Below are 222,163 nucleotides of genomic sequence, written 5' to 3'. Positions count from 1 at the left end.
AGGCGAGATAGCCTTCGACGGGGGAGGCGAGCAGCATCGATTTCATCTTCGCGGTGATCTCAGGCTCGCGCTCGCGGAAATCCTGGGTGAGCCATCCCGCGATCACGGCATCGGCAACCGCCGCGATGCCGCCCTTCTTCACGGCGTCGATGCGCTCCAGCCATTTGGTCGGCTCGGCATAGTAGCAGGAGGTGTTGGCGAGGATGAGCTTGCCGAAGCGCTCCGGAGCGTTGGCGCCCAGCCATTGCCCGACCATGCCGCCCATCGACAGGCCGCACCAATGCACTTTCTCGATGTTGAGGTCGTCGAGGATCGCGAGCACGTCGCGGCCGAAGCGCTCCATCGTGTAGGGGCCGGGCGGAACGTTCGACTTGCCGTGGCCGCGACGGTCGTAGCGGATGACGCGAAATACCTGCGTCAGCGCCTTCATCTGCGGCTCCCACATCTGCAGCGTGCAGCCGAGCGAATTGGAGAGCATCAGGGTCGGCCCGCCGTCGCGGCCCTCGACGGAGACGTTCAGCAGGCAACCGTCGGCATCGATCATGGGCATGCGGCGTCTCCGTCTTATCTTGCGTATTTTGCGGTTCTTATTCGCGGTCGAGGCTGTCGAGCAGCCGGTCGATCAAGGCTTGGGAAGCCCCTTGATAGGCCATCGGCTCGAACAATGCCGCAATTTTTTCCGGCGAAAGATGCGCAGTGACCTGCGAATCGGCCGTCAGCACCTCGCGCAGATGTTTCTTCTCGGCGACCGCGCGCTTGCTGGCGGTCTCGATGAGATGATGTGCATCGCTCTTGCCGATCTTGTCGGCCAGCGCGAAGGTGACAGCTTCCGCCATGATCAGGCCGTGTGTCGCATCGAGATTGCTGCGCATGCGCGCGGCGTCGACGTCGAGGCCCTCGGCGATGTCGACGATGGCCGCCAGCGCGCCTGAGGCAACCAGCATCAATTGCGGCAAGGTCGGCCATTCCGCGTGCCAGGGGCCCGCGCTGCGCTCATGATCCTGCACTTGAGCCGCAAATATCGTCGCGGCAAGCTGCGGAGCCATCGTGGCGGCGCCCAGCGCGCTTGCGGCGGCGACCGGGTTGCGCTTGTGCGGCATGGTCGAGGAGCCGCCGCGGCCTTCGCCGGCGGGCTCGAAGGCTTCCGCGACGTCGGTCTGCATCATCAGCGAAACGTCGCGCGCGATCTTGCCGCAGGTCCCAGCCAGAATAGCGAAAGCCGAAGCAGCCTCCGCGATACGGTCGCGATGGGTGTGCCAGGGCGCTTCCGGTAGCGGCAGGTTCAGCTCCTGCGCCAGCCGCTCGGCCACTGCCAGCCCCTTGTCGCCGAGGGCCGCCAGTGTGCCGGCGGCGCCGCCGAATTGCAGCGCGAGGCCCTCGCGGGAGAGCCGCCGCAGGCGGCAGCGGGCGCGAGCGAGGCCTGCGGCATATTCGGCGGCTTTCAGGCCGAACGGCATCGGTAGCGCGTGCTGCAGCCAGGTCCGTGCCACCATCGCGGTGTTGCGATGGCTGCGCGCCAGCGCGGCAAATCCCTTGATGGCGCGGCTGAGGTCGGCGTCCAGCGCATCGAGGCCGGCGCGAAGCGTGAGCATGGTCGCGGTGTCGATGACATCCTGGCTGGTGGCGCCCCAATGCACGTAGCGCGCGGCCTCGGTGTCGGCCCTGCCGACATTGGCGGTCAGCATCTTGACCAGAGGAATCGCCAGATTGCCCGATCGCGTCGCGGCCTCGGCCAGCGCCGCCATGTCAAAGGAATCGGCCTTGCATGCCGCCTCGATCGAGCCCACCGCAGAGGCCGGAATCACATCCGTGGCGGCCTCCGCGCGTGCCAGGGCTGCCTCGAAATCGAGCATGTTCTGCAGGGTCGAGCGGTCATCGCAGACCGCGCGCATGGCGGCGCTCGACAGCATCGGTGCGAGCAGGGGGGAGAGGGAAGTGCTCATATTGCGCGCGACCTAATCATCATGGCCCGGCTGTGCCAATCCCCAACCGCCCGCACACGTCTTTTTGCAGTTGCGAATTTGCATTGCACTTGACCGGTGTCGCCCTTTCCTTTGCCGCGTGCCTGCGTTACTTGATCAGCACTATAAGTTACGCGATCCGGGAGGCACCCTCATGGCCATGACGATGAACGGCGAAGTCCAGCTCGCGGCGCCGCGCGAGGCCGTGTGGGCCAAGCTCAACGATCCCGAGGTGCTGAAGGCCTGCATCCCCGGTTGCGAGGAGCTCGAGAGGACCGAGGACGGCGGCTTTCGCGCAACGGCGAAAATGAAGGTCGGCCCGGTGTCGGCACGCTTCAAGGGCAAGGTCACACTCAGCGATCTCGACCCGCCGAACGGCTATCGGATCTCGGGTGAGGGCGAGGGCGGGGTCGCCGGCTTCGCCAAGGGTGGCGCCGTGGTCAAGCTCGCGGAGAAGGACGGCGGCACGCTGCTGTCCTACGAGGTCGAGGCGCAGATCGGCGGCAAGTTGGCGCAGCTCGGCCAGCGCCTCATCAACGGCGCCGCCAAGAAACTCGCCGACGAATTTTTCGCGAACTTCGCCAAGGCGGTACAGGGCTGAAGGTCATCGCCTTTGGCATGGCACCTTGCGTCCCGGGCGATGTTGCCCCGGGGCATAATGGCCCATATGATGGGTTGGAATAATTATAAGAACCGCTTCGACGGGACCCGTCGGGGCGCTGATAGAGAGTGCTTATGGCAAAAATCTCCCTCATCGTGAACGGCAATCCAGTCACCGCCAACGTCGATCCCCGCACCCTCCTGGTGCAGTTCCTGCGCGAGAATCTGCGCCTGACCGGCACCCATGTCGGCTGCGACACCTCGCAGTGCGGCGCCTGTGTCGTGCATGTCGACGGCAAGGCCGTGAAATCCTGCACCACGCTCGCAGTGATGGCCGACGGCCACGAGGTCAAGACGATCGAGGGGCTGGCCGCAGACGGCGCGCCCCTGCATCCGATGCAGGAGGCCTTCCGCGAGCACCATGGCCTGCAGTGCGGCTTCTGCACGCCGGGCATGATCATGACCGCGATCGACATCGTGCACCGCAAGGGCAACAAGCTCGACGACCATACGATCCGGGAAGAACTAGAAGGCAATCTCTGCCGCTGCACCGGCTACCAGAACATTGTCGCCTCGATCTCCGCCGGCGCCAAGGCGATGGCGAAATCCGACCTCGCGTAACGCGCAGCCCGCGATCAGGACATTCAGATGTACGAATTCAAATATCATCGCCCCGGGACCGTGCGGCAGGCCGCCAACCTCCTGGTGAAGAACGAAGACGCCAAGGTCATCGCCGGCGGCCACACGCTGATTCCCGTCATGAAGCAGCGCCTCGCCAGCCCCCCGCATCTGGTCGACCTCTCCCATATCGAGGGGCTCAATACGATCGAGATGAAGGGCCGTTCTCTGGTGATCGGCGCCACCGCCAAGCACGCCGAGGTCGCGAGCTCCGCCATCGTCGGCGAGGCAATCCCCGCGCTCGCGAATCTTGCCGGCGGAATCGGCGATCCCGCCGTGCGTCACAAGGGCACGATCGGCGGCTCGCTCGCCAACAACGATCCGACCGCGGACTATCCGGCTGCCGTGCTCGCGCTGGGCGCGACCATCGTTACCAACAAGCGCCGCCTCAAGGCCGAAGAGTATTTCCAGGGCCTGTTCTCGACCGCGTTGGAAGCCGACGAGATCATCACCAAGGTGATGTTCCCGCTGCCGAAGAAGGCGGCCTACGTCAAGTTCCGCAACCAGGCCTCGCGCTATGCGTTGGTTGGCGTGTTCGTGGCGCGGCGTCCGTCCGACGTGCGGGTTGCCGTGACCGGCGCCGGCTCCGAAGGCGTGTTCCGCGTCACTGCGTTCGAGGAAGCCCTGAAGAAACGCTTCGCCGCGAAGGCGCTCGACGGCATCGAGGTGCCGGCCGAAGGCCTCAACAGCGATATCCACGGCAGCGCCGAATACCGCGCGCATCTCATCGGCGTGCTGACCCGGCGCGCCGTCGACGCCGCCAACGCCAAGGAGTGAGGTGACCTCACGCCTCGGCCCAAACTTGTCCCCGGTGAGGGCGTAGCGAGACTGGTTTTTTCATGACTTCAGCGGCCAATACTTCCGGGGCCAATACTTCAGTTGGGTTGCCGGCATCGGTCGATGCGATGCTCGAGCTCCTGACGTCGCGCGGCTATCTCGCGGAGCGGTCGCTGGCGACGGTGACGTATCTCTCGCTGCGCATGGGCCGGCCGCTGTTCCTGGAAGGCGAGGCCGGCGTCGGCAAGACCGAGATCGCCAAGGTCCTGTCCGCTGCGCTCGGGCGGAAGCTGATCCGCCTGCAATGCTACGAAGGCCTCGACGTCTCCTCCGCGGTCTACGAGTGGAACAGCGCCGCGCAGATGATCGCGATCCGGATGGCGGAAGCCGCCGGCGACACCGACCGCGAGCAGCTCTCGAGCGACATCTTCGCCGACCGTTACATGATCAAGCGGCCGCTGCTCCAGGCGCTGGAGCCCGACGTTGCGGGACCACCGGTGCTGCTGATCGACGAGCTCGATCGCGCCGACGAGGCGTTCGAGGCATACTTGCTCGAAATCCTCAGCGACTTCCAGGTGACGATCCCGGAGTTCGGCACCGTCAAGGCCCCACACCCGCCGATCGTCATCATCACCTCCAACCGTACCCGCGAGATTCACGACGCTTTGAAGCGGCGCTGTCTCTATCACTGGGTGGATTATCCCGCCGCCGAGCGCGAGCTCGCGATCGTCAAGTCGCGCGTTCCCGGCATCTCCGCCAAGCTGTCGCAGCAGGTCGTGCGTTTCGTGCAGGCGCTGCGCAACCAGGACTTCTACAAGTCGCCGGGCGTCGCCGAGACCATCGACTGGGCCACCGCGCTGTCGGAGCTCGACGCCCGCTCGCTGACGCCGCAAGTGGTCGGCGACACGCTGGGCGCGCTGCTGAAGTACCAGGACGACATCACCCGCATGCAGGGCGATACCTTGCAGAAGGTGCTGAAGGACGCGACGAGCGAGAATTGATCTCGCGCTACAACTGAGTTCGTCAGTCCGGGGCGTGACGAAGTCGCGAGCTATGGTGCGCAATTGCGCACCTGAGAATCCATAACCACGATCTGGAGTATGGATTCCGGGCTCGCGCCAAGTGGCGCGCCCCGGAATGACGAGGGATGGATACGAGACCATGGCCATCAACCACCTTGCGCCCGAGCAGACCGAGCAGTTCGCCGACAACATCGTCGGCTTTGCCCGCGCGCTGCGCTCTACGGGCATGCCGGTCGGGCCGGGTGCTGTCATCGACGCCATGAGCGCACTTCAGGTGATCGACATCGGCAAGCGCGCCGACGTCTTCACCACGTTGGAGGCGATCTTCGTCAAGCGTCATGAGCACGCGCTGATCTTCAAGCAGGCCTTCAACCTGTTCTTCCGCGCCTCGGAAGAATGGAAGCACATGCTTGACTCGGTGCCGCTGCCGGACGAGGCCAAGAAGAAGCCGCAGGCCGGCTCGCGCCGCGTGCAGGAGGCGATGTCGCGGCCGCGCATGACCGAGACGCCGCAGCATCAGGAGCAGGATCTGCGCCTGTCGGTGTCCGACAAGGAGATCCTTCAGAAGAAGGATTTTGCGCAGATGAGCGCCGCCGAGATCACCGAGGCGCTGCGTGCCGTCGAGCGGATGCGGCTGCCGCAGGCCGAACTCCTGACGCGCCGGCACCGGCCTGATCCGCGCGGGCTTCGTCTCGATTTGCGCCGCACGCTGCGCGCCTCCTTGCGTACCGGCGGCGATATCATCGACATCCATCGCCTCGGGCGGATCGAGAAGCCGGCGCCGATCGTGGCGCTGCTCGATATCTCGGGCTCGATGAGCGAATACACCCGCCTGTTCCTGCATTTCCTCCATGCCATCGGCGATGCGCGCAAGCGCGTCTCGGTGTTCCTGTTCGGCACCCGGCTGACCAACGTCACCCGCGCGTTGCGCCAGCGCGATCCCGATGAGGCGTTGGCGAGCTGTTCGGCCTCGGTCGAGGACTGGGCCGGCGGCACCCGGATTTCGGCCTCGCTGCACAACTTCAACAAATTGTGGGCGCGGCGGGTGCTGAGCCAGGGCGCCATCGTGCTTCTGATCTCGGACGGGCTGGAGCGGGAGGCCGATTCCAGGCTCGCCTTCGAGATGGACCGGCTGCACCGCTCGTGCCGGCGGCTGATCTGGCTCAACCCGCTGCTCCGGTTCGGCGGCTTCGAGGCCAAGGCCCAGGGCATCAAAATGATGCTCCCGCACGTTGACGAATTCCGCCCGGTACATAATTTGAGTTCGATCCAGGAGCTGATCACGACGCTCTCCCGGCCGCTGCCGCCGCATCACCGCAGCCTGATCCGCTCCGCAGCTTGAGAGGCACCCCATGCTCGATCGCGACGAGGATATTCTGAAGGCGGCGGAGGACTGGCAGAAGGCCGGCCGTGGCGTCGCGCTCGCCACCGTGGTGGAGACGTGGGGCTCTGCGCCGCGCCCGGCGGGCTCCAGCCTCGTCATCAACGACGAGGGTACGTTCTTGGGCTCGGTTTCCGGCGGCTGCGTCGAGGGCGCCGTGGTCACCGAGGCCATGGACGTGATCCAGAGCGGCAAGCCGAGGATGCTGGAGTTCGGCGTCGCCGACGAGACCGCCTGGAATGTCGGGCTGTCCTGCGGCGGCACCATCCGCGTCTTCGTCGAGAAAGTCGGTTAGCCGTGAAGCTCGAGATCCTGCACGAACTCAATGCCGAGCGGGCCGCGCGCCGGCCGGCGATCCTGGTGACCGACACCGAGAGCGGCGAGCAGCGCCTGGTGAAGGCGAAGGACTTTGCAAGAGATCCCCTGCGCGCCGAACTCGACAAGCAACTCCGCATGGGCAAGAGCGCCAGTGTCGAGGCCGGGGGCAAGAAGCTGTTCCTCAACGTCTACGCGCCGACTGCAAAACTCGTCATCGTCGGTGCGGTCCATATCAGCCAGGCCCTGGCGCCGTTGGCGCGCTCGCTCGGCTATGACGTCACGGTCGTGGATCCGCGCACGGCGTTTGCGAGCCCCGAACGTTTTCCCGACGTTCCGCTGGTTGCCGAATGGCCGGACACCGCGCTGCCGCCGCTCAGTGTCGATGCCTACACGGCCTTCGTCGCGGTGACCCACGATCCAAAGATCGACGACCCCGCGCTGCTGCACGCCTTCGAGCGCGGCTGCTTCTATATCGGCGCGCTCGGCTCGCGGAAGACGCACGCCAAGCGCGGCGACCGGCTGCGGGCGCAGGGCGCCAAGGAGAGCGACATCGCGCGCATTCACGCGCCCATTGGCCTCGCGATCGGCGCGGTCTCCCCGTCCGAGATCGCAGTGTCGATCATGGCGGAGATCACGGCCGTGCTCCGTCTGCCTCCCAAAGAAAAAGAAGAAGCGGCATGAAATTCGGCCCGGCGAGCCCTAAGGATGCAATCGGCGGCGTGACCGTCCACACTCTGCGCCAGGGACCGCTGGTGCTGAAGAAGGGCACGACGATCGGGCCTGCCGAGGTCGAGCAGCTCACGCGCGCCGGCATCAAGGACATTGTCGTGGTGCGCATGGAGGCGGGCGATGTCTCCGAGGACGTTGCGGCCGCCGGCATCGCGCTGGCCGTCGGCGGCGAGGGCATTCATGTCGAGCGAGCCTTCACCGGCCGCGCCAATCTGTTCGCCGCGCGCCCGGGCGTGCTGGTGATCGACCGCGCCGCGGTCGACCGCATCAACAACATCGATGAAGCCATCACCTGTGCGACGCTCACCGCCTACAAGCCGGTGGTCGAGGGCGAGATGGTCGGCACCGTCAAGATCATCCCGTTCGGCGTCGAAGGCAGTTTGCGCGATGCCGCGGTGAAGGCCGCAGGCAAGGACGTGCTCAGAATCGCGCCTTACGTGATCCAGCGCGTCGGCGTGGTCTCGACGCTGCTGCCGGGCCTGTCATCCAAGGTGATCGACAAGACGCTGCGCGTCACGGCCGAGCGGCTCGCACCGGCCGGTGCCAGCATCATCGCCGAGCGGCGTGTCCAGCACGAGGAAGCTGCCCTGTCAGCCGCGATCATGGAATTGCTCGGCCTCGGTGCGGAGCTCGTCATCGTGTTCGGGGCCTCGGCGATCGCCGATCGCCGCGACGTGATTCCGGCGGCCGTCACGGGGATCGGCGGCGAGATCGAGCATTTCGGCATGCCGGTGGACCCCGGCAATCTCTTGCTGATCGCGCGGGCCGGTGACGTTCCGGTGCTGGGCGCACCGGGCTGTGCGCGCTCGCCGGTCGAGAACGGGTTTGACTGGGTCTTGATGCGGCTCCTCGCCGGCATCAAGGTGACGCGCTCCGAGCTGATGGGTATGGGTGTCGGCGGCCTCCTGATGGAGATCGTCACGCGGCCGCAGCCACGTGCCAAGCCCGAGATCGAGGGCAACAGCCAGGTCGCGGCCATCGTGCTTGCGGCGGGCCGTTCGACCCGGATGGGCGGGCCGAACAAGCTGCTCGCCGAGCTCGACGGCAAGAAGCTGGTGCGGATCGCGACCGAGCAGGCGCTGGCCTCCAGGGCATCCGAGGTGATCGTTGTCACCGGCCATCAGACCGAGCTGGTCGAGCAGGCGCTGCAAGGACTGAAGGTGAAGTTCGTTCGCAATCCGGATTTCGCCGGCGGCATCGCAAGCTCGGTCAAGGCCGGCATCGCCGCCGTGCCGGAGAGCTGCGACGGCGCCCTGGTCTGTCTCGGCGACATGCCGCTGATCGATGCCGGCCTGATCGACCGGCTCATCGACGGCTTTGCGCCGGATCGCGGCAATCTCATCGTCGTGCCCGTCAGCGAGGGCCGCCGCGGCAATCCCGTGCTGTGGTCGCGCCGCTTCTTCAAGGAGTTGATGACGCTCGACGGCGATGTCGGCGCGCGCCATCTGATCGCCAAGCACACCGAGGCCGTGGCCGAAGTGCCGGTCGACGGCGAGAGCGCCTTTCTCGACATCGACACGCCGCAGGCGCTGGAAGCGGCACGGCGGGGATGAGGGCGCCGGTGCCGTAGGGTTGTTTAGCCTTGCGGCTGCGCGAAGCGCAGGCGCTTGGCGTAACCTACCATTACGCTTCGCTCATCCACCCCACGCACCACATTCGCGGCTCGCCTACTTCTTGGTATTCGAAAGCTTCTCGCTGCCGGCAGCCTTCAGCTCGACGCCGCTCTTCGTCAGCAGGGCCTTGTCGCCGCTGCTGAACGTGAACGTATCGGCGCCCGCGCTGATGCCGTTCCACGCGACTGCTTCGGCGAGGGACAGATACCACAGTCCCTGGAATCCAGATGAGTTATTGAGCTGTCCGGTCCAGACGGTGGTCGAGCCGCAGCCGAGGAAATTCACCGAGAAGCTGATCGCGGTGCCGGTGTTGCCATAGGACAGCCAGCCCGTCGCAACTTGCGGCTTGCCCTCGTCGCAGCTGTTCGCCGCGTTGTTGGTGTAGGTCCCCGTGATGGCGCCGTTGCTCGAGTTGAAGTTGGTGATGGCCAGGGTCGAGCCGTACTGGTTGGTCCAGGTCCAGCTCACCGACTGCGCATGCGCGGGCGGAAGCCCGATCAGACAGGCCGACACAATCACTCCCGACAGCATTGTTTTGATTGGATGCATGGTCGCCTCCTCTGGCTCTGCTTGCAGCTTGACGACCTTAAATAACGCGACTAAAAAATACAACTAGAAAGTGTGGCATCGGCATCGCTAGTCCGGCATCGCTTTTCAACCACTCGTTCACCAAGTGGAAACGACCGGCGCTTAGAGTCGCCTCCACCTGCCTTGGGGGGAGGGGATTTTCCATGGCTTCGAACGTAGTCGCGCGCCGTTGCGCGATGTTTTGCTTTGTCTTTTCTGTTGCCGTCACGGGCGCCCGCTACATCACCGAAGCCCATGCCGCCGGCGCGATTGCAGTCGGCAAATGCGGCGCTTATGGCCAGGCCTTTGATTACGGCCACGAGCACGAGGCACGTGCCGCGGCGCAGAAGCAGTGCAAGGGCGATTGCACGACCGTGACGATGAAGCGCGCCTGCGCGGCGATGTCGGTCGATCTCGCCAACCCCTGCGGCGCTTATGGTTATGCCGTCAAGCCGAAGATCTCCGCCTCGCTCAACGCCGCCACGCGCGAATGCTACAAATACGGCGGCAAGGAATGCGTGATTCGCGCCTGGGCCTGCGACGCCAAGGGTTGATTTCCTCTTGCTGTCATTCCGGGGCGATGCGTAGCATCGCTCCCGGAATCTCGAGATTCAGGGCTCGGTCCTTTGGACCGCCCCGGAATGACAGTGGAAGGAATAGATGCAGTTCGACACCAAGATCGCGGTCGTGATCCGCACCGATCTTCAGGCCTGGCAGAAGCTCAACGTCGCGTCCTTCCTCACCAGCGGCATTGCCGCGGCGTTTCCGGAATGCATTGGCGATGCCTATGAAGATGCCTCGGGCACGAACTATCATGCGTTGATCGGCCAGCCGATCCTGATCTATGGCGCCGACGGCCCTGCGTTGTCGCGTGCGCTGGACCGCGCGCTCGCGCGCAACGTCAAGCCGGCGGTCTATACCGAGGATATGTTCAGCACCACGCATGATGCCGCCAATCGCGAGGCGGTGAGGGCGGTGGCGCGCGCGGATCTCAATCTCGTCGGCATCGCCATGCGCGCCGAGCGCAAGGTGATCGACAAGATCGTCGACGGCCTGAAGTTCCATAGCTGACACTCCGCCGTCCGCGCCGCGTCATCGTGGTGTCACGATGGGGGCCGGCTTGCGCAAACTTTGTGCTGTTTGACCCCCATCAAAGGAGCGCGGCGCGGCGTCGTTATTCTGCTCCAAAATGCAGAGGAGCAGACAGATGCCGACCATGAAAGCCGCAATCGTCAAGCAATTCGGCAAGCCGCTGGTGATCGAGGACGTGCCGGTTCCGCAGCCCGGCCCCGGCGAGATTCTGGTCAAGGTGAAGGCCTGCGGCGTCTGTCACACCGATCTGCATGCAGCCTCCGGCGACTGGCCGGTGAAACCGGTGCCGCCCTTCATTCCCGGCCACGAGGCAGCGGGCATCGTCGCGGCGCTCGGACCCGGCGTGAAGAATGTCAAAGTCGGAGATGCCGTCGGCGTCGCTTGGCTGCACGACGCCTGCATGTCTTGCGAGTATTGCGAGACCGGCTGGGAGACCCTGTGCGAGCACCAGCACAATACCGGCTACAGCGTGAACGGCGGCTTCGCAGAATATGTCATCGCCTCGGCCGCCTTCGCCGCAAAGCTGCCGGCGACGGTCGATTTCGCCGCCATTGCGCCGATCCTGTGCGCCGGCGTCACCACCTACAAGGGATTGAAGGAAACGGAGGCCAGGCCCGGCGAGTGGGTGGTGATCTCAGGCGTCGGCGGACTCGGCCATGTCGCGATTCAGTACGCCAAAGCGATGGGGCTCAAGGTCGCTGCCGTCGATATCGCCGAGGACAAGCTGGAGCTGGCGCGCGAAACCGGCGCCGATCTCGCGGTCAATGCCCTCACTGCTGGTGCGGTGGACCAGGTTCTTGCGGCAACCGGCGGCGGGGCCCACGGCGTGCTGGTGACGGCGGTCTCGACCGCCGCGTTCGCCCAGGCGCTCAAGATGGTGCGCCGGAAGGGCACCGTCAGCCTCGTCGGCCTGCCGCCGGGCGAATTCCCGACGCCGATCTTTGACGTCGTCCTCAAGCGCATCACGGTGCGCGGCTCCATCGTCGGCACGAGGCGCGACCTCGACGAAGCCGTCGCATTTGCCACGGACGGCAAGGTGAAGGCCGAAGTGACGAAGGTGCCGCTCGCGCAGATCAATGACGTCTTCGAGCGGATGAAGGCCGGCAAGATCGACGGCCGCATGGTGCTGGATTTCGGCTAGCGCCTCATCCGGGCGGCATGCCTTCGAACTTTACCAGGTTGGGATCGAGGCGATCCCAGTCATGGCCGCGCGCGGCGAAAGTGACCGCCTGCGGCTTGTAGCGGGCAGGCTCGTCGAGGCTCGCAGCGCGGATTGTGAAGACGTCGGGCTGCGCCGCGAAGGTCATGTACACAGGCACGCCGCACTGCGTGCAGAAGCTGCGCGTCTTCACGCTGCCGCTGTCGGCGACCATATCCCAATGCTTCGTCTCGCCGGTTAGCGTGACGCCGGCTCGCGCGAACGTCGCGTATGAGCCATGCGCACTGCCGCTTTCCCGCTGACAGTCCCGGCACTGACAATGATTGCTGAACAGGGGCTCGCCGGCAATCGAATAGCGGATCGCGCCGCAGGCGCAGCCGCCGGTATAGGGCTTATCCATCGTGATGCTTCCTTACTTGTCTTCGCCGGCGATGGCATCGAGCCGCTGCACCACCTTGACCCAGCCGTCGCTCATGTTGCGATACGCGGTGTCGTTCGTCGGCGTCACGAAGCCCGAATGCACCACGCGCACGCGCGTCCCTGCTTCGATCGGCGTCAGGGACCAGGTGACGACGGTGTCGAGCGCCGAGCCGTAGCCGGTATTGCTGGCGTCGCCGCCCTTCCAGGCGTAGACGAAGCGCCTGCAAGCCACGACCTCCAGCACGCGGCAATGGATCGTGCCATCCCACGCACCGGCCGGATTGGTCTTGAACGTGAAGGTGTTGCCTTCGACGGCCTCGAAACCGGTGGGCGGCATCAGCCAGCGCGCAATCAGCTGGGCGCTGGTCAGCGCCTTCCAGATCGTCGCGGCGGCGTGAGGGAAGACCTCGTCGATGACGATGTCCTGGGTCTCGATATTGGAAGCAACAGCACTCACGGATCGATCTCCTTCAAGAGGTCACGCAGATTCTGGAAGCGCTCGCGCCAGAACACGCCGTAATGGTCCATCCAGGTGACCAGCGGTTCGAGCCCCTGCGGCGCGGCGCGGTAATAGACGTTGCGGCCCTCTGCACGCTCGGCGACGAGGCCCGCCTGTTTCAACGACTTCAGGTGCTGCGAGATGGCGCCCTGAGTTACGCCGCTGCCGCGCGTCAGCTCGGCGACGGTGATCTCCTTGCTCTCGAACACGCGCTCAAACACCGCCCGGCGCGTCGGGTCGGCGAGGGCGCGCATCACAGTGGCGACGGGGTTTGGAGCGGTTTCGATCATGTCGTTCAATTAGTCGGCGCTAATTCATTAGTCAATACTAATTCGTTTAGTTTTCTCCGGCCTGCCATTAACTTGACTATGACTGACTAGTCAGTCATATTTGTCCAATGATGAAGAAGTCGACCAAGCTCGCCAACAAGTCGACACAGAGCGCGGAGCCTGCGTCAGCCCACCGTGAAGTGCCTGCGTCGAACCGTGCTGCGCGCGCGCAGGAGCGGCGCGCAGCAATCGTGGACGCCGCAATGGAGGAGTTCATCGCCCGCGGTTTTGCCGCAACGCGCCTCGACGACATTGCCAAACGCGCCGGTGTCGCCAAGGGCACGATCTACCTGCACTTCAAGGACAAGGAATCGATGTTCGAGGAGCTGGTGCGCGTCGTGATCGTGCCGGTCGTGGCGCGGCTGACCGCACTGCCGCCGCCGACGGGCTCGGTGCGCGACCTCATCGAGGCTTTTGCCGGCAACTTCCTGAAGGAGGTCATCGGCACCAGGCGCGGTGATCTGGTGCGCCTGATCGTGGCGGAGGGCCCGCGCTTTCCGTCCGTCGCCGATTTCTACTACCGCGAGGTCGTCTCGCGCGGGATCGCCGCGATGCGCACGCTGATCGAGCTCGGCATCGCCCGCGGCGAGATCCGGGACAAGGACCTCGCGCGCTATCCGCAGATCCTGGTCGCGCCCGCGATGATTGCGGTGATCTGGCAAAGCCTGTTTGCGCGGCACGCGCCGCTCGACGCGCAGGACATGCTGCGCGTCCATCTCGATTTGATTTTTGGCGAACGGAGGACGACATGAGGTCGTCACGAGAAATCTCTCACCTCATCCTGAGGAGCGCGGAACGCGCGTCTCGAAGGATGCAGGCCCGGCTGTGGCTCCTCGCCCTTCGAGACGCTGATTCGCAGCTCCTCAGGGTGAGGGATCGACAGCGAAATCTGCCGCGCCTCTGTGCGCTCGCGGTTCTGGTCCTCGCAACCGGTCTCGCCGGCTGCAAGGAGAAGCGCGATCCCGGCTTCCAGGGCTGGGTCGAGGCCGACATGATCTTCGTCAGCCCGGACGAAGCGGGGCGGGTGACGAAGCTCAATGTCCGCGAGGGCGATGAGGTCAAGGTCGGCGATGCCCTCTATTCCGTCGATGACGATCTCCAGCTCGCCGATCTCAACCAGAACAAGGCGACGCTGGCCAACGCACAACAGACCTATGACCGCGCAGCCTCGCTGAACAAGACCGGCTCCGGCACCCAGGCCAATCTCGACTCGGCCGTCTCCGCATTGCGCGTAGCCGAAGCGCGGGTGGTGACGTCGGAGACGCGGATGGCGCGGCGCAAGGGCTTTGCGCCCGTTGCCGGCACCATTCAGCAGATCTATTTCCGTGAGGGCGAGATGGTAGCGGCGCAGCGCCCGGTGCTGTCGATCATGCCGCCCGGCAACATGAAGCTGCGCTTCTTCGTGCCTGAGACCGCGCTGCCGAAGCTTGCGATCGGCGATACGGTGCGGATCGGCTGCGACAATTGCGCGGCCGATCTCACCGCGAAGATCTATTTCATCGCGACCTCGGCCGAATACACCCCGCCCGTCATCTACAGCCTCGAAGAGCGCAACAAGCTGGTCTATCTGATCCAGGCGAGGCCGTCGCGCCCCGACGCGCTGCGGGTCGGACAGCCGATCGACGTCTATCTCAATCCAAAAACCCCGGTGGCGGACAAGCGATGAACGGCGGCAACGGCATCGCGATCGACGTCAAGGGCCTGACCAAATCGTTCGGGGGCCGCGAGGTCGTGCACGATCTGTCGATGCAGGTGAAGCGCGGCTCGATCTACGGCTTCCTCGGGCCCAACGGCTCGGGCAAGACCACGACCATCCGTATCCTCTGCGGCCTGCTCACGCCCGACAGCGGCGAGGGCACCTGCCTCGGCTACGACATCTTGCGCGACGCCGAAAAGATCAAGCGTCAGGTCGGCTACATGACGCAGCGCTTCAGCCTGTATCAGGATCTCTCGGTGCGCGAGAATCTCGAATTCGTCGCGCGGCTCTATGGCCTCACCGACGCGCGCGGGGCAGCGCGCGACATGATCAAGCGACTCGGACTCTCCGGCCGCGAGACGCAGCTGGCGGGTGAGCTCTCCGGCGGCTGGAAGCAGCGTTTGGCGTTGGGAGCCTGCACGCTGCCCAGTCCGAAACTGCTGCTGCTGGACGAGCCGACCGCAGGCGTCGATCCCAAGGCGCGGCGCGACTTCTGGAACGAGATCCACGCGCTTGCCGCCGAGGGCCTCACCGTGCTGGTCTCGACCCATTACATGGACGAGGCCGAGCGCTGCCACGAGATCGCCTACATCGCCTACGGCCATCTGCTGGTGCACGGCACCGTGGAGGAGGTGATCGCGAAATCCGCGCTGACGACCTACACCGTGACGGGCGAAGACCTGAACGAGCTCGCGGCCGAGCTCACCGGCAAGCCCGGCGTGGATATGGTGGCGCCGTTCGGCACGTCGCTGCACGTTTCGGGGCGGGACGTTGCCGCGCTCGAAGCCAGTATTGCGCCGTGGCGCGAGCGAAGCGGCCTGCACTGGCAGAAGTCGCATCCCTCACTGGAAGACGTGTTCATCGAACTGATGGGGCGCTCCAAGGACAATTTCCAATGAGTGCCGACGATCATCCCGCACCACAGCACGAAATCCGCGAGCGCTTCGGCTTCCTGCGGCGCTCCTATGCGATGCTGATCAAGGAGTTCATCCAGCTGAAGCGCGACCGCGTGTCGTTCGCGATGATCGTGATGCTGCCGGTGATGCAGCTCATGCTGTTCGGCTATGCCATCAACACCACGCCGCACCATCTGCCGAGCGCGGTGCTGCTCCAGGAGGACTCCGATCTCGCCCGCTCGATCCTGAAAGCTCTGGAGAACACCGCCTATTTCCGCTTCCTCTACGAGGTGCACGACGTCGAGGATTTCGACAATCTTTTGAAATCCGGCAAGGTGCTCTTCGGCGTCGAGATCCCGCGCGGCTTCGAGCGTGCGGTGCGGCGCGGCGACAGGCCGGCGCTGCTGGTTGCGGCCGATGCCACCGATCCGGTCGCTGCGAGCGCCGCGATCGGCTCGCTCGGCATGGTCGTGCAGACCGCGCTCAAGCACGATCTCTACATCGGCGATCCCCCGGAGATGCCGTTCGAGATCCGCGCGCATGCCCGCTATAATCCGGCAGCTAGCTCCAGCCTCAACATCGTGCCGGGCCTGGTCGGCACCATCCTCACCATGACCATGCTGATCTTCACCGCGCTGTCGGTCACGCGCGAGGTCGAGCGCGGCACCATGGAGAGCCTGCTGTCGATGCCGATCAAGCCGGTCGAGGTGATGTTCGGCAAGATCGTGCCCTACGTGCTGGTCGGCTTCGTGCAGGCGTTCCTCATCATCGGCATCGGCGTCGGTCTGTTCGGCGTCCCCGTGCTCGGCAATCTCTTCCTGCTGGCGCTGCTCTCGACCCTGTTCATCACCACCAACCTGTCGATCGGCTACACGATCTCGACGGTGGTGCAGAACCAGCTCCAGGCCATGCAGATGTCGATGATGTTCTTCCTGCCGAGCATTCTGCTGTCGGGATTCATGTTTCCGTTCGCGGGCATGCCCACCTGGGCGCAATATCTCGGCGAATGCCTGCCGCTGACGCATTACCTTCGCATCGTCCGGGCCATTATGCTGAAGGGCGCGACCATGCAGAATCTGCATTTCGACGCCCTGGCACTGGCGATCCTGATGGCGCTCGCCATGACCATCGCCGTGACGCGCTTCCGCCGCACGCTGGATTGAGGCAGAATGCTCCGGAATCGAGGGGCGGAATGGTCAGATTTGCGAGCAGGAGGACACGGCATCACGCCGTGCTATCGGAGGATTTCGAGCGCGAGCTGACACGTGAAGTGCTGCGCACCGAGCTGTTGCGGGTGCGGGCGCTGATCACGACGGGCTGCGTCATGATGCTGTTCCTCACCGCGATCTATCTGATCGATCCCGCCGTGGTGAACAGGGTGTGGCGCGGCTCGGAAGGGCTCCTGGAGGTCTACGGCCTTCTGGTCGGCTTCATCCTGTTCGAAGTCTGGGTCCACACCCAGATCAGGAAGAACCTCCGCCTCGATCGCGACCTGCCGGTGATCAGGCGCTATATCGGCACTCTGATCGAGACGTCGCTGCCCACCGTGATCCTGATTCTTCAAATCCGCACCATGGGCGCGACCCAGGCGCTCGGCTTCGCCGTGCCGCTGATGTACTTCATCTTCGTCATCCTCTCGACCCTGCGGCTCGATTTCTGGCTCTCGACCTTCACCGGCCTCGTCGCGGCCGTGGAGCTGTTCGCCGTGGCGCTGGTCTACGATTCCTCGAGTAGCATCGGCGAGCCCCAGACCTACTTTCACGCCGTTCGCAGCGTCGTCATTTTGATCTGCGGCGTGCTCGCCGGCGCCGTCGGCGCGCAGCTGCGGAGGCAGTTTGCCGCGAGCATCGCCGCGGCCACAGCGCGCGACCGGGTGACCAATCTGTTCGGCCAGCACGTCTCCCCCCAGGTGGTGGAACGGCTGATGGCGGCGGGAACGAGCGCGAGCGGGGATCTCCGCCGCGTCGCGGTGATGTTCGTCGATTTTCGCGGCTTCACGGCCGGCGCACAGTCGCGCACGCCGCAGGAGGTGGTCGACCGGCTCGACGGCGCTTTCGCCGTGCTGGTCGACATTCTCGACCGGCACGGCGGCATCGTGAACAAGTTTCTCGGCGATGGCCTTCTCGCGCTGTTCGGCGCGCCGCTGGAAGCCTCCGACGCCGCGCATCGCGCGGTTGCCGCAGGCCGCGAGATGCTGAGTGCGATGGACCGCATCAACGCACAGACGAGCTGGCCGCTGCGCATCGGCATTGGCATCCATTTCGGCGAGGTCGTCGCCGGCAATATCGGCTCGCCCCGGCGCAAGGAATACACCGTCATCGGCGACACCGTGAATTTCGCCTCGCGGTTGGAGGCGCTGAACAAGGAGTTCGGCTCGCAGCTCCTGATTTCCGCGACCGTGCGCGAGGCGCTGGGCAACGACGGTGACGATGCCGTTGCGCTCGGCGAGGTCGAGGTGCGCGGCTATGAACGGAAGGTGGCGGTGTTTCAATTGGGGTAGCGCCTTCACATGCGAGTCGCGGTTCGTTGAAGCGGGTCGCGGTTCGTTGAAGGCGCGTGATGAAATATCCCTGGTATGTTTCGGGTCCTGCACTGTGGAGGCCGAGCCATTTCGGCTTCCGTTTGTGATCCGGAGAAAGCCAATGACCCGATTGACCCTTGTTGCGGCCATCTTGATCGCCGCTGCTGTTACCCAAACCCAGGCCGCATCCGCGCGCCACGTCGCGCCACCGCGCGGCACAACCGAGACGATGGCGGACTGCGTCAGGGCTCCGGCGGAGGGCGCGTATGCCTCTGCGCCCTATACCAAGCCGCCGTGCCTGCCGAACACGATGACGTACTAGCGATCGCGGCAGACGATGCCGGGCTGGTGAAAGTCTGCCAGCCCGGCCACGCGACTGCTGCAGCTCCTCAGCTTCCGACGTCATGCGCGATTGCTCCGATTGCTCCGAATTTTGGGGCATGACGAGCGATGTCGCCGGCCTATAGACTGCCGCCCGATGCGGCCGGTCGCGGCCGCGACTTGCATGAGGAAGTGACGATGCAGCGCCGCTACATCACCGTCGACGTGTTCACCGACCGCGCCTTCGGCGGCAACCAGCTCGCCGTGGTGCTCGACGCCGGCGGGCTCACGACGGCGCAGATGCAGACGATCGCGACCGAGTTCAACTATTCCGAGACCACCTTCGTGCTGCCGCCGCGTGACAAGGCCAACGATGCCGAGGTGCGTATCTTCACCCCGGTCCGGGAGATGCCCTTTGCGGGCCACCCCAATATCGGCACCTCCTTCGTGCTGGCGAGCCTCGCCAAGGAGCCGAAGCCGCGCCTGCTATTCGAGGAGAAGGCTGGGCTCGTGCCGGTCGATATTTTTCGCGAGCAGGGCCGGGTGGTCAGCACCGAACTCACCGCGCCGCAGCCGTTGTCACGGCTTGCGCAGCTTTCTGCCGGGGACGTCGCGGCCTGCATCTCCCTGAGCGCCGATGACATCAGGACCGATCGCCATGCGCCGCAGGTCGTCGGCGTCGGAACGCCCTTCGTGGTGGCGGAGGTACGTTCGCGCGATGCGCTGAAGCGGGCCAGGTCCGACGCGGCGGCCTTCGGCAGGCTCCTGCCGCGCGACGGTGCAGTCTCGGTGTGGTTCTATACGCGCGATGTGCCCGCGGCGGAGGCGCCTAGCGAGATCCAGGCGCGGATGTTCATGCGCGGCGCCGGCGGCTACGCTGAGGATCCCGCCACCGGCAGCGCCACGGTTACCGCGGCCGCACTGTTCGCCGATCTCGATCCCGTGCGCGATGGCGAACTCAAGCTCACGGTCGGCCAGGGCTTTGACATGGGCCGGCCGAGCCTGCTGCTGACCCGCGTGCGCAAGCAGGACGGCAAGATCGTCTCCGCCCATGTCGGCGGCAGTTGCGTGCAGATGATGGAGGGGACGTTCAAGCTGGCGGGGGAGGGATAGGATCCGTCATCCCCGCGCAAGCGAAGCCATTGTCGCTGGAGGTGCGAGCTCGTGCGAGCCTCGAAGGACGACGGCTACGGCTAAAACCGGCGCCAACGACGGCTACATCTGGCGTCCCGCCAAGTTCTTCACCGCAACCCCATCGCGCTCCTCGATGATCTCCGCGATCATCTGGCGGTGGCAATGCGTGTGATCCCTCTCGTAGCAGAGCAGGCAGACGGGGCCGGCCTTCTTCACCAGCGCCGAGAGCTCGTCCATCGCCTCTTTGGCCTCGGGGGCCTTGAGGTGCTTTGAGAAGATCTTCTCCAGCGCATCGTACTGACCGCTGCGTGCGGCGAGCCGGCCTTCCTTCGGCGTGCCGAGCGCGGCGAGGTGGACATAGGCGATACCACGTTCGTCGAGCCCTGCCGAAAGCTGCTTCTTGGAAAAGCCCGGCCGGCGCGAGGATGTCACCGCGCGCACGTCGACCACGAGCTTGACGCCGGCCTCTACCAGCTCATCCAGCACCGCCTTGGGCGGCGTCTGCTCATAGCCGATGGTGAACAGCTTTTTCGCCTTTGCCATGGTTCACCTCAGCTCACCCTTGCGATCAGTTCCATGGCGCCGGCGGGTGCGCGCACCTTGCCCTCGTGGATGACGTAGGCGAACACGTCGCGTGGCTCCTTCTTCGGCTTGGCCTTGTCAACTTTGGGCAGGTCGTCCGGTTCACCGCCCGAAGCCCAGGACTGAAGGCGCTCGGCCCAGGCATCGAGCTGCTTGGGCGGGTAGCAGGTCTTGATCTCGTCATTGCCCTTCTGCAGCCGGGCATAGACGAAATCACCGGCGACGTCGGCGATGGCGGGATATTTGCCGTGCTCGGCGAACACCACAGGCGTCTCGAACTCGCGGATCAGCGCCACGAAGTCCGGTGTGCAGAAACTGTCGTGGCGGACCTCGACGACATGGCGCAGCGCGCGTCCCTCGAGCTTGCGCGGCAACAGTTCGAGGAACTTGCCGAAATCGGCGCCGTCGAATTTCTTCGTCGGCGCGAACTGCCACAGCACCGGCCCGAGATGATCGCCGAGCTCCAGCACGCCGGAATCATAGAACCGTTTGATGGAATCGCCTGCTTCCGCCAGCACGCGGCGGTTGGTGGCGAACCGCGGTCCCTTCACCGAGAACACGAAGCCGTCGGGCACCTCGCTCGCCCATTTGCGAAAGCTCTCCGGCTTCTGCGAGCCGTAATAAGTGCCGTTGATCTCGATCGAGGTCAGCTTCGAGGCGGCGTAGGACAGCTCCTTCGCCTGCGTCAGCTTCTCCGGATAGAATACGCCGCGCCAGGGCTCGAAGGTCCAGCCGCCGATGCCGATGAAGATGTTGCCGGATTTTTTGGACGCGGTTTTTGCTTTGGCCACGGAAGGATCTCGCATCGACGTGGAGGGGATGCCGTCATCCTAATCAAACCAGTTGTGATTGGCCAGTTGCTGCGTCCCGTCTAAGGTCGCGGCAGGATCTGCGAAAAAGGAGAAAAAGATGCGGATGCTGATGGTGGGAGCGGCGCTCGTCATGATGACATCTGCTGCCATGATCTCTCCAGTCATGGCGGATGACGACGATGCGAAGGGCGCGCAGAAGCTCGCCATGCAGGGCCGCGACGATTACTGGCATTGCCTGGCGCGGGAATATTCGCGCGACAGCAATCAGGGAATGACGGAACAGGACTTTGGCCGCTCGGTCGCGGGCGCCTGTTCGTCGGAGCGGCAATATTATCGGGTGGCGCTGCTCGACTATCTCACCACGCAGTACCCGAGCATCGATGCCGGCGCTCATCTCGCTACCGCGAACAGGGCGGTGGAGGCCGCGCAGAAGGACATCGTGACGGCCTTCGTCAAGCAGAGGCCGCCGGCGAAATAGGGCATGGCAAATGGCGAGTAGGGCAGAAGCCCGGGCCGCCTGATTTGCCATGCGCCCCTTCGGCAGCCCTTCCGGCTCCGCGCGCATCCGTGATATCACGAGGCCTATCTGGAACAGGGATGGGTTTCCATGGCGTCTGAGTCGTTGGGGGGCATTTTGGGCGCGATCGTCGCCGCGGTCGTGCTTGCGGTCGCCGTCGTGTTCGGGCCGATCGGCCAGTACGGCAAGCCGCCTAAGCCGGCGAAAGTCGAGCAGGCGCCGGCTGCCGCACCCGCGGCTTCCGCCGCGCCGGCGCCGCGCGGGCCGATTATCCGGGAAGTGCCCAACCAATAAGGCACAAAAATCGTCCTTTTCGCCCCTTGCGAAGCGGTCTTGTCATTCCTATCTAGCCTTTAACGGCGCCGTTGAGCGAAAAACTCCGGCGTTGGGACGACCTTGGAATAGCTTGGGCTCGCGCCGGATGTACGCGCGGCCCGCCGTTCCGGGGTCGTTGGCATTTTGGGCCCCCTTTTGGTCCATTTCGGACACCCCCGGCTTCGTAACATAAGAACCTCGCAGCGCAGAACTTGGCAGCGCAGGACGCGGCGGATATACGCTGCCGTCATGAATGAAGCGATCAGACCGGGCTCCGACAATCCGCTGCAGGCTCAAGAAGGGCCGGAACTATCGGTCATCGTCCCGACCTTCAACGAGCGCGACAATGTCACGGTGCTGTACCGGCGGCTGGAGGCGGTGCTCGCCAACGTCGCCTGGGAGGTCGTGTTCGTCGACGACAATTCACCTGATGGCACCTGGGACGTCGTGCGCGCGCTGGCGCAGCAGGACAGCCGCGTGCGCTGTATCCGCCGCATCGGCCGCCGCGGCCTGTCGGGCGCCTGCATCGAGGGCATCCTGGCCTCCAGCGCGCCCTTTGTGGCCGTGATCGATGCCGACCTCCAGCACGACGAGACGCAACTGCCGAAGATGCTGTTGCTGCTTGCAAGCGACGAGGCCGACCTCGTGGTCGGCAGCCGCTACATCGAGGGCTACAAGAGCGAGGGCTTCAACAAGCAGCGCGCCGGCGCCAGCGCTCTGGCGACCGAGGTCGCCAGGAAGATGCTCCGGGTCGAGATCGCCGATCCCATGAGCGGCTTCTTCATGATCCGCCGCGATCGTTTCGAGCAGCTCGCGCCGAAGCTTTCCGTGCACGGCTTCAAGATCCTGCTCGACGTCGTCGCGACCGCGCACGGCGGCTTGCGGGCGGTCGAGATTCCCTACACCTTCGGCGCCCGCCAGCACGGCGAGAGCAAGCTCGATTCCATGGTCGCGCTCGATTTCCTCGGCCTCGTGCTGGCCAAGCTGAGCAACGACATCGTCTCGCTGCGCTTCATCCTGTTCGCGATGGTCGGCGGCATCGGCCTCGTGGTGCATCTTACCACGCTGTTCATCGGACTTCAGCTGTTCAAGGCGCCGTTCGCGGAGGCGCAGGCTGCCGGTGCCATCGTCGCCATGACCAGCAATTTCATCCTCAACAACTTCCTCACTTATCGCGACCAGCGGCTCAAGGGCTTTGCGCTGCTGCGCGGCCTGATCGCCTTCTACATCGTGTGCAGCGTCGGCTTGCTCGCCAATGTCGGCGTCGCCTTCTCGGTGTACGACCAGGAGCCGATCTGGTGGCTCGCCGGCATGGCCGGTGCGCTGATGGGCGTGGTGTGGAACTACGCGATGTCAGGCCTGTTCGTCTGGCGCAAGAAATAACCCACGATGGGCGAGGCTGACGCGCGGATCGTCCGCAACACCGTGCTGCTGATTCTGGCGCTGGTGGCCCTGCGGCTCGTCGCGGCCGCGTTGACGCCGATCACCTTCGACGAAGCCTATTACTGGATGTGGTCGAAGAACCTCGCCGGGGGCTATTACGACCATCCGCCGATGGTCGCCTACGTCATCCGCGCCGGCACCATGATCGCCGGCGATACCGAGCTCGGCGTGCGCCTCGTCTCGATCCTGCTCGCACTGCCGATGAGCTATGCGATCTACCGCTCCGCTGCGATCCTGTTCGGTGGCGCGCGCGTGGCGGCGACCAGCGCGATCCTGCTCAACGTAACCATGATGGCCTCCGTCGGCACGCTGATCGTGACGCCGGATGCGCCGCTCCTGGTCGCATCCAGCTTCGTGCTGTTCTTCCTCGCAAAAGTGCTGGAGACCGGCCGCGGCGTCTGGTGGCTTGCGGTCGGCGCGGCCGTCGGTGCGGCGCTGCTGTCGAAATACACGGCGATGTTCTTTGGCGCCGGGATCCTGATCTGGCTTGCTTGCGTGCCGAAGCTGCGGCGCTGGTTCCTCTCGCCCTGGCCCTATCTCGGCGGTCTCGTTGCGCTGGCGCTGTTCTCGCCGGTGATCCTCTGGAATGCGGACCATCAATGGGTCTCGTTCGCAAAGCAGCTCGGGCGCGCGAAGATCGAGGACTTCCGACCCGTCTTCATCGCCGAGCTGATTCCGACCCAGATCGCGTTCGCAACCCCGCTGGTCTTCATCCTCGGAGCGATGGGCCTGCACGCGCTGACCTGGCAGCGCACCGGCGCGTCGGCCTCGCGCGTGCTGATCGAGGCGATGTTCTGGACCATCGTCGCCTATTTCGTCTGGCATTCGCTGCATGCCCGCGTCGAGGCCAACTGGTTCGCGCCGGTCTATCCGCCCTTCGTCATCGCCGCGGCCGCCGCCGCCAACCTCGTGCAATGGAAGCCGCGACAGCGGCGCCTGGCGGATTTCTGCCTGCGCTGGGCCGCACCCGTCGGCATCGTGATGTTTGCAGCGCTCATCGTGCAGGCCAACACCGGCTGGCTCTCGGGATATCGCCGCGATGCCACCGTGCGCAGCGTCGGCGTCGGCTGGCGCGAGCTCGCCGCGGGAATCGAAGCCGTGCGCGCGCGCCATGGCGCGACCTGTGTGCTCGCGCAGGACTACGGGACCACGGGCTGGCTCGCCTTCTACTTGCCGCGCGGCACCTGCGTGGTGCAGCAGAACCAGCGCATCCGCTGGGTCAACATGGGCGAGCCCGATCCAAAGCTGCTTGCGGGCAAGCTGCTCTATGTCGACGAGCTGCGCCCGGACGGTCATCCCGTCCTCAACGACCTCTTTGCGAAGGTGACCCAGGTCGCGCAATTACAGCGCAAGCGCGGGCCCCTCGTGGTCGAGACCTACAGCGTCGATCTGCTGGAGGACGCCAAGGGCGACGTCCTCGACCGCTCGCCGCCGCCGGAAGCGCGGTAGTAGGCCGCACTGCTTCCACAGCGTCGTCCCCGCGTTCGCGGGGACGACAGCCGAGTGCTGGGTCGATAGCAACGACTATCAGTCGATCATCTCAGCCTTTGTCGCACCCTGGCCCGGCCCACTGTGATCCCGCCAGAACCACACGGTCACGACGCCGGAGCGGCCACGGACGTGGGCCAGCAGGGGGCCGGACAGAACGCCGTCGGGAGCCCCTTGAAAGTCGGCCGTATCCAGCAGCGTATTGCTCAGGGCGAGCCGTGCATCGTTCTGGACGGCGACTTCCATCAGCCGGCTCGCGACGTTGACCGTGTCGCCTGTCGCCGTGATGTGCTGGTGGCTCTCGCCGAGGCGGGAGGCGACGATCTCGCCGAAATGCGCGCCGATCTTGAAGCCGAGCTGACCGCCGATCGCTGACGGCAGCGAGGCGATCCAGTGGTCGACGCCGCGATGCAGGTCGATCGCGCATTTGAGCGCGCGCGCGGCGTCATCGGGCATCGCGGCCGGCAGACCGAACAGGATCATGGCGCCGTCGCCGAGAAAGCCTGTGATCATGCCGCCGCAATCGACCGCAGCCTTGTCGATCAGCGCGTGAAACGCCTGCAGGATCTCCTGAAGCGCGTCCGGATCGATCCGTTCGCTCAACGAAGTGAAACCGGAGAGATCGATGAAGACGATTGCGGCGTCTTGCCGGACCGGTTTGGACAGGAAATTCGGATCGCGCGCCAGCCATTCCTGCACGGCAGGTGCCTGGAATTGTGCGAGAGACCTGCTTTTGGCGGCGAGATATTGGGTGCGGCGACCTCCGGCCCACAGCTGCACACCGGCAAAGATCGCGACCGGCGGCACTGCGGCGGCGAGCGTGGTTGCCGCATTCAGCCAGACGCCATGCGTGAACGCGAAGGCGTTGAGGCCGGCCCAGGCGATCATCACTGCGGCCGCCGCCATGATGCCGAGTGCGCTGCGCCGCCACGCCAGCAAGCCGACCAGCAGCATCGGCAGCAGGATCGCAGCGAGCGCGTCGGCGATATGGACCCTGTGGTCGCGCACGATGCCGTCGCCGGCAATGAGATGGGTGATCGCGGTCGAGACCACCTCGACGCCGGGCATCAGGGAATCGAACGGTGTCGGGTAGAAATCGCCGCCGCCGGCGACCGAGGCGCCGATCACGACGATCCGGTTCTCGATCGCATCGCGATTGAGCGTGCCGTCGAAAATGCTCTGCGCACTCACGGTGCGGATGGTGCGGCGCGGGCCGTAATAGGTGATCGGCAGCGCGAAATCGGTGTCGGTCGGCACTGCGCGATCGCCGAGCATGAGATGATCCGGTGCTATCGTCAGCGGCTTGTCGAGCGCGCGCGTCGCGACGCGCAGGGGGAACGACAGCTCGACCTTGTCGCGGGTCCGGAACAGCATCGGCACCGAGAGCGGCGAGCCCGATTGTCCGGTCGCGACATTGACGATGCCGACCTCGGCGTGGTCGGCGAACGCAGGCAGCGGCAGCAGGAAACGTTCGGCTTGCGGCAGCGCGGCGAGGGGACCTGCGCTGCCGGGCGCCACGTTTTCGCTGGCGGAGGGGAAGATCGCGGCGGCAGCGAGCACCATGGGGCCGGTGGCGAGCGTGTTTGCCAGCGTGGCGTCGCCGATCGCAGCGCTGCGGTCGACCAGCAGGAGATCGATCGCGACCACCTTCGGCTTGAACTGCACGATGGTGTCGACGATGCGGGCAAGATCGGCCCGCGGCAGCGGATAGCTGCCGCCGCGCTTCACCACGGTATCGTCGATCGCGACGATGGTGACGAGATCGGGCGGACGCTGCACGCCGCGGACCTGGGTTCGCCAATCGGTCAGCGTCGCTTCCAGGCGGTCGAGAAAGCGCAGATGGCCGCCTGCGTGCGCGGCATAGATGCCCGCGCCCCACAACGCGGTGAGAGCGAGTGCCACCAGGATCTGAACGCGTCTCGTCATTACGGCGTACTGCAATCTTCGTTTTCTTCGAGGCCTGTGGGCCGGGGTCTGTTGGCCAAGTCCTATTGACCAAGTCTTGCCATGAGAGCGTCGATGCGCGGCTGGCCCCACTGCTTCACCGTCAAAGGTCCGGTCGCTTCCACGTCGACGCCTTCGCCGGGGCCCAGCACGACGCCGCGCCCACGCGCCCTGCGGCTGACGCCGACACGGCCGTCGGCGACGAAGACGGAGGTCTTGGCCTCAGCGACATCGACGGCCCATCTGGTGCCGCGCACCGCTGCAATAGCCTGCGGCGTCAGCACCTTGAAGGGATTACCGCCCGCCTTCCTGGGCACTTCAACCAGCAGGGCTTTGCTGCTCAACTCGACCGAGTCAATATGTCCGTCGCGGTTGGCGTCCTTTAGTTCAAATCTGGCGCCGTTTTCTGCAACGATGGTGATGCCGTTGTCGCAGCGCCAGGTCTGCGTGCCCGCTGCCGAGGCCGAGGATGTGCAAGCTGCATTGGCAGGCTGCGCGGCCGCAAATCCGATCAACAACGACCATGCCAGAGCAAAACATCCGGCGCGCGCGAACCTTCTCATGCCAGCCTCCGTTTGCATGTCCGGCACAGTTCAAGGCGATGTTGATACGGTACCGTATCACACGCAGAGGCTGCTGAAAAGTGCCGCTTTACGAGCTATTTTCTCGCCCCGGCCTTTTCCAGAGCGGTGCGATCAACTTTCGGTCAGGGCGCGCCACGTGAGTGCCAGGCCTCTCCCTCTCCCCGTGCTTGCGAGGAGAGGGTTGGGGCGAGGGGCCATCTCCGGGAATTCGGTCGGAGTTGCGTTCGCGGAGAGTCCCCTTCAGCCTGAATTCACTACGCGAATTCCGGCCTCTCCCCGCGAGCGGGGGAGAGGCGAAGGCGGAGCCCGCACACCAGCCTCGCGCAACGCTTCCCCGCTATCTTCCGGGTATCGAAGGCCACGAAAACGACTTGGTTCCATGGCCCTAGAGATGCGGCCGAAGACGGCCGCTGAACGCGCCGATCCTGCCGAGAATTATAGTTAACAGATGCGACTAAGTCCGTAGTTCTGCGGGCTTTTTTCTCGAAATGGGACGACGTTAACGAGCTGCCCCACATCTGCCCGAACTTAATCCGCATTTAACTAAAAGTCGCCTTAATGACGCTCCGACCCTCTGCGAGATGCTCTTCCCGGATCGTGACCAGCGGCACTTCGAAGGGGGACTGAGTGACACCGTCCTGGACGCAAGGCGAATGAGTACGAGTATCGCTGCGAAGAGTAACGCGGCACGGAAGTCCAAGAAATTCTCCAAGAATTATTCGCGGAAATCTTCCCGGAAAATGACCACGACCAATTGGCTTGGCGCCGCGGCCATCGGCTGCGTCGTGATGGGCGCCGGCTGGACCATCTACAACAACATTCTCGGCGCGAGCGTCTATCCGACCGTCGGCAGCACCGGCTATGATGCGCCGGTGCTCAAGCGTGCGCCCAAGGTCGCGCTGCGCGAGGCCGGCGACGCCATCAAGGAAGCTTTTGCGCTCCTGCCTGACCGGTTGCAGGTCGCCGCCCCGATCTCGCGTGAGATGTTCAACGAGCGCTTTGCTGCCGCTGCGACCCAAGGCGTGGCATCGAACGCGGACAGCGCGGCGCCCGCGACCCAGGTTGCGGTGGCCAAAGACGCGCCAAAGCAGAGCGTGATCGCGAAGGTCGCGGAAGCACTGAAGCCGTCGGCCCCGGCCAAAATTGCTGAAAAGGCCGCTGACAAGACCGCGGACAAGGCCAAGCGCGCTCCAGATGCCCAGACGCAGCTCGCCTCGGCCGATCCGGCCCAGATCGTGCCGGCACCGGAAGCGAAGAAGTCGTTCGCCGATCGCGCCAAGGCAGCGGTGATGTCGATCACCGGGCCGCGGCAGTCGATGGTCGAGAAGCTCTGGGGCAAGCGCGAGCCGTCCGGCGGGCTGCTGGCCTATGCCTCGGCCGATGCCAGCGTGACCGCGTCCATCGCGCCGAAGGAGCAGAACCCGATGTTCGGCGGCGCGCCGCCCTATGAGCGGGACACCGCCGTCTACGACATCACTGCCAAGGCGGTGTATCTGCCCGACGGCACCAAGCTCGAAGCGCATTCTGGCCTCGGCTCCAATCTCGACGATCCGCGCTCCCAGCGCACCCGCATGCGCGGCGTGACGCCGCCGCACATCTACACGCTGAAGCCGCGCGAAGCGCTGTTCCACGGCGTGCCCGCGTTGCGCCTGACTCCGATCGGCGGCGAGAGCGCGATCTACGGCCGCGACGGCCTGCTTGCCCACACCTTCATGCTCGGGCCGAACGGCGATTCCAACGGCTGCGTGTCGTTCAAGGACTATTACGCGTTCCTCGACGCCTACCGCAACAAGGGCATCCGCAAGCTCGCGGTGCTGGCGCGGGTGGAGTGAGGCGCTGCGCGCCTCACTGCTCACTTCTCTGCATGATCAGCGTTTGACGAAGACCAGGTTGCAGGCGCGCGCCTCGTTGCGCTTGCCGGTGCCGCGGGTGCGATCGAACTGCGCGTCGACCGTAAAGGCGTAAGGCGAGCCGGGCGCAAGGTTGTTGAGCGTGTACGCGCTTGCCCCCGTTGTGCCGCGCGCGCTCAACGTCGTCTTGCCGTCGGCCGGGATTTGGCCGTCGATCTCCAGGCGGTTGACGCCGTCCTTGCTCTGAGCCTCGGCGTGAAACACGCCGTTGGTCACGGTGCCGGCGAGGGGTCTGGTGAAGCCCTGCGCCTTGCCGGAAGCCGGGCAGTTCAGCGTCACGTCCCAGCTGCCGTCGAAGTCCTTGCTGCCGCCGGCGCGGGTGTTGGTTGCAGGCGCCAGCGCCACCTTTTGCTTCAGGCCCTCGATCCGCGCTTTGGCGAGACTGGCGAAGCTGCAACTGGAAAATCGCGTCAGATGGTCCTCGAAGGCGCTGACGGTGCCGATGGTGTCGGCAGCCTTCCAGTGCGCCTCCGCGGATGCGCAAGGGTCGGCCCGCGGCGCGACTTGTGGAGCTGCGGGAGCGATCGTGACCGACACCGGTCCGTTCAGGTAGAACTTGCCGATGATCGACAGCGACAGCTCCGGAAGCTGTGTCTTGCCACTGGCGTCATAGACGTCGCTGCTGATGTCGCGGAAGACATCGCCGATCTCCTGCGGCTCTTCGATGTGCTTGAGGAACGCGGCCGTATAGGGGCTGTTGCGGCCGACGCCGTCTGCCGCGGTCTGCCCCGATTGCGTCGAGAACGACACGATCGTTCCGCGCGGCGCTTCGACCTTCGACAGGCCGCGCCCGATCGAGGCGGCCCGCGTCGCAGAGCGTTTGAGAGTTTCCGCCAGCGGATTGTCGCGGCAGGAATCGAGCACCAGGATGCGCAGATTCTTGGCTTGCTGCAGATCGTTCACGATGTCGTCGACCCGCACGAAACGTTTGAGGTCGGCCTCATCGGTCAGCGTGGCGTCGACAGGCATCAGATAGTTCACGCCGTTGTACTGCATCGCATGGCCGCTGTAGTAGAATACTGCGACGTCAGCTCTGCTCGCGGCGCGCGCGAAGCGGATGGTCAGGTCCTGCATGTCGGCCTGGCGCAGGTCGATGCCCTGGATCACCTCGAAGCCGCTGCGCCGCAGCGAGGCCGCGACGTCCTCGGCATCGTGCGACGGGTTGGGAAGTTGCGCCGTCGAGGCATAAGCACCGTTGCCGATCACCAGTGCCACCCGCGTGTCCGCAGACGCACTATCGGGGTACAGCCAGCCGGCGAGGAGGACTAGGCAAACTAAAGATAAGCACAATCTGGAAAGAGCACGCATGAATGCCTTCCAAGAAAATATCGAAAAATATCCCTCCAGATTAGCGCATGCCGCGCCGACTTCAATGCCCTCGCCGGGGAAAACGCTCAGATTTCGCGACCGTGACGTCCGGTCACGCTGCCATCGCCTTGCGCAGGGCCATCTCGGTCGCAATCGCTTCCCGCACGGCCGGCCGCGCCTGCATGCGCCCGAGATAGGCTGACAAGGGCGGCCATTGCGCGATGTCGACGCCGGCGGGGCGGAGCAGCAGCAAGGCCCAGGTGAGATGGGCATCCGCGACAGTGAAGCTGTCGCCGACGAGGAATTCACGCTCCGCCAGATGCGCCGACGGCACCGACAATGTCTGCGTGATTCTGGTGCGCGGCTTGGCGAGCGAGCCGTCGTCCTTGTACCAGAAGGTCGGAAACAGAAACGCCTTATGGATCTCGGCGCCGATGAAGCTCAGCCATTCCTGCAGGCGATAGCGATCGGGATCGCCGGGCCGCGGCGCAAGGCCGCGCTCGGGCTTCGCGTCGGCGATGTATTGCAGCACCGCCGCGCTCTCGGTCAGCCGCTCGCCGTTCTCCAGCACCAGAACCGGCACCGCGCCCTTCGGCGACACGCCGCGGAAATCGCTGCCGTCGTCCACGACCTGCTTGGTCCAGATGTGGGCGAGGTGGTACTGCGCCTCGATACCAGCTTCCATCAGCGCGATGCGACTCGAGAGCGAGCAGGCCATCGGAAAGTAATAGAGTTGCAGCATCGTATGCTCCGTCACGTCAGCGCATCGCTGCGCGCGATGATCGCGAAGCGGTCCGAGAGCTCGGCCAGCGCGACCTCGTGAATCGTCCGGGCATCCAGCGTGCCGCCGCGGCCATCCGGCAGGTCGCGGGTGGCGCAGGCATCGGCCGCGATCGTCGTCCGCAGGCCGAGGTCGAGCGCGGCGCGGGCGGTCGAGGAGATGCACATGTGAGTCATGAAGCCGGCGAGCACGATGTTCTTGCATCCGGCCGCGGCAAGCCGGGCTTGCAGATCGGTGCCGGCAAAAGCGTTCGGCAGCGCTTTCTCGATCACGGGCTCGCCTGCTTGCGGCGTCAGGCGATCAACGATCGCGCCACGCGCGGCCTCGCGGTCGAACAGGCCGCCGGCGCGGCCCTTGTGCGCGATGTGGATGATCGCAGCGCCGCTCTCCCGCGCCCGCGCCAGCAGGCGCGCCGCCGCGGCGATCGCGGGCTGCGCATCGGGCAGGGCCAGCGGGCCGGCGCAATATTCGTTCTGGATGTCGATCAGCACGAGGCAGGCCTCGGTGAGCTTCGGCGGATTGAGATCGGCGCCAGAGAGTTCGAGCAGGGTCTTGGGAGCGGTCATGTTGGTCAGGCCTTCCAGGCATATCGGATGACGCGACACTAGCGCAGCATGGCCCTGCCATTGTGCAGGACTATTGCAGCTTACGGCTGCAGATTTGCAGGACACAGCATCGCCTGCTAGGCTCGCCGCCATGAACTGGGACGATCTGCGCATCATCGCTGCGGTGAGGGACGAGGGCACCTATGCCGGCGCCAGCGCGCGGCTGCGCATCGACGAGACCACCGTCGGCCGCAGGCTCGCGCGCATCCAGCGCGATCTCGGCGTGCCGCTGTTCGACGCGGTGGACGGCCTGCGCCGACCGACGCGCCATTGCGAGGCGGTGCTCGAGCATGTCGGCGCGATGGCCGCCCATGTCGCGGCGATCGACCGCATCAAGGAGAGCCAGCCCGGCCCGGTCGGCCGCCTGCGCATCGCCTCGACCAATGCGGTCGCCGAGGAGTTGCTGGCGCCGCACGCGAGCAGCTTCCTGCGCGATCACCCCGGCCTGACCCTGCAGTTCCTGACGTCCAGCGGCAACGTCAAATTCTCGCGCTGGCAGGCCGATCTCGCCATTCGCCTGCGCAAGCCGGAGAAGGGTGACTTCACCATCTCCAAGCTCGGCGATGTCAGGCTGTATTTCTTCGAGCCCGCTGACCGCACCGGCGGCGAGCCGGTCGCCTGCGTCTATCCCGATGAGCTCGATGCGATTCCGGAGCAGCAATTCCTGCGAGCCAAGCGGCTGAAGAACGTGCGCTGTGTCACCGACAATGTCCGCATCATCAGGACCATGATCCAGTCGCATCAGGCCGTCGGCGTGCTGCCCGAGCACAGCTGCGAAGGCCTGCTCGCCGACCGCAGCCTGCGCGCGACGCTTCTGCCGAGGCGGCGCGACGTCTGGCTCTTGGTGCAGAACCATCTCAAGCGCGATCCGGCAACCCGCGTGACGATCGACTGGGTGAGGGCGTGCTTCCAGGACAGCTCGCGCGATTGACGTCGCGTCGCGCTGTGATCTGCATGTCACAGCGCGCGATGCGCGATAGAAAATCTCGAAACAGCCCCTTGCAACCCGAACGTGCCTGGTCTATTAGCCCGCTCCTTCGCTAGGTCATGTGTCCGGGCTCTCTGAGATCCCGGCTGGCGCGAGCCGGTCTCCGGTTTCGTGTTCCGCCGAATGAAGACGCAGGATGTAGCTCATGGAGAGCGTCGGAGTAAAATCCGGAGGCATCGGTTCGATTCCGATTTCTTGTACCAACCAAAGGATAGCTCAGTGGTAGAGCAGATGACGTTTAATCATCGTGACGCGGGTTCGAATCCCGCTCCAGCGCTACGGGTCAGCCTGAAAAACTGACACCTCTGACGAGGACCGGACGCGCGCTTCAGTCGCAGTCCGGCCGTTTTGCCGCAAGGCTCTCCGTCCGAACCTAGACACTGTGAGACCGGCTTTGCGCCGCGGGTAGATACCGCTTGCGTTGATGCCGGGTGGCTCCGCTCGGCCGCGCGACACCCGTCGCGCGATCGCGCGCGTGCGCCCGTCGTCATGCAAGCTCAAGCCTCGGTCCGTCGATCTCTCAGGAAGCGTCGTCCGCGTCCTCAAATCCTTTGCAAACGAAACCTGTTGTCCGGCATCCGGCCGGACGCAAAACGATGGAGGCGTGCCATGACTTCGAACAAGGGCTGGCATTTGCTGATGCTGAACGTGACGGTCAAGGATGGCGAGCGTGCGCTGCTCACGCGCAACGGACAGCTCGTGCGCGTGCTCGCGCCCGGCAGGCATCGTCTGTTCGATCCCCTGCACGAGCTCAAGGCCGAGGTGCTCGATGTGGTCCGCAGCGAATTCTCTGCGGATCGCTACGCGGTGCTGAAGGCCGCACGGCCTGATCTCGCCGCCCAGCTGTTCGAGGCGGTCGAGACCAAGGCGGACGAGATCGCCATCGTCAGCCTCGACGGCCGGCCCGTGCATCTGATGACGCCCTGGCAGGTGCGCGTCTACTGGAAGGTCGCAACGAGCGTCGATGTCGAGCGCATCGATGTGTCCAGCGACGTCAGGGTCGGCGCGCGGCATCTGGCCATGATCGAGCGTAAACGCTCGGCCGTGACGTCGGAGACGGTGGTCGAGAACCACGAGGCGGGCCTGCTCTATGTCGAGGGCCGGCTCGTGGAGCGGCTCGCGCCCGGCCGGCACGCCTTCTGGACCGTCGGCCGCAAGATCGAGGTGAAGCGCCTCGACCTGCGGCCCCAGGCGGTCGAGATCACCGCGCAGGAGATGCTGACCAAGGATCGCATCGCGCTGCGGGTGACGCTGACGGCGTTCCGTAAGGTGGTCGATCCCGAGCGGACGGTTGCGACCGTGCCCGACGTGGATGCGTGGCTGTACCGCCTGGTGCAGTTCGCGATCCGCGAAGCGGTTGCGGGCCGGACGCTGGACGAGGTGCTGTCTGCGAAGGCGGCGCTGGATGCGGAGCTGCGCGACTATGTTCGCGCACGCGTCGCGGAGTCCGGTGTCGAGGTCACCGAGCTCGGCGTCAAGGACGTGATCCTGCCCGGCGAGATCCGGGAGCTGGTGAACAAGGTGGTGGAGGCGGAGCGGGTCGCGAAGGCGAACCTGATCCGCCGGCAGGAGGAGACCGCGGCGACGCGTTCGCTCCTGAACACCGCTCGCCTGATGGAGGAGAACCCCCTGCTGCTGCGGCTCAAGGAGCTGGAGTCGCTGGAGCGGCTGGTCGAGAAGGTCGGCCGCATCGACCTCCATGCCGGCAATGGCGAGGGCCTCGATGCCCTCTTGACCCGGCTCGTGCGCCTCAAGGCGCCCGAGAGTGCGTAAAACCGAAGGGGCGCCCACGGGCGGCCCTTCACATATCCGTCGTCGTCGCTTGCAATGAACGCGGAACCGCGCCTGTGCGACCAAAATCACGAAGCCGGGATTGCGCGCGCGCGAAGGTTGCGTAATCTCGCGATGACCACGGGTTTGATCAGGGCAGGCGCATGACGATGCTTCAGGACACCATCCGGCCGCCGACGGCGCGATCGCGGGAGTGGAAGGTGATCGTCATCCTGATCCTGCTGGTCCCCGTGCTGTGGTCCCCGCTGATCCTGTTTCGCTTCGTCCTGTATCAGCCGTTCAGCATCCCCTCGAATTCGATGGTGCCGACGCTGATGGTCGGCGACTACGTCTTCGCCGCCAAATATGCCTATGGCTACGGCCGCTACTCCGTCCCGTTCGCGTCGTCGTGGACCTCGAGCCGCGTCTTTGCTGCCGACCCGGAATACGGTGACGTGGTCGTGTTTCGCACGCCGAAGGATACCTCGGCCGACTACGTCAAGCGCGTGGTCGGCCTGCCCGGCGACCGCATCCAGATGCGGCAGGGCCAGCTCTTCCTCAACGACAAGCCGGTGACGCGGGTTGCGTTGAAGGAGACACTTGCCGGTTCTGCCTGCGGCGTGGATGAGGGGGCGACGGTCAAGCGCTGGCGCGAGACGCTGCCGAACGGTGCGAGCTACGTGACGCACGACTGCATCGACAACGGTTTCCTGGACAATACCAACGTCTTCACGGTGCCGCCGGGCCATTTTTTCGTGCTCGGCGACAACCGCGACAATTCCACCGACAGCCGCATGATGTCGACGTTCGGTTTCGTGCCGATGGACAATCTCGTCGGCAAGGTGACGCGGATCTTCTGGTCGCTCGACGAAGACGGTGAGCCGCGCATGGAGCGGTTGGGCAAGGTGGAGTGAGGCTCGGAATGACGGAGGTTCGTAGCCCGGATGGAGCGCAAGCGTAATCTGGGAAGGCTGCCTGCGTCGCACGAGATGTCCCGGATTGCGCTTCGCTCCATCCGGGCTACGGGCCGCCGTTCCGCGAAATCGTTCGCTCAAAACAAAAACCCCGGCATCGCTGCCGGGGTTTCGTAGTTTCTTGAGGTCGTTGGACCTTAGAAGTCCATGCCGCCCATGCCGCCGCCCGGGGGCATCGCCGGACCGGCGCCGCCCTTCTTGGGCAGCTCGGCGACCATGGCTTCCGTGGTGATCAGGAGCGCGGCCACCGAGGCTGCGTTCTGGATCGCGGTACGGACCACCTTGGTCGGGTCGATGATGCCCTTCTTGACGAGGTCGCCGTATTCGCCGGTCTGGGAGTCGAAGCCGAACGCATACGACTTGTTCTCCAGCACCTTGCCGACGATCACCGAGCCGTCTTCACCGGCGTTGATCGCGATCTGGCGAGCGGGAGCCGACAGCGCCTTGCGCACGATCTCGACGCCGGTCTTCTGGTCGTCGTTCTTGGTGCGCAGGCCCTTGAGCTGCTCGGAAGCACGGAGCAGGGCGACGCCGCCGCCCGGGACGATGCCTTCCTCGACAGCCGCGCGGGTCGCATGCATCGCGTCATCAACGCGATCCTTGCGCTCCTTCACCTCGACCTCGGTCGCGCCGCCGACGCGGATCACCGCGACGCCGCCCGCGAGCTTGGCCAGACGCTCCTGGAGCTTCTCACGGTCGTAGTCCGAGGTGGTCTCCTCGATCTGCGCCTTGATCTGGGCCACGCGCGCCTCGATGTCGGCCTTCTTGCCGGCGCCGTTGACGATCGTGGTGTTCTCCTTGTCGATCATCACCTTCTTGGCGCGACCGAGCATGTTGAGCGTGACGTTCTCGAGCTTGATGCCGAGATCTTCCGAGATCGCCTGGCCGCCGGTCAGGATCGCGATGTCCTGCAGCATGGCCTTGCGGCGATCGCCGAAGCCCGGAGCCTTGACGGCCGCGACCTTCAGGCCGCCGCGCAGGCGGTTCACGACCAGGGTCGCGAGGGCTTCGCCTTCGACGTCCTCGGCGACGATGACCAGCGGCTTGCCGGTCTGCACCACGGCCTCGAGCAGCGGCAGCAGCTCGTTCAGCGAGGAGAGCTTCTTCTCGTTGATGAGGATGTAGGCATCGTCCATCTCAACGCGCATCTTGTCGGCGTTGGTGACGAAGTAGGGCGAGATGTAGCCGCGGTCGAACTGCATGCCCTCGACGACGTCGAGCTCGGTCTCGAGCGACTTGGCTTCCTCGACGGTAATGACACCCTCGTTGCCGACCTTCTTCATGGCGTCGGAGAGGAACTTGCCGATTTCGGCATCGCCGTTGGCGGAGATGGTGCCGACCTGGGCGATCTCGTCGTTCGAGGTGACCTTCTTGGAGTTCTTGACGAGGTCCGCCACGACGGCCTCGACCGCGAGGTCGATACCGCGCTTGAGATCCATCGGGTTCATGCCGGCGGCAACCGACTTGGCGCCTTCGCGCACGATCGCCTGGGCCAGCACGGTCGCGGTGGTGGTGCCGTCGCCGGCCGCGTCAGCGGACTTGGAGGCGACTTCGCGCACCATCTGGGCGCCCATGTTCTCGAACTTGTCCTCGAGCTCGATCTCCTTGGCGACGGTGACGCCGTCCTTGGTGATGCGGGGAGCGCCGAACGACTTGTCGAGCACGACGTTGCGGCCCTTCGGACCGAGCGTGACCTTCACCGCGTTGGCGAGGATGTCGACGCCGCGCAGCATCTTGTCGCGCGCTTCAACCGAGAATTTGACTTCTTTGGCTGCCATCTGGAATTTTCCTTGAAATGTGTGACTGGAGGGAGAGAGGGGCTGTTAGGCCGCCTTCTTCTTGGAAGCGGGGACGTCGAGGACGCCCATGATGTCGCTTTCCTTCATGATCAAGAGATCGACGCTGTCGATCTTGACTTCGGTGCCGGACCACTTGCCGAACAGCACGCGGTCGCCAACCTTGAGGTCGATCGGGATCAGCTTGCCGGCTTCGTCGCGGCCACCGGGGCCGACGGCGACGACTTCGCCCTGCGAGGGCTTTTCCTTGGCAGTGTCGGGAATGATGATGCCGCCAGCGGTCTTCTCTTCTGCGTCGATGCGCTTGACCACGACGCGGTCGTGAAGCGGACGGAATTTCATGCAGTCCTCCTAAGCAATTGCTCGGGTTGAAGATTTCAGATTGTTAGCAGTCGCCGCCAGCGAGTGCCAGGCGGGCTAAGCTGAGATAAGGCAGGATTTTTGCGGGGGCAAGGGCTTCTAGCAGAAAAATAAGCACTCGAAAGCGCCGTCTGCCAGAATCTCACTCCCATCGTTAACCCGAGCGCAGACCCGTATTAGCACGGAGCGTTCTCTGCTGCTAACGCATTGAATTTCAACAGCTTGTTAAACTTTTGGGCTTGAGATGGGTTGTCAGTTTGCGTCACATTTCACTCATGTGAGCGCATCTCCATCGGGTGGCTCGTGAGCTGCGTACCCGGAAAGCCACCCCCTGAATGCGCTCCTGCAAAGGAGGTTGGCATGGTCTCGCGGGTTGGGGTTGTTTCCGACGACTTCCGGAAACAGGTGTTGGGTTACGGGCTGACGACGGCGGAAATTCTCTACCGGATGCCGGATCATCCCTCGCTGCTCCAGACCTATGTCTGGCAGAACTACGACATGTTTCCGAAATTTCCGGCGCTGAAGGATTTCCTGGCGTTCTGGCAGGAAAAGCTCGACGGTCCCCTCCATTCAGTCACCGTCGCGCACTCCAAGCTGATCAAGCCGGCCGAGTTGCGCGCCGTGGATGGCGTGTTCCGGCTGCATTGAATCGGCGATCAGGCACCGCTGCCGCAATAGCGCTTCCACATCGCGCGATAGGCGTCGTCGACCGCTCGCCCGTATGAGACGGGGTTGCTGGCGGCCGCGGCCCGGATCTTGTCGGGCAGTTCGCGGCGCAACCTGTCGAGCTCGCTGATCGCAGAACCTCGGCTCGTTGCGATCTCGATATACGCCTCATGGCTGTCCGTCACCCAGTCCGGCAGGCCAAGTGCGGTGAGAATAGAGCCGGCAGCACGGCTGGGCAGGCTGTTGCCGAGTTTCGCCACCACCGGCACGCCCATCTGCAAGGCTTCCCATGTGCTGACGCCGCCATTCTGCGGGAACGGGTCGAGGCAGATATCGACGCGATTGAACGATGCCAGATGTTCGCTTCGCAAGGTGGCACCGAGCAGATCGACGCGTTCGGCCGGCAATCCGCAAGCCTCGAACCGCGCCAGCAGATTCTCGCGGACCAGCTGGTCGTCCAGCGCGACATCCTTGACCAGCAGTCGCGACCCCGGCACCCGCTCGAGAATCCTGGACCAGACTTGCGCAGCCTCGTCCGAAATCTTGCTGATGCGGTTGAAGACGCCGAAGGTGACGAAGCCGTTCGAGATCGCCGGCGTTGGGGCCCGCGGAATCTCGGTCGGCAGCGACGCCAGCGTCACGAAGCACGGCAGGTCGACGACGGTCTCCGCAAACAGATGCCGAACCTCGAAGGGAATCGCGACCGGGTCCGAGATCAGATAATCGATCGTCGGCAGCCCGGTGCCAGTGCCGTGGCCCCAGCCATGCACCTGGATCGGCGCCGGCTTGCGCGCAAACACGCCGAGCCGGTTCCCTTTGGTATGGCCGGACAGATCGATCAGGATGTCGATGCCGTCGGCGCGGATCTCGGCGGCGAGGCGATCTTCGGTCCATTGCGAGGCGTCGCGCCAGCGATCGGCGATCCCCTGAAATTCGCTGGTCGTCGCATCCACTTTCGACGAACAGGCGTAGCACACGACCTCGAACTGTGCCCGGTCATGGTGTTGGAGGACCGGCTTGAAAATCAACGCGGCCGAATGCGCGTTGAAATCCGACGAGACATAGCCGAGCACCAGACGACGGTCCGGATCGCGGCTGTTGTCATGCGGTTCCGCCGCGCCTGAAGCGATTTTCGCGCCGACACGGTCCCACCACACCTGCCGCGCCTGCTGATGCCGTTCGACGGTGGCGTCCCCCGCAAAATCGAGCGTGAATATCTTGTTGGAGATCGCGCTCTGGAGGTCAGGCTGGATGTCGAGGGCTCTGTCGAAACTGGCGAGGGCTTCGTCGACGCGGCCAAGTCCGGCGAGGCAAAGACCCAGCACCAGGTGAGCTTGAATGGAATCGGGATCGATCGCGAGCGCCTGCTCGCAATCGAGCGATGCCTGGGCAATCTGCTGGATCTGGAGCAGGACACTGGCCCGCGCGAGCCACCCATTCGCGTCCTCGGGGGCCAGCGCAATTGCCTGATTGCCGTCTGCCAGCGCTTCGTCAAATCGCTGGAGTTCCCGTAAAGCAGTGGCGCGGTTCGCCAGCGCCGAGGCATAGTCAGGCTTGATCGACAGCGCGCGGTTCAAGCTTGCAATGGCCTCGTCATAATTGCGCTGACGGCACAGCGCCCAACCCCGGCCGTTGTGGGCTTCGGCAAGGCTTGCGTTGAGTGCGATCGCCTTGTCGTAGCTGTGGAGCGCCTCCTCGTGAAGATCGAGGGCTACGCTCGCGTTACCGAGATTGGAGAGGGTTGCGGCGTGGTTGGGCCGCAAGGCGAGGGCCTTTCGATAGCTCGCGCAGGCCTCGTCGTGACGCCGCAGCCCGTTGAGCGCGATGCCCAGACTCATATGAGCATCGGCAGATCGCGGATCCAAGGCGACCGCTCGGCTCAGCAGGATTTCGGCTTGCTGAAAGTTCTTGGCATCGGACTCCAAAGCGCCGAGCATGTGCAGCGCCATGAATTGGTTGGGCGCGAACTGCAGGACTTGACGATAGGCAGCCTGGGCCTCGGGGAGAAGCCCCATCTTGTGCAGCTGCAGCGCGTGCCCGAGCAACGGCAGCACTTCGGCTTTTTGCCGTTTCTGAAGCCGGGCATTCTGAAATGCACGCTGACCTACGCTGTTGCCCATGAATTCATTCCCCCAGAATCTCTCTTCGAGATTAATTCAGCGAGAGAACGAATACGAGACGATGGCCGCTCGCCACGACAGCTTGGGACAAGCTACGACCGACTGGGTGATCGAGCTGCCGGCCTTGCGCCCGGCAATTGCCGCCCGATCCAGGACTGGATAATCTGCCCTCGGGTTGTCCCCGTCCGGCGGGTGCGGCTCAGATCAGGGAGGCAGACAATGGCCAAGCAAAAGGCATCGAGACCCGCAACGAAGACCGCGGTGAAGAAGCGGAGCGGCGCCAAGCCGGCGGCGCGATCCTCGGCACGCAAGGCGGTGAAGGCAAAGGCCCGCACTGCCGTGCCGAAGAAGCCCGCACGCCCCAGGCAGCGCATCGCGATCAGCCATCACCGCGAGGAAGACTTCAAGGCCGATGGCCTGCGCGCTTACGCGAAATACCGCGACCTCGGCATCGCCGCCGCAAGCCACGGCCTCGCGCAAGCGCACGTGATCCGGCTGCAAGGTCCTTGCGATCCGGCCGAGGTGTCAAAACTGCATTTTCACGACGTCGATTTCCAGATGGTCTACGTGCTCAAGGGCTGGGTGAAGACCTATATGGACGGGCAGGGCGAGACGCTGATGAAAGAAGGCAGCGCCTGGACCCAGCCGCCGAAGATCAAGCACATGATCCTGGATTATTCGGACGACGTCGAACTGCTGGAGGTGATTTTGCCGGCGGAGTTCAGGACAGTGGAGTTGAAGGCGTAAGCCGATCTCTCCCCTTCGTCATTGCTATGACGGTTCGTAGCCCGGATTGCGCTGCACTCCATCCGGGCTGCAGGACCGTCGCTACTCCAGCCCCCACCACCGCCTATCAAGCACGTCGTCAGCATTCCCGTCACGATCGCTAAAAAGCACGCGATCTGCGAAACCGGGCAATTACCAGCCGGATGGTTTCAGCTGACCCGCAGCGCGGGCGCTAACCAATCGAAAATACCTCTCGCGGCAACTCTAGGATGTGAAAACGCGGGAGTGCTTTCATGGCGACCAGCACTTTTGGCCGACGCGGCGTTACGGCGCCGCCGTCAAGAGCGTCGTTTCAACCCGTCGCCGCGCCGACCGTGCGGGAGATCGTGCGCGACCCCGCTCGGCCCTTGCCCAGTGAAGGAACGCTTTTTGGCGATAACAGGCTTCTGGCCGATATCCCTTTCCTCACCATTGGCCTGATTTTCGGTCTGCTTTTAATCTTCGCTCTGCAACGCAGCCTGGCCATCGACGTTGCGCGGGACGGCGACCTCGATGTCCGCTCGCTGATCGCTCAGGGCGCCTCCGGCTACGATCTCGTTGTCGGACGAGGAGAGTGGTGGAGGATTGGCCTTGCGCCGCTGCTGCACGGCAGCGGGTGGCACCTCGTCAGCAACTGCATCGGGTTGTTCATCGTCGGCGTCAGGCTGGAGTCTCTGATCGGCCGTGGCTGGTTTGCGCTGATCTTCGTCGCCAGTGCAGTGGCGGGCGAGGTCGGCTCTCTGCTGGGCAATGGCCCCGGCACGGTGGGAGTCGGCGCGTCCGGCGCCATTACCGGGCTCATTGCCGCGCTGTTCGTCGCGAGCTTCGAGCCCGAAGCGGACGCCGATCAAACCATATCGCGATTGAAGACGTCGCTCTTCTTCGGCGTGCCCGCATTGCTGCCGCTGGCCTTCGGCGCCTCGGGCAACGTCAACTATTATGCCCATGCAGGCGGTGCGGTGGCCGGCGCCGCACTTGCGATCACGCCGTGGCTCGCCTTCTGGTCCTATGACAGCCTGCCGCGGAGCGCCGGCGCGACGTTGCTTGCAGCATCCCTCGGATCTCTGATCTGCGCCGGCTTCGCCGCCGTTCATTATTCGTCATACATGGCCGATGCCGTGCACTATATCCGCGCATCGGAAGTGCCGGCGAAGGCTGACGAGATGGTCAGCCGGTCGTTCGATCTCGTCACCCGCTACCCGAAGGACGCGCGGGCTCACGTGTTCCGTGCGGTCTTCTTCCTGGAGCAAGCGAACCTCAGTGCCGCCGAGACGGAAGCGCGAACTGCCCTGTCGCTCGCAGCATCAGATGTGGCGGGTGGGCCGGTGCGCTCCGGGGCGCAGGGCTTGATGGCGGTGTTGCTATGGGCGCAGGGACGAACCAGCGAGGCGAAGGCCATGGCGGCCGAGCCCTGCCGTGCCAAGCTGGCCGAGGTGCGCCGCATCTTGCAGAAGTCGAAATTGTGCAGTTGACCAGGCTACGGCATCACCACGGGTCACGTGATGACTCCCACCACCGCACCCATCAAGCACGTCGTCAGTGTCCCCGACACGATCGACTTCAATCCCAGCGCGTTGATCTCCTCGCGCCGCTCCGGCGCCATCACGCCCAAGCCGCCGATCATGATGCCGAGGCTGGCGAAATTGGCAAAGCCGCACATTGCGTAGAGCATGATCAGGCGAGAGCGCGGGTCGAGCGCATCATCCGGCAGCTTCGCGAAGTCGACATAGGCGATCAATTCGTTGAGCACGGTCTTGGTGCCCATCAGGCTACCGGCCGTCACCGCCTGATCCCATGGCAGCCCCATCAGCCAGCACACCGGCGCCATCACGAGACCGAGCAGGCGCTGTAACGAGATCGCGGCGCCGCCAACATTCGGCAGCAGGCCGAGCATGGCGTTGACGAGATAGACCAGCGCCACCAGCACCAGCAGCATGGCGACGATGTTGATCAGCAGCTCGATCCCCGCGCTGGTGCCTTTCACGATCGCATCCATCGTGCTGGAGACTTCCATCTCCGGATCTTCGAGCGTGCCGCCGGTACGAGTGTTGGAGGTTTCAGGCACCATGATCAGGCTGACGAGGATCGCGGCCGGCGCGCCCAGCACGGAGGCGATGACGAAGTGCGCGGCGGCATCGGGAATGTGGGGAGCAAGCAGCGTCGCATAGAGCACCAGCACGGTGCCGGCGATGCCCGCCATGCCGCCGGTCATCACCAGGAACAATTCGCTGCGGGTCATCTGCTTCAGATAGGGCCGCACGAACAGCGGCGCCTCGACCATGCCGAGGAAGATGTTGGCGGCGGTCGACAGGCCCACCGCGCCGCCGACGCCGAGCGTCCGCTCCAGCAGCCAGGCCATGCCGCGCACGATCGGCGGCAGCACGCGCCAATAGAACAGCAGCGTCGTCAGCACGCTCATGACCAGCACGATCGGCAGCGCCTGGAACGCCAGGATGAAATCGGCGCCAGGCACCTTGACGTCGAAGGGCAGGGCGCCGCCGCCGACATAGCCGAACACGAAGGCGGAGCCGGCGCGCGATGCAGCCGAGATCGCACCGACCGCATCGTTGATGGCACTGAAGGCGTGCGCGACGACCGGCAGCTTCAGGAGCACGATCGCGGTGACGAAGGTGGCGACGAGGCCGATCGCCGCCTGCCGCAGCGACACGGCGCGCCGATTCTCCGCCAATGCGAAGGCGATCAACAGCAATGCGAAAATGCCGAGTGCCGATTGCAAGCGCAGCATGATGTCCCCAAACCCCCAATGATTATGGCCGTGCCGGCGCTGCAAAGGCAATGCCGGGAGCCGCCAGAAGCGCCCCACTGTTGACAAGCCGGGCCACCTCGGCCACGCGGGGGCTTTCGACAGTGAGGGGGAGAGCGGTCCGAGGGTGACCCAAAAGGCGATGCCAGAGCAGCCAAATTCCGGACATCCGCCGGTCAGCGCCCGCGCGCTTCTCGCCCATCGCGCGTTCCTGTTCTTCCTGCTCTCGCGCAGCCTGTCGCGCTTTTCCAGCCAGATTGCGGCGGTCGCGATCGGCTGGCAGATCTACGATCTCACCGGCTCGGCCTTCGACCTCGGCATGGTCGGCCTCGTGCAGTTCCTGCCCACGGCGCTCCTGGTGTTCGTTGCCGGCCACGCCGCCGATCGCTATGAGCGCAAGCGGGTGGTCCAGCTCTGCCAGCTCGTTGAAGCGGCGACCGCGCTCTATCTCGCAATCATCACCTATCTCGGCGCGGTCGGCGAGGTGCAGATCTTCATCGCAACCTTCGTGCTCGGCATTGCCGGCGCGTTCGAGAGCCCGACCACGGCGGCGCTGCTGCCGCTGATCGCGCCGCAGGGCTCGCTTCAGCGTGCCACCGCCGTCTCCAGCGGCGCGGCGCAGGTCGCGACCATCACCGGCCCGGCGCTCGGCGGCTTCGCTTATGCGGTCGCACCGCATCTCGCCTACGGCATGATGCTGCTGTTCTGGATTCTTGGGATGATCCTGACCGGCTTCATCCGGCCGCGCCCGCAGGCCATCGCGAAGCAGGGGACGGACTCGGACAATATCTTCGCCGGCGTCCGCTTCATCCGCAGCAATCCGGCGATCCTCGGCACCATCTCGCTCGATCTGTTCGCCGTGCTGTTCGGCGGCGTCACCGCGCTGTTGCCGATCTATGCCCGCGACATCCTCCAGACCGGCCCAATGGGACTCGGGATCTTGCGCGCTGCGCCCGCCGTCGGCGCGCTCTTGATGACCATGGTGCTGGCGCGTCACGCCATCTCGCGGCATGTGGGCCTGCGCATGTTCCAGGCCGTGATCGTGTTCGGTCTCGCCACTATCGTATTCGCGCTGTCGTCCTGGATGTGGCTGTCGGTGCTGTCGCTCGCCGTGCTCGGTGCGGCCGATACGATCAGCGTCGTGATCCGCTTCTCGCTGGTGCAGCTGTCCACGCCCGACGAGATGCGCGGACGGGTCGGCGCGGTCAACTTCCTCTTCATCAACGCCTCGAACCAGCTCGGCCAGTTCGAAAGCGGAGTGGCCGCCGCACTGCTCGGCGCCATGCCGGCCGCCGTGCTCGGCGGCGTTGCCACCGTCGCAGTGGCGCTGCTCTGGATGAAGCTGTTTCCGAGCCTGCGGCAGGTGGAGAGCTTGGAGTAGGGGAATGTCTCGTGTCCCGGACAAGCTGCAACGCGTCAGCGTTGCGCCGCAGAGCCGGGACCCAGGAGGCCAAGCACGAGATCCCGGAGGCATGGGCCCCGGCTCAACAGCGCGTCATTGCATGCCGCGCAGCGTCCGGGGCACGGGACTGGATGCCCCCCGAAAGCCTCGGACAAAGCACAGAGGAATCAAAGAGATCCCTACTGTGCATGGGGTTGTTTTCGCAGTTTTGAGTTCAGCCCCGCCCCACGAACGGCATCTTGGTCGCCATGACGGTCATGGTCAGCACGTTGGCATCGAGCGGCAGGCCGGCCATGTAGGCCACGGCATCGCCGACCGCCTTGGCGTCCATGCGTGGCTCGTGCTTGGTGGTGCCGTCGGGCTGGAGCACGCCGGGGCCGTTGACCATGCGATCGGTCATCGGGGTCGCGGCATTGCCGATGTCGACCTGGCCAACCGCGATGTCATACATGCGGCCGTCGAGGTTAGAGGCCTTGGTCAGGCCGGTGATGGCGTGCTTGGTCGAGGTGTAGGCCGCCGAGAACGGCCGCGGCGCGTGGGCCGAGATCGAGCCGTTGTTGATGATGCGACCGCCGCGCGGGCTCTGGTCCTTCATGATGCGGAAGGCGTGCTGGGTGCACAGGAACGGGCCGGTGAGGTTGGTGTTCACCACCGCCTGCCACTGCTCGAGGCCGAGGTCCTCGAAGTTGACGGCGGGGGCGCCCATGCCGGCATTGTTGAAGAGCACGTCGAGGCGGCCGTAGGTCGCCTTCACCTTGTCAAACAGTGCCGCGATCGAATCAGGCTTGGTCATGTCGGCGGTGACGCACAGGCTTTTGCCGGCGGGGCCGAGCTTTGCCGTCTCCTCGAGCATGTCGAGCCGGCGGCCGACCAGCACCACGGTGAAGCCGGTGTTCATCAATGCCAGCGACGCTGCGCGCCCGACACCGGTGCCGGCGCCCGTCACCACTGCGATCTTCTTTGCTTCACTCATTGTTTCCTGCCTTTTCTCATGCTGTCAGGTTTTGGGTTCTTTTTCGTTCTTGTAGGGCGGCCGCGGAATGTTCTGGTGCGCCGCGCGCAGCGCCGCGGACCAGCGCGAGCGCAGATCGTGGAAATAGGGCTCGCCCGCCTCGATGCGATGGTTGAGATCGGCCTCGCAGGCATCGGCGCGCACCACCAGCACGTCGATCGGCAGCCCGACGCCGAGATTGGAGCGCATGGTCGAATCCATCGAGATCAGGCCGGTCTTCAGCGCCTCGTAGAGCTCGACGTCGTAATGCATGGCGCGGTCGAGCACGGGCTTGCCGTATTTGTGCTCGCCGATCTGCAAGTACGGCGTATCGGTGGTGCACTCGATGAAATTGCCGGCGGTGTAGACCATGAACAGGCGCATGCGTGCGCCCTTGATCTGGCCTCCGAACAGGAACGAGACGTCGAACGAGACGTCCTCGGATCTCAGCGCGGGGCCTTCGGTCGCATGCACCGCGCGGATCGCCCGGCCGATGCGCTGGGCGGCCTGGAACATGGTCGGCGCGTTCATCAGCGTCTCGACCTCACCCGTGTTGGGGTCCTCCAGGCCTTCGGTCAGCGTGGACAGCACCGACTGGCTGATGGCGAGGTTGCCGGCGCTGGCGATCGCCATGATGCGCTCGCCGGGCTTCGAGAAGATGTGCAGCTTGCGGAAGGTCGAGACGTTGTCGAGGCCGGCATTGGTGCGGGTGTCGGCGATCATCACCAGACCGTCCCGAACCAGGATTCCGCAGCAATAGGTCATTTCCAGTCCCCGAACGCGTTTGCGCGGAATTACTAGCCAATTTCGGCAGCCGCTCCAACCCCCGATTCCCGGGGCGAGTCGTCGTTCCAGGACGCGTCTGCCGGCCTCAGTCGGCGGCGCCTACGAGGAACGCCTCGTCGACGGGCACGCCGAGCGCCGTGACCAGCCGGTTGGTTTCCGCGGCCATGCCGACGATGGCGAGCATCTCGGCATATTCAGCCTCGGTCATGCCCTTGGCCCGCGCGGCGGCGGTGTGCGAGTGAATGCAGTAGCTGCAGCCATGCGCAATCGACACCGCCACGTAGAGCATTTCCTTGACCTTGGGATCGAGCGCGCCGGGAGCCATCACCTCCTTGATGCTCTCCCACGTCCGCCGCAGCGTCTTCGGATCATGCGCCAGCGTGCGCCAGAAATTGTTGACGAAGTCCGACTTCCGCACCTTGCGGATATCGTCGAAGACGGCGCGCGCCTCGCTGGAGAGTTCATCGTCCGAAAGCAGTTTTACGGTGGCCATGAGTACCTCGCGGGGACAAGTCTGATCCCGCGAGTGTAGCACGGCACATGTGTCGGGCGGCGGCGCCTAGCCCTGCCACTGCGATTGGGACTGCCCGCCGCGGCCCGCCTGGTCGACCTTGACGGCCACCGTCAGCGTCTCCGTGCCTCCGCCATAGCGGGTGCCACGCACCGGGGCTGCGCCGAGATAGTCGAGCCCGATCGCGACTCGGACATGGGCGTCGGTGGCGCAGATGCTGTTGGCGGGATCGAATCCGACCCAGCCGAGATCGGGAACGTAGGCTTCAGCCCATGCATGGCCGGCCTCCTGATGCACCGTGCCGTCGGAGCGCAGGAAGTGGCCGGAGACGAAGCGTGCCGGCACGCCGCCGGTGCGGGCGCAGGCAATGAAGATGTGCGCGTAGTCCTGGCAGACCCCACGCTTGAGCGTGAACGCCTCCGCCGCCGAGGTTCCACTGTTGGTCGGGTCCTCGTCGAAGGTCATGTGATCGCCGATCTCGGTCATCAGCGTATGCAGGAAGCCGAGCGTGTCGCTCTCGGCCTCGCTGCGCAACTGGCGCGCGACCGCCATCATCGCCGGATTGACGGAGGTGAGGTCGGTGGCGCGCAAGAACATGCCGGCCGGAAAGCGCTCGTCGGTACCGCGCAGCACGCCGCCGGTGTCGTGGGTCTCGATCAGGCCTTCGGCGGTGATCTTGATGTCGCCGACGGGACCGCAGGACAGCACATGGGTGACGTTGCCGAAGGCGTCTTCATGGGTGTCGAGCTTGGTGTCCGTCGAGACGTCGATCTGCCATTCCGCCACATACTGCCCGTCATGGCTGCCGGGCGTCATGCGCAGGATCTGGATCACGCTGATGGCCGCCGGCTCGTAGCGATAGGTCGTGGTGTGCAGGATTCGCAGGCGCATGGTGGACCGTGTCGTCAGCCGGGTGACATCAGATCAGATACTGCTTCGTGATGATTTCGCCCAGCCTGGAATTGTCGGTGATGAATTCCTGAATGAATTCATGCACGCCATGCTGGAAGATGTCGTTCATGTTGCTGCGTTCCAGCCGGTTGCGGATGCCGCGGGCGTGGCGCTGAGCCGGGCCCTGGCGGCCATAGGCGACGCCGATCTGGTCGAGATTGCGCACGAGATTCTCGTAGCAGCTTGCCAGCGAGCGCGGCAGCGTGCCGTTGAGGATGAGCAGGTCCGCGACCAGCCACGGTTTCAGCGTCTCGCGGTAGACCCAGTGATAGGCCGTCAGCGCCGACACCGAACGCAGGATCGAGCTCCACTGATAGAAGTCGAGCGGGCCGCCGACATGCTCCTCCTCAGGCAGTAGCACGTGATACTTCACGTCGAGAATGCGCGCGGTGTTGTCGGCGCGCTCCAGATGCAGGCCGAGGCGAGAGAACCAGTAGGCGTCGTTGCGCAGCATGGTCCGGTAGGCCGAGCCGTCGAAGCGCAGCGAGGTCTCCTGCACGAAACGCAGGAACTTGGCGAGGTCCTCGCGCGTCGAGGTGCCCTTGCTCCAGACCGCCTGAAGCTCGATCCAGGCCGAGTTGATGGTGTCCCACATCTCGCTGGTCAGCGCGGTGCGCACCGAGCGCGAGTTCAGTCGCGCCGCCTCGATGCAGTTCCTGATCGAGGATGGATTGTCCACGGAGAACGAGAGATAGTCGACGACGTTGTGCTCGTTGGCTTCCTCGTAGGTCTGATAGAAGCTGGCGGCGACGCCGGCGGTGAGCAGCGCCGAGTCCCATTCATTGGTCTTGCCGACATAGGCGGCGGGAAGCGCGGTGACGCGCAGCGTCGCATCGATGGTGCGCGCGAGATATTCGGCCCGTTCGACGTAGCGGGCGAGCCAGTAGAGGTTTTCGGCGGTACGCGACAGCATCTGACTACTCGTCCAGGATCCAGGTGTCTTTGGTGCCGCCGCCCTGGCTCGAATTCACCACCAGGGAGCCTTCCTTCAGCGCAACACGTGTCAGGCCGCCCGGCACGATGGTGGTGCTCTTGCTGCCGGTGAGCACGAAGGGCCGCAAATCGACATGGCGCGGGGCAAGGCCTGACGCCGTGCAGGTTGGGCAGGTCGACAGCGCCAGCGTCGGCTGCGCGATGAAACCTTCCGGCTCGCGCTTGAGCTTCTCGCGGAACGCTTCGATTGTCGCTTTGGTCGCGGCAGGCCCGATCAGCATGCCGTAGCCGCCGGAGCCGTGCACCTCCTTGACAACGAGCTCGCTCAGATGATCCAGCACATAGGCGAGGTCCTTCGGCTCGCGGCAGCGCCATGTCGGCACGTTCTTCAGGATCGGCTCCTCGCCGAGATAGAATTTCACGATATCCGGCATGTACGAGTAGATCGCCTTGTCGTCGGCAATCCCGGTGCCGACGGCGTTGGCGAGCGTGATGTTGCCGGCCGCATAGGCCGACATCAGCCCGGGCACGCCGAGCGCGGAATCGGGACGGAAGGTGAGGGGATCGAGGAAGTCATCGTCGACGCGGCGATAGATCACGTCGACCCGCTTCAGCCCTTCCGTCGTCCGCATGAACACTTCGTTGTTCTTGACGATGAGATCGCGGCCCTCGACCAGCTCGATGCCGAGCTTGTCGGCGAGGAAGGAGTGCTCGTAATAGGCCGAGTTGTAGACGCCGGGGGTGAGCAGGGCGACGGTCGGCTCGCCCGAGGCGCTTAGCGGCGCGACGGAGCGGAGCGCCGAGAGCAGCTCGTCCGGATAGCGCTCGACCGGCGCCACCTTGTGGCGGGCGAACAGATCCGGAAACAACCGCATCATGATCTCGCGGTTTTCCAGCATGTAGGACACGCCGGATGGCGTCCGCGCATTGTCCTCCAGCACGATGAAGTCGTTGGCATCGACCCGGACGATGTCGATGCCGGCGATGTGCACATAGACGTCGTGCGGCACTTGCTGGCCGTTCATCTCGGGCCGGAAGACCGGGTTCTGGAAGATCAGATCGTCGGGCACGATCTCGGCGCGCAGGATGTCGCGGCCATGATAGATGTCGCGCAGGAACATGTTGAGCGCGCGCACGCGCTGCTTCAGGCCCTTCTCCAGCAGTGCCCATTCCTTGCCCGACATGATCCGCGGGATCACGTCGAAGGGAATCAGGCGCTCGGTGGACTCGGCCTCGCCATAGACCGCGAAGGTGATGCCGATGCGGCGGAACAGGAGCTCGGCTTCCTGGCGGCGATATTCAAGCGCCTCGGGAGGCGTCTCCTTGAGCCAGCGCGCCAGCTCCTGATAGGCGGGGCGAAGGTCCCCGCCGGGAATATTCATTTCATCAAACGCGACTGCCATAGATCCCGACTTGTCTCCGCAAGGCGTTGCGCCATTGGACAGGTCGCCAGGCCCTGGTGAAGCCGCAACGTCCTGGCCATGCAGCAAGAGTGCATGACTCTGAGGTGGTAGCAAGGGCCGGGCCAGCGCGATATGCATGGACTGACAGCATTTGGCGGGCATGGCCGCGAGCATGCCTGAAAAAATGGCTGAGGACTGCTCATTTCGACAGCAAAACCGCGTGACTTCAACGCGTTACCTCGGCAAAGTCGGCGCCACAGGTGAGGGACTTAAGTTATGAGCGAGATCGTCACGGCGGGCATTCTGGTCATTGGGGACGAAATCCTGTCCGGCCGGACCAAGGACAAGAACATCGGCTTCATCGCCGAATACCTGACCAATATCGGCATCGATTTGAAGGAGGTCCGGGTCGTCTCCGACGACGAGCCCGACATCATCGCTGCCTTGGATGCACTGCGGCATCGCTACACCTACGTCTTCACCACCGGCGGCATCGGGCCGACCCATGACGACATCACCGCCGACAGCGTCGCCAAGGCGTTCGGCGTCGGCATCGACCACCACCCGGAGGTGGTCGCCCGTTTCAAGGAGCGCTGGAGCGAGCAGGACCTCAACGAGGCCCGCTTGCGCATGGCCCGCATCCCTGATGGCGCCGAGCTGATCCAGAGCGCAACCATCCTCGCGCCCGGCTTCAAGATCGGCAATGTCATCGTGATGGCCGGCGTGCCCTCGATCATGCAGGCGATGATGGACATCGTCTCGCCCAAGCTGAAATCGGGCGTGCGCATGCTCTCCGAATCGGTCCGCGCCAATGCGCGGGAAGGCGACATCGGCAGCCCCTTGCGCGCGATCGCCGCCGCCCATCCCGACACCATCATCGGCAGCTACCCCTTCATGGACGAAGAGCAGAAGCCGAATACGAACCTCGTGGTCCGCTCGCGCGATGCGGACAAGCTCGCGGCAGCCATGGCCGCGGTGAAGGACATGCTGGCGGGATTGAACATCACTCGTTAGCAGGCATGTTGCCGGCAGGCGAAGCAGGAGACGACAATGGCTGGTGAAGCACCGGAACTGAGTGCACAGGAGCGGGCGGGCAGGGCCTTCCCGGTCTCGTGGGACCAGTTCCATCGCGACTGCCGGGCGCTGACCTGGCGGCTCAACGAGGTCGGCCCGTTCCACGCCGTCATCGCGATCACCCGCGGCGGCCTGGTGCCGGCCGCGATCGTGGCGCGCGAGCTTGGCGTGCGCATCATCGATACGGTCTGCGTCGCCAGCTACGACCACGACAAGCAGGGGGACCTCCAGGTCCTCAAAGGCATTTCGGAACAGGCGATGAAGCTTGGCGGCGGCACTGGCAAGGGGCTATTGATCGTCGACGACCTCGTCGACACCGGCAAGACCGGCAAGCTGGTGCGCGAGATGCTGCCCGACGCGCATTTCGCCACCGTCTATGCCAAGCCGAAGGGCCGCCCGCTGGTCGACACCTTCATCACGGAAGTCTCGCAGGATACCTGGATCTTCTTCCCCTGGGACACCGCGCTGTCCTACCACCCGCCGCTGCGCGACGGCGCGGCGTGACCAAGTGGGAATGGCGAGGGGCGAATGGCGAGTAGTGAATCCCCAATTCGCAATTCCCCATTCGCCACTCGCCCGCTCCAAAACCGCGTCACACCGCTCGGCGACATCATCGCTACCCCGCATCGCGGCCTCTTCACCGGCAATCGCGGCATCATCCATGATCCCGCAACGAAGACGCTGCTGAACAAGCGCTGGTCGTCGCCGGCGTGGATTACATGCCTGTGTGAATTCCGCGGCTGGCGCCGGCCGGTGATGGCGCGGCGGAGCTGGACCGAGCTGTTCTTTCTCGACGAGGCCACCGCCTTTGCCGCCGGTCATCGTCCCTGCTTCTTCTGCCGGCGCGAGGATGCCAACCGCTTCCGCGCGGCGTGGGAGATGGGGAATGGCGCAAGCAAGGTGACTGCGAAGGCGATGGACGCCCAGCTCCACCTGGAGCGCCTGGATCATGGTCGCAAGCGCCTGCACGCGCTGCCGGTGCCGGCGGCAGAATTGCCCGATGGCGCGATGGTGCAGCAGGGCGAGGAGAGCTTTCTGGTGGTGCAGGGCAGGGCGCTGCAGTGGTCGCCAGCGGGCTATGCCCGCGCCGAGCACGAGCTGGACAGCCCAATGCTGCTGACGCCCCCGTCCACACTGCATGCGCTGCGAGCCGGTTATCAACCGGCACTGCATCCGACGGCTCTGGATTAGCAGAGCGGCCCGCGGATCCCAGCCATCACCCCAGCTTCTCCCGCGCCAGCGCGGCGCCTGCGCCGAGCGCCATCAGCTTGGCTTCGGCGATCTCGCGCCGCATCGGTGCCATGCCGCAATTGGTGGTGGCGATGATGTTGCTCTTGGGCACGAATTTCGACACCGCGTCGATCACCTTCACGACATCCTCCGCGGTCTCCACCGTGTCGCTCGCAACGTCGATCACGCCGGCCTGCACGATCTTGTTCTTGAGCAGCGCCAGCAAATCGAGCGGCACTTTCGAATTGCGGCATTCGATCGCGACCTGCTGGATCGGGCTGGCGTCGATCGCCGGAAAGATCTGCTCATACTGCCGCCATTGCGCGCCGAGCGTCTCCTTCCAGTCGGTATTGGCCTTGATGCCGTAGCCGTAGCAGATGTGCACGGCGGTGGCGCAGGTCAGGCCTTGCGCGGCGCGCTCCAGCGCCTTGATGCCCCAATCGTTGACCTCGTCCATGTAGACGTTGAAGGCGGGTTCGTCGAACTGCACGAGATCGACGCCGTCGGCCTGCAGCGCCCGGGCTTCCTCGTTGAGCAGCTCGGCGAAGGCAAACGCCATCTTGACGCGATCGCCATAGTAGCGATCGGCAATGGTGTCGATGATGGTCATCGGGCCGGGCAGGGTGAACTTCAGCTTCCTCTTCGTGTGCGTGCGCGCCACGCGCGCCTCGAAGGCGTGCACGCGATCCTTGAGGCGGAGCGGCGCCACCACCTGCGGCACCATCGCCTTGTAGCGGTCCTTGCGGATGCCCATCTCGACCTTGTGCGCGAAGTCGATGCCTTCGATCTTCTCCAGAAAACCGTGCACGAAATGCTGGCGGGCCTGCTCGCCCTCGGTGAGGATGTCGATTCCGGCGTCCTCCTGGATCTTCAGCCAGATCAGTGTCGCGTCGCGCTTGGCGCGGAGCAACTCGTCGCCCTGCGACTTCCAGGGCGCCCAGAGCATGTTGGGTTCGGCAAGCCATTCCGGCTTCGGCAGGGAGCCGGCGATCGTGGTTGGAAACAGCATGGCGGCCCTCCGGCAGGTTGTGTTGCGCCCCTTCCTGCCATGTCCTAACGTCAAGGTACAGAACAACAAAAGTCGTTATTTTAGCGGGCGGCATCGACAGGGAAGGCCAAAGGATGCCGAGGGAAAGGTCATGATCGACCTCTATTACGCGCCGACGCCGAACGGCTGGAAGATCTCGATCATGCTGGAGGAGCTCGGGCTTCCCTATACCGTGAAGCCCGTCAACATCCGCGCCGGCGAGCAGTTCAGCCCCGAGTTTCTGGCGATCTCCCCGAACAACCGCATCCCTGCGATCGTCGATCACGCCCCCGCCGACGGCGGCGGGCCGTTCTCGGTGTTCGAGACCGGCGCAATTCTGATTTATCTCGCGGAAAAGACCGGTCGTTTCTTGCCCGCTGACTTGCGCGGCCGCTCCGCCACCATCCAGTGGGTGATGTGGCAGATGGCCGGCCTTGGGCCGATGCTCGGCCAGCACGGGCATTTTGCGCTCTATGCGGCGGAGAAGATCCCCTATGCGATCGAGCGCTACCGCGACGAGGCCGCCCGGCTCTACGGCGTGCTCGACCGGCAGCTGGAGAAGACCGGCGCCTATGTCGCCGGCGGTTATTCCATCGCCGACATCGCCTGCTTCCCCTGGACCATGACCCACAAGGCGCAGGGCTTTACGCTCGATGACTTCCCGAACGTCAAACGCTGGTATGCCGAGGTCCGCGCAAGGCCGCAGGTGCAGGCGGGGCTTGCGATCGGAAAATTCGTCAAAGAGCCCTTTGACGAGGAATCACGCAAGATCATGTTCGGCCAAAGGGCTAAGGAAGTGTTGGGAAGGAAGTGACGGCACGCCGTCATTCCGGGGCGCGACCAAGTCGCGAGCTATGGTGCGCAATTGCGCACCCGAGAATCCATCGGGCCGCAGAGCCAGGAGCGAAGTGGATTCCGGGCTTCCGCCCAAGAGGGCGCGCCCCGGAATGACGAGAGCAAAGGAAACGCTATGATCGAATTCTTCTTCGACTGCTCCAGCCCCTGGACCTATCTCGCCTTCCACAACATCCAGCCGCTCGCCAGGGAGCTGGGCGCCGAGATCGTCTGGCGGCCGATCCTGGTCGGCGGCATCTTCAACACGGTCAATCCGAGCGTCTACGCCCAGCGCGAGACGCCGGTGCCCCTGAAGGCGCGCTATATGAAGAAGGACCTTCAGGACTGGGCGCGCTCCGCAGGCCTCGCGATCAAGATGCCACCGACCGTGTTCCCGGTGAACAGCGTCAAGGCGATGCGCGGCTGCGTCTGGTTGGCCGCGGACATGGTGCCGTTCGCGACCGCATTGTTCGAGGCTTATTGGGGGGACGACAAGGACATCTCGCAGGACGCGGTGCTGGCGGAGATCTGCAAGAAGGTCGGCGTCGACGAGGCAAAATTCTTCGCGGGCATTTCGGAGCAGGGGATCAAGGATCAGCTCAAGGCGAATACGGAGGAGGTCGTTGCCCGCGGCGGCTTCGGCTCGCCGACGATCTTCGTGAACAAGACCGACATGTATTTCGGCAACGACCGCCTGCCGCTGATCCGCGAGGCGCTCAAGCGCAGCAAGGCGAGCGCGGCCTGATGGTGCGCGCCGTCGTCTGCCGCGCGCTCGGCACGCCCGAAACATTGCGGCTGGAAGAGTTTCCGCCGCACGCCCTGAGGCCGGGCGAGGTACGGGTCGCAATCCGGGCCGCCGGCCTGAATTTCCCTGATGTGTTGATGGCCGCCGGCCAATATCAGCTCAAGCCGGAGTTGCCGTTCACGCCCGGCATGGAAGCGGCCGGCGATGTGACCGAAGTCGGTGCGGAGGCGGGGGGCGTTGCCGTTGGCGACAAGGTCATCGTGAAGATGCGGCACGGCGCATTCACCGACGAAGCCATCGTGACGCCGTCGCAGCTCACCCCGATGCCGTCGACGTTCGACTACGCCGAGGCTGCGACTTATCTTGCCGGTCATGGCACGGCCTATCACGCACTGATCGATCGCGGCCGGATTGAGCCGGGGGAGGTGCTGCTTGTGCATGGCGCCGGCGGCGGCACGGGATTGGCCGCCGTCGAGATCGGCAAGATGCTGGGCGCGACCGTGATCGCGACAGCGTCCAGCGACGAGAAGCTTGCCATCGCCAAGGCGCGCGGCGCCGATCATCTCATCCGCTATGACCGCGAGCCATTTCGCGACGCCGTCAAGCGCGTCACCGATGGTCGCGGCGCGGATGTCGTGTTCGATCCCGTCGGCGGTCAGGTTTTTGAAGATTCGATGCGCTGCATCGCCTGGGGCGCGCGACTGCTGGTGATCGGCTTCACCGGCGGCATCGGCTCGGCCAGGACCAACCTCCTGCTGATCAAGGGCGCCAGCGTGCTCGGCGTGCGCGCCGGCGAAGCGGTACGAAAGAACCCTGCGCTCGGGCAGGTGCGCCTGAAGGCGCTGCTGCAATGGGCAGAGGAGGGCAAGCTGCGCCCCAACGTCTCACACCGTCTGCCGCTGCAAGATTATGCGAAGGCAATGCGGCTCTTGATCGACCGCAAGGCAATCGGGCGTGTGGCGCTGGTGATGGACTGATCGACGGTGCCGCACTGGTGAGCAGTTACCGCCTATCTTTTTCTCACTCGTATAAGGAGTTTTCTTTACCAGTCTGATCCTATCACGAGTACGAAAATCGCGAACTCGAATGATGTTCAGGAATATAAGAATAATTCATCGCATCGCTCTGGCGGCACTGCTGCCTCTTGCGACGCTCGCTGCGCTCGCCCTGTACGATATTTCCGCCAAATGGACCGTGCGTTCGGAAATGGGGGACATGCAGCCGGTCGTGGATGGGGTCGGCAAGTTGAGCAGCCTGGTCCACGAGCTCCAGCGCGAACGCGGACTGTCCCTGACCTTTCTGAGCAGCAAGGGCGCACAATTGGGGGCCGAGCTCCAGCAGCAGCGTGGCCGCACCGACGCGGGACGAGCAACAGCACTTGGTGCACTGGCGGATCTTGCGCGAGAAGGCAGCGGCCGGCTCAGCTCTGCAAGCCAGGCGGCAGCTGAGAGCCTTGGGCGTCTGGATTCGCTGCGCGAACAGATCGATCGGCAGACGATTGCTCCGGCCGCCGCGGCGGGTGCCCTGACGGACATCGTGGGCCGCTTGATCACGGTGACATCAGGAATTTCCAAGCTTGCAACGGACGACGAGATCTCGCGGGCGATTGCCGCGCATGCCAACCTGGTGGAAGCCAAGGAACGTGCCGGACTGGAACGTGCGACCGTCGCCGGCGCGATCGCTGCCGGACGTTTCGAGCCACAGGCCTATGTCAGGGCGATCGGCCTCGCGGCCGCGCAGGACAGCTTTCTTGCCTCCTTCCGCGCGGTCGCTTCGTCCCGGGCGAAGGATCTGTTCAGCTCGGAATTGTCGGGGCCCGCGATCGACAAGTTCGAGGGCATGCGCAAGGTGGTTGAGCGGGGCGGGCTCGCGGGCGAGTTTGGTTCGCTCGACAGCAAGTCCTGGTTCGAGGCTGCGACGGTTCGAATCGATCTGCTGAAGAAGATCGAGGACGGGCTCGTGACGGAGCTTACCGGCCTGATGGCGAAGAAGAAGTCCGAAGCCACTCTGAGCCTCGGTCTCGTCACCGCGCTGTCTCTGCTCGCCCTGCTGACCAGCATGGTGACCGCGGCGATCATGGCGCGCGGCATCACCATGCCGATCGGTCAGCTCGCCGGCACCATGGCGCATCTTGCCGACGGCAAGCTCGACCAGCAGGTCGACGGGACCGACCGTACGGACGAGATCGGAGCGATGGCGTGTGCGGTCCAGTTCTTCAAGGACAGCCTGGTCCGGAGTGTCGAGTTGAACGCGAGAGAACGCGAGGCGGCTGCGCAACGGGCCGCTCGCGCGACGCGCATCGACGAGCTCTCCGATCGCTTTGACATCGACGTCGCAGAGGTGATCGAGACCGTCATATCCGCATCGTCCCAGCTGGAGGCGACCGCGGCCAGGATGAGCCGGTCCGCCGGTCAGACCAGCGACGAGGCGGCGAGTGTGGCAGGCGTGACCGAGGTTGCGTCGGCGAACATGCAGACCGTCGCTGCGGCGACCGAGGAATTGTCCAGTTCAGTCGCCGAGATAGGACGCCGCGCGACACAGTCGGCGCAGGTCGCCGAGAAGGCCGTCGCCGAAGGCCGGCGTACCAACGAAACCGTACAGGGTCTCTCGTCGGCGACGGAAACGGTCGGCGACGTGCTCAAGCTGATCAACGAGATCGCGAGACAGACGAATCTCCTGGCGTTGAACGCGGCGATCGAGGCGGCGCGCGCGGGACAGGCGGGCAGGGGATTTGCCGTCGTGGCGGGCGAGGTGAAGAGCCTTGCGGAGCAGACGTCGAAGGCGACCGACGATATTCGCGATCAGATCGCCGCCATCCAGACGACCTCCGGACAGGCCGTGAGCGCGATCCACGGCATCACGGCGACGATCGAGGAGATCAACGAAATCACCTCGTCGATCGCCGCAGCGGTGGTTCAGCAGGATGCTGCCACGCGGGAAATCGCCCGCAATGTTCAGGAGGCCGCGCGGGGGACCGGCGAAATCTCACAGAGCATCCAGGGTGTCAAAGTCGGTTCGAGCGAGTCCAGTGCCGCGGCAGGCGAAGTCTTCGACGCCTCCGAGGAACTGACGCGTCAGTCGGAAAACATGCGTCAGTTCGTCGAGACCTTCATCCGCGCCGTCAAGGCGGCGTAGCTTCGCTATTTGTAATCCCGTTCCGTCCACCATGGGAAATAGTCCGGCATATCGCTGGACACCTTGTTCTTGAACTGAGCGGGGCGCTTTTCCAGGAACGACACCACGCCTTCCTTGACGTCGTCTGAACGGCCGCGGGCGTAGATGCCGCGGCTGTCGACCTTGTGGGCCTCCATCGGATCGTCGGCGCCCATCATGCGCCACATCATCTGGCGGATCAGCGCGACCGACACCGGTGCGGTCTTCGCCGCGAATTCCTTGGCGAGCGCGCGGGCGGTCGGCAGGAGATCGTCGGGGGCAACGACCTTGCTGACGAGACGACCCGCGAGCGCTTCCTGGGCCGGGAACACGCGGCCCGAATAGCACCATTCCAGCGCCTGCGAGATGCCGACGATGCGCGGCAGGAACCAGCTCGAGGCCGCTTCCGGCACGATGCCGCGCTGAGAGAACACGAAGCCGAAACGCGCGGCGTCGGAGGCGATGCGGATGTCCATCGCGAGCTGCATGGTGACGCCGATGCCGACCGCGGGACCGTTCACGGCGGCAATGACGGGCTTGAGGCACTTGAAGATGCGCAAGGTCACCTGGCCGCCGCCGTCGCGCACCTGCGGATCGCTGTAATCGACCTTGCCGTCGGCCAAGCGTTTGACGGGTCCGCGCCGCGCGTCGCGGTCGAAGGTATCTGCACCGGAGGAAAGATCCGCGCCCGCGCAAAAACCGCGGCCGGCGCCGGTGACGATGATGGCGCGGACGTTGTCGTCCTTGTCGGCGGCGTCGAACGCGTCGATCAGCTCTCCTTGCATCTGCGCGTTGAAGGCGTTGAGCTTGTCGGGCCGGTTCAGCGTGATGGTGAGGATCTGCTCGGCGACCTCGTATTTGATCGTCTCATACGCCATGGGTGGTTTCCTTCCCTGTCTTGAATTCTGTCTCGAAGAGACGAGATGCATGGCCGCCGGCGTCCGTCTTGCGCGGACTGGGCATGTGGTGGCCTGCACGAGAACGTGGATGGCCGGGACGTAGGCGAGCGAAAGCGACGCCGTCCTTCGCCCGGCCATGACGAAACCTACTTGGTCGGTGGGCTCGGCCAGGGCCGCTGCTGGCCGCGCAGGCCCTCAAAAGCCTTGGCCATGCCGAGCACGCCGATGTCGTCGAAGCGGCGGCCGACGATCTGCACGCCGATGGGAAAGCCCTTGGCGTCGAAGCCGCCGTTGATTGAGACCGCGGGGTTCTCCGACATATTCCACGGCACGGTATAGGCGATATGCTCGAACGGCCTCATGGGGTCGTTGGTCGGCGAGGCCCACTCCGCCGGATAATTCACGTTCGGCGCGGTTGGCGAGATCACGTAATCGAGCTCGCAGAACAGCTTCGACGCCGCTGCGCGGATCGCCATGGTCTGGTTGAAGCCGCGGATGACATCGACACCCGAGAGCTTCGCGCCGGACTCGCCCCATTTGAAGATATAGGGCAGCACCTTCGCCTGTTCGGCCGGCGACAGCTTCGCCAGATCATCCCACATCCGCGCGCGCCAGAAATTGTCGAGGCCGTCGAGCATCTCGCGGGTCAAAATGCCGCCGACCTCGGTGACGACGGCGCCAGCAGATTCGAACGCCTTTGCGGCTTTCACGGCAACGTCGCGGATGGACCTTTCTGCTGGCAGGCCGACGCCGGCATCAAGCATCAAGCCGATGCGCAGCTTGCGCGGAGATTTTTCCAGCCCCTTCCAGTTGAGCGGCTCGGCGGGCAGGCTCATGCCGTCGCGCCGGTCGGGCTTTGCGATCACGCTCATCATCAGCGCGCAATCGTCGACCGTGCGGGTCATCGGGCCGGCGACGCGGCCGACATAGGTCGGGTCGATCGGCACGCGGCCAAAACTCGGCTTCAATCCGACGAGGCCGCACCAGCCCGCGGGCAGGCGGACCGAGCCGCCGATATCGGTGCCGAGATGTAGCGGACCGTAGCCGGCCGCGGCCGCCGCGCCTGCGCCCGCGCTGGACCCGCCGGGATTCTTGGAGAGGTCCCAGGGGTTACGCGCGAGTGCGTGGAAACTGGAGAGCCCGGACGACAGCATGCCGTAATCGGGCATGGTGGTCTTGGCGAAGATGACCGCGCCGGCCTCGCGCAGCCGCGCGGCGGGCGGGGCGTCCTTCTCGGCCGGCACGAGCTTGACGCTGGCAGCGCCCAGCGGCACCGGCACGCCTTTGGTCGCGATGTTGTCTTTCACGGTGACCGGCACGCCGTCTAGCGCGCCGGATGGTTCGCCGCCGGTCCAGCGCGCCGTCGAGGCCTTTGCGGCCTCGCGCGCGCCGTCGGGATCGAACGCGTAGAGCGCCTTCAGATGCGGCTCCCACGCAGCGACATGCGTGAGCAAATCCTCCAGCACCTCGCCCGGCGAGAATTGCTTGGCGCGATAGCCCGCGATCAGATCGACCGCGGACAGATCGTGCAGCGAGGTGACCGCCTCTTCGACGCTCTTTTTATGCATCGCTAGCCCACCGGCATGCGCGTTTCGATGATCCGGGCGAACATGCTGGCGCCGATCGGCAGGATCTTGTCGTCGAGCACGAAGCCGGGATTGTGCACGGGCACCGAACCGTCATGGCCGACCCAGAAATAGGCGCCGGGAATGGTCTCCAGCATGTCGGCGAAATCCTCGCTGCCCATCTTCGGCTGGGCGCGCGTGATCACGTTGGAGGGGTCGACGATGGTGCGCGCAACGTCCTCGACCACCTTGGACTGCTCGACCTGGTTGACCAGCACGCCGAAGGTGTCGCGGATGTCGACGTCGATCACGCAACTATAGGCGCTTGCGATGCCGGCGCAGATCGTGCGGATGCGTTCGCTGATCAGGGTGCGAACTTCCTTCGAGAAGGTGCGGATGGTGCCGCAAAGATGCGCGTCGCCGGGAATGACGTTATAGGCGGAGCCCGCGTGGATCTGGGTGATCGACACCACCGCGGCCTGCAGCGGCTCGACGTTGCGGCTGACGATGGTCTGGATCGCCTGCGCCAGCGTGGTTGCGATGATCACCGCGTCCTTGGAGCGCTCAGGCATCGCGCCATGCGCGCCATAGCCGGTGATGCGCAGGTCGAAGAAGTCGGCGCTGGCCATCGCCGGGCCCGGCAGGATCGCGATCTCGCCGTGGTTGAGGTCGGGCGCGTTGTGCAGGCCATAGAGCTCGTCGCACGGAAACTTCTCGAACAGGCCGTCCTTGATCATCGCGCGGGCGCCGCCGAGGCCTTCCTCGGCCGGCTGGAAGATCAGATGGACGGTGCCGTCGAAGTTTCTGGTCTCGGCGAGATAGCGCGCGGTGCCGAGCAGCATCGTGGTGTGGCCGTCATGGCCGCAGCCGTGGAAGCGGCCGGGGATTTTCGAGCTCCACTTCAGATTGGTATTCTCTTCCATCGGCAGCGCGTCCATGTCGGCACGCAGCCCGATGCGCTTGCTGCCCGAACCCTTGCCCTTGATGACGCCGATCACGCCGGTGCCGCCGAGACCGCGATGCACCTCGATGCCCCAGCTCTTCAGCTTGTCGGCGACGATGCCGGAGGTGCGCACTTCCTCGAAGCCGATCTCGGGATGGGCGTGGAGGTCGCGCCTGATAGCGGTGAGTTCGTCGGCATAGCCGTCGATGCGGTCGATGGTGGGCATGTGTTCTGTCCGGTTAGCGTGAGGAGGGTGTGAAAGCGGGGCCGTTCGGCTTGATGCGGATGCCCGGCCGCAGGCGCGTCCAGGGCAGGGTGGCGGTGTCGGCCGGCATCGCGCCGGGCGCGGCGCAGATCATCAGCTTCTCCGCGATCGGCTCGAAATCGGCGCGGAAATGCACCGAGCTCTTGTTGACCAGAATCTTCTGTTCGGTCGGCTCGATGCCGACATAGCGGTACATCGCCTGGTCGGCGAGCTGCGCCTTGTGCGAGGAGACGACGACGCGGACGTCGCCGATGCGCAAGGCTGCGGAGGGGCCCATCTCCATCTCGCGGCCGCCATAGTAAGGGCCGGGTGCGATGAAGCGGCCGTCGGAGAGCTTTTCGACGACAAAGGTCTCGCGATAGGGCTCGTCGCCGGGGATGCCGGATTTGCCGCCGAGCGACAGCGTCACGGTGGCACCGACGCCGGCGTCATGCGCGGCCTTGGCCGAGACGGGATCGTAGATCGCGCCAGTCGCGGCGCTCGCTCTGTTGCGCACCAGCGCGCGCAGCATGCCTGTGGTGTCGGAATCGCCGCCGGCGCCGGGATTGTCCTGGGTGTCGGCAATGATGATCGGCTTGCTCGCGCTCTTCGAAAGTTCCATGGCGTGGCGCACGCCGTCGTCGGGCGACCAGATCTTGCCGTCGAAATCGTCCTCGTGGCTTTCGATCAGCTTCACGATCGCATCGGCCGCGCGATCAGCGTCCGCTTGCGTCTTGCCATAGGCGAACACGCTGGGGCCGCAATCGCGGAAATCGGCGGCGGGAAAGCCCGGCGCGAAAGACAGCGTCGGAACCGCATCGCCCTCCAGCGCGGCGAGCTGTTCGTAGATGCCTTTGGTCGGCTGGTCGTTGGTGCATTGCCAGCTGATCGGGATCAGGAACGGCAATTGCCGGAACGCCTTTGCGAAGCGCTGCTTGGACTTCAGCAGCAGTGCGAGATGCCTTGCAGAGGCGCGGCCGGTTTCAGCCATGTCGACATGCGGATAGGTGCGGTAGGCGATCAGCGCGTCCGCATGTTCCATCATCTCGGGCGTGACGTTGGCGTGCAAATCGAGGCTGGTGACCAGCGGAACGTCCTTGCCGATGACGCGGCGCACGCGCGCCAGGATCTCGCCTTCGCCGTCGTCGAGATGCTCGGTCACCATGGCGCCGTGCAGGTCGAGATAGACCGCATCGAGCGGGCCGGCGGCTGCGATGCCGTCGACCATCACCTTCACGATACGCTCGAAGGCGTCCCTGGTGACATGCGCGGAGGGGCTCGCACCGCAGGCGACCGTCGGAACGAGTTCCCAGCCATTGGCCTCTGCGCTGTCGACGAAGCCGGCAAGGCCGACATTGATGCGCCGCATCACCTTGAGAACGTCGGCGCCTTCAGTCATCGCCGGCCAGCCGCCGCCATGCTGGAAGTCGGCGAAGGTCGCCTTGGTGGGAGCGAAGGTGTTGGTCTCGTGCAGGAAGCCGCCGACGGCGATGCGTGTCATTAATTCTGGTCCAGCGTTGGAAAAGTGCGCGACGTTAGCCTTGGCCCAGAGGCGAGGGCAAGGCAGGAAGCAATCGCGCCGCGCATGGCCTCAAGCTGTTTTGGGAATGCTGCTCCGCCGTCATTCCGGGGCGCGCCCGCTTGGGCGCGAGCCCGGAATCCATCCGACAACAGACTCTGAGGCGCGATGGATTCTCAGGTGCGCAATTGCGCACCGGAGCTCATCGCTTCGCGATGCCCCGGATGACAGCGGTGAGTGTCGCTATGCCGTGGCCGCCACGCCCTCCGACACCGGCCGGAAGTTCGCAAAATCCCAGTCGCGCCCCGGCGCCGCGTCCAGCAGCGCCCTGGTGTAGGCCTCCTTCGGATGCGTCAGCACTTCGGCGGCCGGGCCCTGCTCGACGACGCGGCCGTGCTGCATCACCACGACCTCGTCGCAGATCTGTGCTGCGACACGCAAATCGTGGGTGATGAACAGGATGGCGATGCCGAGCCGCTTCTGGATCTCGTCGAAGAGTTCCAGCACCTGCGCCTGCACGGAGACGTCGAGCGCCGAGACGGCCTCGTCCGCGACCAGCACGTCCGGATCGAGCGCGAGCGCGCGGGCGATGGCGATACGCTGGCGTTGGCCGCCGGAGAACTGGTGCGGATAGCGCGAGACGGCATCGGCGGGAAGGCCGACCAGCTCGAGCAATTCGCGGGCGCGCTTCATCGCATCGGGATGCGCCACGCCGTAGTTGATCGGGCCTTCGGCGATGCTCTCGCCGACGGTGACGCGCGGGTTGAGCGAGCGGTAGGGATCCTGGAACACGATCTGGATCTTCTGCCGGTGCGGCTGCAGCAGGCGGCGCGAGATGTCGGCGATCTCGCGGCCGGCAAGGCGCACGCCGCCCGAGGTCGGATCGATCAGGCGAACGATGCAGCGCGCCACCGTCGACTTGCCGGAGCCGCTTTCGCCGACGATGCCGAGCGTGCGGCCCTTGCGCAGCGTCAGCGTTACCTTGTCGGCGGCGACGACCTCGCGTCCCTTGCCGAAGAACGCGCGCTCCTTGTAGACCTTGCTGAGCTCGTTGGCCTCGAGCACCACGGGCTCCTTGGTCTCGGGCCGCGCCGCGCGCGGCACCAGGCTCGGTACCGCCGAGAGCAGGTTGCGGGTATATTCCATGGTCGGATTGCGTAGCACGGTCTCGAGCGGGCCGGTCTCGACCAGGCGGCCCTGCCGCATCACCGCGACGCGGTCGGCGATCTCGGCGACCACGCCCATGTCATGGGTGATGAACAGCACCGCGGTGCCGTGATCGCGCTGGAGCTCTCTGATCAGGGACAAGATCTGCTTCTGCGTGGTGACGTCGAGCGCGGTGGTCGGCTCGTCGGCGATCAGCAGCTTCGGCTCCAGCACCAGCGCCATCGCGATCATGATGCGCTGGCGCTGGCCGCCGGAGAGGCGGTGCGGATAGGAGGCGAAGATGCGCTCGACCTGGGGCAGGTGGACCTGCTCCATCATGTCGAGAATGCGCTTCTTGCGCGCCCTGGCATCGAGCTTGGTGTGCGCGCGCAGCACCTCGTCGATCTGGCGGCCAACCGGCACCACCGGATTGAGCGCGGTCATCGGCTCCTGGAAGATCATCGCCATCTGCGTTGCACGCAGTTGCCGCAGGCGGCGGTCTGTCGCGGTCAGGATCTCCTCGCCGACCAGCTTGACGCTGCCGCCGGTCGGAACCAGCGTGCCCTTCGGCAGCAGGCCCATCGTGGTGAGCGAGGTCACCGACTTGCCGGAGCCGCTTTCGCCGACGAGGCACAGCGTCTCGCGCTCGCGGACCTGGATCGAGATGCCGTCGATGATCTTTGGCCCGCCCGGCTTCTTGCCGACGGACACGACGAGGTTGTTGATGTCGAGGACGGTGTTAGTCATCACTTGATCGGTCATCACTTGCCTTCCCGCTGCTTCATGCGCGGATCGAGCGCGTCGCGGGCGGCGTCGCCGATCAAATTGATGCTGAGGATGGCGATCGAGAGCAAAAGGCCCGGCCAGAAGATCAGCGACGGCTTGATCTGGAAGTACTGGCGGCCCTCGGCCATGATGTTGCCCCAGGTCGGCGTCTCCGGCGAGATGCCGGCGCCGAGGAAGGAGAGGATGGCCTCGGTGAGGATGGCGCTCGCGCAGATATAGGTGCCCTGGACGATCAGCGGGGCGACCGTGTTCGGCATCAGATGCCGCCACATGATCTTCGGCAACGACGAGCCGACCGAGATCGCCGCCTCGACATAAGGCTCCTCGCGCGCCGACAGCACGACCGAGCGGACCAGGCGGGCCACGCGCGGAATCTCGGGGATGGTGATCGCGATCAGCACGGTCCAGAGGCTGGCCCCGGACAGCGACACCACGGCGATCGCGAGCAGGATGCTCGGCATCGCCATCAGGCCGTCCATGACGCGCATCAGCACGGCATCGACCAGCTTGAAGAAGCCGGAGACGAGACCGATCGCAAGGCCGATGACGATCGACAGGATCGCCGAACCGATGCCGATCAGCAGCGAGATACGGCCGCCATAGAGGACGCGCGACGCCAGGTCACGGCCATAGGCGTCGGTGCCGAGCAGGAATTGCGCGGACGACGGCTTGAGCCGCTGCGACGGCGCGAGCTGGATCGGATCATGCGGCGCGATCAGCGGCGCGAGGATCGAGATCAGGATGATCAGCGCGAGCAGGACCGTTGCGGTGGCGATGATGGGCGTCGAGGTGAGGAAGCCGAAACGCGGCCTCAGCGGCGACGTGATCGGAATAGAGGACTGGGGAAGGGTATCGACCGACATTATGTTCTTGTCCTTGCCTCAGTACCGGATCCGGGGATCGAGCAGGGTGTAGGCGACGTCGATGAGAAGATTGACGACGACATAGATCAGCGACGTCAGCAGGATCATCGCCTGGATCACGGGATAATCGCGCGCCAGCACCGCATCCACGGTGAGGCGGCCGATGCCGGGGATGTTGAACACGCTCTCGGTGACGACGACGCCCGAAATCAGAAGCGCAAAGCCGGTGCCGATCACGGTGATGACGGGCACGGCGGCGTTGCGCAGCGCGTGGCGCATCATCACGGCGACCTCGTTGATGCCCTTGGCGCGCGCGGTGCGGACATAGTCCTCGCCCAGCACGTCGAGCATCGCCGCGCGCGTCATGCGTGCGATCAGCGCGATGTAGATGAAGGAGAGCGCGCAGGTCGGCAGGATCATGCGCTCGAAGAACGGCCCGAAGCCGGCGCTGATGCTCTTGAAGCCCTGCACCGGAACCCAGCGCAGCTCGATCGCGAAGACCTGGATCAGGATGTAGCCGACCACGAACACCGGCACCGAGAAGCCCAGCACCGACAGCCCCATCACGAAGCGGTCGATCCATGTGCCGTGCTTCCACGCCGCGATCACCCCCAAGGGAACAGCGACGATGACCGCGAGAACGATGGTTGACAGCGCGATCGAGATCGACGGCTCGACGCGCTGGCCGATCATCTTCATGACGGGCAGATTGGAGATCAGCGAAGTCCCGAGATCGCCGTGCAGCAGCTTGTTCACCCAGGTGATGAACTGCACGATCAAGGGCTCGTTGAGGCCGAGCGAGGTGCGGATGCGCTCGAGCCGTTCCGGCGTCGCGTTGTCGCCGGCGAGGATCGCGGCGGGATCGCCGGGGGTGAGGCGGAGCAGGAGGAAGACGAACAGCGCGACGACGCCCATCACGGGCACTGCGGCGAAGATTCGGCGAAGGAGATATCCGAGCAAGTTGGATCCGTCAGATTAGAGTTAATCGGCGGCAGCGGTCATAGCCTGTTCTGCCACCAGCCTAACATTTCAGCAATTCCCGTGCCATCAGGGCCACAGGTTTTGCAGTGCGGCCAGTATTTTGGGGCACCTCTTCGTGCGCGGCCAAGCAGAGCGTGCCCGCCGGACGAAATATGGCGTGCCGGGCGCACAGGCGTTTTGCGCGCCCGCCCAGTCTGATCAGTCTAGCGTCGCCAGCAGCCCCGCCATCAAGCGGCCGCGTTCGACCAGGCTCTCGACCTCGATATACTCCTCTAGCGTGTGGCCATTGCCACCACGCACGCCCAGGCCGTCGAGCGTCGGGATGCCCATCGCACCGGTGAAGTTGCCGTCGGAGCCGCCGCCGGAACTCGCATGCGGCAGTTCGGCGCCGAGCGACTTGGCGATGCCGCGCGCCTTCTCATACAGCGCCATGGTGCCGGCATCCGGCTCCCACACCGGCCGCGTCACGCCGCGCGTGACCTTGAAGGCGACGTCGTTGGCCGTGCCCGACAGCGCCAGCATCCGCTCGACCCCGCGGTCGAGATCTGCCTGCCGCTTGGCCATCGAGAGCGCTTCGCCGGTGGCGGTCGTGGCGACGCAATTGACCCATTGCCCGCCATGCACGACGCCGACCGAGAAGGTGCAGTCCTCCGTCGTCATGGCGTCGATGGCGAGGATCTGCCGCGCCATCTCGCGGATCGCCGAGCGTCCCGCCGACAGCGTCGCGCCGGCATGGCTCGGCCGGCCGGTCGCCTCGAGATTGAAGCGTGCGATGGCGTAACGTCCGGTGGTGACGCCGTTGTCGGCGCGGCCGGGCTCGGGCACCAGCACATATTTGTTGCGCGCGGCTTCCGCCTCGATGATGTCGCGCGTCGAGGGTGTGCCGACTTCCTCGTCCGGCGTGAACAGCACGGTGATCGGCAGCGGCGTGGTGAAGGATGCGCGCGCCAGCTGCCGGATCGCTTCCAGCGAGAGGTAGTTGCCGCCCTTCATGTCGTAGATGCCGGGGCCGTAGCACCTGTTGCCCTCGCGCCGCCATTTCAGCTTCTCGATGGTGCCGACCGGGTGGACGGTATCCATGTGGCCGGCGATCAGGATGCCGGGCTCGCCTTGCCTTGGATGCGGAAAGCGCGCGCGGATCACGCCGCCGAAGCCCTGCCGGCCGGCGATGCGCTCGATCGTCGCACCCATGATCGCCATATCCCGCGCTGCGATATCGAGCATGCGGTTTACGGCACCAGCGTCCCAGGTCGGGCTTTCGCATTCGACCCAGCCGCGCAGACCCTGGAGCATCGCCTCGGAATCGAAAGGAAGATTGGCTGGATTCATCTCAATGTCTCTCAAGCTTCGAAAGATGGAACGCGCATTGCATCGCCGCGAGGCGAGACGAGTGGAGAGTGTTGTAGAGCCAAACCGATCCTTGTGGAGCCCGTGCCTGCGCCGCCAGGGCCTGCAGCGAAACCGGATTGACGCGCTCGGCACTGTCTGCAAGTCTCGAAAGATAAAGGCATTGCATGAGGTTAGTTCGCCCAAGGAACGAGCCGCATGCTTAACCAATAACCTGCCTTTGAACAGTTTCACGTCAGGAGAAACTTTTTATGTTCCACTTCATGCGCCGGGGGCCTCGCGCGTTTGCCTCCAAACTTGCGCTGTCCGTCGTCGCGCTTTCGACGGCGCTTGCCTCGCCAGTGCTTGCAGCCGGCAAGACCATTACGGCGGTGATGCATTCGGATCTGCGCATCATCGATCCGATCTTCACCACGGCCTACATCACGCGTGACCATGGCTACATGGTCTACGACACGCTGGTGGCCCCCGATTCGAGCTTCAAGATCCAGCCGCAGATGGCGGACTGGAAGATCTCCGACGACAAGCTCACCTACACCTTCACGCTGCGCGACGGCCTGAAGTGGCATGACGGCGCACCGGTAACGGCGGAAGATTGCGTCGCTTCGCTGAAGCGCTGGGGCGCGGTCGACGGCATGGGCCAGAAGCTCCTGGACTTCACCGCGAGCATCGAGGCGACCGACGCCAAGACCATCACGCTGAAGCTGAAGGAGCCCTACGGCCTCGTGCTCGATTCCATCGGCAAGCCGTCCTCGCGCGTCGCCTTCATGATGCCGAAGCGCCTCGCCGAGACGCCGCCGGACAAGCAGATCCCCGAGCAGATCGGCTCGGGCCCGTTCAAGTTCGTGGCGTCGGAATTCCAGCCCGGCGTGAAGGCGGTCTACGTCAAGAACACCGACTATTTGCCGCGCAAGGAGCCGGCGAGCTGGACCTCCGGCGGCAAGGTGGCGAAGGTCGACCGCGTCGAATGGATCACCATGCCGGATTCGCAGACCGCAGTGAACGCGCTGCAGTCGGGCGACATCGACTTCATGGAGAACCTGCCCTACGACATGTTGCCGGTGCTGGAGGCGAACAAGGAGATCACCATCGAGGTCTCGAACAAGTTCGGCTTTCAGACGCTCGGCCGGATGAACTTCCTCTATCCGCCGTTCGACAACGTGAAGGTGCGACGTGCCGCTCTTCTGGCGATGAACCAGAAGGACGTTCTCGACGCGCTGGTCGGCAACGCCAAATACCAGAAGATCTGCGGCGCGTTCTTCGTGTGCGACACGCCGTTCGCGACCGATGTCGGCGCCGAAACCCTGATCAAGGGCAACGGCATGGCGGAAGCCAAGAAGGCGCTCGCCGAGTCCGGCTACGACGGCACCCCGGTCGTGGTCATGGCGCCCGGCGATGTCACCACGCTCAAGGCGCAGCCGATCGTTGCGGCTCAGCTGCTGCGCGAAGCCGGCTTCAAGGTCGACCTGCAAGCGACCGATTGGCAGACGGTGGTGAGCCGCCGTGCCAGCCAGAAGCCGCCGAAGGAGGGTGGCTGGAACATGTTCTTCACCAACTGGGTCGCGGCCGACGTCTCCAACCCGATCGCCAATCTCTCGATCGGCGGCCAGGGCAAGAAGGGCGGCTGGTTCGGCTGGGCGGAAGACCCCAAGATCGAGCAGCTCAAGGACGCCTTCGTCCGCGCGCCCTCGATCGACGAGCAGAAGAAGATCGCCGCCGACATTCAGAAGGAAGCCTATGAGCAGGTGATCTACATCCCGCTCGGGCAGTATCTGCTGCCGAGCGGCTGGCGCAAATCGCTGACCGGCGTGCTCGACGGCCCGGCGACCCCGCTGTTCTGGAACGTCGACAAGTCGGAGTAAGGGGAGGCGGATTCACGCAGCCCTTCGCTGTCTTCACCACGCGGCGCCGCTGTCATCAGCGGCGCCGCTGCCATTTGTCAGCCTCACGTCAGCTTGAAACGGTGAGGCTTTTAGCCTTTCCAGTTTCCAATCATTGCTATTTGTTTCAATCCTGAAATAGATGTGCCGTCCTTACGCATCACTTTCCCTTCCTCAGTTTGATTCCCGTGCCGATCGATTTTGCATTCCAGGCGATGGCCGAACGGTCCGATCGCGCGCCGGCGCGTTGGCGGCGGCCTTTCCTGCATTGGCTCGACGGCGTCGAGGCGGGATGGGCCGTGCCGCTTCTCATTGGCTGCTTCGTCGCGGTCTGGACGCTCTATCTGGTGATCGCCTATGCCGGCGGCGGCCTGCACCCCGATACGCTCGAGGCCTGGACGCTGGGGCAGCATTTCGCCTGGGGCTATCACAAGCATCCGCCCTTGACCGGCTGGATTGCCGCTAGCTGGACCTCTGTCTTCCCGCTCAGCGACTGGTCGTTGCAGTTGATGGCGATGGCCAATGCCGGGCTTGCGCTGATCTTCGTCGACCGGATCGCACGGCAATTCGTGACCGGGCATAAGCGCATCCTGGTGCTTTTGCTCCTGATGCTGACGCCGGTCTATCAATTCCACGCCCAGCGCTTCAACGCCAATTCGGTACTGCTGGCGGTCTGGCCGCTGGCGACCTGGTGCTTCCTGCGCGCCTTCGAGACGCGCGCCCCGCTGTGGGCGGTCGCCATGGGATGCACGACGGCGCTGGCGATGGTCGGCAAATATTATTCGATCTTTCTCGTCACGAGCTTCGCGTTTGCCGCGCTGGCGCACCCGGCGCGGCGCGCTTATTTCACCTCCGCTTCGCCCTGGATCTCGGTCGTCGTCGGGCTTGCGGCGCTGTCACCCCACATCTATTGGCTCGCGACGACGGGCGCGTCGACTTTCATCTACGCGCTGGCGCACGCAGGCGGCAACGCTGCGACCTCACTCGGCGAGGCGAGAAACTTTCTGTTGGGGCTGGCGGCGGCGATGAGCATCTCGGCCGTGTTCTGGGTGCTCGTCGCTGGAACGCGCTTGAAGCAGTTTCCGGCGGACCTCGCCGCAATGAGCCCGGGCCTGCGGCTTTTGCTCTACGTCACGATGGGCACGATCGTGCTGCCGGTGGCGACGTCGCTCGTGATGGGCACCGATCTGCCATCGCTGTGGGCGTTGCAGGGACTGTTCCTGTTCACCGTTCTCGTGGTCTGCGGCACAAGCTACCCGATCGAGCGCTTCTACACGGTCAACCTCACCGTGATCGTGGCCGGCGTCGCGCTCGCGGCCGTCCTGATCGCCGCGCCGATCCACGCCGTCTATCGCAACGATCACGGTTATGAGGAGGGCCGGAATCTCTACGCCCAGGCGGCCAGTGAATTGACGCGCGAGTGGCGCGAGCTGACTGGCGTGCCGCTGAGCGCCGTGAGTGGTGATGGTTCGCTGGCCTTTGCCACCGCGTTCTACAGCCCGGACCATCCGCGTAATGCGGGGCCCTTCGAGTACGATCAGACGTTGGGCTTGCCGCGCAAAACGCCGCTCGACCGCGGCTGGGCCGCGCTGTGTTTCCGCGACCAAGAGTCTTGCCATCGATGGATGGCGTGGGCGTCCTCGCAGACCGGACACTTCGTCAGGCGTGAGTTCACCGTGCGGGCCACCCTGTGGGGGCGGCCCGGTCTGACGCGAGAAGTGGTCGTTGTGATGGCGCGTCCCCGGGGAATGCGGATGATCCCCAAGAGCACCGCGGATGATTTCAGCGCCAGCCGGCGAGCGACCGAGTAGACGCCGCGCTCAGCAATGGCTGTCGCGCAGCTGCTCCAGCCCTTCGCTCGCAAAAGGCGTCGTCAACGCGGCCTGCCCGGGGCTTGACTGCGAACGTTCCGTCGTTTGTGGCTCAACGTCGCGGTGATCTTCGCGGTGTTCCAGTTCCATCGCAGCGGCCTTTCGAATTGCTGCACGACAACATAGAGGCCGCCGGGAAGTTCCTTAACCGATCGGGCGATGATGCGGCTTGAACAGCCGGCCCTTTTCCGCCACCAGCACGATCGCGAGCGCAGCAAGCGTCGACAGGAAGAAGCCGACCGAGAACGGCAGCAGCGTGCCGTCGAAGCTCTGTCCGATCGCCATGCCGACCACGATTCCGATCAGCGTCGTGATCGAGCCGTAGAGCGAGGAGGCGGTGCCGGCGATGTGGCCCTGCGGCTCCATGGCGAGCGCGGTGAAGTTGGCAACCATCATGCCGAACGAGAACATCATCAGGGCCGAGAGCACCATGAACAGGGCAAGCGGCAGGACGCCGAGCATTTCCGTCAGCAGCATCACGGCGGCGACGATGGTGTAGAGCGTCAGCGCGCCATGCGAGATCACGCGCATGCCGAGCCGCCCGACCAGCCTCGCATTGAGGAAGCCGGCGACGGCTGTGCCGGCTGCAATCGCGGCGAAGGCGAGCGGGAAATAATGGCCGAGGTGATAGACGCCGGTGAAGACCTGCTGGGCGCAGAAGACATAGGCAAACAGCGCGCCGATGACGCTGCCGGCGGCCGTGGCATAGCCGATGGTCTGGCGGTTGGTCAGGGTCTGCCGGAACGCCGAGAGCACGTCGGCGGGCGCGAGCGACCGGCGCTCGGACTCGGGAAGGGTTTCAGGCAGCCGCAGCACGCACCATGCGAGCGCGAGCAGGCCGTACAGCATCAGCACCACGAAGATGCCGCGCCACGCCGTCACCAGCAGCACCGCCTGTCCGAACGAGGGGGCGATCACGGGCACCGCGATGAACACCATCATGGCGAGCGACATGACGCTCGCCATGCGGCGGCCGACATAGCAATCGCGCACGATCGAGGTCGCGATCACGCGCGTCGCCGAGGTGCCGAGCCCCTGCAGCGCGCGCGCCAGCAGCAGCGTCTCGAACGAGGGCGCCGCGACCGCCAGCACGCTCGCCACCGCATAGACCGCCATGCCGCCGAGCAGCACCGGGCGGCGGCCAAAACGGTCCGACAGCGGGCCCATGACGAACTGACCGGCGCCGAAACCGATCAGGAAGGTCGACAGCACCAGCTGGAGATGGTTGGCGACGGGAATGTTGAAGGCTGCCCCGATATTGGGCAGTGCGGGCAGCATCATGTCCATCGCAAGCGGATTGAGCGCCATGATGGACGCGATCACGATGACGAATTCTGGAAATCCCATCGGGCGGTGTCCCGAGGACACCCAATCGTCGGCATTGACGTCAGACAAGAAGCTCACCTCTGAAATTGAGCGACTTTATCCATCGGCCATGCTGCGTTGCACAACCCATGTTTCGGGATGGCTGGCAGGCGGGGGAGGGGCGGACAAGAATTGGTGAGGGAGCCCCCGCGAGCCCCTGCTATGGCCCGGAAACCAGTGATTCACCATCCCTCCCTAAAGATCGGCGCCAGGCGAGGCAGGCCGGCCCGGCGGGATGAAACGGAAACGCCTCCTGTCCACTGTGGCGGCCGATCAATGGGGCGCCGCGCTGGCGCCGAGAGAACCAGGCCAGACAAGGTGTCCGATTGTGTCTGATGTCACCGGTACAGCACGATGGTTGGAGCCCTCGGCCGACATGGCTTCGAGGCGAAACGTCTGGCTTGCCTGTCTGATCGCACTGTCCGCGCTTTTGGTGTTCGGCAATCTCGCCAACGACGCCGTGCTCGATGTGAGATATGGCTGGGACACCCGCGTCAATTGCGCGGCGGTGGATGCCTATGCCGGCGGACTCGATCCCTACTTCGTCAAGAACCTGAAGGGCACCAAGCTCTCTTATCCCTACCTGCCGGTGACGCTGGAGGCCTTCCGTCCCTTCTGCGCGGGCGGCATTCTGGTCGCTCATTACAAAACTATCTTTCCCGTCCTTGCCGTGCTCTGCGGCCTCCTCTTGCCAGGTCTCGGCCGAACGCGCCCGAGCGCTCGCGACGTTGGGCTCAGGGTGCTCTGCGCGCTCGGCGCATTCGTCGGTTTCGAATGGGTCCAGGCGTCCGGCAATTTCGCGATCCTGAGCGGCGTGCTGACCGCGATCGCGCTGAGGCTCCTGCTTTCTCTGCCCGCATCCGGTCCGTCGGAGGACCGCAGCTTTCCGTCGCGCCTCGCCGGCGCTGCGCTGCTCGGTCTCGTGGTGTCGTTCAAGCTGGTGTTCTTTCCCGTGCTGGGCGCGCTCTATTTCCTGCCGCTGCCGCGCGGCCGCAAGCTGACGCTGATCGCGATGGCGGTGTTCAGCTTCGCCTTGCCGATCCTGATATCGCGGCTGGCATACCCCGATCTGTTCGCGAGCTGGCAGCTTGCGATGGCCGGAAAGATTCCGGACCAGCACCTCGTCGAGCTCTTCGAGAGCAATCCGTCCCTGCTGCTGCTGGCGCGGGATCTGATGGGCCATGTGGGCCTGATCGATAGCAAGCCGGCGATCTTCGCAACATACGCATTCGCCGCGACCGCATTGGTGCTCGTGCCGTTCGTCCTGTCCATCCTGCGCTTGATCGGGAGCCGGCCGGCGCACGAGGGAGGTTCGCTGCTCGCGCGACTGGATCGCTGGCTGATGGATCACCCCCACGTCGCGATGCGCATCACGGTGCTGGCCATGTTTGCGCTCTATCTCAGCTCGCCGCGCCTGAAGGAATATGCCTTCTTCGAGCTCGCGCTCTATGCCGCGATCCTGCTGGTCGATCTTCCGGCCACGGCACTCGCCGCCGCGCTCACCGTCGGTCTCCTGATGCCCTCATTGATCTCCGTTGCGGGGACTCCCCTCGAGGACAGTTTCATCCTGCTCTTCAGCGCGCTGATGTTCTTCTGGGTGCTGCTGCTCGACGCCCGTCATGCGAGCCGTGTGCCGGACACGGTCCAGCTATAGCCGTGGCGGTGGTAGAGCCTGACATCCCCGAATCCGCCATTCGACAGCAGCGCCTCCGCTTCGGCGCGCGTGTAGTATTTCGCGTAGGCGGGATTGAGCTGGTCGTAGATGGTCAAGCGGCGAACGCTGCGCGGAAACTTCGCCAGCACCGAACGCATGTAGGACCGCATCGGTAGCGGCAATATCCGGCACAGCCCGATATAGGCCGTCAGTGCCCATTCCAGACCATGCGACAGCACCACCAGCAGCCGGTGCGGCAGCAGCACGGTGAGCTTGCGCAGCGGGATCGCGAGCGACAGATAGGTCTCGTTGCCTTCGTAGCCGTAGAGCCAGACGATGCAGCGCCCGCCGGGGCGCAAGGCATCATAGGCCGCGCGAACCACCGGCGCCGGTTCGGGGATGTGATGCAGCACCCCCATCGAAACCACATAGTCGAGCCCGAGATCGGGCGGCAACCGGTCGCCGGGCGCCTGCAGATAGTCGACGCGCTCCGCGCGCGCCGCCGTGTTGTCCTTCAGGACCAGCATGGCATCGGAGGGCTCGACCGCGACGACACGATCGGCCCCGGCATCGAGCAGCATGTTGACGATGCGCCCCGTGCCGCTCCCGATATCGGCGATCCGCTTGCCCTCGACCTCGTCGAGGGAAAGCAACGGACCGAACAGATCGGCGAGCAGGTCCGCCGAGCCGTAATAGCCGGGATTTTCGCGGAATGCGGTCCATTGCTCGCCGAAATCGTTGATCGTTTGGTCCTTCAGGTCCGGCATGCGCCTGCTCCCTAGGCTCGGCGCGGCGAGGGGGCCGCAAGCCCCGTCAACCAGATGCCCAGCGTCAGGATCGGCCACAGCGCGAACGCATTGTCGCTCCTGGCTTCGCGATGCGCATTCCATAGCAGCCGGATCGCCTCCGGTTTCAGGAAGGGCGCAAAAACGTCAGCCTCGCGGCCGAGCACCCGATCGCAGATCGGCCGCAGCCCACCGCGTCGCATCAGTTGAGCGATCGGCACGTTGAAGCCGCGCTTGCGCGACCATGCGGCCTCACCCGGCATGCCCAGTCGCTCGGCGAGCTTGCGCAGCACATATTTCGGCGCCCCCTTGGGCCAGGGATTGAGCAGCGAGACATCGAGACTGCCGGCGAGGTCCATGACCCGTCGGTCCAGGATCGGCACGCGCACTTCGAGACCATGCGCCATGCTCATGGCATCGACCTTGGTGAGGACGCTTTGCAGATGGAAGCGCTGGTCAGCGATCAGCGCCCGATCCAGCAAATTGTCATGCGGCTCCGAGTAATATTCGGCGTATTCCGCGAACGGATCGGTCGATGCAAGATCGGCCATCGCGCGATCATAGATCCTCTCGGCGAGAAAGCGGGGAACGAGCCGCCGCCATTGCAGATGAGGGCTGTTGCCGGCTTCACCCAACCCGAGTGCAAAGCGGGCGAGTTGCGCCGCGGCCGGAAGCCGCTTCTCGTTGCCGCGCACCGACGCATAGGCGAGGCGCCCGGTCAGGCCGGCAAGGCCGCGCGGGACGAAATGGCGCGCGCGCTCCGCCATCATGGTCGCGGCATAGGTTTCATATCCGGCGAAGAATTCGTCGCCGCCGTCGCCGGACAGGACCACCGTGGAATGCCGGCGGACCGCGCCAGCCAGATGATAGAAGCCGAGCGCGCCCGTGTCGGCGCATTGGCCGTCGAAATGATAGACCACCGCCCGCAGCGCCGCCTCGGCATCCTCGCCCGCTTCCCCGTCGATGACGTTGAGCGAGAGGCCGGCGGCGGTGGCGATCTGCTGCGCCACCGCGGTTTCGTCATGGCTTTTCTCGGTGAAGCCGGCCGTGAACAGCGGCGGCTTCAAGCCGAGCCGGCCGAGCGTGAGGCTGATCAGCGAACTGTCGATGCCGCCGCTCTGCAGCACGGCGAGCGGCACGTCGCTCACCATCTGGCTCTTCACCACGGTCTCGATCGTCGATTGCAGCCGGACAATGGCTTCGTCGAGGTCGCGGATCACGGGCGCGCGCACCGGCCGCCAGAAGCGTCGCTCGGTCCGCTCGCGGTCGGTGAATCCGATCATCGTGCCGGGCGGGAGCTGCTTGATGTCCTGGTACAGGCTCTGTCGCGTTCCTGGATGGCCTGCGGCGAGATAGGTATGCAGGGCCACCGAGTCGATCCGCGCGGCGACGTCTCCGCTCGCCGTAAGTCCCTTGATCTCGCTTGCGAACAGGACGCTGCTGCTGCTTTCGGAATAATAGAGCGGCTTGATCCCGATGCCGTCGCGCGCCAGGATCAGACGGCGCTCCTGCCGATCCCACAGGCCGATCGCGAAAAAACCCTCCAGGCGTTCGAACATCGCCTCACCCCAGGCGAGATAGGCGTAAGGGAGGATTTCGGTGTCGCAGGTGCTGCGAAAGCGGACGCCGAACGATCGCTCGAGCTCGCTGCGCAACTCGTGATCGTTGTAGATCTCTCCGTTGTAGGTGACGACGATGCGCTCCGAGGCATCGAGCATCGGCTGGCGACCGGCATCGGAGAGATCGCGGATGGCGAGCCGGCGATGGGCAAGGCCGACAGGGCCGTCCAGCCAGGTGCTCCCGCCGTCCGGCCCGCGGTGGACCAGTGCTGCCGACATCGCCGCAACCGCGCGGCCGTCGGCGGGCCGGCCGTCACGATGAAAGATGCCCGCTATGCCGCACATCGCGTTCCCTTGCCGCGGGAGGTCATGGTCGCTGATTCATGATCTGCTTCAGCAGCACCGCGAGCAGTCCCATGGCGACGACGAGAATGCTGAGCAGGATCGCGCCGACGCCGAGGACAAAGGCGCTGACGAGCTGCAGGATGATCCCGCCGATCAGTGAGACCAGCGCGAGCGCCATGCACATCATTGCCAGCAGAACGAAGATCTTCAGCGGATTGTAGTAGGTGCAGGCCTCCAGGACGTATTGCAGGGTCCGAATGGAGTCGCGGAACAGGTTCACCTTGGAGCGGCCGATGCGCTCCTTGTAATCGATGTCGATGTAGTCGACGAACTTCGCGTTCATCATGTAGGCGAGCGTCAGCGACGTCGTGAAGCTGAAGAGGTCGCTGACATGCTCGAAATAGGAGATCGCGACCTGCCGGCCGAACACGCGCAGGCCGGAATTGATGTCGGGGATCTCGCGGTTTGCGGTGAATTCGACGATCGCCTTGAGGATGGCGCGTAGCGGCGACTTCAGCCTCGACTCGCGGTAGTTGGGCCCGGTCCTGGCGCCGACGACCATGTCGAAACCCTGCTTGAAGCGCGCGACCAGCGCCGGGATCGCCTCCATCGGGTAGGAGCCATCCGCATCGCTGATGACGATCATGTCGTAGGATGCAGCGCGAATTCCGTCCTTCAGCGAGCGGCCATAGCCGATGTTGTGAGGATGCCTGAGCACCTTTGCACCCGCCTGTTCGGCGAGCTCGCCGGTGCCGTCGGCCGAACCGTCGTCGACGATGATGATCTCATACGGAGTGAGCTGAGCGCCGTCGAGAGCCGCCTTGGCTCGATCAATGGTTTCGACGATGCCGTTGCGCTCGTTGAGCGCGGGAATGACGACTGAAATCATAAGCGGCGTGCAATGCAGGTGACGGATTGCCCAAAGAAGCTTCGCGAGAGCGGATCGAGCGCCCGCGACAGCGGCACGGCATATTTGTCGAACAGGGCGATCTGCCCGTTGACGGCGGCATCGTTCAGCGACTGGTGTCGCTTCAGGCGATTGGCAAGCCACCCAAGCCCGCCGATCGGATTGAAGTAGTTCAGCCGAACCAGCTCGACCGGTTGATCGGCGAGCAGCTTGGCGAGGCGCGCCGTGGTGTAGCGGCGGCAGTGTCCCGCCAGGCGATCGAGATCGTTGTAGAGCAGCATCAGGGCGGGAACGCTGATCAGGAGATGGCCTCCGGGCTTGAGCACCTGCACCAGGTTGGCAACCGCCGTGGCGTCATCCTCGATATGTTCGAGCACGTTGATGGTGAAGACCGCATCGACGCCTTGGGGAAACAGGGAACTCAGCTGATCGCGGACCAGAATGTCGCAGACGGCGAACTTGCGATCGGGCATCGCCTTGGCGGCACGTTCGACGCTTTCGCGGTCGTGGTCCACGCCGCAATAATCGCCAAGCTCTCCGAGCACTCTGCTGTAGAGCCCATGCCCGAACCCGACCTCGACGATGTCACCTTTCAGGTAGGGGCGGAACTGGTCGATGACCCAGTTCATGTAGTTCTGCGCGTCGGCGATCGCGCTCGAATACGTATCGGCCCCGACTTTCAGGCCTTCCGTCGTGGACTGGGCGGGAAAGGAGGTTTGAGCCATGGAGCCTGCGCCTTGTTCTGGCCCGGGTTAGCAGCGAGCGCCGCATTTCTCAAGGACATGTGAGGCACAATCGCCTTAAAGTTGACGGCTCTTGCGACAGGAGCCTGACGCGCTCCAACGAGCGCCCGATGCGCTGAAATCCCGCCTCGATCATCGATCGGATATCGTCGCTTGCTTTCGACGAAGCGGCTGCTTGGACTCGGAAGAGGGCGATCTTCAGATGCCGAAGCCGAGCAACAAAGCTCTCGGGCAGATCGAGACGTCACCGGACACGTTCGATCATCGTTTGGCTGAAGCGGGCGGCCGGCCGCGTTGACCAGTGGCCCGGCGCGCGTCGCGGCTTGCAAGCCTGTTTTCCGGAGGCGGCGGCCGCGCGGGAGCATCAAATCTCGTGGTGCGGGCAGCCGGGGTCGAACCGGCACAGCGCTTGCGCACCGAGGGATTTTAAGTCCCTTGCGTCTACCAATTCCGCCATGCCCGCTTGATCCAACGAGATCAAACACTTAAGTCCATCCCCGGGCGTCTGGAATTGGTGACTTTGCGTTAGCCGGGGACGTTCTTCCTTAAGCGAGCCGGGCGCACAAGGCAAAGCCTCAATCCGGACATCTGTTGTTGCTTTAGGCATTCTCAATCCACGGGGACTATTCATCCGGCATGGCTGCTTCGTTTTCCACTTCGCCGCGCGGCTTCGGCGCGCTCCTCGCGCTGCTTGCGGCCGGCGCCGCGCTGTCCGGCTGCGCCGGCATGAGCGAGACGGTCGCGCCGGCCTTTGCCGATCCCGCCAAATACGAATTGTACGACTGCAAGCAGCTGGAGGCTGAGCGCAAGTCGCTCGCCAAACGCACTGACGATTTGCGGGGGCTGATGGAGAAGGCCGAGACCGGGACCGGTGGCGCCGTGGTGTCCGAGCTCGCCTATCGCAACGACTATGTTGCCGTACGCGGGTCGGCGCAAATGGCCGAGGACGCCTGGCGCCGCAACAAGTGCCGGGAAACGCCGCCGGAGGCGACCCCGCCTGCCACGCAATTGTCGCCTGCGGCGACTGCCAAGCCCGCTTCGAAATCCGGGAAAACGGCCCGCTGAGGCGCGGCGCCGGCGGCGCTTCGCATCAGGGCCGCCAGCCGTAGATCCAGTCCTGCCGCGCCAGCATGCGGTCCGGGCCGAGCGCGCGGATCGCAAGATCGCGTGCGGCCGCAAGCGGTCCGCTGAGATGATAGATGCGGCCCTGCTGCCGCGCGGTCCGCTGCACCCGCCGCACCCGCGCCTGACGGGCACGGCCGTACTGCGTCAGCGCCGCACTGACGCCCGCCGTGCTCTCGGCGGCCTCAGGGCTCAGGTGCCGGGCGAGCACCGCGGCATCCTCGATCGCCATGCCGGCGCCCTGGGCTGCAAAAGGCAGCATCGCATGCACGGCGTCGCCGAGCAGCGCCACCGGACCTTTGCTCCAGGGGCAGCCGTCGGGCACGCCGAACAGCGCCCATTTCCGCCAGCTGTCGACCGTGGCGAGCATCATGCGCGCCGAGGCGGGCCAGCGTGGGCCGGCAAAGGCGTCCATCACCTCGAGGGGATCGCCGGGCGTGCTCCAGCCCGGCCTGTTCCAGGTGCCCGGCAGCACCGCCACCACGTTGATCTGGCGTCCGCCCGCGATCGGATAGGCGACGAGATGGGCATTCGGCCCCATCCACAGCTGCACCCGGCGCGCGGTGTAATCCTTCGGCAGCTGCGTGGCATCCAGCGTGCCGCGCCAGGCGATCAGCCCGGAGAAGCGCGGCTGCACCTCGGGAAACAGATGCTGGCGGACCGTCGACCAGATCCCGTCGGCGCCGATCAGCGCGCTGGCGAGATCGCTGCGGCGGATCGTGCCGCTGCGATGGACGACGGTCAGCCCCTTGGCATGAGGCGCGACGTCTTCGAAGGTCGCACCTAGCTTCAGGTCGATGTCGGGATGGTCGGAGACCGCACCGGCCAGCGCGGATTGCAGGTCGGCGCGGTGCACCACCCAATAGGGGGCGCCGGCCCGCAGCGAAGCGGCTTCACCGAGCGGCATGCGCAGCAGCTCGCCGCCGGCCCGCGCGCTCATGATCGAGACCGCCTCCGGCGTGACGGCGCGCAGCTTGAGGCGCTCGGTGAGGCCAAGCTCGACCAGCACGCGGCTGGCATTGGGGGAGAGTTGCAGGCCGGCGCCGACTTCCTCGAGCCGCTCGGCCTTTTCCAGCACGACGATGCGAAAGCCGCGGGCCGCGAGCGCCAGCGCGGCCGTCAGTCCACCGATGCCGGCACCGGCGATGACAATCGTGCGGGAGAGCGCCACCCCTGACCGATGGAAGCGGTCAGGCCACCTTGTCCTTCAGGACGCATTCCGGCGGGCGGGCTTCGCCCGCCTTCAGGTCGGCCGCGAAGCGGTACAGCGTCGAGCAGTAGGGGCAGATGATCTCGTTGTCGTTGCCGAGGTCGAGGAAGACGTGCGGATGGTCGAACGGAGGGTTGGCGCCCACGCACATGAACTCTTGCGAGCCGATCTCGATGACGGGGACACCGGCATCGTTATGGAAGTGCGGGACGACATGGTCGGACATCGTAACTCATCCTGGAGTGGCAATGGCGGCAGACACAATCAAAAACTGACGCGGCATCTTTAAGGCGCCGCGGACCATACTGGCGGGTGTAGATGATTGCTAGTCCAGCGGAACCGAAAGGTTCGCAATTGCCCCATGCTCATTTGCTCATGCAAATTCGACACAATCTTAAGGCCTGAGAGAAGCCCTTCTTTCGTCGGGGACGTTGTGTCGCAATTTTGGCATACTATGTCTTTGGACGAGCGAATTTGCGACGAAAGACGAATCATCAGGCGCAAACGGTCCAAGGGACTGCCCGGGTTTTCCACATGAAGTGGCTGCGAATCAGCACAGCGTTGACCGGTATCGCGGCGTGCAGCTTTCTGCTCGCGCAGGTAGCGCCGCATGCCCGTGAGGCCGGCGCCATCCTCGCCGCCCAGGATGATCCGGCCGTGCTCTCCGAGCTGAAGCTCGATGCATTGCTGCGGCAGAACGACCACCTGGTCCAGGACAACATCGAGGCCGCGCTCGCCGCCGGCGATGCCGATCTCGCCGACAGTTTCGTCGTGCTCGCGCGTGACCGCAACATCGCGCTGCCCGACGACCTTCTGAGCCGCGTCAATGACGCGGTCAAAGCCGAAAGCTCCACCTCGCATTTCGCCAAACGGTTCGCCACCGGCCTCGTCACCGGCAATGCCGACGATGTCGCAAGCCTCTCCGGGACGGTGGCCGGCGACCTCTTCGTGATCGGCGACGTCAGGGACGTGGTGCGCGAGGGCAAGCATCTTGCCATGGGCGAGGACACCGATCGTCTCGTGCTCGGGCTTGCGGCCGCGGGCCTTGCGGTGACGGCGGCAACTTACGTGTCGGTCGGTGGCGCGGCGCCGGTGCGCGCCGGACTGACGCTGGTGAAGGATGCGCGCAAAGTCGGGCGGCTCGGCGAGGGGCTCGCCGTCTGGGCCGGCCGTTCGGCGCGCGACGTCGTCGACACGCCGGCGTTGCGCAATGCGGTGGTATCAGGCTCGGTGCTGCGGCCGGGCGAGACCGTCAGCGCCATCAAGGCCGCGTTCCGGGCCGAGAAGGCCGGTGCGCTGGTCCGGCTCGGCAAGGACGTCACGCGCGTCGCCGAAAAGACCGGCACGCGCGGGGCGATGGATACGCTGCGGATCGCCGAAGGTCCGAAGGACGTCGCGCGAGCGGCGCGGCTTGCCGAAGCGCAAGGCGGCAAGACGCGCGCGATCGTGAAGCTGCTCGGCCGCGGCGCGTTGCTGCTGATCGGCGGCGCGTTCGATCTGGCGCTGTGGCTGCTCAGTGCGGCGCTGACGCTGTTCGGCCTTCTCTCCTCCATCAAGGCGACCACCGAGCGCCTCACCCAGGCCTGGTGCGATCGCAAACGGGCGCGGCGGCTTCGCCGTGCCCAGATCGCAGCCGAGGCTGCTCTGGCAAACGCGGCCGTCACGGCCTGAGGCGCGCGGCGCTTCAGGCTATTGTTTGAGCATGATGTTGCCCGAAAACCGCTGCACGCTTTGCCGGATCGTGCTCTAAGATCAATCACTCCCCACAACACCACGGAACTGCTGATGCCGAGCTTTCACAACGGCGCCGTTGAAATTGCCTATCTCGATGAAGGCGAGGGCGATCCGATCATCCTGGTGCACGGCTTTGCCTCGAGCAAGAACGTGAACTGGGTCTATCCGACCTGGGTCTCGGAGCTGCGCAAGAACGGCCGCCGCGTCATCGCGCTCGACAATCGCGGCCATGGCGAAAGTGCAAAGCTGTACGAGCCCGCGCAATACTCGATCCCGACCATGGCCGGCGACGTGCTTGCGCTGATGGACCATCTCGCGATCCCGCAGGCCGACATCATGGGCTATTCGATGGGCGGGCGCATGACGGCCTGGCTGTCCCTCAACGAGCCGCAACGCCTGCGCTCGGCGATCCTCGGCGGCATCGGCATCGGTGGCCTGATCGAGGGCACCGGCCCCGGCGAGAACGTCGCGAAGGCGCTGGAGGCGCCTGGGCTCGACGACGTCACCGATCCCGTCGGCCGCACGTTTCGTGCGTTTGCGGACCAAACCCGCTCCGACCGCCGTGCGCTCGCCGCCTGCCTGCGCGGCACGCGCGATCTCATGACCAGGAACGAGGCTGCGCGGATCGGCGTACCCGTGCTGATCGCGGTCGGCTCGACCGACGATGTCGCGGGCTCCGCCAGCGCGCTCGGCGCGATCATCCCCGGCTCGGAAGTGCTCGACATTCCGAACCGCGACCACATGCGCGCGGTCGGCGACAAGGTCTACAAGAACGGCGTGCTCGATTTCCTGTCACGCCGCGGCTGAGGCGATGTCTGAGGCGATGCGGTTGTTGCCCAGCTATCCTGAAATGTCCCGTCCCAAGGGGCTGTGCGCTCCCTTCAGGTCGGCGCGAACCAGGGACACCTGCACGTAAGATTGCCCCGCGGTTAAGTCTTGGGAGGCGACTGTAATCTATGCACAGCCTGAGCGCGTCGCTCCGCCTCTTCGACTCGAAGGCGGAGATCTTCCAGTTCTGACAGTCGGGAAGAGAGGTCGTTCAGCCGTTGGGCCAAAAGGATCGCGCGAGACTCCTTCATTAACGCCTTCCGCTCCAAATGCCGCTCTTGAGGGCCCACGGGAGGCGCCGGCTTCGGGCATTGGGGCGTGATGAAGCTAGGGCCGAGTGCGTTGCCCTAGGGGACGGGCGCCGGGAAAACAGGATACCCGTTCAACCGTTCCACTTGCCGTTGGGGGCTATGACTCTCGGCATAGGGTCCTAACCTGGCGAGAACACCAGTCATCGTCTGCGGCTGCGGCTGCGGTTGCACGAACCATGACAGGGCCCGAAGGTCGTCGCGCGTATTGGGTCGATCGGATGATCCAATATCCCGCGTCGAGGCTCGACAACTTACAGCAGGCCGGAGAGGGAGCGCTGATCTCTTACATCGTGCGCGAAGGTCTGGTCGGCGCGGTCTTGAAGTTCAACGCCGCTGGCCAGGTAGCGGTGCGTACCTGCGGACCCTCAAACTGATGTGCGATGGGACAGGCACCAGTTCGCGGGCAATGGGATGCGAGTTGATGCCTCTCCCAGGCTCACGGTCCCTCCGTGCGATCGGGAAAATAATCCATTTATGGTTCCGGCACCCGCGATCCTCGCTCTCGCGAGGCCCTTCGGCCTGTGGCGTTCAGGATTGCACTCGGAGGAGCACCGCTACAAGCGCGGCAGCCAGGATCGCCAGCCATATCAGCGAGACGATGATGGAGGCGAAGTGCCAATCTACGTCGCGGCGCCTGGGCTGCATTGTGTCTCCTTCCGGAGGTCGCGCGTCGGCTCAGCGGCCTCTATCGCTCTTCCCGTTGGGGCTGCCATCGCCGCCGCCGTTGCCCCAGCCATTGTTGCCATGGTGATGATGGTCGTGGTGGACCGCCCTGGTGCCGGACTGTGCAATCGCGTTGGACGTGAGGGACGTTGATAGCAAAAGGGTGATGGTCGGCGGCGTCACGGCGGCGAACTTTCCGCAGGTCTTCAAGAACTCACGCCGGTCGTCGTCCTGGTCTGGCATTGCAGGTCCTCCGGAGGGGTAAAGGAAATTAAATCCTATTAAATAAATTAAATCAATTAAAGTTTGTTCCTGGGAGCAGGCCGAATTCCGGCGCCAGCCGCTTGACGGCCTTTCGGCATCCTGGAGCCCGCCAAGGGCGGTTATCGGACCTCAGCTCGAAGCGGGTTGGAACGTCGGCAAAGGGGCCATCACCGGAAGTCGCAGGTCTTCGCCTTTCACGTGAGTTCCTCGAGCAGGGCCTTCGCTTCCTTCAAATCGCGGGTATCGAAGCCTTCGGTGAACCAGTCGTAGATCGGCGCGAGCAGCTCGCGAGCCTCGTTTCGCTTGCCTCGATCGCGCCAGAGCCGCGCCATGCTCATAGCGACGCGCAGCTCGAACGATCTTCCCCGCTGCTTGCGGGCGAGTTCGAGAGCTTGAACAAGGCTTGCTTCCGCTTCCATGGATGCTCCGAAAAGCAATCGGAGTTCGCCTTCAATTCTGAGCACGTCGGCCTGCCAGAGATATTCGCCTGTGTCGGCTATCAGCTCGGTGGCTTTTCTGATCGCGCTCAGGCTACCCTGCATATCTCCTGCGCGTGCTTGCAGGACCGCAAGGAGTGAGTAGTAGTGCGGAGAATGAAACCGAACCTGTTGTTCGGCGGCATGTATTCCGTGTTTCATGAGAGCAATGCCGTCTTCCAGCCGCTCTGCACACCCGATTGCCCAACCGCTCAGTATTTGACCGCAACTAATGGCCCAGAGCGGCACGCGCGATCCAAGTTGTGCGTTCAGGTTTTCAACGTAGTTCTTGACGTCGGCCATCTTGCCGAGCAACACCGACAACTGTGCGCCAGCATAGATGCCAACGATGCCGCTCGTATTCGCGTGGTTTGCGTCAAGGGCATGTTTAATTGCCTTCTGGCGTGCTGCGACTGCCTGGTCGGGGTATCCCAAGGCCCATAGGCTCAGTGCCAGATAGGCAAGACCTGACGAGTGCGGATCCGCGAGGTAAAGCACCGAAAGAGCTTGGTCCATTTCGACCCTGTCGATTGCAAGGATCTGTTCCAGCTGTGCTTTCGCGGCCTCGAACTCGCCCATTTCAAGCAGCGACGCGCCCATGGCGCGGTGCGCGATCAGTCGCGCCGCGCGGTCACCGGTGTGCGCGGCCAGCGATTGGCAGCGCTGCGAATACTCAAGTGCCTTCGGGATCCTGCCGCTCGCTATGCAATAGGCATACTGCCCGTAGAGGCTCGGCAACAGGTGCTCCGTGTCGCCTAACTTTTCACACAAGGCGATCGCGCGATCGCGTGCAGCCCCCACGAGTGGGTTGCCATAGCCATGCTGAGCCGCCAAGGGCGTGCCCAAGGCGAGCTGGAATTCGAGTTCCTGCTGATCCTTCTCTGTCGAATGCGGCAGCATCATTAACATCTCCAGGCCCCGTCTGAGATGACGCACGGCCTCCTCGTCGGCGGAGCGCCCCGCCGCACGCCGCCCGGCCTTCAACCAATATGAAATCGCGATCTCTGCCTCTCCGGCCTCCGTGAAATGGTGCGCCAACAGCTCGGGTTCGATGCTGCCAAGCTCAGGAAAGAGCTGTTCGAGCGCTTTGCCAATCCGTGCATGCAGCTTGTGACGGGCTCCGCGCAGCAACGTGCTATAGGCCGCATCCTGCACTAAGGCGTGCTTAAAGCTGTATTCCGCGTCTGGTGGCATTCCGCGCCGGAAAATCAATTCGGCAGATACCAGCTGATGGAGCGCTTTATCCAGTTCAGCTGAGTTCCGCTGCGCTACGGCCTGTAATAGTTCGTAGGAGAACTCTCGACCGATGGCAGCACTCACCTGCGCCACCTCTTTCACGGGTGATCCGAGCCGATCAAGGCGCGCCATCAGCGAGGCGTGCAGAGTGGCCGGAATTGCAAGCGCCGTCGCTGAAACACGCGAGAGTGCGGTTTTGGCGCCGCGGTCATCTGCCTCCAGCACCGCCTTCGTCAGCTCCTCGAGAAATAGCGGCACCCCATCCGTGCGCGCGACAATCTCTGAAACGACATCACTCGTTAGCGTCCCTTCGCCGATGAGCTGCTGAACCAACGCAGCGCCCTCGCGCCGGTCGAGCCGGCTGAGGGACAGCATTGTGACGTGCGCCTGCCCGGCCCAGATGCGCTCGAACTCGGGACGGAATGTAATAACCAGCAACACCGGTAGATGCTGGACCCGCTCGACTACAAGGTCGAGCAGTTCGCGCGAGCTGGGATCGATCCAGTGCACGTCCTCAAAGAGCATCAACACCGGTCGTTGCTGCGCTAGACCATGGAGCTGCCGAAGCAGCGCCTCGAAAGTTTTTTCCTTTCTGCCCCTAGGCGTTAACTGGAAAGGCAGAAAACGGCCTTTGAACGGGATCGATAGCAGCTCGGCCAGCAAGGCCTGATCCTCTTGCGGAGGTGAGGCCGGCGCTAACAGCGCCGCCAATTTGTCAAGCTGCGCCTCCGGCGTATGTTCGCGCAAAAATCCGGCGGCGCGCTCCAGCTGTGTAACGATCGGATAGAACGCACTGTCGACGCGCTGCGGTGAGCAAAAGTACCTAAGGCTGGTGTGCAGCTCGATTTGAAGTCGCTCCTGAAGCGCCGCTATCAATCGCGACTTGCCGATACCTGGCTCGCCAGCAAGCAGTACGACCTGACCTTCACCGCTCGCCGCCCGCCGCCATCGCCGTAGCAGCAAATCGAGTTCTTCTTGCCGTCCGACTAGCTCGGTCAGCCCACTTCCGTGGAACGCCTCGAAACGGCTTTCCACCGAACTCACTTGTAGCACTGCCCAGGCTCGCGCCGGCGCATCGATGCCCTTGAGGTCCTGCAATCCGAGGTCCGCCAAATCGAACAGGTTCCCGAGCAGTCTCCGCGTGCTCTCAGCTATGACCACCGCGTTCGCTTTGGCGACGCTCTGAAGCCGTGCAGCAAGATTTGGGGTCTCGCCGACGATCGCCTGCTCCTGTGCCGATCCCGTGCCGATCAAGTCGCCGACGACGACCAGGCCCGTCGCGATACCGATGCGGGTTTGCAGCGAAACTGAAAACTCGAGCGCACCAACCGCGCCAATCGCTTCCAATCCTGCGCGAACGGCTCGCTCAGCGTCGTCCTCGTGAGCCTGCGGGTAGCCGAAATAGATCAGCACGCCGTCGCCCATATACTTCGCAACGAAGCCCCCGAAGCGGCGTACCGTATCGGCGATGCACGTTTGATACGCCGAAATGATCTCGCGCAGGTCCTCTGGGTCCATACGTGCGGAGAGCGACGTCGAACCGACTAGGTCCGAGAACATCACGGTGACTTGGCGGCGCTCGGCGGTGTCCTTGGCGATTTTGCAGGTTGCCGAAGAAGCGTCGGATAGGGGCGCCCGTGCGCCCGCTTCAGCACGCAAGGCGGCGATGGCGTCGAGCAGCTTGCGGCGATGCCCGACAATTCCGACACCAAGGTCCTTCAAGTCCTCCGCCGTCAGGTTCGGCAGGACCGTATCGTCGATCTCATTCTCGCGGAATGCCGCCTCATATTGTTCGAGGCCAAGCCTCCGTAGCCAACCTCCCAGGTCCATGACGGCGGCCCCAGTTCGCCTAGAGCTCCATCATTCCCCCAGCGAGGCAGCCTGTCTAGGGAAATGACAGGTTTGGCTCACAAGCGGACGTGCAAGCGGGTCGTTCGAGAGCGACTGGAGTCCGCCAAGGGCTGCTATCGGACTCTGGTTCTTTGCCGACGCGGATAGGCTGTTGAACGCCAAGTCAGTTCCGGGTGTTGCTTTTCGATGAAAGCGTTCTCTGCTCGGACGAAACCAAGCGCGATGACTCTTCATTCCAACCACATCGCGCTTTGACGTCGTCGCCAAAACGGCGCGCCAGCGCGATCAGGACCACGAAGGTCGCGACCCATACCATCCGCGCGCCGTAGCGGTCGTGCGGGCCCGAGATGACGGCGCAGATGAAGGCGTTGCCGAGCAGGGCCAGCGTCACGGTCGCCGCCAGCAGCGTTAAATCGTCGAGCCGGCGGCTTGCGAGCGCGTTGCCGAGCAGTGCGAGCAGCGCCAGCATTGAGGCCAGCGCCACCGGCACGTGCAGCCAGTTGATCGCGGTGAAGTCGAGCTCCCAATTCTGCTGCCGCGCCGCGCGCATCGGCGCGGCCTGTCCGGGGATATAGCGCTCGATGATGCCGCGGGTGTGCGGGATCCAGCCATTGGTGCCTTCGCCGGTCGCGACATGCAGCAATTGCTGGCCCATCGCCCGGAGCGCCGCGCCGGCTTGCCAGGCCGGATAATCCTTGAGCGACTGCACGACGATGTAACCCATCTCCTCGTTCATGCCTTCGAAGCGGCCGAGCGTGTTGAACATGCTCTTGCCCCACAGGAACTCGTCGGCGCTCGCCGGCAGCTCATTGCGATATGGACAGAGCTTGTAGCGCTCGCGCGGGCAATGGTCGTTGAGGTAACGCGCGACGATGCCGTCCTGCATCATGCGGCCGAAGGCGACGCCGTAACCGCCGGGCGTCCAGGCCAGCTTGCCGGACAGCGCATAATTCGCCGAGACCAGCATCAGGCCGCCTGCAACGATGGTGAGGCTGGCCTGCGTCAATCCCGCCAGCGGAAGGCGCTCCTTCAGAAACGGCCGGGCGATCCAGCCCGCGACGCAAAGGCCGAGCAGCACGCCGAGCGTGGCGCTGTGGGTCGCGGCGGCAAAGGCGGTGAAGACGAACAGCGAGGTCTTTTCGAGCGCCGAGGTGCGGCTTGCGCCGACGGCCAGGAGGAACAGCGACAGCACCGAGAGCCCTGCGAAGATGTCGGTGAGCAGCATGCTCGCAAGCCAGGGCAGTGCGGTCGACAGGATCAGGCCAAGGCTGATCGCGACGAAGCGGAAAGTCTGCATCATCGAGAGCACGCGAAGGGTGAGCTGCAACAGCCACAGCGCCGCCAGCGACTGGACCGCGAGGTTGATCCAGAAACCAAAACTTTCGCCATAGTGCAAATAGAGGCCGAACACCGTGGAGCGGCTGGGGACGAGATAGCCCTCGTACCAGCGCGCCAGATAGCCGCCGGTATCCCATTGCAACAGCGGGTAGCCGTTCCAGAACGCCGGCGCGATCATCAGGAGGGGCAGGGCCACCGCCGCCAGACGCAGCCAAAGCGTATCAGCGGCGCGCGCGCGCAATTGATCGGTGGTGATGCTCAAATCTGCTCCCCGTCCTCGCCCCGAACCATGCTCGCAATAACGGTCGGGAGAGAATTCACCAATAGTTTGACGCCGCCCGACTTGAATTTGGCAAAACTCTGACCACTTTGAGCCAACCTTGCCGCTTGGGGGCTTCGGAAAAAATCTTTTGTTTCAACGTCTTGGCATGCTTTCGCGGGGCAAGGCGCTGTTCACTCTCAGGCAAGCCGGTCAGGACTTCGTCGCCTAAACTATGCTATAGAGCGGGCAAAACGAGCCCACTCGAAAGAGCAAATCCCAAAGAGCAAATCCATGGCAGTGCATCAGGTCAATCCGGGAGGAAAGCTCGCATCGCTCGATCCGATCTGGGATCGGATCCGGGGCGAAGCGGAGGACATCGTCCGTCGCGAGCCGGAGCTTGCGACCTTCATCTATTCGTCCGTGCTGCATCACAGCCGCCTTGAGGATTCGGTGGTCCACCGCGTCGCCGAGCGGCTCGATCACTCCGCATTGTCGGGCGACTTGGTGCGCCAGGCCTATATGGACGCGCTGCGCGACGATCCCGATCTTGGCAACGCCTTCCGCGCCGATCTCGTGGCCGTCTACGACCGCGATCCCGCGACCTCGCGCTTCATCGATCCCTTGCTCTACTTCAAGGGCTTTCACGCGATCCAGACCCATCGCCTCGCGCACTGGCTCTATCTGAGAGGCCGCAAGGATTTCTCGTATTATCTCCAGAGCCGCGCCTCCGCGGTGTTTCAGACCGACATCAATCCTGCCGCGCGCATCGGCCGCGGCATCTTCCTCGACCATGCCACGGGCTTCGTCTGCGGCGAGACGGCGGTGATCGAGGACGACGTCTCGATCCTGCACGGCGTCACGCTCGGCGGCACCGGCAAGGAGAATGAGGATCGTCATCCGAAGATCCGGCACGGCGTCCTGATCGGCGCGGGCGCAAAGATTCTCGGCAACATCGAGATCGGCCATTGCGCGCGCATCGCGGCCGGCTCGGTCGTGGTCAAGCCCGTGCCGCACAACGTCACCGTCGCGGGCGTGCCTGCCAAGGTCGTCGGCGAGGCCGGCTGCGCCGAACCGTCGCGGACCATGGATCAGATGATCAACGCCATGGGACTCTGAGACGGGACTCTGAGATGGGGCTTTGAAGGCGAAAAGGGCCGGATTTCCTGCCCTTTCGGTCCCCGAATTCTTTGACAATTCATGCTGGCGGTTCGTCGCGTCTCGTCCTAAAACCCGCCGACCATTTTCGATCGGAGACTTGCCGTGGACGTCAAAGAAGTCAGAAAGTTAGATGCGTATCTGAAGCGCGTATTCGGCAATCCCAAGATCCGCGTCGTGCCGCGGCCGAAGAAGGACGATTCCGCCGAAGTCTATATCGGCGAGGAATTCATCGGCGTGCTCTTCGTCGACGACGAGGACGACGATCGCTCGTTCCAGTTCCAGATGGCGATCCTGGAAGACGATCTGGTCGATCAGGAATAAAAGTTACACAGGCCGTTCGGCTTCGTGCCCCGGACGCAGCGCAGCGCCTCCCCGGCGATGCGAAGCATCGTCCGGTTCGGCGGTGCGTTGCAGAGCCGGGGCCCATGCAGCGGCGGAGCGCGGGGCCTTCTGGATCCCGGCTCTGCGCAGCAGCGTAAGAACGCTGCAGCGCGTCCGGGACACGCACCGAAGATCAGGCGCGCTCTTCTCATGACGAACAGCAGCTTCACGACTGCCTCATGACGACGTCATAGCGCTAAAATTTGACTTCGAAAAATACGAACAATCACAGGCGCTTGGCTACTGTGCATGGGGTTGTTTTTGCAATTTTTACTTCGGACCTGGCCCGAACAGGCCCCGCTTACCCTTTCGGCCCGCGCAGCTGCGCCGTCAGCCTGTCCATCGCCTCCGCCGCATCGCGCCATTGCGACAGCCAGCTGCGCGGAAAGCGGAAGGTGAGGTCGGCGCCGCCGACGCGGCGCTCGGACAGGCACATGCCCGGGGTGGCCGCATCGCGGGTGCAGCGCGCGGCCAGCGCGGGGCTTGCAGCGGAATAGAAGTCTTCGCTGCCGTAAGGGGTCTCAGTGCGGAACATCCGCATCGTCAGGCCGTCCACGGGCGTCGCTGCGGCCTGGTCGAGATAGCGCGGATAGATCGTGGCTGTGCGCTGCTCGGGCGAGAGCGCATCGTGATGGGCTGCGATCGACAGGAAGATGCGGTCGATCGATTGCACCGCCGCTTCCACCGTGTCGGCGGTGACGTGCTTCGGCGCGCCGGGCGGCTCGAGAGACGGATAGAGGAAGTCGAGATCGATGCGCTCCTGCGGTCCGGAGTGCCGCTGGATCTTCATGCGGATCGCAGTCACCGGCAGGTTGAACAGCGTGCCGCCCACGCTCACCGGCAGCTTGTCCGGGGCGTTCGCACCGCGGGTGCCCCAGGTCGGCCACAACAGATAGGCGACGAGCGCGACCGCGCAGACCGCAGCAATGCCGCCGAGCACGATCGGGACGGCATGCGTCCAGCTGCGCGTGCGGGGGGATCTGTGGGGAGCTGCCGAAAACACCGTCATGAGCTTGCGCAAGGAGAGCCGGAAGTCGGCCGGTGGCCGACGAATCAGCGGCGAATATGCCATGGGGCGGCGATTTCGCGCAGCGTTCCCGGCCGCGGGGGGCGAGGGTGGCCCTGCGTGGATGGGACGGCGGCGTTAACCTTCCCTTAAGGATAATGTAGCGTTAACCGGCACCATTTGTCACAGGAATGCTCCGGCGTTGCGTAAGGGCGGACCGTTCCGATGACACCTGAAGCTTTCAACACCTTCTTCTCGATCTGCATTGGTTTCGCGCTCGCTGGCGCGCTCGTGAACGGATACCAGGCGCTGGCGCGGCGGCCCGCCGGCTTCGGCCTGTTGCAGGACGGCGTGGCGCCGAAGACCTTCGCGGCGGTGCCGTTCCTGGTGTTCGCCGCGCCCTTCATCATCATGCGCAACACGCTGCGCGGCATGCGCGTGGAAAGCCGCCGTGCCGAGTTCGTGATGATGGCGACCCTCATCGCCGGGTTCTGGAGCATGATGAGCGGCACCTTCTTCCTGATGACGCTGCGCGCGGCTGGCGTTCTGGGCTGACGTCCGCGCATCGAGCGCTGCCGGCGCGGGGCCTTTGCGTCGCGGCTGCCGTTTGGCTATGCCAGTGGTCAACGCGACAGGAGACCTCCATGGCGATCTACGAGCTCGACGGGCAGGCGCCCGACCTTCCCGCCGACGGCAATTATTTCATCGCCGAGACCGCCACCGTGATCGGCCGCGTGCGCCTGCAGCCGGGAGCGAGCGTCTGGTTCGGCGCGGTGCTGCGCGGCGACAATGAATGGATCGAGATCGGCGAGGACGCCAATGTGCAGGACGGCTCGACCTGCCACACCGATCTCGGCTTTCCGCTTCACATCGGCCGGAACTGCACGGTCGGCCACAATGTCATCCTGCATGGCTGCACCATCGAGGAGGGCGCGCTGATCGGCATGGGCTCGATCGTGATGAACGGGGCGAAGATCGGCCGCAACAGTATCGTCGGAGCCGGTTCCGTCATCACCGAGGGCAAGGAATTTCCCGAACGCTCCCTGGTCATCGGCTCGCCGGCGCGTGTGATCCGCACGCTCGACGACGCGCAGGTGCAGCGAATGGGGAGCGCGGCCAGGTTCTATGTCGCCAACGGTCCGCGCTTCAAGAAGGGCCTGAAGCGGATCGGTTGACGCACCTGCGGTGTGCGGCACGCTCCCGCTCTTTCGGTTCCATGCCGTAAGAATACCGGTTGAAACTTTAAGCCTCCGCTAGCGCCGTGCCGGTATCGTGGGGTGTTTTCAACCAGGGAGAGCTGCGCCATGGGCGCTGCGGCACCGGCATCCGGCCTCGCCGCCGGAACCAATTTTTTGAGGAAGCTCGTTCGCTTCGCGCGCGGCGCCGACACATTGACGGTCGCGGAGAAGGTCTACAGCATTGCCGCCTTCCTCGCGATCGTCACCACCTTCCTCATGGTGATGTCGGTCCAGTCGGTGCGGCTGCAGACGACCTATCGGCACATGCACGCCTCTTCCGCCGAGGCCGCAATCAATGTCGGACGCATCAACGCGCTGATCTACGCCATCGTCATGGAGTCGCGCGGCATCTATATGTCCGCCGATCGCGGCGCGATGAAGCAGTTCGCCGATGGGCTGGTGCGCCGGAACGGCGAGCTCGCGGTGGCGGTGAAGAGCCTGGAGCGGACCGTCGGCGACGACGATGCCGAACAACTCGCCACGTTCCGCCAGCGCATCGTGCAGTTCATCGATTTCCGCCGGGAGCTGGTGCGGCGTGGTCTGGAGATCAGTCCGGCCGCGGCGCGCGAATGGGGCGACAACGACGCCAACCGGACAGTGCGCAACAAGCTCAACAGCGATATCGAGGTGCTCGAGCGCATCTACCAGCAGCGTGCCCGCGAGGCGGATGCGCTCGCCAATGAGAACCGCTACGCGGCGGCCTATCTGTTCGCACTCGGGCTCGCGGCACTGATTCTCGCAGGACTGAACGTCGTCGTCATGCGAGGTTCGGTGGTCGGCGCGCTGGCCGATATCACGCAGGCGACCGACCGCATCGCGCAAGGCGACGTCAAGAGCGAGGTGCCGCATCTCGGCCGTCACGACGAGATCGGGCATCTTGCGCGCGCCGTGCAGAATTTCCGCGACGCCGTGGCGCGTATCTTCGAGCTCCAGGAACTCGAACTCGGCACCGCGCAAGCGCGTGACGCGGCGATGACCGAGCGCGACAAGTTCAACGACAAGTACCAGGCCAAGAAGTGGCAGCTCTCGGCCGCCATCAACAGCATGCCGCAGGGCCTGATCATGCTCGACGGCAAGGCCCACGTGGTGGCGATGAACGCCAACTACCGGCAGATCTACAATCTGCCCGAGACGATCCAGGCCGGATCGAGCCTCGAGGAGATCCTCCAGCACCGGGTCGGAAGCGGGCTGTTCAGCGGCGACGTCGCGAAATATGTCGCGGCCGTTCTCGGCCGGATCGCGAGGCGCGAGCCGGCGGCCTACGAGATCGCCTTGAACGACGGCCGCACCATCAAGATCTACGAGCGTCCGATGGACGGCGGCGGCTGGGTTTCGGTGCAGGAGGACGTCACAGAGCAGCGTCAGCGCGAGCGGATTCTCGAGCGGATGGAACGTTTCCTCGCCACCATCATCGAGAACGTGGCCGAGGGCATCATCGCCAAGGATGCGCGCAATCTGCGCTATGTCTTCGTCAACAAGGCCGCCGAGAAGATGATCGGCATGTCGCGCGGCGAGATCATCGGCAAGACGGCGCGGGAGTTGTTCTCCGCGGAGGCGGCCGAACTGATCGAGCGGCGCGATAAGCAGCTCCTCGGGCAGAAGCAGCAGCTCGAGCCGATCATCGACACCATCGACAATCCCGCGCGCGGGCGTCGCGTGATCTCCGCACGGCGGGTTCAGATCGGCGGCGCCAGCGAAGAGTCCCACATGTTCGTGACCATGGTCGAGGACCGGACCGAGAATATGGTGGCGGCCGCATAGCGATCGGCGCGCGATCCGGAGCGGGACGTCAGCTTCCCTCGGATTCGCGCGCTTCGGTCGCGCCTGCGACCTTCTCGTGGCCGGCGGCCCACAGCGCATGCTCGTCGCTGCCGCCGAGGTAAGGATTGGCCTCGGCCGGAATGTTGTCGCGCGCGGCGCGTTCGCCTTCTGCAAAAGGATCGCGATCGGTCATCGTGGTTGAGCCTCCTCGCTTTCAAGCTGATGTGACGGTATTTGTTCCGGAACCTGCCTTCGCCGCAGCGGTTGACCGGCAAAGGAGAATTCTCATGGCTGCATCGCCCGCAACCGTCTCGATCAAGACCATGATGGTGATCTTCGCCCTCGCAGCGATGCCGGCCGTCGCGTTCGCGCAGGCGAGCGGCGGTTCTGCCGGATCGACCGGAGGCGCTGCGGGATCGACTGGAGGCTCCGTCGGATCGAGCGGTGGCGTCGCCAACTCGCCGGCTCCACCGCCCGGCACCAACAGCCTGGGTACGGCTCAGTCATCCGGCCCGGGCTCCGGTACGACTGGCAGCGGCACAGGCGGCGGCGCCGATGCCACCGTCAATGCCGAGAATCGTATGCTCGACAAGAAGCTCAAGAGCATCTGCCGCGGTTGCTAAAGCATGATCCGGAAAAGTGCGCCGCGGTTTTCCGAAAAGATCATGCTTGAAACAATACCCTGAAGCGCGATGGACGATTCATCCTGATCGCATCGCGCTTTAGCGCTCGCGCGGAAGTGAGACAGCGTGGCTGTCCCGAATGCCCAAGTGACGTTAGCTTGATCCCGCTTTGAAGCGTGGAGCGTGTCCCCGCGGAGGATCGAGTGATGTTACGCAGGATGATGATGGCGGCGCTGGCCGTCGCGGCGGTCGGACTGTCGGCGCCGCAGGTGGCCCACGCAGGGGGATTCGGGCATGGTGGGGGACATGGCGGCTGGGGTCACGGCGGTGGTGGCTGGGGCCATGGCGGCCATTGGCATGGCGGCGGCTTCTGGCCAGGTGTCGCGATCGGGGCGGGCATCGCCGGTGCCGGCTACTACGGCGGTTATTACGGCTACGGCTACCCCTATTACGGCAATTCGTACTATTATAGTACCGGCTACGGCGACTACAACGATGGCTATGGCGGCTGCTACGTCGCGCGCAAGCGCGTCATGACGCCGGCGGGCTGGCGCATCCGCCGCGTGGACGTCTGCGAATAGCGTCCCACAAAAAAACAAGGCCGTTGACGCAGTATACCGTCAACGACCTTGCCAGCCCCGGACATTGAAATCGGCTCACGCCATCCGGTAAGCGCGACCATCGCGCGGAATCATACGGCCGAATGTGATCCAGTTCACAAGTGGCGAAAATAAAGTTCCACGGCGTGGTGGGAGTTAGCCGCGCGAGCGCTTGCGCGCACTGGCGTGGACACGGTGCCGCGCCGGTTTCCTGCGGGTAACCGAGGGCGCTTCAACCTCGCTCGCCCGTGCGCTGGCGAACGACTGCCGCAAGCCGTCGATGGACTCGTTCAGCGAGGCGACCTGTTCGGACAGGCGCTTGGTGTCGGCCTGCTGCGCCGCCATCAGCCGCTTCATCGTCTGGAGCTGGTCCTGCACGACCTGGAGCTGGTCGATCGATTCCTGCTGGGTCGCCTCCAGTCCCTTGGTCTTCTCGACGAGTTGCTCGGAGGCCTGGGCGGTGCGGGCCTGGAGCTGCCGCGATGCCACCACGCGGTCGGCTTCAGGAGCGGCGCCGGTATAGGCCCGCCAGATCGCGATCGAGGTCACCCCCGCGATCAGAAGCAGGAGCGCTGCGGCGGTCAGCGCGATCGGCTGCGCGCCAAGGCGAAGGAGGGGGTTGGACGGTGTGTCCTGGGCGAGATCGATCATCGCTGACAAAACCCAAATTGAAACTTGGTGAGTGGCGAAGACCGGCAACCAGAGGTCGCCGGGGCGTCCCGAAAGCGTTACGTTTCCGCAAGGAATGGGACCAAAAAGAGGCTAAGGGCAAAAAAACCAGGAATCAGCGTGCCTTGGGGCCTGCGAGGCTCCGCCCCGGCCCAGGAATCAAGGTTGAAACGGCGCAAACGGCCCGGAATAGGTCTTGGATCGCGGTGCCGCGTAGGGCCCGAGCCGGGAGGTCTTCAGGCCCAGCCGCACAAGTGATTCCGCCAGCGTCACCGCCGCAGCGACGCCGTCGATCACGGGCAGGCCATGCGTGGCGGCAAGCTCAGCGGCGAGATCGGCCATGCCGGCGCAGCCGAGCACGATGGCTTCAGCGCGGTCGTCGCGGATCGCGGCGGTGATTTCGGCGGAGATCCTTGCGAGCGCGTCCGTGTTGCGCTCCTCGAGCGCCAGCACCGGCACTTCGGCGGCGCGGACGCGGGCGCAGCGTTCAGCGAGACCGTATTTCCGCAAATTATGTTCGATCGGCACGATGGACACGGCGAGCGTGGTCACCACGGCAAAGCGCGCGGCGATCAGGCTCGCCATGTGGAAGCCGGCCTCGCCGATGCCGATCACCGGCACCTGGGCGACCGCGCGGGCGGCGTCGAGGCCGGTGTCGTCGAAGCAGGCGATGATGTGGGCCTCTGCGCCGTCGCGGTCGGCCTCGCGGATGCAGCCGAGCATGCCGGGCACGGCGAAGGCTTCGTCGTAAAATCCCTCGATCGAGACCGGGCCCATCCTCGGCTGCCGCGCGTCGATCACCGTGCCGGGCAGGGCGACGCTACGCGCTGCAGCGGCGATCTTTGCCGTCATCGACGCCGTGGTGTTGGGATTGACGATGTGCAGTCGCATTTCGATCAGACGAGTCCCTTCTCAGACAAGTCCCTCAGACAAGCCCCTTGCCCGCGTCCGAACCCTTGGCCGCCTGCCGCTTGTTGAGCATGTGGATGGTGCCGAGCGCAAGCGTGATCACCGTGAACGAGACTGCCGAGATCACGGTACCGAGCGCATAGATGTCGGGGTTCGTCACGGTGGTGGTGAGGCCCTGCAGATCGAGCGGCAGCGTATTCACCGCCCCGATCGCCTGGCTGGAGCGGGCGAGCTCGTCCCAGGACAGCGTGAAGCCGAACAAGCCGATGCCGATCACGGAGGGCAGGATGATCGGCAGCACGACATGGCGGAACGTCTGCCACGGCGTTGCGCCGAGATCGCGCGCGGCTTCCTCGAGGCGGGGATCGAAGCGGTTGAAGATCGCGAACATGATGAGCAGGCCGAACGGCAGCGTCCAGGTCAGGTGTGCGCCGAGACCCGATGTGAGCAGGCCCATCGAGGTCTCGAAATTCTCGTTCCAATGCGCCTTGATCAGATCGTCGATGATGCGGAATTCCAGGGAGATACCGAGCGAGGTGATGATCGAGGGCACGATCAGGCTCGCGATCGCCGAATAGAACAGGATGCTTTGCGCCCTGAACCTGCGGCGGAACGCCATGCCGGCGGCGACCGACAGCACGACGGTGACGATCATCACGATCAGGCCGAGCAGCAGCGAGCGGCGGAAGGCCGCGCCGAGATCGACGATGCCGGTGCCCTGGAACAGTTTTGCGATCCAGAAGGTCGACACGCCGTTCATCGGGAAGGTGAGGCCGCCCGACGGCCCCTGGAACGACAGCACGTAGATCGCGATCATCGGGCCGTAGAGGAACAGCACATAGGCCGCGAAGAAGATCGCGAGCACGTAGAACGAGCGCGGCCGTCCTTCCTTCATGCTCTAGAGTTCCTTCTTGATGTCCACGATGCGCGACATCATGGTGATGATCAGGAAGGTGATGGCGAGCAGGATCACGGCGTTGGCCGCGGCGGCCGGGAATTGCAGCGCGTTGACCCGCGTCTCGATGATCTTGCCGGCAGCGGCGATCTGCTGGCCGCCCATCACGCCGATGGTGATGAAGTCGCCCATCACGATGGTGATGACGAAGATCGAGCCGATGACGATGCCCGGCTTTGCCAGCGGGATGATGACGTTGACCAGAGTCTGGAAGCCGGTCGCACCGGCGTCATAGGCGGCCTCGATCAGCGACTTGTCGATGCGGATCATCGAATTGAAGATCGGCACCACCATGAAGAAGGTGAAGAGGTGCACCAGCGCCAGCACCACGGAGAATTCGGAGAACAGCAGCCATTCCAGTGGGTGGTTGATCAGGCCGGTCTTGACCAGGCCGGAATTGACCAGGCCGTTGCGCCCGAGCAGCGGGATCCAGGCGATCATGCGGATCACGTTGGAGGTCCAGAACGGGATCGTGCAGAGCAGCGACAATCCCATCTGCCAGGTCTTGGACTTGACGTGGAAGGCGAGGAAGTAGGCGACCCAGAAGCCGATGAACAGCGTGATCGCCCAGACCAGGAAGCAGAGCTTCAGCGTCATGACATAGGTTCGCCCGATCGTGCAGAGATCGGGCAGCTGCGCGATGCAGCCTTCGAACGTGTCGGTATAGCCGCGGCCCGAGAAGGCCGGCAGCAGCTGGTATTCGTTATAGTCCCAGAACGAGACGATGACCACGAAGACCAGCGGAACGAGAAAGAAGGCGAGAAACACCAGCATCATCGGCCCGGCCTGGAGCCAGGAGATGAAAGACGGCGACAACCGCGCGGCCTTTGCGGCGCGCGCGGTGTCGGATCCTCGGACAAGGTCCGGGGATGCCCGTTGCAGGATGTCCTCTGACGTGTCCATCAAATTACGCTGCGATGAACTCGTTCCACTTGCGGACCATGTAGTCGTTCTCGTCCATCACGGCGTTCCAGCAGGCGACGCCGCCCATGCGGTCCTCATAGGAGCCGCCGTCACGCACCGCGCCGGCCTTTTCGAGCAGCGAGCCGTCGGGCGCCTTGATGTCCTTCTCGGCCGGCTTGCCTTCCATCCAGTACGCCCACTCGTAGGGCTCCATATGCGCCTTCGCGGTGGAGAGCACGGCCGAGTAGTAGCCCTGGCGGTTGAGATAGGCGCCGGCATAGCCGGACAGAAACCAGTTGACGAACTCATAGGCCCATTCGAGCTTCGCGCCCGACACGCCCTTGGAGACGCAGAAGCCCGAGGCCCAGGAGCGATAGCCTTCCTTCAGCGGCTGGAAGGTGCAGGCAATGCCCATCGAGCGGACCTTGGTCACTGCCGGCGACCACATCGACTGGATCACGGTTTCCCCTGATGCCATCAGGTTGACGCTCTCGTTGAAGTCCTTCCAGAAGGCGCGGAACTGGCCGGCCTTCTTGGCTTCGGTCATCACCTTCATGGTGAGATCGATCTCTTCCTTGGTCATGTTGCCCTTGTCGGCATATTTGTACTTGCCGGTGGCCTCCACGACCATCGCGGCATCCATGATGCCGATCGAGGGGATGTTGAGGATCGAGGCCTTGCCCTTGAATTCGGGGTTGAGCAGTTCGGACCACGAGCTGATCGGACGCTTGATCAGGTCGGGGCGGATGCCGAGCGTGTCGGCGTTGTAGACCGTCGGGATCAGGGTGACGAATTCGGTCGCCGAGGTCGCGAACTTCTTGGAGTCCTTGCCCTCGAGATAAAGCACCTTCCAGGGCGCGGTGCCCTGGCCGCCGATCTTCTTGCCGCCGGGCGTCTCGCCCTTGGTGAAGACGGGCGTGATGTTGTCGAACTGCTTGATCTTCCTGGCGTCGAGCGCAAGGATGTTCCCCGACGGCACGATCTTCTTCAGCGAGAAATATTCGGTGTCCAGCACGTCGAAGGAGTTCGGCTGGGTCATCACGCGCTTGGTGACGTCGTCGGTGGTCGCGGTGATGTATTCGATCTTGATGCCGGTGTCCTTCAGGCACTGCTTGGAGATGTCGTCGCCTTCGTTCACGGCGGTGCCGAGATAGCGCAGCACCTTGGTCTCGGCCGACTTCACATAGGGAAAGCCGGTGATGGCGCCGGAGCCGGCGGCAAGGCCGGCCAGACTGGCGGTGCCCTTGAGCAGCGTGCGGCGGCTGACGCCCTTTGTCCTGATGGTCTCGCTCATGTCAGTCACTCCTCTGTTGCGCATTCCAGTGATCGATCGGCGCTATTGCAGGCGTTGCGCCTTGGCGGGATCCCAGGTGGCCAGCACGCGATCGCCCGGACGGAACGGGTGGACGTCGAAGGTGGCTTCGGGAACGTGGGAGAACAGGGCGGTGCCGTCGTCGAGCGTCAGCGAGACGGCGATGTAGGAGCCCTGGTACTCGGTCTGGGTCAGCCGCGCCGGTGCGCCGAACGCGCCATCGGTGAACGGCGCGATGCCGAGCTGATCGGCGCGCACGGCGATGAGCTTGCCGGCGTCGCTGAGCACGTTGTGGCCGCCGATGAAGCGCGCCACGAATTCGGTGCGGGGATGGTGGAAGATGTCGCGCGCCGTGCCCTGCTGCTCGATCTTGCCGTGGTTCATCACCACGATGTGGTCGGCGAGCGCCATCGCCTCTTCCTGGCCGTGGGTGACCTGGATGAAGCTGATGCCGAGCTCGCGCTGCAGCCGCTTGAGCTCGCCGCGCATCTTGACCCGCAGGAACGGATCGAGCGCGGAGAGCGGCTCGTCGAGCAGGAGGATCTGCGGCTCGGTGATCAGCGCGCGGGCGAGTGCGACGCGCTGCTGCTGGCCGCCGGAGAGCTGCGCCGGCAGCCGGCCCGCATATTGGCTCATCGCCACCAGCTCCAGAAGTTCGCCGGCGCGTTTGTGGCGTGTCGGCTTGTCGATGCCGCGCATCTTGAGTGCAAAGGCGACGTTGTCGATCACGGACAGATGCGGAAACAGCGCGTAGGACTGGAACATCATCGCGGTGCCGCGCTCGGCCGGCGGCAGGTCGGTGACGTTTTGCGCGCCGAGGATGATGTCGCCCTCGCTGACCGCCTCGTGGCCTGCGATCATCCGCAGCGTCGAGGTCTTGCCGCAGCCGGACGGGCCGAGCAGGCAGCAATAGGTGCCGGCCGGGATCTTCAAATTGACGGTGTCGACCGCCAGCGTCGTGTCGTAGCGCTTGGTGACGGCGACCAGTTCGAGAGCGGCGGGAGTGGCCATGGCGTGTCCGAGGAGGGGCGTGCTTCCGCCTCTCTCCGCAAGCTCCGTGCCAATCGCCTCCTTGCCGGCCGAATCCTGAAACTGTGCTGCGGAGTCAGATCGTTAGATCGAATCCGGCGGATCCGGGCTGCCCGCCGGGCGCGCAGTCATCTGCACACAAAACAGGCGAAGATTGTATAAAGTTTCGCCTGTGATTGGATACAGCTCGTCGACTAACATTCGAAAGCGAACGTCGTCGACCGAGCCCTCAAGCCCAACTCTCGAACCAATGGCCGCCAAGTCCCGCCCCAAATCCGACGCGCCAGACGCGAGCGACCGCGTCAGCCGCATCCGGGAGGGCGTGACCGCCGCGATCCTGGAACATCGCCTGCTGCCGGGCACGAAGCTCGGCGAGGACGAGATCGGCGAGATCTACGGCGCGAGCCGCACCCTGGTCCGCACCGCGCTGCAGCAACTTGCGCATGAGGGCATCGTCAACATCGAGAAGAACCGCGGCGCATTCGTCGCGCGCCCCACGCCCGCCGATGCCCGCGAGGTGTTCGAGGCGCGGCGCCTGATCGAGCCCACCATCGTCGATCACGCCATCGACGCGGTGTCGCCGGCCTGGCTCGATCGTCTCCAGCAACATCTCACCGAGGAGCGCGAGGCGGAGCTGCGCGGCGACGCGCGCGCCTCGGTCCGGCTTTCCGGTGAGTTTCACAAGCTCGTCGCCGAGATGAGCGGCCACAGCATCTATCTCGGCTTCCTCAAGGAGCTGATCGCGCGCTCCTCGCTCATCATCCTGCTATACCGCCGCCACGACACGCCCGCTTGCGGCACCGATCATCACGCCGGCATCGTTAGCGCGATCCGCAAGCGCGACAAGCAGGCCGCGCGCGCGCAGATGCTCTCGCATCTGACCGAGATCGAGGACGAGCTGTTCCTCAAGGACCCCGCCGCCGACGAGCTGCGGCTCGCGGACGTGCTGGGCGTCTGATCCGCATCGATCGCAAGCGCCAGGAATCGCCGCCGAGAGCTGCGATCCCGCGTCAGTGGCTGAATTCGCGTTCTGCGGCGAGCTGCCCGTCTGGGGTGATCTCGTAGTCGCCGCCTCGCTTTGTCATCCATCCTGACCTGACCATCTCCCGTGCAAGCTGCACCGAGCAGATGGGGTGGTTACCTCCTGGGTAATACAGCCTGTCATTTCGGACGAGCAAGTGACCGTATAGTTGGGCATGACGTAATGCCCTGCGCATCCCGGGTGATGGATCTTTCATGCCGGTTCAAGCGCGAGCGCGATGAAGGTTCCTAATGAATGTGGGGCTCATCGCGCGCTGTTCGCTCATCATTCTGCTCTCCCGTCGCCACGACATGCCGGCTGCGGCGCCGATCATCACGATATCTCTTTGATTCAAATTCGAGCCGATCGCGGCGACCTCTCATCAATGCAGATGGCAGGACTGCATATTTGCCGCTGTGGTGGCCAGTTGACGGAGGCCAGACGTCGGCGTCAATTGGCGCGAGACGTTGCGTGCCTGTCATCACCCCTCGCGTAGCCCTGCACCTCAGCGGAGGCCGGACATGTCGGGTTTGAGGATGCCGGCCAGAGTGTCCGGAATCGCCACGCTGCTTGCGGCCGTTGCAATGATCCTCGGCAGCGCCTCCTCGGCGAGGGCCCAGCAGGACTCCGCCGTCCTGTTTCGCAACGTCCGGATATTCGACGGCAAGAGCGCCGCGCTGTCAGCCGCGTCCAACGTCCTCGTTAGAAATGGGAAGATCGAGAGGATTTCGACCGCGGACATCGCGGCCGCCGGTCAGGTGGTCGACGGCGGCGGCCGCGTGCTGATGCCGGGACTGATCGATGCGCATTGGCACGCGATGCTGGTGCGCCCGACGCCGATGGCCGTGCTCGCGGGCGATATCGGCTATAACAATCTGCTCGCCGCCAGCGAGGCGACGGCCACGCTGATGCGCGGCTTCACCACCGTGCGCGACATGGGCGGGCCGAGCTTCGGTCTCAAGCAGGCCATCGATGAGGACCTCGTCGCAGGTCCCCGCATCTATCCCTCCGGCGCCATGATCACCATCACCAGCGGTCACGGCGACTTCCGCCAGCTCTCCGATCTGCCGCGAACGATCGGCGGCATGCTGAGCCGCATGGAGCGGATCGGCGGCAGCATGGTGGCCGACAGTCCGGACGAGGTGCGTGTGCGCGCGCGCGAGCAGCTCATGCAAGGGGCCTCGCAGGTCAAGCTCACCGCAGGCGGCGGCGTTGCATCGCCCTTCAGCCCGCTCGACGTCTCCACCTTTACCGAGCCCGAGCTGCGCGCGGCGGTCGAAGCCGCCGACAATTGGGGCACCTATGTTGCTACGCACGCCTATACGCCGGTCGCGATCCAGCGCTCGGTCGCGGCCGGCGTCAGATGCATCGAGCATGGTCATCTCATGGACGAGGCGAGCGCTAAGCTGATCGCGGAGAAGGGGATCTGGTTGAGCACGCAACCGTTCCTGGATATCTCCGGTGCCGCCGCGCTCGGACCCGCCGAGCAGGACAAGATGAAGCAGGTGGTCGCCGGAACCGACCGCGTCTATGCGCTCGCGAAGAAGTACGGCATCAAGACCGCGTTCGGCACCGACGTCCTGTTCTCGCAGGCGCTGGCGGATCGACAGGGCGCCATGCTGGCCACGCTCACGCGCTGGTACACATCGGCCGAAGCGCTGGCCATGGCGACGTCGGCCAATGCCGAACTGCTGAGCCTGTCGGGTCCGCGAAATCCCTATCCGGGCAAGCTCGGCGTGGTCGAGGAGGGCGCGTTCGCCGATCTCCTTCTGGTCGACGGCAATCCGCTCGACAACATCAAGCTCGTCGAAGATCCCGCAAAGAATTTTGTGGTGATCATGAAGGGCGGCAAGGTCTACAAGAACATCCTCGCACGCTGACAAGCGCGCGCGTCGATCACATCTTGCGTGCCTGCCAGACATGAGGTGGCGGGATCGCTCCTAGGGGCGATCCTCCGCAACCGCCCTTTTGAGCTGCGAACCTAACGCGAGCTCCGGGACTGCTGCAGGCCGCCCAGGGCTTGTCACAATTCCAGGCCGGTCATCGGGGGCATGGCTTCTCAGCGTCTCCAGAACCAGAAAGAATTTCTCGGCTAGCATGGGGCAAACTCGCTGGCGCGTTCATTTCGGTTTCGAGGACAGCGAATTTCGCTCGGCGAATCGATCATTTGCTGCGCTTAGGGCAGCTTAGCTCGTATTGGCACGCCGGATTGTGACAAGCCTTGCCGGATTCCCGCGTCTGGCACGTCGTGTGGTTGATCACGCACTGCTGCATAACGTGACTATTCCTCGCGGGCCGCTCCCGCTATATGCTGTCGCTCTGTCATTGAACTGTCATGTCACCGTAAATGCTGAAATCAGACCCAACACCGGCTCGCAAAACCCCGAGTGCGCCGGAGGGGAATCCCGTTCCGAAGGACAACAGGAGAACGCAAGTCGTCGCCGGCTTCCTCAGGCAGATTGAACCGGCCGAGCCCGGCGCGGAACCTGCGATCGTCGAGGGCGCTGTGAGTGATCAGACGCCATCGCAAGGTGTCCCGCCTGCTGCGGAACCGACGCAGTCGAGCCTTGCCGCGCATCCCGGCGAAATCGAGCTCAAGCTGCTGGTCGATGCCGATCGCATGGCGCATTTCAACGCCGCGCCGGTCATCGCTGCGAATGCGCGCAACAAGGGCTCGCGAAAACACCTCAAATCCGTCTACTATGACACCCCCGAGCGGATGCTTCGGCGCAACGGCCTGAGCCTGCGCGTTCGCCAGAGCGGCGCGCGCTTCGTGCAGACCGTGAAGACCGACGTGGCGGACGATCCGCTGCGCCGCGGCGAGTGGGAGGCGAGCGTGGCCTCGCTTGCGCCCGATCTCGCTCTGGCGATGCCTTTCATTCCGGAGAAGCTTCGCAGCCATCTCGAAGCGCAGCCGCTCGAAGCCGTCTTCACCGCCGACGTCCATCGCCACGCGCGGATGATCGACCTGCCGTCCGGCACGGTCGAGATCGCTTTCGACCATGGCGCGCTGACGGCAGATGATCGATCGCTGCCGGTGAGCGAGATCGAGCTGGAGCTGGAGCTCAAGAGCGGCAGCGCGAGCACGATCTACGAGGTCGCGTTGCGGCTGGCCGAGCACGGCGCGGTGAAGCCGTCCATCCGCAGCAAGTCGGCGCGCGGCTTCGATCTTGCCGCGGGCGTGCCGCCCTCGGCACGCCGACCGCGCAAGCTTCGCCTCGATCCATCGGTGACGCTCGACGAGGCGTTCGCGACGATCCTGCGCTCGTGCTTCCTTCATCTGCTTCAGTCGCTGCCGGCGGCCGAGGACGGGCGCAATCCGGAAGGCGTGCATCAGCTGCGCGTCTCGCTGCGCCGGATTCGATCGGCGCTCGACCTGATGCGCTCGGTCGGCGCGCTCAGCAATCTCGACGCACTGAGGTCGGAAGCGCGCTGGCTGGCGCAAGACCTGTCCGCCGCGCGCGATTGGGATGTGTTCCAGCTCGAGACCTTGCCGACGATCGCGAAGGCTTGCCCTGCAATCGCCGGTTTCGATGCGCTCGGCCGGGCTGCGGCCGGACGCCAGTCCGAGGCCTATCGCAAGGCGCATCACGCGCTCGACGATCGCCGCTGCGCCATGTTCCTGATCGGCTTCGGCAACTGGATCGAGACTCGGGGCTGGCGCAATGACGTCGCCGCCGAAGATCTCGGCCGGCTCGCCGAGCCCGCCGTCAATTTCGCGCAGCGCATTCTGTCGGAGCAATACGCCAAGGTGCTCAAGCGCGGCCGCCGCTTCAAGTCGCTCACGATGGAGGAGCTGCACCGGGTGCGGCTCGCGACCAAGCGGCTGCGCTATCTCAGCGAGTTCCTGCTGCCGCTGTTTGCCGATCGAAAGCCCGCGAGGAAATTTGCCCGCAGGCTCGCCGGTTTGCAGGAGGAGCTCGGCGCCTACAACGACATGGCGGTCACGGCTTCGCTGCTCGACGGGCTCGGAGCCGAGCCCGACGGCGCCATCGCCGCCGCCGCGATCGCCGGCTGGCAGGCGCGTGCATCGATCGGCATCAGGCCCGCCTTGCAAGGCACCTGGCGCGATTTCACCGCCGCGCGCGTGCCGTGGTCGCAGGCCGCTCAGGACTGATCACGCATCGCAAAAAAATTGCGCCCAGCCATTGGGGGATGGCTGGGCGCGCGCGAACCGGTCTGGGACGGGGAGGGGTGGGGATGTGACCGGGCCGCGTAACTCCTTGTCTCGTTCTCAATCTCTGGCGCTGGCGGTGGAGACCGCCGGCTTGGTATCGCCGAGCGAAACCCAGACGTTGGGATCGCTCTGCGACTGGCGCTTGACGAAGCGGTAACCGGTCTCCGTCCAGGCAACGACGTTCTCGTTCTGATTGTCGAGAACGAACTCGCCCTTGTCGGTCTTCACCGTCAGCACCGCGTGTCCTTCGCCCTTCTTGTCGCGCACGACGGTGATCAGCAGGGCCTGGCGCGGCCATCCGGCATCGATCAGCATCTTGCGCTTCAGCAACACGTAGTCTTCGCAGTCGCCGTAACCGTCGGTCGGCAGCGACCACTTCTCGATCACGCCCCAGTGCTCCTGGTCGGTCAAAGGCTTGACGGTCTCGTTGACCCAGCGATTGACCTTGACGAGGTCGCGCCATGCGGCCTGCGACATCACGATGTCGCGCGGCTGCGCCGGCGTGCCCTGGCACTGAGCGGTATTGTCCGCGCAGAACTCGACCCAGCCGATCGGCGCACGCGTGGTGTCACCGAGGCTCGCGTAGAGCAGACGGCTCTCGCCGGCCTGCGCTGCCGCGCTGATCCCGAAGAGCATGGCAGCCAGCGCCAGCCCTTTCCCCTGTCCCTTGAAGTCAAACATTGCGGCCCCCGTTTCTTGTTGGGACCACATTTCGCACGGAGCTTTTGAGTTGCCGCTAAGTCAGCCAAGTCAAGTCGAGACGAATACAAGTAAAAGGCGCGGCGAATTCGATCTATACTTGAATCGAATTCTCATAAAATTTGAAACAACTGCAATTGATTCAAATTTTATCGATTAACGCGGAAACACTGGCGGAACCGCCATTTCAACGTGCAAAGGGGCTGTGCGTTAACCGGCGCGAGGTTCGTCATCACGCACGAAAAAGGCGGCGTCCGCATTGCGAAAGCCGCCTTCGGGCTGAAAATACAGGGGTTTTGGCGTCCCTGCGCTTTACCGCGCGGTAACGCTCTCTTCGAGTGTCTCGATCGGCTGGGCGTGGACGAACTCCAGCGCGAAGCCGTCTTCGAGGTTTCGGACCACGCGGCCCTGGACCCGGCCGAGCATGACGGTCGATTTCAGCGGCGGCCGGTTCTCCGCGGCAATGGCGGCACCGGACAAGGAAAGGTCGATGATGCGGCAGGTCATCTTGGTGCCGTCCTCGAGCGTCAGCACCGCAATCGGGTTGCGCGGCACGATACGGTCGTGGCGGCGGTCCTCCGGCAGGTTGAGGATGTCGCGGTTGGCGAGCCAGGTCAGCTGCGCGGCGAGCTTGTCGCGCTTCCTGGGTGTCGCCCCGATCGTCATGGCAAAGCCATTGTCGATGATGCGGGTGATCTTGCCCTCGACGCGGCCGATATGGTCGAGATAGGCGACGACGCGGTCGCCGACATTGCCGATGCCGGGGGCGAGCAGCGCGAGGCCGCCCGGCGACATGTTGATCACCTGGCAGGGAAATTCGCGGCGGTCCGGCAGCATGTAGCGGCCGAGCAGGTGCACCTTCACCCGCTGAAAACGCCGACGCTCTTCGGCGGCAGGAAGAAATTTTTTGTTCGCCAACGCCATTTTCAACACCCGACCCCCCGCCCGGGCGGAGTCCGGGACGACCCTAAGGTGCATAGGGTTAATGCCGCGTTAGGATTGGGTACGGCGGTAACGGACAGACACAATGCGTTCGAAAGGCCACACCCGGAGGGATGCTCAAGCCGGCCTCATCGCCCGCCGCTGCAGCAGGACCAGCAGCGCCAGCAGCACCGCAGCGGACAGCCCGAGCGACCAGTGAATGCCGATCGCAGCGCCCGATAGCCCGACGGTGATGCCGCTGAACGCCCGCATCCCGAGCCCCGCCATATTATAAAGACCGACGACGCGGCCGCGAATGTCGTGCGGGGCATTCACCTGCACCAGGGCCTGCGCCATGGTGTTGAACGACAGCTCGAAGAAGCCGGCGAAGAACAGCAGCACGATCGCAACCGGATAGATCCGCACTGTGGCGAAGCCCAGCAGCGCCACGCTCCAGAGCATCGCCAGCATGATCGCGGTGCGCGGCGTGCCCTTGAGCCGTCCCCAGGATTCCAGCGCGATAGCGGCGAGCACCGCGCCGGCCGCATCCGCCGCGAGCAGCACGCTGTAGGAGACGCCGGGATCGCCATGACCGAGATCGCCGGCATAGCCCGGCATCTGGGCGTGATAGGCGTTGCCGATCATGAAGGAGGTGAGGCCGGCGAGCCAGGTCATCGCGGTCAGGGTCGGCTGGGTTCCGATCGCGCGGACGGTCAGCACGATGTCGGCTAGGCCGCGCACGGCAAAGCGCCGCACCGCCACGCTGTTGTCGCGCACGGGTGCCCAGAACAGCCAGAGCAGCATCGGCAGATAGAACAGCGTGTTGAAGATGATGCCGTGCGAGGTGCCCAGCGTCAGCATGATGATTCCGCCCACTGCAGGCCCGACCAGAATGCCGAGATAGCGCGCCATCGCGTTCAGCCGCACCGCGCTCGGCAGGTCGGCGGGTCCGACGAGATCGTAGAGCAGCAGCTGGTTCGGTGTCTGCCAGAGCACGCCGGCGCAGCCATGGATCACCAGCAGCAGCATCGCGTGCCACATCTGGATCGTGTCGGTGAGGAAGAAGAATCCCCATCCGCTTGATGCCACGATGAACAGCAGCATGCCGCACTGGATGACGCGGCGCGGATCGAACCGGTCGGCAAGCCCGCCGACGGCGACCGAGAACAGCAGGAACGGCAGCCAGTGCGACAGCACCGCAAAGCCCGCCAGCGCCGGCGAATGGAATTTCTGGAACACCACCCAATAGCTGATCACATGCTCGATGTTGTCAGCCATCATCGCCAGCACGTAAGACGCGAACTGGAGCCGGTACAGCACCGACTTCATCGCCGCGAACGAGCCGGACGCAGCGACGGGATTTTGAGGCAGGGGATTCAAGGGGACACCTGGGGTGAGACTATCGGCGCTTACACGTTCGCCGGTCGGTGCTCAAGACATTGGGTTTGCATGGGCATCTGCCATGCGCTGCTGCCACACACTCTGCGGCGGGAAAGACGGCTGTGTTTGCGGCAAGCTTTGTAGCCCGGATGGGCGAAGCGACATCTGGGGCCGCCGGTCCCGCATGTCGCTTCCGCCTTCGCTCTCCGAGCTACGGCGAACAAGTCGCTCATGCGGGGCTACGAGACTGCCTGCTTGGCACGACCGTGCATCTCACATAGGCTTCGCCGCACGCCCGCACCCATCAATCATAACAGACGGGCGATGAGGAAACAGCCATGCAACAGATCCGCGTCTGCACCCACGCCGGTCCCGGCTCGGAGCCCGTCATCAAGACCGTGCCGTGGCCGAAGGTCGGCAGGAAGGCCGCGCTGATCAAGGTCGGCGCCTGCGGGGTCTGTGGCACCGATCTGCACATCCTGAAAGGTCACTGGCCGAAGCCGCTGCCCTGGCCGTTCACGCTTGGGCATGAGCTCGGCGGCGTCATCGTCGAATGCGGCGAGGAGTTCACCGAGGACTTCATGAGCAAGCCGCTCAAGGTCGGATCAAAAGTGATGATCCCGCCGCTGATGCCCTGCGGCCATTGCTATTACTGCATCCACTATCCGCAAACCGCCAACAAGTGCCTGACGCCGGTCTATTACGGCCGCTATCTCGGTTTCGACAAGGCGCCGCACATGTGGGGCGGCTGGGCCGAATATGTCTATGTCGATCTCGACATGCTGCCGGGCACCAAGATCTACAAGCTGCCCGACGACATGTCGCTGCGGCTCGGTGCTCTCTCGGAGCCGCTGACCTCCTGCATCCGCGCCTTCAACCGCGCCAGCCGCGCCGGTGGTTTCAGCTGGGGCGACACCGTGGTGATCCAGGGCTCGGGCCCAATCGGCATTCTCGCGGTCGCGGCCGCCAGGGAGATGGGGGCAGGGCGTGTGATCTGCGTCGGTGCGCCCGAGGAGCCGCGGCTCAAGCTCGCCCGCGAATTCGGCGCGGAGGCGACCGTGAACATCGAGGAGATCAAATCGCCGCAGGAGCGCATCGCCCGTGTGCGCGAGATCGTCGGTGGCTTCGGCGCCGATCTGGTGATGGACTGCTCGGGACACCCCACCGCCGGCCCCGAAGGCATCGAGATGCTGCGCGACGGCGGCACCTATGTCGAGATGGGCCAATTCACCGATGCCGGCTCGATCGACACCTCCTGGCATCGCATCTGCACCAAGGACCTCAACGTGCTGGGTTCCTGGGGCTTCACCGGCAATGATCTGCCGCTCGGAGTCGACATGCTTTATCGGACGGCGGGCAAATATCCCTGGCTGAAGATGCAGACGATCTATCCGTTCACGGAGGAAGGCGTCGCGCAGGCGGTGAAGGACGCCATGGCGATGAAGACGGTGAAGTCGACCATCGTGCCGTGGCCCGAACTGGTGGACTAGCCGATGCCACCGATCCCGCACGATCTCGCGGCGTTCCTGGTCGAGGCCAAGCAGCGCACCTATGCAGGCCTCGACGACGACGCGACGGTGGCCGCGCCGCTGCTCGCCGGCTCAAAACGGCTCGAGCATCGCGCGCCGCCTTATGCCTATCGCGATATCTATTTCGGGATGGGATTTTTCGTCGGGCAAGTACTCTCGACCGAACTTCCGTCTCTGCATGCCCCGCCTCCAGCTTGATAAAACACCCAATCTTGGTGTCCATCAAACCGGCACACGGTCAAGCTTGTCAGGGAACGAGAGGTGTCGGTGGCGCAAGCAGGCCGGGAGCGTTGGCAAGCAGGACTAGGCATTCGCCTCCTTCGGCTTATCCTTTACTCTCCAACCACAGATCTCCGCCGTAACGCGACCCAGTCTAATTGAGAGAGCCAGGCAAATGATGTACAAGGCGGCCAGTCTCCTGCGCACAGAAGCAGACTTATCGGATTCAATGCGGCCATATACTTGTGTTTCCATATCGTTGTGCAAGGCCAAGACCTGATCATAGAGTCGACGATACACCGATATCTCTGGGACGGGCAGGTCGACATACGGACTCACGAGAGATAGTAACCTGCCAAGATCCTCATGGTTGTAAGGCCCGTCGAGGAGTTTTCTCCCCTCACTTTCAATCGCGCAAATCACTTTAGGACTCAGAAAGATCGCGATCTCCACCTTGCCATCAATACACCTGACATATGAAGAGTAATCTATCTTATGCTGAGCCCGTATCCTTGGGACCTTAAGCTCTAGCAGCGTTTGCTGCAGATCAAGAACGCTTATGATGCTGAGAAATCCCAAGCTTAGGTAGATGTAGTCAACCGCGCGCAACGCCGCTTCGCTGGTCAATTTCCGGCATCCCCAATACAGAATGTGGCAGAGAGCCACGCATAGCAGCGCAAAACCTACCAGCCTCCAAAGGTGCCCATCATCGCCCATTGACGCCAACTCAATGGCGAGGCATGTGAGAACTCCTCCACAAGTTAAGATCCAAAAGATAAGCCAAGGGAAAATGGGCATAGGTACAGCTCTAAAAATCACATCGTAATCACGCCGGATATATCCTAGTGACAGCTAATTGCAATTGCGCCATCATACTCGCGGGCCGCGAGGCGGATATAAGTCAACGAGAAGAAGCGACAATGGCACTCTTTATCGCCGTCACGGCGCTCATCGTGGGCGTCGCGAACATGGGTTTCCAGCAAGGGCAAGCGAACCCGGGCAAGAACTTCTTCAGCTCTGACAACCACATCGTCCAAGATGGCAGCTCCATAGACTAGCTCCATAGATAAGGCCCCACTAAGGGGCCTTTTCAATATGCAGATATTTCGGCAAAGGCGGCGGCCACACAAACGGCCCAGCACCCTCTGAGACCCTTCGCGCGGCTCCGTTGTTGGACACGGTTGCCTTGTCCGTTCAGCCTATCCCGGGGGAATACCCTCTTGGTCGTTTCCCGACTTCGGACTTTCCTGTGCGATGTGATCGCTTGGGCTGGACGCCACTATACCGGGTTCCGCAACTTCTGATAGCCTCCGCCACGGACGGTGCAATGCGGGGAGATCGGTTTGATTTGGAGTATCCTAAGCCCGGAGGACGGAGACGAACGAGAGGAGTTGGATCGGGCTCTCCATGATATAGACGCCAGCCCGGATAGAGCGGCGGCAATCGTTGCTGCCGCCTTTATTGAAAGACACCTCGAACTCGCTTTGAAGGCACGTCTTGTTCAGGACGATACCTATCTAAAGGATATGTTCAGAAGCAGCGGCCCGCTTGGTAGTTTCTCCTCCAAGATACGAATGGCCTATCTGCTTGGCATATGCAGCAAGGAGACGACAAGAGATCTGGAAACGATCAAAAACATTCGCAATGCCTTTGCTCACGACGTTCTCATAGCTGGCTTTGACAATCAGCGCATTAATGACCTGACCGAGAATCTGGAGAATGCTACGGTCAATCTCGTAATTAGAATAGTCGGTCACGACGACGTGCCTCCCCAGATGGCATTTCCAAAAGAGGCAAGTACGTCCCGAGAGCGCTTCATCCGCGCGTCCCAAATTCTGATGTTCCAGTTCGTCACCAACAAGAAGCGACACCGCAAGCCGAGGGAGTCTCTTTTCTAACGCCACTTGGTACGCATCATTTCTTGCAGGGAAAGGCGGCCGTCAAAGCGTTATGGAATAGGACATCGGCTCTGTTCTGGCGAACCTCGGGCTTGTCCTTCAGGTACTTGCAGAAGACATCACCTACTTGATGCGTTCTTCCTCAGCGACGAGAAGAAGCTCTCCTCGTCGCTTCGGGATCTGGCGCTGGGCGATCGGTTCAGCCAGGCATGAAAGCCCGACCGGGATACGCCCATTGCTTCCCATAGCCATGCCGCCGGCCAGACAGTCCGGTGCTTCGCGATGGAGACGAATTTTATATCGCTTCCTTCGCGAAGTAGGAGGCGGCCTTTTTTTAGGATATCCCGCTCTGCCTTCAGCTTGGCGACCTCGCGCCGCAACCGCTCGATCTCCAATTGATCAGGCTTCATTTGCCCGTGGCCGGGAAGGACTGCACAGGGTCGGAGCCGAACTCCTTCACCCATTTGCGAAGTACGTTCTCATGAACGCTCAGGCCGCGGCCTGCTTGCGCCACCGACACCCCTCGTTCCCTGACAAGCTTGACCGCCTCGATCTTGTACTCTCGACTGAACTTCCGTCTCTGCATGCCCCATCTCCAGCTTGATAAAAGACCCAATCTTGGTGTCCATAAAACCGGCAGCAGCCCCCATCGCCCCCGCATTCCGCCGTGCTCCATGCGGGCCACGTGACGGGAGTTTGGAATGAAGGACACGATGACCAACGAACAGACACCCGAGCCAACTCGTCGCTCCCCCTTCGACGCCATCCGCGCGATCGACTACACCGTCATCTTCGTGCGCGACATGGCGGCGATGCGCCGCTTTTATGAGGAGGTTCTCGCCTTTCCGCTGTTGCGCGAGCTGTCGCCGAACTGGATCGAGTATGGCCTCGGCAGCAACACACTGGCGCTGGCGCGGCCAGGCCGGACCGCCACCGATGCGCCGACGCCGCCGGGCAGCGCTTCGCTGCAGCTGGCGTTCAAGGTCTCCGCGGCCGAGGTCGATGCATGCGCCGACGAACTCGTGCGGCAGGGCGTAGCGCTGGTGTCGCCGCCGACGAACCAGTCGTTCGGGCATCGCACGCTGTTCTTCCGCGATCCCGACGGCAATCTTCTGGAGGTCTATGCCGAGATTTAGCCCGGTTACCGTGCCCGTCGCCCGAAAAGTTCCACTGGAAATCCCCGACTTATTCACGCCGAGGTGAAACTTAGGTCCAGGTTGCGGCTTTCAGTTCCCATGAGAGCGATCGTGAAGCGAATCCTGAAACCCGTCACTTACGTGCTGGCTGCCATCTACTTCGTGGTGGATGCTGTCTTCATGGCCGTGGCGCGGCCGATCGCGCGCTGGATCGGGCGTCATTTCGAATTCAGGCGTTTGCGCGCCTGGATCAGATCGCTGTCGCCTTATGCGTCGCTCGCTCTGTTCTCCGTGCCCGTCATCGTTCTGGAGCCGGTCAAGCCGGTCGCTGCTTATCTCACCGCAACCGGTCAGTTCCTGAGCGGCGCGGTAACGTTCATTGTCGGCGAATTGCTCAAGCTGGTGCTGGTCGAGCGCTTGTTTCATCTCACACGCGACAAGCTGATGCGAATTCGCGCGTTTGCCTGGGCTTACGGAAAATACGCCGGGGCGAAGGCGTGGCTGCAGGCGACCGAAGCCTGGCGCGCCATCCGGGCGCTGGCCCGTGCGGCCAAGGACGCTGTTGCGCGCGTGAGAGCCAGGCTGGTCGGCAGCTTCAGCGGACTGGCGGCCTCCAGGGATTAGACCGCGCAGGCGCGCTGCGCGCTATGCAAGCTTGCGCGCCGCGGCGGTGGCCTTGTCGCCCGTGTTCGGTGTGCCGGTCGGCTCGATGAGCAGGAGATGAACCTCCTCACGTGCCACCGGGCGATGCTCGACACCTTTGGGCACGACATAGAGCTCGCCGGGACCAAGCGTCACCGTGCGATCCCGCAATTCGATGTCCAGATTGCCTTTCAGGACCAGAAAGAAATCGTCAGTGTCCTCGTGCTTGTGCCAGGTGAACTCGCCCTTCACCTTCACCACCATCACGTCGCAATCGTTGAAGGTCGTGACCGTGCGCGGCGACCAATGATCCTCAAAGGTCGCGAGCTTGTCGGTCAGCGATATGCTACCTGTCATGTTTTCTCCGTTGCTCTCTCGTGAGGCACGATTTGGGATCGCGGGGCGGGCGCGACAAGACCGTCCTCGTTGACCGGTCGATCCTGCCGTACCGATGCGATCTGAGATCTCGCCGCGGTCGGCTATGTGACGCATCCGGTCAACATCGCCTGCGCCCATTCGGGGGGGTTGTTGGCGAGCGCACGCGCCGATGCGGCGTCCCAATCATATTCGAGGGCCAGCAGCTCGACCTGCCAGCCCCTCTTTTTCTTCGTGAGGATCGCATAGCGGGCGTGAGGCGAGCGGTGCTCCAGGTTTGCGGCAAACGGAATGTCCGCGAAGACGGGGCAACCAACGCTTCCCGGATTGAGAACCAGGCAGTCGCCCGGTCCCTGAACCGCGGCCTGGCGGTGGCTATGGCCGCACAGCACCACGCGCGCCGTCGGCTCGCTTGCGAGGCGCGTCGCCAGCACCTCGCGGCGTGCCGGCACAAAGCGGCCGTCATCGAGCGATTCCTCCAGCAGGCACGCCGTATCGTTGTCGGGCGTGCCGTGGCAGGCGAGGATCCCGTCGTCGAGACGAATTTGCGAGGGCAGGCCATGGAGCGCGCGCCGTTGCTCCGCAGTCAATGCGCGACGCGCAAACAGGCCTGCCGGCGAGAGTTTGTCGTCCGGAAACTCCTCGATCCAGCGGTCATGGTTTCCGCGCACGGTCGGCAACGCCAGCGATTGCAGGGCCTCGAAAGTCTCTTTCGGCCACAAAGGGCTGGTGACGCAATCGCCGAGGTTCACGGTGCGATCAACGCCGCGCGCCTTGATGTCGGCCAGCACGGCCTCCAACGCAGCAAGGTTGCCGTGGATGTCGGAAATGACGGCCAATCGCATCGTTGCGCTCCCCCTCTAACTCGGTTCGATCTCGGCCCATTTGCCTTGCCGCCAGACCCCGTTGCGCCGATGTTAATCAAGGTGGCCGCAAAAATCCGCTGCAACCTCTGAGGCGCGGCTCTTTTCGCGAAGCCATGCATCATTGGCATGGTGATTTCCGAACTCTTGGCGTAAAGAGCACCCAGATCAAATCCAGCGTGCGGCCGGGCCGTTTGCCGCGCACGCGAGCTCAGGCCCCTCGGCTCACCGTTTGCGCGCCTGAATTAACCAAGGTTCTCCATCCCGTGTCTTTTCCGGCCCTGACCCCGCCGCTCGCCCGCGCTTTGGCCGAGCGGAACTATGCTTCACCGACCCCCGTTCAGCTCGCCGTGCTCGCGGACGAAGCCGCCGGCCGCGACCTCTTGGTTTCGGCCCAGACCGGCTCCGGCAAGACCCTCGCTTATGGCCTCGCCATGGCCAAGGATCTGCTCGGCGATGCCGAGCGGTTCGAGCGGGCGGCCGCTCCGCTCGCCCTGATCGTGGCGCCGACCCGCGAGCTCGCGATGCAGGTTCAGCGCGAACTCTCCTGGATCTATCAGCATGCGGAGGCGCGGGTCGTCTCCTGCGTCGGCGGCATGGATCCGCGCCGCGAGCAGCGCGAGCTTGCGGCTGGCGCCCACATCGTCGTCGGTACGCCCGGCCGGTTGTGCGATCATCTGCGGCGTAACCGCCTCGACATCTCGGAATTGAAGGTCGTCGTCCTCGACGAGGCCGACGAGATGCTCAATCTCGGTTTTCGCGAGGACATGGAATTCATCCTCAAGACCACCCCGGAGACGCGCCGCACCCTGCTGTTCTCGGCGACGTTCCCGCGCGGCATCGTCGCGCTCGCCAAGCAATATCAGCAGCAGGCGTTTCGGATCGAAGTGGCCGGTGACGAAGGCGGTCACGCCGACATCGAGTACCGCGCCATCCGGATCGCGCCCGCCGATGCCGAGCATGCGGTCGTCAACGTGCTGCGCTTCTACGAGGCGCCGAGCGCGCTGGTGTTTTGCAGCACGCGCGATCACGTCAGGCATTTGCAGGCGGCGCTGCTGGAGCGCGGCTTCTCCGTGGTCGCTCTGTCGGGTGAATTGACGCAGAACGAACGGACCATGGCGTTGCAGTCGCTGCGTGACGGCCGCGCGCGCGTTTGCGTCGCCACCGACGTTGCCGCCCGCGGCATCGACCTGCCGAGCCTCGACCTCGTCATTCATGCCGACCTGCCCAACGACGCCGAGGTGATGCAGCACCGCTCGGGCCGAACCGGGCGCGCCGGACGTAAGGGGACCAGCGTCCTGCTGGTGCCGCCCGCCCGCCGGCGGCGCGCTGAGCTGCTGCTCAATCTCGCGGGGGTCGACGCCGACTGGGGCACGGCGCCGCAGGCGGACGAAATCCGCAAGCTCGATCATGACCGCATGAAGGACGTGTTGTTCACCGAGGAGACCACGGCGGACGACCTCGTGCTGGCCCAGGCGCTGCTGGCCGAGCGGTCGGCCGAGGATATCGCCGCCGCGCTGGCGCGGCTTTATCGCGCGCGGCTGCCGTCGCCGGAGGACATCCTCGATCCCGGCGAGCGGGCTGGCCGGCCGCGTGACGATCGCGGTCGCGACAATGTTCGCACGCCGCGCGACGATGGCCGCACCTCACGCGGCGATGATCGCCCTGCGGGGCCGCGATCGAAATCAGGCAAATCCTCGCCGCGTCACGGCATGGGAGAGGCCACCGTCTGGTTCCGCGCCAACATCGGGCGACGCAAGAATGCGGAAGCGCGCTGGCTGCTGCCGATGATTTGCCGTCGCGGCGGCATCGACAAGGGCGATATCGGCGCCATCAAGATCATGGACACCACGACCGAGTTCGAAATCTCCGAGCGGGTCGCGGAGTCCTTCGCGGTCAAGATTAAGCGTCCGGACAAGGAAGACAATATCCGCCTCGAGCCGATGGCGGGCGCGCCGCAGCAACAGGCGCCTGCGGAGGAGCGGTCACACACGCCCCGGCGCGAGAGCCGCGACAGCGATCATCGTGAACGTCGCGACGATCGTCCGCGCGACAAGAGTGACTTCAAGCCGCGCAGCAAGCCTCAAGGCGAGCGCGGGCCGAAATTCGACGATGCTCCGTCTTTCGGCAAGAAGAAGCACAAGAACAAGCCGGGTCACGCAGAGCCGTCGGTCACGCCGTGGCAGGCGAAGGGCGCGCCTGGAAAGAAGCCGAAGAAGAAAAAGAATCGCGGCTGAACCGGCACCATTCAGCGCAGACGACAATGATGCCGCCGGGTTGCACCGGCGACATCATCTGAAAAGTCGGGTGTGAGCTCAGCGGCCACCGCCGCCGCCACCACCACCGCCTCCGCCACCACCACCGCCGCCGCCGGCATCGCGCATCGACGAGCTGTAGCGCGGGTCGGTCTGCTTCATGTAGGTCGGCGAGGTATCGTGGACGGGAATGACGCTGCTGCGGGAGCGGCCGGGGTTCGGCTGCTCGAACACGATGCCACAGCCTTCGAAAAAGGCGAATTCGCAACCATAGCTTCGGTGTTGCGCCGCATTGGCACCGGTCGCGACGAACGCGGCCGTCGCAACCCCTGCAATCAAAGCAATCTTCGACAATGTGAGTTTCATGGATCTTCTCCAGCCTCGGTTCGGCGAGACCGGAACGGCTCGCACACACCTTCGACGGAGCGCCACTTGAGCGGGTTCGAGGGCGCGGCTTCACGCCCGCGTGAGCCGGCCCGGGGCGGGACATTACATCGCGGTAAGGTCGCGCAGCATGTACGTGGCGCCTTCGCCATAGGATGCGAGTTTTGCGCGCAGTGCCGCGTCCGCCGTGACGGGCCGAAAGCCGAGACGTTGCCACAGCGGCTGCGTGGCATAGACCGAGACCAGCGCGAGCGTTGCGATGCCTGACGCACGCGCCAGCTGCTCGACATCGGCAACATAGGGGCGCACGACGCCGCCGCGAAAGTCGGGCAGGACCGCAACGTCGTGCACGTAGAGGCAATCGGCGCCGTCAGGCAGTCGTTCGAGCAAGCCGTCGAGCGGCGGAATCCGGTGCCGCTTCCAGGGATGCGCGAGACCGTAGCCGGCGATCTCGTCGCCCGCGACCAGCACGCGGCATCCGTCGGGATAGAGCCGCATCTTCTCCGCGAGCACCTCGGGGCTCTCAGGAAGAGCAGGATGAATTTGCGCCGCGATCGCGCTGATCGCGGGCAGGTCGGATGCGTGCGCGGGGCGCCAATGCGGCTTGCTCATGTCTTTCCGTCGTTCCGTCTCGGTCGGTCCAGTTTATTCCGCCGCGGCGGCGCGCGCAGCGAAAAATATCTTTGCCGCCGTTTCAGGAATACGACGCCGCGCGCGGCGTCCTACCCATGCAAGCCAATTGCATGACAGGAGAAATCATGACGTCCCCGATCCGCCTCGCGCTCTCGCTGGCACTGTCGCTCGCGATCGTTCCCGCCGCCTTCGCCGCACCGCCGACCAAGACGGGCAAGACCGACAAGGGCAACGTGCTCACCGACGCCAAGGGCATGACGCTCTACACCTTCGACAAGGATGCGGACGGCAAGTCGGCCTGCAACGGTCCATGTGCGACGAACTGGCCGGTGCTGAAGGCCGAGGCGAATGACGCCGGCAGCGACGGCTACACCATCATCACCCGCGACGACGGCTCGAAGCAGTGGGCCTACAAGGGCAAGCCGCTCTACACCTTCGCCAAGGACCAGAAGCCCGGCGACGTCACCGGCGATGGTTTTCTGAACGGCGCCTGGCATCTGGCGATGCCGTGAGAGCTGGCGACTATCTCAGCCCCTCATAGACCATCAGCCCGCGTGCGATCTGCAATTTGCGGATCGCGCGCGGCAACAGCTTCTCCGGCTGGTGCAGATAGCGCCAGGAGGTGAGGGTGAAGGTTGAAAGCGCGCCGCATTCGTCGTCGAACGGCGCGAGCACGCCCGTCACGCTCACCGGCGTGTGCGGGCGGGCGTTGAAGGGCAGCAGCAGCAGCTCGAGATAGGCCTTGCTGCCGTCCTCGCGCGCGGCCGTGACGCCGGCGATCGCACCTAACGCCTCGTCGGCGACGATCGTGGTGATCTCCTCGATCTCGCCGCGGCAGGCTTCGGTGAACAGCGCCGCAAAGCTCTGGTCCTTGAGGTCAAATCCCGCGAGTGCGCAGACGCGCGTTCCCGCGACGCGGAAGGGAAAGCCGAGATTTGGCTCGCAGGAGAGGACAAAAATGTCGCCGAGCAGGCCGCGGACGGCGGCCGGATCGATGTCGGCCCTGTCAGGGGCCCGTGCGGCGCCGCGCTTCTTGTCCCAATACGCGAAGAACGCGCGGCTCGACGGATGTTTCATGTCTGAACGCTTATCCCGGGGTGCAACCTCGAAGGGACAAACTTGTCCCGCTTCAGTGCACCCGCGATCCCTTGTGATGTTGTGCAGGAGGGGATTTGCAGCGTCCATGCCGGGAGGGCGTTTTCGCCTCCGTTAAGGCCACCTTTGCGTCATTAACGTTAAATTAACTATGGCCTTTGCACCTCGCGCGGCGCTGCTATGGTGATCGCAGTCGCAAGCCTCGCCGCTTTCATCCAGGTTCTCGGCGGGGCCTGTACACAGGGCGTCAAACAGTTTGGTCACGGGCCGCGGGGAGGGGTGGGGATACACCTTCATTCCTCTGGCACCGGAAGGCCGACACGGACAGGCAGGGCTTCCCAGGGCCCTGCCTTTTCCTTTTTCAGCCGCCGGCTCTCGTGCCCCGGAGCCGGGGGCCCATGTCCCGAGCTCAACCGACGAAGAGCTGGATCCCGGCTCTGCGGCGCGTCCCTTCGTGCCGCGCCTTGTCCGGGACACTAGCGTTCCGTGTCCCGGACGCGCTGCAGCGCATAGCGCTGCTGCGCAGAGCCGGGACCCAGTCAGTTTGCCAGCGAGTTCAGGTCTTCCGTCAGGTCGCGCCAGTCCGGATTGAGGTCTTCGATCAGCTTGAGCTTCCAGGCGCGCCGCCATCGCTTCAGCGAATGCTCGCGCGCTCTCGCTTCGAGGATGGACTCGTAGCTCTCGAAATAGACCAGCAACGTGACCCCGTATTGCTTCGTAAACCGGGGCACGCGCTTCGCCTTGTGTGCGGCCATACGGCGCGCGAGGTCGTTGGTGACGCCGACGCACAATGTGCCGTTTCGCTGGCTTGCGAGGATGTAGACGAAGAATGCGGTTGGCATGGGCGTGAACCAGAAAGTAAAAACTATCTAAAATTGCATGGTTCGAGCTTGCCGCCAATCTGGGTCCCGGCTCTGCGGCGCGTCACTTCGTGCCGCGCCTTGTCCGGGACACGGGCTGGGCTGGTTCGTGCCCCGGACGCAGTGCGGCGCTCCTTCAGCGCTGCACTGCTGAGCCGGGGCCCAGCGTCGCGTCCGACATCGAAATGAGACGCCGTTTCACGATTTCCTTTTGTGCACTTGCGCAAGGCCGGCAAAGGCGACTATCTCCAAACGGATCGCTCCGATCGCGCCTGAAAGCGAAGCTGCCTTGGATTCTCCGCACGATTCTCCGCCGCAGGATTCTCAGCCCGGCCTGCCGGCCGCCCATGAGGAGGCTCCGCGCGAGCCGGTCCTGACGCTGCCGGTGGCGCTGACCGCCTATATCGTCCTGCTGGCGGTGATCCATCTGCGGGTGCTGCTGCCGCCGGAGCTCGAGAACTGGACCATCGACGTCTTCGGCTTCATCCCCAAGCGCTACGATTCCTCGCTGCTCAATCTGCAGATCCCGGGCGGGGCCGGCGCCAAGGTCTGGACCTTCGTCACCTATTCGCTGCTGCACGCCAACCTGACCCATCTCGGCTTCAACGTGCTGTGGCTGCTGCCGTTCGGCAGCGCGCTGGCGCGGCGCTTCGGCGCGGTCAGGTTCTTCCTGTTTCTGGCGGTGACGGCGGCGGCCGGCGCGCTCGCCCATCTCGTCACCCATGAGCATGCGGTGGCGCCGATGATCGGCGCCTCGGCCTCGGTGTCGGGCGCGATGGCAGCCGCGATCCGCTTCGCCTTCGTCCGCGGCAGCTTCCTGTCGTTCAACCGGTCGGACGCCGATACCGCAGCGAGAGTTCCGGCGCTGCCGCTGTCGCGCGCGCTGCGCGACGGGCGGGTGGTCGGCTTCCTCGCGGTGTGGTTCGGCGTCAACATCATCTTCGGCGTCGGTGCGATCGGCATCGATTCCGAGACCACGAGCGTGGCCTGGCAGGCGCATATCGGCGGCTTCTTCGCCGGCCTGCTGCTGTTCGCGCTGTTCGATCCCGTGCCGCGCGTGCGAAACGATGCTGCGGATGCGTCATCACAGGACGTTTCAGACCGTATTTGAAGCGGCGCTTGCGGCGCGGCCCGAATTCATCCATCATTTACCGGAAGAATGTTCCGGAGCTGCAAGCCGCTAGCGGCGATGCTTCGCAAAGCGCCTGAGCCTGCAACCGGCGCCAAAACTGTTAGTTGAAGACTCGAAGAACAAGTCCGGACCGCCAAAGGCGGACGGGTCCGATTCAGGGAGGCAACAATGACGGTACGTTCCATTCTCAACACCAAGGGCCACCAGATCATGAGCGTCGAGCCCGACGCGAAGCTGGCCGCCGCCATCAAGCTGCTCGGCGAGAAGAAGATCGGCGCGGTGCTGGTGATGAACCAGAGCCGGCTCGAAGGCATCCTGTCGGAGCGCGACATCGTCCGCGTGCTCGGCGAGCGCGGCGCGTCCGTGCTGGAGGAACCAGTGAGCCAGGTCATGACCCGCAAGGTCGTGAGCTGCAAGGAGGCCGACACGGTCGCCGAGCTCATGGAGATAATGACGACAGGCAAGTTCCGCCATCTGCCAGTGATCGACAATGGCAAGGTGGTGGGCCTGATCTCGATCGGCGACATCGTCAAATGGCGTGTCCGCGAATACGAGACCGAGCAGGAAGCCCTGCGCGACTACATCAAGACGGCCTGACGCGTCCGCTTACGCGTCTGCCTTGTTCGTCCGCCTTATTCTTCCGCCTTGGGCGCGTGGCCCGCGGGAGCCGGCGCCAGCACTTCGATCGCCTCGCGGATCGACTCCAGCGCGCGTTCGGCGGCGCGCGCGCCATGGGCGATCAGGTCCTCGGAACGATGGAAGTCGAACCAGCCGAACTGGCCGACCCGTGGCGAGATCAAGAGATCCGGCGGATCGCCGGCGAGGCGGGCGCGGGTGATGCGGTCCTGCATGATGTTGAAGGCGTCGACCATCACCGAGGAGATGCCCGGGCGCCCGGCGCTGCCGAAGAACTCGCGCTTCATGGTTCTCTCGGGTGAGAAGAAGCGCGGAAAGCGCCGCTTGGCGGTCGTCTCCTCCGGCTCGGCTGCGACCGGCGCGGGCATCGCGCCGTGCGAATAGATCGTCGTGGAATGGGTGAAGATGTCGCTGGAAAGATTTGCGGCGATGACGATTTCGGCGCCGAGCGCGCGGGCGGCTGAGACCGGCACCGGGTTCACCAGCGCGCCGTCGACCAGCCAGCGATCGCCGATCAGCACGGGCGCGAAGATGCCGGGCAGGGCGTAGGACGCACGCATCGCATCGACCAGGCGGCCGCGCGTCAGCCAGATCTCGTGGCCGGTGCGGACTTCGGTCGCAACGCTCGCGAACTTGACCGGCAGGTCCTCGACCAGGGTCTGTCCGACCGCGTTCTCGAGCCGGGTCGCCAGCTTCTCGCCGCCGAGCAGGCCGGAGCCGTTGAGGCGGATGTCGAGATAGCCGAGGATGTTGCGCATCCCTTGCAGGCTGCGCCCCCACTCTTCGAACGTCTCGAGCCGGCCGGCCGCATGGAGGCCGCCGACCACGGCGCCGATGGACGTGCCGACCACGACGTCGGGAACGACGCCGTTGGCGATCAGGGTCCTCAGGATTCCGATATGGGCAAAGCCGCGCGCCGCGCCGCCACCGAGGGCGAGGCCGATGACCGGCCGGCGGGTGGGGCCAAGGCCAATCTTCTCACCGTTCGAGCCGTTCGCACCACGACCCTTCAAGATATCAAGCACCGAAACTCTCCTACCCGGGCCAGCCCTCGACACCAGAGTAGGCACCGGACTTCCGCCGCACCAGAGCGAGGGCCAAGCATGGTTTATACCGTTCGGGGAAGCAGGGGGCAGTAGTGTGGCGAGGGCTGGCTGCCGCTGGACTAATCACGCAAGCGTCAACCGGGTTCCATCAATCGGACGGGGCCCGTATTTCCTGGGGTTTCAGAGGCTTGAATTTGCCGCGTTTTCGGTGAAAAGCAGGGGGTATGACACGCGGGGGTGACGGCATCATCGGATGGCGGCGCAGCGGCAGGCTGCTGCCGGCGCTGATCCTTGCCGCGTGCTTCGTTACCTCGGGCCAAAACGCTGCGCAGGCGCAGCTTTTCTCCGATCGTCCGCCGCCGGTCCCGCCGGCTTCGGTGCCCGACCCCGGCGGCGCCGTCAGCCTGGCGCCGCCCTCCGGGCCTGGCGCCGGCCCCCCGAGCCTGCCGCCGACCCTGATGCAGCCGACGACCCCCAGCATGCCGCCGCCCGCGGTCACGACCGTGCCGCCGGCCGCCCCGCTCAATGCGGCCGTGCCCGGACAGGGCGTGCTGTCGCTGACCGCGAAATACGGCAAGGATTCTCCGGCGATCACCAGCGGCCTGGTCTGGCGCGTGTTTGCCGACCGTCCCGACGAGAACGGCACCTTCAAGCTGATCCGCGAGGACCGCAGCGCCACGCCCAACATCGTGCTGCCGCCGGGCAATTACGTCGTGCACGTCGCCTTCGGCCTCGTCAGCGCGGTGCGCACCGTCAGCCTGAAGGCCGAGACCGACCGCGAATCCTTCGTGCTGCCGGCCGGGGGGCTGCGGATCGAGGGCCGGGTCGGCACCAGCCGCATTCCGCAGAACCAAATCTCGTTCGCGATCTACAAGGGCAGCCAGTTCGAATCCGGCGAGCGCGCCTCGCTGGTGCCGAACGTCGCCGCCGGCGACGTCGTGCTGCTGCCGGAGGGCACCTACTACATCATCTCCAACTATGGCGACGCCAATTCGGTGGTGCGCTCCGACATCCGCGTCCAGGCCAGCAAGCTCACCGACGTCACCATCACCCACCGCGCAGCCGTGATCACGCTCAAGCTGGTCAGCGACAGGGGCGGCGAGGCGCTCGCCAACACCGCCTGGTCGGTGCTGACCCCGGGCGGCGACGTCATCAAGGAATCGATCGGCGCCTTCCCGCGCGTCGTGCTCTCCGAAGGCGAATACCGCGCCATCGCCAAGAACGAGGGCAAGGTCTACGAGCGCGGCTTCAACGTCGTCAACGGCGTCGACGGCGAGGTGGAGGTCGTCGCGCGCTGATCTGGTGTCCCGGACGCGGCGCGGCATGCAATGCCGCTCCGCAGAGCCGGGACCAGAAGGCCGCAAACGCTTATCTCGATGGATGGGCCCCGGCTCAGCAGCGCACCGCTGAAGGAGCGCTGCGCCGCGTCCGGGGCACGAGAGCGGGCCAAGCCCACAAACGGCCCCCTCACTTCCGATACCGCAGCGCCTCCACCAGCACCGCGAACGCCGGCGTCGGCTGCCGCCGGCTCGGGTAATACAGGTGATAGCCCGCGAACGGCGCGCACCAGTCGGCGAGCACGCGGATCAGCCGTCCGTCGGCGATCTCGCGCTTGACGAGGTCTTCGGGGATATAGGCAAGCCCAAGCCCTGCCAGCACGGCATTCATCCGGAGCAAGCCGGTGTTGAACACGAGCTGGCCGTCGACGCGCACCTTCACGGCGCGGCCGCGCTTCTCGAACTCCCAGGCATAGATCCCGCCATAGGTCGGCAGGCGGAGGTTGATGCAATTGTGCTCGGTGAGATCCTGCGGCTGCTTCGGCTTTGGCCGCGTGGCGAAATAGGCGGGCGCGCCGACCACGGCCATGCGCATCTCCGGCCCGATCCGCACCGCGATCATGTCCTTGGCGACCTGCTCGCCGAGACGCACGCCGGCGTCGTAGCGCTCGGTGACGATGTCGGTGAGGCCGTAGTCGACGACGAGCTCGACTTTGATGTCGGGATAGCGCGGCAGCAGCGTTGCGAGCGCCGGCCAGAGAACCGTCTGCGCGGCATGCTCGCCGGTGGTGATGCGGACGGTGCCGGCCGGTGTCTCGCGCAGCGCGGTCAATGCCGACAGCTCCGCATCGATCTCCGCAAAGCGCGGTCCGACATTGCGCAGCAGGCGCTCGCCGGCCTCCGTCGGCGCGACGCTGCGGGTGGTGCGGGTGAGCAGCCGCAGGCCAAGCCGCTCCTCCAGGCTGCGCACCGTGTGGCTGAGCGCCGACTGCGACACCCCGAGCTGGGCTGCCGCACGGGTAAAACTGCGCTCGCGCGCGACGGCGAGGAAGGCGAGGAGGTCGTTGACATTGGCTCGGGCCATTCATGAGTCCGTATCATGAGTACATGCCGCTTTTATCACCTAATCGCATGCCGGCGCGCCGCCTAGATTTGCCCGTGAACGTGATTTCTCAAAGGAGAGCTTCAGATGCAGACACGAAAACTTGGCAAGAGCGGCCTCGAGGTCTCGGCCCTCGGCCTCGGCTGCATGGGACTGAGCTATGGTTATGGCCCTGCGACCGAAGCGTCGCAGGCGATCGCGCTGATCAGGACTGCATTCGAGCGTGGCGTGACGTTGTTCGACACCGCCGAGGCTTACGGCCCCTTCGTCAATGAGGAGCTGCTGGGCGAGGCGCTCCAGCCATTCCGCGACAAGGTGGTGATTGCCACCAAGTTCGGCTTTAAGGGCGGCAAGGTCGAAGCCGGGCTCGACAGCCGGCCCGCCAACGTCAAGGCGGTGGCGGAGGCCGCCTTGAAGCGGCTCAAGACCGACCGCATCGACCTGTTCTACCAGCACCGCGTCGATCCCGACGTGCCGGTCGAAGACACCGCGGGCGCGGTGAAGGAGTTGATCCAGGCCGGCAAGGTGCTGCATTTCGGCCTGTCGGAGGCGGGCGCGAAGACCATCCGCCGCGCCCATGCGGTGCAGCCCGTGACCGCATTGCAAAGCGAATATTCGCTGTGGTGGCGCGAGCCCGAGCAGGAGATCCTGCCGACGCTGGAAGAGCTCGGCATCGGCTTCGTGCCCTTCAGTCCGCTCGGCAAGGGCTTTCTGACCGGCGCCATTACCGAGAGCACGACGTTCGACAGTAGCGATTTCCGCAACATCGTACCGCGCTTCTCATCCAGCGCACGAAAATCCAATCAGGCGTTGGTCGATCTGCTCGGCGAGATCGCTGCGGCGAAGAAGGTGACGCCGGCGCAGATCGCGCTGGCCTGGCTGCTCGCACAGAAGCCGTGGATCGTGCCGATTCCCGGCACCACCAAGCTGCACCGGCTCGAAGAGAACCTCGGCGCGGCGGCGGTGAGGCTGTCGGAGGCGGATCGCGCTGCCATTGCCGGCGTACTGGCCAAGGTCACGGTGCAGGGCGATCGCTATCCTGCGCATCTGCAGGCGCGCGTCGGCCGCTGATATCTGCGGCGAAAGTCCGGTGAGCATTCGCTTACCGGACTTTCACGCCTGTGTACCGGTTTGAATACCTCTGCCAGCGCTACCAAGGTGCGTTAGAGCAGCGATGAAACACCGGTACCATCGGCTTATTCCGGAAGCGTCGCGCGTTCATCACAACGGTGCAAGATACGCATTTCCGATCATCAATTTTATTCTCTTTCCACTCCGCTGCGTTATATGTCGGGCATCCGTCTAACGGGGGAGGCCGGAGCAGGCTTGAGCGTCTGCGAGACCGGCAAGGGCAGGGGACCAAGCTCGTCGGCATGTTCGAAGTGATCCTCACCAGGCGCAAGCGGTTTGGCTGGCGATGGCAGGTGTGCGACCAGTCCGGCAAGATATTTGCCGATGGCTTCGAGCGCACCCGGCCGTCCGCCAAATATCATGGCGAGCGCGCGTTGTTCTTCCTGTTGTCGCAGGCGTACTTGCGCAAGCGCTCCGCCGCGTCCAGCGAGGATTAGCGGCGGGCACAGCTCCACCCGGGCTGCAAGCTCCGCCTCAGATATCGACGACCAGCTTGCCCTTGACGGCGCGGTCTCTGATCAGCGCATAGGCCTCGTCGACGTTTTCCAGGGTAAAGCGCCTGTAGTCGAGCAGCGGCATGAGCTTGCCGGCCTCGGCGAGGCGCGTGGCCTCCGCCATGATCTCTCCGTGATGCGCGCGGCCTTCGCCCGACAGCAGCGGCAGCAGCGTGAACACGCCTGAATAGGTGGCTGCCCGGAACGACAGCGGCGCAAGTGCATGGGTGCCCCAGCCGAGCGCGCTCACCACATGGCCGAAGCGGCGCACCGCTAGGAAGGAGGCGTCGAGCACCTTGCCGCCGACGGTGTCGTAGACGATGTCGAAGCCGCGGCCGCCCGTGTGCTGCGTCACGTAGGCGTCGACCGGACTGTCGCGGTCGATGAACACGCCGCCGAAACCTTCGATGGTGGCGCGCTGCGGCCGCGAGCCGGTTGCGAACACCTCCGCGCCGAAGGCGCGCGCGATCTGGATCGCGACATGACCGACGCCGCCCGCACCGCCATGAATCAATACCTTCTGGCCTGCCTTCAGGCCCGCCCGGTCGATCAGACCTTCCCAGGCGGTGATGACGATCAGCGGCAGGGCGGCGGCTTCCCGCATGCTGAGATTGGCAGGCTTCAATGCCAGCAGATCGGCATCGACCGCGGCGAATTCGGCCAGCGATCCCTGTACGCCGCCGACACCGCCGGTCATGCCGTAGACTTCGTCGCCCGGCCTGAACCGCGTCACCTCGCGCCCGGTCTTGTCGACCACGCCGGCGAGATCGATGCCGAGAATTGCCGGCAACGGGTGGCGCGCATGCGCCGCGGCGCCGGCCTGGATCTTGGTGTCGAGCGGATTGACCCCGCTCGCGCGCACCCGCACCAGGACCTCGCGCGGGCCGATCTCGGGCGTGGAGATGGTTGAGTGGCGCAAGGGAGCGTTGTGGGTCTCCAGGACATTTGCGCGCATTGTCGATTGTCTCGTCATGATCGTCTTGCTCCGTGATCGGCTCAATATGCCCATGAAATTTTGCATGAGAAGGAACAAGGTTGTACGATCATCATACATTTCTGTATGGCGGGAATCCTGATGGACTGGAGCGATCTGCGCGTCTTCCTGGCAATTGCGCGCGAAGGCACGCTCGGCGCTGCCGCACGAAAAATCGGCCAGACCCAGCCGACGATGGGCCGGCGGCTTCGCGCGCTCGAGACATCGTTGGGACAGACCCTGTTCCAGCGCACGGCAGATGGCCTGGTGCTGACCGACGAGGGGGCCGCCGTGCTCCGCCATGCCGAGCGGATCGAGGACGAGGCGCTCGCGCTGGAGCGCCATGTGTCCGGTGCGGAGACGCAGCTCGACGGCCTGCTCCGCCTGTCGTCGTCGGACTGGTTCGGGACGGTGATGCTGTCGCCCGTGATCGCCGCGTTCGGCAAGCGTCACCCCAAGGTGACGGTGGAGCTGCTGACCGATGCGCGGCTCTACAGTCTGCCGCGGCGCGAAGCCGATCTCGTCTTCCGCATCAAGCCGTTCAGCGAGCCCGAGGTGATCTCCAGAAAGCTGCTGCACATTCCCTACGCGCTCTATGGCAAGAAGGGCAGCAAGCCGCCGCGCGCCGGCGACGGCAGCGCTGTCCGCGTCGTGACGATGAATGCCGAGTTCGCCGACATGCCGGACGCGGTCTGGCTGAAGCGCGCGCTGCCGAATGCAGCCGTCGCCTCGCGCAGCAACAACAGGCAGGTGCAGGCCGAGCTTTGCGCCTGCGGCGGCGGCTTTGCCGTGCTGCCGCGTCCCCTCGGCGATCGCGATCGCCGCCTCGTCGCGCTCGACATCGGCACGCCGCCGCCGGGCCGCGATACGTATGTCGGTTATCACCGCGATCTCAGGCGCCTCGCCCGTCTGCGCGCGCTGCTCGATATCGTGATCGAGAAGCTGGCGGGCTGATGCTTCGTAGCCCGGATGGAGCGAAAGCGTAATCCGGGGCGCTCTTTCCGCTCGGATAGATTCCCGGATTACGCTGCGCTCCATCCGGGCTACCAGACCTTGCGTTGCCCGACGGGCAAAACACCCAATTGGTCGGTCAACGCACGCCGCCGAAAATATTCCACTTTACCGAAATTCGGAAATCACGTATGTGTCGCGGCAACCCGGCCCAAGGAAGAGGGGCGTATCGCGATCGTCACGAACGCGGGCCGGGCGGCGGTGGACGCCGATGGCATCGGCGCGAAGGGTTTTGCAGGGCGGAGAGCCGTGAGCAGAACCGTCGCGCACACGACCGGTGTGATCGGCGTACGGCAAAATCGTGTGGTCCTGACGCCCGGGGTCTGTGCGTCAAGCGTTGCGGTGATGTGGGTTGCCCGACCGGGCAGGCGCATCAGCCATCCGCAAGGCGACGGGGGCAATAGTGCAACGCTCCCCGGGGAGAGCACGACATAAGCCGTAAAGCCACTGCGCAGGGAAGGCCGGGATGTCCTGGCTACACCTGTATGCCGCTGTGCAGCTTCTTGTTACGCAGGATTCGCACAGTGGACCGCGGGTGCCAGCCGGCGCCCGGTCTTCCCTGCGCCCTCTTTCAATTGAGGGTGAAGCGATCAAGCAAAGCTCGGGCGAAATGCGCTGCGAGGATGCGATCCCATGTCAGTCATTTATCAACGCTCTCGTGCCCCGGACGCTGCGCAGCACGGAGTGATGCGCTGCAGAGCCGGGGCCCATGCATCAGCGAGTGCCGCGGCCTGCTGGGTCCCGGCTCTGCGCAGCAGCGTAAGAACGCTGCAGCGCGTCCGGGACACGAGAGTATCGCCTTCGCACGACCGTCATAGTCTCTAACGCCCACTAACCAACACCTGATTTAAAACTGTCATAATCGCCGAATGGAACCCGCGCCTGCGGCCCTTTTACACGTCGTTAAGCGCACCTGCATTGGATGCGCCGGGAAAGTGCGTTGGGGACTGCCATGAATGCCGCGAAGAAAGTGTCGGGAAAACCGGCCGCCGAAATGTTCGATGACATCCCGGTGCTTCAGCGCAAATGGCGTGCAGCGTTGAAGCCGGGCGATCGGCTGCCGCGCTATGAGGACGTGATGCTCGGCAGTCTCGGACGGCTCGCCGATCACATCGCGCTGTTGAGAAACGACGGCACGCTCGAGCTGTCGCGCAGCGGGCGCTACGTGCAGAAATGGCTCGGCGAAGAGCGCTGGGACATTCCCGTCGCCGAATTGTCGCCGGATTGCGCCACCGCGCTGTCGGAAGCGGCGACGAGCGCGCTTGCCAATGGACGGCCTTACCAGGCCAGCGCGCATTGCGTGCGCGACGGCATGGTGCGGACCTATGATGTGCTGGCGCTGCCGACGGCCTCGCGCTGGGGCGCCACGCTGGTCGGCGCTTACATCAACGAGCGCGGCACGCAGTACAATCTGCTGGACGCGATCTTCGCCTCGACCGACGATGCGGTGATCTCGCTGGCGACGTTGCGCGACGCCGGCGGCAAGCCGTCCGATCTCCAGGTCGTGCACCACAACAACAGCGCAAGCGCGCTGCTGAAGGTCGCGAGCGGAGGTCTGTTGTGGCGGCGGATCGGCGAGGGCAACACGCTGCTGGCCTCGCCCGAGATCATGGGCTTTCTGCTCAAGGCCGTCGCGGGCGGCCGCGGCGAGCAGCTCGAGATCGAGAGCGAGGGTCGCCACCTCCGCCTCAGCGCCACGGCCTTCGCCGACGTGGTCTCGCTGACGATCTCCGATGTCACCGCATTGAAGCGGCGCGACGCCTCGTTCCGCCTGCTGTTCGACAACAACCCGATGCCGATGTGGGTGTTCGACGCTGAGACCAAGGAGTTCCTCGGCGTCAACGACGCCGCGGTCCAGCATTACGGCTACAGCCGCGCCACCTTCCTGCGCATGAAGCTGCACGAGATCTGGCCGGAGGACGAGTGGGACAGCCACGCCGAGGCGCTGGAGCGCGTCGGCGATGCCTACCATTCCTCGCGCAACTGGCGGCATCTGCGCGCCGACGGCAGCGAGATCGAAGTGCTCACCTTCGGCCGCCGCGTCGCCTTCGACGACCGCGACGGCTATCTGGTCGCGGTGGTCGACATCACCGAACGGCGCAAGGCCGAGGCGCGCATCGCGCACATGGCCCACCATGACGGACTCACCGACCTGCCGAACCGCGAATATTTCCAGGAGCGCCTGAAGCAGGCGCTGGAGCAGGCGGCCGGAAAACGGGTCGGCGTGCTCTATATCGATCTCGACCTGTTCAAGAACATCAACGATTCCTTCGGGCATCCCGCGGGCGACCGCCTGCTCAAGGAAGTCGCCGAACGCCTGACCCTTGCTGTCCGCGGCCCCAATCTGGCGGCCCGGCTCGGCGGCGACGAATTCGCGGTGATCCTCGCGGCCGACATCTCGCCGAACGAGGCCAGCGCCTGCGCTGGCCTGCTGATCGACATGCTGAAGGCGCCCTATGACCTCGACGGTCAGGAGATGGTGATCGGCGCCAGCATCGGCATCGCGCTGTCGCCGGGCGACGGTACGACGCCGGAGGAGTTGATGCGCAATGCCGACATGGCGCTGTACCGGGCGAAGTCCGACGGCGGCGGCGTGCACCATTTCTTCGAGCGCGAGATGGACCTGCAGGCGCAGAAGCGCCGCGACATGGAGCTCGATCTGCGCCGTGCGTTCGCCAATGCCGAGTTCGAGCTGCACTACCAGCCGCTGGTGTCGATCGCCTCCGATCGCATCTCCGGCTTCGAGTCGCTGCTGCGCTGGCGTCATCCGGACAAGGGCATGATCTCGCCGGCGGAGTTCATCCCGGTTGCCGAGGACATCGGCCTCATCACCCAGCTCGGGGAGTGGGTGCTGCGCGAAGCCTGTCGCGAAGCGGTGAAATGGCCGTCTGACGTCAAGGTCGCGGTGAATCTGTCGCCGGTGCAGTTCCGCAGCCGCAACCTGGTTCAAATCGTGATCTCGGCGCTGGCGCAATCCGGCCTGTCGCCGCGACGGCTCGAGCTCGAGATCACCGAGTCGATCTTCCTGGCCGAGACCGATGCCAATCTCGCGATCCTGCATCAATTGCGCGAGCTCGGCGTCGGCATCTCCATGGACGATTTCGGCACCGGCTATTCCAGCCTCAGCTATCTCAGGAGCTTTCCCTTCGACAAGATCAAGATCGACCGCTCCTTCGTCAAGGATCTGGCGCAGCGGCCCGATTGCAGCGCGATCGTGCGCGCGATCTCGGGGCTCGGCCGCAGCCTCAACATCACCACGACTGCGGAGGGCGTCGAGACCGAGGATCAGCTCGACTGGCTGCGCGCCGAAGGCTGCAACGAGGTGCAGGGCTTTCTGTTCAGCGCGGCGCGGCCTGCGGCCGAGATCGCAAAGCTGCTCGTCGATTTCGGTCAGCGCGCCTCACGGGCGGCGTAGCCCCTCGGGGTAGCAGTCGTAGACCAGCGCCTTGAAGGCGGGCGTGATGCGGCTGCGCTCGTTCTGGGTCTGCTGCATCATGAGGTAGAGCATGTCGAGCTTGGGATCGACGCCGAAATAGGTGCCGCTCCCTGAGTCCCATTTCAACTCGCCGAGCGAGCCCGGCGGCGGCGGTTTGGCGTTGCCCGGATCGGTCCGCACCGCAAGGCCATAGCCATAACCGAAGCCGTCGCCCGGAAAATAGAAATAGTCGCGTCCGACGCCGGAGCCGGGCCCGATATGATCGGTCGTCATCGCCTTGAACGCGGCCGGGCTCAGGTAACGCTTGCCCTCGAACTCGCCGCCATTGAGCAGCATCTGCGAGAAGCGCTGATAGTCCGTGATGGTCGAGAGCAGGCCGCCGCCGCCCGATTGCCATTCGGGATGGTCGAGGCGATCGCGCTCGGCGGCGAGCAGGATGAAATCGTTCGGCAGCGGCCGCGCCATCCGCGCGAGCTCGTCCTCGGTCGCCAGCGCGAATTTGGTGCTGGTCATGCCGAGCGGATCGAAGATGCGCTGTTTCAGGAACTGGTACAGCGTCTGGCCCGAGATGATCTCGATGACGCTGCCCAGCACGTCGGTGGAATGGCCGTAGCGCCACAGCGTTCCCGGCTGCCGCGCCAGCGGCAGTTTTGCGATGCGGTCGGCGAATTCCCTGTTGTTGAATTGGCCTTCGAAGATGTTGGCGGCCTTGTAGGCCTGCTCGACCCATTTGCCGCCGATATAGTCGTAGCTGATGCCCGAGGTGTGCCGCAGCAAATCCTCGATGTTGACGGGGCGGACCGGCGGCACGAGGTCGAGCTCCAGCTTGCCATCGGGCAGGGTGACCTCGAGGCCGACCTTGGTGTCGGCAAACAGGGGAACATATTTCGACACGGGGTCAGTGAGCGCAAGCTTGCCCTCGTCGATCAGCATCATCGCGCCGAGGCAGGTGATCGGCTTGGTCATCGAGTGGATCGCGAAGATCGTATCGGGCGTCATCGCAAGGCCCGTCCTGACGTCGCGCACGCCAAAGGTCTTCTGGTAGACCGGCTTGCCGTGCTGCTGCACCAGGATCACGGCGCCCGGCAGGCGGCCGCTTCCGACCTCGTCGTTGAAATACGCCGTGATGCGGTCGAGCCCGTCCGGCGACGGGGCGGGGATGTCGGCAGCCCGGCTTCGCGCCATCGTGCCGGCCAGCAGCGCAGCCCCGACCAGAAAATCACGACGCTTCATCCCGGCTTCCTCCCTCGGCGGGATCAAAGCCGCAAGACGCTGGAGGCGTCAACAAGCGTTCGATTAAAAACGCGTCACGATTTCCGAAAGGAACGGTCGCGGACGGTCTTCGCTCGGCTTGGTCGGCGTGCCCACGTGGATGAAGCCGGCGAGCTTTTCGTCAGGCTTGAGGCCGAGGCCATCGAGCACGTCGCGATCGAACGAGAACCAGCCGGTCAGCCAGCAGGCGCCGTAGCCGAGCGCGGTTGCGGCCGTGACGATGTTCATGGCGCTGGCTCCCGCCGACAATTCCTGCTCGAACGCCGGCACCTTCGGATGCGGCCTCGTGAAGCTGACGATGCCGATCACCAGCGGCGCATCGGTGAGGCGCTTGCGCTCGATCTCGACGTCGGCGGCGGGCGCGCCAGGATTCTTGCGGGCAAAGACCTTCGCGATCACCTCGCCGGCGCGCTGGCGGGCGTCGCCCTCGAAAATGATGAAGCGCCAGGGCGCCAGCTTGCCATGGTCGGGCACGCGGGCGCCGATGGTGAGGATGGTCTCGAGCTCGGCCGCCGAAGGGCCGGGTCCGGTCATCTCGCGCGGCTTGACCGAGCGGCGGGTCTTCAGGAGTTCGATGGCGTCGGGCACTGCGATATCCTCTTCAACTGGCCGGCGGGCGTGCCATGCCGAGATAAGCATGCACGCCCGCAACCGGAAGCGAGTTTAGATCGATTTCAGGAATCAGACCGCGCCCCGCGCCCGCTTGACGTCCGGCGGGGTCGCCTCGTCGACCAGGGCGGCGATCGCCTCCTCGGTCGTCAGCACCTTCTGGCCGTCGCTGCCGAGGCGGCGGACGGACACCGAATGCGTCTCGGCCTCCTTCTTGCCGACCACGAGCAGCGCCGGGATCTTGGCCAGCGAATGCTCGCGGACCTTGTAGTTGATCTTTTCGTTGCGCAGGTCGATCTCGACCCGAAGGCCGGCGCGCCGCGCCTGCTCCATCACCACCTTGGCGTATTCGTCGCCTTCCGAGGTGATGGTCGTGACCACGGCCTGCACCGGCGACAGCCAGAGCGGGAAGTTGCCGGCATAGTGCTCGATCAGGATGCCGATATAGCGCTCCATCGAGCCGCAGATCGCGCGGTGCACCATGACAGGCGGTTTCTTGCCGCCGTCATGGTCGATGTAGAACGCACCGAACCGCTCCGGCAGATTGAAGTCGACCTGCGTGGTGCCGCACTGCCAGTCGCGGCCGATGGCGTCGCGCAGCACATATTCGAACTTCGGCCCGTAGAAGGCTCCTTCGCCCGGATTGATCTCGGTCTTGATGTGATTGTTCTGCGACTGGATCTCGCGCAGCACCGTCGCCATCACGCGTTCGGCGTGATCCCACATCTCGTCGGTGCCGACGCGCTTGTCCGGCCGGGTGGACAGCTTCACGGTGAGATCGCCGGTGAAGCCAAAGTCCGCATAGGTCGACAGGATAAGCTCGTTGATCTTCAGGCACTCTTCGGCGAGCTGGTCCTCGGTGCAGAAGATGTGCGCGTCGTCCTGGGTGAAGCCGCGCACGCGCATCAGGCCGTGCATGGCGCCGGAGGGCTCATAGCGGTGCACCACGCCGAACTCGGCGAGGCGCAAGGGCAGGTCGCGGTAGCTCTTCAGGCCGTGCTTGAAGATCTGCACGTGCCCCGGGCAGTTCATCGGCTTGAGCGCAAACCAGCGCTTGTCCTCGGCCTCGTCGCCGGCCGACTGCGCCGCGAACATGTTCTCGCGATACCAGCCCCAATGGCCCGAGGTCTCCCACAGCACCTTGTCGAGGATCTGCGGCGCGTTGACCTCGCTGTAATCGCCGGTCAGGCGCCGGCGCATATAGGCGATCAGCTGCTGGAAGATGGTCCAGCCCTTCGGGTGCCAGAACACGACGCCCGGACCTTCCTCCTGGAAGTGGAAGAGGTCGAGCTCACGCCCGAGCTTGCGATGGTCGCGCTTCTCGGCTTCCTCGATCTGCTTGAGGTAAGCGTCGAGGTCCTCCTGCTTGGCGAAGGCCGTGCCGTAGATGCGCGTCAGCATCGGGTTGTTGCTGTCGCCGCGCCAATAGGCGCCGGCCACCTTCATCAGCTTGAAGGCGTTACCGACCTTGCCGGTCGAAGTCATGTGCGGGCCGCGGCACAGATCGAACCAGTCGCCCTGGTAGTAGATCTTGATCGGCTCGGTGCCGGGAATGGCGTCGACCAGCTCGACCTTGAAGGCCTCGCCCTTGTCGCGGAACACCTGCTTGGTCTTCTCGCGGTCCCAGACTTCCTTGGTGAAAGGTTTGTCGCGCGCGATGATCTCGCGCATCTTCTTCTCGATCGCGGCAAAGTCTTCCGGCGTGAACGGCTCGTTGCGGAAGAAGTCGTAATAGAAGCCGTTCTCGATCACGGGACCGATGGTGACTTGCGTGCCCGGCCACAGCGTCTGCACGGCTTCGGCGAGCACGTGCGCGCAGTCGTGGCGGATCAATTCGAGCGCGCGCGGATCGTCGCGGCTGATCAGCTCGAGCTTGGCGTCGGCCTCGATGGGATCGTTGAGATCGGCGACCACGCCGTCGAGCGCCATCGCGACCGTGCGTTTGGCCAGCGACGGCGAGATGCCCTTGGCGATATCGAGGCCGGTGATGCTCTGGTCGTATTGACGCTGGGCGCCGTCCGGGAAGGTGAGGGTAACTTTGGCGGCGGGGGTCACGGGCTTCAGATTGCTGAGGGAATATTGGAAGCCGGATTCGGACTTCGGCTGGTCGGACTTGGATTGGTCCTTGGACTGGTCCTTGGGCTGGTCGGTCATTGCTTTTCTCCTGAGGCTCACTCCTGCGAACGAGCGCAGGTAAGCGGGAACGAGCGATATATCAGGCGATTCGGCCTGCGCAATCCGGCAATTCCAAGAAAGTCGGCGCATAAAGCGGCGTTGGGAGCGAACTATTTCGCACCGGCCCTTTAACTGGCTCGGCGGCTGCTCTACATGCACTTGCATGGAAAATGCACGCGCCAGGCGTTTCGCGCCAACCGCCTTGATGCTCGGCAATCTCGTCACCGGATGCTCGGTGCTGGCCCCGGCGGGCATGCTGCCGGAGCTGGCGAGCGGGCTCGACGTCAGCATTCATGCGGCCGGGCTCCTCATCACCTTCGGCGCGATCACGCTGTGCATCGGCTCGCCGCTGACGGCCTGGCTGACGAGCCGCATCGAACGGCGGACGCTGCTCACGACGACGCTGGCGGTGCTTGCCTTGGGCAATCTCGCGTCGGCCTTTGCGTCCGATTACACCAGCCTCCTCGCCATCCGCCTCGTGATGCTCGCGGTCGGTGCGCTCTACACGCCGCAGGCCGCCGGCACGGCGGCGTTGATCGTGCCGGTGGAGCGGCGGGGCAGCACCATCGCCTATATCTTCCTCGGCTGGTCGCTGGCTGCCGCCGTCGGCCTTCCGCTGATCACTTTCATCGCCAGCCGCTATGGCTGGCGCGCGGCCTATGGCGGGATCGGCGTGCTCGGTTGCATCAGCTTCCTGTTGCTGCTGCTGCGGCTTCCGGCAGGCCTGAAGGGCGCGCCGGTGGATTTGAAGACCTGGCGCGAGGTCGGCCGCAACGGCACGATCCTGCTGCTGCTTGCGATCACCATGCTGCAGATGTCGGGGCAGTTCGTGGTGTTCACCTTCATGGGCCCGCTGCTGAAGAAGCTCACCGGCGCCGGTCCCGATGCGATCGGCATGGTGTTCGCGCTTTACGGCGTCTGCGGCTTCCTCGGCGTCGTCATCGCCACCCGCATCGTCGACACCTCGGGGCCGTATCGGACCTCGCTGCTGTTCACCTGCCTGCTGCTTGCGGGCATCACGGGCTGGGCGCTCGGCGCCGGCACGCTTGCTTTCATGACGGTCGGTGTAGCGGTCTGGGGCCTGGGCTTTGCCTCGACCAATTCGATGCAGCAGGTGCGGTTGGTGGCGGCCGCGCCGCCGCTGGCATCGGCGACCGTCGCGCTCAATACGTCCGTTCTCTATATCGGCCAGGCGGTCGGCTCCGCCGTCGGCGGGCTGCTGTTCGCCCACGAACTCCTGCATACGCTCGGCTTCGTCGCGGTCGGTTTCGTCGTGCTGGCGCTGATCCTGGTGGTCCTGACCCGGCCCCGGCCTGCTGCCGCAACGGCCTGAATCCCGCATTTTCGTGTACGCAAGGTGCTTGGCAAACCGCGCGCTGGAGCGCTAGAAGGCCGGTCATGGGGACCAAAGAGAGTTGACTGAAATGAGGATGATTCTGGCGGTTGCCGCGGTGCTCTATTCAGCCTCCGCGTTTGCGCAAGCCGACAAGCCACCGATGGTCGGGGACAAGCCGTTGGTGCAGGTCAAGCCCAAGGGGACCAAAGCGGGGACCAAGGAGGCGGCGGCCAAGCCTGCCGCGGCGCCAAAGGGCAAGCCGCAATCGATCGCGGCCCGCCTTCAGGCTTGCCTCGAGCTTGATGACGGCACCAAGGACCGGCTCAATTGCTACGACGCCATCATTCCGCCGACGCCAAAGCCGAAGCCGGCGAAGGCCAAGGGCTACGCCGACTGCAAATTCTTCAAGGAAGAAGACGAGCGGCTGGCCTGCTTCAACGGCTTCGCCGAGAGCATTCCGAAGCTGCCCAAGACCTAATTCTCGCCAGGCTCAGTCGCTGATCCGGCACAGCACAGCCCGGAAGGCAACGCCTGGCGCCTGCAGCGCGTTGCCTTCGAATTCCGCGGTGTCGCCGTCCTCCCGGCCGGCGAGCGCCAGCGTGATGCGGTCGAGGCCGAACAGCGCCTTGAAGGACGGGTCGTCGTTGTAGCGCTGGGTCGAGATCTTGACCTTGATGCCGTCGCCTTCGCCCGTGTACGTGCCGATGAAGGCGAAAGCGGAATTGCCCCCGCGCATCTTGCCATCCATCACATAGACGACGCCGCAGCCCGTTCCGTGAACGGTGTGGAAGTCGACCTTGTACAATCCCTGACGCACTGCCTGTCCCCGCGCAATTCCGAACGCAACTCGACCGCAAACTATGAGCCCTGCCAGCGGAAGCAATCCGGTGGCTCCCGGGGATCTCGGCCATCAACATCACATTTTGATCAGAGCCTGAGGGAATTGCAGGCAATGCAGCCGGATACAGGCTGCACCAATGTCCAAACTATCGGCTCGACGCGGCGGAACTGGTGGCGGCCACGCGGGTCAGCGCCAGCGCCGGCGTCGCCGACATCTTCACCAGCACGTCCTTGAGCGGATCCCGCGTCCAGGCGCGGGTGACGTAGTCGCGATGGGTGATGCCGTCGCCGGTCTCCACGAACACCACGCTGCCGGGACGCAAGGGGCCATCCATGTCCTCGGCGACGCTGATGCCCTTCTGCCGGAGCATGCTCATCAGCTCGCGGTCGCGCCGCGCGGTGTGGCGGGTGTAGGCGCTGACGAAGAAGCCGGAACGGTGGCTCTCGATCCAGGCTGCGAACTTGTCCATTTCGCCATAGACGGCGTCGAGCAGCACGACGCCGCGGACGCGGTCGCTGATGCCACCGACCTCCAGGCTCCAGGCCGTCGGCAGGAAGCCGCCGCTATAGCCGACGATCACGATCGGCATGTTGGCGAAGGCGCGGGCGCCGTTGGGATCGCCGGTGACGCGGGCGAGGTGGTCGGCCGATTCCGCCATGAAGCGCTTGAAGCCGCCCGGCTGCCAGAACTTGCCGGCGCTGGAATCGGCGGCATCGACCGCCATCTGCGGGGCAAGCAGCACGGCATTGGCGCCGGAATCGGTGATCTGCTTGGGGACCAGCTGGCGATCACGCACGTCGCGTTCGAGCGTTGCGCCATTGCCGTGGAAGAACACCACGATCACGCCGGGCTTGCGGACATCGAAATGCTCGGGCACGTGCATCAGCACGCGGCTGTCATTGTAGGTCTCGTCCTGCCAGAACACGCGACCGGAATAGCTGCGATGGCCGCGGCGGTCGCCCTTGGCAATGTTGAGGAACGGCGCGTCGGAGGCGGGGTTGTTGCCGAAATAGGGGAAGGCCGACGACTTCATGCTGACGAGCGTCGTCAGGTCGTCGCGGGGCGAACGCTTGTAGGGGACCTGCGGCTCGAGCGAAGCGACCTTGTAGGGTGCCTGCTCCGGCGGCGGCTGCTGCACTGCGCGCTTTGGCGAGAAGTCCGACATCTGCCGCTGCAGAAAACTCTCGCTCGCCGAGGGGAAGCGCTCCCCGAATTGCGGAGCGGGGAAACGATCCTCGAACGTGTCGCCGCTCGCAACTTGCTGATTGGAGATTTGCGAATTGGTTTTGGCAACGACCTGGACATTGCCTTGCGAGTTCACCGCGAGCGCCGCCGCATTCGGCGCCTTGCCGCATTGAACCAGTGTCAGGGACAGCGGCACCAAAGCTGAGATCAGGCCGACCCGGAGCGCACGACCGCGCGCACCGGACGACGTCCGGTCGGCACGCATGTCAGCTCTCGGTTTCGGAACGGCCCCGACCATCCACCCATGACCCCAAAGTCACGTCCATCGGCATCTCTAGACAATTGAGCCGACCGGCGTTTAGGCGACGTTAAGCGTCCGGAGAAACTTCCCCACATCCGGAACGCTCAAAAGGACCATGCAATCGTGTCCTGATTGTGGGGAAGGGGAGCGGGCTTTCCCGGGGCTGGCGCAGCTTTATCGCTTGGGAGCAGAATAAGTGGTGCTCGATTACCCGCTTTCGTCGCCTCATTTAGCCCTTGTTAACCCTGCTTGAATTGACTGGGCCAACCTGCACGATGCGCCCATGAGGCACGACGCCTGAGGTTAAGGACCCCGATGACGGCATCAAATGCGGGAACCGCGCCCTGGACTGGCCGGCTGACCGGAGGCGGGACCGGGATCTCGGTTCTGGTCGCAACCGCCATCGTCGTGGCCGACATGATCGGGGTCGGCGTCTTCACCAGCCTCGGCTTCCAGGTCAAGGATATCCCGTCCGGCTTCTCGATCCTGCTGCTGTGGACCGTCGGCGGCATCGTCGCGCTGTGCGGGGTGTTCGCCTATAGCGAGCTCGGGGCGATGTTTCCGCGCTCGAGCGGCGAGTACAATTTCCTCGGTCGCGCCTATCATCCCGCCTTCGGCTTTCTCGCCGGCTGGGTCTCGGCGACGGTGGGCTTCGCAGCGCCCGTTGCGCTCGCCGCGATGGCGTTCGGCGAATACGCCAAATCGGTCGTGCCCGATCTGCCACCGATCCCGCTCGCCATCGCCGTGGTGTGGCTGGTCTCGCTCGTGCAACTGACCGGTGTCAGGCACTCCTCGACCTTCCAGCTGATCTCGACGATCATCAAGGTCGCGCTGATCGTCGCCTTCCTGGTCGCCGGCTTCGTCATCGCGTCCCCGCAACCGATCACGTTCACGCCGCAGCCGGGCGATCTCGCCCACATCGTCAGCGCGCCGTTCGCGATCGGGCTCGTCTTCGTGATGTATTCGTTCTCGGGCTGGAATGCCGCCACCTACATCATCGGCGAGATGAACACGCCGCAGCGGAGCCTGCCGCGCGCGCTGCTGGCGGGCACGCTGATCGTGCTCGTGCTGTATGTCGCGCTGAACGCGGTGTTCCTCTACTCAACGCCAGCAGGTGCGCTCGCCGGCCAGCTCGATGTTGCCAGCGTTGCCGGCAGCGCGATCTTCGGCAGTCTCGGCGGCCGGATCGTCGGCGCGATGATCTGCGTCGGCCTGATCTCCTCGATCTCTGCGATGATGTGGATCGGCCCGCGCGTGATGATGACGATGGGGGAGGACATTCCCGCCTTGCGCGTGTTCTCGAAGAGATCGGCAAGCGGCGCGCCGGCCTATGCCATCCTGTTTCAGCTCGCCGTCGCCAATCTGCTGCTGTTCACGCGCAGCTTCGAGGCGGTGCTCGACTTCATCCAGTTCGCGCTCTTGTTCTGCTCATTCTTCACGGTCGCCGGCGTCATCAAGTTGCGCATCACCGATCCCGATTTGCCGCGGCCCTATCGCGCCTGGGGATACCCGTTCACGCCCCTGGTTTTCCTGCTCGTGACCGCGTTCATGATGTACTACCTGTTGACCGAGCGGCCGGTGCAGTCGCTCGCGGGGATGCTCGTCATGCTCTCGGGCCTGTTGATTTATGCTGTTTTCCGCAGGCGGCCGGTCGCCGCTGGCAATTCACACAATCGCGAATAGACATGTTTCGACCGTTCAGAATTGCGTCCGTCGCTCTTGCCCTGCTGGCTGCGGCCGTCTCGTCCGTGCACGCCGCCGAGGTGAGCTTCGATGACACCGCGCGCTTCCTCGCGGGCATGCAGCCTTCGGCGGACTCGCCGCTGGTGCCGCTCACGAAGGATCCGGGCTGGCAGCGCCATGCAAAGTTCTTCGACGGCGCCTTCGCCCAGCTCGAACAGCGCCAGCTCTCCAAGATCCGCGATTGGGCCGACGTCAATCTCGCCGCGCCCCGGCCGACCATGTTCTACATGTTCAGCGGTCCTGATTTCCTCTACGCCAACGCCTTCTATTCCAAGGCGAGCACCTACGTGCTCGGCGCGCTGGAGCCGGTCGGGACGGTGCCCGATTTGACCCGGCTGCCGCGCGGTTCGGTCGGCGCCGCGCTCTATAATGTCGAGCGCTCGCTCGGTTCGATCCTGAGCTTTTCCTTCTTCATCACCAAGCAGATGAAGGTCGACCTGCACGCCAACCAGGTCAACGGCACCTTGCCGATCCTCTATGTCTTCCTCGCGCGCTCCGGCAAGACCATCCGCAACGTCGAGATGATCGGGCTCGATGACAAGGGGGGCTTGCATGTCGGCGACGACAATCCGGGGCGTAACGCGACGCGCGGCGTTCGCATCACCTTCGCCGGCAGCGATGGGGAAACGCGCACGCTGTACTATTTCTCGACCGATCTTTCCAATTCCGGCGCGCGCAACACGGGGTTCCTGAAATTCTGCGAGACGCTCGGGCCCGGCAACAGCCTGCTCAAGAGTGCGTCCTATCTCATGCACTCCGGAAACTTCACCGTCGTTCGCGACTGGCTGCTCGCCAACAGCGCCACCATCATCCAGGACGATTCCGGGATTCCGCTTGCGAACTACGGCGCGCGGCAATGGCGGTTCTTCCCGTTCGGCCGCTATCTCGGGCCGATCGACGAATTCCCCGGCCGCTACCAGGAGCGCTACGCCGAGTTGTTCACACGGGCCCAGCCAATCGATTTCGGCGTCGGCTACCGCTGGCGGATGCACGAGTCCAATTTGCTGCTGGCGGTGAGGGTGCCGGGCACCGAAACGGCGCCGGGCGCGGAGGCCACCTCGTCGGCCGATCCGGCGCCGAAGCCGCCGCGTCCGAAGCGGCTGCGACCGCCCGAGCCGATCCCGCCGCCGCCCGGGCGCTTCTACTGGTTCCGCTGATTACCAGTGCACGCTCTGGCTCGGCACGATGAACGCGGTCGTGCTCGGCGCGGTGGCAAAGCTCGTTGCCAGATACCAGCCGGAGCCGAGCACCAGCGCCAGCAAGGCGACGATCGCGAGCAGGTCCATGGTTCGGGGGTCGTGGTGACGCCTGGAGCCGGGATTGGGCCCAAGCCTGAAGTGAAGATGAGGGCTGATTTTCCAGCGCATTGTTGTTTCCTCCCGGGGGAGCATCAAAACAACGCGGGAGGAAACTCGAAGGTTCCGCTCAGCCACTTATGGGCAGAGCATCGCAGCAATCTCAGGATGCATTGACGCCGCGCCAGCGGCCATAGCGCCATGGCAGATACCAGCGCGCACCTTGCGGCGCGGCGAGCGGCACATTGTCGATGCCCGACGTGCCGAACGGATTGCAGCGCAGCAGGCGCGCGAGCGTCATCCAGCCGCCGGCCCAGAGGCCGAACCGTTCGATCGCCTCATCGCCATAAACGGAACAGGTCGGCAGATGCCGGCAATTGTAGCCGACCAGAGGCGATAGCGTGTGCCGGTAGAGCCAGATCAGCGCACGGCCGAATCGACGCGGAAGCCGGAGCACGCCCTCGACGGAATTGGAACAATGCTCGCAGGCTGGATGCTTCATGTGCGCTTTGCTGCAATCGTGGGCGCGGTATTGCATGGTTCCGGCGCATGGAACTGTAAGCTGTTGTTTCCGCGCCATATTTTGCATGTTTTTTGGGAGCAGTGCAGCAAATCCGTATGGACGAGCTGTATTCCCCCGGATACCATTTTTGCGACTCTCGTGGAAACATACGACCGTATGATGGACTCATCGAGCGCGAAGCGGGGATAATCGCGCCAATGGGGCTTGGGGAAGGGATCAGTTTGAAACTCCTGAAGTCGCTCAACCTTCGCGGCTGGTTGCTGGTGGGAGCCGCCGTGGGCGGAGTCGTGCTGGCTGGCGCCGTCACGACATTCGGGTCGTCGGCCCGCGCTGGTGCTGCTCTCGAAGAGCGCAAGCTGCCGATGAAGTTCAACTGGATCGCCTGCGAGCCGAACTGCCGCGGCTGGGTCAGCGCGGTCGGCATCATTACTGCAGACACACCCAAGGACTTCGAGGAGTTTTCCCGCGGACGCCAGCTCGGCGGCGCCACCGTGGTGCTCGATTCCAGCGGCGGTTCCGTCAACGACGCGATCACGCTCGGCCGGCGCTTCCGCAATCTCGGACTTCTGACCACGGTCGGCGTGAGTCTCCGCGGCGGGCAGTCCGCCCGCCCGGCGGTTGCGCCGGAGGCCTACTGCGAATCCATGTGCGTGTTCCTGCTGCTGGCCGGCAAGAAGCGCTATGTGCCGGAAGCTGCCCATGTCCGTGTCCACCAGATCTGGATGGGTGACCGCGCCGACGATGCCAAGGCGGCGAGCTACAGCGCGCAGGACCTGATGATCGTGGAACGCGACATCGGTCGTCTCGCCAAATACACCTTCGACATGGGCGGTGCCGGCGATCTGCTGTCGCTGGCGCTCAGCGTGCCGCCCTGGGAAGACCTGCATGAGCTGGATTCCGGCGAGCTCAAGCTCACCAATCTCGTGACCACCGACCTTGTGGCCGACGTGCTGCCGCATGTGGACATCTCCGCGCCGGCGATGGCGGCGCTTGCGCCGAAGACGCAGGCGAGATTTGGCGCGGAACAGGAACAGTCGCAGCCTGCCAAGTCGACCAAGACGGCGGAAGCACTGGTGCCGACGGGGGGCGTGGCCGCGCCGGCTCCGACGACGCAGAAGTAGCTCTCAGATCCTGGCCGTCATTCCCGGTGCGCGCGTAGCGCGAACCCGGCCTCAGCCCTGCGCCGCAGCCGGCTGCTTGGCCTCGGTCTTTGCCTTGGCTTCGATCTGGCCAATGGCGTCGACCACCGCATCGAAGGTCAGGAGCGTCGAGGCGTGCCGCGCCTTGTAGTCGCGGACCGGCTCGAGGAACTTGATCTCCTCCCATTTGCCTTCAGGAGGCGCGCCGTTCTCCTTCAGCATCTTGCGAACAGTTTCGCGTAACTCACGGAGTTCGCTCGCAGTCGAGCCGACGATGCGACTTGCCATGATGGATGAGGAGGCTTGTCCGAGCGCACAGGCCTTCACGTCATGGGCGAAGTCGGTAATCCTGTCGCCTTCCATCTTAAGGTCGACCTTCACGGTCGAGCCGCACAGCTTGGAGTGGGCGGTGGCGGAGGCATCGGGGTCCGACAGCCGTCCGAGGCGCGGAATATTCCCGGCCAATTCGATGATCCGCTTGTTGTAGATGTCGTTCAGCATGTGATGGAGTCCAGCACTTCCGCATCGGATCGGCCTTGGCGGGCGCCGTCCACGGTCCTATATAGGGTCGGAACTGGCGGAAAAACAGTCCAGCGGCGGTGGCCATAGGCCATGCGGCCGACGTGAGAGGTGAGGGCCTATTCGCCAAGTTCAACTGTTCTCTTCAGGCGTCCGGCGGCATGCCGCCCCGTCTGCCGGTGACACTCCGGCCGTAAGGCCGTCGAACGGAGTCGATATGGACGCTACCATCAAACCCATCCGCCCCAACAAGGTCTCCGACCGGCAGCCCGAGAGCCGCCCGGCCGAGCTTGACCCTGCCGAATTCCTCGCGGCCGCCGTCCGCGCCGACCAGCCGCGCCCGGCGCGCGCCGAGGCGGAAGCGGCGGTGAAGACGCTGCTCGCCTATATCGGCGAGAATACCGAGCGCGAGGGTCTGCTCGACACGCCGCGCCGCGTGGTCGAAGCCTTTGACGAGCTCTATCAGGGCTATCACCAGTGCCCGGCCGAGGTGCTCGACCGCACCTTTGGCGAGACCGCGGGCTATGACGATTTCGTCCTGGTGCGCGACATCGAATTCACCTCGCAGTGCGAGCATCACATGATGCCGTTCTACGGCAAGGCGCACATCGCCTATACGCCGGTGGAACGTGTTGTCGGCCTGTCCAAGCTTGCGCGCCTCACCGACATCTTCGCCCGCAGGCTCCAGACCCAGGAGCATCTGACGGCGCAGATCGCGGCTGCGATCGACGAGGTCCTCAAGCCGCGCGGCGTTGCGGTGCTGATCGAGGCCGAGCATACCTGCATGTCGGTGCGCGGCGTCGCCAAGCATGGCGCCTCCACCTTCACCAGCCGCTTCACCGGCATGTTCCGCGACAATCCGGCGGAGCAGGCCCGTTTCCTGTCCCTGGTGCGAGGCCTGCAGCGCTGACCTCGCGAATAGATCGGCGAGGTCGTCGTGTCCGCCCATTCCCATGAGATCGAGGAAGGCCTGTCCTTCCAGCCGCGCTTCGACGCGAGCGGGCTCGTGACCTGCGTGGCGACCGACGTCGCCACCGGTGACGTGCTCATGGTCGCGCACATGAACGAGGAGGCGCTGCGCAAGACGATCGCGACCGGCGAGGCCTGGTACTTCAGCCGCTCGCGCAATGCCTTGTGGCGAAAAGGTGAGACCTCGGGTCAGACCCAGCGCGTGGTCGAGATGCGCACCGATTGCGATCAGGACGCAGTCTGGATCCGTGTCGAGCAGATCGGCGCGGCCTGCCACACCGGGCGGCGATCCTGCTTCTATCGCAAGGTCGAGGCCGAGGGCGGGGGAGCGAAGCTGGTCTTCGCCGATGCCGAGCGGCTGTTTGATCCGAACGCGGTCTACAAGAAGTAACCTGCTGTCATTCCGGGGCGCGCGCAGCGCGAGCCCGGAATCCATCGCAAGGCATCACGCGCGGCTCAATGGATTCCGGGCTCGCACCTGCGGTGCGCCCCGGAATGACGCGGGGCGGGCGGGGAGAGCCCAATTAACCCCGCATTAACCATACCTGTCCCACGGTGAGACGATCGGGCGTCCGAATTGCCGGCGCCGCTCAACGCCGCGCGGGGCGGGCACTTCATCATGTCGGTCGACAATTCCAGTGCCACGCAGACGGCGGTTCTCGATCCGTCGCGGGCGCGCGTCGCCGGTGCGATCAAGCAGGCCTCGAATGTTTCAGGCGTCAGCTTCCAGTACATGCTGACCACCGCCAAGATGGAATCGGATTTCGATCCCACCGCGGGAGCCACCACGTCATCCGCGCACGGGCTCTACCAGTTCATCGACCAGACCTGGCTCGGCACGGTGAAGGAGGCGGGCCCCCAGCTCGGCTACGGCAATTATGCCAACGCGATCTCCAGGACCACGTCGGGCGGCTACACCGTCGACGATCCCGCGATGAAGCGGTCGATCATGAAGCTCCGCGACGATCCGGAGGCCGCTTCCAGCATGGCCGCGGCGCTGACGCAGTCGAACAGCTTCAAGCTGACGGGCCTGCTCGGGCGCAGGCCGAGCGACAGCGAACTCTACATGGCGCATTTCATGGGCGTCGGCGGCGCCGCGAAACTGATCGCCAATGCCGAGGATAATCCGCAAGCGGTCGGCGCGCGGCTGTTTCCCAATGCGGCATCCGCCAACCGTTCGATCTTCTACGCCAGGGACGGACGCGCCCGCAGCGTCTCCGAAGTCTATTCGGTGCTGGACGCGCGCTATGCCAGCGCGGCCAATTCGAAAACGACCCGCAGCGCGATGGCGATGTATGGCGGGACGCCGTCGACCACCGAGGTTGCGAGCGCGAGCGGCGTGCAGCCCACCGCGCCCGTCATCGACAACGCCGCCTATCTCCAGACCTTCCCGAACACACGCGCGGTGACGCCCGTCAGTGCGACGTCGCCGACCACGGTCGCGGACAGTGCCCCGACCACGCCGGTGTTTCGTTCGATCTATCAGCCCGGCGATGCCACGCAGCCGGTCTCGACCACGGTGCAGAAATTGTGGGGCAACAACGCCTCGCTGACGTCCGTCGCCTCAGCGACGCCAGATGTGCGTCCGCCGCAGCCGCTCGATCTGTTCAGCGATCGCAGCGGCACGTTCTCGAGCTAATCGAGGTCTCGCGTCCCGGACGCGCCGCAGCGTGAAACGCTGCTGCGCGGAGCCGTGAACCCATGCCGCAGCAAATCTTCCTGTCGGAAATGGATCCCGGTTCAGCAGCGCATCACATCGTGCTGCGCTGCGTCCGGCGCACGCGAGCCGAGGCGCCTTTGTTCCCTTAACAAATCATCAATAAAACCAGCCAGTTATGGTGAACGCTTTGTTAAGCGTCGTGGTTTATTTTGTGTTGCAGGTGACGAGCCGTCACCATTTTCGTTTGTTGTGTAAGCCGGAAGCAGCATGATTGTTCGGCAGTTCATCAATTGGATCAGGACGGCGCCCGCCGGCGAGCGGGCCGAGGCCACACGGGCGTTGGCCCGGGCCTGGCTGATCTCGGACCTTTCGACAGACGACCGCATCGCCGCCGAAGGCGCGCTTCTGATGCAGCTCGACGATCCCTCGCCGCTGGTGCGGCAGGCGATGGCCGAGGCTTTTGCGCGCAGCCTTGATGCGCCGGCATCGATCGTGCGGGCGCTGTCGGCGGACCAGCCGACCGTGGCGCTGCCCGTGCTCGAACATTCCCCGCTGCTGATCGACGCCGATCTCGTCGACATCGTCGCGACCGGCAATGACGAGGTGCAATGCGCGGTCGCGCGCCGGATCGCGCTGCCGGTCTCGGTCTGCGCCGCCATCGCCGAAGTCGGCTGCGCGGCGGCCGCGCTGGAGCTGATCGAAAATCCCCATGCCGAGCTTGCGCCGTTCTCCTGGGACCGCATCGTCGAGCGTCACGGCCATCTCGCCGCGATCCGCGAGGCGATGCTGGTGCTGGACGATCTGCCGGCAGCAACCCGCGCCGCGCTGGTGGCGAAACTCTCCGAGACGCTGGCGCAGTTCGTCGTGGCGCGGAACTGGCTCAGCGCCGACCGGGCCGAACGCATCGCGCTCGAGGCGCGCGACCGCTCCACCATGAATATCGCATCGCGCTCGCGCGGCGAGGACATGCAGGGCCTGGTGCGGCACCTGCGCATCACCGGCCAGCTCACGGCGGGTCTCATCTTGCGCGCGCTGTTGTCGAGCAATCTCGACCTGTTCGACGCGGCGCTGGCTGAGCTCGCCGACCTGCCGCTGGCGCGCGTCACCGCGCTGCTGCACGACCGCGGCGGCAACAGCCTGCAGGCGCTGCTCCGGCGCGCCGGGCTTCCCGAGCCGACGTTCGCGGCATTCCAGGTGGCGCTCGATGCCTGCCACGAGCAGGGCTTCGTCGACAGCGACGACGGCGCTGTGCGGCTGCGCCGGCGCATGGTCGAGCGCGTGCTCACCCATTGCGAGACCGACCGCGGCGTCACCGAGCCGCTGATGGTCCTGCTCCGCCGCTTCGCCACCGAGTCGGCGCGGGAGGAGGCAAGGCTGTTCTGCGACGAGCTGGTCGCGGACGAGGCGATCGATCCGGTCTATGACGATCTGATTGCCGCATAGCGAGCTGCCGTAGGGTGGGTTAGCCTTGCGGCTGCGCGAAGCGCAGCTCGCAGGCTAACCCAGCTCTTTGCTTTCCACGCAAACAGAGAAGTGGTGGGTTACGCTACGCTAACCCACCCTACGATTCTGATCGTGGTGATAGAGCCGAACCCTTACTCCGTCGGCGCGATGCTCGGCGCCAGGATCACTTCGAGATGCTCGGGGCGGTCGCGATTGACATGGGCGAGATAGTCGTCGGCGACCTTGCGCAGGCGGCGGCTGAGCTCGGCGGAGACGCTGATGCTGTCGAGCTTGGTATTCTCGTGCACGATGGCGAGGATGGCGTTGATGTGGTGCGTGAACAGTTCGGCCGGCACCTTTTCCAGATCAGGCGCGTGCTCGATGACGCGGCACAGGCTTTCGGCGATTCCGGCCGCGGCCGGATAGCCGAAGGTCGCGGCGTCGCCCTTGATGTCGTGCGCGGCGCGGAACAGCTCGTCGCGCCGCTCCTTGGTGAAGCCGTCGTTGCGGATGGCGACATAGGCGGCCGACAGACGATTGACCTCGGTCGTCATCCAGTCCTTGAACTCGCCGGACAGGCCCGCGAGCGCCTGCTCGGCGCGGCCGATCGGATCGTCCATGTCCTTGTCTTCGACCCGGCGCAGGACTTTCCGCAGCGGGTTGGGCTGCGTGATGATTTGATGCGTGGCGAAGGCCGTGACCTCGATGTCCTTTGCGCTGTTCTTCGCCATGATGCCTGCCTCGTCTGAAGACGTTGCGCTAGATGGATGAGCGGGCCTTGTCGAGCAGCGAGGGCTGCTGCAGCACCTCGTGCTTTTCGCCGACGCGGCGCTCGGGGCCCATATAGGCAGAGTTGGTGTTGCGGCGCCGGTCCGGCCCGAAATAGGTCTTGGTCTTGATGAAGGGGCGGGGATTGGCGACGACGTTGAGGATGCGCTGATAGAGCCCCTTGGCCGAGATCGGCTTGGCCAGGAATTCGGTGACGCCGGCATCGCGCGCCACCGTGACGCGGCGCTTCTCCGAATGACCGGTCAGCATGATGATCGGTGCGTAGGGGTTGCCCTTGGATTCCGGCTGCCGGATCATCTGCGCGAGCTCGAGCCCGTCGAAGATCGGCATGGCCCAGTCGGTGATGACGATGTCGGGCACGTAATGGCTGTACATTTCCAGCGCGGTGGCGCCGTCCTCGGCTTCATAGACCTCGCGCGCGCCGAACGAATGCAGCAGCGTGCGCAGGATGCGGCGCATGTGCGGATTGTCGTCGCAGACGAGGAAGCGCAGCTTGTTGAAATCGATTCGGAACATGACGCCTGGGCCAGAGCGGTCAACCTTCGTTAACCATATCGTGGCGAGGGTTAACGAAGGGTTGCGACCGGGCTCCCGCAGCGCGCGGGGGCAGGGGCTCAGTAGCCGAACTGCTCGCGCAAAATGCGTTCTTCCAGGCTGTGGCCGGGGTCGAACAGCATGCGCATCGAGATGCTCTTGTCGGACAGGATCTCGACGCGCCGGACCCTGCGTACCTCCTCATGGTCGGCGACGGCCGCGACCGGGCGCTTGTCGTCCTCCAGCACGTCGATCACGACATATGCGGTGTTGGGCAGCAGGGCGCCGCGCCAGCGGCGTGGACGGAAGGCGCTGATCGGGGTCAGCGCCAGAAGGGCGGCGTTGATCGGCAGGATCGGTCCCTGCGCCGACAGATTGTAGGCCGTCGAGCCGGCCGGCGTCGCCACGATGATGCCGTCGGCGATCAGCTCGGGCATGCGCTCGCGCTCGTCGATCAGGATCCGCAGGCGCGCCGCCTGGGAGGTCTGCCGGAACAGGTAAACCTCGTTGATGGCGTGGTGCAGATGGACGCGATCGTTGACGTCGGTTGCGCGCATCAGGAGCGGATTGATCTCGGATTCATGCGCCGCCTCGAGCCGCGCGCGCAGATCATGCGTCGAGTATTCGTTCATCAGGAAGCCGACGGTGCCGCGATGCATGCCGTAGATCGGCTTTCCCGTGTGCATGTTCTGGTGCAGCGTCTGCAGCATCAGCCCGTCGCCGCCGAGCGCGACCACGATGTCGGCGTCCTTGGGGTCGCAATTGCCATAGTCCCTGGTGAGCTGGCTGAAGGCGGCCTGCGCCTCGCTGCTGGGGCTGGCGACGAAGGCGATGCGGTCGTATCGCTGGGGCTTGGTCATGGCTTGTCGGGCAGGCCGCTGGCTGGAGGAAGTTCCGCCGGGCTCGTCTATACGAGGTGGGCCTGCATTGTCGAGGATGACCGGGTCTCAAGGCAAACGGGCGATTGTCGATCCGGAGAACAAAACGGGTCGATTTGAGCCCGCCGAGGCGCCTTGCGCGCCATCGGACCGGCGATCCCGCAAACCGTCGCAATTCCTCGCTAGCTTCGATGCGCGCCGGCTATGACAGCCGGGCAGGGAGAACGATCATGCTCACGATCCTGTCGGCGCTGCGCCGCGCGGCCCTGGTGCTGGCCGTGTCAGCTTTCGCGTTCGCAAACGTTGTGCGCGCGGATGATCCGCCGCAGCCGCGCTCCGAGGCGGCATCGCCGGCCGGACAGAAGGGTGGGCGCGCCGCCAATCCGCAAAGCGCGACGCAGGCCTCGCCGTCCGCGGCCGAGCCGCACCGTCTCCCCTCGGATTCCACCACGAAGCAGACGCTGGATCTGCCCGGCCGCACCCTCAATTTCGCCGCGACCGCCGGCTCCATCCGGGTGTTCGACGGCAAGGGCGAGCCGCTGGCCGACATCGCCTATACGTCCTACCAGCTCGACGGCGCCGACCGTGCCACGCGCCCGGTCACGTTCCTGTTCAATGGCGGGCCCGGCGCGTCCTCGGCGTGGCTCCAGTTCGGGGCTGCCGGTCCATGGCGGCTGCCGCTGGATGGCGAAGCGCTGTCGCCCTCAGCCTCGCCCGAGGTGAAGCCGAACGCGGAGACCTGGCTCGATTTCACCGATCTCGTCTTCATCGATCCCGTCAGCACCGGCTACAGCCGCTTCATTGCGAGCGGCGAGGACGCGCGAAAATCCTTCTACTCCGTCGACGGCGACGTCAACGCGATCGCGCTGGTGATCCGCCGCTGGCTCGAGAAGCACGACCGGCTGACCTCGCCGAAATACGTCGCGGGGGAAAGCTATGGCGGCATTCGCGGGCCGAAGGTGGTGCGCCAGTTGCAACTCCAGCACGGCGTCGGCGTCAAAGGCCTGATCCTGGTATCGCCGCTATTGGATTTCCGCGAGTTCACCGGCACCAGCCTCCTGCAATATGTCGCGACCTTGCCGAGCTATGTGGCGGTGGCGCGCGAGGCCAAAGGGCCGGTCAAGCGCGCCGATCTCGCCGACGTCGAGGCCTACGCGCGCGGCGAATTCCTGGCCGACCTCGTCAAGGGCGAGGCGGACAAGGAGGCGACCAATCGGCTTGCCGACAGGGTCGCCGCGCTCACCGGCATCGACCAGGCGGTGAGCCGCCGGCTCGCCGGCCGTTTCGACGTCGGTGAGTTCCGCCGCGAATTTGACCGCAAGAACGGCAAGGTGACGGGACGTTACGATGCCTCCGTGCGCGGCTTCGATCCCTATCCGGATTCCAGCAGCTCGCGGTTCGGCGACCCCTCGGGCGATGCGCTCCAGGCGCCGCTGACGAGCGCCGCGGTCGACGTGCTCTCGCGCAAGCTCAACTGGCGGCCCGACGGCTCCTATGAAGTGCTCAACGGCGCAGTGGAAGGTCACTGGGATTTCGGCCGCGGCATCAACCCGCCGCAATCGGTGTCCGAGCTGCGCCAGATCCTCGCCACCGATGCCAAGCTGAACGTGCTGGTCGCGCACGGCCTGTTCGACCTTGCCACGCCCTATTTCGGAACGAAGCGGGTGCTCGACCAGATGCCGGCCTTCGCAACGCAGCGCGTGAAGTTCGTGGTCTATCCCGGCGGCCACATGTTCTATTCGCAAGGCGGCTCGCGGCAGGCGTTTCGCAGCGAGGTCGAGGCGCTGATCAGGGAGTAGGCCGGCGCTTGCGCGGCGGATAGCGGCGGGCGATCTCCTTCGCCACGGCGCTCGCCGGCTTGAGGTTGGCGCCGGCGATCCAGACCTCGCTGATCCTGCCGCGCTTGTCGCGGATCCGTCGCACCGGCTCGCCATGGCTGGAATAGCCGGCAGCCCAGGCGAGCTTGCCGGTGTCGCGGCCGGTGACCTCGATCTCGGCGGCATCCATGAACGGATTGATGAATTGCGGATTGGCGACGAGCACGCGGTTGCCCGCGGGGACGAGGTCGCTCGCGCCCCAGATCGTCCACCAGCGGCCGGTCCAGTCGCGCAGGCGCCGGTCGGCCGTGCCGCGCGTCCTGAACACGCGCAAGATCTGCATCGCGCCGTCCATCCAGAGCGGCGCCGCGCCGTCGATGGAGTTGCTGAGGATGCTGATCGTGAGCTCGCAAGCGGGGATGGCGCAGGTCCGGGAGATGTAGCCCTGAAAGCCGCCGCCATGGCCGAACCAGTCCCAGCCGTCGGTCTTGCCGGCATTGACGCCGAGCCCGTAATAGCCCTCGAAGTTCTGCGGGATGCGCCAATGATGTCGCGTCATCTCGCGGCGGCTCGCGACTGAGAGCACGCTCTTCTTCGCATTGGGCGCAAGCTGCGCGAAGAAGCGTGCGGTGTCGCCGGCCGTCGCAACGAAGCCTGCGGCGGACGCCATCGCGTGCGCGGGATTGTCGCCGGGGATCACGCATCGTTCGCCGAACGGCAGCTTCCGCGTATGGCCGCGCGCGAACGATGCGCCCTTGGGCAGCGGCGCGTCCGGCTCGCTCTCGCGCAGGCCCGCAGCCTCGATGATCTCGCGCTTGATCCAGGCGGAGTAGGGCTGCTTCGTCACCGCTTCGATGACGAGGCCGAGCAGGCCAAAGCCGTGATTGGAATATTTGAAGCGGGTGCCGGGCTCGATCGCGGTCGGCAGCTTCAATTCCGCGAGCAACTCTTTCGCGTCGAGATAGGAACGGCGGTCGATGAACTGTCCGGAATCGGCGCCGTCGCGCGTCAACCCGGCGCTGTGCGAGAGCACCTGCGCGATCGTCGTCTCGGCGACGCGCGGATGCAGCCCGCCGACATGTTGGCCGATCGGATCGTCGAGCCGGAGCTTGCGCTGCTCGCGCAGCTTCATGATGCCGGCCGAGGTGAAGCTCTTGGAATGGGAGGCGATGCGGAAGCGGTGGCGTGGGGTGAGCTTCTCGCCGGTGTCGAGATTTGCAAGGCCGAACGCATGCTCGGCGACGATCTCGCCACGATGGGCGAATGCGACGATGACGCCTGGCTGTTGGATTGTCGTCAGTTGGAATTCGATCCAGGAGCCGATGTAGTCGATCGCGGATCGCAGCCACGGGTCCATTGCACACCAATTTACTGGGAAAATCGATGCGAGAGGCTAGCCGAGAAAGCCGAACGGGCACAACCGAAAGGTTGTGCCCGTCCGCGAGGTCAAAGATGCGATTGTCTTAGTAGACGAGCGTCGCGCCGGTCGGCTTGTCGAGCGCCGTGGCAAGCGAGCGATACTCGGAGCTGTCGGTGCCGGCGAGCGAGGCGATCTTGTTCAGATGATACTGCGCCTGTTCGCGGTTGCCCTGCTCGAGCTGCCAGAGGCCGTAATACTGCCAGGTGCGGACGTGGTTCGGATCGTCCTTCAGCGCCAGCTCGTAATAGACCTTCGACGACTGGTAGTCGCCGAGCTTGCGATAGGAGTAGCCGATCAGATTGGCGACGTCGGCGACGTCGTCGCGCCCCAGCGACTTCAACTGACCGATCGCACCGGTGTAGTCGTGGTTGTCGTAGATCGCAGTGTAGGCGGTGCGGTAGGCGGCGAGGAATTTGGGATCGCTGACGGAGGAGCTCTTCTTCTTGCCCTTCTTGGACGAGGAGTCCGATTTCGGCGGCGAGGAGGGCTCGTCACTGCCGGCGGCATAGGCGCTGGACAGCACCGGCGCGGCCGCCAGCGACATGGCGACCAATCCCGGCACGACAAGCATTGAGAGTTTGCGCATCTAAATTCTCCCGTATGGAACGTGGCGATCCTACACGATTGCCCGAAGACCGGAACACCCGTCTGGCGAAAACATTCCCGCTTCGCCCGATCTATTCGCCCGGGCGCGGATGACAAACTTGTCATCGAGATGAACGGAAGCCTGCAAGGGGCTTCAGACCGGGTTCAGCGCGCCACCCCTAGGCTCCCACCCACGATCGAAGGGTAGGCGACAGGGCGCCGCCTCGAGATCCTTCCAAGAGGAGACCACCATGTTGAAGACCATTTCCGCAGCTTTGCTCGCAGCTTCCGTGATCGCAGCCCCGGCCTTCGCTGCCGAGGCCGGCAAGACCACAACGGCCCCGGTGATCAAGGCGGACCAGAGCCAGACCAAGGCCTCGACCACCGCCGCGAAACCGGACACCGGCGTCAAGGCCGATGCCAAGACCGATGCCAAGACCGATGCCAAGACCGATGCGAAGGCCGGCGACGTCAAGGCGGACGCCAAGGTGGATACCAAGTCGAAGGCGTTGAATGCCAACGCCGCGGTCACGTCCGACGAGCACAAGACCGTGCGCACCCATCGCCACCACCACAAGCATCTGTCGGCGAAGAAGCTGAAGGCGCAGCCTGACGTGACCAAGCCGCTGGCCACCGACAAGCGCAGCTAGCGTCTGATCCGGCGCGGCGGCACCGTGCATTGCCCGCCGCCGCATACGGACTTCAGGCCCGTCCCGGCGCCTGTGCGAAAGCGCAGACGCCGGCGGCGGGGCGGCGCGTTGTCCGCCAGGCCTTGCGAGCGGGCCTTGCCAGCAGGACTGAATTCCCTTTGCGCGACCTTGCGGCTAGAACGTCCCCCTAATCTGTTCGAGCGGGAGCGGGATCTGTGGGGCGATTGGCGAAACGTGCGGCGAGCTTGGCATCGGTCCTGCTATTGCCGCTGGCGCTCGCGGCATGTTTCGGCAGCGACGGTGACCGTCCGACCATCATCGGTGGGACCCAGGCCGGAGGCCCGCAGCCGTTTCCCGACAATTTCCGCGGCGACATTCTGGCCCTGATGCGCACCTATCTGAACAACCCGGTCGGCGTGCGCGAGGCCAGCATGGCCGAGCCGGTCCAGCGCGAGGTCGGCGGCCGGCAGTTCTATGTGAGCTGTCTGCACTTCACCCCGCGCGAGACCGACGGCAGCTACAAGGCCATGCGGGAACGCGCTGTGATCTTCGTCAACGGACGAGCGGACCGCGTCGTCGACCGCACGAGCGAGCTCTGCGCCGGCGCGGTTTACGTACCCTTTCCGGAACTGGAAAAGATGACGCGGTAGCGCAAAGTCCGCCTTCATCGCCTGGTGCTAGAACGATCAGGGCCGGAGCTGCCGGATCACATTTCGGGGAGCTTTGAACGGGGTGGTTTGACCTCGCGACAAATTGTTACGGCAGGCCCTGCGCAGGCGGCAAAAACAGTCGGTGCAGGACGACGTGACGGAACAAAATCGCGTTGTTGCCCCTCCGTCACAGTTACGAGCGATCAACGTTCCGGCATCGCCGCGAAGCAACCCAATTCACGCCACGTTGTTTCCTGAGTGTCGTAAATGAAAGAACGGGGATGATCATGAAATCGATTTTGCTGGGTGCTGCCGCTCTGCTTGCGCTGGCCGCGCCGGCTGCAGCCGCGGATATGCAGCCGCGCACCTACGCCAAGGCCCCGGCCTATACGCCGCCGCAGCTGATCTACAACTGGACCGGTTTCTACATCGGCGGCCATGTCGGCGGCGCGTTTGCCGGCGACAGCAGCTTCCAGTCCAGCGACGCCCGCTTCCTCGGCGGCGTGCAGGGCGGCTTCGACTACCAGTTCGCGCCCAACTGGGTGGTGGGTATCGAGGCCCAGTATTCCTGGCTGCCGACCAACAACAACGGTGTCACGTTCCCGGCGGGCACGCAGGTGACCTCCAATACCGACCAGCTCGGGTCGGTGACCGGCCGCATCGGCTACACCTGGGGTCCGACGCTGCTCTACGCCAAGGGCGGTTACGCCTGGCGCAATGGCGGCCTGGGCGTCAATGTCGCAGGCGTGCCGCAGGGCTTCACCACCACCGGCAACAGCAAGGACGGCTACACCGTCGGCGCCGGCCTCGAATACATGTTCGCGCCGAACTGGTCGGCCAAGGCCGAGTACCAATACTACAATTTCGGCAGCACCACCTTCACCTCCGGTCCGGCCGACATCGTCGGCGTTCGCGGCCGGGAGGACGAGCATACCGTCAAGGTCGGTGTGAACTACCGCTTCGGCTGGGGCGGTCCGGCAGCCTCGCGCTACTGACGCTCCAACGCGACCACGCTCTGACAAAGGCCGGCTCCGCCGGCCTTTCGTTTGTCAGCCTCTTGCCTGCCGGCCCCATGTTTGCTTTGCGTGAACCATCTGGCGCGTCATTTGCAGGAAAACATTCCGGCGGGCGCCTTCTCACGCGCGTCATGGGACTTGGGTAAAGCAAAAATAATTTTTGCCGCTTACGGAACTCGCGCTCCGGAAAGCGTTATATGAGAATTACCGGGCTGGTGGGACGACGGACATGCGTATCTTGGTGTCGGCGGTGGTGCTCTCGTGCTTTGTCTGCCTGCCGTGCTCTGCACAGACAATCCTCAAATCCGAGCCTCTGATGCTCGCACCTTACGAGGTGGCCTTCGTCAAGGACGCGTCCTGCCCGTCGGGCAAGGTGCTCAAGGTCACCGGCGCGATCCGCGGGCTGCATCGCCGCAAGGCCTGCGTGGCGCTGGCCGGTGAGCAGGCCTCGCTGGCAACCGCAACGCCCTGACCGCTTTGCGGCTTCCGCCGCCAGACCTCACGAATTCAGCTCGAGCTCCATCGTCGACTGGCGGTCGGCCTCGGCCTTGTTTTGGGCGGGGTCCTCACCCTGGGCGACCCGGCAGGGCTTGATCTCGTAGTCGTTGTCGAGCACCCGGCGTGGCCCGGGACGCTCCTCGTCGGCGCTGATATCCACGACCAGACCGCTCCGATACGCGAGCTTCCAGACGTCGGATTCGCTCGGATAGGCCTTGCTGATCTGGGCGTCGTTGCAGAACAAGGCGTAGGGCATTCTTCCCGCTCCCGGAAAACGCGTTAACGACCTCACGGCCCGCCGGTTCCGGGCGGCGGGCGATCACGGGGCCGTGATCCAGGCTGCCGGGCCTTGAGTCCTTAACGAGTCCTGAATCGCGAAAAAAAGAATCCTTGGGACTCGTTTGGCGGAATCAGCGGATGTTTTCCGCCATGACGAGCGACCTGAAGACCTCCTGCGGGCACATGCTCCTGCCGCTGACGCTGGCGTTATTCGGCGCCTGCGCGGCCAATCTTTGGCTGGTGTGGTCCTGGCTGTAGGCCCTCTGACGGGAGGCGGCCTTATTTTTTGGCCGATGGGCCGGAGGCGTCGTGGATGGCGGCGCGCAATCTGGTCAGGGTTTCGGCACAATATTCCTCGCGCTCGCGCTCGAACCGCTCCTGATGCTTGCGGAAATTGGCGATGCGGGCCTGCATCTCGGTGCGGAAATCACCGATCGCCCGCGCTGGCGGCAGAGGAGTGGGCGGGGGCGGTACCGGAGCTTGCGCCAGCTCGATCTCGACTGCGGCGGCCTCCACGGCAACGAGCTCGACCGCGATTGTGGTGGCAACCTGGGTCCCTTCCGGCTGAAGGACATCATCCTTCCTGCCGGTCACCGATTGGACGAAGGCCAGTGTCTGCGCGATCAGCGCGTCGCGTTCCACGATCCATTTCATGATCCACCTCAGCCGGCCCATTCCAGCAAAGCGGCCGTGCCGAATCAAGGCGGTAAACAAGGGATTGCATATTTTTCCCGGTCGCCCGAAAATAGGCAGATGGATTCCGGAGAAGAACGTTCGGACGAAGTAGAGGGCCTGAGGCTCATCCGCGCGTTTCTGTCGCTGCCGCCCGACAAGCGGGCGGAGGTGATCGCGTTCGTGGAGGAATTGGCGCGTGCGCATGGCCGGCCCGATGAGGGCAAGGCGGCGTCGCCGAGGTGAGCGCTATCGCTCGCGCGGATTGACGTTGGGCTCGAACGGCGCGCCGACCACCCGGACCGGTGTCTGAACCGATGTCCGGGTGACGTCGATCACGGCTGTCTCTGCGACCAGCTTTTCGGGGGCCGGCCCAGGCAGCGGCGCGAACAACGTCAATGTGCCGGCCACGGCGGCGCAGCACAGCGTCACCGTCGCCAGCAGAAACATGTTTCGGTTTTCTTCCCTGATCCGCATGGGCCGACAACGATTGAGGGCAGGGCTCGGTTCCCCGTCTGCCGCGCCGACTACGCCCTCTATGGTGCCAGCAGGAAACCGAGCATGAACACGAACAGCACGACCGTCATGATAACGGCCGTCACCGCGCCAGCGACGATTTTGGCCTTCTCTCTCGGAGTGGTCGAGCGCATCGGACGCGAGTATAGCTCGTCTGCACCGGAATCTCGACCTCCGAGTCCGATCCCATGATCTCCAATCGTCCTGCCGTCCTCGCCCACGAACGCTTCGTCGCCGACCGCGACAATTTCGCGAGCCTCGATCTTGCCGCAAGGTTCGAGCGGATCGAGCGGACGAACCTCTGGGGCGCTGCCGGCTCGGTGTCGGGCCTCGGCTCCGAGGACCCCGCGACCGCCGCGATCCGGGACGCGCTTCCTTCGCTGCTGCAACAGCTCAGCGCGCGCTCGCTGCTCGATGCGCCCTGCGGCGACGCCGGCTGGATCGGCCGCATCAAGCTCGATCTCGATTACACCGGCATCGACATCGTGCCGTCGCTGATCGAGACCAACAACGCGCGTGCGGCGCGCGGCGAATTGGCCGGCCGATTCCTGGTGGCCGATATCACGCGCGATGCACTGCCGCGCGCCGATCTGATCCTGTGCCGGGACTGCCTGGTGCATCTGAGCTTTCAGAACATCGCCAGCGCCATCGCCCGCTTTCGCCAGAGCGGCGCGCAATTCCTGCTCGTCACGACGTTTCCGGAGTGGGAGGATAATTGCGATTGCGAGGATGGCGACTGGCGCGCGCTCAACATGACGAAGGCGCCGTTCGACTGGCCGGTGCCGCGCGCGCTGATCGACGAGCGCTGCGAGGAGGGCGATGGCGGCTGGCGCGACAAGAGCCTCGGGCTCTGGCGGCTGGATGAGTTGCCGGATCGCGTCCGCACGGCCACGGATGTGTGACAGCTGCGGGCGGAACGTCCATTGCGTCCGTAATCGCCCCGGCGATAGACTTCGGGTTGTGTCGCGATCTCCTGTCGCATGCCGGAGCCCACCATGAGAGCACGTGCTGTCCTGGCCGCGTTGTTGATCTGGTGCAGCGCGCCGGCGCTGGCACAGCAGGAGGGCGCAGCGCTCTATGCGACGCATTGCGCGCAATGCCACGACGGCGATGCGCAGAGCCGCGTGCCGGGCCGCGGCGCCATGCAGGCGATGTCGTTCGATCATGTGCTGGCGGCGTTGACCTCCGGCAGCATGGTGGGGATGGCAAAGGATCGCAGCGACGCGGAACGCCGCGCGATAGCGTCCTTCGTCACCGGCAAGATCGCGACCGGCGCCGTTGCGGCCGACGCGGAAGGCCGCTGCGCGCAACAGGCCAGCGGCTTCCCGCAAGCCCTCGACGGTCCGCGCTGGAACGGATGGGGCGTGGACACCGGCAACAGCCGCTTCCAGCCGGCCGACATGGCGGGGCTGATGGCGGAGCAGGTGCCGCGTCTGCGGTTGAAATGGGCTTATGCATTCCCCGGCGCCTCGGTGTCGTTTGCGCCGCCGACCATCGTGGGCGGAATGCTGTTCATCGGCGGCACCGATCGCAAGGTGCACGCGCTCGACGCGCGCAGCGGCTGCACGCTGTGGACGCTGGCGATCGATGCGGCGGTGCGCGCCGCGATCAGCTTTGCGCCACTTCCAGGCTCCGACCAGTTCGCGATCTTCTTCGGCGATTTGCGCGCCAACGCCTATGCCGTGAACGCGCTGACCGGCGCGCTGATCTGGAAGACGAAGGTCGAGGAGCATGCCGCCGCGCGCATCACCGGCGCGCCGACGCTGCATTCCGGCGTGCTCTACGTGCCGGTGTCCTCGATCGAGGAAGCGGCCGGCTCGCAAGCCAGTTACGAATGCTGCACCTTCCGCGGCAGCGTGGTGGCGCTGGACGCCGCGACCGGCAAGCTGGTCTGGCAGGCCTATACGATTCCGGAAGTGCCGCATCCGACCGGCAAGAATGTCAGGGGCACGCAGCTGTTCGGTCCGTCGGGCGCTGCGATCTGGTCGGCGCCGACGATCGATGCGAAGCGGGGCGCCGTCTATGTAGCGACCAGCAATTCCTACTCGAACCCGCCGGCGGCGACCGCTGATGCGATCCTCGCTTTCGAGCTTGCGACCGGGAAGCTGCTCTGGAAGCAGCAGGCCACGCCCAAGGATGCCTTTGTCGTGGCGTGCTTCACTGCGGACAAGTCCAATTGTCCGGAGGATCCAGGACCCGATCACGATTTCGGCCAGTCGCCGATCCTCGTCACCTTGCGCGACGGCCGGCGCGTGCTCGTCATCGCGCAGAAATCCGGCGTCGTGCACGCGCTCGATCCTGACGACAGCGGCAAGATCCTGTGGCAGACCAGGATCGGGAAGGGCGGTGCGCTCGGTGGCAGCGAATGGGGTTCGGCCGCGGACGGCGAGCGCATCTATGTCGCCAACTCCGACGTGCGCTTTATGCGTGACGGCACGCGGCAACTCGATCCCACGCAAGGCGGCGGCCTGTTCGGCCTCGACCTCGCCAGTGGCAAGATCGCGATGGAAGTGCCGCCGGTCGCCTGCGGCGACCGCCCCAAATGCAGCCCCGCGCTCTCGGCGGCGGTGAGCCTGATCCCGGGCGTGGTGTTCTCCGGCGGCGTCAGCGGCTTCCTGCGCGCCTACGCCACCGATGGCAAGCTGCTCTGGGAGTTCGACACCGCGCAGGATTTCAAGGCCGTGAACGGCGTCCCCGCCCATGGCGGCGCCATCGATGGCCCCGGGCCCGTCATCGCCGGCGGCATGCTCTACACCAATTCCGGCTACGGCCAATGGAGCGGCGTCGCCGGCAACGTGCTGCTGGCGTTCGAGGTCGGACCGGAGTGACGACTTTGCCGCCGTGTCCCGGACGCGCAGCAACGCGCCTCTCGCGTTGCTGCGCAGAGCCGGGACCCAGAGAGCGGCACGGTGGAATGCGGCGCGATAGGCCCCGGCTCTGCAGCGCATCGCCGAAGGGGCGCTGCACTGCGTCCGGGGCACGGGCCGCCCTTTCAATTCGCATCCGTCCAGAGGGAGGGCATATTCGATGATCGATGCCAGATGCAGCTGCGGTGCTCTGTCGCTGTCGCTGCCGGGACCATCGCGCCTCGTCGTCGCCTGTCATTGCCTCGACTGTCAGCGTCGAACCGGCGCGCCGTTCGGCGTCGGTGTCTTCTATCCCGCGGACGCCGTCACGATTTCCGGAACGCCACAGCAATATGTCCGGACAGCCGCGAGCGGCGGCAAGGTCCGCAATTATTTCTGTCCTGACTGCGGCTCGACGGTCTATTGGCAGGCCGACAATCTGCCAGGGATGATCGGCGTCGCCATCGGCGCGATCGCAGATCCGGATTTTCCACCGCCGATCAGATCGGTGTTCGAGCAGTCGAAACATGGCTGGGTGGAGATGTCAGGTGCCGAGCACTTTCAGCAAGGCAGCGTGGCAAAGCGGTCGCGCTGAGACCCGGGCGCTCGGGCGCTGCAGTCTGCAACTCCTGCTGGATCGGCGATTCGCCGTCCATAAGGCCGAGCCCAAGTTCGCGCCGAAGTATCCACCAAAAAGTTGGGTTATCAACATGGCGCGAATCACCCAAGCAAAAGTTATCCACCGCTCAAGTCCGCGACAATAAAGCTGAATTTCTCGAAATGTGGAAGCTGTTCACAGGTTGTGAGGGACTGCAGCAGACTCTTGCGCCGGAGTCACGTTCTGCACCATGTTCGGAGCCGGATGATGTTTGTCGAGAACACCATCCGACGCCTGGAGGAGGCCCGAAGGTCTCCGACCGAACACCGTAGGTTTTCGCTCTCCTCAGGCATCCTGTCAATCACTGCGCGATGTCGTCTCGCGCCACGATGGAGGCTTGCCTTGAAGACCTTTTCGAAAGTCCGCCGCTTCATTGCCCGCAACTGGAAGTTCTTGGTACAGGTCGGCGTCAACATTCTGACGGTGATGCACAAGTGATGGCAGCAACGCCGTAGGCGCGATTGTCATTCGCAACGACCTCAAACAGCGTGCTCTCGGCAGACGGACGCAACCAGACCGCTCTTGTTCTTGGCTTCCAGTAGGTATCGGGGCCGCTGCAAGCGACGAGTAGTGCGATCATGTTCGTTTCTTTTCGCTCGCCCATTTTTGGCCTTCTGGCGCCGCATGAATCATGGCAGCAATCGTAGATTGTTGTCACGCTGATGAAATTCATTGAATTGATAGGGAGTGATTATGAAGAGGTTTCGGCTTCGCTCGCTGGTGACCCCGGTAGCCATGCTCGGATGTGCTGCATTGCTCGCATGGTACGCGACTTACCTCTCGTCAACATCAAGCGATAACATGTCGAAGATGATCCGGTTTACGCTCATTTGCTTCGTGGTGTTGCACTTCGCGTATTTCGCTTGCCAGCTCGTCACCGACGACATTTCCCTCAAAATTGTGGATTACATCTATCTCTCTATCGCCCTAGGCAGCCTCGGCGCGTTCTTGGACGTTCAAAGTGCTGCCCTCAGGTTCGATACATTCGACTACATGCCTCAGCATGTCGCGAAGCTTGAGGAGCTATACCGAAACTGCCCCAACAATCCCGCGGTGCACGATACACTTCCCGGTTGTCAGTGGCAGGGCGAGACCTTGGGCTATATGCGCAGTGGGGGCTACGTTCACGCTGTGATCAAACATAAGCTTGATAACTATGAGAATAACAAAGCGGAGCTTGCCCGCCTGCATGGAGTCTTTTTCAATGAGGTAGCATCTGCCTACCAAGCGATGGACGAGGCTTATAAGAGATTTGGTGTGAATCCCAATGAGTGGGAGCAGCTGAGCTGGAAGCTTTACTTCGTCTATCTCTTTGCCATCGGCGCCGTCATGCGCATAGGAAAGGTTTCGGCCGAGCTCTTCGATTGGAAGGCGAAAGCTCTGTCCATCGTCGAGGCCTCTTGATCACTGGCCAGGAAACGAAGGGCTGTACCCACAAGACGCAATGGCCGGTAGTTGCGAAGCTGGTGCCGGCTGAGGGGATTGAACCCCCGACCTTCGGTTTACAAAACCGCTGCTCTACCGCTGAGCTAAGCCGGCGACGCGGGCAGGACCGGCATGGGCCGGGGCTGTCCACCCGTTGCGCGCCGCAATACCAGACTTGATCGAAAAGTGCCAGAACCCGAAAGGTGATCGCCGCCAGACATGAATCAGGCGGCCCTGAAGGCCGCCTGATGTCTCGTTCGACTTGGACCGCCTTACTGGCAGAGATGCCGGCGGCCGTCTTCGCCCTTGAACCAGGTGCCGGGCGTGCAGACGAAGCCGTTACGCTGGGCGTAGGTGCGGGTGTCCCAGCCACGATTGTCCCAGCCGCGGTTGTCCCACGAATTATCGTACGCGTAGGAATTGTCCCAGGCGCGGAACGGCGCTGAGGCAATCGCGCCGGCGGTGCCGATCGCGGCGCCGGCTACGCCGGCCGCGACGTCGGTCGGCCAGAAGCCGGTGCGGCTCCTGTTCCAGTCGTTATTCCAGTCGCCATTGGTCTGACGATAGGACACGCGGCGATGGCGGTATCCGCTATCGGTGTACGGATTTCCGGGGCCGAGATTCTGGCAATTGGCGTTGGGGAATTGCGCCGAGCAGCGGCCAGGATTGGTGACGACGGCCTGCGCCATGGCAGAGCCTGCCAGCATGGTCGCCGCAATCGCCGTCGCTCCAAGAAGTTTGATGTTCATGGTTGTTGGCTCCCATTTTGTTGACGGGGGCTAAACGCTTGCGGCGCCGGACGTTCCGAAGAAACGGTGGATTTCGCCAGCAAACGGTCAAACGGATGTGAGCGCACGGCGCGGTTCCGTGCGGCGGAGCCATACGCCGTTAACGCTTCGCTCATTCGCTTTGCAGCATTTGAGCGGCGCGCAATCCTTACACATTAGGCTTACCGGAATTTGGTGAGCGGGCCTTAACCCTCTCTGCGTCGCGATCGGGTAGGTTGCCGCCGCATAACCGGGATCCCCTCATGCGCGCTGTCGCGCTCGCTGCCTTTCTGATCGGATTGCCCGCGACGGCGCTTGCCGGCGAAGGCTTCGATATCGTCGTGCCCGGCCGTCCCGGCGTGCCGATCATCATCAACAACATCGACGCGTCCTATGCCGTGGTCGAGGGCACCTGGGGTCTTGGCAAGAACCAGCAGGTGCAGCCCACCATCTATGGCGGGCGCTATGTCGCCGAGCGGCAGCCTGCCGATGTCGGCCATTATTATCCGACGATGGGCCTGCGGCCCGGCTACGGCCGGCTCGAGGTCGAGCCGCCCGCGAACCGGAAATTGCCGAAGCCCGCCGAGAGCTACCATCAGAGCTGGGGCGCGCAATCGGCGCCGCTGCCGCCGCAGATGGACGCGCCCGTCGATGCGCCGCCGGTGATCCTCGCGCCTGAGATCAACGATCGTCCGCGGCCACCGCGACCGCGACCGCGGCCGCATGTCCAAGTCCCCGGCAAGCCGCCGGGTTAAGAAACGTCAAAATCCAACAAACGGAAATCAACAGGAGAGAGTAATGCGTCAAATGATTTCGGGACTGGTTGCGGCGGCTGCCGTGATGTTCGTCGCCACGGCACCCGCCGCGGCGTGCGGCTTCAACCCGTGCCAGCCAGTCGCGCCGGTCTATTCCGGCTGCAACACCGGTTGCGGCGGCTACGGCTACGGCTATGGCGCCTATGAGCGTCTCGCCGAGCCGACCACGCAGTATTATCACGTCAACCAGGGCCCGACCTATACCGGCCCGGGCGCCTTCGCGCCGTATCCGACCTATCGTGAAGACGCGGTGGTCGCGCCCGCCAATTACGGCTACGGCTATCGCGCCGCCGTGGCTCCCTATCACCGCCCGTACTACCGTCCGTACCGCTACGGTTACGGCCCGCGCTACGGCTATCTGCCGCGCGTGCACTACGGCCATGGTCCGCGCTACGGCTATGCCCACCGGCACGCGCCGGCGCCGTACTACGGCGGCCACCGCGTGCTGCGCCGCTACTACTGATCTCTGATCGCTTGAGCTAAAGAGACGCCCGTTCGCGCGATGCGGACGGGCGTTTTGCTTTTCTGATTATGTGCGGGCGCGATCAATCAGGTCATTAGCCCGCCTACGCCTGACGGCTACGGCGTGGCAGCCTTCGCTCGCTTCGCTGAATGATGATCTGGATTGGCCTGCCTAGCCGTAGTTGGCGTTGCCTCAGTCCGTCTTCGCCCTACGGGCTTCGCCGGACACCACGCTTCACCCTTCGGCATCACGTGGCTGCGCCACGCGTAGCCCGAAGGGTGAAGCGTGGTGGGGGAGGCAGGACTCGAACCTGCGAAGCCATGAGGCGGCTGATTTACAGTCAGCTCCCTTTGCCACTCGGGACACTCCCCCGCTCGACGGCAGCACAATCGGGCCGGACCTTGCCGGCGACCGAAGACGGCCATGGAACGTGAAGGCCGCGACAGCCCGGATGGGGGCGCGACCGGGCGCGGTTATGGGCGATCCGGTGGGGCAAAGTCAACCGAGGCGAACAGCTAAAATCGCCGTCGAAGCCACCCAAATTGCCATATTCCGGCACCCGTGACACAAGCGAGCCCATGAAGGATCGAAAATTCACCCCCAGGGGCCCCCGCGGCGGGGCTAAGCCCTTCAACAGGCCCGGGAAATCGGCCGGCCGGCCGGCCTGGCGCGACCGCGATTCGCATACCGACGGGCCGGTCATCCTCTATGGCTGGCACACCGTGACCATGGCCCTGGCCAACCCGGAGCGGCGGATCCGCAAGCTGACGCTGACCGAGAACGCCGCGAAGCGGCTTGCGGACGAGAATATCGAAACCCGCGTCACCCCCGAGATCGTCCGGCCCCAGGAGATCGACCGTCTGCTCTCGCCCGATGCCGTGCACCAGGGCCTGCTTGCCGAGGCCGATCCTCTGCCCTCGCCTGACATCGAGGCCTTGAAGCAAGAAGGCATGGTGCTGGTGCTCGACCAGATCACCGACCCGCACAATGTCGGTGCGATCCTGCGCTCCGCCGCAGCGTTCGCGGTGAAGGCGATCGTCACCACTGCGCGCCACAGCCCGGAAGCCACCGGCGTGCTCGCCAAGGCCGCCTCCGGCGCGCTGGAGCTGGTGCCTGTTGTGACCGTGCAGAACCTCGCTCGCGCGCTGACCACGCTGAACGAAATCGGCTTCCAGACCGTCGGGCTGGACAGCGAAGGCAGCGCGGATCTCAGCGACGTTGCGCTGCGCGAGCCGCTCGCGCTGGTGCTCGGGGCCGAAGGCAAGGGTCTGCGGCAATTGACCCGCGAGACCTGCAGCGTCGTGGCGCGGCTCGACATGCCCGGCGAGATCAAGAGCCTCAACGTCTCCAACGCCGCCGTGCTCTCGCTCTATGTCGGCGCGAGCCGGCTCGGGCTGATGAAGTAGGCGGCTGCCTCAAGCCGCTACCCCATCATCTCCCGCACCATCGGCACCACCTTGCTTCCATAAAGCTCGATGCTCTTCATCAGCTTCTCGTGCGGCAGGGGACCGGCCGAATACTTCAACTGAAACCGCGCAACGCCGAGCGTCTTCGCCGTCCTGGCGATCTTGCGCGCCACCGTCTCCGGCGAGCCGGCATAGAGCGAGCCTTGCTCGACCTCGCTCGCGAACTCGTCGCGGCCCATCGGCGGCCAGCCGCGTTCCTTGCCGATGCGGTCGCGCATGGCCTTGTAGTCGGGCCATAGCTCTTCGCGCGCCTCTTCATCCGTCTCGGCGACATAGCCGGGCGAGTGCACGCCGATCGGCTGTGCCGGCCGGCCGAACTCCTTGGCGGCGCGGTGATGGAGATCGACGAACGGCGCAAAGCGCGCGGGATCGCCGCCGATGATCGCGAGCATCAAAGGCAAATCGTAATGCGCAGCGCGCACCACCGATTGCGGGCTGCCGCCGACGCCGATCCAGGTCTTCAGCCGGCCGTTCTCGACAGGGGGATAGACCAGCTGATCCCGCAGCGGCGGACGCAGCTTGCCCTCCCAGCTCACCGGCTTCTGCGCCAGCAGTGCGGCGAACAGGTCCAGCTTCTCCTCGAACAGCTCTTCGTATTTGCGCAGGTCGAAGCCGAACAACGGAAAGGATTCAGTGAACGAGCCGCGGCCGAGGATCACCTCGGCGCGTCCGTTGGAGAGCGCGTCCAGCGTGGCAAAGCGTTGGAACACGCGGATGGGATCGTCCGATGACAGCACCGTCACGGCCGAGCCGAGCTGGATGCGCTTGGTCCGCGATGCGATCGCGGCGAGCACGGTCTCCGGCGAGGAGATCGCAAAATCGGCGCGATGGTGCTCGCCGAGTCCGATGAAGTCGAGGCCGAGCTCGTCGGCCAGCACGGCTTCGTCGACGACGTTGCGGATCACCTGCGCGTGCGGAAGCATGGCGCCGGCGGCGTCCCTGGTGACGTCGCCAAAAGTGTCCAGTCCGAATTGAAGCGATGCGGTCATCGGTGAGGTCTCTGCGGACGCAGCTTGCGCCTGTCACTGTGGGAGGGGATCGTTGCGGTGGAGCTAGGCCGCGGCGGCCGGTGCAACAATGCTGCTCTGAGAAACCCACCGTTTCCTTTTTGGATCGTGCCAGGCCCGCGCCCGCTCAGTCGGATCGGGTGAACATCTCGACCAGGGTCTCGCGCAGCCAGCGCTGCGCCGGCACGGTGTCGTTGCGCTGGTGCCAGAACAGGCTGACGATGCGCGGCGGCGCCTTGAGCGGCAGCGGCATCGCGTGCAGGAACGGCGCGTGCCGGGATTGCGAGCGCAAATCGCTCGGCAGCACCGCGATCAGGTCCGACTGGCGCACCACCTCGTAGGCGGCGCTGTAGTGATTGACGGTCGCGACCAGGTTGCGCGACAGCCCGCGCGAGGCGAGGAAGAGGTCGTAGGACGGCAGGGTCTTGCCGGCGAGGCTGACGTCGACATGGCCTGCGCCGAGGAAGCTGCGCGTGCTGAGCCGCTTCTGGGCGGCGAGCGGATGGCCGCGCCGCATGAAGCAGGCGTAGTCGACCGTCCACAGCGAGCGCGAGCGGATGGCGGCCGGCTGCTGCGCCTCGTTGACATAGACGCTGAGCACGCAATCGACGCGATTGTCTTCGAGCTGATCGGCGATCTCCAGAATGGTGTTGGGGACGGTGTGCACGCGCGCCTTGGGCGCGACCTTGCCGAAATGGCCGAGGAGATTCGGCATCACCAGCGAGGCGACGTAATCCGACATCGACAGGCTGAACTCGGTCTGCGCGCGGCGCGGATCGAACACCTGCTCGTCGAGCGCGCCCCGGACGGTTTCGAGTGCCTCGCCGATCGGCTCCCACAACACCACGGCGCGCTGGGTCGGACGGATGCCCGTGCCGGACCTGACGAACAGGGGATCGCCGAGCGCGTCGCGCAGCCGCGCCAACGCGTTGCTGACCGCGGGCTGCGTCATCAGCAGCGCGTTTGCGGCACGCGTGACGCTGCCCTCGGTCATCAGGGCTTCGAAGACCTTCAGCAGGTTGAGGTCGAGCGATCGAAACGACAGAACATTCACCGTGGTGATGTATGGGATCACGATTATAAATTATGACGATAATATCTCTTTGTCTATGGTTTCCCCAGGGACTTGCGGATGCCGGGCCGCCGGACAGAGGGGACTTACATGTCGATGATCTCGGCGCGCATCGAGCGCCTGCCATTCGCGCGCTTCCACACGCATCTGCTGTTGATGGGTGGGCTCGGCTACATGTTCGACGCGATGGACGCAGCCGTGCTGGCGTTCATCCTGCCGGTGCTGCGCACCGCCTGGAATCTGACGAGCGTGCAGATCGGCGTGCTCGGCAGCAGCACCTATATCGGCTTCCTGTTCGGCGCGTTGCTGGCGGGCACGCTCGGCGACCTGATCGGCCGCCGTGCGGTGATGATGTCGGCGCTGGCGCTCTATTGTGCCGCATCGATCGTCAGTGCCGCCGTGGACAGCTGGCCGTCCTTCTTCGCCGCCCGCGTCGTCGCGGGCATGGGCACCGGCGCCGAGAGCGCGATCATCGCGCCTTATCTCGCCGAGTTCGTGGCGCGGCGCTTCCGCGGCAGCTTCACCGGCGCGCTGGCCGGGTTCTTCTCCTTCGGCTTCGTCGCGGCGGCCTTGCTCGGCTACTTCATCGTTCCCGCCTATGAGAACGGCTGGCGCATCGTGCTGGTGATCACCGCGGTGCCGGTCGTCATGCTGCTCTGGTGGCGCCGGGCGCTGCCGGAATCGCCGCGCTGGCTGGAAAGCCGGGGCAGGGCGAAGGAAGCCGAAGCGGTGCTGGACAGGATCGAAGCCGGCTTCGCGCGCCAGGGGCATGTGCTGCCGCAGCCGGTCGTCGACGCGGTCAGCCCGCCCGTCGCCGGGGGAACGTTGCTTGCCAACTTCGCGGCGCTTCTGGCGCCCCGGCAGGCGCGCATCACCGTCATGACGTGGATCATGTGGCTTGCGATCACCTTCAGCTATTATTCCTTCTTCGTCTGGATTCCCGGCCTGCTGGTCCAGAACGGCATGAGCATCACCAAGAGCTTCGCCTATTCGCTCGCGATCTATTGCGCGCAGATCCCCGGCTATTTCAGCGCCGCGTATTTCAACGAGCGCATCGGCCGGCAGGCGACCATTGCGTCCTACATGGTGCTCGGCGGCATCAGCGCGCTCGGACTCGCCTTCGCGCAGAGCGACCAGCACATCATGGTCGCCGGGATCCTGCTGTCGTTCTTCATGAACGGCACCTATGCCGGCGTCTATGCCTATACGGCGGAGGTGTTCCCGACGCCGGTACGGACCACCGGCGCCGGCCTTGCCTCGGCGATCGGCCGCATCGGCGCGATCGTCTCGCCGATCCTGGTCGGCTACCTCTATCCCAATTTCGGCTTTGCCGGCGTGTTCGGGATCACCACCAGCGTTCTGCTGATCGGTGCGCTCACCGTCGTGGTGATGGGCGTGCCGACGCGCGGCCGTTCGCTGGAAGACATTGCGGCGGGCGAAGTCGCATGAGGGCGACGACACGCCGGCTCGATCCGCTGGTCAACGCCGTGGCGGCGGCGCAGGGCAGGGCGGATCAGCCGGAGGCGCTGTTCTCGGCACTGGACGATGCCTTGAAATCGGCGATCGGGCACAAGCTGTTCACGATCCTGACCTATGACGACGATAGCGGGGAAGCGGCGCGGATCTATTCCAATCGCCCCGGGCCTTACCCGGCGGGCGGCCGCAAGCGGCTGGCGCCGGGCCCCTGGACCGAGGCCGTGCTCGACCGCGGCGAGGCCTATATCGGCCGCACGCTCGACGATCTGCGCAATGTGTTCGCCGATCACGAGCTGATCGCTTCACTCGGCTGCGAGAGCGTGCTCAACATGCCCGTGCGCTGGCGCGGACGCACGCTCGGCTCGCTCAACCTGCTGCATGAAGCGGGCTGGTACGGCGCGGACGATGTGGCCGCGTGCCTTCCGTTCGCCCAGCTCGCATTACCCGCGCTGCTCACACAGTCCTGACCGGACAGGAAACGACCATGCCCAGCACCCTCTTCAAGAATGCCGCTCTGCTCGATCCGCTTCAGCCGGATTTGCTGGAAGGCCATCACGTGCTGGTCGAGGACAACGTGATCAAGGAGGTCTCGGACCGGCCGCTCCAGGCTTCAGTCGACCGCACCATCGACCTCAACGGCAAGACGCTGATGCCCGGCCTGATCGACCTGCATGTCCATGCGGTGGCGGTCGAGCTCAATCTGTCGCAGCAGGTGCACATGCCGAATGTGCTGGTGACGCTGCGCTCGACGTTGCTGCTGCGCGGCATGCTTCGGCGTGGCTTCACCACCGTTCGCGACGCCGGCGGCGCCGGCCATGCGCTGAAGCAGGCGATCGAGACGGGTCTCACCGACGGCCCGCGGCTGTTCGTTTCCGGCCGCGCGCTGAGCCAGACCGGCGGGCACGGCGACATGCGCGCGCGCTCGGATTATCTCGCCAGCGACGCGCCGTGCCCCTGCTGCGTGCGTGTCGGCGCGCTGGCGCGCGTTGCCGACGGCGTCGACGGCGTGCGCAGGGCGGCGCGCGAGGAGCTGCAGATGGGCGCCGATCAGATCAAGATCATGGCGTCCGGCGGCGTCGCGTCACCGACCGACCCTGTCGGTGCCTTCGGCTACTCCGAGGACGAGATCCGCGCCATCGTCGAGGAGGCGCGCGGGCGCCAGACCTATGTGCTCGCCCACGCCTATACCGCCGCCGCCATCGAGCGCGCGGTTCGCTGCGGCGTGCGCACCATCGAGCACGGCAATCTGGTCGATGCCCCGACCGCGCGCCTGATGGCCGAGAAGGGCGCCTATGTGGTGCCGACTCTCGTCACCTATGAGGCGCTGGCCAATGAAGGCGCGCAATATGGCCTGCCGCCCGAGAGCGTCGCCAAGATCGCCGATGTCCGCGATGCCGGCCTGCGCTCGCTTGCGATCTATCGCGACGCCGGCGTGAAGATGGGGTTCGGCAGCGACCTGCTCGGGCCGTCGCAGCGCCTCCAGAGTGACGAATTCCGCATCCGCGCCGAGATTCTCGGTCCGCGCGCGGTGATCGCCAGCGCCACGGTGATCGGCGCCGAAGTGCTCGGCATGGAGGGCAAGCTCGGCCGGATCGTGCCCGAGGCCGTCGCGGACCTGCTGGTGGTCGACGGCAATCCGCTCAACGACGTTGCCTGCCTGCTCGGCCAGGGCGAGCATATCCCGCTGGTGATGAAGGCGGGCAAAGTCCAGTTCGACCGGCTGAAGTCGTAGCTGCCGCTGCGTCACGGACGCCCTCGCTCCGCTCGTGCGTCCTATGTCGAGATGCGCACGACCATCTTGCCGAGCGCCCCGCGCGTCTGCATGGTCCTGAACGCCTCCCGGAAATCGCCCAGCGCGAAGACGCGACCGACCACAGGCTTCAGCTGGCCGTCGGCAAGCCAGCCCGTCAACTGCGACATCAGGCGCTTCTGCACCTCGGGCTCGCGCAGGGGAATTTGCGCGAGGTCGACACCGAGCAGGGCGCCGCCTTTCAGCAGCGGCAGGTTGAACGGCAATGCCGGGATCGCACCGGCGGCAAAACCGACCACGAGATGACGGCCACGCCAGGCGATGGAGCGAAAGGCCTGCACCGAGACGTCGCCTCCGACCGGGTCGAAGATCACGTCGACGCCGTGTCCTCCCGTCAATTCCTTCAGCGTGTCGCGCCAGCCGGCCTGCGTGTAGTCGATCACAGCGTCGGCGCCGTGCGCCAGCGCGAACGCGCGCTTGTCCGGCGTCGATGCTGCTGCGATCACACGGGCGCCAAGCAGCTTGCCGATCTGGACTGCCGCAATTCCGGTGCCGCCAGCTGCGCCCAGCACCAGAAGCTGTTCCCCTGCGCAGAGCGAGGCGCGTGCACCGAGCGCATAGAGAGCGGTCAGATAATTGGCGCGAAACGAGGCGGCGACTTCGGCCGCGACGCCGTCGGGCAGGGGATGGAGCGCTTCGGGTCTGACGACGATCTCTTCGGCAAGTGCGCCCGAGCGCGTCATCCCCATCACGCGCATGCCGGGCTGATAGCCGCCGGGTGCGCCGGGCGCGTCCGTCACCACGCCCGCGAACTCCGTCCCGGGAATGAAGGGCAGGGGATCTTTGGTCTGATAGCGTCCCTCGATCTTCAAGCCGTCGACGAAGCCGATCCCGGCAGCTTCCACGCGGATGCGCAATTGTCCTGGTTCCATGGACGGGGGCGGGACGTCCGTCAGTTCGATCTGATCGATCGGTGCGTATTGCTCGACCACGACGGCTTTCATGTCGGACCTCTGTTGTTCCGGTTATCCTGACAGGTCCCGACACGAGCCTCTTGCGTCTACCGCCACATCCCGCGCATCCGCGCGCCGATGTCGACCTTCGGGCCCTGCGCCGCGGTGCGGGCCGCGCCCGCGGCAGCCTTCGGCCAGGCGGTGCGCTCGAACAGATAGACCAGCTGCTCCGGGATGAAGCGGGTGCGCGAGGCATAGACGTGGCGGTCGCCCTTGGCGGCCTGGCCGTGGACGAAGAAGCGCTGGGGGACGACGAGGTGCAGATCGTCCTTGGCGCGGGTCATCGCGACATAGAGCAGGCGGCGTTCCTCCTCCAGCTCGGCGCTGGTGCCGGCGCCGAGATCCGACGGCATGCAGCCGTCGACGACGTTGAGCACGAACACCGACTTCCACTCCTGGCCCTTGGCGGAGTGGATGGTGGACAGGATCAGATAGTCCTCGTCGCGCAACGGCGGCCCGGATTTGTCGCTGGTCGCATCCGGCGGATCGAGCGTGAGTTCGGTCAGGAATTTCTCGCGCGATGCATAACCGCTGGCGATCTGCTCGAGCTGCATCAGATCGGCGCGGCGCGTCTCGGACTCTTCGTGGAGGCGATCGAGATGCGGCTCGTACCAGAGCCGCACGCGTTCGAGATCGACCGGCCATTCCGAATAGCGCAAATTCTCGACGGTGCGGACGAAGTCGGTCCAGTCGGCGCCGGTCCGTGCGGGCACCGGAAGCTGGCCGAGCACAGCAAGTGGGTCGGTGCTCTCCGCCATCTGGTCGAGCACGCGCTGCGCGGTCGCGGGTCCGATGCCGGGCAACAGGTGCAGGATGCGGAAGCCGGCGACACGGTCGCGCGGGTTCTCGGCAAAGCGCAGCAGCGCCAGCACGTCCTTGACATGCGCGGCGTCGAGGAATTTCAGCCCGCCGAACTTGACGAACGGAATGTTGCGGCGGGTCAGCTCGATCTCGAGCGGGCCGGAATGCGAGGACGTCCGGAACAGCACCGCCTGGTGCTTGAGCAGCGCGCCTTGCTCGCGGTTCGCCAGCACCTCTTCGACAATGTAACGCGCCTGGTCGGCCTCGTTGTGCACGGTGACCAGCTGCGGCTTGTGCGAGGCGGCGCGGTCGGTCCACAGATTCTTGGTGAAGCGCTCGCGCGCAAGCCCAATGACGCCGTTGGCCGCCGCCAGCACGGTCTGCGTCGAGCGATAGTTGCGGTCGAGCGTGATCATCTCCGCGCGGGGCGAGAAGCTCTGCGGGAAATCCAGGATGTTGCGCACGGTGGCGGCGCGGAACGAATAGATCGACTGGGCGTCGTCGCCGACCACGGTGAGCCCGCGTCCGTCGGGCTTCAGAGCCAGGAGGATCGAGGATTGCAGGCGGTTGGTGTCCTGGTATTCGTCGACCAGCACGTGATCGAAGCGGCCGCCGATCTCTTCGGCGATCAGCGCATCGCTCATCATCTGCGACCAGTAGAGCAGGAGGTCGTCGTAATCGAGCACGTGCTGCGCCTGCTTGGCCTCGACATAGGCGGCGAACAGCCCCTTCAGCTCGGTGGCCCAGCCCGCACACCAGGGATAGTGCTGGCCGAGCACCTTCTCGATCTCCATCTCGGCATTGACGCAGCGCGAGTAGATCGACAGGCACGTGCCCTTGGCGGGGAAGCGGCTCTCGGTCTTCGACAGGCCGCGCTCGTGGCGGACCAGGTTCATCAGGTCGGCGGAATCCTCGCGGTCGTGGATGGTGAAGGCGGGATCGACGCCGATCCGCTCGGCATATTCGCGCAAGAGGCGCGCGCCGATACCGTGGAAGGTGCCGGCCCAGGTCAGCGCATCGCGCATGATGGCGGCGTTGTTCTCGCCCAGCACCTTGCGGGCGATCCGTTCCACCCGGCCGGCCATCTCGGCCGCCGCGCGGCGGGAGAACGTCATCAGGAGGATGCGGCGCGGATCGCTACCTGCGACGATCAGGTGCGCGACGCGGTGGGCCAGCGTGTTGGTCTTGCCGGAGCCAGCGCCGGCAATCACGAGCAGGGGGGCGCCCACGGTTGAGCCCTCGGCCACGCCATGCTCGACGGCGCGGCGCTGCTCCGCATTGAGCGTGTCCAGATATGTTGCCACGAATCGCCCCGGTGAAAGCGCAAGAGTCGGCGATCCCGGCGCGAATCGCAATGCGGCTGGACGGAACGGGAATTAGGATTTAGGGGGAAGATGGCCCTAAGTTCCAGCAGCGCAGGCCCGACATGACCGAGCCCAACCCCGACCAGTTCGAGATGCGGCGGCTGGAATCGCTCAGCAACACCATTTTCGGTGTCGCCATGACGCTGTTGGCCTACGACCTGCCCAAAGCTGCGGTCTTCACCAGCGTGCCCGACTGGAGCGATCTCGCCCACGTCTATTCTGGCAAGCTCGCCGGCCTTGCCCTCAGCTTCATCATCGCCGGCGTGTTCTGGATCAGCCATCACCGGCGGCTGGCGCGCCAACCCGTCGGCAGCCGCGGCGCGGTGATCCTCAACCTGTTCTTCCTGCTCTCGATCGTTCTGCTGCCTGTCACCAACGGCCTCTACACCAATTACGGCATGAGCAGTGCGGTTGCGGTGCTCTACGGGCTGCACCTGACCGCGATCGCCGGCCTCAATGCCTGGCTGTGGTGGACGATCCTCGGCGGCTGGCGCCAGGAGATCATGGCCTCGCTGTTTCCGCTCCTGGTGTTCATCCCGGGCACGATCGTTGCGGCGTTCGCCCCGCACATCGCGCCCTTCGTGTGGTTCATCGCCTTCGGCGGGCTCGCGATCCAGCGCTTCTACGGTGCGCGGACCGGGCCGGGGGCGTGAGGCCTCACCCGGACGTCGCGCCGAACCCATCGGCCGGCACGTAGAGCTTGACCGGGCGGATTTCGTAGACCGCTGTCGGATTGACCGCACGCAGTTTCCGCGCCGCCGTGATCGCCTCCTCCTCGCTGGCGCATTCCATCAGGTGGAAGCCCAGAAGCTGCTCCTTGGTCTCGGCAAACGGGCCGTCCAGCACCATGCCCGCGCCGGGGCCACGCAAGGTGCGCGCCTTTCGGGTCTCATCCAGACGGGCGGCCGGCCCGAACTGTCCGCTGGCCCGCAAGGGGGCCTGAACTTCGATGACCTTGGCCACGACTGCGGCGTCCTGCTCGGGCGTCCAGGACAAGATCTCGTCTTCCACGTGGTAGGCCAGGATGGCGTAAAGCATCGTCACCTCGTTGTTTTTCTGCACCGATCCCGAAGGACGTCGCACCGCAGGCAATGCCGACAATCCTCAAGAATAAACTCAAGAATAAATTCACGCACAAAATATTGCGTGGCCGGGCCGCGACGAAACCGTCCTGAAACCCGATTGGGACCTTGCCGCGTGAACGCCGCCGGAAGTGGTCGCGACTGATGACCACAAACAACAAGATTTCTGCTGGAGGCGGCAATGTCGGGTCACATCAAGATCATCTGCGACGCACGTCGGGCCGGACAATCTCAGACGGCCGATCTGCACGACCAAAGCGGCCATCACCGCTATTACGGCAGCTCGGCCGAGAATGGCGGCGAGCGCATCGTGGAGAGCCGGCGCGGCAAGCGCCCGCGCGCGCTCGGCGTTTGCGGCTTCTGAAGCCTCGCGACCGATTTCCAATGGACGTCCTGCAAATATCGATCGCGGCGATGCCGTTCCTGCTCGCACTGACGAGCCGGACGGGCAAGGTCATCGTGCCGTGCCTGCTGACGAGCATCTTCACGGTGCTGCTCGGCGGGGAGCCTCACCGCGCCGTCGTGGCCTGGTGCGTCGGCATGCTGATTGCCGCCGTCGCGCTACGCGAGCGGCTTCGCGCGGGCTGACACAGCAGTCGTCACTTCCCGCTCAAGACCTGCTTGACCAGGGCCTCGCGCAGCGCCGCCAGCTCGCCGCTCGCCTCCATCTGAGCGATCGCCTTGCCAACCTTCGGCACGAGATCGCGATGGCGTTCGTGCAGGTAATGGTAGATGTGGATGCGCTCGAGCGGCGGCGAGAGGGGGTAGATCCTGGCCTGCAGATTGAGTTTGCGCACCGCTGCGAGCCCGCTGAAGAGATCGGTGACCATCACGTCGAAACGGTCGGCATCGAGCATCCTGACCATGTTGTCGAGGCCAGTGGTCGCCGTGACGCGGGCCATGCCGCGCGTACCGGCCTCCGAGGAGCCGACGCCGCGGACGATGCCGATGCTGTAGTCTCTGATCGAATCCCAGCCGGCGACGTCGAACCGGAATTTCGTCGCAAACACCGCGGGCTCGATATAGTTGATCGCCGGCGTGACCTGGACCAGCGTCGGGTAGTCGCGCGAGAGCGTTCCGATCCGTTGGATCTCCCCGTCCACCTCACCGGCGCTCGACAGCGCGAGCGCGCGCTTGCCGGGGACGTCCTCGAACTCCAGTCTGATGTTCAGCCTGGCGTAGACGGCCCGCAGCATCTCGCCGCCGACATATTGATCGGGGATGTCGGCGATGCGCGCCAGCCGGATGACCTCCTGCGCCTGCGAAGGATCGCTTGCAAGCAGTGACAGGCAGGCGACGATAATCCGCCACATGACGCGCCTCCTCGTTGCCCGATTCTACCGCTGGATTCCGATGTCCGCCCGATTTACCGGAGATGGCGCCTGCGTGTGGCCATAGAGGTCACTGCCCGCCCGAGGTGCAGGCGACGTCCGGACTTTCACCGATGTCATTCTACCACGCGAAGTGGTAGTTTGCGCGGGAATCCTGCTGCTGCGCAAGATATGACCCCGCCGACCTCGAGCCGCCCATGGGGTTGACAGGAAATGGGCGGACAGGATCGCCGCGCGCATCGCGTGAAGGCGAAGTCTCGACGATCGAATTGCTCGAGGCTGCGACCGGTCGGCCGCAGCGTGCCGCCATTCCGGGGATGTGGTGCATGGCCAAGGCTGGTGACGAGGACTCCAATCGCGGCCGCGCCGTCGCGCCGGCGGCTGCGAAGCAGGATTTGATCGGCACCGCGCTCGCGCCTTCGATGTTCGCCGCGCTGCTGTCCCGGCTCTTCAACTGGTCACGCAGCGGCGTCGGGCCGCGCCTGCTCGCGGCCGTGCTGCTGTTCTCTTCGGTCGTGACGCTGACGTTGACTGCGCTCCAGCTCTATCTCGATTATGATCGCGAGGTCGGCCTCATCGAGACCAGGCTGGACGAGATCGGCCGCAGCACCACCGGCAGTCTCGCCGAGAGCCTTTGGAATCTCGACCAGAACCAGCTCAAGCTCCAGCTCGACGGTATCCTGCGGCTGCCCGACATCCGCGCCGCGGAGGTGCGTGAGATCGCCGACCGTCCCAATCCGATCCGTCTCGCCATCGGCGAGCCGAGCACCCGCTCGGTCGTGACGCGCGACTATCCGCTGAACTACGCCGTGAAAGGCAACGCACGCGAGATCGGCGTGCTCCATGTCGAGGCGACGCTGACCGACGTCTACCAGCATTTGCTGAACCGTGCGCTGGTGATCCTGGCAAGCCAGGCGGCCAAGACGTTCCTCGTCTCGCTGTTCATCATCTACATGGTCCATCTGCTGGTGACGCGGCATCTGGTCGCCATCGCCGAGTTCGTCAGCAAATACAGCCTGGCGCGGCCGCCGCCGCCTTTGCGCCTGGAGCGCCGGCCGCCCTACGATGCCGACGAGCTGGACAAGGTGATCGACGCCTTCAACGCGATGTGCGCGAACCTCCAGCGGGCCTATGGCGAGCTGCGCGAGGCCAATGCAAATCTCGAGCGCGACCTCAAGGTCCGCCGGAGCGCCGAACAGGACGCGCGTGCGAGTGAAGAGCGTTTCCGCGACTATGCCGAGACCGCGTCCGATTGGTTCTGGGAGACCGGACCGGACCATCGATTCACCTACATATCCGACCGGGCCGGTGTCTTCGGCATGGACAACAAGGCGCTGATCGGCAAGCGCCGCACCGATGCCGCGTTCGGCCGCGACGCCGAGCCCGAGAAATGGCGCGCGCACATGGCGATGCTGGACCGCCATGAGCCGTTCCGGAAGTTCGAATATCGCGGCCGCGACACCACCGGGCGGATGCATCATTTCAGCGTCAACGGCCAGCCGGTCTTCGCCGCCGACGGACGCTTCATGGGGTATCGCGGCTCCGCGACCGACCTCACCGAGCAGCACGAGACCGAGGAGCGACTGCGACAATCCCAGAAGATGGATGCGATCGGCCAGCTCACCGGCGGCGTCGCGCACGACTTCAACAACGTGCTCACGGTCATCACCGGCACCATCGAGATCATCCAGGAAGGGCTTGCGGACAAGCCCGAATTCGCCGCGATCGCGCAGCTGATCGACGATGCGGCCACGCGCGGCGCGGAGATCACCTCGCAGCTCCTGACCTTCGCGCGCCGCCAGCCGCTGGAGCCGCGCGAGATCGACGTCAACGCCCTCGTGATCGAGACCGCGAAGCTGCTGCGGCCGATCCTCGGCGCCCATATCGAGATCGTGACCCGGCTCGCCGACGACGCCTGGTCTGCGATGGCCGATCCGTCGCAGCTCTCCTCCGCGATCGTCAATCTCGCCGTCAACGCGCGCGACGCGATGTCGGGCGGGGGCAAGCTCACGATCGAGACCGCGAACCGCGAGCTCGACGACACCGATGCTGCCGGCGACGGCGGTGCCATGCGCGGCGCCTTCGTGATGGTCGCGGTCGCCGACACCGGCCACGGCATCCCCGCCGACATCCGCGAGCGCGTATTCGAGCCGTTCTTCACCACCAAGGGCGTCGGCCGCGGCACCGGCCTCGGGCTCAGCATGGTCTACGGCTTTGCCAAACAGACCGGCGGCACCGTCGCGGTCGAGAGCGAGGAGGGGCGGGGCACGGTGATGCGGCTGTTCCTGCCGCGGTCGAAGGGCGAGGCGCCGGCCAGGACCGCGCCGGTCCAGGCGCTGGACACGGCACGCGGGCACGAAACGATCCTCGTGGTCGAGGACGATCCGCTGGTGCAGGGCTATGTCATCGCTCGGCTCGGCAGCCTCGGCTATCGCACGCTGGTGGCCGGCGACGGCGCCTCCGCACTGGCGCTGGTCGACCAGGGCGCCAAATTCGATCTCCTGTTCACGGATATCATTATGCCCGGCGGCATGAACGGGCGGGAATTGGCCGACGCGGTCCGGCTCCGCCGGCCGGGAGCAAGGGTGCTCTATACCTCCGGCTACACCGACGATGCCATCGTCCACGAAGGACATCTCGATCCCGGCGTGGCGCTGCTCAGGAAGCCCTACCGGAAGTCGGAGCTGTCGCAGAAGATTCGCGAGGTGCTTGCGGGCGAGCCGCCGGCCTGAGCGGCGCCGGCGGACGAAAAAGGCGCGGCGGGGAAGCCCCGTCGCGCCCGATTTCTTGCTCGCTGGTCCAGGGCTGAGAGCGCCCCGATGCCAAGCCTCTATTGAAAGCTTAGCGGGCGATCCCAGCGAGGTGACAGCGCTTGGTAAGAGACACTGGATCACCTCCTTTCGTTGGTTTCGGAAGATTTCAATATAGGCGGCATTGCCACCGCTGTTAAGAGGCGGCGGCTCCGGAAGGAACCGGGGCGGCTCGCAAGGCCGCCGAAGACGCCGGAAAGCGACCGCCTGGGCAGTTGAGACCGCCGCCCGGCCGTGTTAGGGAGCCCGTAACGCGGGTGTAGCTCAATGGTAGAGCAGCAGCCTTCCAAGCTGAATACGAGGGTTCGATTCCCTTCACCCGCTCCAACGCCCAAGCCCTCCGCTTGAAATGAGGGCTCATTGTGGATCGCAGAAAAGTTGAAGCCTGCTTGCTGACGTCGATCGCCAGATGGCCGGAGCTTTGCGATAGGAGCTGACGGTTGCCTGCTTGTTCGTACCTTTGGACAGCGACCTGAGCCCGCCGGCTCATTCGCTCGGGCGAGCCGACGGTCAGGAAGGCAAATCCACCTGAAAGCTCAGTAGCACGCAGGCATCAAGCCAAGTCGTGGATATTGCCGATCGATTGCAGCCAGCTCGATCCGCATTTGCGCGATGATCCAATCCCGGATCTCGGCGGCAATGGGCCGCATGGGCCGGTTGCGTGGCGGCAGGAACTCGCAGAGACGGCGCGTGGTGGTGAGCGTATCGGAGGCCGGCACCAGCGCGCCTGTCAGGAGCCAATGCGAGGCGACCGTCAGCCAGCCGAGCGCGATGCCTTGGCCGAGCAGGGCGGCCTGCATCACGACGGCATAATCGGTGAAGCTGAGCCCCTTGGCCGCACCGCGACGACCGGTGAGCAGTGATGCGTAATCCGCGGCCCAGTCGCCCGCCGTCTCGGCGAGGCGGATGATGGTGTTGCCCTCGGTGGGATCGGTCGCGCCGAGATAGGTCGGGCTGCACATCGGCAGCATCACTTCCTTCATCACCAGCGTGCCGCCGGACGACGGCTCGTCGCGATCGCGGAAGCGCATGCCGAGATCGACGTTCTCCACCGGCCCGCGTAATGCGCCGGAGATCAGCTGGAAGCGCAGATCGACCTGGGGAAACTGCTTCTGGAGTTTGTCGATGCGCGGCATCAGCCAGTGCGTGGTAAAGGCAGAGGAGACCGACAGCGTCACGGTCTCGGTGCCCTTGCGGCGCCGCTCGATCTCGACGAGGCCGCTCTCGATGCTGCGAAAGCCTTCGAGCACGCGGCGATAGAGCTGCTCGCCTTCCTCGGTGAGCACCGCGCGGCCCGCCTTGCGGTCGAACAGGCGAACGCCGAGATGCTCCTCGAATTGTCCGAGCATCCGGCTTACCGCCGGCTGCGTGACGTTGAGTTCGGCGGCAGCCGCCGTGAAGCTGCCATTGCGCGCTGCTGCGTCAAAGACGAACAGGGCGTTACTTGAGGGCAGCATCCTGCGCAGCTCGGGCATAACGTCATGTTATGGGCGCGGTGAGAATTTGGCAATTGCCGAGTTTTGCCAAGTCTGGTGTCATTCGTGTCACAGCCTAAAGACAGGGTGTTCGAGAGACAGTTTTGGTGCGGCGCACGCTGTACCCGCGATTGCTCCGGGATGCTGTCTATAAAGCAGGCTTATGGCGCGCAGTGAGGCACGTCATGACAGGGAACGAGGCGAGGGCGATCGTTGGACAGACGAGCGGAAAGCGTTGAGATCCGGTCCGCGAGCAAGGCGTACGGCGCCGTTCGCGCTCTCGACGACGTCTCCCTCAATGTCGGCGCCGGCGAGTTCGTCTCGCTGCTCGGTCCCTCCGGTTCCGGCAAGACCACGCTGCTCGGCATTTTGGGGGGCTTCATCCTGCCTACGACTGGCACGATCCTGTTCGGCGGTCGCGACGTCACTTACATGCCGCCGCACAAGCGCGACATCGGCGTCGTCTTCCAGAACTATGCGCTGTTCCCGCATATGAGCGTCGGCGAGAATGTCGCCTTTCCCTTGCGTGCACGTCGCTTGCCGAAGGCAAGCTGGCCCGACAAGGTGCGCGCCGCGCTCGGCATGGTGGGCCTTGCCGGATATGAGGAGCGCGGCATCGCGCAGCTCTCCGGCGGCCAGCGCCAGCGTGTGGCGCTCGCGCGCGCCATGATCTTCGAGCCGCAACTGATCCTGATGGACGAGCCGCTCTCCGCGCTCGACAAGCAGCTGCGCGAATCCATGCAGATCGAGCTGCGGGCGCTGCACAAGCGCATCGGCGCCACCATCATCTACGTCACCCATGACCAGCGCGAGGCGCTGACCATGAGCGACCGCGTCGCGGTGATGAAGGACGGCCGCCTGATCCAGATCGACGAGCCCGAGCGGCTGCACGATCATCCCGCCGATTCCTTCGTCGCAAGCTTCATCGGGGAGGCCACGATGCTGCCGGTGCGCCGCGTCGACGCCTCCAGCGTCGCGCTCGGCAACGCGCTGCTGCGCAGCGCCCGCGCCATTCCCACAGGCGACGCGCTGATGCTGGCCGTGCACAGCGAAAAACTGCTGATCGACGATGGCGCGCAGGATGCCGCCTGCAACCGGCTCACGGCTACGGTCACCGATATCGTCTATCAGGGCGAGAGCCTGCGTATCTTCCTGGCGCTTGCCGACGGCGTCGCGCTCAGCCTGCGACAGCCGAGCTATCACCAGGCCTACAGCCGCATTCCGCCACTCGGCGGCAGCCTCACCGTCACCCTTCACCCCGAGGACACCATCATCGTGCCCCGGGTGGACTGAACCCTAGCCTGTCTAACCTGAGAGAAAAACGACATGTCGACCCAAGCCGCGTTCAGCAATTTCAAGGTCCTCACCTTCGACGTCGTCGGCACCTTGATCGATTTCGAGGCTGGCGTGCTCGCAGCGGTGCGCAAGATCTCGGGCAAGACGCCGGCCGAGCTCAGCGACGAGCAGATATTCGAGCCCTACAAGCGCGGCCGCGACATGCACTACGAGCGCTCGAGCGAGGCGATGTTCCACGTCTATCGCCATCTCGCCAAGGAGCTCGGGCTGCCGTCTGACGACGCGTCGTGCGATGTCTTCCAGCTCTCGGTGCTGCGCTGGGGACCATTCGTGGACTCAGTCGAAGCACTGAAGCGCTTGCGCACGAAATTCCGGCTGGTGGCGATGACCAATGCGGACCGCGTCGCGCTCTCGTGTTACGCGCATGCGCTCGGCAATCCCTTCGACGACACCGTATGCGCCGACGACACCGGGGTGGCAAAGCCCAATCCAGAGTTCTTCGCTTACAACAAGGGGCGTCAGTCGGCCTTCGGCTATAAGCAGTCCGACATTCTGCATGTCGCGCAGAGCCAGTACCACGACATCGGCATCGCGCGGAAGCTGGGCTACAAGGTGTGCTGGATCGAGCGCCGCCAGGGCATTGCCGGTTTTGGCGGCACGCCCGCGGTGGAGACGCTAACCAAGCCGGACTTCCATTATCCGACCTTGAAGGCACTGGCCGACGCAGCGATCGGGCCGGCGGCATAAATCCGTGAGCGCGGGCATGACACGGGACTGGAGCGCGCAGCCATCGGTCAACTCGCTGTGGGAAGCCACGGCGGAGCCGGCGCGCGATTGTCCCGTGCTGTCGGGCGAGCATCAGGCCGATGTGGTGATCATCGGCGCGGGCTATACCGGGCTCTCCGCTGCGCACCATATCGCCAAGAGCGGGCTCGCACCGATCGTGCTCGAGGCCAACCGCCCCGGCTGGGGCGCGAGCGGGCGCAACGGTGGCGTGATCACCGCAAAGTTTCGCCTGTCGTTCCGTGAGATCGACGCCGTGCACGGCCGCGCGATGGCAAAGCGCATGTACGAGATCGCTCATGAATCGACCGACATGGTCGAGGAGCTAGTGTCCGAATTCGGTATCACCAGCGCAAACCTGACGCGCACCGGCCAGGTCAAGGCTGCCCACAACGAGACGACGCTCAAGGCGGCGATCGACGAAGCCAACTGGATGACGCGCGAGATGGGCTCCGCCGAGGTCCGCATCCTCGACAGAAGCGGCGTGCGCGAGGAGACCGGCTCCGACATTTTCGTCGGCGGCGTGCTCAATCCCGGCTCGGGCGGGATCCATCCGCTGAACTATCTGCGCGGCCTCGCCGATGGCGTGGCGCGCCGCGGTGTTCCGATCTTCCAGGAATCTCCGGTCGTCAAGCTGCGGCGCGTGAACGGCGGCATCGTCGCCGAGACGCCGCAAGGCGCGGTGCGCGCGAAACAGGCGATCATCGCGACCAACAGCTATTCGGATTTGACCGGCGCGACCGCGCATCTGCAGCGCACGCTGATCCCGTTCCGCAGCGCCATGGTGGCGACCGAGCAGCTGCCGCGCAATCTCGCTGGCAAGCTGATGCCGACGGGACGGACCTACACCGAGACCAAGCGCATGATGCGCTGGTTCCGCATGGTCGACAATCGCGTGATCTTCGGCGGGCGCGGCGCATTCGGCAAGCAGGACTCCCAAGCCGCGTTCGACGCGCTGCGCAAGGCGATGGTCAGCATCTTCCCTGATCTGGCCGAGGTCCCGCTCGCATACAAATGGTCGGGCCTCGTCGCGATGACGCTGGATTCGGTGCCGCATATCGGCCGGCTCGACGACCGCACGCTGGTCTCGCTGGGCTACAACGGAGCAGGTGTGGCGATGTCGAGCCTGATGGGCCGCTATCTGGCCGCCTTCGTGCGCGACGAGAGCCCCGACGTCGGCCTGCTCGATGTCAGTCGCGTGAAGACCATTCCGTTCTATCCGCTGCGCGAGCCCGCCGTGCGCATGGTCGCCGGCTGGTACCAGTTTCTGGATGCGATCGGTCAGTGAGAAGTCTTTGGAGGAGGCGAGGATGACGATGAAGCAGAAGTTTGGACTGGGCTGCGCGCTGCTGGGCGCAATCGGATTGACCAATGCGGCCGATGCCGCCGAGCAGATCACCTTCGTCTCGCAGGGCGGCGCCTACCAGCAGGCGCAGACGGTGGCGATCCTGGATCCCTCCGCCAAGAAGCTCGGCATCACCATCAACCAGGATTCCATTCCCGACGCCTGGCCTGCGATCAAGACCCAGGTCGGCAGCGGCAAGCCGATCTGGGACGTCGTCGACACGCCCACCGGCAACTGCCTGCGCGGCGGCGAGCAGGGGCTGATGGAGAAGCTCGACTTCTCGAAGATCCCGAACGGCGCGGCGATGCCGGAGGCGTATCGCAGTCCCTATTCGGTCTCCTATGAGTTCTATTCCAGCGTGCTGTCCTACAGCCAGAAGACGTTCCCGAAGGACGCGCCGAACAGCTGGGCAGATTTCTGGGACGTCAAGAAATTCCCCGGCCGCCGCGCCCTGCGCAACCACCCGTTCGCCACGCTTGAGGCCGCATTGATGGCTGACGGTGTCGCGCCGGACAAGCTCTATCCGCTCGACGTCGATCGCGCCTTCAAGAAGCTCGAGGAGATCAAGCCGCACATCACGGTGTGGTGGACTTCGGGTGCGCAGTCGGCGCAACTGCTCAACGACGGCGAGGTCGACATGGAGATGGCCTGGAACGGCCGAGTCAGCGCCGTCGCCAAGGAAGGCGCCAAGGTTGCCTTCACCTACAATCAGGGCGTCCTACAGAGCACCTCGCTCTGCATTCTCAAGGGCGCGCCGAATCTCGACACCGCGTTGAAATTCCTCAACGAGGCCGTCGATCCCGTGCACCAGGCCAATCTGCCGCTCCACATCGACTACGGCCCCGGCAATCCGAAGGCGTTTGAAACCAACGTGATCAAGTCCGAACGTGCCGCGCAATTGCCGAGCGAGCCGGCGAACGCGGCCAAGCAGGCGCTGATGTCCTACGCCTGGTGGTCATCGCCGGCCGGCGAAGCCGCCGAGAAGCGCTGGGCGTCGTTCATGCAGAAGTGAGACGAGGCAGCGTTGACGATGACAGTGTCCGATCCTTCGCAAAAGCATCAGCGCCGTGAGCACGGGCTGATGCTGGCGCTGGTGTCGCCGGCGCTGCTCGTGATTTTGCTCTTGATCGTGCTGCCGGTCGGCTGGCTGGCCTGGCAGTCGATCTACCATGATGGCTTTACGCTGGAGAACTACCGGCGAGTCTTCACCGAAGACATCTACTGGCGAAGTTTCGCGCTGACCTTCGAGATCAGCCTCGCGGTCACGTTGATCGCTCTGCTGCTCGGCTATCCCTTGGCCTATCTCGCCAATTCGGTGCCGAAGGGCTGGAGCATCCTGATCCTGTCGCTGGTCGTGCTGCCGTTCTGGACTAGCGTGCTGGTCCGCGCCTATGCCTGGCTGGCGCTGCTTCAGCGTAGCGGCGTGATCAACCAATTCCTGCGCTATTTCGATGTGATCTCCGAGCCACTCGCGCTGGTCCACAACAGTTTTGGTACGGTGGTGGCGACCGTGCACATCCTGCTGCCGTTCATGGTGCTGCCGCTCTATGCCACGATGCAGAAGATCCCCGGCGATCTCATGCAAGCCGGCGCCAGTCTCGGCGCGAGCCCGTCGCTGACATTCTTTCGCGTCTTCCTGCCGCTGTCGTTGCCGGGCGTGCTCGCCGGCTGCACCATGGTGTTCGTGCTCTGCCTCGGCTTCTACATCACGCCGGAGCTGCTCGGCGGCGGCCGCACCGTGATGGTGTCGATGCTGGTGAGCCGCAATGTCGAGCTCTACAACCAGTTCGGCGCGGCGAGCGCCGTCGCGGTGGTGCTGCTTCTCAGCGTGCTCGCAATCTTCTTTGTCGTCAGCCGCTTCATCTCGCTCGACCGCGTGCTGGGGCAGAAATGATGCGCATCTCGCCCGCACGGATTGCCCTCTACGCGATCAGCGCGCTGGTGCTGGTCTATCTGATCCTGCCCGTTCTCATCATCGCGCCGATCTCGTTCTCCAGCGCGCGCTTCCTGACCTTCCCGCCGCCGTCGTTCTCGACGCGCTGGTATCAGCAATATTTCACAAACCCGGCCTGGATGCAGGCAACGCGCGTGACGCTGACAGTTGCGCTCTTCACCGTCGTGATTGCAACGCCGTGTGGGGTGGCTGCCGCCTATGCCATCAGCCAGTCCAAGCTGCGCATCATGCGCGTCGTTCATATGGCGCTGCTGCTGCCGCTGGTGGTGCCGATTATCATCACCGCGGTCGGCATCTTCTTCGTCTACGCCAAGGTCGGCCTGGTCGCGACCATGCCCGGCCTCGTGCTCGCCAATGTCATGCTGGGCTTGCCTTATGTCGTCATATCGGTGCTGGCGGGCCTGCAGAGCTTCGATCCGGCGCAGGAGATGGTTGCGCGAAGCCTCGGCATGAACCGGCTGCGCAGCTTCTTCGCGGTGACCCTGCCGCAGATCAAGTCGAGCGTGGTCGCCGGCGGCATTTTTGCCTTCATCTCGGCAATGGACGAGACCATCGTCGCGCTGTTCATCTCCGGCGGCCAGTACCAGCCGCTGACCAAGCGCATGTTCACCGCGCTTCGAGACGAGATCGACCCAACGATTGGAGCGATATCGACGCTGATGACTGCGGCCTCGTTCCTCCTGGTATTGCTCGCAACCACGCGACAGAAGAGGAAGGTGGGATAAATCCTGCGCTGACGGCCCGGCCGCGCCGGGCCTGATCCAGGTCAATGTCGCGCGCGCCGGATGGTCTATCGGTTAGTCGCAACTTCGGGACAACCATGACATGACCAACAAGCCGATCGATTGGACGCCGGACCTCTCCCTGCCGACCTCCAAATCCACCGTCCAGCACTTCATCGCAAATGCCGGCGGCGACCGCCTGGAGATTGACACCACGCCCTGGGGCGAGGCCGATCTCACGGTCAACGGTCAGTCGCTTGCTCACATCGAAGCGGCACCGAGCGCCGGGGAGGCGTTTCGGGCGCTCGAAACGATCGCGGAAGATTTCGAAGCCGGCAAGGACGCGCGTCTTGATCAGGCAATCGAGGATGACGAGGTCCGCGAAAGGCTGGGTCTGACGCGTATCCAGGGCAGCCGCGGTCGGTGATATTGCCGCCGCGATGAGCGCGATCTGCGCGGGTCAAAGCGGAGCAAGGCGGATCCCCTAGGAACCATCACATCCCGCACGAGTTGGCCGGTCGGGCTGGAGGAAAGTCACACGAGGCCAACCGTGCAGCAAGACGTGCGCGTGCGCACCATCGCGCAGATCGCGGGTCATCCCATTCATCCGATGCTGGTGTCGATCCCGATCGCGTGCTTCATCGGGGCTCTCCTGACCGACATCGCCTATGTCGCCAGCGCCGAGATCATGTGGGCGGATTTTTCCGCCTGGCTTCTGCTCGCTGGCGTCGTCTTCGGCGTGCTGGCGGCGATCGCGGGCCTCACTGATTTCCTCGGCAACCGCCTGGTGCGGGCGCAGACGCCGGCCTGGCCGCATCTGATCGGCAATGCCGTGGCGCTGATCCTGGCCATCGTCAACGCGCTGATCCACAGCCGCGATGCCTGGACCTCGGTGTGGCCGACAGGGCTCGTTCTGTCCGTGATCACCGTGCTGATCCTGCCCGTCACCGGCTGGCTCGGCTGGGCCATGGTCTATCGCCACGGCGTGGGAGTTGCGCGATGATATCGAAGCTCGCCCGCGCGCTGGTGTGCTCGTTGCTGCCGTTGCTGGCCGGCTGCGACGACGGCAGCGGCGATCCCAAGGCGCAGATCGGTGCGACCCCAAAGCTACCGGACATCCAGCAATATCTGCTGCCGCCCGTCCACATCGCGCGCATCGTCGGCTGGAAGAAGGGCGAGACGCCCGCTGTGGCCGAGGGCCTGCAGGTCAAGGCCTTCGCGACCGGCCTGCAGCATCCGCGTTTCCTCTACGTGCTGCCCAATGGTGACGTGCTGGTGGCGGAATCCAAGGCGCCGAAGGGAGCGGGGATCAAGCGGCCCAAGGAGATCGTCATGGGCTATATCGAGTCCTGGGCGACCTCGGGCGGCAACGACACCGGGCCGGGCAACCGCATCACGCTGCTGCGTGACGGCAATGGCGACGGCGTGCCGGATACGCAAAGCGTCTTCCTCGACCATCTCAACTCGCCGTTCGGCATCGCGCTGGTGGGCAACGATCTCTACGTCGCCAATGCCGATGCGATCGTCAGATATCCCTACACGGACGGCGACACGAAGATCACCGCACCGGGCACGGTGCTGACGCCGCTGCCGGGCGGGCCGATCAACCATCACTGGACCAAGAGTCTCGTCGCCAGCCCCGACGGCTCGAAACTCTATGCCGGCGTCGGCTCCAACAGCAACATCACCGAGAACGGCATGGAGGCCGAGCACAATCGCGCGGCGATCCTGGAGATCGACCGTGCCAGCGGGCGCTGGCGCGTGTTCGCAAGCGGCCTGCGCAATCCGAACGGGCTCAGCTTCGAGCCGCAGACCGGCGCGCTGTGGACGGTGGTGAACGAGCGCGACGAGCTCGGGCCCGATCTCGTTCCCGATTACATGACCTCGGTGAAGGACGGCGGCTTCTACGGCTGGCCCTACAGCTATTACGGCCAGCATGTCGATCCCCGCGTCAAGCCGCAGCGGCCGGATCTCGTCGCCAAAGCGATCGTGCCGGATTATGCCCTGAGCTCGCATGTCGCCCCGCTCGGGCTCGCCTTCAACACCGGCTCCAGCCTGCCGGCTGCCTATCGCGGCGGCGCCTTCGTCGGCGAGCATGGCAGCTGGAACAGGCAGGTGCTCAACGGCTACAAGGTCGTGTTCGTGCCGTTCATCGACGGCAAGCCGAGCGGACCGGCGCAGGATGTCGTGACCGGCTTCCTCAACAGCGACAACCAGGCGCGCGGCCGTCCCGTTGGCGTCGCCATCGACAAGACCGGCGCGCTGCTGGTCGCCGATGATAGCGGCAATACGGTGTGGCGCGTCACCGCCGCGCATCCGCAGCTGACGCAACGTTAAGCCCGCCGGCGCGTTATCGGGACGACGGTTTCTGAAAGCCAAGCCAGGAGTTGGACAATGGGCCTTGCTCAATATGCCATCGTGCCGGTGCGGAACGAATGGGGCGTGCTGCACGACGGTGACGTCAAGAACACATACGCCACCAAGGAAGCTGCGTTCGAATCGGCGGTCGCCGCCGCATCCCTCGCGCTTCGTGAGGGACATGAAGTCCAAGTCAGCGTGCCCGGCCGCGAAGCCGGAGACAACGCGCTCGGCATCTAGCCATCAGACGATCAGCCGCCCGCGCCGCGCGGCAATCCCGATCGTGACCTCGGCACCCGCGTTGAAGTCGAGACGGTCGGCTTCGACGCCGTCGCTGAAGATGACGCCGTTTTCCGCCATCAGCGAGCGAATGCGCAATTGATCCGCCGAAGCGAGCCGGCCGCAGACGAGATGGGTCTGCGAATGGCGGCTGGGAAAGGGCTCTCGCACCGCAAAGCGCAGCTCGGCTGCGTCCCAGGGCAGGGCCTCGTAACCGGTCAGCGGGGGAGGCTGGCCAAAGCTGCCGGCAATGGCCAGCGAGCCGGTGACGATGCTCTTGAACCAGGCGGTCGATCCAAGCCCGGTCGAGACGATCAGGCCGCTGGAAGATTGTCGTTCCGTCGCCCCGCCGGCCGCAAGCTCGTAGATCGCGGAGACATGCGTGCGGGCGCCGATGAAGAGGTCGTTGACGGCGTAGAGCACCTGGCCGTCGTTGAGCCGCGCTTCGGCCATCGTCACGGTCTGGCTGCCGCGCTTCTCACTGGCGACCTCCGGCAGGAGTTTTGCGAGGTCACGCGGCGCAAAGGGAAGCAGGATGCCGTCGTGGCGCGCGGGATCCGGATTGAGCCCGATCAGCGGGTGGTCGTTCAGATATTTCATCGTGTTGGCGACGACGCCGTCCTGGCCGAGCGCGACCACGATGTCGTCCGGGCCGAACAGGAAGTTCGGCAGGAAGCCGCGGTCGACGACCTGATAGCGCCCCCATTGCTCCAGCACTTGCAGCGTCGTGTGGCGCTGCGCACGATAGACCTCGTGCTCGCGCTCATAGTCCGAGAAGTCGGCGCCGAGATGCTCGACGTAGAAGCGGGCCTGCGCCGCCGTCAGGTGGCGCGCGATCAGGTCCTCCAGCCTGGTCTTGCGCGTCACCAGCACCACCTTGCGGTCATTGGCGGCGGGCATTGGCGGCCTCCGTCGGCTTCGGCTTCTCCATCAACTGGCTGAGCAGGTCTGGCGAGACGTTGAGCTGGCCGATCTTCTCGGCCTTCTCGGCAATGCCGGAGAAGGCTTGCGCGATCAGCTGACCCGGCTGCATGCCGGCGGCGGCGAGCGCCTGGATCACGCGGGTGTCGACGCCCTCGAAGATCTTCATCAGCGCACCGACGCGATAGGCCTCGGCGTCGGCCAGCGTCCTGGTATTCTCGGCATTGAGGCCGACGAAATCCTTGCGCTTGCCCTCCAGCACGATGTCCGCGGCCATGCCGGCCTCGCGCAGCTCATTGCGCTTTGCCGCAACGCTTGCCTCGGCGTCCATTTGGGTCTCGCGAATCGACCGCTTCTTCTGCTCGACCGCGATCTCGGTGTCGAGCTCGCTCTCGCGAATGGCACGTTCCTGCTCGACGGCGAAGTTGCGCCGGGCGAAGATCGCTTCGTCCGCGTTCTTCAGGATCGCCTCGCGCGCTTGCGCCTCCAGCGCCCTTGCGGTGTCCGGAGTCGGCTTGATGCCGCGGATCGACACGCCGAGGATTTCGAGGCCGAGAGCGGCGATGTCGGCGCGCGCCCTCAAGCCGCCCGCGATGATGTCGGCGATGCGATCGGACGCCTGCAATGCGTCCCTCAGCGTCAGCTCCTTCACCGCTTGCTGGGCGAGGACCTCGACCGTGCCGAGAATGCGCTCCGGCAGCTTTTCCGGATCGTCGCTCCCGTAGGACTTGCCATCGGCCTTCAGCGTGAAGTCGAGCATCGATGCCGCCTTCTTCGGCTCGCTGACGCGATAGGTGACGTGACCCTGCACGGTCAGTGTCTGAAAGTCGCGCGCGATCTGCTCGAAGATGAAGGAGGCGTCGCGGCTGCCGATGGGCACGGCGACCAGCGTGGTCACCGGCGCGTAATAGAGCGCGGAGAGCCCGGCGCCCTCGGCGACGACCGCGCCGGCGCGGTACTTCATCAGATAGGTGGTGGGCTGGGCCTTGATGAACCTGACGCCGAACATGGCCGTCTCCAATCACTGACTGTAAGTTGGTCTGAGCAACTAAGTAAGTTGGACTGTACAACTAACTATGCTACTGTCAAGTTCGAACAGGGGGGGCTGCCGATGGCGGGCGAAGGTCGGGCTGAAGGGTCTGGTAAATCAGGGCAATTGGACTTCCCGCGACCCCTGACCACGGTCGATGTCGTGATCTTTACGATCCTCGACGACAGGCTTCAGGTGCTGCTGATGCAGCGCCCGGCCGGCGAGGGCGAGCCGTTTCCGCTCAGCTTGGCGCTGCCGGGCGGCTTCGTGGACGTCACGAAGGACCGCGATCTCGCCGCCTGTGCGGCACGCAAGCTGAAGGAGAAGACCGGAGTTACCAGTCCTTATCTGGAGCAGCTCGGAAGCTGGGGAAGTGCGACGCGCGATCCGCGCGGCTGGTCGGCGACCCACGCCTATTTTGCGCTGATCCCGGCGGACGCAAGCGTGCTGGCGAACGATGCGCGGTGGTTTCCGGTTCGAGGCGGACGGCTCAAGGAGAAGCTCGCCTTCGATCACGGCGAGATCCTCGCAACCGCGATCCGGCGGCTGCGCAACAAGGTGGAGTACACCTCGCTGCCGGCCTATCTGATGCCGGCGGAATTCACGCTGCCGGATCTGCAGCGGGTCTATGAGATCGTGCTCGACCGCCCGCTCGAGAAAAGCGCCTTCCGGACCCGGATCCTGTCGGCCGACATGATCGAGCCGGTCGCGAAGATGCGGCGCGGTCCCAACCGTCCGGCGCAACTCTACCGCCTGAAGAAGGGCGGCGAGCCCGTGTATTTCGTTCGGACGTTCAATCCGCCGGAATGAGGTCGTGCTCCGCTCTGCGGCTGGCGCCGCGGTGCCATTCGGAACCGGCATGCCCGTGGCCTCGGTCTGCAGGTAAGACATTGGTTGCCGGCGCGATCTGCGCTCGGCAGGCAGGCGAACGGTTGGAATGCGGTTCTTGAAATCTGACAGCAGGCTGATCGGCGTCCTGCTGGTGCTCGCCATCACGCAGCTGGTCGGATGGGGCACGATCGGGCTTCCTGCCATCGTCGGGCGCGATCTCGCAAGCGATCTCGGCATGAGCCTGCCGGCGGTGTTCGCCGGAACGTCCGTTCTCTACGTCTCGATGGGACTGTGCGCGCCGTGGCTGGCCAAATCGTTTGCACGGCATGGCGCGCGGACGGTCATGATGGTCGGCACGGTCGTCACCGTGCCGGGCTTCGTGCTGCTGTCCCTCGCGCGCGAGCCGATGCTCTATTTCGCCGCCTGGATCGTCCTCGGCATCGCCGGCAGCGCCACGCTGTCGACTGGCGCCTATATCATGCTGAACGAGATCGCCGGACGGCAGGCCAAGAACGCGATCGGGGCCTTGATGCTGGTGACGGGCCTGTCCAGCAGCATCTTCTGGCCGACGACGTCGTTCCTCAGCGGGCACCTCGGCTGGCGGGGGACGTGCCTCGTCTATGCCGCGATGATGCTCGTTGTCAGCCTGCCGCTCTATGCGTTCGCACCGCGCCGGAAGATCGCGGGGAATGATGGCGGCGAGCCGGTCAAGGCGTCACCGCCGCCCGCGATTCCGAAGAGCACCTTCGGCCTCGTCGTCGCCGCGATCACGCTCAACGCCTTCGTCAATTTCGGCATCAGCGCCGTCATGATCGAGCTGTTGCGGGCGGAGGGGCTGGCGCCGGCGCAGGCACTCCTCTTCGGCTCCATGCTGGGCGTGATCCAGGTCAGCGCCCGCGGGCTCGATCTCCTCGGCGGCGGGCGATGGGACGGGATCACGACAGGGCTCGTCGCGGGCACCGCGCTGCCCGTCGCGATGTTGCTGCTGATGCTGAGCGAAGGCGCGACCTGGGCGGTGGCGGTCTTCATCCTGCTCTATGGCGCCGGCAGCGGCGCGATGGCGGTGGCGCGGGCGACCATCCCGCTCGTGTTCTACGACCAGGCCGAGTTCGCCAAGGCGATGTCGATGATCGCGCTGCCGCTCAATCTCGCCTCCGCGATCTCGCCGCCGCTCCTTGTCGGGCTGCTCACCCAGTTCGGCAGCCGCGGTGCGCTCGGTCTCACTTTTGTCTTCTCCTGCGCGACGGTGCTGATCCTGGTCCTGCTCGGACGGCGGCGGCCACAAGCGACTGCGGCGGCCGTGACCTGAGCCGATGAGGCAATATTCGCGTCGCGGAAAGTTGCAGACGGGACTTGGCTCGCTGCCGAAGCTGCGGATGGCCGTATGCCGCCAGTGCAGTGCTCAAGGCGCCAAAATAGTGTATCCGCTAGGGGGCGTGGCGCGCTTTGAGCCGCCGCGCCAAGATCCAGTTCCCCGGAGGAAATCGATATGTCGGCCTTGCCGCTCTCAGGCATCAAGATCCTTGACCTCACGCGCGTGCTTGCCGGGCCTTTGTCGGCCCAGATGCTGGGCGATTTGGGCGCGGAGGTGATCAAGATCGAGCGGCCGGGCACCGGCGATGACGCGCGCGCCTTCGGCCCGCCTTACCTGACCGATCCGGAAGGCAAGGCCAACAACAACAATTCCTTCTATCTCTGCGCCAACCGCAACAAGAAGTCCGTCACGGTCAACATCGCCAAGCCCGAGGGGCAGGCGATCATCCGCGAGCTTGCCAAGGACGTCGACGTCTTCATGGAGAATTACAAGGTCGGCGATCTCAAGCGCTACGGCCTCGACTACGAGACGATCAAGGCGATCAACCCCGGCATCATCTATTGTTCGGTGACCGGATTCGGCCAGACCGGGCCCTATGCGCCGCGCGCCGGCTATGACGCCATCCTGCAGGCGATGGGCGGCCTGATGAGCGTCACCGGTCATATCGACGGCGAGCCCGGCGAGGGCCCGATGAAGGTCGGCCCGTCGATCGTCGACTACATGACCGGCATGAACACCTCGATCGGGATTCTCTCGGCGCTCTACCATCGCGACGTCAATGGCGGCGAGGGGCAGCACATCGACGTCTGCCTGTTCGACACCGTCATTGCGTCGCTGTCGCACTGGCTGCAGATCTATCTCGTCAACGGCAAGACGCCGCCGCGGCGCGGCACCTGGGGCAATGGCGGCATGCCGGCCGGCGTGTTCCGCTGCACCGACGGCGAGCTGATGCTGGTGGTCGGCAATGACGGCCAGTTCCAGCGCACCTGCGCCGTGCTCGGCGCGCCGGAACTGGCGACCGATCCGCGCTTCATCAAGAACAACGACCGCGTCGTGCACGGCAAGGAGATCATGGCGATCTTCGCCGGCCTGTTCCTGAAGCAGCCGGTGGCCTACTGGCTGGACAAGTTGGAAGAGGCTGGCGTGCCCTCGGGCCCGATCAACAATTTCGAGCAGGTGTTTTCCGATCCGCACGTCCAGTCGCGCGGCATGCGGGTGAAGACCGAGCACAAGTTCGAGCCCGAGCTCTCGCTGATCCGCAACGCGCTGACCCTGTCGGGCACACCCATCACCGAATATCGCGCCCCGCCGCTGCTCGGCGAGCACACGCAGGAGGTGCTCGGCGGCAAGCTCGGCTATGATGCGGGCAAGATCGAGACGCTGAAGCAGCAGGGGATCATCTGATCTCATGACCACCAAAACCATCATCACCTGCGCCATCACGGGCAACCTCACAAAGCCCGAGCAGTCGCCGTACCTCCCCATCACGCCCGAGCAGATCGCGACCTCCGCGCTGGAAGCGGCCGAAGCCGGCGCCGCCATCGCCCACATCCATGTGCGCGATCCCGCGACGGGGCGTCCCTCGATGGAGGTCGATCTCTACCGCGACGTGGTGGCGCGCATCCGCGCCCGCAACAAGAGTCTGGTCATCAACCTCACCACCGGTCCCGGCGGGCGCTTCGTGCCCTCGCTCGAAGACCCGCGCGTCGCCGGCCCCGGCACCACGCTGCTGCAGCCCGAAAAACGCGTCGAGCACATCGAGCTGCTCAAGCCTGACATCTGCACGCTCGATCTCAACACCATGAACTCCGGCGGCGAGGTCGTGATCAACACGCCGCGCAATGTCCGCATCATGGCCGAGCGGATGAAGGCGGCCGGCGTGCTGCCGGAGATCGAGCTGTTCGATAGCGGCGACTGCCATCTGGCGCGCGACCTGTTCGCCGACGGCACGCTGAAGGGGCCGGGCCTGTTCTCGCTGGTGCTCGGGGTGAAATACGGCTTCTCGGCGACGCCCGAGACGATGTTCTACGCCCGCAGCCTGCTGCCGCCGGGCGCGATCTGGTCCGGCTTCGGCATCGGCCGCGCCGAGTTCCCGATGGTGGCGCAGGCCTGGTTGCTCGGCGGCCATGTCCGCGTCGGCATGGAGGACAATCTCTATATGTCCAAGGGCGTGCTGGCGAAGACCAATGCCGAGCTGGTCGCGCACGCCGCGGGCATTCTGAAGAGCCTGGGAGCGAGCGTTGCGACAGCGGAAGATGCGCGCGGGATGCTGGGGCTGGCGTGAGGCTTGCGCGCCATCCCCAGATAATCCCGGTCCGTAGTCGCACAGGCTTCCGCTTCGCGCCCGACTCTGATTCGATCTCTCCAGTAATGTCGGGAGGGAAATGGATGTCCTACACGATCGGGTTCCAGGCCAAGGACCAGAAGGCAATTCTGGCGACCGAGGCGGCGACCGCCAATCAGGCCGTCGCCATCGTTGCCGCACTGCGGCAGAGTGCCGAGGAGATCAAGTTCATCCGCTCGCCGCAGGAAGGCGAGATGGGCATCGAGATGCTGCTGCTGCTCGCCAAGGAAGAGGCCGAGGAGATGCCGCAGCGGGGCTGAACCCGCCACGACCACACTTCGACGAAAAGCGAAACATGCCGGCTGAAAGATGATGTAGTCAGCCGTCAGTCCCGCTCGAACCGAAGGTGGCCGGCCATGAAACGCGAAGCGCTCCGCGTCGAGCCGATCTCGACGTTTCTCGATCGCCGCAACGCGCCGGTCTCGCCGGTCACGCTCGCCGGCAATATGATCTTCGTCTCAGGCCTGCCGCCGTTCGATCCGGACACGGGCGAGATCGCGCAAATGCCGATCGAGCGGCAGAGCGAGATCGTCATGGAGCAGATGAAGCTGTGTCTTCAGGCGGCCGGCGCCTCGCTCGACAACGTCATGAAGTGCAACGTCTACTGCACCTCGACGAAACACTTCGCCGCCTTCAACGCGGTCTATGCCCGCTATTTCCCGCTCGATCCGCCGGCGCGGATCTTCGTCTGCACGCCGGAATGGTTCGGCCCCTTCGACGTCGAGATCGACTGCATCGCGATGATGTGAGGCGAGGCATATTGCAGATCGGCAACACTGCGCCGCAAGATGGCCTGTGTCATTCGAGCGAATGACGCGGGCAGAGCGGGCTCCCCCTAAGCCTCATCCATCGTGACCGACTCGCAGGACGTGCGGGTCGATGGAGGGAAGGGGCACAGATGTCTTGCCGGATCGTCTTGAAGGAATTGCTCGCCGGGGCCGTTGCGACAGCAGGCATTCTCTGCATCGGTCTTGCCGGTGCGAATGCTGCGGATGTCGCGCCGCGATACACGAAAGCGGCGGCGGTCGCCGCGGTCTGGGACTGGACGGGTTTTTATGCCGGCGCCGATATCGGCGGGACCAAAGCCACGACGGGCGGACGTTCGAACTTCTTTCAGGACGATGACACGCCCGAGTTTGCCAACAATCCACAGCCGTCACCGGCATCGTCGACCTCGTCGGCCATCGGCGGCGTTCATCTCGGATACAACTGGCAGACCTCGCATTTGGTGCTGGGCCTGGAAGGCGATTGGCAATGGGCGTCGGCCAGGCACTCGTTCTGTCGCCAGACCGATATCGGGAGTGACCAATGCAGTGACGACAGCGGCAGAGGCTTCCTCACGCTCCGGGGCGAAACAAGAGGGATCGGAACCGTGCGAGGGCGTCTCGGCTATGCCTTTGACCGCATCCTGGTCTACGGCACCGGCGGGGTCGCGTTTCTTGATACGCGCGATTCGATCACCGCCGATTGTCGGGTCGCCGGATGCGCTAACTCTAGTGCTAGGAATCTGACCACGGCGACCTTCTCCAACGTCAGGACCGGCTGGGTGGCTGGCGTCGGCGCGGAACTGATGCTGTCGCCCAACTGGATCGTGCGGTCGGAATATCTGCACGTCGACGTCGGGTCTGCGACCGATACGCTCAATCTGGCTTCCGGGAATTGCCTGGGCGCGCCGTGCGGTGCATCGTGGTCGCGCAGCCAGCATTACGACATCGGCCGGGTCGGCCTCAGCTACAAGTTCGGCGGCGCCACGCGGATCGACTGATCTTGCCGATCGTTCAAGCCAAACTCGACCCGGCCTCTGGCCGGGTTTTCTGTCGAGCACGTGCTAACGCGCCGCCACCCTTGGCGCCTTCGCCTCGACCTTCCCCGCCGTCAGCGCCATCGTCGCCACGCTGACGACGCGGGCGACGACGTCCTCGACGTCGTCGAGATCGCATTTGCCTTCCGACAGCTTCGTCAGCCGCTCGCTTTCGCGGATGGTGTGGTGCGCCATCGCGAGCGCGAAGTTGAGGCCCCAGTAGATATCGACGTCGCTGCGGTCGGGCAGGGCGCGGCGCATCGCGCCTGCGAATTTGCGCAAATGGTCGATCTCGCGGTTCTTGATGCGGCGGATCGGCGGCACGGATTCGATCGAGGCGCGGATCATGAAGCGCGCCGCGGTGGAGCGCTGGTTCTCGGGCCCGAGGCAGCCGCGCAAGGTCGGCCCGACCAGCGCGTGCAGGATCACCTCGATCGGCGCGCGGCCGCCGCCTTCCTCCTCTGCCGCCTTCAATTCGCGCAGGCGCTCGCGGTTGGTGGCGATCGAGCGCGTGACGAATAATTCCGCGATCAGCTCGTCCTTCGAGCCGAAATGATAGTTCACCGCCGCCAGGTTGACACCGGCCTCCGCGACGATGTCGCGCAGCGTCACGTCGCCGAAGCCGCGATCGGCATAGAGCCGTTCGGCGGCGGCGAGAATGGCAGATCTCGTATGATCGCTGGCCATGGATGTCCCGGAGGGGAGGGAGTTGCAATTCAAACAGTTGTATGAAACTATCGTTTGAAGGTCGGGAAAAGTCAATCCGCAATCGGGACTCGTTCGCAACTCGCGAAGCCGGTTCCGAAGCGTCCGCAAGCTGCGCGCTTGCGGGCCGCGCGCAGCGGGAGGACAGTCCGGCGCAAAACAGGCTCGCGAAGCCAACAGGTTCGCAAGAGAGAAACGAGGAGCGTCCCATGGATTTCGATCTGTCCCCCAAGCAGAAGGAATGGCTCGACCGCGTGCGGTCGTTCATGGCCAAGCACGTGCGCCCGGCGGTGCCGATCTATGATCAGCAGGATCACGCCGGCGACCGCTGGAAGGTGATTCCGGTTCTGGAAGACCTCAAGAAGAAGGCGAAGGCCGAAGGCCTCTGGAACATGTTCATGCCGCCGAGCGAGCATGAGGACGACGAATTCCGCGGCGCGGGACTGACCAATCTCGAATACGCGCTGCTGTCGGAAGAGATGGGCCGCGTCACCTGGGCCTCGGAAGTGTTCAACTGTTCCGCGCCCGACACCGGCAACATGGAAGTGTTCATCCGCTACGGCACCAAGGAGCAGAAGCGCAAATGGCTGCGCCCGCTGATGGACGGCGAGATCCGTTCCGCCTTCCTGATGACGGAACCGGCGGTGGCCTCGTCCGACGCCACCAACATCGAGACCCGCATCGAGCGCGACGGCGATCATTACGTCATCAACGGCCGCAAATGGTGGTCGTCCGGCGTCGGCGATCCCCGCTGCAAGATCGCAATCCTGATGGGCAAGACCGATTTCAAGGCGGCCAAGCATCAGCAGCAGTCGCAGATCCTGATTCCGCTCGACACCCCCGGCATCAAGGTCGAGAAGATGCTGCCGGTGTTCGGCTTCGACGACGCCCCGCACGGCCACGCCCAGGTGCTGCTCGACAACGTCCGGGTGCCGAAGGAGAACATCCTGCTCGGCGAAGGCCGCGGCTTCGAGATCGCGCAGGGCCGGCTCGGCCCGGGCCGCATCCATCACTGCATGCGCACCATCGGCAAGGCCGAGGAGGCGCTGGAGAAGATGGTGAAGCGGCTCACTTCGCGCACCGCCTTCGGCAAGAAGATCGTCGAGCACAGCGTGTGGGAGCAGCGCATCGGCGATGCCCGCACCAACATCGAGATGACCCGGCTGCTGTGTCTCAAGGCCGCCGACATGATGGACAAGGTCGGTAACAAGACCGCGCAGGCCGAGATCGCCATGATCAAGGTCGCAGCGCCCAACATGGCGCTGAAGATCATCGATGAGGCGATCCAGGCCTTTGGCGGCGCCGGTGTCTCGGATGAGGCGGGCCTTGCCAAAGACTACGCCCACATCCGTACCCTCAGGCTGGCCGACGGTCCGGACGAGGTGCACAATCGCGCCATTGCCAGACTTGAGGTTCGGAAGTATGCAAACTCTCCCAGTCATTAAAAGGGAGAGCCCTGCGGCGCTCCCGATCTGAAGAAACGACAGGGCATGATCCGATCTGGGTGACCGCTTGACGCAAGTGCGTCGGCGGTTACCCATTAGGATCGTGCTTCGACTGAAGAGGGAGCGTCATGGCTGACGGCGTCAGGAAAGACGAAGAGTTCTCGGGCACCAAGCCGGTCGAGGAGCGTCATCGTATCGACGAGATGCGGCTCGAAGCCTGGATGCGCGACAACGTCGAAGGCTATGAGGGTCCGCTGGTCGTCCTGCAATTCAAGGGCGGCCAGTCCAATCCGACCTATCGGCTGAACACGCCGAAGCGCTCCTACGTGATGCGCCGCAAGCCGTTCGGAAAATTGCTGCCCTCGGCGCATGCGGTCGATCGCGAATATCGCGTAATCGCAGCGCTCGGCAAGCAGGGTTTCCCGGTCGCGCACGCCTATGCGCTGTGCCAGGACGATAACGTCATTGGGGCTGCCTTCTACATCATGTCGATGGAGGAGGGCCGGGTGTTCTGGGATCCGACGCTGCCGAGCCAGGATGGCGATGCGCGGCGCAAGATCTTCACCAGCAAGATCGAGACGCTGGCGAAACTCCACATGTACGATCCCACGGCGATCGGGCTCGGCGAGTTCGGCAAGCCCGGCAATTATTTCGCGCGCCAGATCGACCGCTGGACCAAGCAGTATCGCGCGTCGGAGACGCAGCACATTCCCGAGTTCGAGAAGGTCGCCGAATGGCTGCCCAGGACCGTGCCGGAGCAGGCGCGCGTCTCGATCGTCCACGGCGACTATCGTCTCGACAACATGATTTTCCACGCGACGGAACCGCGCGTGCAGGCCGTGCTGGACTGGGAGCTGTCGACGCTCGGCGATCCCATGGCCGACTTCACCTATCTGCTGATGCAGTGGATCATGCCGGGCCTTGAGGGCGCCGACCTCAAGGCACTCAACATCCCGAGCGTGGAGGAAGCCGCGCAGATCTATTGCAACGTCACCAAGATGACGGTGCCTGATCTCAACTGGTACTTCGCCTACAATTTGTTCCGCCTCGCCGGCATCACCCAGGGCATCGCCGGCCGCGTCCGCGACGGCACCGCCGCCAACGCCAAGGCCCTGGAGTCCGCCAAGCGCACCGTGCCGCTGTCAAAGGCCTCGTGGGACTACGCGCAAAAGGCCGGCGCGGTGTAGGAATGACGAAGGCGCGGCCGATGTGGCCGCGCTTTTTGTTTGTTGCGACGCCGCTTCCACTTACTCGGTGTCGTAGCCCGGGTGAGCGTAGCGATACCCGGGACGGTGCTCCCGCATATCGCTTCGCTTATGCGGGCTACGACGCGTTCCCACACTCGGTGTCATTGCCCGCGAAAGCGGGCAATCTAGTATTCCAGAGGCCGCAGTGCTTGAATCGAAAAGCCGCGGCGTACTGGATGCCCCGGTCAAGCCGGGGCATGACGGCGTAGCCCGGATGAGCGAAGCGATATCCGGGGCAGATGCTCCCGCATGTCGCTTCGCTTATGCGGGCTACGGGCAGCTCTCGTAGGGTCGGCAAAAGCGCGTAGCGCTGTGCCCACCATCCGTCGGCGTTCGCGGGCAGAGTGGTGGGCACGCTTCGCTTTGCCCACCCTGCGGCAGCGGCGCCTGCGGCTACGCCTTCACACAATGCGCGATCAGCCTCTCCACGAAGCCTGCGCATTTCTCCAGCTCGGCCATCTCGACGAACTCGTCCGGCGTGTGCGCCTGCGCGATGGCGCCGGGGCCGATCACCACCGAGGGGATATCGGCCATGCTGGCGAACAGGCTCGCTTCGGTGCCGAAGGCGACCTTGGCGTGGTCGTTGCGCCCTGCAAGGCTCTTGGCGAGCGTGACGATCGCGGCATCGGCTGCGGTGTCGAGCGCGGGGTAGTCGAGGATCTCCTCGAAATCGATGCCGCACTCCGGATGCTGTTTCTTCATCGCCGGTTCGAGCTCGGCCCTGGCCCAGGCGACGATGGCGTCCGTCACCTCCCTGGACTCGGTGATGCCGATGCCGCGGCACTCGAAGTCCACCGTGCAGGTGTCGGGCACGATGTTCAGCGCGGCGCCGCCATGCACGATGCTGGTGAGCAGCGTCGAGTGTGGCACGTCGTAGAGGCTGTTGCGCTCGGCTTCTTTTGCAAGCGCCACGGCGCGGCGGCGGATCTCGACGATCAGCTCGGCGGCGTATTCGATCGCGTTGACGCCGTCGGGTGCGATCGAGGAGTGGCGCGCGAGCCCGCGAAACGTCGCGCGCACGCCGTGCTTGCCCTTGTGGCCGATGATGACCTTCATCTCGGTCGGCTCGCCGATGAAGGCGCCGAGCGGCTTGACCGTCTTCTTGGCGACCTCGCCGAGCATCGGCCGCACGCCGACGCAGCCGATCTCCTCGTCATAGGAGATCGCGAGATGAATCGGCGTCGTGAGCCTGGCCTCCACCATCTCCGGCACCATGGCGAGGCACACCGCGACAAAACCCTTCATGTCGGTGGTGCCGCGGCCATAGAGCTTGCCGTCGCGCTCGACGAGCTTGAAGGGATCGTGGCTCCAGTCCTGGCCCACCACGGGCACGACGTCGGTATGGCCCGACAGCACCAGGCCCGGCCGGTCCTCGGGGCCGATCGTGACCCAAAGCGAGGCCTTCTGCCCGGTCGCGTCGGTGATGCGCTCGCCCTTGACGCCGAACGCGGCGAGGTAGCTCTCGATATGGGCAATCAGGGGCAGGTTGGTGCGGTCGCTGACGGTGTCGAAGCCGACGAGGTCGGCGAGGATCTTGCGAATCCGGTCGGGTCTTGGGTCCAGCATTCTCGGGATCATGTGATGGGAGGAGTGGCTCTGCGGCCTGCACGAACCATACCAACGGAAGGGCATGATGCGCAAACGGGCCGGGCCGGGCGGTCGAGCCAGATCATCCGGCTTGGTGCCTCAGTTCTTCTGGGTCGCGTTCTTCCTGGCCGGAGCGGGGGGCGGCGCGGCGGCGGTTTCCGGCGGCGCCTGCGGCGTTGCGACCGAGATGCCGTAGGGTCGCCACTGGTTGCCGACGTTCTGGAAGGTGAGGTCGAAATTGATCTGGAGCGGACGCGTCGGGAAGAACCCCGTCAGGCGCAGCATCTTGCTGGGGTCGAGATAGGGCGGTGTCGAGAGCTGCGGCGCGGCCAGCGCCACCGAGAACAGGTCGAAATTCCGTCGGCGCAGGTCGGTGAATCCAAGCGCGAGATCGGCGGCGGTGTTCTTGGCCTGGAAATCGGGCGCGGCGAGATCGCGCAGCACCGAATAGTTCCCGCTGCGGTTGGCGTCGTTCAGTGTCAGCAGCGTCGAGCGGACCAGATAGAGGGCCTGTTCGGGGGTGACGGGAAGCTGCGGCTGCTGCTTGGTGGCAGCCTTGTCGTCCTCGGCGCTGATCGGGTTCATCACCACCGGCGACAAGGCAATCACCACGCCCAGCACGAGGCCGAGGCATTTTCGCAAGCGCATGGCCAGATCCGGCGTCACCATCCGGGCCGGTCTCCGTCCCGCGCGCCGAATCCCATCAATCCAGGTCGGGCACCCACACCCGAGCCCATGAAAGCGTGCATCACCATTCCTCAAACCAATCCGAGCCAACGACACTAGCGGTTCGATCGAACGGAATCTGTCACTGTCCGGCAACATCCGGACATTCGAAATTGTCGTGGCCGCCATCGGGCGGTAACATCGTCCTTAGTTCAGCGTCCACGACGCGCCGGCCCGCACGCCGACGGCGCCTTGCTGCGCGGCCGTGAACGCGGCGTTGAAGCGCATGGAGTCCGAATAGGAATAGCCGAGGCCGACCGCGAGGCCGGATTGCCCCTGGAAATTGCCGAAGCCGCCGGCGATCGAGACCTTGCCGGGGCGGGGATCGAATTGCAGGCCGGAGGCCGCGAGTGCGAGCGCGACGCCGCCCCGCGATTCCCGGGTCAAATTGTCGACGCGATTGCTCAGCGTCGCCAATTGAGCGTTGACCCCGTTGATGTCCGCAGCCGACGCGAGCCCGAGGCTCGCAAGCGTCGTCGTCGCAAGGTTGCCCGCGGCATCGGACGTCACGAGCTGGGGCGGCCCCGATTGCGCCGCCTTGCTCGCCGCGGAGCTGATGCCGCTCATCGTGTAGGTGCTGCCGGCGGTGCCGACCACGACCTGGTTGGCGCGCGTCGTGGTCGCGCCGCTGCCGATCGCGACGGAATTGTCGAAATTCGCGCTGGCGCCCGTCCCCATGGCAATCGCGTTCGCTCCGGCGACGGCCGTGCCGTTGCCGATCGCGACGGCGGCGGCGCCGGAGACCGAGCTGTTATTGCCCATGACGATCGCGTTGGTCGCATTCACGGCGTTGCCGCTGCCGAACACGGAAGAGCCCGCTGCGCTGGAGGTGGCTGCGATGGCGTTGTTCGAGCCGACAAGCTGGATGTTGTCGCCGCGGCCTGCCGTATTGGACCCGTTCACAATGTTGTTGTCCCCGAGCACGAAAGAGCCGTTGCCATTGACGGTGTTGGGATCGCCGATCGCGAAGGTGCCGTTGCCGTTGACGGTCTGTCCGGTACCGAACGCGCCGCTGTTGTTGCCGGTCACGCTGTTGTTGGATCCCACGGCAGTGCTGTTGTTGCCATTGGCGACCGTACTCTGGCCGAACGCCGCGCCTTGACTGCCGAGGGCCTGGACGCCGCTGCCGAACGCCGAGGAGTTCGCACCGGTTGCGACCGACCCGTTGCCTACCGCCGTGTTGGATACGCCGTCGCCGCTTGCATTGGCATTGCTGCCGAACGCGACATTGGCGCTTACGTTGCCGTTCGCGTTGGCGCCTGATCCCACGGCATTGTTTTGGCTGTGGTTGCCGTTGGCTGCGGCATTGAAGCCGATGGCGGTATTGGTGTTGGTCCCGAAACCCGAGCCGGTGAAGCTCCCGGTGCCGGTCGCGGATGCGCCGCTTCCGATCGCGATGTTGGATGCGATTGATCCCGACGCGTTGGGAGCCCCGGCCATGAAGCTGCTTCCGCCGATCGCAACGTTTTGGCCGAAGCCGGCGCCGACGTCCGTTGCTTGGGCACCGAAGCCAAGGGCTACGTTTGCCGAAACGATGCCACTCGCGCTGCTGGCCGATCCCACCGCAAGGTTGTTGCTGCCGTTGCCGCTTGCGTTTGCGCCGGCCGCGACACCGTTCGAATCGGCGCCGCCGATTGCGATGTTGTGAATGATCTGAAGTCCAGCGGTAATGCCGCCGCTGGCGTTCGCTGAGTTGCCGAGCGCGATGTTTGCGGCATCCAGGACGGAGTTGGCGTTGGCATTGTGGCCGCACGCCATGTTGCCGGTGCCTCCGCCAGAGAAGCCGCCTTGCCCCGTTCCGTCAGTGCTTTGGCAGACGAATTGCGCCGCGGCAGGGCGCTCGCCAACCAGAAGACAAAGGGCCGACAGTGCGATGGCCGCAACGACGCGCGTCTTGCGCGTCGCTCCCGATCGCGGGCGCGCCGGCGCGCGGGACGTAGCATTCGCCTCTGCATGACCCACTGGCAGTCTCGCCCAGTCCAACATCATATTGCTCGTGCCTGTACCCGCCGGAGAGGCATCGTCGCGCCCGGCGGCGGGTCGTGACGCGATTTTTCCCCGCATCGGGCCGGCGCCTCCAAAATGCATTGATTTGCAGCGGCCCACTTTATGGGAGCTGCCGCGCAGGCTCTACCGCTTGGCACGCAACCACATTGCGTCTATTGCAAATCATTGCTGGAAGATGCGTCATTCCTCTTCCGGGTTATTTTTTTGATTGCAACTATGAGGCGGGGGATGTCGGTCTTTCAGAGCCTGGTTTTCGATACGGCTGTGCTCGACGGCATTACCGATCCCGCGGTTCGAGCCCGCGTGTGGGCCGAGTGTTTCGAGCGGATCGTCACCGGCATGGACATGGGGTTCGCGGACGGCGATGCCCGCATCGTCGGGACGCACAAATTCGTCATGAACGAGACCGTCGCGCTCGGGGAGATGTTCAGCTCCTCCTTTATCGGCGCGCGGACCAAGAAGCACATCAACCGCGACGACGAGGACCATGTCTATCTGAGCTTCAACATCGGCGCGACCGCTCACATCGGCCGCCAGTTCGGGCGCGAGATTGGCGTCCAGCCGGGACAGGCGGGGCTTCTCGTGCTCGACGCGAGCACGGAGGCCATTGCCCCGAACAACGGCCATTGCATCAGCCTGAAATTGCCGAACGCGATCTTCAGGGAGTGGGGCCTGTCCCCGGTCGACCTGGCCTGTCGCCCGCTCGACTGCACCGGTGCGGACTATCAGCTCCTTACCGGCTATGCGCGCCTGCTGATCGCGAATGGGGCGGGGCTCGACGAAGGCAGCGCGGCGGAAGCGACGCGGCACCTGATCAAGCTCACCGGCCGCTGGCTCGGCGCCAGGGACGGCGTGCGGGGAGCCGACGGCGAGGAGGCGGTCTACCGCGCCCGGCTCGCCTTGGTCCGGCAGACCATCAGCAAGCAGGCGTTCGATCCCGAGGTCAGCCTCGAGCGGGTGGCGCGGCGGCTCGGCATGCCGTCCCGGACCGTGCAGCACATGCTGGCGAAGGCCGGCGAAAGCTTCTCGCAAATCGTGATGACGGCACGGTTGCGGCGGGCCCGCGTCCATCTGCTCGATCCAGTCAATGTCGATCTGTCGATCGCCGACATCGCGTTTCGCTGCGGCTTCCTCGACGTCTCGAGCTTCTACCGCGCGTTTCGCGCCGCCTACGACATCACGCCGAAATCGCTGCGCGAGCAGGCCGGGACCATTCCGCCGGAGTGAATTCGCTGGGGCGAAACCTTGGACCTGTAGCCCGGGTGAGCGAAGCGATACCCGGGACAGCTCGTGCTGTGAATCCCGGATGTCGCTTCCCTCATCCGGGCTACAAGACCTTGCGTTGCCTGACGGGCAAAACACGCCAGCCCTGGGTCAACGCGCTCGCCCGAAAATATTCCACTTTACCGAATTTCGGAAATGGCGTATGTGTCGCGGCAACCCGGCCCAAGGAAGAGGGGCGTATCGCGATCGTCACGAACGCGGGCCGGGCGGCGGTGGACGCAGGTGACATCGGCGCGATGGGTTTTGCAGGGCGGAGAGCCGTGAGCAGAACCGTCGCGCACACGACCGGTGTGATCCGCGTACGGCAAAATCGTGTGGTCCTGGCGCCCGGGGTCTGTGCGCCAAGTCTTGTGGTGATGGGTGTCGTCCAACCGGACGCATCCGTCAGCCATCCGCAAGGCGACGGGGGCAATAGTGCAACGCTCCCCGGGGAGATCACGACATAAGCCGTAAGCCCACTGCGCAGGGAAGGCCGGGATGTCCTGGCTACACCTGTATGCCGCTGTGCAGCTTCTTGTTACGCAGGATTCGCACAGTGGACCTCGGGTGCCAGCCGGCGCCCGGTCTTCCCTGCGCCCTCTTTCAATTGAGGGTGAATCGACGAAGCAAAGCTCGGGCGAAATGCGCCGCGAGGATGCGAAGGTGCGTCTGGGAGGCGTAGGATGGGTAGAGCACTCGCGAAACCCATCATGTTTCAACACGGGGGAAGCGTTGATGGGTTTCGCTGCGCTCTACCCATCCTACGAACTCTATCCAAGACCGTCACCCTGAGGTGCGGACCACGCGATGCAACGCGTCGCGTGGAGAGCCTCGAAGGGCGACAGCCCGGCTATATCTCGGCCGTTCATCCTTCGAGGCTCCGCATGCGATGCATTCGCATCGCACGCCTCGCGCCTCAGGATGACGGGACGGATACGGTACGGAGAGATTCTGGCTGGTTTGACTTTCGCACGAGGTCTCGTGCCCCGGACGCAGCGCAGCACGAAGTGGTGCGCTGCAGAGCCGGGGCCCATGCATCAGCAAATGCTGTGGCTTCCTGGGTCCCGGCTCTGCGCAGCAGCGTAAGAACGCTGCAGCGCGTCCGGGACACGAGACCGCCTTGTTAAACCGGCTTGCCCGTATACGGCATCGACGCGGTCAGGCCGCCGTCGACCGGGAACGCCTGGCCGTTCACATACGACGCCTCGTCGCTGGCCAGGAACAACCCCATCGCCGCGAGCTCGTGCGGCTGGCCGGGGCGCTTGAGCGGATTGAGCTGGCCGATCTTGTCCTGGGTGCCGCGCTCCTTGGCGCGGTCGAAGATCGGTTTTGTCATGCCGGTCTCGATCAGGCCCGGGCACACCGCGTTGATGCGCACGCCGGTGCCGGTGAGCGAATACGCCGTGGTCTGCACCAGGCTGATCACGCCGGCCTTGCTCGCGGCATAGGGATGCCCGCTGGCACCGGCCTTGAGGCCTGCGACGGACGCGGTCAGCACGATCGCGCCGGACTGCTGCTTCACCATGTGCGGCATCGCATGCTTCACCGCGAGGAACGGCCCGATCAGATTGACGCGCAGCACCTCCTGCCAATGCTCCACGGTTTGCTCGCCGAGCGGGACGAGCCCGCCGCTGACGCCGGCATTGGCCCAGATCACGTCGAGCCGGCCGTGGGTCTTCACCGCCTTGTCGATCACGGCGATGACGTCGGTCTCGGAGCCCGCGTCGGCGATCATGGCTTCCGCGATGCCGCCGGCCTTCTTCACCTCCTCGACGGTCTCCTTCACCGCCTCGGTGCGATCGACCGCGATCAGCTTGGCGCCTTCCCGGGTGAACAGCAGCGCGGCGGCGCGACCGATGCCGCTGCCGGCGCCGGTGATGATGACGGATTTGCCTTGCAGGCGGCCCATGCGTTTCTCCCTGTGGTGCCTCGCGCGACGCTTGCCGCGCGACGGAATTTCAAACAAGATTTCAAACGGTAAAGTGTCTTGAGACACGTTCACACCTGACGTACAGCGACATCAAACGGGATGGAAGGGTTTCGATGGCAGGCGCAGACAAGCCCAATGTGGTCATGACACGGTGGTGGTGGGTCCGTCACGCGCCGGTGCGCAACGACGGCGGCAACATCTACGGACAAAGCGACATCGCCTGCGACACCAGCGATACCTACGTGTTCAACGCTGTTGCCAAGGTGCTGCCACGCACGGCGGTCTGGTATTCGAGCAATCTGATGCGCACGCACCAGACCGCGGAAGCGATCTGGGCGGCCGGCTTCCCAAGGCCTGAATCGATGACATGGGAAGCGGACCTCGCCGAGCAAAATCTCGGCCGCTGGCAGGGCATGAACCGCGCCCAGTTCATCGCCAGCCGCCCCGTGGGCACGAGCTGGTTTGCCGACATCAACGAGCCCGCGCCCGGCGGCGAGAGCTTCATGGATCTCTACAACCGTACGCGCCGCACCATCGAGCGGATCAACGCCGAGGCGGCCGGCCAGGACATCATCGCGGTCGCCCATGGCGGCACCATCAAGGCGGCGCTGGGGCTCGCGCTCGACGGCCAGCCGGAGCGGGGATTGTCGTTCGACATCGACAATTGCTCGGTGACGCGACTGGATTATTTCGCAACTCCCGAGCGCAAGGTCTGGCGGCTGCCGATGGTGAACCAGCAGCCGTGGATCGCGGATGCTGCGCACGCGGCGATGCATCAGCCGGCGGGACCGGAAGTGAAGAAGCTCGCCTGAGCAAGGCGTCATTCCGGGATGGTCCGTAGGACCAGGCCCGGAATCTCGACGTGAATACCAAGATCAATCTGGGAGAGAAGCATGACCTTGTTCGACATGAAGGGAAAAGTCGCCGTCGTCACCGGCTCGACGCGTGGCATCGGGCTCGCGATCGCCGAGCGCATGGCTGAGCACGGCGCCAAGGTCGTGATCTCCTCGCGCAAGGCCGACGTCTGCGAGCAGGTGGCCAAGGGCATCAACGACAGGTACGGCAAGGGCACCGCGGTTGCTGTCGCCGCCAACATCTCATCGAAGGAGAATCTGCAAAACCTCGTCGACGAGAGCAACCGCGCCTTCGACAAGATCGACGTGCTGGTCTGCAACGCCGCCTCGAACCCGTATTACGGCCCGCTCGCCGGCATCTCCGACGATCAGTTCAGGAAGATTCTCGACAACAACATCGTCGCCAACAATTGGCTGATCTCGATGGTGGTGCCGCAGATGATCGAGCGCAAGGACGGCTCCATCATCATCGTCTCCTCGATCGGCGGCCTCAAGGGCTCGACCATCCTCGGCGCCTATGCGATCTCCAAGGCTGCCGACATGCAGCTCGCGCGCAACCTCGCCTGCGAATACGGCAAGGACAACATCCGCGTGAACTGCATCGCGCCCGGCCTGATCAAGACCGATTTCGCCAAGGCGCTGTGGGACAATCCGGAGAACCTGAAAGCCTCGACCGCGCGCTCGCCGCTGCTGCGCATCGGCATCCCCGACGAAATCGCCGGCGCGGCCGTATTCCTGGGTTCGAAGGCCGGCGACTTCATGACCGGCCAGACCATGGTGATCGACGGCGGCGCGACGATCAGCTGACGCGCACGCAGGTGCGAGGATGTGGTTGGCAGAGCCGCTGCGGCGAGGAACCAACCACTTTCCGGCTCGTTAGCCCGCGCATCCATCGCCGGCCCGTATGGCTGGCGAGGGCGAAAAGCGAGACAAATGATCCCCACGGTGATCAAGCCGCAATCTCCCGACGACGTCTCCGCAATGGTGTTTACGGTGGGCGCGGCGGTCCTGAGCATCATCATCATCGCGGCCCTTTATCTCGGGCGGGAGATTTTCGTCCCCGTCGCACTTGCGATCCTGCTGAGCTTCGTGCTCGCAGGTCCCGTCACGCTGATGCAGCGCCTTCATGTGCCGCGTGCGCTGGCGGTGGTCGGTGTCGTGCTCTTCGCTTTCGCGATCATTTTCGCCTTGGGCAGTGTGATCGCGACCCAGCTCAACGGCCTGGCGGGCGATCTGCCGAAGTACCAGGCCACGATCCTGTCCAAGATCCAGTCGGTGCGCGGCGTGGCGGGGGGCAGCTCCACGCTCGAGCGGGCCGCCGAGATGCTTCAGGACCTCGGCAAGGAGCTCGACAAGCCCAAATCGGCTGCGCCCGCCAATCCGCTGACCTCGGGCACTCCGGCCCACCCCGGCGTCAAGCCGGTCCCGGTCGAGGTCTTGCAGCCTGATCCCGGCGCACTGGAGAGCCTGCGCTCCCTGATCGCCCCCCTGGTATCGCCCCTGGCAACGACAGGGATCATCGTCATCTTCGTGATCTTCATCCTGATTCAGCGCGAGGATCTGCGAAATCGCCTGATCCGGCTGGCGGGCTCCCACGATCTGCAACGCACGACTGCGGCGCTCGACGACGCCGCGGCTCGCTTGAGCCGGCTTTTCCTCAATCAACTCATGCTCAACACGGGCTTCGGCGTGCTGATCGGCACCGGCCTGTGGCTGATCGGGATTCCCAGCGCGGCGCTATGGGGCATCCTCGCTGCCGTGCTGCGGTTCGTCCCCTATATCGGCTCGATAATAGCGGCGGCGTTTCCGCTCGCGCTCGCGGTGGCGGTCGACCCGGGCTGGTGGATGCTGGCCTGGACCGCGGCGCTTTTCTTCGTCATTGAACCGCTGGTCGGGCAGGTCGTCGAACCGCTGTTGTACGGTCGCACCACGGGCCTCTCGCCCGTCGCCGTCGTCGTCTCCGCGACCTTCTGGACGGCGCTGTGGGGACCGATCGGGCTCATCCTTGCCACGCCTCTCACCGTCTGCCTGGTCGTGCTGGGGCGCCACGTCGAAAGGCTGTCCTTCCTGGACGTCATGTTCGGCGATCGCCCGGCGCTGTCGCCCCCGGAGATCTTTTATCAGCGCATGCTGGCCGGCGATCCCACGGAAGCTGCCGAGAAGGCCGAGGAATTCCTCAAGGAGAGGTCGCTCGCCGCCTATTACGACGAGGTCGCGCTCAAGGGCATGCAGCTCGCCCAGTCCGATTTCGACCGCGCGGCGCTCGATCAGGTCCGGCTCGCGCGCATCCGCGATACCGTGGTTGAGTTCGTCGACGATCTCTCGGACCTCGACGACGTTCGCCCGGTCGGAATTGAGCGGACCGAGGATGCCGAAGCGGCCGATGCCGTCGAAGGTGTCGCGCCTGCCAAAGACCAGCCCGATATTCCCATCCTCGATAAGACGGCTCTTGCAGAGCAGTTCCGCGGCGAAAGCGCTGTGCTCTGCATCGGAGGCCGAACCGTGCTGGACGAGACCGCCGCGATCATGCTGGCACAATTGTGCCGCGCGCACGGGGTGGGCAGCCGTGTCGAAGGGCCGGACGCGCTGTCGACCGCCAACATCTTCCGCCTCGATACGACAGGCGTGAAGCTGGTCTGCTTGAGCTATGTCGGCATCACCAGCCCCGCCCATCTGCGCTATGCGGTGCGACGGCTTCGCCGCAAGCTGCCGCAGGCATCCATCATGGTTGGATGCTGGGCGGAGGGTGTCGCAAACATCGACGAACTGGGGCAGTCCGCCAAGGCCGATCTGTTCGCCACTTCGTTGCGCGAAGCGGCGCAGATTGTCGTCTCCATGGCGCAAGGCCAAGCGGACTCCGCGTCTGTTGCGGAGCCTGCCCTGTTGGCGCGCGCCTGAATGCTACTCCACCGCCGCGTAAACCAGATCCCGTACCAGGGTCCGCGTGTAGTCGCGCTGGCCCGGGCCCTGGCTCATGAACACCGCGAACAGATCCTCCTTCGGATCGATCCAGAAGAACGTGCCGGCGATACCGCTCCAGAAATAGTTGCCGACGCTGCCGGGGAAGGGTGCGATGCCGGCCTCGCGGCGCACGGCGAAGCCGAGACCGAAACCATGGCCGGGCGAGAGCAGCGTGCCGTTGGTCTGAACCTGCGGCCCGAGGTGATCGGACGCCATCAGCTCCAACGTCTTGCGGCCGATGATCCTGTTGCCGTCGAGCGTGCCGCCGTTGCGCAGCATCAGGCAGAAGCGCGCATAGTCCATCGTGGTCGAGACCAGGCCGCCGCCGCCGGACTCCATCACCGGTGCTTCGTGCATGTTGAACAGCGCGACCTTGTCGCCGGTCCAGGGATCGGCGGCGAACGGTTCGGCAAGCCTGCTTGCATTGGCCTCGGACGTCGAGAAGCCGGTCTCGGCCATCTGCAGCGGCGCGAGCACGCGCTCGGTGAGGAACGTGCCGAGCGACTTGCCGCTGACGACCTCGATGATGCGGCCGAGGATGTCGGTGGAGCGGCTGTAGTTGAATTCCGCGCCGGGCTGGCAGACCAGCGGGAAGCTCGCCACCAGGCTCGCGTGCTCGGCATTGGTGATCTTGCGGCTGCGGACGCGGGACTCCTGGTAGAGCTTGTGCACGGGGCCGTCGCCCTGGTGCTCGTAGGTCAGGCCCGAGGTGTGGCGCAGCAGGTCCTGCACGGTCATCGGCCGCGTCGGCGGCACCAGCTCGAGCTTGCCGTCCTTGACGATGCCGACCTGCTGGCTGGCAAATTCCGGGATGAATTTCGCGACGGCGTCGCTGAGCAGGAGGTGGCCGTCCTCGACCAGCGCCATGATGGCGACCGAGACGATCGGCTTGGTCATCGAGAAGATCCGGAAGATCGAATCCCGCGCCATCGGCGCGGCGTCCGCCGGGCTCTGCCTGCCGAGCGCCTCGAACCAGCCGACCTGGCCGCGCCTCGCCACCAGCACGGTGACCCCGGGAACGGTTCCCTTGTCGATCTCGCGCTTGAAGGCGTCCGACATGGCCTGGAGGCGCGGACGCGACAGCCCGAGCGTCTCCGGGCGGGCCTCAGGCAAGGGCGGGGTCAGCGGCGTCGAGGCGGCTTTCGTGGCGGCTTGGGCGTTCATGGAGGCTCCCGGACTCTTGTTTTTGGTCAACCGGAAAAGTGTGGCTCAGAAGCCCCGTGAAGAACAGATGCATTCGGCGCGGTGACATCTGCAGCGGACGCTCGGCATCGGGTCTTATGCACGGCAATACAATTCGGGGTAGACAGCAGCGGGCGGAACACCCTATTTTTGGGTCGGGCTGAGATTGAGTTACGGGGACAGGGGGCGTTGTTGAGATTGCTGCTGGGACTGGCGCGGATTGTCGCGCTGGGCGGAATGCTTGCGCTTGCGGGCTGCGTAACCGCCGCCAATAATTCGCTGTCGCAGAGTGACATAGCCGGCATGAAGCTGACCGGCGTTGCGGTCAGTTTTGCACCGGACGCACGCATACAGTGGGAGGACGGTCTCCGCGCCTATGCGGACTCGAAGGCGGTCAGCCTGGAACAGGCGGCAACAATGGCCGACGCTCCGGAGGTCAAGGCTTTCGTTCAGGGCCTGCTGGCGCCGCGGATCAAGGCCGGCGTCGAGCAGGTCTTGGTCGCTCGGCTGGCGGGCACGCGGCCGGTGCGGCTCGACATCCGGGTGAAGAGCTTGCTGTTCCCGTCGGCCATTCAGCGCGTCGTGATCGGCGGCCATCGCGGCATGATCGCGGACGCCAATCTCGTCGATGCCCGAACCGGTGCGCTGATCGTCGCCTATCCCGAGCTGAACGCAGCGCTCTATACCGGGCAGGGGATCGTTGGGGCGGCGGTGCAGGCAGCTATCGACAACAACGCGACGCAAACCCCGGTGGACAAGGTGAGCGTGCGCTACGGGGAGATCTACCGCAACTGGCTGCTGAAAGATGGGGGGGCCTAGCGCGAAGTACGCGCATGGCACTCGCTTCGCTCTTGCAATCCGGCCGCTCTCTGTGCTTGAAAGCGGCCCTGATCCTGGGGCGACGCAGGGTCCGTAGGAGTGTAGCTCAATTGGTAGAGCACCGGTCTCCAAAACCGGGGGTCGCAGGTTCGAGCCCTGCCACTCCTGCCAGTCAAATCAATCACTTAAGTCAGGTGCTGGCAGGATAGGGACGAGGGCGTCCCGCGGGCGAATCGCCGCGCGCCTGCCCATCCGCTCGATTTCCCAAGCCCAAGCCCGGCGAGGCGTCGTCTAGCGCGCCGGGGCCCGTTCCGCGTCGGTAGGAACCTGGCTGAGGTCGACGTGCCGGATGGGAACGCGGCGCAGCAGCGAGACGATGGTGCCGCCGAGCTCGAGATAGGTGCGCAGCCGCAGCGCACGGGAGGAGCCCTTCAGCTCCGCGTTCAGGCTCACGGGCACCTGCACATAGGTGAGGCCGAGCTGGAGCAGGGAGATCAACGCGCAGATCTGATAGCCGTAGCCGTCGGCCTTGACCGCGATCTGGCGCAGCCATTTCACGGGGTAGACGATCATGCTGTGATAGTCGGACAGCCAGAAGCCGAACAGGCAGTTCAGGATGAACCGCAGCGAATGCGACTGCAGCGAGCGGTTGACCGAGCGGTCCGACTGGTTGTCGCGATAGGTGATGACGAGGTCGGCGGCGCCCGCCGCCT

General features: G+C 64.8%; 218 protein-coding genes, 7 tRNA genes and 1 pseudogene (2 of these 226 cut by a window edge). 124 read left to right on the top strand and 102 right to left on the bottom strand.

The features are described from left to right. Both pcaD and AABA84_RS06185 read right to left on the bottom strand, forming a co-directional pair. On the bottom strand, nt 1-550 hold the 5' portion of the coding sequence (gene pcaD, locus AABA84_RS06190) for a 3-oxoadipate enol-lactonase (protein WP_183261568.1). Its footprint begins 233 nt before the window's first position; 550 of the gene's 783 nt are visible here — the first part of the coding sequence; its start codon is at nt 548-550; its stop codon lies off the left edge, out of view. Between the two features lie 37 nt (nt 551-587). After that, nucleotides 588-1,943 carry a 3-carboxy-cis,cis-muconate cycloisomerase gene (locus AABA84_RS06185; RefSeq protein WP_212251682.1) on the bottom strand — a complete coding sequence of 452 codons (1,356 nt, stop codon included), beginning with the start codon at nt 1,941-1,943 and terminating at the stop codon, nt 588-590. Between the two features lie 172 nt (nt 1,944-2,115). Here AABA84_RS06185 and AABA84_RS06180 point away from each other — a divergent pair, with 172 nt between their 5' ends. The 8 genes from AABA84_RS06180 to AABA84_RS06145 all read left to right on the top strand — a co-directional run bounded on the left by AABA84_RS06180 (nt 2,116) and on the right by AABA84_RS06145 (nt 9,019). After that, complete coding sequence (locus AABA84_RS06180) at nt 2,116-2,562, top strand: SRPBCC family protein (RefSeq protein WP_094895595.1); 447 nt, start codon at nt 2,116-2,118, stop codon at nt 2,560-2,562. A gap of 134 nt (nt 2,563-2,696) precedes the next feature. Further along, nucleotides 2,697-3,182 carry a (2Fe-2S)-binding protein gene (locus AABA84_RS06175; RefSeq protein WP_338311617.1) on the top strand — a complete coding sequence of 162 codons (486 nt, stop codon included), beginning with the start codon at nt 2,697-2,699 and terminating at the stop codon, nt 3,180-3,182. A gap of 27 nt (nt 3,183-3,209) precedes the next feature. Then, entirely contained in the window at nt 3,210-4,016 is an 807-nt protein-coding gene (locus AABA84_RS06170) for an FAD binding domain-containing protein (protein WP_212251680.1), read from the top strand. Between the two features lie 62 nt (nt 4,017-4,078). Next, nucleotides 4,079-5,017, top strand: coding sequence for an AAA family ATPase (locus tag AABA84_RS06165; RefSeq protein ID WP_212251678.1), 939 nt, complete (start codon nt 4,079-4,081; stop codon nt 5,015-5,017). Between the two features lie 160 nt (nt 5,018-5,177). Further along, nucleotides 5,178-6,380, top strand: coding sequence for a vWA domain-containing protein (locus AABA84_RS06160; RefSeq protein WP_212251676.1), 1,203 nt, complete (start codon nt 5,178-5,180; stop codon nt 6,378-6,380). A gap of 10 nt (nt 6,381-6,390) precedes the next feature. Then, on the top strand, nt 6,391-6,714 hold the full coding sequence (locus AABA84_RS06155; RefSeq protein ID WP_007602422.1) for an XdhC family protein: 324 nt from the start codon (nt 6,391-6,393) through the stop codon (nt 6,712-6,714). Between the two features lie 2 nt (nt 6,715-6,716). Continuing rightward, complete coding sequence (locus tag AABA84_RS06150) at nt 6,717-7,418, top strand: XdhC family protein (RefSeq protein ID WP_338311616.1); 702 nt, start codon at nt 6,717-6,719, stop codon at nt 7,416-7,418. Next, complete coding sequence (locus AABA84_RS06145; protein ID WP_338311615.1) at nt 7,415-9,019, top strand: molybdopterin-binding/glycosyltransferase family 2 protein; 1,605 nt, start codon at nt 7,415-7,417, stop codon at nt 9,017-9,019. Before AABA84_RS06150 ends, AABA84_RS06145 begins: the two co-directional genes overlap by 4 nt. A 114-nt stretch (nt 9,020-9,133) precedes the next feature. Here AABA84_RS06145 and AABA84_RS06140 read toward each other — a convergent pair whose 3' ends face one another. Continuing rightward, entirely contained in the window at nt 9,134-9,628 is a 495-nt protein-coding gene (locus tag AABA84_RS06140) for an avidin/streptavidin family protein (RefSeq protein ID WP_338311614.1), read from the bottom strand. A gap of 182 nt (nt 9,629-9,810) precedes the next feature. Here AABA84_RS06140 and AABA84_RS06135 point away from each other — a divergent pair, with 182 nt between their 5' ends. From AABA84_RS06135 to adhP, 3 genes are all read left to right on the top strand, one after another. Continuing rightward, a complete protein-coding gene (locus AABA84_RS06135) occupies nt 9,811-10,200 on the top strand; it encodes a DUF4189 domain-containing protein (protein ID WP_212251668.1) in 390 nt (129 codons plus the stop codon). 106 nt (nt 10,201-10,306) lie between these two features. Next, the gene (locus AABA84_RS06130; protein ID WP_338311613.1) at nt 10,307-10,717 is read left to right on the top strand and encodes a DUF2000 family protein; all 411 of its coding nucleotides are present in this window, start codon (nt 10,307-10,309) and stop codon (nt 10,715-10,717) included. A gap of 136 nt (nt 10,718-10,853) precedes the next feature. Next, the gene (gene adhP / locus AABA84_RS06125) at nt 10,854-11,879 is read left to right on the top strand and encodes an alcohol dehydrogenase AdhP (RefSeq protein ID WP_212251664.1); all 1,026 of its coding nucleotides are present in this window, start codon (nt 10,854-10,856) and stop codon (nt 11,877-11,879) included. Between the two features lie 4 nt (nt 11,880-11,883). Here adhP and AABA84_RS06120 read toward each other — a convergent pair whose 3' ends face one another. From AABA84_RS06120 to AABA84_RS06110, 3 genes are read right to left on the bottom strand one after another with little or no spacing between them, the layout of a single operon-like run. Next, on the bottom strand, nt 11,884-12,297 hold the full coding sequence (locus tag AABA84_RS06120) for a GFA family protein (protein ID WP_338311612.1): 414 nt from the start codon (nt 12,295-12,297) through the stop codon (nt 11,884-11,886). 12 nt (nt 12,298-12,309) lie between these two features. Continuing rightward, nucleotides 12,310-12,774 (bottom strand): SRPBCC family protein, encoded by a 465-nt coding sequence (locus AABA84_RS06115; RefSeq protein ID WP_212251660.1) that lies wholly within the window; start codon nt 12,772-12,774, stop codon nt 12,310-12,312. Continuing rightward, entirely contained in the window at nt 12,771-13,106 is a 336-nt protein-coding gene (locus tag AABA84_RS06110; RefSeq protein WP_338311611.1) for an ArsR/SmtB family transcription factor, read from the bottom strand. The genes AABA84_RS06115 and AABA84_RS06110 overlap by 4 nt, the downstream gene beginning before the upstream one ends. A 107-nt stretch (nt 13,107-13,213) precedes the next feature. Here AABA84_RS06110 and AABA84_RS06105 point away from each other — a divergent pair, with 107 nt between their 5' ends. The 7 genes from AABA84_RS06105 to AABA84_RS06075 all read left to right on the top strand — a co-directional run bounded on the left by AABA84_RS06105 (nt 13,214) and on the right by AABA84_RS06075 (nt 19,692). Then, on the top strand, nt 13,214-13,897 hold the full coding sequence (locus AABA84_RS06105; protein ID WP_212251658.1) for a TetR/AcrR family transcriptional regulator: 684 nt from the start codon (nt 13,214-13,216) through the stop codon (nt 13,895-13,897). Beyond that, nucleotides 13,894-14,811, top strand: a complete 918-nt coding sequence (locus AABA84_RS06100; protein WP_338311610.1) for an HlyD family secretion protein — start codon at nt 13,894-13,896, stop codon at nt 14,809-14,811. Before AABA84_RS06105 ends, AABA84_RS06100 begins: the two co-directional genes overlap by 4 nt. Further along, nucleotides 14,808-15,740 (top strand): ABC transporter ATP-binding protein, encoded by a 933-nt coding sequence (locus tag AABA84_RS06095; protein WP_212251656.1) that lies wholly within the window; start codon nt 14,808-14,810, stop codon nt 15,738-15,740. Before AABA84_RS06100 ends, AABA84_RS06095 begins: the two co-directional genes overlap by 4 nt. Next, nucleotides 15,737-16,900 carry an ABC transporter permease gene (locus tag AABA84_RS06090; RefSeq protein ID WP_212251654.1) on the top strand — a complete coding sequence of 388 codons (1,164 nt, stop codon included), beginning with the start codon at nt 15,737-15,739 and terminating at the stop codon, nt 16,898-16,900. Before AABA84_RS06095 ends, AABA84_RS06090 begins: the two co-directional genes overlap by 4 nt. Nucleotides 16,901-16,929: 29 nt before the next feature. After that, nucleotides 16,930-18,237, top strand: coding sequence for an adenylate/guanylate cyclase domain-containing protein (locus tag AABA84_RS06085; protein WP_212251652.1), 1,308 nt, complete (start codon nt 16,930-16,932; stop codon nt 18,235-18,237). Nucleotides 18,238-18,379: 142 nt separating this feature from the next. After that, nucleotides 18,380-18,580, top strand: a complete 201-nt coding sequence (locus AABA84_RS06080; RefSeq protein ID WP_212251650.1) for a hypothetical protein — start codon at nt 18,380-18,382, stop codon at nt 18,578-18,580. A 197-nt stretch (nt 18,581-18,777) separates the two neighbouring features. Beyond that, the gene (locus AABA84_RS06075; protein WP_338311628.1) at nt 18,778-19,692 is read left to right on the top strand and encodes a PhzF family phenazine biosynthesis protein; all 915 of its coding nucleotides are present in this window, start codon (nt 18,778-18,780) and stop codon (nt 19,690-19,692) included. 102 nt (nt 19,693-19,794) lie between these two features. Here the strand turns inward: AABA84_RS06075 and AABA84_RS06070 are convergent, their stop codons facing one another. From AABA84_RS06070 to AABA84_RS06060, 3 genes are read right to left on the bottom strand one after another with little or no spacing between them, the layout of a single operon-like run. Beyond that, nucleotides 19,795-20,256 carry a DUF488 domain-containing protein gene (locus AABA84_RS06070; protein WP_212251648.1) on the bottom strand — a complete coding sequence of 154 codons (462 nt, stop codon included), beginning with the start codon at nt 20,254-20,256 and terminating at the stop codon, nt 19,795-19,797. Nucleotides 20,257-20,264: 8 nt separating this feature from the next. Next, complete coding sequence (locus AABA84_RS06065; RefSeq protein ID WP_212251646.1) at nt 20,265-21,101, bottom strand: DUF72 domain-containing protein; 837 nt, start codon at nt 21,099-21,101, stop codon at nt 20,265-20,267. 24 nt (nt 21,102-21,125) lie between these two features. Further along, nucleotides 21,126-21,257 (bottom strand): hypothetical protein, encoded by a 132-nt coding sequence (locus AABA84_RS06060; protein WP_256375077.1) that lies wholly within the window; start codon nt 21,255-21,257, stop codon nt 21,126-21,128. On the opposite strand from AABA84_RS06060, the gene AABA84_RS06055 reads away from it, so the two are divergent. The 4 genes from AABA84_RS06055 to AABA84_RS06040 all read left to right on the top strand — a co-directional run bounded on the left by AABA84_RS06055 (nt 21,205) and on the right by AABA84_RS06040 (nt 24,831). Further along, nucleotides 21,205-21,585 (top strand): hypothetical protein, encoded by a 381-nt coding sequence (locus tag AABA84_RS06055; protein WP_212251644.1) that lies wholly within the window; start codon nt 21,205-21,207, stop codon nt 21,583-21,585. The two genes, AABA84_RS06060 and AABA84_RS06055, sit on opposite strands and share 53 nt — an antisense overlap. A gap of 129 nt (nt 21,586-21,714) precedes the next feature. After that, on the top strand, nt 21,715-21,918 hold the full coding sequence (locus tag AABA84_RS06050; RefSeq protein WP_212251642.1) for a hypothetical protein: 204 nt from the start codon (nt 21,715-21,717) through the stop codon (nt 21,916-21,918). A gap of 270 nt (nt 21,919-22,188) precedes the next feature. After that, nucleotides 22,189-23,322, top strand: coding sequence for a glycosyltransferase family 2 protein (locus AABA84_RS06045; RefSeq protein WP_212251640.1), 1,134 nt, complete (start codon nt 22,189-22,191; stop codon nt 23,320-23,322). 6 nt (nt 23,323-23,328) lie between these two features. Further along, on the top strand, nt 23,329-24,831 hold the full coding sequence (locus AABA84_RS06040) for a glycosyltransferase family 39 protein (RefSeq protein WP_212251638.1): 1,503 nt from the start codon (nt 23,329-23,331) through the stop codon (nt 24,829-24,831). Nucleotides 24,832-24,909: 78 nt separating this feature from the next. Here the strand turns inward: AABA84_RS06040 and AABA84_RS06035 are convergent, their stop codons facing one another. Continuing rightward, nucleotides 24,910-26,796, bottom strand: coding sequence for a CHASE2 domain-containing protein (locus tag AABA84_RS06035; protein ID WP_212251636.1), 1,887 nt, complete (start codon nt 26,794-26,796; stop codon nt 24,910-24,912). Between the two features lie 62 nt (nt 26,797-26,858). After that, a complete protein-coding gene (locus tag AABA84_RS06030; RefSeq protein WP_212251634.1) occupies nt 26,859-27,377 on the bottom strand; it encodes a FecR domain-containing protein in 519 nt (172 codons plus the stop codon). Between the two features lie 761 nt (nt 27,378-28,138). Between AABA84_RS06030 and AABA84_RS06025 the strand changes: the two genes are divergently transcribed. Continuing rightward, the gene (locus AABA84_RS06025) at nt 28,139-29,230 is read left to right on the top strand and encodes a DUF2778 domain-containing protein (RefSeq protein WP_338311609.1); all 1,092 of its coding nucleotides are present in this window, start codon (nt 28,139-28,141) and stop codon (nt 29,228-29,230) included. A gap of 36 nt (nt 29,231-29,266) precedes the next feature. Here the strand turns inward: AABA84_RS06025 and AABA84_RS06020 are convergent, their stop codons facing one another. The 3 genes from AABA84_RS06020 to AABA84_RS06010 all read right to left on the bottom strand — a co-directional run bounded on the left by AABA84_RS06020 (nt 29,267) and on the right by AABA84_RS06010 (nt 31,963). Further along, entirely contained in the window at nt 29,267-30,616 is a 1,350-nt protein-coding gene (locus AABA84_RS06020) for a caspase family protein (RefSeq protein ID WP_338311608.1), read from the bottom strand. Between the two features lie 112 nt (nt 30,617-30,728). Further along, the gene (locus AABA84_RS06015) at nt 30,729-31,358 is read right to left on the bottom strand and encodes a glutathione binding-like protein (protein ID WP_212251628.1); all 630 of its coding nucleotides are present in this window, start codon (nt 31,356-31,358) and stop codon (nt 30,729-30,731) included. An 11-nt stretch (nt 31,359-31,369) separates the two neighbouring features. Next, entirely contained in the window at nt 31,370-31,963 is a 594-nt protein-coding gene (locus AABA84_RS06010; RefSeq protein ID WP_212251626.1) for a cysteine hydrolase family protein, read from the bottom strand. A gap of 130 nt (nt 31,964-32,093) precedes the next feature. On the opposite strand from AABA84_RS06010, the gene AABA84_RS06005 reads away from it, so the two are divergent. The 5 genes from AABA84_RS06005 to lepB all read left to right on the top strand — a co-directional run bounded on the left by AABA84_RS06005 (nt 32,094) and on the right by lepB (nt 35,674). Next, nucleotides 32,094-32,933, top strand: a complete 840-nt coding sequence (locus AABA84_RS06005) for a LysR family transcriptional regulator (protein WP_212251624.1) — start codon at nt 32,094-32,096, stop codon at nt 32,931-32,933. Nucleotides 32,934-33,121: 188 nt separating this feature from the next. After that, nucleotides 33,122-33,193: transfer RNA gene (locus tag AABA84_RS06000), tRNA-Leu, on the top strand. A 7-nt stretch (nt 33,194-33,200) separates the two neighbouring features. Beyond that, nucleotides 33,201-33,266 (top strand) — tRNA-Lys (locus tag AABA84_RS05995). A gap of 333 nt (nt 33,267-33,599) precedes the next feature. Continuing rightward, entirely contained in the window at nt 33,600-34,763 is a 1,164-nt protein-coding gene (locus AABA84_RS05990) for a slipin family protein (RefSeq protein ID WP_212251622.1), read from the top strand. A 161-nt stretch (nt 34,764-34,924) separates the two neighbouring features. Next, a complete protein-coding gene (gene lepB, locus AABA84_RS05985; RefSeq protein WP_212251620.1) occupies nt 34,925-35,674 on the top strand; it encodes a signal peptidase I in 750 nt (249 codons plus the stop codon). A 197-nt stretch (nt 35,675-35,871) separates the two neighbouring features. Here the strand turns inward: lepB and groL are convergent, their stop codons facing one another. Both groL and AABA84_RS05975 read right to left on the bottom strand, forming a co-directional pair. Then, nucleotides 35,872-37,512, bottom strand: a complete 1,641-nt coding sequence (gene groL, locus AABA84_RS05980; RefSeq protein ID WP_063195265.1) for a chaperonin GroEL — start codon at nt 37,510-37,512, stop codon at nt 35,872-35,874. Nucleotides 37,513-37,557: 45 nt separating this feature from the next. Next, nucleotides 37,558-37,872, bottom strand: coding sequence for a co-chaperone GroES (locus tag AABA84_RS05975; RefSeq protein ID WP_011088371.1), 315 nt, complete (start codon nt 37,870-37,872; stop codon nt 37,558-37,560). A 378-nt stretch (nt 37,873-38,250) separates the two neighbouring features. Between AABA84_RS05975 and AABA84_RS05970 the strand changes: the two genes are divergently transcribed. After that, nucleotides 38,251-38,538 carry an usg protein gene (locus tag AABA84_RS05970; protein WP_212251618.1) on the top strand — a complete coding sequence of 96 codons (288 nt, stop codon included), beginning with the start codon at nt 38,251-38,253 and terminating at the stop codon, nt 38,536-38,538. A gap of 8 nt (nt 38,539-38,546) precedes the next feature. Here the strand turns inward: AABA84_RS05970 and AABA84_RS05965 are convergent, their stop codons facing one another. Then, the gene (locus AABA84_RS05965) at nt 38,547-40,676 is read right to left on the bottom strand and encodes an O-linked N-acetylglucosamine transferase, SPINDLY family protein (protein WP_338311607.1); all 2,130 of its coding nucleotides are present in this window, start codon (nt 40,674-40,676) and stop codon (nt 38,547-38,549) included. Between the two features lie 219 nt (nt 40,677-40,895). Here AABA84_RS05965 and AABA84_RS05960 point away from each other — a divergent pair, with 219 nt between their 5' ends. Both AABA84_RS05960 and AABA84_RS05955 read left to right on the top strand, forming a co-directional pair. Beyond that, a complete protein-coding gene (locus tag AABA84_RS05960; protein ID WP_212251614.1) occupies nt 40,896-41,423 on the top strand; it encodes a cupin domain-containing protein in 528 nt (175 codons plus the stop codon). 272 nt (nt 41,424-41,695) lie between these two features. After that, nucleotides 41,696-42,913 (top strand): rhomboid family intramembrane serine protease, encoded by a 1,218-nt coding sequence (locus AABA84_RS05955; protein ID WP_338311606.1) that lies wholly within the window; start codon nt 41,696-41,698, stop codon nt 42,911-42,913. Nucleotides 42,914-42,936: 23 nt separating this feature from the next. Here the strand turns inward: AABA84_RS05955 and AABA84_RS05950 are convergent, their stop codons facing one another. Further along, complete coding sequence (locus AABA84_RS05950; protein WP_338311605.1) at nt 42,937-44,187, bottom strand: NupC/NupG family nucleoside CNT transporter; 1,251 nt, start codon at nt 44,185-44,187, stop codon at nt 42,937-42,939. 160 nt (nt 44,188-44,347) lie between these two features. Here AABA84_RS05950 and AABA84_RS05945 point away from each other — a divergent pair, with 160 nt between their 5' ends. Further along, nucleotides 44,348-45,586, top strand: coding sequence for an MFS transporter (locus tag AABA84_RS05945; protein WP_212251610.1), 1,239 nt, complete (start codon nt 44,348-44,350; stop codon nt 45,584-45,586). Between the two features lie 235 nt (nt 45,587-45,821). On the opposite strand, the gene AABA84_RS05940 is transcribed toward AABA84_RS05945, so the two are convergent. From AABA84_RS05940 to AABA84_RS05915, 6 genes are all read right to left on the bottom strand, one after another. Continuing rightward, nucleotides 45,822-46,580: an SDR family oxidoreductase gene (locus AABA84_RS05940; RefSeq protein ID WP_038973676.1), complete on the bottom strand. Its 759-nt coding sequence runs from the start codon at nt 46,578-46,580 to the stop codon at nt 45,822-45,824. A gap of 24 nt (nt 46,581-46,604) precedes the next feature. Next, nucleotides 46,605-47,363 (bottom strand): proteasome-type protease, encoded by a 759-nt coding sequence (locus AABA84_RS05935; protein WP_091966256.1) that lies wholly within the window; start codon nt 47,361-47,363, stop codon nt 46,605-46,607. 106 nt (nt 47,364-47,469) lie between these two features. Next, nucleotides 47,470-47,877 (bottom strand): carboxymuconolactone decarboxylase family protein, encoded by a 408-nt coding sequence (locus tag AABA84_RS05930; RefSeq protein WP_338311604.1) that lies wholly within the window; start codon nt 47,875-47,877, stop codon nt 47,470-47,472. 66 nt (nt 47,878-47,943) lie between these two features. Continuing rightward, complete coding sequence (locus AABA84_RS05925; RefSeq protein ID WP_338311603.1) at nt 47,944-48,786, bottom strand: transglutaminase family protein; 843 nt, start codon at nt 48,784-48,786, stop codon at nt 47,944-47,946. 28 nt (nt 48,787-48,814) lie between these two features. Then, on the bottom strand, nt 48,815-49,759 hold the full coding sequence (locus AABA84_RS05920) for an alpha-E domain-containing protein (RefSeq protein WP_338311602.1): 945 nt from the start codon (nt 49,757-49,759) through the stop codon (nt 48,815-48,817). Between the two features lie 4 nt (nt 49,760-49,763). Further along, nucleotides 49,764-51,182 carry a circularly permuted type 2 ATP-grasp protein gene (locus tag AABA84_RS05915; RefSeq protein WP_028141190.1) on the bottom strand — a complete coding sequence of 473 codons (1,419 nt, stop codon included), beginning with the start codon at nt 51,180-51,182 and terminating at the stop codon, nt 49,764-49,766. Between the two features lie 276 nt (nt 51,183-51,458). Between AABA84_RS05915 and AABA84_RS05910 the strand changes: the two genes are divergently transcribed. Genes AABA84_RS05910 through AABA84_RS05900 form a run of 3 tightly spaced genes read left to right on the top strand, consistent with a single transcriptional unit; the run spans nt 51,459 to nt 53,447 of the window. Further along, nucleotides 51,459-52,196 carry a competence/damage-inducible protein A gene (locus tag AABA84_RS05910; protein ID WP_212251602.1) on the top strand — a complete coding sequence of 246 codons (738 nt, stop codon included), beginning with the start codon at nt 51,459-51,461 and terminating at the stop codon, nt 52,194-52,196. Between the two features lie 36 nt (nt 52,197-52,232). Then, entirely contained in the window at nt 52,233-52,760 is a 528-nt protein-coding gene (gene gpt / locus AABA84_RS05905; protein WP_028141188.1) for a xanthine phosphoribosyltransferase, read from the top strand. A 24-nt stretch (nt 52,761-52,784) separates the two neighbouring features. After that, nucleotides 52,785-53,447, top strand: coding sequence for a hypothetical protein (locus AABA84_RS05900; RefSeq protein ID WP_212251600.1), 663 nt, complete (start codon nt 52,785-52,787; stop codon nt 53,445-53,447). Between the two features lie 25 nt (nt 53,448-53,472). On the opposite strand, the gene AABA84_RS05895 is transcribed toward AABA84_RS05900, so the two are convergent. Then, nucleotides 53,473-54,495, bottom strand: a complete 1,023-nt coding sequence (locus AABA84_RS05895; protein WP_338311601.1) for a methionine synthase — start codon at nt 54,493-54,495, stop codon at nt 53,473-53,475. Nucleotides 54,496-54,625: 130 nt separating this feature from the next. Here AABA84_RS05895 and AABA84_RS05890 point away from each other — a divergent pair, with 130 nt between their 5' ends. From AABA84_RS05890 to AABA84_RS05875, 4 genes are all read left to right on the top strand, one after another. Next, a complete protein-coding gene (locus tag AABA84_RS05890; protein ID WP_212251596.1) occupies nt 54,626-55,327 on the top strand; it encodes a glutathione S-transferase N-terminal domain-containing protein in 702 nt (233 codons plus the stop codon). A 156-nt stretch (nt 55,328-55,483) separates the two neighbouring features. Further along, a complete protein-coding gene (locus AABA84_RS05885; RefSeq protein WP_212251594.1) occupies nt 55,484-56,092 on the top strand; it encodes a 2-hydroxychromene-2-carboxylate isomerase in 609 nt (202 codons plus the stop codon). After that, nucleotides 56,092-57,069, top strand: coding sequence for an NADPH:quinone oxidoreductase family protein (locus tag AABA84_RS05880; protein WP_212251592.1), 978 nt, complete (start codon nt 56,092-56,094; stop codon nt 57,067-57,069). The genes AABA84_RS05885 and AABA84_RS05880 overlap by 1 nt, the downstream gene beginning before the upstream one ends. 109 nt (nt 57,070-57,178) lie before the next feature. Beyond that, nucleotides 57,179-59,227, top strand: coding sequence for a methyl-accepting chemotaxis protein (locus AABA84_RS05875; protein ID WP_338311600.1), 2,049 nt, complete (start codon nt 57,179-57,181; stop codon nt 59,225-59,227). A gap of 5 nt (nt 59,228-59,232) precedes the next feature. Here AABA84_RS05875 and AABA84_RS05870 read toward each other — a convergent pair whose 3' ends face one another. From AABA84_RS05870 to AABA84_RS05835, 8 genes are all read right to left on the bottom strand, one after another. Further along, complete coding sequence (locus AABA84_RS05870) at nt 59,233-60,123, bottom strand: crotonase/enoyl-CoA hydratase family protein (protein WP_338311599.1); 891 nt, start codon at nt 60,121-60,123, stop codon at nt 59,233-59,235. Nucleotides 60,124-60,290: 167 nt separating this feature from the next. Next, complete coding sequence (locus tag AABA84_RS05865; RefSeq protein ID WP_338311598.1) at nt 60,291-61,712, bottom strand: amidase; 1,422 nt, start codon at nt 61,710-61,712, stop codon at nt 60,291-60,293. Nucleotides 61,713-61,714: 2 nt separating this feature from the next. Then, entirely contained in the window at nt 61,715-62,878 is a 1,164-nt protein-coding gene (locus AABA84_RS05860; RefSeq protein ID WP_338306416.1) for a M20 aminoacylase family protein, read from the bottom strand. 13 nt (nt 62,879-62,891) lie between these two features. Further along, entirely contained in the window at nt 62,892-64,397 is a 1,506-nt protein-coding gene (locus AABA84_RS05855; RefSeq protein ID WP_338311597.1) for a M81 family metallopeptidase, read from the bottom strand. 261 nt (nt 64,398-64,658) lie between these two features. Next, nucleotides 64,659-66,308: an ABC transporter ATP-binding protein gene (locus tag AABA84_RS05850; protein WP_212251814.1), complete on the bottom strand. Its 1,650-nt coding sequence runs from the start codon at nt 66,306-66,308 to the stop codon at nt 64,659-64,661. A gap of 14 nt (nt 66,309-66,322) precedes the next feature. Continuing rightward, complete coding sequence (locus tag AABA84_RS05845; protein ID WP_212251580.1) at nt 66,323-67,210, bottom strand: ABC transporter permease; 888 nt, start codon at nt 67,208-67,210, stop codon at nt 66,323-66,325. Between the two features lie 18 nt (nt 67,211-67,228). Continuing rightward, entirely contained in the window at nt 67,229-68,170 is a 942-nt protein-coding gene (locus AABA84_RS05840) for an ABC transporter permease (protein WP_212251578.1), read from the bottom strand. 219 nt (nt 68,171-68,389) lie between these two features. Then, nucleotides 68,390-69,520, bottom strand: coding sequence for a M20/M25/M40 family metallo-hydrolase (locus AABA84_RS05835; protein WP_212251576.1), 1,131 nt, complete (start codon nt 69,518-69,520; stop codon nt 68,390-68,392). A 269-nt stretch (nt 69,521-69,789) separates the two neighbouring features. Between AABA84_RS05835 and AABA84_RS05830 the strand changes: the two genes are divergently transcribed. Both AABA84_RS05830 and AABA84_RS05825 read left to right on the top strand, forming a co-directional pair. Continuing rightward, nucleotides 69,790-71,400 carry an ABC transporter substrate-binding protein gene (locus tag AABA84_RS05830; RefSeq protein ID WP_338306413.1) on the top strand — a complete coding sequence of 537 codons (1,611 nt, stop codon included), beginning with the start codon at nt 69,790-69,792 and terminating at the stop codon, nt 71,398-71,400. Nucleotides 71,401-71,633: 233 nt separating this feature from the next. Continuing rightward, entirely contained in the window at nt 71,634-73,229 is a 1,596-nt protein-coding gene (locus AABA84_RS05825; protein ID WP_338311627.1) for a glycosyltransferase family 39 protein, read from the top strand. 204 nt (nt 73,230-73,433) lie between these two features. On the opposite strand, the gene AABA84_RS05820 is transcribed toward AABA84_RS05825, so the two are convergent. Then, a complete protein-coding gene (locus tag AABA84_RS05820; RefSeq protein ID WP_338311596.1) occupies nt 73,434-74,684 on the bottom strand; it encodes a multidrug effflux MFS transporter in 1,251 nt (416 codons plus the stop codon). Nucleotides 74,685-75,030: 346 nt separating this feature from the next. On the opposite strand from AABA84_RS05820, the gene AABA84_RS05815 reads away from it, so the two are divergent. Continuing rightward, a complete protein-coding gene (locus AABA84_RS05815; protein WP_338311595.1) occupies nt 75,031-76,308 on the top strand; it encodes a hypothetical protein in 1,278 nt (425 codons plus the stop codon). Here the strand turns inward: AABA84_RS05815 and AABA84_RS05810 are convergent. The 5 genes from AABA84_RS05810 to AABA84_RS05790 form a co-directional block, all read right to left on the bottom strand. Further along, the gene (locus AABA84_RS05810; RefSeq protein WP_338311594.1) at nt 76,272-77,075 is read right to left on the bottom strand and encodes a class I SAM-dependent methyltransferase; all 804 of its coding nucleotides are present in this window, start codon (nt 77,073-77,075) and stop codon (nt 76,272-76,274) included. The genes AABA84_RS05815 and AABA84_RS05810 overlap by 37 nt on opposite strands. Nucleotides 77,076-77,086: 11 nt before the next feature. Next, nucleotides 77,087-78,997 carry an asparagine synthase (glutamine-hydrolyzing) gene (asnB, locus tag AABA84_RS05805; protein ID WP_338311593.1) on the bottom strand — a complete coding sequence of 637 codons (1,911 nt, stop codon included), beginning with the start codon at nt 78,995-78,997 and terminating at the stop codon, nt 77,087-77,089. Nucleotides 78,998-79,019: 22 nt separating this feature from the next. Further along, on the bottom strand, nt 79,020-79,886 hold the full coding sequence (locus tag AABA84_RS05800) for a glycosyltransferase family 2 protein (RefSeq protein WP_212251560.1): 867 nt from the start codon (nt 79,884-79,886) through the stop codon (nt 79,020-79,022). Further along, the gene (locus AABA84_RS05795) at nt 79,883-80,629 is read right to left on the bottom strand and encodes a class I SAM-dependent methyltransferase (RefSeq protein ID WP_212251558.1); all 747 of its coding nucleotides are present in this window, start codon (nt 80,627-80,629) and stop codon (nt 79,883-79,885) included. Before AABA84_RS05795 ends, AABA84_RS05800 begins: the two co-directional genes overlap by 4 nt. A 392-nt stretch (nt 80,630-81,021) precedes the next feature. Continuing rightward, nucleotides 81,022-81,110: transfer RNA gene (locus tag AABA84_RS05790), tRNA-Leu, on the bottom strand. Nucleotides 81,111-81,283: 173 nt separating this feature from the next. Here AABA84_RS05790 and AABA84_RS05785 point away from each other — a divergent pair. After that, on the top strand, nt 81,284-81,712 hold the full coding sequence (locus tag AABA84_RS05785; protein WP_338311592.1) for a twin-arginine translocation pathway signal: 429 nt from the start codon (nt 81,284-81,286) through the stop codon (nt 81,710-81,712). Between the two features lie 25 nt (nt 81,713-81,737). On the opposite strand, the gene AABA84_RS05780 is transcribed toward AABA84_RS05785, so the two are convergent. Further along, the gene (locus AABA84_RS05780) at nt 81,738-82,940 is read right to left on the bottom strand and encodes an FAD-dependent monooxygenase (protein WP_338311591.1); all 1,203 of its coding nucleotides are present in this window, start codon (nt 82,938-82,940) and stop codon (nt 81,738-81,740) included. A gap of 19 nt (nt 82,941-82,959) precedes the next feature. Further along, nucleotides 82,960-83,205 carry a zinc-finger domain-containing protein gene (locus AABA84_RS05775; protein ID WP_007602543.1) on the bottom strand — a complete coding sequence of 82 codons (246 nt, stop codon included), beginning with the start codon at nt 83,203-83,205 and terminating at the stop codon, nt 82,960-82,962. Nucleotides 83,206-83,513: 308 nt separating this feature from the next. Between AABA84_RS05775 and AABA84_RS05770 the strand changes: the two genes are divergently transcribed. Both AABA84_RS05770 and AABA84_RS05765 read left to right on the top strand, forming a co-directional pair. Beyond that, entirely contained in the window at nt 83,514-84,650 is a 1,137-nt protein-coding gene (locus AABA84_RS05770; protein ID WP_212251553.1) for a hypothetical protein, read from the top strand. A gap of 114 nt (nt 84,651-84,764) precedes the next feature. Then, complete coding sequence (locus AABA84_RS05765) at nt 84,765-85,520, top strand: alpha/beta fold hydrolase (RefSeq protein WP_338306407.1); 756 nt, start codon at nt 84,765-84,767, stop codon at nt 85,518-85,520. Between the two features lie 1,007 nt (nt 85,521-86,527). Here AABA84_RS05765 and AABA84_RS05760 read toward each other — a convergent pair. The 3 genes from AABA84_RS05760 to AABA84_RS05750 form a co-directional block, all read right to left on the bottom strand. Then, nucleotides 86,528-86,758: a hypothetical protein gene (locus AABA84_RS05760; protein ID WP_338311590.1), complete on the bottom strand. Its 231-nt coding sequence runs from the start codon at nt 86,756-86,758 to the stop codon at nt 86,528-86,530. Nucleotides 86,759-86,973: 215 nt separating this feature from the next. Continuing rightward, entirely contained in the window at nt 86,974-90,321 is a 3,348-nt protein-coding gene (locus AABA84_RS05755) for an adenylate/guanylate cyclase domain-containing protein (RefSeq protein ID WP_338311589.1), read from the bottom strand. A 184-nt stretch (nt 90,322-90,505) separates the two neighbouring features. After that, nucleotides 90,506-91,942, bottom strand: a complete 1,437-nt coding sequence (locus AABA84_RS05750; RefSeq protein WP_338311588.1) for a hypothetical protein — start codon at nt 91,940-91,942, stop codon at nt 90,506-90,508. Nucleotides 91,943-92,233: 291 nt separating this feature from the next. Here AABA84_RS05750 and cysE point away from each other — a divergent pair, with 291 nt between their 5' ends. Both cysE and AABA84_RS05740 read left to right on the top strand, forming a co-directional pair. Then, nucleotides 92,234-93,058, top strand: a complete 825-nt coding sequence (gene cysE, locus AABA84_RS05745) for a serine O-acetyltransferase (protein ID WP_038949923.1) — start codon at nt 92,234-92,236, stop codon at nt 93,056-93,058. A gap of 144 nt (nt 93,059-93,202) precedes the next feature. Continuing rightward, entirely contained in the window at nt 93,203-93,421 is a 219-nt protein-coding gene (locus tag AABA84_RS05740; protein WP_007602550.1) for a DUF3126 family protein, read from the top strand. Between the two features lie 361 nt (nt 93,422-93,782). Here the strand turns inward: AABA84_RS05740 and AABA84_RS05735 are convergent, their stop codons facing one another. Beyond that, nucleotides 93,783-94,490 carry a hypothetical protein gene (locus tag AABA84_RS05735; RefSeq protein WP_212251812.1) on the bottom strand — a complete coding sequence of 236 codons (708 nt, stop codon included), beginning with the start codon at nt 94,488-94,490 and terminating at the stop codon, nt 93,783-93,785. A gap of 222 nt (nt 94,491-94,712) precedes the next feature. On the opposite strand from AABA84_RS05735, the gene AABA84_RS05730 reads away from it, so the two are divergent. From AABA84_RS05730 to AABA84_RS05720, 3 genes are all read left to right on the top strand, one after another. Next, nucleotides 94,713-95,042 (top strand): DUF6949 family protein, encoded by a 330-nt coding sequence (locus AABA84_RS05730; RefSeq protein ID WP_028141155.1) that lies wholly within the window; start codon nt 94,713-94,715, stop codon nt 95,040-95,042. 89 nt (nt 95,043-95,131) lie between these two features. Then, a complete protein-coding gene (locus AABA84_RS05725; protein WP_212251545.1) occupies nt 95,132-95,662 on the top strand; it encodes a gamma carbonic anhydrase family protein in 531 nt (176 codons plus the stop codon). A gap of 129 nt (nt 95,663-95,791) precedes the next feature. After that, a complete protein-coding gene (locus AABA84_RS05720; RefSeq protein WP_338306402.1) occupies nt 95,792-97,486 on the top strand; it encodes a PAS-domain containing protein in 1,695 nt (564 codons plus the stop codon). Nucleotides 97,487-97,514: 28 nt separating this feature from the next. On the opposite strand, the gene AABA84_RS05715 is transcribed toward AABA84_RS05720, so the two are convergent. Continuing rightward, a complete protein-coding gene (locus AABA84_RS05715) occupies nt 97,515-97,679 on the bottom strand; it encodes a hypothetical protein (protein WP_162832279.1) in 165 nt (54 codons plus the stop codon). 94 nt (nt 97,680-97,773) lie between these two features. On the opposite strand from AABA84_RS05715, the gene AABA84_RS05710 reads away from it, so the two are divergent. Next, nucleotides 97,774-98,109, top strand: coding sequence for a hypothetical protein (locus AABA84_RS05710; protein ID WP_338311587.1), 336 nt, complete (start codon nt 97,774-97,776; stop codon nt 98,107-98,109). Between the two features lie 206 nt (nt 98,110-98,315). Continuing rightward, complete coding sequence (locus tag AABA84_RS05705) at nt 98,316-98,690, top strand: hypothetical protein (protein WP_212251539.1); 375 nt, start codon at nt 98,316-98,318, stop codon at nt 98,688-98,690. Nucleotides 98,691-98,864: 174 nt separating this feature from the next. On the opposite strand, the gene AABA84_RS05700 is transcribed toward AABA84_RS05705, so the two are convergent. From AABA84_RS05700 to AABA84_RS05675, 6 genes are all read right to left on the bottom strand, one after another. Next, nucleotides 98,865-99,359 (bottom strand): hypothetical protein, encoded by a 495-nt coding sequence (locus tag AABA84_RS05700; protein WP_028141150.1) that lies wholly within the window; start codon nt 99,357-99,359, stop codon nt 98,865-98,867. A 177-nt stretch (nt 99,360-99,536) separates the two neighbouring features. Continuing rightward, the gene (locus tag AABA84_RS05695) at nt 99,537-100,268 is read right to left on the bottom strand and encodes an aspartate/glutamate racemase family protein (protein ID WP_338311586.1); all 732 of its coding nucleotides are present in this window, start codon (nt 100,266-100,268) and stop codon (nt 99,537-99,539) included. A gap of 34 nt (nt 100,269-100,302) precedes the next feature. Further along, on the bottom strand, nt 100,303-101,181 hold the full coding sequence (locus AABA84_RS05690; protein ID WP_212252104.1) for an ABC transporter permease: 879 nt from the start codon (nt 101,179-101,181) through the stop codon (nt 100,303-100,305). Nucleotides 101,182-101,184: 3 nt separating this feature from the next. Continuing rightward, nucleotides 101,185-102,144: an ABC transporter permease gene (locus AABA84_RS05685; protein ID WP_212252102.1), complete on the bottom strand. Its 960-nt coding sequence runs from the start codon at nt 102,142-102,144 to the stop codon at nt 101,185-101,187. 4 nt (nt 102,145-102,148) lie between these two features. Then, nucleotides 102,149-103,438, bottom strand: a complete 1,290-nt coding sequence (locus tag AABA84_RS05680; protein WP_165637843.1) for an ABC transporter substrate-binding protein — start codon at nt 103,436-103,438, stop codon at nt 102,149-102,151. Between the two features lie 42 nt (nt 103,439-103,480). Continuing rightward, nucleotides 103,481-104,467, bottom strand: a complete 987-nt coding sequence (locus tag AABA84_RS05675) for an ABC transporter ATP-binding protein (RefSeq protein ID WP_212252098.1) — start codon at nt 104,465-104,467, stop codon at nt 103,481-103,483. 268 nt (nt 104,468-104,735) lie between these two features. On the opposite strand from AABA84_RS05675, the gene AABA84_RS05670 reads away from it, so the two are divergent. The 3 genes from AABA84_RS05670 to AABA84_RS05660 all read left to right on the top strand — a co-directional run bounded on the left by AABA84_RS05670 (nt 104,736) and on the right by AABA84_RS05660 (nt 109,623). After that, complete coding sequence (locus AABA84_RS05670) at nt 104,736-105,443, top strand: GntR family transcriptional regulator (protein ID WP_338311585.1); 708 nt, start codon at nt 104,736-104,738, stop codon at nt 105,441-105,443. 584 nt (nt 105,444-106,027) lie between these two features. Then, nucleotides 106,028-107,386 (top strand): metal-dependent hydrolase family protein, encoded by a 1,359-nt coding sequence (locus AABA84_RS05665; protein WP_338311584.1) that lies wholly within the window; start codon nt 106,028-106,030, stop codon nt 107,384-107,386. A 467-nt stretch (nt 107,387-107,853) separates the two neighbouring features. Continuing rightward, on the top strand, nt 107,854-109,623 hold the full coding sequence (locus tag AABA84_RS05660; protein WP_338311583.1) for a CYTH and CHAD domain-containing protein: 1,770 nt from the start codon (nt 107,854-107,856) through the stop codon (nt 109,621-109,623). Nucleotides 109,624-109,740: 117 nt separating this feature from the next. Here AABA84_RS05660 and AABA84_RS05655 read toward each other — a convergent pair whose 3' ends face one another. The 3 genes from AABA84_RS05655 to AABA84_RS05645 form a co-directional block, all read right to left on the bottom strand. Next, entirely contained in the window at nt 109,741-110,364 is a 624-nt protein-coding gene (locus AABA84_RS05655) for a transglutaminase-like cysteine peptidase (RefSeq protein ID WP_028141141.1), read from the bottom strand. A gap of 330 nt (nt 110,365-110,694) precedes the next feature. Beyond that, nucleotides 110,695-111,306 carry a PilZ domain-containing protein gene (locus tag AABA84_RS05650; RefSeq protein ID WP_026202686.1) on the bottom strand — a complete coding sequence of 204 codons (612 nt, stop codon included), beginning with the start codon at nt 111,304-111,306 and terminating at the stop codon, nt 110,695-110,697. A 135-nt stretch (nt 111,307-111,441) separates the two neighbouring features. Then, nucleotides 111,442-112,683 carry an MFS transporter gene (locus AABA84_RS05645; RefSeq protein WP_338311582.1) on the bottom strand — a complete coding sequence of 414 codons (1,242 nt, stop codon included), beginning with the start codon at nt 112,681-112,683 and terminating at the stop codon, nt 111,442-111,444. Between the two features lie 338 nt (nt 112,684-113,021). Here AABA84_RS05645 and AABA84_RS05640 point away from each other — a divergent pair, with 338 nt between their 5' ends. Next, nucleotides 113,022-114,173, top strand: a complete 1,152-nt coding sequence (locus tag AABA84_RS05640; RefSeq protein ID WP_338311581.1) for a zinc-binding dehydrogenase — start codon at nt 113,022-113,024, stop codon at nt 114,171-114,173. Nucleotides 114,174-114,176: 3 nt separating this feature from the next. After that, nucleotides 114,177-114,410: a hypothetical protein gene (locus AABA84_RS05635; RefSeq protein ID WP_246550904.1), complete on the top strand. Its 234-nt coding sequence runs from the start codon at nt 114,177-114,179 to the stop codon at nt 114,408-114,410. A 105-nt stretch (nt 114,411-114,515) separates the two neighbouring features. Here the strand turns inward: AABA84_RS05635 and AABA84_RS05630 are convergent, their stop codons facing one another. Further along, complete coding sequence (locus AABA84_RS05630) at nt 114,516-115,058, bottom strand: hypothetical protein (protein ID WP_212252087.1); 543 nt, start codon at nt 115,056-115,058, stop codon at nt 114,516-114,518. Nucleotides 115,059-115,351: 293 nt separating this feature from the next. Here AABA84_RS05630 and AABA84_RS05625 point away from each other — a divergent pair, with 293 nt between their 5' ends. Together AABA84_RS05625 and AABA84_RS05620 are read left to right on the top strand one after the other, a co-directional pair. Continuing rightward, nucleotides 115,352-115,489 (top strand): hypothetical protein, encoded by a 138-nt coding sequence (locus AABA84_RS05625; protein ID WP_212252086.1) that lies wholly within the window; start codon nt 115,352-115,354, stop codon nt 115,487-115,489. A gap of 285 nt (nt 115,490-115,774) precedes the next feature. Further along, on the top strand, nt 115,775-116,329 hold the full coding sequence (locus AABA84_RS05620) for an MltR family transcriptional regulator (protein ID WP_338311580.1): 555 nt from the start codon (nt 115,775-115,777) through the stop codon (nt 116,327-116,329). Nucleotides 116,330-116,345: 16 nt separating this feature from the next. Here AABA84_RS05620 and AABA84_RS35035 read toward each other — a convergent pair whose 3' ends face one another. After that, the gene (locus AABA84_RS35035; RefSeq protein WP_212252116.1) at nt 116,346-116,432 is read right to left on the bottom strand and encodes a hypothetical protein; all 87 of its coding nucleotides are present in this window, start codon (nt 116,430-116,432) and stop codon (nt 116,346-116,348) included. A 61-nt stretch (nt 116,433-116,493) separates the two neighbouring features. Then, nucleotides 116,494-116,915, bottom strand: a pseudogene (locus tag AABA84_RS05615) (transposase); the annotation flags it as partial. Between the two features lie 115 nt (nt 116,916-117,030). Here AABA84_RS05615 and AABA84_RS05610 point away from each other — a divergent pair. Beyond that, nucleotides 117,031-117,465: a VOC family protein gene (locus tag AABA84_RS05610; RefSeq protein WP_246550902.1), complete on the top strand. Its 435-nt coding sequence runs from the start codon at nt 117,031-117,033 to the stop codon at nt 117,463-117,465. 111 nt (nt 117,466-117,576) lie between these two features. Then, a complete protein-coding gene (locus AABA84_RS05605; RefSeq protein WP_338311579.1) occupies nt 117,577-118,089 on the top strand; it encodes a hypothetical protein in 513 nt (170 codons plus the stop codon). 21 nt (nt 118,090-118,110) lie between these two features. Here AABA84_RS05605 and AABA84_RS05600 read toward each other — a convergent pair whose 3' ends face one another. Beyond that, a complete protein-coding gene (locus tag AABA84_RS05600; protein WP_338311578.1) occupies nt 118,111-118,464 on the bottom strand; it encodes a cupin domain-containing protein in 354 nt (117 codons plus the stop codon). A gap of 122 nt (nt 118,465-118,586) precedes the next feature. Next, entirely contained in the window at nt 118,587-119,327 is a 741-nt protein-coding gene (locus AABA84_RS05595) for a metallophosphoesterase family protein (RefSeq protein ID WP_338311577.1), read from the bottom strand. A gap of 284 nt (nt 119,328-119,611) precedes the next feature. Here AABA84_RS05595 and AABA84_RS05590 point away from each other — a divergent pair, with 284 nt between their 5' ends. Continuing rightward, nucleotides 119,612-121,582 (top strand): DEAD/DEAH box helicase, encoded by a 1,971-nt coding sequence (locus AABA84_RS05590; protein ID WP_338311576.1) that lies wholly within the window; start codon nt 119,612-119,614, stop codon nt 121,580-121,582. Nucleotides 121,583-121,660: 78 nt separating this feature from the next. Here AABA84_RS05590 and AABA84_RS05585 read toward each other — a convergent pair whose 3' ends face one another. Both AABA84_RS05585 and AABA84_RS05580 read right to left on the bottom strand, forming a co-directional pair. After that, a complete protein-coding gene (locus tag AABA84_RS05585) occupies nt 121,661-121,966 on the bottom strand; it encodes a hypothetical protein (RefSeq protein WP_212252074.1) in 306 nt (101 codons plus the stop codon). Nucleotides 121,967-122,089: 123 nt separating this feature from the next. Further along, nucleotides 122,090-122,596, bottom strand: coding sequence for a GNAT family N-acetyltransferase (locus AABA84_RS05580; protein WP_338306388.1), 507 nt, complete (start codon nt 122,594-122,596; stop codon nt 122,090-122,092). 146 nt (nt 122,597-122,742) lie between these two features. Between AABA84_RS05580 and AABA84_RS05575 the strand changes: the two genes are divergently transcribed. Further along, nucleotides 122,743-123,129 carry a COG4315 family predicted lipoprotein gene (locus tag AABA84_RS05575; protein WP_338306387.1) on the top strand — a complete coding sequence of 129 codons (387 nt, stop codon included), beginning with the start codon at nt 122,743-122,745 and terminating at the stop codon, nt 123,127-123,129. Nucleotides 123,130-123,139: 10 nt separating this feature from the next. Here AABA84_RS05575 and AABA84_RS05570 read toward each other — a convergent pair whose 3' ends face one another. Next, nucleotides 123,140-123,694: a PAS domain-containing protein gene (locus tag AABA84_RS05570; RefSeq protein WP_338311575.1), complete on the bottom strand. Its 555-nt coding sequence runs from the start codon at nt 123,692-123,694 to the stop codon at nt 123,140-123,142. A gap of 557 nt (nt 123,695-124,251) precedes the next feature. After that, nucleotides 124,252-124,554: a GIY-YIG nuclease family protein gene (locus AABA84_RS05565; RefSeq protein WP_338311574.1), complete on the bottom strand. Its 303-nt coding sequence runs from the start codon at nt 124,552-124,554 to the stop codon at nt 124,252-124,254. 307 nt (nt 124,555-124,861) lie between these two features. Here AABA84_RS05565 and AABA84_RS05560 point away from each other — a divergent pair, with 307 nt between their 5' ends. Together AABA84_RS05560 and AABA84_RS05555 are read left to right on the top strand one after the other, a co-directional pair. Then, nucleotides 124,862-125,683, top strand: coding sequence for a rhomboid family intramembrane serine protease (locus tag AABA84_RS05560; protein ID WP_338306384.1), 822 nt, complete (start codon nt 124,862-124,864; stop codon nt 125,681-125,683). A 189-nt stretch (nt 125,684-125,872) separates the two neighbouring features. Further along, the gene (locus AABA84_RS05555; protein ID WP_212252063.1) at nt 125,873-126,301 is read left to right on the top strand and encodes a CBS domain-containing protein; all 429 of its coding nucleotides are present in this window, start codon (nt 125,873-125,875) and stop codon (nt 126,299-126,301) included. A gap of 35 nt (nt 126,302-126,336) precedes the next feature. On the opposite strand, the gene AABA84_RS05550 is transcribed toward AABA84_RS05555, so the two are convergent. After that, nucleotides 126,337-127,365: a patatin-like phospholipase family protein gene (locus AABA84_RS05550; protein WP_212252061.1), complete on the bottom strand. Its 1,029-nt coding sequence runs from the start codon at nt 127,363-127,365 to the stop codon at nt 126,337-126,339. 245 nt (nt 127,366-127,610) lie between these two features. On the opposite strand from AABA84_RS05550, the gene AABA84_RS05545 reads away from it, so the two are divergent. Next, nucleotides 127,611-128,684: a hypothetical protein gene (locus AABA84_RS05545; protein ID WP_212252059.1), complete on the top strand. Its 1,074-nt coding sequence runs from the start codon at nt 127,611-127,613 to the stop codon at nt 128,682-128,684. 169 nt (nt 128,685-128,853) lie between these two features. Here AABA84_RS05545 and AABA84_RS05540 read toward each other — a convergent pair whose 3' ends face one another. After that, nucleotides 128,854-129,747 (bottom strand): LysR family transcriptional regulator, encoded by an 894-nt coding sequence (locus AABA84_RS05540; RefSeq protein ID WP_212252057.1) that lies wholly within the window; start codon nt 129,745-129,747, stop codon nt 128,854-128,856. A gap of 105 nt (nt 129,748-129,852) precedes the next feature. Between AABA84_RS05540 and AABA84_RS05535 the strand changes: the two genes are divergently transcribed. Together AABA84_RS05535 and AABA84_RS05530 are read left to right on the top strand one after the other, a co-directional pair. Beyond that, nucleotides 129,853-130,836 carry an aldo/keto reductase gene (locus AABA84_RS05535; RefSeq protein ID WP_212252056.1) on the top strand — a complete coding sequence of 328 codons (984 nt, stop codon included), beginning with the start codon at nt 129,853-129,855 and terminating at the stop codon, nt 130,834-130,836. 302 nt (nt 130,837-131,138) lie between these two features. Beyond that, the gene (locus AABA84_RS05530) at nt 131,139-131,333 is read left to right on the top strand and encodes a hypothetical protein (protein WP_212252054.1); all 195 of its coding nucleotides are present in this window, start codon (nt 131,139-131,141) and stop codon (nt 131,331-131,333) included. Nucleotides 131,334-131,370: 37 nt separating this feature from the next. Here the strand turns inward: AABA84_RS05530 and AABA84_RS05525 are convergent, their stop codons facing one another. Continuing rightward, nucleotides 131,371-132,363 (bottom strand): zinc-dependent alcohol dehydrogenase family protein, encoded by a 993-nt coding sequence (locus tag AABA84_RS05525; RefSeq protein WP_338311573.1) that lies wholly within the window; start codon nt 132,361-132,363, stop codon nt 131,371-131,373. Between the two features lie 102 nt (nt 132,364-132,465). On the opposite strand from AABA84_RS05525, the gene AABA84_RS05520 reads away from it, so the two are divergent. After that, on the top strand, nt 132,466-133,317 hold the full coding sequence (locus AABA84_RS05520) for a LysR family transcriptional regulator (RefSeq protein ID WP_338311572.1): 852 nt from the start codon (nt 132,466-132,468) through the stop codon (nt 133,315-133,317). Between the two features lie 1,009 nt (nt 133,318-134,326). Further along, nucleotides 134,327-136,789, top strand: coding sequence for a putative bifunctional diguanylate cyclase/phosphodiesterase (locus AABA84_RS05515; RefSeq protein ID WP_338311571.1), 2,463 nt, complete (start codon nt 134,327-134,329; stop codon nt 136,787-136,789). On the opposite strand, the gene AABA84_RS05510 is transcribed toward AABA84_RS05515, so the two are convergent. From AABA84_RS05510 to thrS, 3 genes are all read right to left on the bottom strand, one after another. Next, entirely contained in the window at nt 136,775-138,043 is a 1,269-nt protein-coding gene (locus tag AABA84_RS05510) for a serine hydrolase domain-containing protein (protein ID WP_338311570.1), read from the bottom strand. The genes AABA84_RS05515 and AABA84_RS05510 overlap by 15 nt on opposite strands. Nucleotides 138,044-138,106: 63 nt before the next feature. Beyond that, the gene (locus tag AABA84_RS05505; protein ID WP_177237295.1) at nt 138,107-138,670 is read right to left on the bottom strand and encodes a nitroreductase family protein; all 564 of its coding nucleotides are present in this window, start codon (nt 138,668-138,670) and stop codon (nt 138,107-138,109) included. Between the two features lie 93 nt (nt 138,671-138,763). After that, on the bottom strand, nt 138,764-140,845 hold the full coding sequence (gene thrS / locus AABA84_RS05500; RefSeq protein WP_338311569.1) for a threonine--tRNA ligase: 2,082 nt from the start codon (nt 140,843-140,845) through the stop codon (nt 138,764-138,766). A 184-nt stretch (nt 140,846-141,029) separates the two neighbouring features. Here thrS and AABA84_RS05495 point away from each other — a divergent pair, with 184 nt between their 5' ends. After that, entirely contained in the window at nt 141,030-142,199 is a 1,170-nt protein-coding gene (locus tag AABA84_RS05495; protein WP_338311568.1) for an MFS transporter, read from the top strand. 91 nt (nt 142,200-142,290) lie between these two features. Beyond that, nucleotides 142,291-142,680, top strand: a complete 390-nt coding sequence (locus AABA84_RS05490; RefSeq protein ID WP_130369499.1) for a hypothetical protein — start codon at nt 142,291-142,293, stop codon at nt 142,678-142,680. A 12-nt stretch (nt 142,681-142,692) separates the two neighbouring features. Here the strand turns inward: AABA84_RS05490 and AABA84_RS05485 are convergent, their stop codons facing one another. Both AABA84_RS05485 and AABA84_RS05480 read right to left on the bottom strand, forming a co-directional pair. After that, nucleotides 142,693-143,019 (bottom strand): GrlR family regulatory protein, encoded by a 327-nt coding sequence (locus tag AABA84_RS05485; protein WP_212252038.1) that lies wholly within the window; start codon nt 143,017-143,019, stop codon nt 142,693-142,695. A 169-nt stretch (nt 143,020-143,188) separates the two neighbouring features. Continuing rightward, a complete protein-coding gene (locus AABA84_RS05480; RefSeq protein ID WP_338311567.1) occupies nt 143,189-144,493 on the bottom strand; it encodes an alpha/beta hydrolase in 1,305 nt (434 codons plus the stop codon). A gap of 351 nt (nt 144,494-144,844) precedes the next feature. Between AABA84_RS05480 and AABA84_RS05475 the strand changes: the two genes are divergently transcribed. Both AABA84_RS05475 and AABA84_RS05470 read left to right on the top strand, forming a co-directional pair. Further along, a complete protein-coding gene (locus AABA84_RS05475) occupies nt 144,845-146,212 on the top strand; it encodes an APC family permease (RefSeq protein WP_338311566.1) in 1,368 nt (455 codons plus the stop codon). A gap of 2 nt (nt 146,213-146,214) precedes the next feature. Continuing rightward, nucleotides 146,215-147,429 (top strand): hypothetical protein, encoded by a 1,215-nt coding sequence (locus AABA84_RS05470; RefSeq protein WP_212252032.1) that lies wholly within the window; start codon nt 146,215-146,217, stop codon nt 147,427-147,429. Here AABA84_RS05470 and AABA84_RS05465 read toward each other — a convergent pair whose 3' ends face one another. After that, nucleotides 147,430-147,639, bottom strand: coding sequence for a hypothetical protein (locus AABA84_RS05465; protein WP_212252030.1), 210 nt, complete (start codon nt 147,637-147,639; stop codon nt 147,430-147,432). Between the two features lie 91 nt (nt 147,640-147,730). Further along, complete coding sequence (yidD, locus tag AABA84_RS05460; RefSeq protein WP_212252028.1) at nt 147,731-148,069, bottom strand: membrane protein insertion efficiency factor YidD; 339 nt, start codon at nt 148,067-148,069, stop codon at nt 147,731-147,733. 242 nt (nt 148,070-148,311) lie between these two features. Here yidD and AABA84_RS05455 point away from each other — a divergent pair, with 242 nt between their 5' ends. Further along, the gene (locus tag AABA84_RS05455; protein ID WP_212252026.1) at nt 148,312-149,211 is read left to right on the top strand and encodes a hypothetical protein; all 900 of its coding nucleotides are present in this window, start codon (nt 148,312-148,314) and stop codon (nt 149,209-149,211) included. A 51-nt stretch (nt 149,212-149,262) separates the two neighbouring features. Here the strand turns inward: AABA84_RS05455 and AABA84_RS05450 are convergent, their stop codons facing one another. Continuing rightward, complete coding sequence (locus AABA84_RS05450) at nt 149,263-149,730, bottom strand: iron-sulfur cluster assembly scaffold protein (protein WP_212252024.1); 468 nt, start codon at nt 149,728-149,730, stop codon at nt 149,263-149,265. Between the two features lie 235 nt (nt 149,731-149,965). Between AABA84_RS05450 and folE the strand changes: the two genes are divergently transcribed. The 4 genes from folE (at nt 149,966) to AABA84_RS05430 (ending at nt 153,820) form a co-directional block, all read left to right on the top strand. Then, nucleotides 149,966-150,658, top strand: a complete 693-nt coding sequence (folE, locus tag AABA84_RS05445; protein WP_212252022.1) for a GTP cyclohydrolase I FolE — start codon at nt 149,966-149,968, stop codon at nt 150,656-150,658. Between the two features lie 27 nt (nt 150,659-150,685). Next, entirely contained in the window at nt 150,686-151,108 is a 423-nt protein-coding gene (hisI, locus tag AABA84_RS05440) for a phosphoribosyl-AMP cyclohydrolase (RefSeq protein WP_212252020.1), read from the top strand. A gap of 186 nt (nt 151,109-151,294) precedes the next feature. Beyond that, nucleotides 151,295-152,356 (top strand): lytic transglycosylase domain-containing protein, encoded by a 1,062-nt coding sequence (locus AABA84_RS05435; RefSeq protein WP_338311565.1) that lies wholly within the window; start codon nt 151,295-151,297, stop codon nt 152,354-152,356. A gap of 288 nt (nt 152,357-152,644) precedes the next feature. Beyond that, nucleotides 152,645-153,820, top strand: coding sequence for a DUF2336 domain-containing protein (locus AABA84_RS05430; RefSeq protein ID WP_338311564.1), 1,176 nt, complete (start codon nt 152,645-152,647; stop codon nt 153,818-153,820). Between the two features lie 152 nt (nt 153,821-153,972). On the opposite strand, the gene AABA84_RS05425 is transcribed toward AABA84_RS05430, so the two are convergent. The 3 genes from AABA84_RS05425 to AABA84_RS05415 form a co-directional block, all read right to left on the bottom strand. Next, complete coding sequence (locus tag AABA84_RS05425; protein WP_212252014.1) at nt 153,973-154,551, bottom strand: Hpt domain-containing protein; 579 nt, start codon at nt 154,549-154,551, stop codon at nt 153,973-153,975. 28 nt (nt 154,552-154,579) lie between these two features. After that, entirely contained in the window at nt 154,580-155,125 is a 546-nt protein-coding gene (locus AABA84_RS05420) for a response regulator (protein WP_008549760.1), read from the bottom strand. 98 nt (nt 155,126-155,223) lie between these two features. Then, nucleotides 155,224-156,003 carry an NAD kinase gene (locus tag AABA84_RS05415; RefSeq protein ID WP_338311563.1) on the bottom strand — a complete coding sequence of 260 codons (780 nt, stop codon included), beginning with the start codon at nt 156,001-156,003 and terminating at the stop codon, nt 155,224-155,226. A gap of 248 nt (nt 156,004-156,251) precedes the next feature. On the opposite strand from AABA84_RS05415, the gene AABA84_RS05410 reads away from it, so the two are divergent. Then, nucleotides 156,252-157,820 carry a S10 family peptidase gene (locus AABA84_RS05410; RefSeq protein WP_338311562.1) on the top strand — a complete coding sequence of 523 codons (1,569 nt, stop codon included), beginning with the start codon at nt 156,252-156,254 and terminating at the stop codon, nt 157,818-157,820. Here AABA84_RS05410 and AABA84_RS05405 read toward each other — a convergent pair. Further along, a complete protein-coding gene (locus tag AABA84_RS05405) occupies nt 157,810-159,195 on the bottom strand; it encodes a serine hydrolase domain-containing protein (protein WP_212252008.1) in 1,386 nt (461 codons plus the stop codon). The two genes, AABA84_RS05410 and AABA84_RS05405, sit on opposite strands and share 11 nt — an antisense overlap. 106 nt (nt 159,196-159,301) lie before the next feature. Next, nucleotides 159,302-159,844: a tetratricopeptide repeat protein gene (locus AABA84_RS05400; RefSeq protein ID WP_212252006.1), complete on the bottom strand. Its 543-nt coding sequence runs from the start codon at nt 159,842-159,844 to the stop codon at nt 159,302-159,304. A 250-nt stretch (nt 159,845-160,094) separates the two neighbouring features. Between AABA84_RS05400 and AABA84_RS05395 the strand changes: the two genes are divergently transcribed. The 4 genes from AABA84_RS05395 (at nt 160,095) to AABA84_RS05380 (ending at nt 162,631) form a co-directional block, all read left to right on the top strand. Beyond that, complete coding sequence (locus AABA84_RS05395) at nt 160,095-160,493, top strand: His-rich protein BRANT (RefSeq protein ID WP_212252004.1); 399 nt, start codon at nt 160,095-160,097, stop codon at nt 160,491-160,493. A 215-nt stretch (nt 160,494-160,708) separates the two neighbouring features. Beyond that, a complete protein-coding gene (locus tag AABA84_RS05390) occupies nt 160,709-161,143 on the top strand; it encodes a hypothetical protein (RefSeq protein WP_179879913.1) in 435 nt (144 codons plus the stop codon). Between the two features lie 287 nt (nt 161,144-161,430). After that, a complete protein-coding gene (locus AABA84_RS05385) occupies nt 161,431-162,138 on the top strand; it encodes an outer membrane protein (protein ID WP_212252002.1) in 708 nt (235 codons plus the stop codon). Nucleotides 162,139-162,388: 250 nt separating this feature from the next. Further along, entirely contained in the window at nt 162,389-162,631 is a 243-nt protein-coding gene (locus tag AABA84_RS05380) for a DUF6719 family protein (protein ID WP_038972370.1), read from the top strand. 27 nt (nt 162,632-162,658) lie between these two features. Here AABA84_RS05380 and AABA84_RS05375 read toward each other — a convergent pair whose 3' ends face one another. The 3 genes from AABA84_RS05375 to AABA84_RS05365 form a co-directional block, all read right to left on the bottom strand. Beyond that, nucleotides 162,659-162,913: a hypothetical protein gene (locus AABA84_RS05375; RefSeq protein WP_028141090.1), complete on the bottom strand. Its 255-nt coding sequence runs from the start codon at nt 162,911-162,913 to the stop codon at nt 162,659-162,661. Between the two features lie 302 nt (nt 162,914-163,215). Then, nucleotides 163,216-163,590 carry a hypothetical protein gene (locus AABA84_RS35030; RefSeq protein WP_212252112.1) on the bottom strand — a complete coding sequence of 125 codons (375 nt, stop codon included), beginning with the start codon at nt 163,588-163,590 and terminating at the stop codon, nt 163,216-163,218. Nucleotides 163,591-163,857: 267 nt separating this feature from the next. Continuing rightward, entirely contained in the window at nt 163,858-164,058 is a 201-nt protein-coding gene (locus tag AABA84_RS05365; RefSeq protein ID WP_212252000.1) for a hypothetical protein, read from the bottom strand. Between the two features lie 254 nt (nt 164,059-164,312). On the opposite strand from AABA84_RS05365, the gene AABA84_RS05360 reads away from it, so the two are divergent. The 4 genes from AABA84_RS05360 (at nt 164,313) to AABA84_RS05345 (ending at nt 169,032) form a co-directional block, all read left to right on the top strand. Further along, the gene (locus AABA84_RS05360) at nt 164,313-165,026 is read left to right on the top strand and encodes a class I SAM-dependent methyltransferase (RefSeq protein ID WP_338311561.1); all 714 of its coding nucleotides are present in this window, start codon (nt 164,313-164,315) and stop codon (nt 165,024-165,026) included. A 93-nt stretch (nt 165,027-165,119) separates the two neighbouring features. Next, nucleotides 165,120-166,952 (top strand): outer membrane protein assembly factor BamB family protein, encoded by a 1,833-nt coding sequence (locus AABA84_RS05355; RefSeq protein WP_338311560.1) that lies wholly within the window; start codon nt 165,120-165,122, stop codon nt 166,950-166,952. Between the two features lie 199 nt (nt 166,953-167,151). Further along, nucleotides 167,152-167,565 (top strand): GFA family protein, encoded by a 414-nt coding sequence (locus tag AABA84_RS05350; protein WP_338311559.1) that lies wholly within the window; start codon nt 167,152-167,154, stop codon nt 167,563-167,565. An 864-nt stretch (nt 167,566-168,429) separates the two neighbouring features. Beyond that, the gene (locus AABA84_RS05345; protein WP_338311558.1) at nt 168,430-169,032 is read left to right on the top strand and encodes a hypothetical protein; all 603 of its coding nucleotides are present in this window, start codon (nt 168,430-168,432) and stop codon (nt 169,030-169,032) included. Nucleotides 169,033-169,092: 60 nt separating this feature from the next. Here the strand turns inward: AABA84_RS05345 and AABA84_RS05340 are convergent. Then, nucleotides 169,093-169,167 (bottom strand) — tRNA-Thr (locus AABA84_RS05340). A gap of 158 nt (nt 169,168-169,325) precedes the next feature. Continuing rightward, nucleotides 169,326-169,802: a hypothetical protein gene (locus AABA84_RS05335; RefSeq protein ID WP_212251993.1), complete on the bottom strand. Its 477-nt coding sequence runs from the start codon at nt 169,800-169,802 to the stop codon at nt 169,326-169,328. 281 nt (nt 169,803-170,083) lie between these two features. Between AABA84_RS05335 and AABA84_RS05330 the strand changes: the two genes are divergently transcribed. Together AABA84_RS05330 and AABA84_RS05325 are read left to right on the top strand one after the other, a co-directional pair. Further along, complete coding sequence (locus AABA84_RS05330; RefSeq protein ID WP_338311557.1) at nt 170,084-170,575, top strand: hypothetical protein; 492 nt, start codon at nt 170,084-170,086, stop codon at nt 170,573-170,575. Between the two features lie 43 nt (nt 170,576-170,618). After that, nucleotides 170,619-171,098, top strand: a complete 480-nt coding sequence (locus AABA84_RS05325; protein ID WP_338306361.1) for a hypothetical protein — start codon at nt 170,619-170,621, stop codon at nt 171,096-171,098. Nucleotides 171,099-171,384: 286 nt separating this feature from the next. Here AABA84_RS05325 and AABA84_RS05320 read toward each other — a convergent pair. Further along, nucleotides 171,385-171,470, bottom strand: a tRNA-Tyr gene (locus tag AABA84_RS05320). Nucleotides 171,471-171,676: 206 nt separating this feature from the next. On the opposite strand from AABA84_RS05320, the gene rlmB reads away from it, so the two are divergent. Then, nucleotides 171,677-172,504, top strand: a complete 828-nt coding sequence (gene rlmB / locus AABA84_RS05315; protein ID WP_338311556.1) for a 23S rRNA (guanosine(2251)-2'-O)-methyltransferase RlmB — start codon at nt 171,677-171,679, stop codon at nt 172,502-172,504. A gap of 17 nt (nt 172,505-172,521) precedes the next feature. Here the strand turns inward: rlmB and AABA84_RS05310 are convergent, their stop codons facing one another. Both AABA84_RS05310 and AABA84_RS05305 read right to left on the bottom strand, forming a co-directional pair. Further along, complete coding sequence (locus AABA84_RS05310) at nt 172,522-173,553, bottom strand: LLM class flavin-dependent oxidoreductase (RefSeq protein ID WP_338311555.1); 1,032 nt, start codon at nt 173,551-173,553, stop codon at nt 172,522-172,524. Between the two features lie 145 nt (nt 173,554-173,698). Next, nucleotides 173,699-174,646: a LysR family transcriptional regulator gene (locus AABA84_RS05305; RefSeq protein ID WP_256379470.1), complete on the bottom strand. Its 948-nt coding sequence runs from the start codon at nt 174,644-174,646 to the stop codon at nt 173,699-173,701. Nucleotides 174,647-174,733: 87 nt separating this feature from the next. On the opposite strand from AABA84_RS05305, the gene AABA84_RS05300 reads away from it, so the two are divergent. The 3 genes from AABA84_RS05300 to AABA84_RS05290 are packed head-to-tail and all read left to right on the top strand — an operon-like array spanning nt 174,734 to nt 177,851. After that, nucleotides 174,734-176,092, top strand: a complete 1,359-nt coding sequence (locus AABA84_RS05300) for an MFS transporter (RefSeq protein WP_028141078.1) — start codon at nt 174,734-174,736, stop codon at nt 176,090-176,092. Continuing rightward, nucleotides 176,089-176,586, top strand: a complete 498-nt coding sequence (locus AABA84_RS05295) for a GAF domain-containing protein (protein ID WP_338311554.1) — start codon at nt 176,089-176,091, stop codon at nt 176,584-176,586. The genes AABA84_RS05300 and AABA84_RS05295 overlap by 4 nt, the downstream gene beginning before the upstream one ends. A 17-nt stretch (nt 176,587-176,603) precedes the next feature. Beyond that, complete coding sequence (locus tag AABA84_RS05290; protein ID WP_338311553.1) at nt 176,604-177,851, top strand: metal-dependent hydrolase family protein; 1,248 nt, start codon at nt 176,604-176,606, stop codon at nt 177,849-177,851. A 41-nt stretch (nt 177,852-177,892) separates the two neighbouring features. Here the strand turns inward: AABA84_RS05290 and AABA84_RS05285 are convergent, their stop codons facing one another. Both AABA84_RS05285 and AABA84_RS05280 read right to left on the bottom strand, forming a co-directional pair. After that, on the bottom strand, nt 177,893-178,873 hold the full coding sequence (locus AABA84_RS05285; protein WP_338311552.1) for an NADPH:quinone oxidoreductase family protein: 981 nt from the start codon (nt 178,871-178,873) through the stop codon (nt 177,893-177,895). 56 nt (nt 178,874-178,929) lie between these two features. After that, the gene (locus tag AABA84_RS05280; RefSeq protein ID WP_338311551.1) at nt 178,930-180,987 is read right to left on the bottom strand and encodes an ATP-dependent helicase; all 2,058 of its coding nucleotides are present in this window, start codon (nt 180,985-180,987) and stop codon (nt 178,930-178,932) included. A 122-nt stretch (nt 180,988-181,109) separates the two neighbouring features. Between AABA84_RS05280 and AABA84_RS05275 the strand changes: the two genes are divergently transcribed. Beyond that, nucleotides 181,110-181,700: a TMEM175 family protein gene (locus AABA84_RS05275; protein ID WP_338306354.1), complete on the top strand. Its 591-nt coding sequence runs from the start codon at nt 181,110-181,112 to the stop codon at nt 181,698-181,700. A 4-nt stretch (nt 181,701-181,704) separates the two neighbouring features. Here the strand turns inward: AABA84_RS05275 and AABA84_RS05270 are convergent, their stop codons facing one another. Next, nucleotides 181,705-182,085 carry a YciI family protein gene (locus AABA84_RS05270; protein ID WP_338306353.1) on the bottom strand — a complete coding sequence of 127 codons (381 nt, stop codon included), beginning with the start codon at nt 182,083-182,085 and terminating at the stop codon, nt 181,705-181,707. A 225-nt stretch (nt 182,086-182,310) separates the two neighbouring features. On the opposite strand from AABA84_RS05270, the gene AABA84_RS05265 reads away from it, so the two are divergent. Continuing rightward, the gene (locus AABA84_RS05265) at nt 182,311-182,493 is read left to right on the top strand and encodes a hypothetical protein (protein ID WP_038950498.1); all 183 of its coding nucleotides are present in this window, start codon (nt 182,311-182,313) and stop codon (nt 182,491-182,493) included. Nucleotides 182,494-182,513: 20 nt separating this feature from the next. After that, nucleotides 182,514-182,717 (top strand): hypothetical protein, encoded by a 204-nt coding sequence (locus AABA84_RS05260; RefSeq protein WP_018322198.1) that lies wholly within the window; start codon nt 182,514-182,516, stop codon nt 182,715-182,717. Nucleotides 182,718-182,728: 11 nt separating this feature from the next. Here the strand turns inward: AABA84_RS05260 and AABA84_RS05255 are convergent, their stop codons facing one another. After that, entirely contained in the window at nt 182,729-183,442 is a 714-nt protein-coding gene (locus tag AABA84_RS05255; protein WP_338311550.1) for a substrate-binding periplasmic protein, read from the bottom strand. A gap of 344 nt (nt 183,443-183,786) precedes the next feature. Here AABA84_RS05255 and AABA84_RS05250 point away from each other — a divergent pair, with 344 nt between their 5' ends. Both AABA84_RS05250 and AABA84_RS05245 read left to right on the top strand, forming a co-directional pair. Continuing rightward, nucleotides 183,787-186,192 (top strand): ATP-binding protein, encoded by a 2,406-nt coding sequence (locus tag AABA84_RS05250; protein WP_338311549.1) that lies wholly within the window; start codon nt 183,787-183,789, stop codon nt 186,190-186,192. 331 nt (nt 186,193-186,523) lie between these two features. After that, a tRNA-Gly gene (locus AABA84_RS05245) sits at nt 186,524-186,597 on the top strand. Between the two features lie 209 nt (nt 186,598-186,806). Here the strand turns inward: AABA84_RS05245 and AABA84_RS05240 are convergent. Next, a complete protein-coding gene (locus tag AABA84_RS05240; RefSeq protein WP_212249062.1) occupies nt 186,807-187,745 on the bottom strand; it encodes a LysR family transcriptional regulator in 939 nt (312 codons plus the stop codon). Between the two features lie 213 nt (nt 187,746-187,958). Between AABA84_RS05240 and AABA84_RS05235 the strand changes: the two genes are divergently transcribed. The 10 genes from AABA84_RS05235 (at nt 187,959) to AABA84_RS05190 (ending at nt 196,443) form a co-directional block, all read left to right on the top strand. After that, nucleotides 187,959-189,038: an ABC transporter ATP-binding protein gene (locus AABA84_RS05235; RefSeq protein WP_338311548.1), complete on the top strand. Its 1,080-nt coding sequence runs from the start codon at nt 187,959-187,961 to the stop codon at nt 189,036-189,038. Nucleotides 189,039-189,071: 33 nt separating this feature from the next. After that, entirely contained in the window at nt 189,072-189,788 is a 717-nt protein-coding gene (locus AABA84_RS05230) for an HAD family hydrolase (RefSeq protein WP_338311547.1), read from the top strand. 16 nt (nt 189,789-189,804) lie between these two features. Next, entirely contained in the window at nt 189,805-191,112 is a 1,308-nt protein-coding gene (locus AABA84_RS05225; RefSeq protein WP_212249060.1) for an NAD(P)/FAD-dependent oxidoreductase, read from the top strand. Between the two features lie 22 nt (nt 191,113-191,134). Continuing rightward, nucleotides 191,135-192,181: an ABC transporter substrate-binding protein gene (locus tag AABA84_RS05220; protein WP_212249059.1), complete on the top strand. Its 1,047-nt coding sequence runs from the start codon at nt 191,135-191,137 to the stop codon at nt 192,179-192,181. 18 nt (nt 192,182-192,199) lie between these two features. After that, entirely contained in the window at nt 192,200-193,063 is an 864-nt protein-coding gene (locus tag AABA84_RS05215; RefSeq protein ID WP_338306347.1) for an ABC transporter permease, read from the top strand. Further along, nucleotides 193,060-193,848 (top strand): ABC transporter permease, encoded by a 789-nt coding sequence (locus AABA84_RS05210; RefSeq protein ID WP_028141062.1) that lies wholly within the window; start codon nt 193,060-193,062, stop codon nt 193,846-193,848. Before AABA84_RS05215 ends, AABA84_RS05210 begins: the two co-directional genes overlap by 4 nt. A gap of 100 nt (nt 193,849-193,948) precedes the next feature. After that, complete coding sequence (locus AABA84_RS05205; RefSeq protein WP_338306346.1) at nt 193,949-194,272, top strand: hypothetical protein; 324 nt, start codon at nt 193,949-193,951, stop codon at nt 194,270-194,272. A 123-nt stretch (nt 194,273-194,395) separates the two neighbouring features. Next, complete coding sequence (locus AABA84_RS05200) at nt 194,396-194,848, top strand: DUF2231 domain-containing protein (RefSeq protein ID WP_338306345.1); 453 nt, start codon at nt 194,396-194,398, stop codon at nt 194,846-194,848. After that, on the top strand, nt 194,845-196,182 hold the full coding sequence (locus tag AABA84_RS05195) for a PQQ-dependent sugar dehydrogenase (RefSeq protein ID WP_338306344.1): 1,338 nt from the start codon (nt 194,845-194,847) through the stop codon (nt 196,180-196,182). The genes AABA84_RS05200 and AABA84_RS05195 overlap by 4 nt, the downstream gene beginning before the upstream one ends. 57 nt (nt 196,183-196,239) lie before the next feature. Then, on the top strand, nt 196,240-196,443 hold the full coding sequence (locus AABA84_RS05190; protein WP_212249054.1) for a hypothetical protein: 204 nt from the start codon (nt 196,240-196,242) through the stop codon (nt 196,441-196,443). 3 nt (nt 196,444-196,446) lie between these two features. Here AABA84_RS05190 and AABA84_RS05185 read toward each other — a convergent pair whose 3' ends face one another. Further along, nucleotides 196,447-197,382: a sugar kinase gene (locus AABA84_RS05185; RefSeq protein ID WP_212249053.1), complete on the bottom strand. Its 936-nt coding sequence runs from the start codon at nt 197,380-197,382 to the stop codon at nt 196,447-196,449. Next, entirely contained in the window at nt 197,366-198,412 is a 1,047-nt protein-coding gene (locus AABA84_RS05180) for an SPFH domain-containing protein (protein WP_338306343.1), read from the bottom strand. Before AABA84_RS05180 ends, AABA84_RS05185 begins: the two co-directional genes overlap by 17 nt. 102 nt (nt 198,413-198,514) lie before the next feature. Between AABA84_RS05180 and AABA84_RS05175 the strand changes: the two genes are divergently transcribed. The 7 genes from AABA84_RS05175 to AABA84_RS05145 all read left to right on the top strand — a co-directional run bounded on the left by AABA84_RS05175 (nt 198,515) and on the right by AABA84_RS05145 (nt 204,688). After that, nucleotides 198,515-199,243 carry an NUDIX hydrolase gene (locus tag AABA84_RS05175; protein WP_338311546.1) on the top strand — a complete coding sequence of 243 codons (729 nt, stop codon included), beginning with the start codon at nt 198,515-198,517 and terminating at the stop codon, nt 199,241-199,243. A 127-nt stretch (nt 199,244-199,370) separates the two neighbouring features. Next, complete coding sequence (locus tag AABA84_RS05170; protein WP_338311545.1) at nt 199,371-200,573, top strand: MFS transporter; 1,203 nt, start codon at nt 199,371-199,373, stop codon at nt 200,571-200,573. A 180-nt stretch (nt 200,574-200,753) separates the two neighbouring features. After that, nucleotides 200,754-201,983: a CaiB/BaiF CoA transferase family protein gene (locus tag AABA84_RS05165; RefSeq protein ID WP_028141053.1), complete on the top strand. Its 1,230-nt coding sequence runs from the start codon at nt 200,754-200,756 to the stop codon at nt 201,981-201,983. Between the two features lie 4 nt (nt 201,984-201,987). After that, nucleotides 201,988-202,863 carry a 3-keto-5-aminohexanoate cleavage protein gene (locus tag AABA84_RS05160; protein ID WP_212249048.1) on the top strand — a complete coding sequence of 292 codons (876 nt, stop codon included), beginning with the start codon at nt 201,988-201,990 and terminating at the stop codon, nt 202,861-202,863. Nucleotides 202,864-202,967: 104 nt separating this feature from the next. After that, a complete protein-coding gene (locus tag AABA84_RS05155) occupies nt 202,968-203,183 on the top strand; it encodes a hypothetical protein (protein ID WP_212249047.1) in 216 nt (71 codons plus the stop codon). Nucleotides 203,184-203,279: 96 nt separating this feature from the next. Beyond that, complete coding sequence (locus tag AABA84_RS05150; RefSeq protein WP_212249046.1) at nt 203,280-203,672, top strand: RidA family protein; 393 nt, start codon at nt 203,280-203,282, stop codon at nt 203,670-203,672. Between the two features lie 167 nt (nt 203,673-203,839). Continuing rightward, nucleotides 203,840-204,688, top strand: coding sequence for an outer membrane protein (locus tag AABA84_RS05145; RefSeq protein WP_212249045.1), 849 nt, complete (start codon nt 203,840-203,842; stop codon nt 204,686-204,688). Between the two features lie 63 nt (nt 204,689-204,751). Here the strand turns inward: AABA84_RS05145 and AABA84_RS05140 are convergent, their stop codons facing one another. Continuing rightward, nucleotides 204,752-205,411 (bottom strand): TetR/AcrR family transcriptional regulator, encoded by a 660-nt coding sequence (locus AABA84_RS05140; RefSeq protein WP_212249044.1) that lies wholly within the window; start codon nt 205,409-205,411, stop codon nt 204,752-204,754. 227 nt (nt 205,412-205,638) lie between these two features. Between AABA84_RS05140 and AABA84_RS05135 the strand changes: the two genes are divergently transcribed. Together AABA84_RS05135 and AABA84_RS05130 are read left to right on the top strand one after the other, a co-directional pair. After that, the gene (locus AABA84_RS05135; RefSeq protein ID WP_212249043.1) at nt 205,639-206,874 is read left to right on the top strand and encodes an acyl-CoA dehydrogenase family protein; all 1,236 of its coding nucleotides are present in this window, start codon (nt 205,639-205,641) and stop codon (nt 206,872-206,874) included. Nucleotides 206,875-207,002: 128 nt separating this feature from the next. After that, nucleotides 207,003-208,061: a phosphotransferase family protein gene (locus AABA84_RS05130; RefSeq protein WP_212249042.1), complete on the top strand. Its 1,059-nt coding sequence runs from the start codon at nt 207,003-207,005 to the stop codon at nt 208,059-208,061. A gap of 453 nt (nt 208,062-208,514) precedes the next feature. Here the strand turns inward: AABA84_RS05130 and argE are convergent, their stop codons facing one another. From argE to AABA84_RS05115, 3 genes are all read right to left on the bottom strand, one after another. Further along, nucleotides 208,515-209,687, bottom strand: coding sequence for an acetylornithine deacetylase (gene argE, locus AABA84_RS05125; RefSeq protein WP_212249041.1), 1,173 nt, complete (start codon nt 209,685-209,687; stop codon nt 208,515-208,517). A gap of 120 nt (nt 209,688-209,807) precedes the next feature. Beyond that, nucleotides 209,808-210,356, bottom strand: coding sequence for a hypothetical protein (locus tag AABA84_RS05120; protein WP_246550393.1), 549 nt, complete (start codon nt 210,354-210,356; stop codon nt 209,808-209,810). A 225-nt stretch (nt 210,357-210,581) separates the two neighbouring features. Continuing rightward, nucleotides 210,582-212,192: a YadA family autotransporter adhesin gene (locus AABA84_RS05115; RefSeq protein WP_338311544.1), complete on the bottom strand. Its 1,611-nt coding sequence runs from the start codon at nt 212,190-212,192 to the stop codon at nt 210,582-210,584. A gap of 477 nt (nt 212,193-212,669) precedes the next feature. Between AABA84_RS05115 and AABA84_RS05110 the strand changes: the two genes are divergently transcribed. Continuing rightward, nucleotides 212,670-213,668 carry an AraC family transcriptional regulator gene (locus AABA84_RS05110; RefSeq protein ID WP_338311543.1) on the top strand — a complete coding sequence of 333 codons (999 nt, stop codon included), beginning with the start codon at nt 212,670-212,672 and terminating at the stop codon, nt 213,666-213,668. A 1,159-nt stretch (nt 213,669-214,827) separates the two neighbouring features. Here the strand turns inward: AABA84_RS05110 and AABA84_RS05105 are convergent. After that, nucleotides 214,828-215,613 carry an SDR family NAD(P)-dependent oxidoreductase gene (locus AABA84_RS05105; RefSeq protein ID WP_212249037.1) on the bottom strand — a complete coding sequence of 262 codons (786 nt, stop codon included), beginning with the start codon at nt 215,611-215,613 and terminating at the stop codon, nt 214,828-214,830. Nucleotides 215,614-215,747: 134 nt separating this feature from the next. Between AABA84_RS05105 and AABA84_RS05100 the strand changes: the two genes are divergently transcribed. From AABA84_RS05100 to AABA84_RS05090, 3 genes are all read left to right on the top strand, one after another. Then, entirely contained in the window at nt 215,748-216,446 is a 699-nt protein-coding gene (locus AABA84_RS05100) for a histidine phosphatase family protein (RefSeq protein WP_212249036.1), read from the top strand. Nucleotides 216,447-216,527: 81 nt separating this feature from the next. Continuing rightward, nucleotides 216,528-217,295 (top strand): SDR family NAD(P)-dependent oxidoreductase, encoded by a 768-nt coding sequence (locus tag AABA84_RS05095; protein ID WP_212249035.1) that lies wholly within the window; start codon nt 216,528-216,530, stop codon nt 217,293-217,295. A gap of 126 nt (nt 217,296-217,421) precedes the next feature. Further along, nucleotides 217,422-219,386: an AI-2E family transporter gene (locus AABA84_RS05090; protein ID WP_212249034.1), complete on the top strand. Its 1,965-nt coding sequence runs from the start codon at nt 217,422-217,424 to the stop codon at nt 219,384-219,386. A gap of 3 nt (nt 219,387-219,389) precedes the next feature. Here the strand turns inward: AABA84_RS05090 and AABA84_RS05085 are convergent, their stop codons facing one another. Next, nucleotides 219,390-220,613, bottom strand: a complete 1,224-nt coding sequence (locus AABA84_RS05085; protein ID WP_338311542.1) for a serine hydrolase domain-containing protein — start codon at nt 220,611-220,613, stop codon at nt 219,390-219,392. Nucleotides 220,614-220,823: 210 nt separating this feature from the next. Between AABA84_RS05085 and AABA84_RS05080 the strand changes: the two genes are divergently transcribed. Together AABA84_RS05080 and AABA84_RS05075 are read left to right on the top strand one after the other, a co-directional pair. Next, nucleotides 220,824-221,450 carry a hypothetical protein gene (locus AABA84_RS05080; RefSeq protein ID WP_338311541.1) on the top strand — a complete coding sequence of 209 codons (627 nt, stop codon included), beginning with the start codon at nt 220,824-220,826 and terminating at the stop codon, nt 221,448-221,450. A 95-nt stretch (nt 221,451-221,545) separates the two neighbouring features. After that, nucleotides 221,546-221,621 (top strand) — tRNA-Trp (locus AABA84_RS05075). A gap of 120 nt (nt 221,622-221,741) precedes the next feature. On the opposite strand, the gene AABA84_RS05070 is transcribed toward AABA84_RS05075, so the two are convergent. Beyond that, on the bottom strand, nt 221,742-222,163 hold the 3' portion of the coding sequence (locus tag AABA84_RS05070; RefSeq protein WP_212249031.1) for a glycosyltransferase family 2 protein. 340 nt of this gene lie beyond the right edge of the window; only the last 422 of its 762 coding nucleotides appear in the window; its start codon lies beyond the right edge, outside the window — the gene reads right to left on this strand; it ends in the stop codon at nt 221,742-221,744.

It is taken from the genome of Bradyrhizobium sp. TM239 (assembly GCF_036247985.1).
Taxonomy (GTDB): domain Bacteria; phylum Pseudomonadota; class Alphaproteobacteria; order Rhizobiales; family Xanthobacteraceae; genus Bradyrhizobium; species Bradyrhizobium ottawaense.
This window is presented reverse-complemented; position numbering and strand designations above follow the sequence as displayed.

What these genes read in the sequence shown, in the direction of transcription:
- AABA84_RS05675 (WP_212252098.1), bottom strand. Translation starts at nt 104,467, where the DNA reads ATGGCCACTCCCGCCGCTCTCGAACTGGTCGCCGTCACCAAGCGCTAC.
- AABA84_RS05140 (WP_212249044.1), bottom strand. Translation starts at nt 205,411, where the DNA reads ATGGCCAGCGATCATACGAGATCTGCCATTCTCGCCGCCGCCGAACGG.
- AABA84_RS05405 (WP_212252008.1), bottom strand. Translation starts at nt 159,195, where the DNA reads ATGGACCCGTGGCTGCGATCCGCGATCGACTACATCGGCTCCTGGATC.
- AABA84_RS06185 (WP_212251682.1), bottom strand. Translation starts at nt 1,943, where the DNA reads ATGAGCACTTCCCTCTCCCCCCTGCTCGCACCGATGCTGTCGAGCGCC.
- AABA84_RS05490 (WP_130369499.1), top strand. Translation starts at nt 142,291, where the DNA reads ATGAGGATGATTCTGGCGGTTGCCGCGGTGCTCTATTCAGCCTCCGCG.
- AABA84_RS05715 (WP_162832279.1), bottom strand. Translation starts at nt 97,679, where the DNA reads ATGACCGATCGCGATCCTTTTGCAGAAGGCGAACGCGCCGCGCGCGAC.
- AABA84_RS06180 (WP_094895595.1), top strand. Translation starts at nt 2,116, where the DNA reads ATGGCCATGACGATGAACGGCGAAGTCCAGCTCGCGGCGCCGCGCGAG.
- AABA84_RS05400 (WP_212252006.1), bottom strand. Translation starts at nt 159,844, where the DNA reads ATGCGCAAACTCTCAATGCTTGTCGTGCCGGGATTGGTCGCCATGTCG.
- AABA84_RS05520 (WP_338311572.1), top strand. Translation starts at nt 132,466, where the DNA reads ATGGACTGGAGCGATCTGCGCGTCTTCCTGGCAATTGCGCGCGAAGGC.
- AABA84_RS05835 (WP_212251576.1), bottom strand. Translation starts at nt 69,520, where the DNA reads ATGAATCCAGCCAATCTTCCTTTCGATTCCGAGGCGATGCTCCAGGGT.
- AABA84_RS06040 (WP_212251638.1), top strand. Translation starts at nt 23,329, where the DNA reads ATGGGCGAGGCTGACGCGCGGATCGTCCGCAACACCGTGCTGCTGATT.
- AABA84_RS05295 (WP_338311554.1), top strand. Translation starts at nt 176,089, where the DNA reads ATGAGGGCGACGACACGCCGGCTCGATCCGCTGGTCAACGCCGTGGCG.
- AABA84_RS05250 (WP_338311549.1), top strand. Translation starts at nt 183,787, where the DNA reads ATGGCCAAGGCTGGTGACGAGGACTCCAATCGCGGCCGCGCCGTCGCG.
- AABA84_RS05565 (WP_338311574.1), bottom strand. Translation starts at nt 124,554, where the DNA reads ATGCCAACCGCATTCTTCGTCTACATCCTCGCAAGCCAGCGAAACGGC.
- AABA84_RS05970 (WP_212251618.1), top strand. Translation starts at nt 38,251, where the DNA reads ATGGTCTCGCGGGTTGGGGTTGTTTCCGACGACTTCCGGAAACAGGTG.
- AABA84_RS05160 (WP_212249048.1), top strand. Translation starts at nt 201,988, where the DNA reads ATGACCACCAAAACCATCATCACCTGCGCCATCACGGGCAACCTCACA.
- AABA84_RS06065 (WP_212251646.1), bottom strand. Translation starts at nt 21,101, where the DNA reads ATGCGAGATCCTTCCGTGGCCAAAGCAAAAACCGCGTCCAAAAAATCC.
- asnB (WP_338311593.1), bottom strand. Translation starts at nt 78,997, where the DNA reads ATGTGCGGCATAGCGGGCATCTTTCATCGTGACGGCCGGCCCGCCGAC.
- AABA84_RS05210 (WP_028141062.1), top strand. Translation starts at nt 193,060, where the DNA reads ATGATGCGCATCTCGCCCGCACGGATTGCCCTCTACGCGATCAGCGCG.
- AABA84_RS05275 (WP_338306354.1), top strand. Translation starts at nt 181,110, where the DNA reads ATGACCGAGCCCAACCCCGACCAGTTCGAGATGCGGCGGCTGGAATCG.
- AABA84_RS05575 (WP_338306387.1), top strand. Translation starts at nt 122,743, where the DNA reads ATGACGTCCCCGATCCGCCTCGCGCTCTCGCTGGCACTGTCGCTCGCG.
- AABA84_RS05190 (WP_212249054.1), top strand. Translation starts at nt 196,240, where the DNA reads ATGGGCCTTGCTCAATATGCCATCGTGCCGGTGCGGAACGAATGGGGC.
- AABA84_RS05775 (WP_007602543.1), bottom strand. Translation starts at nt 83,205, where the DNA reads ATGTCCGACCATGTCGTCCCGCACTTCCATAACGATGCCGGTGTCCCC.
- AABA84_RS05465 (WP_212252030.1), bottom strand. Translation starts at nt 147,639, where the DNA reads ATGCGCTGGAAAATCAGCCCTCATCTTCACTTCAGGCTTGGGCCCAAT.
- AABA84_RS05385 (WP_212252002.1), top strand. Translation starts at nt 161,431, where the DNA reads ATGAAATCGATTTTGCTGGGTGCTGCCGCTCTGCTTGCGCTGGCCGCG.
- AABA84_RS06120 (WP_338311612.1), bottom strand. Translation starts at nt 12,297, where the DNA reads ATGGATAAGCCCTATACCGGCGGCTGCGCCTGCGGCGCGATCCGCTAT.
- AABA84_RS05120 (WP_246550393.1), bottom strand. Translation starts at nt 210,356, where the DNA reads ATGCGCTTGCGAAAATGCCTCGGCCTCGTGCTGGGCGTGGTGATTGCC.
- AABA84_RS05290 (WP_338311553.1), top strand. Translation starts at nt 176,604, where the DNA reads ATGCCCAGCACCCTCTTCAAGAATGCCGCTCTGCTCGATCCGCTTCAG.
- AABA84_RS05865 (WP_338311598.1), bottom strand. Translation starts at nt 61,712, where the DNA reads ATGCATAAAAAGAGCGTCGAAGAGGCGGTCACCTCGCTGCACGATCTG.
- AABA84_RS06100 (WP_338311610.1), top strand. Translation starts at nt 13,894, where the DNA reads ATGAGGTCGTCACGAGAAATCTCTCACCTCATCCTGAGGAGCGCGGAA.
- AABA84_RS06015 (WP_212251628.1), bottom strand. Translation starts at nt 31,358, where the DNA reads ATGCTGCAACTCTATTACTTTCCGATGGCCTGCTCGCTCTCGAGTCGC.
- AABA84_RS05640 (WP_338311581.1), top strand. Translation starts at nt 113,022, where the DNA reads ATGCAACAGATCCGCGTCTGCACCCACGCCGGTCCCGGCTCGGAGCCC.
- AABA84_RS05365 (WP_212252000.1), bottom strand. Translation starts at nt 164,058, where the DNA reads ATGTTTCTGCTGGCGACGGTGACGCTGTGCTGCGCCGCCGTGGCCGGC.
- AABA84_RS05930 (WP_338311604.1), bottom strand. Translation starts at nt 47,877, where the DNA reads ATGGCCACCGTAAAACTGCTTTCGGACGATGAACTCTCCAGCGAGGCG.
- AABA84_RS05760 (WP_338311590.1), bottom strand. Translation starts at nt 86,758, where the DNA reads ATGCCAGACCAGGACGACGACCGGCGTGAGTTCTTGAAGACCTGCGGA.
- AABA84_RS05360 (WP_338311561.1), top strand. Translation starts at nt 164,313, where the DNA reads ATGATCTCCAATCGTCCTGCCGTCCTCGCCCACGAACGCTTCGTCGCC.
- AABA84_RS05240 (WP_212249062.1), bottom strand. Translation starts at nt 187,745, where the DNA reads ATGCCCGAGCTGCGCAGGATGCTGCCCTCAAGTAACGCCCTGTTCGTC.
- AABA84_RS05175 (WP_338311546.1), top strand. Translation starts at nt 198,515, where the DNA reads ATGGCGGGCGAAGGTCGGGCTGAAGGGTCTGGTAAATCAGGGCAATTG.
- AABA84_RS05325 (WP_338306361.1), top strand. Translation starts at nt 170,619, where the DNA reads ATGCGTCAAATGATTTCGGGACTGGTTGCGGCGGCTGCCGTGATGTTC.
- AABA84_RS05380 (WP_038972370.1), top strand. Translation starts at nt 162,389, where the DNA reads ATGCGTATCTTGGTGTCGGCGGTGGTGCTCTCGTGCTTTGTCTGCCTG.
- AABA84_RS06095 (WP_212251656.1), top strand. Translation starts at nt 14,808, where the DNA reads ATGAACGGCGGCAACGGCATCGCGATCGACGTCAAGGGCCTGACCAAA.
- AABA84_RS05960 (WP_212251614.1), top strand. Translation starts at nt 40,896, where the DNA reads ATGGCCAAGCAAAAGGCATCGAGACCCGCAACGAAGACCGCGGTGAAG.
- AABA84_RS05710 (WP_338311587.1), top strand. Translation starts at nt 97,774, where the DNA reads ATGGCTGCATCGCCCGCAACCGTCTCGATCAAGACCATGATGGTGATC.
- AABA84_RS06025 (WP_338311609.1), top strand. Translation starts at nt 28,139, where the DNA reads ATGACCACGACCAATTGGCTTGGCGCCGCGGCCATCGGCTGCGTCGTG.
- AABA84_RS05830 (WP_338306413.1), top strand. Translation starts at nt 69,790, where the DNA reads ATGTTCCACTTCATGCGCCGGGGGCCTCGCGCGTTTGCCTCCAAACTT.
- AABA84_RS05150 (WP_212249046.1), top strand. Translation starts at nt 203,280, where the DNA reads ATGAAACGCGAAGCGCTCCGCGTCGAGCCGATCTCGACGTTTCTCGAT.
- AABA84_RS05695 (WP_338311586.1), bottom strand. Translation starts at nt 100,268, where the DNA reads ATGCGACTGCACATCGTCAATCCCAACACCACGGCGTCGATGACGGCA.
- AABA84_RS05115 (WP_338311544.1), bottom strand. Translation starts at nt 212,192, where the DNA reads ATGGCGTGCGGCCACAATGCCAACGCCAACTCCGTCCTGGATGCCGCA.
- AABA84_RS05415 (WP_338311563.1), bottom strand. Translation starts at nt 156,003, where the DNA reads ATGACCAAGCCCCAGCGATACGACCGCATCGCCTTCGTCGCCAGCCCC.
- AABA84_RS05915 (WP_028141190.1), bottom strand. Translation starts at nt 51,182, where the DNA reads ATGGCAGTCGCGTTTGATGAAATGAATATTCCCGGCGGGGACCTTCGC.
- AABA84_RS05945 (WP_212251610.1), top strand. Translation starts at nt 44,348, where the DNA reads ATGCCAGAGCAGCCAAATTCCGGACATCCGCCGGTCAGCGCCCGCGCG.
- AABA84_RS05470 (WP_212252032.1), top strand. Translation starts at nt 146,215, where the DNA reads ATGTTTCGACCGTTCAGAATTGCGTCCGTCGCTCTTGCCCTGCTGGCT.
- lepB (WP_212251620.1), top strand. Translation starts at nt 34,925, where the DNA reads ATGACGATGCTTCAGGACACCATCCGGCCGCCGACGGCGCGATCGCGG.
- AABA84_RS06085 (WP_212251652.1), top strand. Translation starts at nt 16,930, where the DNA reads ATGGTCAGATTTGCGAGCAGGAGGACACGGCATCACGCCGTGCTATCG.
- AABA84_RS05300 (WP_028141078.1), top strand. Translation starts at nt 174,734, where the DNA reads ATGTCGATGATCTCGGCGCGCATCGAGCGCCTGCCATTCGCGCGCTTC.
- AABA84_RS05660 (WP_338311583.1), top strand. Translation starts at nt 107,854, where the DNA reads ATGCTGAAATCAGACCCAACACCGGCTCGCAAAACCCCGAGTGCGCCG.
- AABA84_RS05540 (WP_212252057.1), bottom strand. Translation starts at nt 129,747, where the DNA reads ATGGCCCGAGCCAATGTCAACGACCTCCTCGCCTTCCTCGCCGTCGCG.
- AABA84_RS05355 (WP_338311560.1), top strand. Translation starts at nt 165,120, where the DNA reads ATGAGAGCACGTGCTGTCCTGGCCGCGTTGTTGATCTGGTGCAGCGCG.
- AABA84_RS05730 (WP_028141155.1), top strand. Translation starts at nt 94,713, where the DNA reads ATGACACCTGAAGCTTTCAACACCTTCTTCTCGATCTGCATTGGTTTC.
- AABA84_RS05195 (WP_338306344.1), top strand. Translation starts at nt 194,845, where the DNA reads ATGATATCGAAGCTCGCCCGCGCGCTGGTGTGCTCGTTGCTGCCGTTG.
- cysE (WP_038949923.1), top strand. Translation starts at nt 92,234, where the DNA reads ATGGCAGTGCATCAGGTCAATCCGGGAGGAAAGCTCGCATCGCTCGAT.
- AABA84_RS06090 (WP_212251654.1), top strand. Translation starts at nt 15,737, where the DNA reads ATGAGTGCCGACGATCATCCCGCACCACAGCACGAAATCCGCGAGCGC.
- AABA84_RS06170 (WP_212251680.1), top strand. Translation starts at nt 3,210, where the DNA reads ATGTACGAATTCAAATATCATCGCCCCGGGACCGTGCGGCAGGCCGCC.
- AABA84_RS05950 (WP_338311605.1), bottom strand. Translation starts at nt 44,187, where the DNA reads ATGCTGCGCTTGCAATCGGCACTCGGCATTTTCGCATTGCTGTTGATC.
- AABA84_RS05545 (WP_212252059.1), top strand. Translation starts at nt 127,611, where the DNA reads ATGACACGCGGGGGTGACGGCATCATCGGATGGCGGCGCAGCGGCAGG.
- AABA84_RS05410 (WP_338311562.1), top strand. Translation starts at nt 156,252, where the DNA reads ATGCTCACGATCCTGTCGGCGCTGCGCCGCGCGGCCCTGGTGCTGGCC.
- AABA84_RS05570 (WP_338311575.1), bottom strand. Translation starts at nt 123,694, where the DNA reads ATGAAACATCCGTCGAGCCGCGCGTTCTTCGCGTATTGGGACAAGAAG.
- AABA84_RS05850 (WP_212251814.1), bottom strand. Translation starts at nt 66,308, where the DNA reads ATGACTAACACCGTCCTCGACATCAACAACCTCGTCGTGTCCGTCGGC.
- AABA84_RS05260 (WP_018322198.1), top strand. Translation starts at nt 182,514, where the DNA reads ATGGACGTCCTGCAAATATCGATCGCGGCGATGCCGTTCCTGCTCGCA.
- AABA84_RS05795 (WP_212251558.1), bottom strand. Translation starts at nt 80,629, where the DNA reads ATGGCTCAAACCTCCTTTCCCGCCCAGTCCACGACGGAAGGCCTGAAA.
- AABA84_RS05230 (WP_338311547.1), top strand. Translation starts at nt 189,072, where the DNA reads ATGTCGACCCAAGCCGCGTTCAGCAATTTCAAGGTCCTCACCTTCGAC.
- AABA84_RS05955 (WP_338311606.1), top strand. Translation starts at nt 41,696, where the DNA reads ATGGCGACCAGCACTTTTGGCCGACGCGGCGTTACGGCGCCGCCGTCA.
- AABA84_RS05270 (WP_338306353.1), bottom strand. Translation starts at nt 182,085, where the DNA reads ATGCTTTACGCCATCCTGGCCTACCACGTGGAAGACGAGATCTTGTCC.
- AABA84_RS06005 (WP_212251624.1), top strand. Translation starts at nt 32,094, where the DNA reads ATGAACTGGGACGATCTGCGCATCATCGCTGCGGTGAGGGACGAGGGC.
- AABA84_RS05765 (WP_338306407.1), top strand. Translation starts at nt 84,765, where the DNA reads ATGCCGAGCTTTCACAACGGCGCCGTTGAAATTGCCTATCTCGATGAA.
- AABA84_RS05685 (WP_212252102.1), bottom strand. Translation starts at nt 102,144, where the DNA reads ATGGACACGTCAGAGGACATCCTGCAACGGGCATCCCCGGACCTTGTC.
- AABA84_RS06110 (WP_338311611.1), bottom strand. Translation starts at nt 13,106, where the DNA reads ATGATCGAAACCGCTCCAAACCCCGTCGCCACTGTGATGCGCGCCCTC.
- AABA84_RS05185 (WP_212249053.1), bottom strand. Translation starts at nt 197,382, where the DNA reads ATGCCCGCCGCCAATGACCGCAAGGTGGTGCTGGTGACGCGCAAGACC.
- AABA84_RS06145 (WP_338311615.1), top strand. Translation starts at nt 7,415, where the DNA reads ATGAAATTCGGCCCGGCGAGCCCTAAGGATGCAATCGGCGGCGTGACC.
- AABA84_RS06030 (WP_212251634.1), bottom strand. Translation starts at nt 27,377, where the DNA reads ATGAGAAGGTTCGCGCGCGCCGGATGTTTTGCTCTGGCATGGTCGTTG.
- AABA84_RS05510 (WP_338311570.1), bottom strand. Translation starts at nt 138,043, where the DNA reads ATGAAGCGTCGTGATTTTCTGGTCGGGGCTGCGCTGCTGGCCGGCACG.
- AABA84_RS05225 (WP_212249060.1), top strand. Translation starts at nt 189,805, where the DNA reads ATGACACGGGACTGGAGCGCGCAGCCATCGGTCAACTCGCTGTGGGAA.
- folE (WP_212252022.1), top strand. Translation starts at nt 149,966, where the DNA reads ATGGACGCTACCATCAAACCCATCCGCCCCAACAAGGTCTCCGACCGG.
- AABA84_RS05180 (WP_338306343.1), bottom strand. Translation starts at nt 198,412, where the DNA reads ATGTTCGGCGTCAGGTTCATCAAGGCCCAGCCCACCACCTATCTGATG.
- AABA84_RS05735 (WP_212251812.1), bottom strand. Translation starts at nt 94,490, where the DNA reads ATGACGGTGTTTTCGGCAGCTCCCCACAGATCCCCCCGCACGCGCAGC.
- AABA84_RS05555 (WP_212252063.1), top strand. Translation starts at nt 125,873, where the DNA reads ATGACGGTACGTTCCATTCTCAACACCAAGGGCCACCAGATCATGAGC.
- adhP (WP_212251664.1), top strand. Translation starts at nt 10,854, where the DNA reads ATGCCGACCATGAAAGCCGCAATCGTCAAGCAATTCGGCAAGCCGCTG.
- AABA84_RS05095 (WP_212249035.1), top strand. Translation starts at nt 216,528, where the DNA reads ATGACCTTGTTCGACATGAAGGGAAAAGTCGCCGTCGTCACCGGCTCG.
- AABA84_RS05170 (WP_338311545.1), top strand. Translation starts at nt 199,371, where the DNA reads ATGCGGTTCTTGAAATCTGACAGCAGGCTGATCGGCGTCCTGCTGGTG.
- AABA84_RS05130 (WP_212249042.1), top strand. Translation starts at nt 207,003, where the DNA reads ATGGCTGACGGCGTCAGGAAAGACGAAGAGTTCTCGGGCACCAAGCCG.
- groL (WP_063195265.1), bottom strand. Translation starts at nt 37,512, where the DNA reads ATGGCAGCCAAAGAAGTCAAATTCTCGGTTGAAGCGCGCGACAAGATG.
- AABA84_RS05690 (WP_212252104.1), bottom strand. Translation starts at nt 101,181, where the DNA reads ATGAAGGAAGGACGGCCGCGCTCGTTCTACGTGCTCGCGATCTTCTTC.
- AABA84_RS05705 (WP_212251539.1), top strand. Translation starts at nt 98,316, where the DNA reads ATGTTACGCAGGATGATGATGGCGGCGCTGGCCGTCGCGGCGGTCGGA.
- AABA84_RS05450 (WP_212252024.1), bottom strand. Translation starts at nt 149,730, where the DNA reads ATGCTGAACGACATCTACAACAAGCGGATCATCGAATTGGCCGGGAAT.
- AABA84_RS05635 (WP_246550904.1), top strand. Translation starts at nt 114,177, where the DNA reads ATGCCACCGATCCCGCACGATCTCGCGGCGTTCCTGGTCGAGGCCAAG.
- AABA84_RS05430 (WP_338311564.1), top strand. Translation starts at nt 152,645, where the DNA reads ATGATTGTTCGGCAGTTCATCAATTGGATCAGGACGGCGCCCGCCGGC.
- AABA84_RS05870 (WP_338311599.1), bottom strand. Translation starts at nt 60,123, where the DNA reads ATGGCGTATGAGACGATCAAATACGAGGTCGCCGAGCAGATCCTCACC.
- AABA84_RS05990 (WP_212251622.1), top strand. Translation starts at nt 33,600, where the DNA reads ATGACTTCGAACAAGGGCTGGCATTTGCTGATGCTGAACGTGACGGTC.
- AABA84_RS05265 (WP_038950498.1), top strand. Translation starts at nt 182,311, where the DNA reads ATGTCGGGTCACATCAAGATCATCTGCGACGCACGTCGGGCCGGACAA.
- AABA84_RS05670 (WP_338311585.1), top strand. Translation starts at nt 104,736, where the DNA reads ATGGCCGCCAAGTCCCGCCCCAAATCCGACGCGCCAGACGCGAGCGAC.
- AABA84_RS05815 (WP_338311595.1), top strand. Translation starts at nt 75,031, where the DNA reads ATGGCTTCGAGGCGAAACGTCTGGCTTGCCTGTCTGATCGCACTGTCC.
- AABA84_RS05940 (WP_038973676.1), bottom strand. Translation starts at nt 46,580, where the DNA reads ATGAGTGAAGCAAAGAAGATCGCAGTGGTGACGGGCGCCGGCACCGGT.
- AABA84_RS05110 (WP_338311543.1), top strand. Translation starts at nt 212,670, where the DNA reads ATGTCGGTCTTTCAGAGCCTGGTTTTCGATACGGCTGTGCTCGACGGC.
- AABA84_RS05665 (WP_338311584.1), top strand. Translation starts at nt 106,028, where the DNA reads ATGTCGGGTTTGAGGATGCCGGCCAGAGTGTCCGGAATCGCCACGCTG.
- AABA84_RS06105 (WP_212251658.1), top strand. Translation starts at nt 13,214, where the DNA reads ATGATGAAGAAGTCGACCAAGCTCGCCAACAAGTCGACACAGAGCGCG.
- AABA84_RS05285 (WP_338311552.1), bottom strand. Translation starts at nt 178,873, where the DNA reads ATGAAAGCCGTCGTGGTCGAGCAATACGCACCGATCGATCAGATCGAA.
- AABA84_RS05350 (WP_338311559.1), top strand. Translation starts at nt 167,152, where the DNA reads ATGATCGATGCCAGATGCAGCTGCGGTGCTCTGTCGCTGTCGCTGCCG.
- AABA84_RS05895 (WP_338311601.1), bottom strand. Translation starts at nt 54,495, where the DNA reads ATGCTGTTTCCAACCACGATCGCCGGCTCCCTGCCGAAGCCGGAATGG.
- AABA84_RS05720 (WP_338306402.1), top strand. Translation starts at nt 95,792, where the DNA reads ATGGGCGCTGCGGCACCGGCATCCGGCCTCGCCGCCGGAACCAATTTT.
- AABA84_RS05935 (WP_091966256.1), bottom strand. Translation starts at nt 47,363, where the DNA reads ATGACCTATTGCTGCGGAATCCTGGTTCGGGACGGTCTGGTGATGATC.
- AABA84_RS05625 (WP_212252086.1), top strand. Translation starts at nt 115,352, where the DNA reads ATGGCACTCTTTATCGCCGTCACGGCGCTCATCGTGGGCGTCGCGAAC.
- AABA84_RS06045 (WP_212251640.1), top strand. Translation starts at nt 22,189, where the DNA reads ATGAATGAAGCGATCAGACCGGGCTCCGACAATCCGCTGCAGGCTCAA.
- gpt (WP_028141188.1), top strand. Translation starts at nt 52,233, where the DNA reads ATGGCTGGTGAAGCACCGGAACTGAGTGCACAGGAGCGGGCGGGCAGG.
- AABA84_RS06160 (WP_212251676.1), top strand. Translation starts at nt 5,178, where the DNA reads ATGGCCATCAACCACCTTGCGCCCGAGCAGACCGAGCAGTTCGCCGAC.
- AABA84_RS06165 (WP_212251678.1), top strand. Translation starts at nt 4,079, where the DNA reads ATGACTTCAGCGGCCAATACTTCCGGGGCCAATACTTCAGTTGGGTTG.
- yidD (WP_212252028.1), bottom strand. Translation starts at nt 148,069, where the DNA reads ATGAAGCATCCAGCCTGCGAGCATTGTTCCAATTCCGTCGAGGGCGTG.
- AABA84_RS05770 (WP_212251553.1), top strand. Translation starts at nt 83,514, where the DNA reads ATGAAGTGGCTGCGAATCAGCACAGCGTTGACCGGTATCGCGGCGTGC.
- argE (WP_212249041.1), bottom strand. Translation starts at nt 209,687, where the DNA reads ATGCTGGACCCAAGACCCGACCGGATTCGCAAGATCCTCGCCGACCTC.
- AABA84_RS05585 (WP_212252074.1), bottom strand. Translation starts at nt 121,966, where the DNA reads ATGAAACTCACATTGTCGAAGATTGCTTTGATTGCAGGGGTTGCGACG.
- AABA84_RS05610 (WP_246550902.1), top strand. Translation starts at nt 117,031, where the DNA reads ATGAAGGACACGATGACCAACGAACAGACACCCGAGCCAACTCGTCGC.
- AABA84_RS06070 (WP_212251648.1), bottom strand. Translation starts at nt 20,256, where the DNA reads ATGGCAAAGGCGAAAAAGCTGTTCACCATCGGCTATGAGCAGACGCCG.
- AABA84_RS05885 (WP_212251594.1), top strand. Translation starts at nt 55,484, where the DNA reads ATGATCGAATTCTTCTTCGACTGCTCCAGCCCCTGGACCTATCTCGCC.
- AABA84_RS05825 (WP_338311627.1), top strand. Translation starts at nt 71,634, where the DNA reads ATGGCCGAACGGTCCGATCGCGCGCCGGCGCGTTGGCGGCGGCCTTTC.
- AABA84_RS05215 (WP_338306347.1), top strand. Translation starts at nt 192,200, where the DNA reads ATGACAGTGTCCGATCCTTCGCAAAAGCATCAGCGCCGTGAGCACGGG.
- AABA84_RS06075 (WP_338311628.1), top strand. Translation starts at nt 18,778, where the DNA reads ATGCAGCGCCGCTACATCACCGTCGACGTGTTCACCGACCGCGCCTTC.
- AABA84_RS05700 (WP_028141150.1), bottom strand. Translation starts at nt 99,359, where the DNA reads ATGATCGATCTCGCCCAGGACACACCGTCCAACCCCCTCCTTCGCCTT.
- AABA84_RS05105 (WP_212249037.1), bottom strand. Translation starts at nt 215,613, where the DNA reads ATGGGCCGCCTGCAAGGCAAATCCGTCATCATCACCGGCGCCGGCAGC.
- AABA84_RS05100 (WP_212249036.1), top strand. Translation starts at nt 215,748, where the DNA reads ATGGCAGGCGCAGACAAGCCCAATGTGGTCATGACACGGTGGTGGTGG.
- AABA84_RS05650 (WP_026202686.1), bottom strand. Translation starts at nt 111,306, where the DNA reads ATGGCGTTGGCGAACAAAAAATTTCTTCCTGCCGCCGAAGAGCGTCGG.
- AABA84_RS05530 (WP_212252054.1), top strand. Translation starts at nt 131,139, where the DNA reads ATGTTCGAAGTGATCCTCACCAGGCGCAAGCGGTTTGGCTGGCGATGG.
- AABA84_RS05475 (WP_338311566.1), top strand. Translation starts at nt 144,845, where the DNA reads ATGACGGCATCAAATGCGGGAACCGCGCCCTGGACTGGCCGGCTGACC.
- AABA84_RS05525 (WP_338311573.1), bottom strand. Translation starts at nt 132,363, where the DNA reads ATGACGAGACAATCGACAATGCGCGCAAATGTCCTGGAGACCCACAAC.
- AABA84_RS05155 (WP_212249047.1), top strand. Translation starts at nt 202,968, where the DNA reads ATGTCCTACACGATCGGGTTCCAGGCCAAGGACCAGAAGGCAATTCTG.
- AABA84_RS05595 (WP_338311577.1), bottom strand. Translation starts at nt 119,327, where the DNA reads ATGCGATTGGCCGTCATTTCCGACATCCACGGCAACCTTGCTGCGTTG.
- AABA84_RS06035 (WP_212251636.1), bottom strand. Translation starts at nt 26,796, where the DNA reads ATGACGAGACGCGTTCAGATCCTGGTGGCACTCGCTCTCACCGCGTTG.
- AABA84_RS06060 (WP_256375077.1), bottom strand. Translation starts at nt 21,257, where the DNA reads ATGGCAGCAGATGTCATCATGACGAGCGCCGCTCCCACCATCAGCATC.
- AABA84_RS05785 (WP_338311592.1), top strand. Translation starts at nt 81,284, where the DNA reads ATGGCTGCTTCGTTTTCCACTTCGCCGCGCGGCTTCGGCGCGCTCCTC.
- AABA84_RS05090 (WP_212249034.1), top strand. Translation starts at nt 217,422, where the DNA reads ATGATCCCCACGGTGATCAAGCCGCAATCTCCCGACGACGTCTCCGCA.
- AABA84_RS05725 (WP_212251545.1), top strand. Translation starts at nt 95,132, where the DNA reads ATGGCGATCTACGAGCTCGACGGGCAGGCGCCCGACCTTCCCGCCGAC.
- AABA84_RS05310 (WP_338311555.1), bottom strand. Translation starts at nt 173,553, where the DNA reads ATGACCGCATCGCTTCAATTCGGACTGGACACTTTTGGCGACGTCACC.
- AABA84_RS05345 (WP_338311558.1), top strand. Translation starts at nt 168,430, where the DNA reads ATGTCGAAGATGATCCGGTTTACGCTCATTTGCTTCGTGGTGTTGCAC.
- AABA84_RS05205 (WP_338306346.1), top strand. Translation starts at nt 193,949, where the DNA reads ATGACCAACAAGCCGATCGATTGGACGCCGGACCTCTCCCTGCCGACC.
- AABA84_RS05855 (WP_338311597.1), bottom strand. Translation starts at nt 64,397, where the DNA reads ATGACACGCATCGCCGTCGGCGGCTTCCTGCACGAGACCAACACCTTC.
- AABA84_RS05755 (WP_338311589.1), bottom strand. Translation starts at nt 90,321, where the DNA reads ATGGACCTGGGAGGTTGGCTACGGAGGCTTGGCCTCGAACAATATGAG.
- AABA84_RS05335 (WP_212251993.1), bottom strand. Translation starts at nt 169,802, where the DNA reads ATGAACATCAAACTTCTTGGAGCGACGGCGATTGCGGCGACCATGCTG.
- AABA84_RS35030 (WP_212252112.1), bottom strand. Translation starts at nt 163,590, where the DNA reads ATGAAATGGATCGTGGAACGCGACGCGCTGATCGCGCAGACACTGGCC.
- AABA84_RS05810 (WP_338311594.1), bottom strand. Translation starts at nt 77,075, where the DNA reads ATGCCGGACCTGAAGGACCAAACGATCAACGATTTCGGCGAGCAATGG.
- AABA84_RS05900 (WP_212251600.1), top strand. Translation starts at nt 52,785, where the DNA reads ATGGCGAGTAGTGAATCCCCAATTCGCAATTCCCCATTCGCCACTCGC.
- AABA84_RS05800 (WP_212251560.1), bottom strand. Translation starts at nt 79,886, where the DNA reads ATGATTTCAGTCGTCATTCCCGCGCTCAACGAGCGCAACGGCATCGTC.
- AABA84_RS05220 (WP_212249059.1), top strand. Translation starts at nt 191,135, where the DNA reads ATGACGATGAAGCAGAAGTTTGGACTGGGCTGCGCGCTGCTGGGCGCA.
- thrS (WP_338311569.1), bottom strand. Translation starts at nt 140,845, where the DNA reads ATGACCGACCAGCCCAAGGACCAGTCCAAGGACCAATCCAAGTCCGAC.
- AABA84_RS05910 (WP_212251602.1), top strand. Translation starts at nt 51,459, where the DNA reads ATGAGCGAGATCGTCACGGCGGGCATTCTGGTCATTGGGGACGAAATC.
- AABA84_RS05655 (WP_028141141.1), bottom strand. Translation starts at nt 110,364, where the DNA reads ATGTTTGACTTCAAGGGACAGGGGAAAGGGCTGGCGCTGGCTGCCATG.
- AABA84_RS06080 (WP_212251650.1), top strand. Translation starts at nt 18,380, where the DNA reads ATGACCCGATTGACCCTTGTTGCGGCCATCTTGATCGCCGCTGCTGTT.
- AABA84_RS05890 (WP_212251596.1), top strand. Translation starts at nt 54,626, where the DNA reads ATGATCGACCTCTATTACGCGCCGACGCCGAACGGCTGGAAGATCTCG.
- AABA84_RS05330 (WP_338311557.1), top strand. Translation starts at nt 170,084, where the DNA reads ATGCGCGCTGTCGCGCTCGCTGCCTTTCTGATCGGATTGCCCGCGACG.
- AABA84_RS05580 (WP_338306388.1), bottom strand. Translation starts at nt 122,596, where the DNA reads ATGAGCAAGCCGCATTGGCGCCCCGCGCACGCATCCGACCTGCCCGCG.
- AABA84_RS06155 (WP_007602422.1), top strand. Translation starts at nt 6,391, where the DNA reads ATGCTCGATCGCGACGAGGATATTCTGAAGGCGGCGGAGGACTGGCAG.
- AABA84_RS05875 (WP_338311600.1), top strand. Translation starts at nt 57,179, where the DNA reads ATGATGTTCAGGAATATAAGAATAATTCATCGCATCGCTCTGGCGGCA.
- AABA84_RS05135 (WP_212249043.1), top strand. Translation starts at nt 205,639, where the DNA reads ATGGATTTCGATCTGTCCCCCAAGCAGAAGGAATGGCTCGACCGCGTG.
- AABA84_RS05165 (WP_028141053.1), top strand. Translation starts at nt 200,754, where the DNA reads ATGTCGGCCTTGCCGCTCTCAGGCATCAAGATCCTTGACCTCACGCGC.
- AABA84_RS05395 (WP_212252004.1), top strand. Translation starts at nt 160,095, where the DNA reads ATGTTGAAGACCATTTCCGCAGCTTTGCTCGCAGCTTCCGTGATCGCA.
- AABA84_RS06175 (WP_338311617.1), top strand. Translation starts at nt 2,697, where the DNA reads ATGGCAAAAATCTCCCTCATCGTGAACGGCAATCCAGTCACCGCCAAC.
- AABA84_RS05495 (WP_338311568.1), top strand. Translation starts at nt 141,030, where the DNA reads ATGGAAAATGCACGCGCCAGGCGTTTCGCGCCAACCGCCTTGATGCTC.
- AABA84_RS05925 (WP_338311603.1), bottom strand. Translation starts at nt 48,786, where the DNA reads ATGCGCCTGCGAATCCTGCACACCACGACCTATCGCTACGAGCCGGCG.
- AABA84_RS05880 (WP_212251592.1), top strand. Translation starts at nt 56,092, where the DNA reads ATGGTGCGCGCCGTCGTCTGCCGCGCGCTCGGCACGCCCGAAACATTG.
- AABA84_RS06135 (WP_212251668.1), top strand. Translation starts at nt 9,811, where the DNA reads ATGGCTTCGAACGTAGTCGCGCGCCGTTGCGCGATGTTTTGCTTTGTC.
- AABA84_RS05975 (WP_011088371.1), bottom strand. Translation starts at nt 37,872, where the DNA reads ATGAAATTCCGTCCGCTTCACGACCGCGTCGTGGTCAAGCGCATCGAC.
- AABA84_RS06055 (WP_212251644.1), top strand. Translation starts at nt 21,205, where the DNA reads ATGCGGATGCTGATGGTGGGAGCGGCGCTCGTCATGATGACATCTGCT.
- rlmB (WP_338311556.1), top strand. Translation starts at nt 171,677, where the DNA reads ATGAAGGATCGAAAATTCACCCCCAGGGGCCCCCGCGGCGGGGCTAAG.
- AABA84_RS06020 (WP_338311608.1), bottom strand. Translation starts at nt 30,616, where the DNA reads ATGCGTGCTCTTTCCAGATTGTGCTTATCTTTAGTTTGCCTAGTCCTC.
- AABA84_RS05600 (WP_338311578.1), bottom strand. Translation starts at nt 118,464, where the DNA reads ATGACAGGTAGCATATCGCTGACCGACAAGCTCGCGACCTTTGAGGAT.
- AABA84_RS05425 (WP_212252014.1), bottom strand. Translation starts at nt 154,551, where the DNA reads ATGGCGAAGAACAGCGCAAAGGACATCGAGGTCACGGCCTTCGCCACG.
- AABA84_RS05860 (WP_338306416.1), bottom strand. Translation starts at nt 62,878, where the DNA reads ATGCCCACCATCGACCGCATCGACGGCTATGCCGACGAACTCACCGCT.
- AABA84_RS05680 (WP_165637843.1), bottom strand. Translation starts at nt 103,438, where the DNA reads ATGAGCGAGACCATCAGGACAAAGGGCGTCAGCCGCCGCACGCTGCTC.
- AABA84_RS05515 (WP_338311571.1), top strand. Translation starts at nt 134,327, where the DNA reads ATGAATGCCGCGAAGAAAGTGTCGGGAAAACCGGCCGCCGAAATGTTC.
- AABA84_RS06010 (WP_212251626.1), bottom strand. Translation starts at nt 31,963, where the DNA reads ATGACCGCTCCCAAGACCCTGCTCGAACTCTCTGGCGCCGATCTCAAT.
- AABA84_RS05420 (WP_008549760.1), bottom strand. Translation starts at nt 155,125, where the DNA reads ATGTTCCGAATCGATTTCAACAAGCTGCGCTTCCTCGTCTGCGACGAC.
- AABA84_RS05920 (WP_338311602.1), bottom strand. Translation starts at nt 49,759, where the DNA reads ATGCTGTCGCGTACCGCCGAAAACCTCTACTGGCTCGCCCGCTACGTC.
- AABA84_RS05965 (WP_338311607.1), bottom strand. Translation starts at nt 40,676, where the DNA reads ATGGGCAACAGCGTAGGTCAGCGTGCATTTCAGAATGCCCGGCTTCAG.
- AABA84_RS05085 (WP_338311542.1), bottom strand. Translation starts at nt 220,613, where the DNA reads ATGAACGCCCAAGCCGCCACGAAAGCCGCCTCGACGCCGCTGACCCCG.
- AABA84_RS05845 (WP_212251580.1), bottom strand. Translation starts at nt 67,210, where the DNA reads ATGTCGGTCGATACCCTTCCCCAGTCCTCTATTCCGATCACGTCGCCG.
- AABA84_RS06140 (WP_338311614.1), bottom strand. Translation starts at nt 9,628, where the DNA reads ATGCATCCAATCAAAACAATGCTGTCGGGAGTGATTGTGTCGGCCTGT.
- AABA84_RS06130 (WP_338311613.1), top strand. Translation starts at nt 10,307, where the DNA reads ATGCAGTTCGACACCAAGATCGCGGTCGTGATCCGCACCGATCTTCAG.
- AABA84_RS05535 (WP_212252056.1), top strand. Translation starts at nt 129,853, where the DNA reads ATGCAGACACGAAAACTTGGCAAGAGCGGCCTCGAGGTCTCGGCCCTC.
- AABA84_RS05480 (WP_338311567.1), bottom strand. Translation starts at nt 144,493, where the DNA reads ATGCGTGCCGACCGGACGTCGTCCGGTGCGCGCGGTCGTGCGCTCCGG.
- AABA84_RS06050 (WP_212251642.1), top strand. Translation starts at nt 21,715, where the DNA reads ATGGCGTCTGAGTCGTTGGGGGGCATTTTGGGCGCGATCGTCGCCGCG.
- AABA84_RS05255 (WP_338311550.1), bottom strand. Translation starts at nt 183,442, where the DNA reads ATGTGGCGGATTATCGTCGCCTGCCTGTCACTGCTTGCAAGCGATCCT.
- AABA84_RS05375 (WP_028141090.1), bottom strand. Translation starts at nt 162,913, where the DNA reads ATGCCCTACGCCTTGTTCTGCAACGACGCCCAGATCAGCAAGGCCTAT.